At 35.5% G+C, this 230,686-nt stretch carries 213 protein-coding genes, 4 tRNA genes and 3 rRNA genes (2 of these 220 running past the window's edge); 65 read left to right on the top strand and 155 right to left on the bottom strand.

Annotated elements, in window-relative coordinates; translation table 11 throughout:
* The 9 genes from ACO05K_RS20590 to ACO05K_RS20550 all read right to left on the bottom strand — a co-directional run.
* A protein-coding gene (locus ACO05K_RS20590; protein ID WP_421946249.1) for a RagB/SusD family nutrient uptake outer membrane protein crosses the window boundary here: on the bottom strand, positions 1-1,444 show its 5' portion. Its footprint begins 314 nt before the window's first position; only the first 1,444 of its 1,758 coding nucleotides appear in the window; its start codon is at positions 1,442-1,444; the stop codon falls past the left edge of the window.
* A gap of 16 nt (positions 1,445-1,460) precedes the next feature.
* Positions 1,461-4,487 carry a SusC/RagA family TonB-linked outer membrane protein gene (locus ACO05K_RS20585; RefSeq protein WP_421946248.1) on the bottom strand — a complete coding sequence of 1,009 codons (3,027 nt, stop codon included), beginning with the start codon at positions 4,485-4,487 and terminating at the stop codon, positions 1,461-1,463.
* Positions 4,488-4,704: 217 nt separating this feature from the next.
* Positions 4,705-5,784 (bottom strand): phosphotransferase enzyme family protein, encoded by a 1,080-nt coding sequence (locus ACO05K_RS20580; protein WP_421946247.1) that lies wholly within the window; start codon positions 5,782-5,784, stop codon positions 4,705-4,707.
* Positions 5,785-5,910: 126 nt separating this feature from the next.
* Entirely contained in the window at positions 5,911-7,263 is a 1,353-nt protein-coding gene (locus tag ACO05K_RS20575) for a Gfo/Idh/MocA family protein (protein ID WP_421946246.1), read from the bottom strand.
* A gap of 26 nt (positions 7,264-7,289) precedes the next feature.
* On the bottom strand, positions 7,290-7,838 hold the full coding sequence (locus tag ACO05K_RS20570) for a discoidin domain-containing protein (RefSeq protein ID WP_421946245.1): 549 nt from the start codon (positions 7,836-7,838) through the stop codon (positions 7,290-7,292).
* Positions 7,839-7,845: 7 nt separating this feature from the next.
* Positions 7,846-9,162: a DUF3472 domain-containing protein gene (locus ACO05K_RS20565; protein ID WP_421946244.1), complete on the bottom strand. Its 1,317-nt coding sequence runs from the start codon at positions 9,160-9,162 to the stop codon at positions 7,846-7,848.
* 10 nt (positions 9,163-9,172) lie between these two features.
* Positions 9,173-10,663, bottom strand: coding sequence for a RagB/SusD family nutrient uptake outer membrane protein (locus ACO05K_RS20560; RefSeq protein WP_421946243.1), 1,491 nt, complete (start codon positions 10,661-10,663; stop codon positions 9,173-9,175).
* A gap of 19 nt (positions 10,664-10,682) precedes the next feature.
* A complete protein-coding gene (locus tag ACO05K_RS20555) occupies positions 10,683-11,501 on the bottom strand; it encodes a hypothetical protein (protein ID WP_421946242.1) in 819 nt (272 codons plus the stop codon).
* Positions 11,502-11,579: 78 nt separating this feature from the next.
* Positions 11,580-12,467 carry a TonB-dependent receptor plug domain-containing protein gene (locus ACO05K_RS20550; protein WP_421946241.1) on the bottom strand — a complete coding sequence of 296 codons (888 nt, stop codon included), beginning with the start codon at positions 12,465-12,467 and terminating at the stop codon, positions 11,580-11,582.
* 897 nt (positions 12,468-13,364) lie between these two features.
* Between ACO05K_RS20550 and ACO05K_RS20545 the strand changes: the two genes are divergently transcribed.
* Complete coding sequence (locus ACO05K_RS20545) at positions 13,365-13,685, top strand: hypothetical protein (RefSeq protein ID WP_421946240.1); 321 nt, start codon at positions 13,365-13,367, stop codon at positions 13,683-13,685.
* A 31-nt stretch (positions 13,686-13,716) separates the two neighbouring features.
* On the top strand, positions 13,717-15,237 hold the full coding sequence (locus ACO05K_RS20540; protein ID WP_421946239.1) for a DUF4394 domain-containing protein: 1,521 nt from the start codon (positions 13,717-13,719) through the stop codon (positions 15,235-15,237).
* Between the two features lie 63 nt (positions 15,238-15,300).
* Here the strand turns inward: ACO05K_RS20540 and ACO05K_RS20535 are convergent, their stop codons facing one another.
* Positions 15,301-15,657 (bottom strand): response regulator, encoded by a 357-nt coding sequence (locus ACO05K_RS20535; protein WP_421946238.1) that lies wholly within the window; start codon positions 15,655-15,657, stop codon positions 15,301-15,303.
* A gap of 78 nt (positions 15,658-15,735) precedes the next feature.
* Complete coding sequence (locus ACO05K_RS20530) at positions 15,736-16,854, bottom strand: glycosyltransferase family 87 protein (RefSeq protein WP_421946237.1); 1,119 nt, start codon at positions 16,852-16,854, stop codon at positions 15,736-15,738.
* 352 nt (positions 16,855-17,206) lie between these two features.
* Here ACO05K_RS20530 and ACO05K_RS20525 point away from each other — a divergent pair, with 352 nt between their 5' ends.
* The 3 genes from ACO05K_RS20525 to ACO05K_RS20515 are packed head-to-tail and all read left to right on the top strand — an operon-like array spanning position 17,207 to position 20,051.
* Positions 17,207-18,343, top strand: a complete 1,137-nt coding sequence (locus tag ACO05K_RS20525; RefSeq protein ID WP_421946236.1) for a glycosyltransferase family 87 protein — start codon at positions 17,207-17,209, stop codon at positions 18,341-18,343.
* Complete coding sequence (locus ACO05K_RS20520; protein WP_421946235.1) at positions 18,340-19,272, top strand: glycosyltransferase family 2 protein; 933 nt, start codon at positions 18,340-18,342, stop codon at positions 19,270-19,272. The genes ACO05K_RS20525 and ACO05K_RS20520 overlap by 4 nt, the downstream gene beginning before the upstream one ends.
* Positions 19,272-20,051, top strand: a complete 780-nt coding sequence (locus ACO05K_RS20515) for a polysaccharide deacetylase family protein (protein WP_421946234.1) — start codon at positions 19,272-19,274, stop codon at positions 20,049-20,051. The genes ACO05K_RS20520 and ACO05K_RS20515 overlap by 1 nt, the downstream gene beginning before the upstream one ends.
* A gap of 3 nt (positions 20,052-20,054) precedes the next feature.
* Here the strand turns inward: ACO05K_RS20515 and ACO05K_RS20510 are convergent, their stop codons facing one another.
* The 3 genes from ACO05K_RS20510 to ACO05K_RS20500 all read right to left on the bottom strand — a co-directional run bounded on the left by ACO05K_RS20510 (position 20,055) and on the right by ACO05K_RS20500 (position 26,535).
* Entirely contained in the window at positions 20,055-21,815 is a 1,761-nt protein-coding gene (locus ACO05K_RS20510) for a S8 family peptidase (protein ID WP_421946233.1), read from the bottom strand.
* 157 nt (positions 21,816-21,972) lie between these two features.
* Positions 21,973-23,409, bottom strand: coding sequence for a RagB/SusD family nutrient uptake outer membrane protein (locus tag ACO05K_RS20505; protein ID WP_421946232.1), 1,437 nt, complete (start codon positions 23,407-23,409; stop codon positions 21,973-21,975).
* A gap of 18 nt (positions 23,410-23,427) precedes the next feature.
* On the bottom strand, positions 23,428-26,535 hold the full coding sequence (locus ACO05K_RS20500) for a SusC/RagA family TonB-linked outer membrane protein (RefSeq protein ID WP_421946231.1): 3,108 nt from the start codon (positions 26,533-26,535) through the stop codon (positions 23,428-23,430).
* A 495-nt stretch (positions 26,536-27,030) separates the two neighbouring features.
* On the opposite strand from ACO05K_RS20500, the gene ACO05K_RS20495 reads away from it, so the two are divergent.
* Positions 27,031-27,216: a thermonuclease family protein gene (locus tag ACO05K_RS20495; RefSeq protein WP_421946230.1), complete on the top strand. Its 186-nt coding sequence runs from the start codon at positions 27,031-27,033 to the stop codon at positions 27,214-27,216.
* A gap of 568 nt (positions 27,217-27,784) precedes the next feature.
* Here the strand turns inward: ACO05K_RS20495 and rrf are convergent.
* The 9 genes from rrf to ACO05K_RS20450 all read right to left on the bottom strand — a co-directional run bounded on the left by rrf (position 27,785) and on the right by ACO05K_RS20450 (position 38,117).
* Positions 27,785-27,896 (bottom strand): 5S ribosomal RNA (rrf, locus tag ACO05K_RS20490).
* Positions 27,897-28,041: 145 nt separating this feature from the next.
* A 23S ribosomal RNA gene (locus ACO05K_RS20485) occupies positions 28,042-30,918 on the bottom strand.
* A 383-nt stretch (positions 30,919-31,301) separates the two neighbouring features.
* Positions 31,302-31,378 (bottom strand) — tRNA-Ala (locus tag ACO05K_RS20480).
* Positions 31,379-31,395: 17 nt separating this feature from the next.
* A tRNA-Ile gene (locus ACO05K_RS20475) sits at positions 31,396-31,470 on the bottom strand.
* A 282-nt stretch (positions 31,471-31,752) separates the two neighbouring features.
* Positions 31,753-33,274: ribosomal RNA gene (locus ACO05K_RS20470) — 16S ribosomal RNA — on the bottom strand.
* Together the 16S, 23S and 5S rRNA genes with 2 tRNA genes alongside form the textbook arrangement of a ribosomal RNA operon.
* A gap of 1,242 nt (positions 33,275-34,516) precedes the next feature.
* Complete coding sequence (locus tag ACO05K_RS20465) at positions 34,517-34,876, bottom strand: CoA-binding protein (RefSeq protein ID WP_421946229.1); 360 nt, start codon at positions 34,874-34,876, stop codon at positions 34,517-34,519.
* Between the two features lie 6 nt (positions 34,877-34,882).
* The gene (locus ACO05K_RS20460; protein ID WP_421946228.1) at positions 34,883-35,350 is read right to left on the bottom strand and encodes a DinB family protein; all 468 of its coding nucleotides are present in this window, start codon (positions 35,348-35,350) and stop codon (positions 34,883-34,885) included.
* A gap of 33 nt (positions 35,351-35,383) precedes the next feature.
* A complete protein-coding gene (locus ACO05K_RS20455) occupies positions 35,384-36,925 on the bottom strand; it encodes an NAD(P)/FAD-dependent oxidoreductase (protein WP_421946227.1) in 1,542 nt (513 codons plus the stop codon).
* Positions 36,926-36,983: 58 nt separating this feature from the next.
* Positions 36,984-38,117, bottom strand: a complete 1,134-nt coding sequence (locus tag ACO05K_RS20450) for a WG repeat-containing protein (protein ID WP_421946226.1) — start codon at positions 38,115-38,117, stop codon at positions 36,984-36,986.
* A gap of 342 nt (positions 38,118-38,459) precedes the next feature.
* On the opposite strand from ACO05K_RS20450, the gene ACO05K_RS20445 reads away from it, so the two are divergent.
* From ACO05K_RS20445 to ACO05K_RS20425, 5 genes are all read left to right on the top strand, one after another.
* Entirely contained in the window at positions 38,460-39,041 is a 582-nt protein-coding gene (locus tag ACO05K_RS20445; protein WP_316762513.1) for a LemA family protein, read from the top strand.
* A gap of 86 nt (positions 39,042-39,127) precedes the next feature.
* Entirely contained in the window at positions 39,128-39,571 is a 444-nt protein-coding gene (locus tag ACO05K_RS20440) for a TPM domain-containing protein (protein WP_421946225.1), read from the top strand.
* Positions 39,572-39,574: 3 nt separating this feature from the next.
* Positions 39,575-40,345 carry a TPM domain-containing protein gene (locus ACO05K_RS20435; protein WP_421946224.1) on the top strand — a complete coding sequence of 257 codons (771 nt, stop codon included), beginning with the start codon at positions 39,575-39,577 and terminating at the stop codon, positions 40,343-40,345.
* A 74-nt stretch (positions 40,346-40,419) separates the two neighbouring features.
* A complete protein-coding gene (locus tag ACO05K_RS20430; protein ID WP_421946223.1) occupies positions 40,420-40,809 on the top strand; it encodes a hypothetical protein in 390 nt (129 codons plus the stop codon).
* A gap of 39 nt (positions 40,810-40,848) precedes the next feature.
* Entirely contained in the window at positions 40,849-41,397 is a 549-nt protein-coding gene (locus ACO05K_RS20425; protein ID WP_421946222.1) for an NUDIX hydrolase, read from the top strand.
* Between the two features lie 176 nt (positions 41,398-41,573).
* Here the strand turns inward: ACO05K_RS20425 and dnaA are convergent, their stop codons facing one another.
* The 3 genes from dnaA to ACO05K_RS20410 form a co-directional block, all read right to left on the bottom strand.
* Entirely contained in the window at positions 41,574-43,004 is a 1,431-nt protein-coding gene (gene dnaA, locus ACO05K_RS20420) for a chromosomal replication initiator protein DnaA (RefSeq protein WP_056088409.1), read from the bottom strand.
* A gap of 469 nt (positions 43,005-43,473) precedes the next feature.
* Positions 43,474-45,021 carry an acyl-CoA mutase large subunit family protein gene (locus ACO05K_RS20415; RefSeq protein ID WP_421946221.1) on the bottom strand — a complete coding sequence of 516 codons (1,548 nt, stop codon included), beginning with the start codon at positions 45,019-45,021 and terminating at the stop codon, positions 43,474-43,476.
* A 127-nt stretch (positions 45,022-45,148) separates the two neighbouring features.
* Positions 45,149-45,679, bottom strand: coding sequence for a hypothetical protein (locus ACO05K_RS20410; RefSeq protein WP_421946220.1), 531 nt, complete (start codon positions 45,677-45,679; stop codon positions 45,149-45,151).
* Positions 45,680-45,771: 92 nt separating this feature from the next.
* Here ACO05K_RS20410 and ACO05K_RS20405 point away from each other — a divergent pair, with 92 nt between their 5' ends.
* Positions 45,772-46,125 carry a HesB/IscA family protein gene (locus ACO05K_RS20405; RefSeq protein ID WP_421946219.1) on the top strand — a complete coding sequence of 118 codons (354 nt, stop codon included), beginning with the start codon at positions 45,772-45,774 and terminating at the stop codon, positions 46,123-46,125.
* A 111-nt stretch (positions 46,126-46,236) separates the two neighbouring features.
* Positions 46,237-47,469, top strand: a complete 1,233-nt coding sequence (locus ACO05K_RS20400; RefSeq protein WP_421946218.1) for an ABC transporter permease — start codon at positions 46,237-46,239, stop codon at positions 47,467-47,469.
* 11 nt (positions 47,470-47,480) lie between these two features.
* Here ACO05K_RS20400 and ACO05K_RS20395 read toward each other — a convergent pair whose 3' ends face one another.
* From ACO05K_RS20395 to ACO05K_RS20375, 5 genes are read right to left on the bottom strand one after another with little or no spacing between them, the layout of a single operon-like run.
* Entirely contained in the window at positions 47,481-48,218 is a 738-nt protein-coding gene (locus tag ACO05K_RS20395; RefSeq protein ID WP_421946217.1) for a tyrosine-protein phosphatase, read from the bottom strand.
* 18 nt (positions 48,219-48,236) lie between these two features.
* Entirely contained in the window at positions 48,237-48,791 is a 555-nt protein-coding gene (locus ACO05K_RS20390) for a hypothetical protein (RefSeq protein WP_421946216.1), read from the bottom strand.
* Complete coding sequence (gene galE / locus ACO05K_RS20385) at positions 48,791-49,810, bottom strand: UDP-glucose 4-epimerase GalE (RefSeq protein WP_421946215.1); 1,020 nt, start codon at positions 49,808-49,810, stop codon at positions 48,791-48,793. The genes ACO05K_RS20390 and galE overlap by 1 nt, the downstream gene beginning before the upstream one ends.
* Positions 49,811-49,812: 2 nt before the next feature.
* Positions 49,813-50,802, bottom strand: coding sequence for a UDP-glucuronic acid decarboxylase family protein (locus ACO05K_RS20380; protein WP_290241538.1), 990 nt, complete (start codon positions 50,800-50,802; stop codon positions 49,813-49,815).
* A gap of 1 nt (position 50,803) precedes the next feature.
* Positions 50,804-52,114: a UDP-glucose dehydrogenase family protein gene (locus ACO05K_RS20375; RefSeq protein WP_421946214.1), complete on the bottom strand. Its 1,311-nt coding sequence runs from the start codon at positions 52,112-52,114 to the stop codon at positions 50,804-50,806.
* 67 nt (positions 52,115-52,181) lie between these two features.
* On the opposite strand from ACO05K_RS20375, the gene ACO05K_RS20370 reads away from it, so the two are divergent.
* Positions 52,182-53,390 carry a 3-deoxy-D-manno-octulosonic acid transferase gene (locus ACO05K_RS20370; RefSeq protein ID WP_421946213.1) on the top strand — a complete coding sequence of 403 codons (1,209 nt, stop codon included), beginning with the start codon at positions 52,182-52,184 and terminating at the stop codon, positions 53,388-53,390.
* A 2-nt stretch (positions 53,391-53,392) separates the two neighbouring features.
* On the opposite strand, the gene hemH is transcribed toward ACO05K_RS20370, so the two are convergent.
* From hemH to ACO05K_RS20335, 7 genes are all read right to left on the bottom strand, one after another.
* Complete coding sequence (gene hemH / locus ACO05K_RS20365; RefSeq protein ID WP_421946212.1) at positions 53,393-54,403, bottom strand: ferrochelatase; 1,011 nt, start codon at positions 54,401-54,403, stop codon at positions 53,393-53,395.
* 123 nt (positions 54,404-54,526) lie between these two features.
* Positions 54,527-55,201, bottom strand: a complete 675-nt coding sequence (locus tag ACO05K_RS20360; RefSeq protein ID WP_421946211.1) for a fatty acid desaturase — start codon at positions 55,199-55,201, stop codon at positions 54,527-54,529.
* A gap of 63 nt (positions 55,202-55,264) precedes the next feature.
* Positions 55,265-56,113 (bottom strand): 4-hydroxy-3-methylbut-2-enyl diphosphate reductase, encoded by an 849-nt coding sequence (locus ACO05K_RS20355; protein WP_421946210.1) that lies wholly within the window; start codon positions 56,111-56,113, stop codon positions 55,265-55,267.
* A 30-nt stretch (positions 56,114-56,143) separates the two neighbouring features.
* The gene (locus ACO05K_RS20350; RefSeq protein ID WP_421946209.1) at positions 56,144-56,800 is read right to left on the bottom strand and encodes a carotenoid biosynthesis protein; all 657 of its coding nucleotides are present in this window, start codon (positions 56,798-56,800) and stop codon (positions 56,144-56,146) included.
* Positions 56,770-57,867, bottom strand: a complete 1,098-nt coding sequence (locus tag ACO05K_RS20345; RefSeq protein WP_421946208.1) for a glycosyltransferase — start codon at positions 57,865-57,867, stop codon at positions 56,770-56,772. Before ACO05K_RS20345 ends, ACO05K_RS20350 begins: the two co-directional genes overlap by 31 nt.
* Positions 57,864-58,487, bottom strand: coding sequence for a 1-acyl-sn-glycerol-3-phosphate acyltransferase (locus tag ACO05K_RS20340; protein WP_421946207.1), 624 nt, complete (start codon positions 58,485-58,487; stop codon positions 57,864-57,866). The genes ACO05K_RS20345 and ACO05K_RS20340 overlap by 4 nt, the downstream gene beginning before the upstream one ends.
* Before the next feature lie 68 nt (positions 58,488-58,555).
* Positions 58,556-59,065 carry a phosphoribosyltransferase family protein gene (locus ACO05K_RS20335; RefSeq protein WP_421946206.1) on the bottom strand — a complete coding sequence of 170 codons (510 nt, stop codon included), beginning with the start codon at positions 59,063-59,065 and terminating at the stop codon, positions 58,556-58,558.
* 166 nt (positions 59,066-59,231) lie between these two features.
* Between ACO05K_RS20335 and ACO05K_RS20330 the strand changes: the two genes are divergently transcribed.
* On the top strand, positions 59,232-59,939 hold the full coding sequence (locus ACO05K_RS20330) for a head GIN domain-containing protein (protein ID WP_421946205.1): 708 nt from the start codon (positions 59,232-59,234) through the stop codon (positions 59,937-59,939).
* 62 nt (positions 59,940-60,001) lie between these two features.
* On the opposite strand, the gene ACO05K_RS20325 is transcribed toward ACO05K_RS20330, so the two are convergent.
* From ACO05K_RS20325 to ACO05K_RS20315, 3 genes are all read right to left on the bottom strand, one after another.
* Entirely contained in the window at positions 60,002-60,400 is a 399-nt protein-coding gene (locus tag ACO05K_RS20325; RefSeq protein ID WP_421946204.1) for a hypothetical protein, read from the bottom strand.
* A 100-nt stretch (positions 60,401-60,500) separates the two neighbouring features.
* Positions 60,501-61,922, bottom strand: coding sequence for a 23S rRNA (uracil(1939)-C(5))-methyltransferase RlmD (gene rlmD, locus ACO05K_RS20320; RefSeq protein ID WP_421946203.1), 1,422 nt, complete (start codon positions 61,920-61,922; stop codon positions 60,501-60,503).
* Between the two features lie 144 nt (positions 61,923-62,066).
* Positions 62,067-62,177 (bottom strand): phenylalanyl-tRNA synthetase subunit alpha, encoded by a 111-nt coding sequence (locus ACO05K_RS20315; RefSeq protein WP_421946202.1) that lies wholly within the window; start codon positions 62,175-62,177, stop codon positions 62,067-62,069.
* Between the two features lie 182 nt (positions 62,178-62,359).
* Here ACO05K_RS20315 and ACO05K_RS20310 point away from each other — a divergent pair, with 182 nt between their 5' ends.
* The gene (locus ACO05K_RS20310) at positions 62,360-62,818 is read left to right on the top strand and encodes a DoxX family protein (RefSeq protein WP_421946201.1); all 459 of its coding nucleotides are present in this window, start codon (positions 62,360-62,362) and stop codon (positions 62,816-62,818) included.
* Positions 62,819-62,824: 6 nt separating this feature from the next.
* On the opposite strand, the gene ACO05K_RS20305 is transcribed toward ACO05K_RS20310, so the two are convergent.
* Complete coding sequence (locus tag ACO05K_RS20305) at positions 62,825-64,012, bottom strand: class I SAM-dependent methyltransferase (protein WP_421946200.1); 1,188 nt, start codon at positions 64,010-64,012, stop codon at positions 62,825-62,827.
* 258 nt (positions 64,013-64,270) lie between these two features.
* Between ACO05K_RS20305 and ACO05K_RS20300 the strand changes: the two genes are divergently transcribed.
* Both ACO05K_RS20300 and ACO05K_RS20295 read left to right on the top strand, forming a co-directional pair.
* The gene (locus tag ACO05K_RS20300) at positions 64,271-66,007 is read left to right on the top strand and encodes a GMC family oxidoreductase (RefSeq protein ID WP_421946199.1); all 1,737 of its coding nucleotides are present in this window, start codon (positions 64,271-64,273) and stop codon (positions 66,005-66,007) included.
* Between the two features lie 10 nt (positions 66,008-66,017).
* Positions 66,018-66,653 carry a gluconate 2-dehydrogenase subunit 3 family protein gene (locus ACO05K_RS20295; protein ID WP_421946198.1) on the top strand — a complete coding sequence of 212 codons (636 nt, stop codon included), beginning with the start codon at positions 66,018-66,020 and terminating at the stop codon, positions 66,651-66,653.
* A 39-nt stretch (positions 66,654-66,692) separates the two neighbouring features.
* Here the strand turns inward: ACO05K_RS20295 and ACO05K_RS20290 are convergent, their stop codons facing one another.
* From ACO05K_RS20290 to ACO05K_RS20130, 33 genes are all read right to left on the bottom strand, one after another.
* Positions 66,693-67,505, bottom strand: coding sequence for a glycoside hydrolase domain-containing protein (locus ACO05K_RS20290; protein WP_421946197.1), 813 nt, complete (start codon positions 67,503-67,505; stop codon positions 66,693-66,695).
* A gap of 101 nt (positions 67,506-67,606) precedes the next feature.
* Positions 67,607-68,137, bottom strand: coding sequence for a 50S ribosomal protein L17 (rplQ, locus tag ACO05K_RS20285; protein ID WP_421946196.1), 531 nt, complete (start codon positions 68,135-68,137; stop codon positions 67,607-67,609).
* Between the two features lie 117 nt (positions 68,138-68,254).
* Positions 68,255-69,247 carry a DNA-directed RNA polymerase subunit alpha gene (locus tag ACO05K_RS20280; RefSeq protein WP_290241581.1) on the bottom strand — a complete coding sequence of 331 codons (993 nt, stop codon included), beginning with the start codon at positions 69,245-69,247 and terminating at the stop codon, positions 68,255-68,257.
* Positions 69,248-69,332: 85 nt separating this feature from the next.
* On the bottom strand, positions 69,333-69,941 hold the full coding sequence (gene rpsD / locus ACO05K_RS20275) for a 30S ribosomal protein S4 (protein WP_421946195.1): 609 nt from the start codon (positions 69,939-69,941) through the stop codon (positions 69,333-69,335).
* A gap of 62 nt (positions 69,942-70,003) precedes the next feature.
* Positions 70,004-70,393 carry a 30S ribosomal protein S11 gene (gene rpsK / locus ACO05K_RS20270; protein ID WP_010599885.1) on the bottom strand — a complete coding sequence of 130 codons (390 nt, stop codon included), beginning with the start codon at positions 70,391-70,393 and terminating at the stop codon, positions 70,004-70,006.
* Between the two features lie 152 nt (positions 70,394-70,545).
* A complete protein-coding gene (gene rpsM, locus ACO05K_RS20265; protein WP_010599886.1) occupies positions 70,546-70,923 on the bottom strand; it encodes a 30S ribosomal protein S13 in 378 nt (125 codons plus the stop codon).
* Positions 70,924-70,993: 70 nt separating this feature from the next.
* Positions 70,994-71,110 carry a 50S ribosomal protein L36 gene (gene rpmJ, locus ACO05K_RS20260; RefSeq protein WP_010599887.1) on the bottom strand — a complete coding sequence of 39 codons (117 nt, stop codon included), beginning with the start codon at positions 71,108-71,110 and terminating at the stop codon, positions 70,994-70,996.
* Between the two features lies 1 nt (position 71,111).
* Complete coding sequence (gene infA, locus ACO05K_RS20255) at positions 71,112-71,330, bottom strand: translation initiation factor IF-1 (protein ID WP_010599888.1); 219 nt, start codon at positions 71,328-71,330, stop codon at positions 71,112-71,114.
* Positions 71,331-71,401: 71 nt separating this feature from the next.
* The gene (gene map / locus ACO05K_RS20250; protein ID WP_421946194.1) at positions 71,402-72,187 is read right to left on the bottom strand and encodes a type I methionyl aminopeptidase; all 786 of its coding nucleotides are present in this window, start codon (positions 72,185-72,187) and stop codon (positions 71,402-71,404) included.
* A 90-nt stretch (positions 72,188-72,277) separates the two neighbouring features.
* Entirely contained in the window at positions 72,278-73,624 is a 1,347-nt protein-coding gene (secY, locus tag ACO05K_RS20245; RefSeq protein ID WP_421946193.1) for a preprotein translocase subunit SecY, read from the bottom strand.
* A gap of 7 nt (positions 73,625-73,631) precedes the next feature.
* The gene (rplO, locus tag ACO05K_RS20240; protein WP_421946192.1) at positions 73,632-74,078 is read right to left on the bottom strand and encodes a 50S ribosomal protein L15; all 447 of its coding nucleotides are present in this window, start codon (positions 74,076-74,078) and stop codon (positions 73,632-73,634) included.
* Between the two features lie 100 nt (positions 74,079-74,178).
* Positions 74,179-74,358, bottom strand: coding sequence for a 50S ribosomal protein L30 (gene rpmD / locus ACO05K_RS20235; RefSeq protein WP_421946191.1), 180 nt, complete (start codon positions 74,356-74,358; stop codon positions 74,179-74,181).
* A gap of 4 nt (positions 74,359-74,362) precedes the next feature.
* Complete coding sequence (gene rpsE / locus ACO05K_RS20230) at positions 74,363-74,881, bottom strand: 30S ribosomal protein S5 (protein WP_255713364.1); 519 nt, start codon at positions 74,879-74,881, stop codon at positions 74,363-74,365.
* A 17-nt stretch (positions 74,882-74,898) separates the two neighbouring features.
* The gene (gene rplR / locus ACO05K_RS20225; protein ID WP_421946314.1) at positions 74,899-75,261 is read right to left on the bottom strand and encodes a 50S ribosomal protein L18; all 363 of its coding nucleotides are present in this window, start codon (positions 75,259-75,261) and stop codon (positions 74,899-74,901) included.
* Positions 75,258-75,815, bottom strand: coding sequence for a 50S ribosomal protein L6 (gene rplF / locus ACO05K_RS20220; protein WP_290241642.1), 558 nt, complete (start codon positions 75,813-75,815; stop codon positions 75,258-75,260). The genes rplR and rplF overlap by 4 nt, the downstream gene beginning before the upstream one ends.
* A gap of 19 nt (positions 75,816-75,834) precedes the next feature.
* Positions 75,835-76,233: a 30S ribosomal protein S8 gene (gene rpsH, locus ACO05K_RS20215; protein ID WP_010599896.1), complete on the bottom strand. Its 399-nt coding sequence runs from the start codon at positions 76,231-76,233 to the stop codon at positions 75,835-75,837.
* Between the two features lie 151 nt (positions 76,234-76,384).
* The gene (gene rpsN / locus ACO05K_RS20210) at positions 76,385-76,654 is read right to left on the bottom strand and encodes a 30S ribosomal protein S14 (protein WP_231459173.1); all 270 of its coding nucleotides are present in this window, start codon (positions 76,652-76,654) and stop codon (positions 76,385-76,387) included.
* Complete coding sequence (gene rplE, locus ACO05K_RS20205; RefSeq protein ID WP_086547740.1) at positions 76,654-77,220, bottom strand: 50S ribosomal protein L5; 567 nt, start codon at positions 77,218-77,220, stop codon at positions 76,654-76,656. The genes rpsN and rplE overlap by 1 nt, the downstream gene beginning before the upstream one ends.
* On the bottom strand, positions 77,217-77,558 hold the full coding sequence (gene rplX / locus ACO05K_RS20200; RefSeq protein ID WP_231459168.1) for a 50S ribosomal protein L24: 342 nt from the start codon (positions 77,556-77,558) through the stop codon (positions 77,217-77,219). The genes rplE and rplX overlap by 4 nt, the downstream gene beginning before the upstream one ends.
* 1 nt (position 77,559) lies before the next feature.
* Complete coding sequence (gene rplN, locus ACO05K_RS20195) at positions 77,560-77,928, bottom strand: 50S ribosomal protein L14 (protein WP_010599900.1); 369 nt, start codon at positions 77,926-77,928, stop codon at positions 77,560-77,562.
* Position 77,929: 1 nt separating this feature from the next.
* Positions 77,930-78,184, bottom strand: coding sequence for a 30S ribosomal protein S17 (rpsQ, locus tag ACO05K_RS20190; protein WP_010599901.1), 255 nt, complete (start codon positions 78,182-78,184; stop codon positions 77,930-77,932).
* 13 nt (positions 78,185-78,197) lie between these two features.
* On the bottom strand, positions 78,198-78,410 hold the full coding sequence (gene rpmC / locus ACO05K_RS20185) for a 50S ribosomal protein L29 (protein WP_421946190.1): 213 nt from the start codon (positions 78,408-78,410) through the stop codon (positions 78,198-78,200).
* A 74-nt stretch (positions 78,411-78,484) separates the two neighbouring features.
* Entirely contained in the window at positions 78,485-78,907 is a 423-nt protein-coding gene (rplP, locus tag ACO05K_RS20180; protein WP_010599903.1) for a 50S ribosomal protein L16, read from the bottom strand.
* 40 nt (positions 78,908-78,947) lie between these two features.
* Entirely contained in the window at positions 78,948-79,793 is an 846-nt protein-coding gene (rpsC, locus tag ACO05K_RS20175; protein WP_421946189.1) for a 30S ribosomal protein S3, read from the bottom strand.
* 10 nt (positions 79,794-79,803) lie between these two features.
* Positions 79,804-80,163, bottom strand: a complete 360-nt coding sequence (rplV, locus tag ACO05K_RS20170; protein WP_231459164.1) for a 50S ribosomal protein L22 — start codon at positions 80,161-80,163, stop codon at positions 79,804-79,806.
* 7 nt (positions 80,164-80,170) lie between these two features.
* Positions 80,171-80,437 (bottom strand): 30S ribosomal protein S19, encoded by a 267-nt coding sequence (gene rpsS, locus ACO05K_RS20165; protein ID WP_010599906.1) that lies wholly within the window; start codon positions 80,435-80,437, stop codon positions 80,171-80,173.
* Positions 80,437-81,261 (bottom strand): 50S ribosomal protein L2, encoded by an 825-nt coding sequence (gene rplB, locus ACO05K_RS20160; RefSeq protein WP_316764578.1) that lies wholly within the window; start codon positions 81,259-81,261, stop codon positions 80,437-80,439. Before rplB ends, rpsS begins: the two co-directional genes overlap by 1 nt.
* Before the next feature lie 20 nt (positions 81,262-81,281).
* Complete coding sequence (gene rplW / locus ACO05K_RS20155) at positions 81,282-81,572, bottom strand: 50S ribosomal protein L23 (protein ID WP_231459159.1); 291 nt, start codon at positions 81,570-81,572, stop codon at positions 81,282-81,284.
* A gap of 1 nt (position 81,573) precedes the next feature.
* The gene (rplD, locus tag ACO05K_RS20150; protein ID WP_316739669.1) at positions 81,574-82,203 is read right to left on the bottom strand and encodes a 50S ribosomal protein L4; all 630 of its coding nucleotides are present in this window, start codon (positions 82,201-82,203) and stop codon (positions 81,574-81,576) included.
* A 4-nt stretch (positions 82,204-82,207) separates the two neighbouring features.
* Positions 82,208-82,825, bottom strand: coding sequence for a 50S ribosomal protein L3 (gene rplC, locus ACO05K_RS20145; RefSeq protein WP_231459155.1), 618 nt, complete (start codon positions 82,823-82,825; stop codon positions 82,208-82,210).
* Positions 82,826-82,995: 170 nt separating this feature from the next.
* Positions 82,996-83,376, bottom strand: a complete 381-nt coding sequence (locus tag ACO05K_RS20140; RefSeq protein ID WP_421946188.1) for a DUF1634 domain-containing protein — start codon at positions 83,374-83,376, stop codon at positions 82,996-82,998.
* Positions 83,376-84,212 carry a sulfite exporter TauE/SafE family protein gene (locus tag ACO05K_RS20135; protein WP_421946187.1) on the bottom strand — a complete coding sequence of 279 codons (837 nt, stop codon included), beginning with the start codon at positions 84,210-84,212 and terminating at the stop codon, positions 83,376-83,378. Before ACO05K_RS20135 ends, ACO05K_RS20140 begins: the two co-directional genes overlap by 1 nt.
* Positions 84,213-84,539: 327 nt before the next feature.
* Entirely contained in the window at positions 84,540-85,796 is a 1,257-nt protein-coding gene (locus ACO05K_RS20130; protein ID WP_421946186.1) for an NAD(P)-binding domain-containing protein, read from the bottom strand.
* Between the two features lie 84 nt (positions 85,797-85,880).
* Between ACO05K_RS20130 and ACO05K_RS20125 the strand changes: the two genes are divergently transcribed.
* The gene (locus tag ACO05K_RS20125; protein ID WP_421946185.1) at positions 85,881-86,492 is read left to right on the top strand and encodes a hypothetical protein; all 612 of its coding nucleotides are present in this window, start codon (positions 85,881-85,883) and stop codon (positions 86,490-86,492) included.
* A gap of 48 nt (positions 86,493-86,540) precedes the next feature.
* On the opposite strand, the gene ACO05K_RS20120 is transcribed toward ACO05K_RS20125, so the two are convergent.
* The 4 genes from ACO05K_RS20120 to ACO05K_RS20105 form a co-directional block, all read right to left on the bottom strand.
* The gene (locus ACO05K_RS20120; RefSeq protein WP_421946184.1) at positions 86,541-87,437 is read right to left on the bottom strand and encodes a PorP/SprF family type IX secretion system membrane protein; all 897 of its coding nucleotides are present in this window, start codon (positions 87,435-87,437) and stop codon (positions 86,541-86,543) included.
* A 5-nt stretch (positions 87,438-87,442) separates the two neighbouring features.
* Positions 87,443-87,961: a gliding motility-associated C-terminal domain-containing protein gene (locus ACO05K_RS20115; RefSeq protein WP_421946183.1), complete on the bottom strand. Its 519-nt coding sequence runs from the start codon at positions 87,959-87,961 to the stop codon at positions 87,443-87,445.
* 5 nt (positions 87,962-87,966) lie between these two features.
* Positions 87,967-90,267 carry a hypothetical protein gene (locus ACO05K_RS20110; RefSeq protein ID WP_421946182.1) on the bottom strand — a complete coding sequence of 767 codons (2,301 nt, stop codon included), beginning with the start codon at positions 90,265-90,267 and terminating at the stop codon, positions 87,967-87,969.
* 241 nt (positions 90,268-90,508) lie between these two features.
* The gene (locus tag ACO05K_RS20105) at positions 90,509-91,852 is read right to left on the bottom strand and encodes a deoxyguanosinetriphosphate triphosphohydrolase (protein WP_421946181.1); all 1,344 of its coding nucleotides are present in this window, start codon (positions 91,850-91,852) and stop codon (positions 90,509-90,511) included.
* Positions 91,853-92,004: 152 nt separating this feature from the next.
* Between ACO05K_RS20105 and ACO05K_RS20100 the strand changes: the two genes are divergently transcribed.
* Entirely contained in the window at positions 92,005-92,394 is a 390-nt protein-coding gene (locus ACO05K_RS20100; protein WP_421946180.1) for a hypothetical protein, read from the top strand.
* A gap of 10 nt (positions 92,395-92,404) precedes the next feature.
* Positions 92,405-92,599: a YtxH domain-containing protein gene (locus ACO05K_RS20095; RefSeq protein WP_421946179.1), complete on the top strand. Its 195-nt coding sequence runs from the start codon at positions 92,405-92,407 to the stop codon at positions 92,597-92,599.
* A 68-nt stretch (positions 92,600-92,667) separates the two neighbouring features.
* On the opposite strand, the gene ACO05K_RS20090 is transcribed toward ACO05K_RS20095, so the two are convergent.
* On the bottom strand, positions 92,668-92,937 hold the full coding sequence (locus ACO05K_RS20090) for a hypothetical protein (protein WP_421946178.1): 270 nt from the start codon (positions 92,935-92,937) through the stop codon (positions 92,668-92,670).
* Between the two features lie 250 nt (positions 92,938-93,187).
* Here ACO05K_RS20090 and ACO05K_RS20085 point away from each other — a divergent pair, with 250 nt between their 5' ends.
* On the top strand, positions 93,188-93,841 hold the full coding sequence (locus ACO05K_RS20085; protein ID WP_421946177.1) for a response regulator: 654 nt from the start codon (positions 93,188-93,190) through the stop codon (positions 93,839-93,841).
* Positions 93,842-93,848: 7 nt separating this feature from the next.
* On the opposite strand, the gene ACO05K_RS20080 is transcribed toward ACO05K_RS20085, so the two are convergent.
* The 14 genes from ACO05K_RS20080 to ACO05K_RS20015 form a co-directional block, all read right to left on the bottom strand.
* The gene (locus tag ACO05K_RS20080; RefSeq protein WP_421946176.1) at positions 93,849-94,133 is read right to left on the bottom strand and encodes a hypothetical protein; all 285 of its coding nucleotides are present in this window, start codon (positions 94,131-94,133) and stop codon (positions 93,849-93,851) included.
* Between the two features lie 63 nt (positions 94,134-94,196).
* Positions 94,197-94,502 carry a 30S ribosomal protein S10 gene (gene rpsJ / locus ACO05K_RS20075; protein ID WP_008244591.1) on the bottom strand — a complete coding sequence of 102 codons (306 nt, stop codon included), beginning with the start codon at positions 94,500-94,502 and terminating at the stop codon, positions 94,197-94,199.
* A 150-nt stretch (positions 94,503-94,652) separates the two neighbouring features.
* Positions 94,653-96,767, bottom strand: coding sequence for an elongation factor G (fusA, locus tag ACO05K_RS20070; protein ID WP_421946175.1), 2,115 nt, complete (start codon positions 96,765-96,767; stop codon positions 94,653-94,655).
* A gap of 135 nt (positions 96,768-96,902) precedes the next feature.
* Positions 96,903-97,370: a 30S ribosomal protein S7 gene (gene rpsG / locus ACO05K_RS20065; RefSeq protein WP_029278632.1), complete on the bottom strand. Its 468-nt coding sequence runs from the start codon at positions 97,368-97,370 to the stop codon at positions 96,903-96,905.
* Positions 97,371-97,387: 17 nt separating this feature from the next.
* The gene (rpsL, locus tag ACO05K_RS20060; RefSeq protein WP_010599925.1) at positions 97,388-97,801 is read right to left on the bottom strand and encodes a 30S ribosomal protein S12; all 414 of its coding nucleotides are present in this window, start codon (positions 97,799-97,801) and stop codon (positions 97,388-97,390) included.
* 496 nt (positions 97,802-98,297) lie between these two features.
* Entirely contained in the window at positions 98,298-98,756 is a 459-nt protein-coding gene (locus tag ACO05K_RS20055) for a hypothetical protein (protein ID WP_421946174.1), read from the bottom strand.
* A gap of 92 nt (positions 98,757-98,848) precedes the next feature.
* Positions 98,849-101,662 carry a TonB-dependent receptor gene (locus ACO05K_RS20050; RefSeq protein ID WP_421946173.1) on the bottom strand — a complete coding sequence of 938 codons (2,814 nt, stop codon included), beginning with the start codon at positions 101,660-101,662 and terminating at the stop codon, positions 98,849-98,851.
* 160 nt (positions 101,663-101,822) lie between these two features.
* Positions 101,823-101,996: a hypothetical protein gene (locus ACO05K_RS20045; RefSeq protein ID WP_421946172.1), complete on the bottom strand. Its 174-nt coding sequence runs from the start codon at positions 101,994-101,996 to the stop codon at positions 101,823-101,825.
* 86 nt (positions 101,997-102,082) lie between these two features.
* A complete protein-coding gene (locus ACO05K_RS20040; protein WP_421946171.1) occupies positions 102,083-102,301 on the bottom strand; it encodes a VF530 family DNA-binding protein in 219 nt (72 codons plus the stop codon).
* 26 nt (positions 102,302-102,327) lie between these two features.
* Entirely contained in the window at positions 102,328-102,936 is a 609-nt protein-coding gene (locus ACO05K_RS20035; RefSeq protein ID WP_421946170.1) for a class I SAM-dependent methyltransferase, read from the bottom strand.
* A 12-nt stretch (positions 102,937-102,948) separates the two neighbouring features.
* A complete protein-coding gene (locus ACO05K_RS20030; RefSeq protein ID WP_421946169.1) occupies positions 102,949-103,359 on the bottom strand; it encodes a RidA family protein in 411 nt (136 codons plus the stop codon).
* Positions 103,360-103,476: 117 nt separating this feature from the next.
* Complete coding sequence (locus ACO05K_RS20025; protein WP_421946168.1) at positions 103,477-105,465, bottom strand: M1 family metallopeptidase; 1,989 nt, start codon at positions 105,463-105,465, stop codon at positions 103,477-103,479.
* A 95-nt stretch (positions 105,466-105,560) separates the two neighbouring features.
* A complete protein-coding gene (locus ACO05K_RS20020) occupies positions 105,561-106,310 on the bottom strand; it encodes a hypothetical protein (RefSeq protein ID WP_421946167.1) in 750 nt (249 codons plus the stop codon).
* Between the two features lie 68 nt (positions 106,311-106,378).
* Positions 106,379-106,747 (bottom strand): Spx/MgsR family RNA polymerase-binding regulatory protein, encoded by a 369-nt coding sequence (locus ACO05K_RS20015; RefSeq protein WP_421946166.1) that lies wholly within the window; start codon positions 106,745-106,747, stop codon positions 106,379-106,381.
* Between the two features lie 136 nt (positions 106,748-106,883).
* Between ACO05K_RS20015 and ACO05K_RS20010 the strand changes: the two genes are divergently transcribed.
* The 5 genes from ACO05K_RS20010 to ytxJ all read left to right on the top strand — a co-directional run bounded on the left by ACO05K_RS20010 (position 106,884) and on the right by ytxJ (position 110,769).
* Positions 106,884-108,389 carry a sensor histidine kinase gene (locus ACO05K_RS20010; protein WP_421946165.1) on the top strand — a complete coding sequence of 502 codons (1,506 nt, stop codon included), beginning with the start codon at positions 106,884-106,886 and terminating at the stop codon, positions 108,387-108,389.
* Between the two features lie 566 nt (positions 108,390-108,955).
* Positions 108,956-109,630: a LytR/AlgR family response regulator transcription factor gene (locus tag ACO05K_RS20005; RefSeq protein ID WP_421946164.1), complete on the top strand. Its 675-nt coding sequence runs from the start codon at positions 108,956-108,958 to the stop codon at positions 109,628-109,630.
* A 65-nt stretch (positions 109,631-109,695) separates the two neighbouring features.
* On the top strand, positions 109,696-110,187 hold the full coding sequence (ribH, locus tag ACO05K_RS20000; protein WP_421946163.1) for a 6,7-dimethyl-8-ribityllumazine synthase: 492 nt from the start codon (positions 109,696-109,698) through the stop codon (positions 110,185-110,187).
* Positions 110,188-110,229: 42 nt separating this feature from the next.
* On the top strand, positions 110,230-110,352 hold the full coding sequence (locus ACO05K_RS19995; protein WP_255713363.1) for a hypothetical protein: 123 nt from the start codon (positions 110,230-110,232) through the stop codon (positions 110,350-110,352).
* A gap of 84 nt (positions 110,353-110,436) precedes the next feature.
* Positions 110,437-110,769, top strand: coding sequence for a bacillithiol system redox-active protein YtxJ (gene ytxJ, locus ACO05K_RS19990; RefSeq protein ID WP_421946162.1), 333 nt, complete (start codon positions 110,437-110,439; stop codon positions 110,767-110,769).
* Between the two features lie 67 nt (positions 110,770-110,836).
* Here the strand turns inward: ytxJ and ACO05K_RS19985 are convergent, their stop codons facing one another.
* A complete protein-coding gene (locus ACO05K_RS19985; RefSeq protein WP_421946161.1) occupies positions 110,837-112,339 on the bottom strand; it encodes a malate:quinone oxidoreductase in 1,503 nt (500 codons plus the stop codon).
* A 378-nt stretch (positions 112,340-112,717) separates the two neighbouring features.
* On the opposite strand from ACO05K_RS19985, the gene ACO05K_RS19980 reads away from it, so the two are divergent.
* The 4 genes from ACO05K_RS19980 (at position 112,718) to ACO05K_RS19965 (ending at position 116,559) form a co-directional block, all read left to right on the top strand.
* On the top strand, positions 112,718-114,016 hold the full coding sequence (locus tag ACO05K_RS19980; RefSeq protein ID WP_421946160.1) for a hypothetical protein: 1,299 nt from the start codon (positions 112,718-112,720) through the stop codon (positions 114,014-114,016).
* A 121-nt stretch (positions 114,017-114,137) separates the two neighbouring features.
* Positions 114,138-115,031, top strand: a complete 894-nt coding sequence (lipA, locus tag ACO05K_RS19975; protein WP_421946159.1) for a lipoyl synthase — start codon at positions 114,138-114,140, stop codon at positions 115,029-115,031.
* A 116-nt stretch (positions 115,032-115,147) separates the two neighbouring features.
* Positions 115,148-115,699 (top strand): RNA polymerase sigma factor, encoded by a 552-nt coding sequence (locus ACO05K_RS19970; protein ID WP_290241388.1) that lies wholly within the window; start codon positions 115,148-115,150, stop codon positions 115,697-115,699.
* Positions 115,700-115,701: 2 nt separating this feature from the next.
* Positions 115,702-116,559, top strand: a complete 858-nt coding sequence (locus tag ACO05K_RS19965; RefSeq protein WP_421946158.1) for an anti-sigma factor — start codon at positions 115,702-115,704, stop codon at positions 116,557-116,559.
* 68 nt (positions 116,560-116,627) lie between these two features.
* On the opposite strand, the gene ACO05K_RS19960 is transcribed toward ACO05K_RS19965, so the two are convergent.
* The 6 genes from ACO05K_RS19960 to tilS all read right to left on the bottom strand — a co-directional run bounded on the left by ACO05K_RS19960 (position 116,628) and on the right by tilS (position 121,923).
* Positions 116,628-117,332: an AIM24 family protein gene (locus ACO05K_RS19960; RefSeq protein ID WP_421946157.1), complete on the bottom strand. Its 705-nt coding sequence runs from the start codon at positions 117,330-117,332 to the stop codon at positions 116,628-116,630.
* Positions 117,333-117,377: 45 nt separating this feature from the next.
* The gene (locus tag ACO05K_RS19955) at positions 117,378-118,877 is read right to left on the bottom strand and encodes an NAD(P)H-hydrate dehydratase (RefSeq protein WP_421946156.1); all 1,500 of its coding nucleotides are present in this window, start codon (positions 118,875-118,877) and stop codon (positions 117,378-117,380) included.
* A gap of 188 nt (positions 118,878-119,065) precedes the next feature.
* Entirely contained in the window at positions 119,066-119,416 is a 351-nt protein-coding gene (locus ACO05K_RS19950; protein ID WP_421946313.1) for a GxxExxY protein, read from the bottom strand.
* A gap of 82 nt (positions 119,417-119,498) precedes the next feature.
* Positions 119,499-119,963, bottom strand: coding sequence for a hypothetical protein (locus ACO05K_RS19945; protein ID WP_421946155.1), 465 nt, complete (start codon positions 119,961-119,963; stop codon positions 119,499-119,501).
* A 138-nt stretch (positions 119,964-120,101) separates the two neighbouring features.
* Entirely contained in the window at positions 120,102-120,590 is a 489-nt protein-coding gene (locus ACO05K_RS19940; RefSeq protein ID WP_421946154.1) for a hypothetical protein, read from the bottom strand.
* A gap of 1 nt (position 120,591) precedes the next feature.
* A complete protein-coding gene (tilS, locus tag ACO05K_RS19935) occupies positions 120,592-121,923 on the bottom strand; it encodes a tRNA lysidine(34) synthetase TilS (RefSeq protein ID WP_421946153.1) in 1,332 nt (443 codons plus the stop codon).
* Between the two features lie 64 nt (positions 121,924-121,987).
* Between tilS and ACO05K_RS19930 the strand changes: the two genes are divergently transcribed.
* A complete protein-coding gene (locus tag ACO05K_RS19930; protein WP_421946152.1) occupies positions 121,988-124,243 on the top strand; it encodes an OstA-like protein in 2,256 nt (751 codons plus the stop codon).
* On the opposite strand, the gene ACO05K_RS19925 is transcribed toward ACO05K_RS19930, so the two are convergent.
* Both ACO05K_RS19925 and ACO05K_RS19920 read right to left on the bottom strand, forming a co-directional pair.
* A complete protein-coding gene (locus ACO05K_RS19925; RefSeq protein WP_421946151.1) occupies positions 124,244-124,816 on the bottom strand; it encodes a non-canonical purine NTP diphosphatase in 573 nt (190 codons plus the stop codon).
* A gap of 16 nt (positions 124,817-124,832) precedes the next feature.
* On the bottom strand, positions 124,833-125,486 hold the full coding sequence (locus tag ACO05K_RS19920; RefSeq protein ID WP_421946150.1) for a hypothetical protein: 654 nt from the start codon (positions 125,484-125,486) through the stop codon (positions 124,833-124,835).
* Positions 125,487-125,590: 104 nt separating this feature from the next.
* On the opposite strand from ACO05K_RS19920, the gene ACO05K_RS19915 reads away from it, so the two are divergent.
* From ACO05K_RS19915 to ACO05K_RS19900, 4 genes are all read left to right on the top strand, one after another.
* The gene (locus ACO05K_RS19915; protein ID WP_421946149.1) at positions 125,591-126,178 is read left to right on the top strand and encodes a hypothetical protein; all 588 of its coding nucleotides are present in this window, start codon (positions 125,591-125,593) and stop codon (positions 126,176-126,178) included.
* Positions 126,179-126,239: 61 nt separating this feature from the next.
* Positions 126,240-127,601: a foldase protein PrsA gene (locus ACO05K_RS19910; protein WP_421946148.1), complete on the top strand. Its 1,362-nt coding sequence runs from the start codon at positions 126,240-126,242 to the stop codon at positions 127,599-127,601.
* A 5-nt stretch (positions 127,602-127,606) separates the two neighbouring features.
* Positions 127,607-128,569 (top strand): AAA family ATPase, encoded by a 963-nt coding sequence (locus tag ACO05K_RS19905; RefSeq protein WP_421946147.1) that lies wholly within the window; start codon positions 127,607-127,609, stop codon positions 128,567-128,569.
* Between the two features lie 194 nt (positions 128,570-128,763).
* Positions 128,764-128,961 carry a hypothetical protein gene (locus ACO05K_RS19900; RefSeq protein WP_421946146.1) on the top strand — a complete coding sequence of 66 codons (198 nt, stop codon included), beginning with the start codon at positions 128,764-128,766 and terminating at the stop codon, positions 128,959-128,961.
* An 80-nt stretch (positions 128,962-129,041) separates the two neighbouring features.
* On the opposite strand, the gene ACO05K_RS19895 is transcribed toward ACO05K_RS19900, so the two are convergent.
* The 5 genes from ACO05K_RS19895 to msrA all read right to left on the bottom strand — a co-directional run bounded on the left by ACO05K_RS19895 (position 129,042) and on the right by msrA (position 134,402).
* Positions 129,042-129,926: a glycerophosphodiester phosphodiesterase family protein gene (locus ACO05K_RS19895; protein WP_421946145.1), complete on the bottom strand. Its 885-nt coding sequence runs from the start codon at positions 129,924-129,926 to the stop codon at positions 129,042-129,044.
* 97 nt (positions 129,927-130,023) lie between these two features.
* The gene (locus ACO05K_RS19890) at positions 130,024-130,884 is read right to left on the bottom strand and encodes a nuclear transport factor 2 family protein (RefSeq protein WP_421946144.1); all 861 of its coding nucleotides are present in this window, start codon (positions 130,882-130,884) and stop codon (positions 130,024-130,026) included.
* A gap of 80 nt (positions 130,885-130,964) precedes the next feature.
* On the bottom strand, positions 130,965-131,948 hold the full coding sequence (locus ACO05K_RS19885) for a M28 family peptidase (RefSeq protein WP_421946143.1): 984 nt from the start codon (positions 131,946-131,948) through the stop codon (positions 130,965-130,967).
* A 50-nt stretch (positions 131,949-131,998) separates the two neighbouring features.
* Positions 131,999-133,459 carry a cysteine--tRNA ligase gene (gene cysS, locus ACO05K_RS19880; protein WP_421946142.1) on the bottom strand — a complete coding sequence of 487 codons (1,461 nt, stop codon included), beginning with the start codon at positions 133,457-133,459 and terminating at the stop codon, positions 131,999-132,001.
* Positions 133,460-133,802: 343 nt separating this feature from the next.
* Entirely contained in the window at positions 133,803-134,402 is a 600-nt protein-coding gene (gene msrA / locus ACO05K_RS19875) for a peptide-methionine (S)-S-oxide reductase MsrA (RefSeq protein WP_421946141.1), read from the bottom strand.
* A 248-nt stretch (positions 134,403-134,650) separates the two neighbouring features.
* Between msrA and ACO05K_RS19870 the strand changes: the two genes are divergently transcribed.
* From ACO05K_RS19870 to ACO05K_RS19860, 3 genes are all read left to right on the top strand, one after another.
* Complete coding sequence (locus ACO05K_RS19870) at positions 134,651-135,613, top strand: isopenicillin N synthase family dioxygenase (protein WP_421946140.1); 963 nt, start codon at positions 134,651-134,653, stop codon at positions 135,611-135,613.
* A 144-nt stretch (positions 135,614-135,757) separates the two neighbouring features.
* Positions 135,758-136,411, top strand: a complete 654-nt coding sequence (locus tag ACO05K_RS19865; protein WP_421946139.1) for a hypothetical protein — start codon at positions 135,758-135,760, stop codon at positions 136,409-136,411.
* A gap of 86 nt (positions 136,412-136,497) precedes the next feature.
* A complete protein-coding gene (locus ACO05K_RS19860) occupies positions 136,498-137,100 on the top strand; it encodes a hypothetical protein (protein ID WP_421946138.1) in 603 nt (200 codons plus the stop codon).
* 368 nt (positions 137,101-137,468) lie between these two features.
* On the opposite strand, the gene ACO05K_RS19855 is transcribed toward ACO05K_RS19860, so the two are convergent.
* Positions 137,469-139,286, bottom strand: a complete 1,818-nt coding sequence (locus ACO05K_RS19855) for a serine hydrolase domain-containing protein (RefSeq protein ID WP_421946137.1) — start codon at positions 139,284-139,286, stop codon at positions 137,469-137,471.
* Positions 139,273-140,907, bottom strand: a complete 1,635-nt coding sequence (locus tag ACO05K_RS19850) for an amidohydrolase (RefSeq protein ID WP_421946136.1) — start codon at positions 140,905-140,907, stop codon at positions 139,273-139,275. Before ACO05K_RS19850 ends, ACO05K_RS19855 begins: the two co-directional genes overlap by 14 nt.
* Positions 140,908-141,327: 420 nt before the next feature.
* Between ACO05K_RS19850 and mutL the strand changes: the two genes are divergently transcribed.
* The 6 genes from mutL (at position 141,328) to ACO05K_RS19820 (ending at position 149,551) form a co-directional block, all read left to right on the top strand.
* Positions 141,328-143,163, top strand: coding sequence for a DNA mismatch repair endonuclease MutL (gene mutL / locus ACO05K_RS19845; RefSeq protein ID WP_421946135.1), 1,836 nt, complete (start codon positions 141,328-141,330; stop codon positions 143,161-143,163).
* Positions 143,164-143,250: 87 nt separating this feature from the next.
* Positions 143,251-143,952, top strand: coding sequence for a rhomboid family intramembrane serine protease (locus ACO05K_RS19840; protein WP_421946134.1), 702 nt, complete (start codon positions 143,251-143,253; stop codon positions 143,950-143,952).
* Positions 143,945-144,799: a rhomboid family intramembrane serine protease gene (locus ACO05K_RS19835; RefSeq protein ID WP_421946133.1), complete on the top strand. Its 855-nt coding sequence runs from the start codon at positions 143,945-143,947 to the stop codon at positions 144,797-144,799. The genes ACO05K_RS19840 and ACO05K_RS19835 overlap by 8 nt, the downstream gene beginning before the upstream one ends.
* Positions 144,800-145,924, top strand: coding sequence for an endonuclease/exonuclease/phosphatase family protein (locus tag ACO05K_RS19830; RefSeq protein ID WP_421946132.1), 1,125 nt, complete (start codon positions 144,800-144,802; stop codon positions 145,922-145,924).
* Positions 145,925-146,048: 124 nt separating this feature from the next.
* On the top strand, positions 146,049-146,681 hold the full coding sequence (locus ACO05K_RS19825; RefSeq protein ID WP_421946131.1) for a nitroreductase family protein: 633 nt from the start codon (positions 146,049-146,051) through the stop codon (positions 146,679-146,681).
* A gap of 140 nt (positions 146,682-146,821) precedes the next feature.
* Positions 146,822-149,551 (top strand): carboxypeptidase regulatory-like domain-containing protein, encoded by a 2,730-nt coding sequence (locus ACO05K_RS19820; RefSeq protein WP_421946130.1) that lies wholly within the window; start codon positions 146,822-146,824, stop codon positions 149,549-149,551.
* Positions 149,552-149,659: 108 nt separating this feature from the next.
* Here ACO05K_RS19820 and ACO05K_RS19815 read toward each other — a convergent pair whose 3' ends face one another.
* The 14 genes from ACO05K_RS19815 to ACO05K_RS19750 form a co-directional block, all read right to left on the bottom strand.
* A complete protein-coding gene (locus tag ACO05K_RS19815) occupies positions 149,660-150,619 on the bottom strand; it encodes a 2-hydroxyacid dehydrogenase (protein ID WP_421946129.1) in 960 nt (319 codons plus the stop codon).
* A gap of 42 nt (positions 150,620-150,661) precedes the next feature.
* The gene (locus tag ACO05K_RS19810; protein ID WP_421946128.1) at positions 150,662-151,453 is read right to left on the bottom strand and encodes a DUF4249 domain-containing protein; all 792 of its coding nucleotides are present in this window, start codon (positions 151,451-151,453) and stop codon (positions 150,662-150,664) included.
* A gap of 4 nt (positions 151,454-151,457) precedes the next feature.
* On the bottom strand, positions 151,458-153,785 hold the full coding sequence (locus tag ACO05K_RS19805; RefSeq protein ID WP_421946127.1) for a TonB-dependent receptor: 2,328 nt from the start codon (positions 153,783-153,785) through the stop codon (positions 151,458-151,460).
* A 100-nt stretch (positions 153,786-153,885) separates the two neighbouring features.
* Positions 153,886-155,079, bottom strand: coding sequence for a multiheme c-type cytochrome (locus ACO05K_RS19800; protein WP_421946126.1), 1,194 nt, complete (start codon positions 155,077-155,079; stop codon positions 153,886-153,888).
* A 21-nt stretch (positions 155,080-155,100) separates the two neighbouring features.
* The gene (locus tag ACO05K_RS19795; protein WP_421946125.1) at positions 155,101-156,894 is read right to left on the bottom strand and encodes a cellulase family glycosylhydrolase; all 1,794 of its coding nucleotides are present in this window, start codon (positions 156,892-156,894) and stop codon (positions 155,101-155,103) included.
* A 43-nt stretch (positions 156,895-156,937) separates the two neighbouring features.
* Entirely contained in the window at positions 156,938-158,341 is a 1,404-nt protein-coding gene (locus ACO05K_RS19790; RefSeq protein ID WP_421946124.1) for a glycoside hydrolase family 30 protein, read from the bottom strand.
* 90 nt (positions 158,342-158,431) lie between these two features.
* Complete coding sequence (locus ACO05K_RS19785) at positions 158,432-159,958, bottom strand: RagB/SusD family nutrient uptake outer membrane protein (RefSeq protein ID WP_421946123.1); 1,527 nt, start codon at positions 159,956-159,958, stop codon at positions 158,432-158,434.
* A 12-nt stretch (positions 159,959-159,970) separates the two neighbouring features.
* Entirely contained in the window at positions 159,971-163,096 is a 3,126-nt protein-coding gene (locus tag ACO05K_RS19780; RefSeq protein WP_421946122.1) for a SusC/RagA family TonB-linked outer membrane protein, read from the bottom strand.
* Between the two features lie 247 nt (positions 163,097-163,343).
* Positions 163,344-166,271: a ligand-binding sensor domain-containing protein gene (locus ACO05K_RS19775; protein WP_421946121.1), complete on the bottom strand. Its 2,928-nt coding sequence runs from the start codon at positions 166,269-166,271 to the stop codon at positions 163,344-163,346.
* A 75-nt stretch (positions 166,272-166,346) separates the two neighbouring features.
* Positions 166,347-167,003, bottom strand: a complete 657-nt coding sequence (locus ACO05K_RS19770) for a GDSL-type esterase/lipase family protein (protein WP_421946120.1) — start codon at positions 167,001-167,003, stop codon at positions 166,347-166,349.
* A gap of 199 nt (positions 167,004-167,202) precedes the next feature.
* On the bottom strand, positions 167,203-167,529 hold the full coding sequence (locus ACO05K_RS19765) for a hypothetical protein (protein ID WP_421946119.1): 327 nt from the start codon (positions 167,527-167,529) through the stop codon (positions 167,203-167,205).
* Between the two features lie 62 nt (positions 167,530-167,591).
* Positions 167,592-170,042, bottom strand: coding sequence for a TonB-dependent receptor domain-containing protein (locus tag ACO05K_RS19760; protein ID WP_421946118.1), 2,451 nt, complete (start codon positions 170,040-170,042; stop codon positions 167,592-167,594).
* 77 nt (positions 170,043-170,119) lie between these two features.
* Entirely contained in the window at positions 170,120-171,871 is a 1,752-nt protein-coding gene (locus tag ACO05K_RS19755) for a PspC domain-containing protein (RefSeq protein WP_421946117.1), read from the bottom strand.
* A gap of 20 nt (positions 171,872-171,891) precedes the next feature.
* A complete protein-coding gene (locus tag ACO05K_RS19750; RefSeq protein ID WP_421946116.1) occupies positions 171,892-172,227 on the bottom strand; it encodes a PadR family transcriptional regulator in 336 nt (111 codons plus the stop codon).
* A 449-nt stretch (positions 172,228-172,676) separates the two neighbouring features.
* Here ACO05K_RS19750 and ACO05K_RS19745 point away from each other — a divergent pair, with 449 nt between their 5' ends.
* Together ACO05K_RS19745 and ACO05K_RS19740 are read left to right on the top strand one after the other, a co-directional pair.
* Positions 172,677-174,119 carry an amino acid permease gene (locus ACO05K_RS19745; protein WP_421946115.1) on the top strand — a complete coding sequence of 481 codons (1,443 nt, stop codon included), beginning with the start codon at positions 172,677-172,679 and terminating at the stop codon, positions 174,117-174,119.
* Positions 174,120-174,323: 204 nt separating this feature from the next.
* On the top strand, positions 174,324-174,488 hold the full coding sequence (locus ACO05K_RS19740; RefSeq protein WP_421946114.1) for a hypothetical protein: 165 nt from the start codon (positions 174,324-174,326) through the stop codon (positions 174,486-174,488).
* Between the two features lie 7 nt (positions 174,489-174,495).
* On the opposite strand, the gene ACO05K_RS19735 is transcribed toward ACO05K_RS19740, so the two are convergent.
* The 6 genes from ACO05K_RS19735 to recO form a co-directional block, all read right to left on the bottom strand.
* Positions 174,496-175,392: an NAD(P)/FAD-dependent oxidoreductase gene (locus ACO05K_RS19735; protein WP_421946113.1), complete on the bottom strand. Its 897-nt coding sequence runs from the start codon at positions 175,390-175,392 to the stop codon at positions 174,496-174,498.
* 67 nt (positions 175,393-175,459) lie between these two features.
* Positions 175,460-176,092, bottom strand: coding sequence for a class I SAM-dependent methyltransferase (locus tag ACO05K_RS19730; protein WP_421946112.1), 633 nt, complete (start codon positions 176,090-176,092; stop codon positions 175,460-175,462).
* A gap of 27 nt (positions 176,093-176,119) precedes the next feature.
* Complete coding sequence (locus tag ACO05K_RS19725) at positions 176,120-177,031, bottom strand: hypothetical protein (protein ID WP_421946111.1); 912 nt, start codon at positions 177,029-177,031, stop codon at positions 176,120-176,122.
* A gap of 110 nt (positions 177,032-177,141) precedes the next feature.
* Positions 177,142-177,216 (bottom strand) — tRNA-Val (locus ACO05K_RS19720).
* Positions 177,217-177,274: 58 nt separating this feature from the next.
* Positions 177,275-177,349, bottom strand: a tRNA-Val gene (locus tag ACO05K_RS19715).
* A 63-nt stretch (positions 177,350-177,412) separates the two neighbouring features.
* Positions 177,413-178,138, bottom strand: a complete 726-nt coding sequence (recO, locus tag ACO05K_RS19710; RefSeq protein ID WP_421946110.1) for a DNA repair protein RecO — start codon at positions 178,136-178,138, stop codon at positions 177,413-177,415.
* 123 nt (positions 178,139-178,261) lie between these two features.
* Between recO and ACO05K_RS19705 the strand changes: the two genes are divergently transcribed.
* Positions 178,262-180,613, top strand: coding sequence for an efflux RND transporter permease subunit (locus tag ACO05K_RS19705; RefSeq protein WP_421946109.1), 2,352 nt, complete (start codon positions 178,262-178,264; stop codon positions 180,611-180,613).
* Positions 180,614-180,888: 275 nt separating this feature from the next.
* Here the strand turns inward: ACO05K_RS19705 and ACO05K_RS19700 are convergent, their stop codons facing one another.
* Positions 180,889-181,161, bottom strand: coding sequence for an isoleucyl-tRNA synthetase (locus tag ACO05K_RS19700; protein ID WP_421946108.1), 273 nt, complete (start codon positions 181,159-181,161; stop codon positions 180,889-180,891).
* 268 nt (positions 181,162-181,429) lie between these two features.
* On the opposite strand from ACO05K_RS19700, the gene ileS reads away from it, so the two are divergent.
* The 4 genes from ileS (at position 181,430) to ACO05K_RS19680 (ending at position 186,846) form a co-directional block, all read left to right on the top strand.
* Positions 181,430-184,840: an isoleucine--tRNA ligase gene (gene ileS / locus ACO05K_RS19695; RefSeq protein ID WP_421946107.1), complete on the top strand. Its 3,411-nt coding sequence runs from the start codon at positions 181,430-181,432 to the stop codon at positions 184,838-184,840.
* A 30-nt stretch (positions 184,841-184,870) separates the two neighbouring features.
* Complete coding sequence (locus ACO05K_RS19690) at positions 184,871-185,254, top strand: TraR/DksA family transcriptional regulator (protein ID WP_421946106.1); 384 nt, start codon at positions 184,871-184,873, stop codon at positions 185,252-185,254.
* Positions 185,254-185,856 (top strand): lipoprotein signal peptidase, encoded by a 603-nt coding sequence (locus tag ACO05K_RS19685; RefSeq protein WP_421946105.1) that lies wholly within the window; start codon positions 185,254-185,256, stop codon positions 185,854-185,856. Before ACO05K_RS19690 ends, ACO05K_RS19685 begins: the two co-directional genes overlap by 1 nt.
* Positions 185,857-186,261: 405 nt before the next feature.
* A complete protein-coding gene (locus ACO05K_RS19680) occupies positions 186,262-186,846 on the top strand; it encodes a DUF4269 domain-containing protein (RefSeq protein WP_421946104.1) in 585 nt (194 codons plus the stop codon).
* 184 nt (positions 186,847-187,030) lie between these two features.
* On the opposite strand, the gene ACO05K_RS19675 is transcribed toward ACO05K_RS19680, so the two are convergent.
* The 4 genes from ACO05K_RS19675 to ACO05K_RS19660 form a co-directional block, all read right to left on the bottom strand.
* Positions 187,031-187,390 (bottom strand): DUF2809 domain-containing protein, encoded by a 360-nt coding sequence (locus ACO05K_RS19675; protein WP_421946103.1) that lies wholly within the window; start codon positions 187,388-187,390, stop codon positions 187,031-187,033.
* Between the two features lie 207 nt (positions 187,391-187,597).
* Complete coding sequence (odhB, locus tag ACO05K_RS19670; RefSeq protein ID WP_421946102.1) at positions 187,598-188,824, bottom strand: 2-oxoglutarate dehydrogenase complex dihydrolipoyllysine-residue succinyltransferase; 1,227 nt, start codon at positions 188,822-188,824, stop codon at positions 187,598-187,600.
* Positions 188,825-188,946: 122 nt separating this feature from the next.
* Positions 188,947-191,745, bottom strand: coding sequence for a 2-oxoglutarate dehydrogenase E1 component (locus ACO05K_RS19665; RefSeq protein WP_421946101.1), 2,799 nt, complete (start codon positions 191,743-191,745; stop codon positions 188,947-188,949).
* Positions 191,746-191,944: 199 nt separating this feature from the next.
* Positions 191,945-193,219, bottom strand: coding sequence for a DASH family cryptochrome (locus tag ACO05K_RS19660; protein WP_421946100.1), 1,275 nt, complete (start codon positions 193,217-193,219; stop codon positions 191,945-191,947).
* A 171-nt stretch (positions 193,220-193,390) separates the two neighbouring features.
* Between ACO05K_RS19660 and ACO05K_RS19655 the strand changes: the two genes are divergently transcribed.
* The 3 genes from ACO05K_RS19655 to ACO05K_RS19645 all read left to right on the top strand — a co-directional run bounded on the left by ACO05K_RS19655 (position 193,391) and on the right by ACO05K_RS19645 (position 197,342).
* Positions 193,391-195,001 (top strand): DUF4139 domain-containing protein, encoded by a 1,611-nt coding sequence (locus ACO05K_RS19655; RefSeq protein WP_421946099.1) that lies wholly within the window; start codon positions 193,391-193,393, stop codon positions 194,999-195,001.
* Between the two features lie 105 nt (positions 195,002-195,106).
* A complete protein-coding gene (locus ACO05K_RS19650) occupies positions 195,107-196,012 on the top strand; it encodes a TIGR01777 family oxidoreductase (protein ID WP_421946098.1) in 906 nt (301 codons plus the stop codon).
* 28 nt (positions 196,013-196,040) lie between these two features.
* Positions 196,041-197,342 carry a cryptochrome/photolyase family protein gene (locus ACO05K_RS19645; RefSeq protein ID WP_421946097.1) on the top strand — a complete coding sequence of 434 codons (1,302 nt, stop codon included), beginning with the start codon at positions 196,041-196,043 and terminating at the stop codon, positions 197,340-197,342.
* Here the strand turns inward: ACO05K_RS19645 and ACO05K_RS19640 are convergent.
* From ACO05K_RS19640 to ACO05K_RS19605, 8 genes are all read right to left on the bottom strand, one after another.
* Positions 197,332-198,228, bottom strand: coding sequence for an FKBP-type peptidyl-prolyl cis-trans isomerase (locus ACO05K_RS19640; RefSeq protein ID WP_421946096.1), 897 nt, complete (start codon positions 198,226-198,228; stop codon positions 197,332-197,334). The two genes, ACO05K_RS19645 and ACO05K_RS19640, sit on opposite strands and share 11 nt — an antisense overlap.
* A 3-nt stretch (positions 198,229-198,231) precedes the next feature.
* Complete coding sequence (locus ACO05K_RS19635) at positions 198,232-198,687, bottom strand: FKBP-type peptidyl-prolyl cis-trans isomerase (protein ID WP_421946095.1); 456 nt, start codon at positions 198,685-198,687, stop codon at positions 198,232-198,234.
* On the bottom strand, positions 198,688-199,188 hold the full coding sequence (locus ACO05K_RS19630) for an FKBP-type peptidyl-prolyl cis-trans isomerase (protein ID WP_421946094.1): 501 nt from the start codon (positions 199,186-199,188) through the stop codon (positions 198,688-198,690). It abuts the gene before it with no gap.
* 192 nt (positions 199,189-199,380) lie between these two features.
* A complete protein-coding gene (locus tag ACO05K_RS19625; RefSeq protein ID WP_421946093.1) occupies positions 199,381-201,174 on the bottom strand; it encodes an acyl-CoA dehydrogenase family protein in 1,794 nt (597 codons plus the stop codon).
* Between the two features lie 77 nt (positions 201,175-201,251).
* Complete coding sequence (locus tag ACO05K_RS19620; RefSeq protein WP_421946092.1) at positions 201,252-201,605, bottom strand: four helix bundle protein; 354 nt, start codon at positions 201,603-201,605, stop codon at positions 201,252-201,254.
* Positions 201,606-201,715: 110 nt separating this feature from the next.
* Complete coding sequence (locus tag ACO05K_RS19615) at positions 201,716-202,891, bottom strand: acetyl-CoA C-acyltransferase (RefSeq protein ID WP_421946091.1); 1,176 nt, start codon at positions 202,889-202,891, stop codon at positions 201,716-201,718.
* A gap of 474 nt (positions 202,892-203,365) precedes the next feature.
* A complete protein-coding gene (locus ACO05K_RS19610; RefSeq protein WP_421946090.1) occupies positions 203,366-205,771 on the bottom strand; it encodes a 3-hydroxyacyl-CoA dehydrogenase NAD-binding domain-containing protein in 2,406 nt (801 codons plus the stop codon).
* Between the two features lies 1 nt (position 205,772).
* Positions 205,773-206,207 (bottom strand): MarR family winged helix-turn-helix transcriptional regulator, encoded by a 435-nt coding sequence (locus ACO05K_RS19605; RefSeq protein WP_421946089.1) that lies wholly within the window; start codon positions 206,205-206,207, stop codon positions 205,773-205,775.
* A gap of 167 nt (positions 206,208-206,374) precedes the next feature.
* Here ACO05K_RS19605 and ACO05K_RS19600 point away from each other — a divergent pair, with 167 nt between their 5' ends.
* On the top strand, positions 206,375-207,304 hold the full coding sequence (locus ACO05K_RS19600; protein ID WP_421946088.1) for a hypothetical protein: 930 nt from the start codon (positions 206,375-206,377) through the stop codon (positions 207,302-207,304).
* Between the two features lie 217 nt (positions 207,305-207,521).
* Here the strand turns inward: ACO05K_RS19600 and ACO05K_RS19595 are convergent, their stop codons facing one another.
* The 4 genes from ACO05K_RS19595 to ACO05K_RS19580 form a co-directional block, all read right to left on the bottom strand.
* Positions 207,522-208,973, bottom strand: a complete 1,452-nt coding sequence (locus ACO05K_RS19595) for an IS1182 family transposase (RefSeq protein ID WP_421946087.1) — start codon at positions 208,971-208,973, stop codon at positions 207,522-207,524.
* A gap of 144 nt (positions 208,974-209,117) precedes the next feature.
* Positions 209,118-210,443: a DUF6089 family protein gene (locus ACO05K_RS19590; protein WP_421946086.1), complete on the bottom strand. Its 1,326-nt coding sequence runs from the start codon at positions 210,441-210,443 to the stop codon at positions 209,118-209,120.
* A 98-nt stretch (positions 210,444-210,541) separates the two neighbouring features.
* On the bottom strand, positions 210,542-212,260 hold the full coding sequence (gene ggt, locus ACO05K_RS19585; protein ID WP_421946085.1) for a gamma-glutamyltransferase: 1,719 nt from the start codon (positions 212,258-212,260) through the stop codon (positions 210,542-210,544).
* The gene (locus ACO05K_RS19580; RefSeq protein ID WP_421946084.1) at positions 212,232-214,007 is read right to left on the bottom strand and encodes an AMP-dependent synthetase/ligase; all 1,776 of its coding nucleotides are present in this window, start codon (positions 214,005-214,007) and stop codon (positions 212,232-212,234) included. Before ACO05K_RS19580 ends, ggt begins: the two co-directional genes overlap by 29 nt.
* Positions 214,008-214,261: 254 nt before the next feature.
* On the opposite strand from ACO05K_RS19580, the gene ACO05K_RS19575 reads away from it, so the two are divergent.
* Positions 214,262-214,729 carry a hypothetical protein gene (locus ACO05K_RS19575; RefSeq protein WP_421946083.1) on the top strand — a complete coding sequence of 156 codons (468 nt, stop codon included), beginning with the start codon at positions 214,262-214,264 and terminating at the stop codon, positions 214,727-214,729.
* A 399-nt stretch (positions 214,730-215,128) separates the two neighbouring features.
* On the opposite strand, the gene ACO05K_RS19570 is transcribed toward ACO05K_RS19575, so the two are convergent.
* Positions 215,129-216,958, bottom strand: coding sequence for a M61 family metallopeptidase (locus ACO05K_RS19570; RefSeq protein ID WP_421946082.1), 1,830 nt, complete (start codon positions 216,956-216,958; stop codon positions 215,129-215,131).
* Positions 216,959-217,325: 367 nt separating this feature from the next.
* Between ACO05K_RS19570 and ACO05K_RS19565 the strand changes: the two genes are divergently transcribed.
* The 6 genes from ACO05K_RS19565 to htpG all read left to right on the top strand — a co-directional run bounded on the left by ACO05K_RS19565 (position 217,326) and on the right by htpG (position 226,562).
* Positions 217,326-218,417, top strand: coding sequence for an efflux RND transporter periplasmic adaptor subunit (locus tag ACO05K_RS19565; protein ID WP_421946081.1), 1,092 nt, complete (start codon positions 217,326-217,328; stop codon positions 218,415-218,417).
* A gap of 2 nt (positions 218,418-218,419) precedes the next feature.
* A complete protein-coding gene (locus tag ACO05K_RS19560; RefSeq protein WP_421946080.1) occupies positions 218,420-221,533 on the top strand; it encodes an efflux RND transporter permease subunit in 3,114 nt (1,037 codons plus the stop codon).
* Between the two features lie 5 nt (positions 221,534-221,538).
* Positions 221,539-222,849: a TolC family protein gene (locus ACO05K_RS19555; protein ID WP_421946079.1), complete on the top strand. Its 1,311-nt coding sequence runs from the start codon at positions 221,539-221,541 to the stop codon at positions 222,847-222,849.
* A 17-nt stretch (positions 222,850-222,866) separates the two neighbouring features.
* The gene (locus ACO05K_RS19550; protein ID WP_421946078.1) at positions 222,867-223,730 is read left to right on the top strand and encodes an N-acetylglucosamine kinase; all 864 of its coding nucleotides are present in this window, start codon (positions 222,867-222,869) and stop codon (positions 223,728-223,730) included.
* Between the two features lie 92 nt (positions 223,731-223,822).
* Positions 223,823-224,212, top strand: a complete 390-nt coding sequence (locus ACO05K_RS19545) for a response regulator (protein ID WP_421946077.1) — start codon at positions 223,823-223,825, stop codon at positions 224,210-224,212.
* 463 nt (positions 224,213-224,675) lie between these two features.
* A complete protein-coding gene (gene htpG, locus ACO05K_RS19540) occupies positions 224,676-226,562 on the top strand; it encodes a molecular chaperone HtpG (protein WP_421946076.1) in 1,887 nt (628 codons plus the stop codon).
* A 77-nt stretch (positions 226,563-226,639) separates the two neighbouring features.
* Here htpG and ACO05K_RS19535 read toward each other — a convergent pair whose 3' ends face one another.
* Positions 226,640-227,137: a type I restriction endonuclease gene (locus ACO05K_RS19535; RefSeq protein ID WP_421946075.1), complete on the bottom strand. Its 498-nt coding sequence runs from the start codon at positions 227,135-227,137 to the stop codon at positions 226,640-226,642.
* A gap of 357 nt (positions 227,138-227,494) precedes the next feature.
* On the opposite strand from ACO05K_RS19535, the gene ACO05K_RS19530 reads away from it, so the two are divergent.
* Positions 227,495-228,235: a LytR/AlgR family response regulator transcription factor gene (locus tag ACO05K_RS19530; RefSeq protein WP_231464519.1), complete on the top strand. Its 741-nt coding sequence runs from the start codon at positions 227,495-227,497 to the stop codon at positions 228,233-228,235.
* Positions 228,236-228,432: 197 nt separating this feature from the next.
* Here ACO05K_RS19530 and ACO05K_RS19525 read toward each other — a convergent pair whose 3' ends face one another.
* The 5 genes from ACO05K_RS19525 to ACO05K_RS19505 are packed head-to-tail and all read right to left on the bottom strand — an operon-like array spanning position 228,433 to position 229,171.
* Positions 228,433-228,576 carry a hypothetical protein gene (locus ACO05K_RS19525; protein ID WP_290237484.1) on the bottom strand — a complete coding sequence of 48 codons (144 nt, stop codon included), beginning with the start codon at positions 228,574-228,576 and terminating at the stop codon, positions 228,433-228,435.
* Positions 228,577-228,580: 4 nt separating this feature from the next.
* Positions 228,581-228,724, bottom strand: a complete 144-nt coding sequence (locus ACO05K_RS19520) for a hypothetical protein (RefSeq protein ID WP_290237484.1) — start codon at positions 228,722-228,724, stop codon at positions 228,581-228,583.
* A gap of 4 nt (positions 228,725-228,728) precedes the next feature.
* Positions 228,729-228,872: a hypothetical protein gene (locus ACO05K_RS19515; RefSeq protein ID WP_290237484.1), complete on the bottom strand. Its 144-nt coding sequence runs from the start codon at positions 228,870-228,872 to the stop codon at positions 228,729-228,731.
* A 4-nt stretch (positions 228,873-228,876) separates the two neighbouring features.
* Positions 228,877-229,020, bottom strand: coding sequence for a hypothetical protein (locus tag ACO05K_RS19510; RefSeq protein WP_290237484.1), 144 nt, complete (start codon positions 229,018-229,020; stop codon positions 228,877-228,879).
* A gap of 4 nt (positions 229,021-229,024) precedes the next feature.
* Positions 229,025-229,171, bottom strand: coding sequence for a hypothetical protein (locus tag ACO05K_RS19505; protein ID WP_290237480.1), 147 nt, complete (start codon positions 229,169-229,171; stop codon positions 229,025-229,027).
* 154 nt (positions 229,172-229,325) lie between these two features.
* On the opposite strand from ACO05K_RS19505, the gene ACO05K_RS19500 reads away from it, so the two are divergent.
* Positions 229,326-230,453, top strand: coding sequence for a sensor histidine kinase (locus ACO05K_RS19500; protein ID WP_421946074.1), 1,128 nt, complete (start codon positions 229,326-229,328; stop codon positions 230,451-230,453).
* A 2-nt stretch (positions 230,454-230,455) separates the two neighbouring features.
* Here the strand turns inward: ACO05K_RS19500 and ACO05K_RS19495 are convergent, their stop codons facing one another.
* A protein-coding gene (locus tag ACO05K_RS19495; RefSeq protein ID WP_421946073.1) for a thiopeptide-type bacteriocin biosynthesis protein crosses the window boundary here: on the bottom strand, positions 230,456-230,686 show its 3' portion. It continues 2,568 nt past the right edge of the window; 231 of the gene's 2,799 nt are visible here — the last part of the coding sequence; the start codon falls outside the window, past its right edge; its stop codon occupies positions 230,456-230,458.

Below are 230,686 nucleotides of genomic sequence, written 5' to 3'. Positions count from 1 at the left end.
CATTAAGTTGTGTAGCTGCTGCACCATAATTTCCAAGTTGAAATTCTGCTTCAGCAGAGATTAAATACATTTCTGCCAAACGCATAACAATTACATCATTAAAGCCAGGTTGAGAGTTAGGAACTGTGCGGTTATTATCTAAAAACTTCTTTAATGCAACAAAATCTGTTAGCGATTTTATAGTACCATTTGCGTTGTATAAATCATCTCTATCTACAACCACATAAGGTTTAGTGGCTTTATCAGCCACAACATTTTTAGTAATCTGTAAAGAAAGTCCGGTTCCACTTACAACTGTTGCACCAACAACACTTGCTGCCTTGCTGTAAGTAGCGGCTTGCGCAGCCGTCCAAGTAAATGCTGTTGAACCATTTGTTGTAGAATTTGCCAACCAGTTTTCTTGAAAACTTGCAGCGTAACGGCCATCTATTTGTTCGTTAAAAAGATCTAAAAGAAACCGTGTTGGCTGCAAACGGCGTTGACCGTCAAATCCGTATGGGATACTTTGAACCAAACCCGGTTTATTGCTGTACTGTGTTAAATACCATGCATGTAACCTATTTGCGTTACCATCATAATCAATCGCCGTATTTGTAGAATTACTGATAATGTATAATCCTTCTTTGTTATTTTTATTATTTGCCGGGTTCCAAAGCTCGGCAGGACTTGCCCATAAATCTGTTCCGATTTCAGCCTTGCGTGTAATTACCTCGTTTGCTGTGTTTCGTGCAAGTGTAAAATATTCTGTGCGCTCCGCTCCGGTTGCATAATATGCTCTGGATAAATAGGCTCTTGCTAAAAAGCCAAGGGCAGCCTTTTTCGATGCACGACTGTATTCTGCTCCCCAGAAAGAAGAAACAGGTAAGTTATCTGCAGCAAATTTTAAATCGCTGATTATTAAATCGTAAAAAGCACTTACAGGACTACGCTGAGCAGTTAGTTCTACCGTTGTAGTTTCTTGGGTGCGTAAATTAATACCACCCCATTGCTCTACAATATGCCAGTAATAAAACCCACGAAGAAACCTTAATTCTCCCAAACTTCGGTTCTTTTCTGCGGCATCAGTAAAGCCCGCATTTTCTATGCGGTTTATCCCTGCATTACAAAGATTAACAGCTCTGTAAAATAACCTGAAAACAGCTAACGAAGAACTTGGCGTTGCGCCTGATAAACCTTCGTATCGAGTAAGCTGATTTGCATAGTTGGCTTTATTAGCATTAAACCATAAATCAGTTCCACTTTCTGAAACCAATAAACCATCTTCTTTGCCATACCAGGCACGTTGTTCTTGGTACGCACCATTAACCGCCGTAACAAATCCTTGTGGCGTTGTCCAGGTTGCATCAGCAGTTGCGCCCCCCGGGTTAACTTCATCTAAACGTTTTTCGCAAGAAACTAAAGAAGCTGATAAAAGCGCTGCGAACAAAAATATATTCCTTTTCATGATAATTTCTTAAATGTTATAAATCTAAATTGAAACCAAATACAAACTGGCGGCTCAATGGTGATGATTCAGCACCGCCACGCTCTGGATCGTAATCTCTCAATAATTTATTTTTTGAATAAGTGAATATGTTAGACCCCGTTGCATAAGCCCTTAACGAACCTATTTTTAATTTATCGGTAATGCTCTTTGGCAATGTATAACCTAACTGGATGTTTTTAATTTTGAAAAACGAACCATCTATGTATAATAAGGATTGGTACTGATTTGGATAGATACTCGATAATCCGTTACCTTGGCGAGGACGAGGAAAATCGTTAGAAGGATTATTAATGGTCCAGTAATCAAAATTATCTGGTCCGTTAGCAACACCACCCGGATTGTATCTTCCAACGAATTCTGCTTTAACGGTTTGTCCGTATCTTGCAATTAAGAAAATGCTTAAATCAAGGTTTTTGTATCTGAAATTATTTTGCAAACCACCAAACCATTTTGGCTGAATACCACCAATAATTTGTCTATCATTAGCAGGGTCGATGATGCCATCGCCATTTACATCTTGCAATTTAATATCGCCAAACCTAAAAGCTTGCCCTGCTAAACTCAATGCACCTGGATTTTCATCTAATTGCCAAATTCCAAGCTTTTTGTAAGTGTAAAATACCTTTACCTGCGAGCCAATAAAAAGAGAGTTTTCTTCGGGATTGTTCGAAGCTACAATGTTTCTTCCATCAATTAAATCTGTAATTCTTTCCTTGTTACGAGAAAATGTTGCTGTTGTACTCCAGGTAAAATCTTTAGTCTGGAAATTAACCGTAGTTAAACTTGCATTAATACCGCTGTTAAGTGTTGCACCAATATTTTGTGTAATTGTACTTTGTCCGCTGGTTAATGGAAGCCCTCTGCTTAAGATAATATCGGTTGTTTTAGTACGATACAATTCAAGTGAGCCGGAAATTCTGTTGTTAAACAAGCCGATATCTAGACCTGTATTCAACGTTGCCGAACGTTCCCAACCTAAATCGGGGTTAGCTACCGAACCACTAAAACCAAATGCCGGAACAGGTACCTCACCAAAACCCATAGGCACAGTGGTAATTAAACTTTGAGAGCCGTAAGGAGAAACACTACCTGAGTTACCCGCTGATCCATAACTTGCTCTTAATTTTAAATTGCTAATCTGCTTCAGGTTTTTCATAAAAGCCTCGCTGCTGATTACCCAACCCACAGAAGCTGATGCGAAATCATCCCATTTTCTGCCAGGAGCAAGAACCGAAGCACCATCCCAACGCTGAGTTGCCTGAAACAGGTATTTACCATCGTAACTGTAATTTAATCGCCCTGCGAAAGCTAACAAATCGAATCTAGTAAAGCCAGAAGTGGTTACACGACTTGATGCTTCAGTACCGAAAAGATTGTTGAAACCCTGAGAAGGTAATACTTGTCTAATCCCTGTTGCAGAATTTACGTCAGCATCGCTATGGATATAACTTGATAATGCAGTTACAGTAAAGTTGTGTTTATTGATGGCTTTATTATAAGTGATAACATTATCCCAATTGTAATATCTGCCATTATTATTTGTAAGCGAAGCGGATGCATACCTTACTGTATTTTGAGCATTCGAAAACTGATCGTTAAAAATGCCTCTTCTACTGTTGCTTAGCACCGTACCGAAATTCATTCTGTAGGTAAGTCCTTTTATAGGTGTTAGTTCTGCAAAACCGGTTGCATTTACTTCAGTTCCTAAATTTTCATCAATCGCCGCACCTGCTCTTTCGTCAGTAAGCGGACTTAAAGCTGTATTGCCTGTTGCAAAACCACCCATAGGAAATATGTTGATACTTCCATCTGCGTTGTAAGGTGTACCAAATGGTAAAGCTGTTAGCGCCGCAGATAATGGGTCTCGGCGGGCATTGGTTTTACTGTAAGCTAACTGACCAGTAATACCGGCTTTAAACCAGTTATTCACTTTGTGTTCTATGTTATACCTAAAATTATAGCGGTTATAATCGTTATTTCTAAGCGCACCTTCTTCGTTAAAATAACCCAAAGAGAATAATGCTTTTGTTGCTTCAGAACCACCTCTTATCGAAACCGTATGGCTTTGTTGTCTACCGTTTTGGATAGCTAAATCCATCCAATTCACAAATGCCCCTGCCTGAATTGCGGCTAATTCGCCCGCACCATTAAATATTTGCGCATCGGTTTGAGTGATTACACCCGCATCATTTCTAAAAGATTCTCTTCTAAGCGTTAAATAATCTTCACCTTGGCGTGGTGTTGGAAATGCAGTTTCGCCATTAATACCATAATAGCCATTGTAAGAAATTCTCGGTTTTCCTGATGTTCCCTTTTTTGTAGTGATGATTACAACACCGTTTGCACCTTGCGAACCGTAGATTGCCGTTGAAGAAGCATCCTGCAATACATCAATGGTTTCAATATCGTTCGGGTTGATGTTATTTATACTTCCACCGTTCTGAACTCCATCTATAACATATAAAGGTGATGGATTATTAGAAATTGAACGTGTACCTCTTATCTGAATGTTTACACCTGCACCTGCGCTACCACTGCTACGTGTAATATCAACACCCGCAGCTCTACCTTGTATCGCTTCGATAGCATTGTGTGTAGGCGCTTTAACAATATCAGCTGCTTTTACAGATGCAACAGCTCCGGTTAAATCTCTTCGTTTAATGGTTCCGAAACCAACCACAACAACTTCGTCTAAATCATTAGCCTGCGAAGTCATGTTGACTTTGATGCTTTGATCGGTAGGTTGAATAACAATAGACTGATCTGTATAACCTACATATCTAATTACTAAAGTATAGGCCTTATCAGTAGCAATATCGATTGTAAATTTACCATTAACATCACTAATTGCTTTTGCAGCTGTACCAGCTACAGAAATATTTGCGCCGGGAATTGTAGTTGTAGTACCCGATTCAAAAACTGTTCCGCTGAGTTTTCGGGTTTGTGCCTGTACAGTAAAAACTGCAAGCAATAGAATGCAAGCGAGGTAAAGTCTGTTCATATTTATATTTGGTTTTTAGGTTGAACCTTTAATAAACAGTATAACCGTCAATTAAACGCTTATCAAATATAAATACATTATTTATTAGTGCACAACATAATTTATTCCATTTAAGAGTAAATCCTGTAAAATTCAATGGTAATTATTACTTAAAACAACAAAAGCCACGTTTCCGTGGCTCTTTAACTATTAACTTTGGGTATGTATTCTTAGGTAACTATTTTGATATTAATTCTAAATCTTTAATCCTGTTTGCAATAATATCATTAAAAACAGGTTCGCTTTCTACGTACTTATTTAGTAAAAAGATTTGATTTTCTGCTCGGTTTAAGTTATGCCTCGTACTCGTGATTTTATAGTAAACATCGCCAGACAAAAAATCGGTTAAGAAACGTATGGCCTGCATAAAAATCATAAACTTACCGCTGTAAATAAAAAGCTGCTTTTCTGATGCATTTAAGATTTTATCCATTTCTTCCATGTAACCTTTATAAATAGCGGCAAACATTTCTGGTCTGATTTGTATGTTATCGAAATCTGTTTCTTCCTCATTAGATAGCGAAAGGTAAGTCCGCATCATATCGCCCACATCACTGATGAAAAACCCCGGCATAACCGTATCTAAATCTATAACACAAATGCCGCTTCCGTTATCTTTATTTAAAAGTACGTTGCTAATTTTTGTATCGTGGTGGATTACCCTCACCGTTAACTCTTTGTTTTCAGTAACCTGATTAAAGGTTTTTACAATATCGAAATGTCTGTCTATTTCCTTTATTGCCCATTCGGCAGCGTTCAATCTTTGTTTGCTTGCTATGGATAAAGCATGTTGATATTGTGTTACCCTGAAGGGTAAGTTGTGAAAATCCTGAATAGAAATTTTTAGTTTTCCAGGATTAAAAGCTTCAAGCATACGGGTAAACTTACCAAACTGCTTTGCAGCATGATAAGCCTGTTCGGCATGTTCTACCTCATCAATAGTAATAGAATTGGCTACATAAGGAAAAAGTCTGTACGCTTGTCCATCAAACTCTAAAACCGAATCGCCATTTTTAGCTTGAACAGGACCGACAAAAAAATACTTTGGAGCTACCCTATCCAGGTATTGCTTAATCATCAGAATATTATCTGATATATCTTTTGGTGTAGAAAACACATGGGTATTTATCTTTTGAAGAATATAATCTCCTTCAGGAGATGAAATTTTCCATGTATTATTAATCAATCCGCTCCCGAAAGGTTTATAACTGGCTTTGGTTTTATCCAATCCAAACCTTTCCAATACTTCTTCAATCATATGATTTGCTAAATTCTATTCGTTAATTTAATCTGGTGGTTATGAGTTTAGCCTTTTCGTTATGAACTGAAAGTTTCAAGCCCATAACGAAAATAAAATGCTAAAACTGATTACACAACTTTTTTACTAAAAGCCACTATCGTCTAAGGCGAATGTGTTTTTTCTTTCTTTCCATTTACCTTTTGTAAAATCAGGAAACTTTTGAGGCATATTTCCTTCTTTTAAAGATTTGGTGGAAAGCGGAACAATTACACTCATGGTAACTGAATCATAAACATCAATCGGGGTTTGTTTTTTCTGTTTTACAGCCTGGATAAAGCCATTAAACACAAACCAATCCATACCACCATGACCTGCACCAACGGCTTCCTTTTCGTATTTTTTCCAAAGTGGATGATCATACTTTTCGAACCATTCTTTAACTGGCTCCCATCTGTCATTCCCTTTAGAATTTTTTTCAATGTAGATAGATTTATTAACATCCATCCAAATTCCATCGGTACCCTGCACCCTGAATCCGATAGAATATGGGCGAGGTAAATGTGTATCATGACTCAATAAAACGGTTTCGCCATTTGCGCAATTTAATAGCGTTGTGGTAACATCACCATTCTTATAATTTATTTTTGCATTTGGATGACCAGGCGACATATCTTCTACATAAGCTGCCAAACCTCTCGCTTTTGAACTAAATGAAACCAGGTTAGTGAAACGGTTACCACGGTTAATATCTGCATACTGCATAATTGGACCAACACCATGAGTTGGGTATAAATCACCATCCTGATCAATATTAAATTGAGTTCTCCATTGTGCTTCGCTCAAAGCTTTCGGACCATATTCAACACCATTTCCGTAGTATGATTTTCCATCATTAAAAAGTACATTTCTTAAATTATGCTGATAACCACCTTCTAAATGAACCAATTCACCGAAAACGCCTTGTCTAACCATGTTTAAAGCCGCCATTACATCTCTGCGATAGCAAACATTTTCCAATGTCATGTAAGGCATTCCGGTTTTTTCAGACGTATTTACAATATCCCAATGATCTTGAACAGTTAAGCCTGCAATAACCTCGCAACCTACATATTTGCCAGCTTTCATTGCATCAACCGCTTGGTCTCTATGAAATTGCCAAGGTGTTGCAATAATTACCGCATCAATGTCCTTTCTTTCTAAAAGTTTCTTGTAGGCATCAACACCGCCTGTATATTCTGTTGCTGCTGGTCTACCCTTTTTAGCAATAAAAGCACGGCAAATTTTAAGCGAACTTTCCTGTGTATCGCAAATGGCTACAATTTCCACATCATCTCTTAAAGTACCTTCAGAAATATGACTCATTCCTCTTGCGCCTACTCCAATGTAACCAAGTCTAACTTTAGCACTATCAGATTTTGCAAAAAGTGTTCCGCCAGGTAAAATTGTAATTCCTGCTGCAGTAATTGTACTGTTTTTAATAAACGCTCTACGTTCCATTATTCTATTATTTTTATAGGTGATTATTATTTTACTGTAAATACATCGATTTCAGCTAAAAAAGTATGTTTAGTTGTTCCTGTCTGACTTTCAGTAGCGGTTAATTTAATATATCGGTAAGCATTAGCCGAAGAAACCGGGAAAGTTTGCGGATCGTTAGTGATTGCAAAATTGAATGTACCAAGACTGGTAAACGTAGTTCCGTTGGTACTGCCTTCTAAATTAAATTTTTTCATTCCCGATCTGTTTGGCGTTGCTGCTTGTCTGTTGGTTACTACTACAGCAACTAATTTACTTTCTTTTTTCATATCTATTAGCACCCAATGCGGATAATCGGGATTAGTAACAGTATAATCTGTATGCCAATAGGTTGCAATGTTATTATCAAGTACAGCTGATGCTTTTCCGGTATTTTCGGCACCATCAGGTGTTTCGCTATCTGCTGTAGCAGTCCATGTAGTTTTATCAGCTTTTATCGCTGTAGATTTATCTTCAAATAAAATACTTTCTGCCTTATCGCATGATGCAGTTAGCAAAGCGATGCCCGTTAAAAGGCTTAATACAATCTTTTTCATATTGATATTATTTTTTAGGAAGGTTATTAAAATTAATTTCTGGTTTAACACCAGTTGTTGTTCTGGTAAATGCTTGGTTAACGGAAATGTATTGGTCAAAGAAACCGCCGTTTTTTAAGTAAAACGAACCATTATCAAGGCCGCCCGCATAATCCATTCTTTGTTTATTCGTAACTGTGGCATCTCCGGTTAAACGGGCAGCTTTAAGTTCAATCCAAACGCCATCACTGGTACAAATCCATTGATTATTGGTGAGCATTTTTCTACCCATGTATCCGTTGTAATCGTAAAAGTTTTCGAGGAAAGAATGTAAACCTGTTAAATAAGTGTTTGTTAATGGTCTTTTCCAGGTACACATAAAACGCCAAACATTTGCTTCGGGCTCGAAAAACCAAGCTGAGTAAAGCGTATTGCCCGCACCATCGGGTTTTGCCTGCGTTAAAAACTTGTAGGTTACACCAGCTTTCCAGTTGTACACAATGTAGCTTTGACCTCCAGTACCTTCGCCACCAAATCTCTGTACGGTAACGCCTTCGCCTTTTGATGTTGCTTCTGTTATTCCGGTAGATGGGTCCCAAACCGAGAATAATATCCATCTATCATTAGCTCTGCTCTGAATACCAAAATAACCCTGACCAAAACCATTTGCCATAAAATAAGAACCGGGGTTATCTTCACCAACGGGAACAGTTAATTCGTTATAAAACCATTCGGCATTAGTTGATGCCGGTAAAGTATAACCCAAATGTACCGAAGGACCTCTACGCGACCAGTAAAAATTTTCAGGGTCGTTGGCGAAAATTAAATTAGCAGCAGTTGTGCCACCAACAACCAAATCAGAAATCTCCGCAAAACTGTTTCCGGTTTTTGATATACCCTGAATTTCCACTTTTACATAACCTTCTTTGGCTACATTAATTTTGCCTACGTAAACATTCTTAACCTCGCTATTTGATGCCGTTACTTTATTAGTTACACCGTTTGCGGTTACATTAAATTGACTTGTACCACTTGCGACCTTAAGTTTCAGACCTAATTTTAATTCTCCGGCTTGCTGTGCTCTAAAATAAACCACGCAGATGGTTTTATCACTTGTCCATGCTGTTAACCCGGTTTTTTCAATGGTTTCTGCTGCGGCTTTAGTTTGAATAAATGCATTTCCACCAAATGGAACCAAAATACCATCAATAGTTTCTTGAACGGCTTCCGTTTTTGGATTTTCAATAACATCTTTTTTCTTACAGGCCAATACAATTATTGTGCATAATAGTAACATCAGCGCACCGTAAACCCTCATCGATTTATTAAAATTTAACTTTTTCATAAAAAAGATTTTAAGGATTTTGAGTAAGTGCAGGGTTTTTATTTATCTCTGTTAATGGAATAAATGATACTACACGATTGTCAAAAGCGGTAACCGTTTGGTTTACATTTCCACTTACTGCGTGTGTACCCGGATAATTTCTAACCATCGAACGTCCGTTTCTGAATAAATCGTAAGCACGCTGACCTTCGAAAGCATGTTCCAACCATCGCTCTTCCAAAACTACATCAAGAATACTTTTGGCCGAAGCAGCAACTGAAGCAATTGTGTGTACAGGAATACCTGCTCTGGTACGGATAATATTTACATCATCAAGCGCAAGTTGCGCATTACCCAATTTAGCATTTGCTTCAGCACGGTTCAAGTACATTTCTGCTAACCTTAAATATACTGGCGAGCTTAGGTTTACAATACCTTCCTGCAAATTGTATTTATTAATATAATGCATGGGCGTATTCGGCGTAACTTTAGTATTGTTTTGTACAACACCATTTACTCTGTAGCTCGAAATAAAACTTAATCTTCTATCTGCTGGGTTCAGCGATAAGAAATCGTAATACTTTCTGGAAGCATAAATTTCCCCCCAACCGCTAAAAGCCTGGTTTTGTGCCACCCCATTTGCATCGCCACTGTAATACATCGAACCAATTGCAGAGTAACCTCTATCTTCTGTTTTAATGTGTCGGGTACAAAAAATTGTTTCTTTATTGCCTTCTGGTGCTGCTCTAAAATAAGTTTGATATTCTGAACCTTGCAATAGCGAATAGCGACCTGAGTTAATTACCAGATTTGCATAATCAATCGATTTTTGGTTGTTCTCTTGATAAAGATAAACTCTGGATAATAACGCATAAGCTACCTCTTTTGAGGCGAAAGGATTTGTTTTATTAACCGTCATTAAACTTGCAGCCTTCAATAAATCGGCAATAACAAATTCGTAAACAGCAGATACTTTACTACGAGGAAGCGTAAGTTTTTGTTCTTCTGATAATCCTTCCTTCAAAATTGGAATTCCGGCATTATCACCTGCATTCTGACTAAAAGGTCGGCCGAAAACTCTTACTAAATTAAAGTGCATCATAGCCCTTATGTAAAGATTTTCACCTTTTAACTGTCTTAAGTCTGCAGTGGCATTATCGTCTATTTTTTCGATAATTTTATTTGCAGCGCCTGCAGCTTTGTAAGATTGACTCCAGAATAACGAAGCATGAGAAGAATTAATTAGATGTGTGTATTTATATAAGTTGGAAAGATCATCCGATGAATTTTGTCCTTGCGCAATTTCATCAGAAGGATATTCAGTTAAGAAATGTCCGCTTCTAACATAATTTAAATCTTTAAATAATGCATAAGTACCAATGGTTGCGGTTTCTATATCTCCTGCATTAGTTAAAGCGGAGTTTTCGTCGATTTGTGTAGATGGAAAATATTCTTTTCTGCAAGATGAAGTGCCTAAAACCGTAGTTAAAATGGCAGCGAAAATTATAGTATTCTTTTTCATGATTTTAACGATTAAAGAATTAGAATGAAACATTGCTTATCGGTTTCACATTCTCCATAAATTTTTCGTTAGAAATTATCCATGAAGCACCTAACTGGTAAAATGTAGCATCAGGATTATTGCTTCCAAAACGTGATGAATATTCATTAACTACTGATGCAACTGCAAAATATTTATCTGCAAGGCTATAATCTACCTGACCTAAATATTTTATAAATTGGTAATTATCATATCCTCCTGTTGGATTACTGATAATATCTGTTGCAGTACTAAAAGCATCCCTTCCAGCCGGAAGCCCTTTGGCATTTGCGCTGTTTGAATCTGAATAACCTTTTTCTATCTCGCCAACAGCCAACGCACTAATGTTATGTTTTCCTAAGCTTACGTTATATTTTATTCTGTTTGATGATAAAAGTGTTGAAGAAAATGAATTGCCTACATAAGCACTTCCATTATTAACAGCGCCATCTTTTGTTCGTTTATCATAATACGAATTGCTGCGAAGATTAAAGATATTGGCTCGGTTATAAGTGGAGATTGTCAAATTATCCAATAAAGTATAATCCAGATTTAAATCGGCCGTAGTTCTGTAACTTCTTGCTTTTGAATAATTGTATTGCAAAGAATGCAAGAAGTTAGATCTATCTCTACCATACCATGTTCCGTATCTTGCATCAAAAGGGGTTCCGTCTGCATTGTAAGCTGGGTCGTATGGTAAATTCAAATAAGATTGATAAACAGAACCTGCCGAATTGTAGTTATCATTTATGTATAATCCGTTTAAAAGTGCAGTAAGTTTCAGGCGTTTCGTTAACTGCGAAATAATATTAGCCCTCAAACTATATTGTGTTTTATCATTATAAATTTGAGTTCCTTCTTCTTTGTAATAATTGCCCGATAAGTAAAACTGAGTTTTTTATGAACCGCCACTTGCTGTTAATGTGTGATTGTTAATCATTCCTGTTCTGAAACCTAAATCCCACCAATCGGTATCGTTATTTAGAACACCAGCTGCCGGAGTAAAAAAGGTACTTTGATAATTAAAAAGTTCCTGAGCATTCATCAGACTGAAATTACCCATAGTTGGGTTGGCAAAACCAATAACAGAACTTAGATTAAATTTTGTTTCGCCATTTTTACCTTTTTTTGTGGTTACAATGATTACACCATTTGCAGCTCTGGAGCCATATAAACCAGTTGCAGCTGCGTCACGTAAAACTGTAATTGTTTCAACATCGGCTGGGTTATAAGAACCTCCGATATTACCATCAACTACGTATAGCGGACCAGTACTGGCATTTATAGTTCCCGCACCTCTAATTACAATACTGGCTCCTGATGTTGGATCGCCAGAAGCCGTTGATGCCACAACTCCAGGAACCTTACCCTGAATCAGAGTAGCTAAGTTTACTGAGGTTACATCATTTAGTTTTTCTCCTGAAACCACAGATACAGCACTGCTGAGTTCTGATTTTTTCTTTGCAGAATAACCAACAACGGTTACTGCGTCTAAATCTGTAGTGCTTTCAACAAGAGAAACATTAATGGTGTTGGAAGTAACTTTAATGTTTTGTGTGGTATAGCCTATACCTCTGAAAACTAAAGTCGAATTTCTCGATGCGGTGATTTTATAATTTCCATCACCATTGGTTTGTACATTAAGGTTTTTACCTGATTCATTAACATTAATGTTAGGAATCGGATCGCCCTTTGAATCTTTAACTGTGCCGGTAATTGTTAATTCCTGGGCGCAGACAATGAGCACTGAGCTTAGTAGTGCAAAAAGTAGAAGTAGTTTTTTCATTTTTTTAAGCTTGGTTAGTTAGTTTTTTACATCAACTTGGTATTTGATGCTTGGTAATTTTTGAGGAATTGCATTTTAAATTTCACTCCCTTAACGGATAAAATTTATTCATCATAGATTTTTGTTTTTGGTGGTTAGCTTTAACTGTTTTGACCAAGGTAGGAGGAAGAAAGTAATGTTGAATATGAAAACTGAACGCAAACGTTTGATAAGATTATTGTTCACTCAAGCCCTAAAAAGCAGATATTCAGTCAATTTGAATTGTCTTCTTATTGTAAAAAGCCAATAAACTGTGTATTATCTTAGTATTATCCAAAAGTTATCCGGAATTGCATTAGAATTAATATCCACTAGAAAGTATAGATAAATTAATGCTGCGCAAACGTTTGAGAAAGTTTACGTAAGAGTGAAAATATTAAAGGAAGTTTGCTTAAAAGCGCCTTATACGATATTAAAATACACTTAGTTTTAACAAAATTGCATGTGTTAATAGCTAAGGAAGAAATTATCCCAAAAAGAGATAGGACTTAAATGGAAGAAAGAATTTTAGCTGAGCTTTATTATTCTTCAGTGTCATGTTCAAGATTCTCTAACAAAAATCGCAGAAATAATTCACGGTTACGTTGTGTTTCTAATGAGTTATCAGATATAACGACAGAGTCTAAGCCTTGATTCTTTATTGAATGATTCTCTGAATTTGAGTTTTGTAAAGTAGCCATAGTTTTGCGAGTTTTTCTAATACTTTAACTTATCTAACCTATAAATGTTTAAGATTATTTTATTTTCTTGGTAACAATCCTGTAGGAACGATTATAATTTTTTTTGATTTAATAAAAAACCAAATAGTTGTAGAGTTCGTAAGTAAGCTTAAGAAACATGTTTCAGGCAAAGCTTACAATGAAAAAAATTTACCTCTTATTTTTTTTATCATTTTTTACCTTACTTTCAGTAAGCGCTAAAGTTGTTGCGCCAGTTATTTGCAATGCAGTAAAATCTTCAACCAAAGAAGATTTTGAAAAAGAGAAGATTGAAACATCTGATGAGGAAAATAAAGAAACCGGAAGTTTAAAAACAACTGAATTTATATTAAATCAGTTTAGCTGTATTATTTTCCTCCAAAGAATAAAAATTTCCTTTTCTAATCACGATACCTTTCTTCCTATAATTTATTCTATAGTACCAAAGCAGCCTCCAAAAACAGTTTATTTTTCCGAATAATTAAACAATTCCTTAAATAAACTTAAATACAATGCTTAAAATTAAACAAACACTTTTAGCGGTACTATGTGTAGTATCACTATCTCTAATATTATCATCTTGCAAAAAAGACAGAAACTTTAACGACCCGTTAACTCCAGGGCCAGATGTAAATTTTTATGCTTTAACAGCAGATAGTAAACTTTTGCTTATCAATGCAAAAACGCCTTCGGCAGTAACCTCACAAGTAACCATTTCTGGACTACAAACCGGAGAAACTATACTTGGAATCGATTTCAGACCGGCTACTGGTCAGTTATATGGAATTGGAAGTACAAGCAGACTTTACGTAATCGACCAAAAAACAGGCATAGCAAGGTCAATTTCTGCCGCTCCTTTTACACCAGCTTTAAGCGGAAATTCAGTTGCTTTTGATTTTAACCCTACAGTTGATAGAATAAGATTAGTAACCTCTAGCGGACAAAACCTACGTTTAAATCCGGAAACAGGAACTGTAGCTGCAACCGACGGTGTAATAAACGGCGTAACTAACGCAAGAGTTACTGCAGCCGCCTACACACAAAACAAAGCAGGTGCTACAACAACCGTACTTTTTGATATTGATGTTGCTAATGATAAACTACACAAACAAGATCCACCGAACGATGGTAAACTTGTAGAAGTTGGTAGCTTAGGTTATGATGTTGAAGATGCAAGCGGTTTTGATATAAATCCAGATGGTACATCTGCATTAGCTGCAATGTCAGTTGGCGGAACATCATCATTATTTATCATTGATATTAATTCTGGAAAAGCCTCGAAAGTTGGCAATTTTAGTCAACAAATTACTGGTTTAGCTATTCCAACTGAAGCAGTAGCTTATGCAGTTTCTGCCACTAATGAATTGTTGATATTCAATCATCTTGCCACTACACCTACAATTATTGCAAAACCGATTACCGGAATTCAGGTTGGTGAAACAATTTTAGGTATTGATATGCGTCCAATTAACGGACAGATATTTGCGCTAGGTAGCACAAGCAGAATTTATACAATTAATGCTTCATCGGGAGTTGCGGCTGCGGTAAATGCAAATCCATTAACTACGCTTTTGGTCGGCACTCAATTTGGTTTCGATTTTAATCCTTCGGTTGATAGAATTAGAATTGTAAGCAACACCGGACAGAATTTACGTTTTAATCCAGCGGATGGAACTGTGATTGTTGATGGAAGTATTTCACTTTCTACGGCGGCAGTTACAGGTTCTGCTTATACTAATAATGTTGCTAATGCTGCTTCAACAGTATTATTTAATATCGATTCTACTGGTGATAGATTATACAAACAAGATCCACCAAATGCAGGTACATTAGTTGATGTCGGTGCACTTGGAATTAATGTGGAAGCCGCAAATGGTTTTGATATTGGTTCAACTTCGGGTATTGCCTATGGCTTATTTACAGTTGGTACCACACAAAGAATTTATACAGTTAACCTAACTACTGGAGCAACCACCCCACTTGGAACAGTTTCTACTGCGGCAAGAGCATTTACAGTTGGTTTAGGGTTTTAAATATCATCCCCTCTAAATATAAATATGAAAGCCCTGAAATTAATTTTTCAAGGCTTTCTTTTTTTACATCATTAATTCGTCCATAACTTCTAACAGGTATTCTATTTCGAAAGGTTTTTGCACAATTGCATCTGGCCGGCAGTGTGCATCATCAATATCAATTAATACTGCAGAAATTAAAACAATCGGAATATTGGCAGTTTCCTCATGGCTCTTTAAATAGTTACAGACTATTCTTCCATCTATGTCGCCAATCCATATATCAAGTAAAATTAAATCGGGTTTGAATTCCTTTATTACAGATTCTACATCAGTAATATTTAAAACACTTTTTACTTCAAAATCTCTATATTGAAACAACAAAGGAAATACGGATTGTAATTCACTATCGTCATCAATAATTAATATCTTTTTATTCATATCAAATATTCATTTAACCATAACGAAAAGAATCAATTATGGTTTCAGAAATCTATAAAAAACTGAAACTATAATATTTTATGAGATATTGAGATTTGAAACTTCTAAAGAATGTTCTTCTTCTACTTCAAATTGATATGCCCAAGCCAGATAAATTATCCGCAACCAAACAATAAAAAATGGAAGACTAAGTATTGCTAATGATAATGGGTGTTTGTGTGCCCAAACCGGGAAAAATAACAGAGGAAAATTGCAACACAAAACCAACAATGTTGGTAATAAAACTTTTCTTATCTGATTATCCCTTTCATGAACAAACCATAAGCCAACGCCTACAATTGAAATTATATAGGTACAATCTTCTGAACTTGTGCTAAACAGTACTGGAAAAAGTAATGCCGATGAAAGGATTAACAATCCAAATGTTTTCCCTTTAAAAGATGACCATTTAACAAAAGGGATTAGAAAAATAAATGCTCCAGGCATTAGAAACGCCAGATTAGGAATATCATAATCATAAATAAGCGAGCGGAAGAAACCAATAATAGATATAGGAACTGAGCCTTGAGTTGTATTGGTTAGATTTTTCTCGGCTAATGTGATAAACCACTCTTGATAAGATTCGAAAATTGTTAGTGGCGAAGAGAAAAACATTGGTAGAATAAAAAACACCACCGACCATAAAATTGAGTATAAAATGAAACGAGGTTTATTTTTCACAAAAAAGAAAAATGCTAAACCCATTACACCATAAAGCTTGACAAAAGTGCCTAAAACAATCAGCATAGATGACCATAAACCTTTGCTACTATTCAATCTGGTAAAACTTAGAATAATAAAAGCTGCGGCTGCTGCATTAAATTGCTGGTTTAACATAGATTCGATAAGGCAAGGAATTGCTATATAGCCGTTAATTACTCTTTTATCTGATTTTATGGGCAGTGTCTGCAAAGCATAGAATAGAATCACACAATTAAATACATTCCATAATATTAAACCCAACCAATTTGGCAACATCGCAAAAGGTGCAATAAATAAAGAAAACATCGGACCATAATGGTTTACATCATCATGAAATTGAGGATACTGAGCATAAAAAGATTGTTCAGTAATTAAATTTCTAAAAACATTCTCGAATATTAAATAGTTGTTAAATCGATGTGTTATTAAAGAATTTATTGCGAAAAAATAGCGCAATTGCAAGCCATATAAAAAATACAATACCTTGCTTAGAAGTAGAAAAAGTTTTCACCTTTCTAAGTAATTCAGGAAAGTTAATCATTAGTTAATCTCGTAATAAGGATGTTACACAATAATAATTATAACATTTATCATCTCCAAATAATTGGCCACAAAAAAAACAATAAGTATCAGTAATCATACATATTTACTCTAATTTCGAATATAAATTTATCCCTTATTCTTAATCAGAGTATTAACATCATATCCACCATAATATTTATGGAAAAATTTAATTCCTTATATTAGCGCTCCTAATCATAGTATGAATCTGAGTTTAACAGTCCCTAATAAGCTGAAATCTATTTTGATGAATAAACGATTTATTATAATTGTTTATTTACTTCTTGCAATAATTTCTGGAGTTAAGCAATACAATCATAATACATACAACAATTATCAGATTTATAAATATGTATATATTCATACTGCTGAAAACAAAAATCTATTTTTAGAGTATCCAGAATATTTAGATAGTAACCATTATGGTCCGGTCTTTTCGATGTTCGTAGCACCATTCGCATTGGTGCCTGATGCTATTGGAACTATCTTATGGAATATTGCCAATATAAGCCTCTTACTTTGGGGCATTTTCAGTTTACCAATAGCTATAAATAAACGAAAAGTAATTGCCTGGATTTGTGCACATGAAACACTAACAGCACTCTTTAGCTTTCAATTTAACATTGCCCTCACCGGATTAATTCTACTAAGCTTTTCTTATACCGTAAAGCGGAAAGAAATACAATCTGCATTTTTTATTGCACTCGGAACTTTAATTAAACTCTACGGAATTGTTGGTTTGGCATTTTTCTTTTTTAGTAAGAATAAAATAAAATTTATTGTAGCAGGTTTAGCCTCATTGGCAATTTTGTTTGTGTTGCCCATGGCGATTTCATCTCCCGATTTTATTTTGCAAAGCTACTCTGATTGGTACAACTCATTAGTACATAAAAACGATATTAATGCATCATTAACCTCTTTTCAAGACATTTCTGTTATGGGTATGGCTCGCAGAATTTCGGGTAATGTAAAGTTAGAAAATGCTCCATTTTTATTAGCGGGAGTTTTCCTTTTTGCACTTCCTTACATCAGAATAAAACAATACAAATTTTTGCCATTTCAACTTTTACTTCTAGCTTCTACCTTAATTTTCACGGTTATCTTTAGTAGCGGTTCAGAATCACCAACATATATTATTGCATTTGCAGGTGTTGCGGTTTGGTTTGTTACACAACAAAAGCCACAAAAAAAATGGGTAATTGCACTATTTATTTTTGCTTTTATACTAACCAGTTTATCTCCTACAGATATTTTCCCTCATTCAGTTAAAGAATTCATTCGCCTATATTCACTTAAAGCTTTACCTTGCGTTATCATTTGGTTAGCCATAATTTATCAAATGATGGTGGAAGATTTTGACGCTTATCCCATTGCCCGTAAATGAACAAATTAGTTTCTATAGTAATTCCTGCTTACAACGAAGCCGACAATATTTTCGTAATTGCCGAAAGTATTAAGCAGGTTTTTGCATCAATTAATTATAATTACGAAATTATTTTAGTTGATGATGGCAGTGCTGATAATACAATCGATAATATTAAAGAATATGCATCACAGCATAACAATATCTTTTTCCTTGAGTTTTCTAAAAACTTCGGACATCAACTTGCAGTAAAAGCCGGAATGGATCATGCTTATGGCGACTGTGTAATTTCTATGGATTGCGATATGCAACATCCACCAGAACTTATCCCCGAAATGCTTAAAAAATGGGAAGAAGGTTTTGAAGTTGTTTACACCATTCGCGAAGAAGATAAAACACTTTCAAAAGGAAAACGAAGTTCATCCAGCTTGTTTTATAAAACGCTAAACTGGCTATCAGATATCGAATTAGAATCTGGAGCAGCCGATTTTCGTTTACTCGACCAGAAAGTTGTTAATGTTTTCAGGAACTTCCATGAGAACGAACCTTTTTTAAGAGGCCTGGTAAAATGGTTGGGCTTTAAACAATTTGCCATAAAATATAATCCTGCTGCACGCTTTTCTGGGCAAAGCAAATATACCTTGAAGAAGATGTTAAGGTTAGCGCTACATGGTGTAACTTCTTTTAGCATCAAACCACTGTATTCTGCAGTTTATTTAGGTTTCACATTATCATTTGCTTCAGTTTTATACATACCATACATCATCTATGCTTTTGTTAATGATGTTGAAGTTTCTGGTTGGGCTTCAGTAATTATGACAATTGTATTTTTTGGTGGCTTACAACTGATTATATTAGGTATCATCGGAATTTACGTAGGTAAAATGTTTATGCAGAGCAAAAACCGTCCAAATTATATTATCCGTTCAACAAATATTCCCGTAAAATAATGGTGCTTTTAAGTTTTGATATTGAAGAGTTTGATATGCCCTATGAATATAACAGGGAAATTTCATTCGCTGACCAAATTGCAATTTCAAAAGCAGGAACCATTAAGATTTTAGATATTTTAGACAAGTATGATGTAAAAGCTACCTTCTTTTGTACAGTAACTTTTGCTGAAAACATCCCCGATGTAATTAAAAGAATTACCGAAAGCGGGCATGAATTAGCATCGCATGGCTACTATCATTCAGATTTTAAACCTGAGCATTTATTACAATCTAAACTTAAGTTAGAGGAACTTTCTGGAAAAGAAATAACAGGTTATAGAATGGCTAGAATGATGCCTGTAGATGAAAAAGAAATTGAAAAAGCAGGTTATACTTATAATACATCAATAAATCCAACTTATTTACCGGGTAGATACAATAACTTTAACATTTCCCGCACATTTTTCACAAAAGAAAATGTATTACAAATTCCTGCATCCGTTAGTCCGTTAATTAGATTTCCGTTATTTTGGTTATCCTTTCATAACCTTCCGCTATCTTTTTACAAATTTTTAGCCAGCTGGACTTATAAAAAAGATAACTACCTGAACATCTATTTTCACCCTTGGGAATTTACAGATTTAGATGATTTTGAAAGGTTTGGATTTCCAGGCTACGTAGTAAAAAATACAGGTGATAAAATGGTAAGCAGAATGGGAAACTTAATCAGCTGGATGAAAATCAAAAAGTACCCGTTCGGTACTTTTCAGGATTTCATCAAGACTATAAAAAATTAAAAGCTATTTATAAGTTTCGGCTAATTTTAATGCATTGTACGCATTAACAATACCACCGCTAACACAAATAGCGCTAAACGGAACTCTTACATTTTCACCCTTAGCATTTTTATATTTCACTTTTCGGGTAACCTTAGTTACCGATTTCATAATAATTTCCCTTACCTGTGATGGTGTTAAGTCGGGGTAATAACTCAAGATTAATGCCGCCAATCCCGAAACTACAGGAGATGCCATACTTGTACCATCCAGTTCCTCATACTTTCCATCTGGGACAGTAGAATTAATCAAGAAACCTGGTGCGAATACATCAACATTGTATTTACCATAATTAGAGAAATCTGCTTTCAGATTATCATCATCCTTGTAGGCACTTGCTCCAACCTCTATCCAGTTTGTAGCATGTGGAAGTTTAAATTTCGCCGAATCCAACGGTACTGGTTTACTAAACGCACTGTTTGCAATTGGTGGCCTCATACCCATTCCATTGCTTTGCATGTTGGGTTTTGGAGGTGTGAAATCTGCTAGCGATGGCTTCTTATGTTGCTCTTTATATTCCGCTGCTTCTTTACTTTCGAAATATTTATTAGGATAATTTTCCTCAATATCGTTGTTCTGGTTATCATTTCCGGCAGCGTGTACAAGAAGTACGCCCTTAGTTTCTGCATATTTTACGGCTTCATCTACAGCCTTCTTATCCCAGCTATAGCTTTTACCAAAACTCATATTAATTACCTTTGCACCATTATCAACGGCATATCTAATACCGTTTGCAACGTCCTTATCCCGTTCATCGCCAGTTGGAACAACTCTAATTGCCATAATACTTACATGATTTGCAACCCCCATAATCCCGAGCTCATTTAAGCGATTTGCGCCTATAATTCCTGCAACATGAGAACCGTGTTGTGCATCAGGACCTTTAACATCCTTATTACCGTAATCCTTCTGTTTTGAGTTTGAATAATCATCACCAACCAATGTTGCCCTCATATCATATTTAGGATTAAGGTTATATTTCAACATTGCATCATATTGCTTATATCCATCCTTAATACTCTTGTAGAATTTCTCAAAACTACCATCCTCTTTAGTACCTTTTCTGATAATCGTTTTAACCTGTTCTTCTATTTCATCATCGGCTTTATACTTATCAATATCATCTAGAGAAGGAATTTGTTTGCCATTTATTTTAGCAGCAGAATCAAGTACTTTATTTATTGCAATAAGCACAGAAAATGTATTGCTGGCGTCTTCATATTTCTTACCGAAATCGCCAACCATTTTTTTATACAGTCTAAATTCCTTTTTTTGAGTACTATCTAATGGCGTTAAATTAGTAGTAGACTGATATTTTGGAGTATAAATTCTTAACAGCCTAACCAATTCCAGATTATCATATTCTAGATTACCGTTTTTTGAGCCAATGAAATTCCATCCATGTACATCATCTATATAACCATTTCCATCGTCATCAATACCATTGCCAGGAATTTCTTTAGGGTTAATCCAAAGGATATCTTTTAAATCTTCGTGATTAGTGTCTATACCACCATCAATTACGGCAACGATAATTTTTTGCTTAGGCTTTTTGTCTCTCAGAATCTCACGATAGGCCTTTTCAGTACTAATACCAAAATAACCGTTTTCCAATAAATCTAAATTGAACCAATTTTTAGGTAACTGAACATTTTTATTTTGTGCAGAAACAACAAAATTAATAATCAATAATGTTAAAAGAATCCCTAACCTTTTCAATTTCATGTTCATCAAAATTATACTTACGCAATATTACAATAATACGGTTTTATTGCATTGAGGTTAAAAAATTTAGCATCTTTTAACAGATGAAATTGGGCATAAAACAAAAGAGGGTTATCTTCAATTGAAGATAACCCTCTTTATTATTAAAATAATTAAATTAGTTGCTATAACCTGGATTTTGTTGTCCTTTCAAAACAGGGTTTGCATTTAGCTCACTTTGAGGAAGTGGCAAAGCCAATTTATTATCACCAGGCTGGAAATTAACAAGTGCCCAGTGGCCGTTTCCTGCAGTTCTAACAATTGGAGTTTTTGTTCTTAATAAATCAAGGAATTTAAAACCTTCACCATACAACTCTTTACCACGCTCAGTCATAATTTCATTAATTAATGCTTGACCAGTATTTGCTGACACTGCAGTTGCAACACCTGCTCTTTGCTGTATAGCTAATAATGCAGTTTTTGCCGCTGCCTCATTTGCAACACCTTGTCTTGCCTCAGCTTCTGCTTCAATCAAATACATTTCAGAAGATCTGATAATCACTTGATTTTGAGCTGGAGTAGTGTTGAAGTCAAATTTATTAATTAAAAATCCTTCTTGACCTCTTCTAGCTCCAATTACACCATTAACCTTAAATTGTTGCAAACGTATATCATTAGCAGCAAATGAGTTAAAGAAATTATCTGCCGCTCTAAAACTAGAGTAACCAATATCAAATGGATCGTAAAAAGAGTTTACTGTGATAAATCCGGCATTGTCATCTGTTCTTGAGTTCAATGCGTAAATCCATTCTGATGAAGGATTGATAAAACCAGATAGTAAAGTCGAACCAGCAGCTAAAGGTTTCCCTACTCTGGCAAGCTTAGCATATTTACTTGCATTAGGATAATCACCCATCGTTAAGTAAACTCTTGCAAGAAATCCTTGTATAGCACCTTTAGTCATTCTGTATACACTGGTTTTGCTAGCAGGAATATTTGCTTCAGCATATAAAAAATCAGATAGAATTTGTGCATAAACCTCTTTCACTTTAGCTCTGCCAGTCAATGCATCGTTAGGACCTAATGGAGCCAAAACTAGAGGAACGCCTAACGCTTCAGGATCTAATGTGTATGGCTTAGCATACCATTGAACTAGCCAGAAATAAGCTTCAGCACGTAAGGCTCTGGTTTCTGCTAAATAAGCACTTTTCTGTGCATCTGCTAAAGATGATGTAGGTATGTTTAATTCAAATTGGTTTGCATTTGCAATTATTCTATAACCAATTGTCCAATAATCCGACGGCTCAACAGAACTTGGATTCTCAATAAATTGATAACCATTGATAAACCTGTTATAGTTTCCTGCACCGCTAACAACCAGAACATCACCGCCTTTAACATCACTATTTAAAATCATGTTGTATTTATATGACCCATTTGTTGAAAGGTCATAAACTCCGGTTAGAGCTGCGGCAATTTTTTCAGGAGAAGAAAATGCTTCAGCAGAATTTATTGCAGTTGTTGGTGTTACTTCTAAAAAATCTTTTTTACATGCACTAAAACTTGTAGCAAGAATTAGTGCGCTATAGATTCCTATTTTATTTATCTTTTTCATAATAATATTCTTATATAATTAAAAACCAGCGCTTAAACCAATTGAAAACGTCTTGATATTTGGAATATCATTATCGCTTGTACCGGCGATTGATGCTTCTGGATCAAATCCTTTATGTTTAGCCCATGTAAATGGATTTTCAGCCATCAAAAATAAGCGGGCAGTTGATAATTTAACTTTACTAGCCCATTCTTTTTTCAAAGTATAACCAAGAGAAATATTTTTTACCCTCATGTACGAACCATCAAATAAAAATCTGCTTGATGCACTGTTAGACAAATCTGTGTTTCCTGTAGGTAAAAATCTTGGGATTGTTGAAGTTGTATTAGTTGCAGACCATGCGTTTAGTACATCTCTTGACATTTGCTGACCAGGAGTAATACCATTATGCATTAATGCCTGATACAATGCATCATAAACTTTTCCGCCTAATGAGAAGTACGTAAATACACTTAAATCAAATTCTTTATAGTTTAAAGTATTATTAAAACCACCATAGTATTTTGGCAATGCAGAACCTAAACCAGAGTATTGTTTTGCTTCTGCGTATACTTTAGTGGTAACTTTATTTCCGTTAGCATCATCTCTATACCACATTGCTCTACCATCAGCCTGATCGATACCTGCATACTCACGTAAATACCACTGATAACGATCTTCACCAACCTTAATTAATTTTGTACCATCAACAACTTCATCTTGTGTAGAGGCAACAATTTTGTTTTTAATCCTTGTAATGTTGAATGCAATATTCCAGTTAAAATCTGTACTTCTGATAGGGCTTGCGTTAATAGCCAATTCGATACCAGCATTATTCATTAATGCCAAATTGGTTGTTATTGAAGAAAAACCAGTTGTTCTTGATAATGGTTTTGCAAATAATAAATCATCAGTTCTTTTCTTAAAATAAGAGACTTCACCACTAATTCTACGATTTAAAACAGAGAATTCTAAACCAAATTCAGCTGTTTTACTACGCTCCCATGCTAAATCTTGATTTGCAAGCTGACTATAAGTCATCCCAGAAAGTCCTTCATAAGCATTAGCTAAAGAGTATAATCCTTGAGCTGCATACCTGCCAATATCATTATTACCAGTTACACCGTAACTAGCACGTAATTTTAAATCGTCTAAAAAGCTAACATCTTTTAAGAAATTCTCTTGTTTAAGTCTCCATGCACCACCAACTGACCAGAAATTACCAAATTTACTATCCGGACCAAATGCTGAAAAACCATCTCTTCTGAAACTACCTGATAGAAAATATTTACCATCATAGTCATAATTTGCTCTTGAGAAATAAGATTCGAACCTTGCTTCTGTAAATGATGATGTAGCAGTTGCTGGAGTAGATGCAGAAACTAATTCTGTTTGACCAGCAAATCCATATCCAGTTGCAGTAGTAGAAAATTGATCAAATTTATTACGATACGCTTCCTGACCAATTAATATATCTACATTATGTTTACCAAAACTTTTGTTGTAATTTAAAGTATTAATGTATGTTGTTGTGATATCTTCTTTAGAATATCTATAACCTCTACCTCTTACTCCAACACCATTTCCATGCAATAAGTTATAAAATTGATTTTCTCTAACTGCAGAATAATCTAAACCTACAGTTGATTTAGCTGTAAAACCGTTAAGGAATTTAACTTGTGCATATGGAGTAGTAGTAATACGTGTAATCTTAGTAAGATAGGTATCCAAATCATTCAAACCTACTGGATTAAAATCTGGAGAAACCGGGTTTACATAACTGTATGAAGGATTACCATTTGAATCTAAAATAGGATTACCACTTGCGTCTCTAACGTATAAGGTATAGATATTAGAAACAATATCACCAAACCTCACCGGGTTTGCACCACCTCCCGCACCTGCAGGAGTATTTTGTGTTGAACTGGCTAATGTATTATTAATACCAAATGAGAAAAATTTATTCACGTCATTTGACAAATTGAATTTACCTGAATATCTTTTAAAATCAGATCCAATAACAATACCTTTTTGATCGAAGTAACCGCCAGACACATAGTATCTAAGCTTTTCGCTACCACCGCTTGCAGATACATTCACATCTTTACTCTGACCTCTTCTTAATACTTCATCTCTCCAATTTGTATCATAAAGCAAAGTAGCTCCAGGAGCTAATGCCCCGCCAGCAACAAATGGATTAGCAGTATTGAACGGATTAACAGTTAATCTATTTCGAGTTAACGTATTTGCAGCCGTAGCTGCTGCATCTGGCGCTAAACCAGCTGCTATTCTTTGAGCGTAGTAAGCATCGAAATATGTTTTATAATATTCCTGAGCATTTAAAACTTCATGTTTTTTTACCGCTTGATAAGAATATCCTCCGGTTACACTTGCGTTAAATTTAGTTGCACCTGCTTTACCCTGTTTTGTAGTTACTAATACAACACCATTTGCAGCTCTTGAACCATAAATTGCAGAAGCAGACGCATCCTTTAAAATAGTTACGGATTCGATGTCATTAGGATTTAATGAAGATAATACATCAGCAGTCTGTGCTACAGAAGTTAAATCAAGTCCTGAAGATGTTACCGCAACTCCATCAATAACATAAAGTGGACTCGAGCCAGCCGAAATAGAACCTACACCACGAACCCTCACAGTAGTAGCAGCTCCTGGTTGTCCTGATACACTAGTTACCTGAACACCGGCTGCAGCACCTTGTAAAGATTTTTGGAATGATGTATTTGGTCTATCAGCAATATTTTTTGCGCCAACAACTGATGCCGCCCCTGTAAAACTTTCCTTTTTCACAGTTCCATATGCTACAACTAATACCTCATCTAAGTCTTTGCTATCAACCGATAGAGAAACATTATAACTTGATGACCCAGTTAAATTTTGTTTTTGTGCTATATACCCTAAAGCAGAAAATTCGATTGCTGTTGCACCAGAGGCAACATTAATTGTGAAATTACCAGCGGCATCGGTAACTGCTCCACCTTTTTGCCCAGTTAATTTTACACTTACACCCGGAATAGGTAACCCGTCTTCCTTTGATGTAACTTTACCCGTTACTGTTCGATTTTGAGCTACTGCAGAAACTGCAATAAAAATCAACAGAAACAAACTTTGTAGAAGTTTTTTCATGAAAATTTAAATTAGTTTGATTGTTTTAGTTAATTAATAATGCAATTTAAATTATATTATTATGTAAAGCAAATTTTACATAAATAAAAATTTTTGCATTTATTAAAATTAACTCAAAAATTCGAATGATAATTAATAATTCCAACTAATACCATATCAAATTAGCGGTTAAAAATATAAAATTTCAACGCAAAAAATGTTAATTACACAATTGTAATCAACAATATTAATAAACGTTAAATAAAATCAAACAAAGATTCATAAAATCTATGAATTATAAAGACAAATAATCAAATAACACACTAAAACCTTTCTTTTAATCCCTCAAAAAAAATAACACAGATTTATTATAGAGATAATTAGATTAAAATTCAACATAAACTTATTTACTTAAAAAAAGTATCAATTAAATATATCAGCAACGAGCTGATAGAATATAAACTGAGAGCAATAACAAAAATATCAGTAGATTATTTGAAATAATATAAATACAAAATGATAAATAAACAAAATGTCAATCAGGAAATGGTGAAACTTGGCATGGCCTGGCATTTCAAAAAATATTCTTCCGATGTTACTTATGCGGCATTAGAAAATAATGCCAGAAGAAACAGGATAGGTTTATGGAAAGAGCCAAACCCTATTGCTCCATGGGAGTGGAGAAAGCCAAAAGCGAAATAGCCATTTAATCTTATTAATTGTAATCTCAAACCATTAGCAAACGAAGGCCATCCTTTCATCGGTTCTTAAGCCCTGCTGTGTGTTGCAATCTTTTCGGTGATTGGATTAGAAGTTATAGAAATCCTGTGAACCCAAAAAGGATTTCCACTTCTATCAGGTTTAGCTGGCAGTGTTTGGCGCTCCGATTAACAACCTGAAACCTCAAACCAGATTAACCGATTCTTCTGCACCAACGCTTAGCTGCTCTTAGATATCTTAGGTGGTAAATAATCTGCAACTTATTTACAGAATTCCCTTTAATCTGCGTTTTTTATCTGTGCCAATCTGCGGGAAATAAATAGTCAGTATTGCATTACGAAATATTTAGATGTACCTGGGGCATTGTCTACCAGTGGAAGGTTTTATTGTCGATAGTCAGGTATATTAGCATTTTCTGCTTTCAGCTTTAGCCTTTGTACTTTCTGCTTTAGTCTTTCCACTTTCAGCTCCAAGCTCTCTGCTCTCTGCCAAAAAAGGGTTATAAACAAAGAAAGCCTTGCAACAATTGTTACAAGGCTCTTCTTTTAAGATTTGGCACCGACCTACTCTCCCACGTGTTACCGCAGTACCATCGGCTCTGGTGGGCTTAACTTCTCTGTTCGGAATGGGAAGAGGTGGACACCACCGATATAGGCACCTAAATGTTTTTAATTGTAGTTGGTTAGTTGGTTGGTTGTTTTATTGTTTAGAATCCAAACAACTAAAAAACGATAAACCAAATACCCAAAACAAATGACATATTATTGAAAGAAGTTAAGTTTTGAAGAACAAACAACAGTCTGTTTGCTTTGAAAGCTTCGGATGATTAGTATTACTCGACTATGCTGTCACCAGCTTTACATCTATAACCTATCAACGTAGTCATCTTCTACGGTCCTATATGGAATTCTCATCTCGTGGCTAGTTTCGCACTTAGATGCTTTCAGCGCTTATCTATTCCCAGCGTAGCTACTCTGCAATGCCCCTGGCGGAACAACAGATTCACTAGAGGCTAGTCCAACCCGGTCCTCTCGTACTAAGGTCAGCCCCACTCAAAATTCCTACGCCCACAACAGATAGGGACCGAACTGTCTCGCGACGTTCTGAACCCAGCTCGCGTGCCACTTTAATCGGCGAACAGCCGAACCCTTGGGACCTTCTCCAGCCCCAGGATGTGACGAGCCGACATCGAGGTGCCAAACCTCCCCGTCGATATGAGCTCTTGGGGGAGATCAGCCTGTTATCCCCAGCGTACCTTTTATCCTTTGAGCGATGGCCCTTCCATGCAGAACCACCGGATCACTATATCCGTCTTTCGACCCTGATCGACTTGTAGGTCTCACAGTCAAGCAAGCTTATGCTATTGCACTCCTCATACGGTTACCAAGCGTATTGAGCTTACCTTTGAAAGCCTCCGTTACCTTTTTGGAGGCGACCACCCCAGTCAAACTACCCATCAAACAATGTCCTCCACTTAGTGGAGTTAGACACCGAATACAGAAAGGGTGGTATTTCAACGTTGACTCCACGACGCCTGGCGACGCCGCTTCATAGTCTCCCACCTATCCTACACATCCTGTACCCAATGTCAATGTTAAATTGTAGTGAAGGTGCATGGGGTCTTTCCGTCCCGTTGCGGGTACCCGGCGTCTTCACCGGGACCACAATTTCACCGAGCTCATGGCTGAGACAGCGCCCAGATCGTTACACCATTCGTGCAGGTCGGAACTTACCCGACAAGGAATTTCGCTACCTTAGGACCGTTATAGTTACGGCCGCCGTTTACTGGGGCTTCGATTCAATGCTTCTCCTTGCGGATGACATCCCCTCTTAACCTTCCAGCACCGGGCAGGTGTCAGGCCTTATACTTCATCTTTCGATTTTGCAAAGCCATGTGTTTTTGTTAAACAGTCGCCTGGGCCTTTTCACTGCGGCTGACATTACTGCCAGCGCCCCTTCTCCCGAAGTTACAGGGCCATTTTGCCGAGTTCCTTAGCCATGATTCACTCGAGCACCTTAGAATCCTCTTCCCGGATACCTGTGTCGGTTTGCGGTACGGGTTTTTATAACCTGAAGCTTAGCGGTTTTTCTTGGAAGTCTGTTTACCTGCTCTATCCACTCATCCGAAGACTCGCGGTACTATTAGTTTTCAGCTAGGTCGGCGGATTTGCCTACCGTCCTAATACCTACAACCTTTAACGAACTATTCCGTCAGTTCGCGGCAGTGTCACTACTCCGTCCCCACATCGCAGTTATAAAAAGTACTGGAATATTAACCAGTTGTCCATCGAATATCCCCTTCGGGTTCTCCTTAGGTCCCGACTAACCCTGATCCGATTAGCGTTGATCAGGAAACCTTATCCTTTCGGTGGGCAGGTTTCTCGCCTGCCTTATCGTTACTTATGCCTACATTTGCTTTTCTATACACTCCAGCACCCATTACCAGATACCTTCACTGTATATAGAATGCTCCCCTACCGATATATTTCAATCCCATAGCTTCGGTGATACACTTAATGCCCGTTTATTATCCATGCCCGATCGCTCGACTAGTGAGCTGTTACGCACTCTTTAAATGAATGGCTGCTTCCAAGCCAACATCCTAGCTGTCTGTGCAATCGGACCTCGTTAGTTCAACTTAGCGTACACTTGGGGACCTTAGCTGATGGTCTGGGTTCTTTCCCTCTCGGCGCGTGACCTTAGCACCCCGCGCCTCACTGCAGATCATATTTCATAGCATTCGGAGTTTGTCTGGATTTGGTAGGATTTGACTCCCCCGCACCCAATCAGTAGCTCTACCTCTATGAAACTTAATATCCACGCTGTTCCTAAAAACATTTCGGGGAGTACGAGCTATTTCCCAGTTTGATTAGCCTTTCACCCCTACCCACAGATCATCCGGAAACTTTTCAACGTTTATCGGTTCGGTCCTCCAGTACGTGTTACCGCACCTTCAACCTGTCCATGGGTAGATCACAAGGTTTCGCGTCTACCTCCTCTGACTATACGCCCTATTCAGACTCGCTTTCGCTTCGGATCCGTGTCTTAAACACTTAACCTTGCCAGAGAAGAGTAACTCGTAGGCTCATTATGCAAAAGGCACGCCGTCACGCAACTTGTACGCTCCGACCGCTTGTAAGTACACGGTTTCAGGTTCTATTTCACTCCCCTGTTCGGGGTTCTTTTCACCTTTCCCTCACGGTACTGGTTCACTATCGGTCTCTCAGGAGTATTTAGCCTTACCGGATGGTGCCGGCAGATTCCCACAAGGCGTCTCCGACCTCGCGGTACTCAGGATACTACTAGGCTAACATTCTATACGTGTACTGGGCTATCACCATGTATCGCCGGGCTTCCCATCCCGTTCCACTTCTGTTTGTTAATACCACATCGTAGTCCTACAACCCCCACTTTGCCGTAACAAAGTAGGTTTGGGCTCTTTCCCTTTCGCTCGCCACTACTCAGGAAATCATTATTATTTTCTCTTCCTCTGCTTACTTAGATGTTTCAGTTCGGCAGGTTTGCTCATTATATGTGACTGGTCTTCAACCAGCCGGGTTGCCCCATTCGGAAATCTTCGGATTAATTCCTATTTGCAAATACCCGAAGCTTATCGCAGCTTATCACGTCCTTCATCGCCTCTGAGAGCCAAGGCATCCCCCGTGTACTCTTTCTTACTTTCTTCTACTTATACGCCTTTTGCGCCGTATAGTATGCTTTTTTTGCTCTTGTTATGATGTCTCATACCATTCATCTGATTGCTCATTTGAGTGGTGAACACAAACACAACAGTCGCCTATTGTTGTTTGCTCTTCTTTTTTAACTTCTTCCAATATGTCAAAGAACTTTTCAATCCCCGCTTAAAGTATTAATACCTTTAGCTATTTGCGCAAACCTTTTGTACCAGGTTCGGGTGATGAGTAAAAAACTGCGGGCTCGAACCGTTTCTTGTGCCCCTATGGCGTTTCCTATTTTCTTCAGTTATGTCAATGTAGTTTACCTATCCCGGTAATCGTATTATGTTTTTTAAAAGCTTTCTGCTTTTATCTTTAAGCTTTACAGCTTAATGGTGGAGAATAACGGAGTCGAACCGTTGACCTCCTGCGTGCAAGGCAGGCGCTCTAGCCAGCTGAGCTAATCCCCCAAAGGATTTGATTATTGTAGTCCCGTCCAGATTTGAACTGGAGACCCCTACATTATCAGTGTAGTGCTCTAACCAGGCTGAGCTACGGGACTATTTGATTTTAGATTTATTGATTGACGATTTTAGATTTGTATATCGCTACAGCATTCGTAAATCGTAAATCAAAATTCGTAATTCAATTTAATCTCGCCTCTCAAAGATTCGTTAGTGCAACTAAGTGCTTCAATCTTTTGGGTGTTTCTTCTTTTAGTGTCTTAGTTATTTCGTTGGTTTGTTATTTAGTCTTACGTTTTATCAACGTATAACTTATAACTCATCAACCTATAACTTATTAGAGTATCATGTTGCGCAGCGAGTAGTCAACTCTGCTCCAGAAAGGAGGTATTCCAGCCGCACCTTCCGGTACGGCTACCTTGTTACGACTTAGCCCCAGTTATCGGTTTTACCCTAGGACGCTCCTTACGGTTACATACTTTAGGTACCCCCAACTTCCATGGCTTGACGGGCGGTGTGTACAAGGCCCGGGAACGTATTCACCGCGTCATTGCTGATACGCGATTACTAGCGAATCCAACTTCATGGGGTCGAGTTGCAGACCCCAATCCGAACTGTGAATGGCTTTGTGAGATTCGCATACTATTGCTAGCTAGCTGCCCTCTGTACCATCCATTGTAGCACGTGTGTAGCCCCGGACGTAAGGGCCATGATGACTTGACGTCGTCCCCTCCTTCCTCTCTGTTTGCACAGGCAGTCTGTTTAGAGTCCCCATCATTACATGCTGGCAACTAAACATAGGGGTTGCGCTCGTTGCGGGACTTAACCCAACACCTCACGGCACGAGCTGACGACAGCCATGCAGCACCTAGTTTCGTGTGATTGCTCACTTATTCATCTCTGAATAATTCACTAACTTTCAAGCCCGGGTAAGGTTCCTCGCGTATCATCGAATTAAACCACATGCTCCTCCGCTTGTGCGGGCCCCCGTCAATTCCTTTGAGTTTCACTCTTGCGAGCGTACTCCCCAGGTGGAATACTTAACGCTTTCGCTTAGCCGCTAACTGTATATCGCTAACAGCGAGTATTCATCGTTTAGGGCGTGGACTACCAGGGTATCTAATCCTGTTTGATCCCCACGCTTTCGTGCCTCAGCGTCAATAAAACCATAGTAAGCTGCCTTCGCAATCGGTGTTCTGAGACATATCTATGCATTTCACCGCTACTTGTCTCATTCCGCCTACCTCTAGTTTATTCAAGCCCATCAGTATCAAAGGCACTGCGATAGTTGAGCTACCGTCTTTCACCTCTGACTTAACAGGCCGCCTACGCACCCTTTAAACCCAATAAATCCGGATAACGCTTGGATCCTCCGTATTACCGCGGCTGCTGGCACGGAGTTAGCCGATCCTTATTCTTCTGGTACATTCAGCTCTCTACACGTAGAAAGGTTTATTCCCAGATAAAAGCAGTTTACAACCCATAGGGCAGTCTTCCTGCACGCGGCATGGCTGGTTCAGAGTTGCCTCCATTGACCAATATTCCTTACTGCTGCCTCCCGTAGGAGTCTGGTCCGTGTCTCAGTACCAGTGTGGGGGGTCATCCTCTCAGATCCCCTAGTCATCGTCGCCTTGGTGGGCCGTTACCCCGCCAACTAGCTAATGACACGCATGCCCATCTTAATCCTATAAATATTTGAACATTGAGTAATGCTACTCTGTGTTTTTATGCGGTGTTAATCCGAATTTCTTCGGGCTATCCCCCTGATTAAGGTAGGTTGCATACGCGTTACGCACCCGTGCGCCACTTTCGATAAAAGCAAGCTCTTATCTATCGTTCGACTTGCATGTATTAGGCCTGCCGCTAGCGTTCATCCTGAGCCAGGATCAAACTCTCCATTGTAAAATGTGTTGTAAGATTCTGACCAGTTTTAACTATCGTTAAAAATAGTCTTCTTTTTTTTAATTATGTCTGTCAGACATTGACTTTAAAATCAAGCTTCGGTACTCTGTACTTGAATCCGTACTTCATTACCCCGCTTGCGCTACATTGACATCTCTTTTAAGAACTTATTCGGCTCGGTACCTCGCGGCGGCCTTTTATATATCTTCGGGTTTCAGTTTCAGATGGTCTTATTCGTCCTTCTTCAGTTTCTTCCGTTTCAATCTTGTTTTTATCTTCTTCCCGACATCCGCCGTTCTGATTTTTTTTACCCTTCCTTTCGGTTGGGAGTGCAAAGGTAAGAATCTTTTTTTAACTTCCAAATAAAATAAATTTTATTTTTTCGCCGCCTTTTTCTTCTTAATCCCTCTCTTCAATATTTGTCCTTTTCAGGACGCCTGCTTCCTTCCGAAGCGGGTTGCAAAAGTAGAAAACTTTTATCAATCACCAAATTTTATTTGAAAATAATTTCTAGTGATTTCAGTCTCTCATTCTCAACCCCTCTTCCTCCGAAGCGGGTTGCAAAAGTAGAAAAATTATTGGTTTGTGAAAAGCCTGCACCGCTTTTATTTCATAGATTGCACATAAGTACATGGATTTCAGCGAGAAAAAATCATGCCCCTGTAAAACTTTTTAACCATAAAGTTTGTTTCGACGGGTTTTCTTCTTTTGAAAAAGATGTTTTTGTATTACGCTTAAAGGCTTTCCCACTGATTTACGCAGATAAATATCGCAGATTGAAAAGGATTTTGTTGCTTCGGAAACAAGTTTTTACCATCTAAGACATCTTAGAACAGCTAAGTATAGCGATTGTATACTGGATGCGGCTTAGTTTTTTAACCATATAAGACATATAAGGACATATAGATTGGGTGCAATTTAGTTATTAAAAAATTTCATGCAGGTAAATAAGGGAGGTTTAAAGGGATTTTAGTTTGATGGCAATTTTTTTCATCTAGATACGTCAGGACATCTAAATGTGGTAATTTGGTTTGCTAATTACAGGCTTAACATTCAAACAATAGAACAATCCGGCAATTGGCTGGTGTTTGTAACCTGCAACCGTAAATTGGAACACCAAAAGAAGTAAAATAAACCCGACCGCAATGGAAAACCCGCAAGGAGAGCGCAGCGAACCTAGGATTTGGAATAAAGGGCGGGACGAACGGTAATTGGAAAACCGGAACCTGATTTACTAATTATTTAATATTGACCTGTACTTAAAAGAACTAGTGTACAAGCCCGCATTGGTTCGATGTTATGTTGATCTAATAGTTTTTCGAGTTCAAAATTCTCAGTACCTGGGTTAAAAATAACACGTTTTGGCTTTGTATCTAAAATATAATCGTAATACTGAGGTTGCAATGCGGGGCCGATATATAAGGTTATAGTATCAATATCTGAATGTACATCGCCTTGGTTTTCGATCTCGACACCAGCAACTTCACCGCGCTTAATACCAACATTAACAATTTCGTGGTTGAACCTGGTTAACATATGTGCCGCTTTGTACGCATAACGTGAAGAATCTGGAGAGGCACCTATAATTAATGTTTTTTTCATTTTATGTTAAAATTTAGAAAGTAGCGCAATTTGACCTGAATGGTAAGCATGATGCTGAATGAGTCCGTTTAATAGCTCAACATTTGTAATCTTATTGGCAATTGTAGGATTTAAGGATTCTTCAATTTCATCGTTCCATTGCGCTTCTTTAATTATTTCGCAAAATCGAATTAATTCTTCATTTGCGATTTTAAAGTTGAAGATAATTTTTTCCCATGCTTGTGCAGAGGTTTCTGTAGGAACAGGCCAATCACCCATTTGAGGTTCTGCCGCAGCGTTTCCCATTAGTCTGGAAGTAACCTCTTCTGTCCACGCTGTTAAATGCAAAGCGATTTCTGCTATTGAATGTGCATTTGGAATGAAATGTTTAAATGCGTTTTCTGGCAATACATTATTAAGTGTTTGCATTACATGATTGCCATGCCATGCATCTCCATTAAAAGATTTTTTTATTTCGCCAGTGATATTAAACATGTGTATAGAACAACTCAGCCTATACAATGTTTGTTATTTTGCATTTAGGATTGCATTTGCGCAGTTAATTCCATCAATTGCTGCAGAAACAATTCCGCCTGCGTAACCTGCACCTTCTGCACAAGGGTATAAACCTTTAATTTGCGGATGCTGATAGGTTTCTTTATCGCGGGGAATGCGAACCGGAGATGAAGTTCTGCTTTCTACGCCAACTAAAATTGCTTCATTGGTATAATAACCTCTTATTTTCTTGCCAAAAAGCGGAAGTGCTGATTTTAAACTATCTGAAACAAATGAAGGTAAAATATTATCGAGCATTACACTTTTGGTTCCAGGTAAGTAAGAATTTTTAGGTAAATCGATAGAAAGCTTGTTGTTTACAAAATCTACCATACGTTGTGCAGGTGCAACTAAATTTCCGCCACCAGCTTCGAATGCTAGTTTTTCTATTTCGGATTGAAAATTCAGCATTCTTAATGGCTCATAACCTAGAACATCATTTAAGGTTACTTGAACTACGGTACCAGAATTTGCATAAGGATTATTCCTCTTAGAAGGAGACCAACCATTGACCACGATTTCATTTTCGCCTGTGGCGCAAGGTGCGATAATTCCACCAGGACACATACAAAAAGAAAATACACCACGAGCGCCAACTTGTTCTACTAAACTATAATATGCAGGTGGTAAAAATTCTGAACGTGTGTCGCAATGATATTGAGCAGAATCGATTATTTGCTGAGGATGCTCTATACGAACGCCCAAAGCAAATGGTTTTGCTTCGATTAAAATGTTTTTACTGTTTAGTAACTCGTACACATCTCTCGCAGAATGACCTGTTGCAAGGATTACATTGTCTCCATAGAGTTTATCTTCAAAATTTATTTCGATGCCTTTAATCTTACCAAATTCGATTATAATATCCGTCATCTGGCTATCGAATATCACTTCGCCACCGGCATTTAATATGGTTCCTTTTATAGAGGTAATGATATGAGGTAATTTGTTGGTTCCGATATGTGGACGGGCATCGATAATAATATCCTTTTCGGCACCATGATCTACAAAAACCTGTAATACTTTATTTATATCGCCACGCTTATTTGAGCGTGTGTATAATTTCCCATCAGAGTAAGTTCCTGCTCCACCTTCCCCATAGCAATAATTTGATTCAGTATTTACAACTCCATGCTTGTTGATGGCAGCTAAATCTCTTCTTCGTTGCTTAACATCTTTACCTCGTTCTATTATTATTGGTTTTAATCCATTTTCTATACACTGCAATGCAGCGAATAAGCCGGCCGGACCAGCGCCAATAATTAATACAGGTTTTGCATTACTAACATTTTGATAGTTTACTGTATTAATTTCTACCTCAGGATTTTCATCAATATAAACTTTTATCTGAAGGCGGTAAATTACTTTTCTAGAACGGGCGTCGATAGATCTTTTTAAAACCTCAAAGCCCTTTATACGATTTTGAGGTACTTTTAATGCTTCTTCTAACTTTTGGTTTATCACCTCAGTTTGCTCTACCTGATGCGGGAGCAGCGTAATTTCTATATCTTTTTGCATACAACTTGTCAGGTTTTTATCCTGATAATTTTCAAAAATACAAAATTATGAATTGAAATTAATTTCCCATTAATTGCACAGGTTGTTCATCATGTTTTAATTCGGCAACAATTTCCTCTTTCATATTAATTAGATAGCTTTTCCCTCCCTTTTCAACCGCCAAAAATCCTTTGTAAGGTATACCAACAGAGTAATATTTATTTGAAATGACTATCGTTCCAGTTTTATCTATAATCCCCCACAAATCAGTTGTGTAATGTGCGCCCGATGAATAATCACGTTTTCCGAAAGCGGCATAACCATCTTTAAATCCCATCATTACACCAATAAAGTTTCCTTTTATTTTAGTTTCACCAGTTTTATCAATAAAACTCCAAAAACCTCCTTTTAGCACGGGAGCAAGTCCTTCAGAAAAATTTCCTGCTTCATCGTAAATTAATGGGATAACCAACTCTCCACTTGCGTTGGCAAAACCACATTTTTTATTTTCCGTTACTTTTATTAATCCATCTTGCATTTGCTCAATGTCATTATATTCAACAGGAAGCAAAATTTTACCATTTTTATCGGCTAAGCCTTTTAATTTATTGTTAGTTAAGTAAACTAATCCGTCTTTGTGTGCAAATACGAAGTCGTTTATTGGCTCAATTAATACTTGCTCTTTCGCAGTAATTAACCCCATCTTTTTATCGTCAAAAGAAAATCCGGCAGAAAACCCGTTGTAAAAATCGTTTAAGTAATGGTATTTTGGTTTGATAAGCAGTGTACCTTTTCTATCTATCAAACCGTATTTTCCATTATTTTTAATAACAGCCAAATTGGCGTAGTATGGAAGAATAGATTCATATGGAAGAGAAAATAGTTGCTTACCATTTTTATCAATTACATATTTCCTACCATTCTTAGTAGCAATAATAGTTCTATCTTCAATGATAATGATATTATTATATTCTACAGGAAACACTAATTTTCCAGTTTTGTTAATTAGCCCATACTTATCGCCACGGCTTACGACAGCAAAATTTCCTTTAAACTCATCAGCGTATTCGAAAGTAGGTTTAATTACCATCTTTCCAAGTGCATTAAGGTATCCATACTTTCCGTTAATTTTTGCAGGCATTAACCCTTCACTAAATTCGCCAAAGTAATCGTAAAGATTTGGAGCTAAAATATTGCCGCTATAATTTAACAAACCAATTTTGCCATTTTGGCTGGTTTGATAAAAACGTTGAGCATTTTGCTATATTATAACATAAAAATAGAGAGAAAATAATTGCGATTTGTTTCATTAAAAATGTATAAATTAATACTTTATTAAAATAATTTGCTTTTGTACAGCAAAAAACATGAAACCCTAGGGAGTATGATGGATGCTAATTGATGCTTCAAAGTTCTGAATAAAAAAGAAATTTATATAGATTAATGAAAATAATTTTAGACTAATTTTAAGCTATTGTAACAAAGGCATGCAATTTGATATCAAACATGTAAATTGAATAAAATTCGATTGAATCAAAAAACAAAAACCATAAAAATGAAAAGATTAGTATTTGGAATTTTAGCTGCTGTTATTGCAGTAAGCACTTTAAGTTCATGCGGATATAACAGCATGGTTAAGCTTGATGAAAATGTAAAATCTAAATGGGGAACTGTTCAAACCCAATATCAAAGAAGAGCGGATTTAATTCCGAATTTAGTAAGTACTGTTAAAGGTGCAGCAAAATTTGAACAAGGAACATTAACTGCAGTAGTAGAAGCCAGAGCAAAAGCTACACAAATGACAGTTAAGGCTGATGATTTAACACCTGAAAACATTCAAAAATATCAGGCAGCTCAAGGTCAGTTAAGCCAGGCTTTAGGTAAATTATTATCGATTACTGAAGCTTATCCGGAATTAAGAGCCACGCAACAATTCAGCGATTTATCTGCACAATTAGAAAGTACTGAGAATAGAATTACAGTAGCCCGCAAAGATTTTAATGATGCTGTGCAGGAATACAACGGTAAAATCAGATCTTTTCCAAATAATTTAACCGCAGGTATGTTTGGCTTTAAGGCTAAAGGTTATTTTGAAGCTGATGCGACAGCGAAAGACGCACCTAAAGTAGAATTTTAAAATTCTGGTAAATAACATTTCAGGGTAATAGGTGTTTATTCAATTAAATATCTATTGCCCTTTTTAATTAAATCTAAAATATAATCATGTCATTATTTTCTGATATTGAACAAGATAAAATTGCGCATGCAATAGCTGAGGCTGAAAAGGCTACATCAGGAGAAATTAGAATTGCCATAGATAAGCATTGCGAAAGCGATGCCTACCAGACAGCTACGGAATATTTTGCTAAGTTAGATATGGATAAAACGGCTCAACGAAATGGAGTTTTAATTTATCTGGCCCATGCCGACCATAAATTTGCCATAATTGGCGATAGCGGTATAAACCGACTTGTGCCTGATAATTTTTGGGAAACTACTAAAATTGCAATGAGTGCTCATTTTGCAAAAGGAAACCTTGCAGATGGAATTGTTGCCGGCGTTGCCTTGGCTGGCGAAAAATTGGCGCTCTTTTTCCCGTACCAAACCGGAGATATAAATGAGTTGCCAAATGATATTGTATACATGGATAAACACGAAACCAAATAAGTAATGAAAAAAATATTCCTATTATCAATTTTCTGCTTATTATTTTCATTTGCCTTTGCTCAAGATTTTCCTGCAAAACCAAATACACTTGTTAACGATTATTCTGGTGTTTTATCAGCAGAACAAAAAGATAATTTAGAACGTAAACTGGTTGCTTTTGATGATTCTTCATCAACACAAATCGCAATTGCTATCTTAAAATCGGTAGGCGACTATGATATAAATGAGTACGCTGTAGAATTGGGTAGAAAGTGGGGTGTGGGGCAAAGTGGCAAAAACAACGGAATAATGATTGTTGTTGCCGTTGGCGATAGAAAGATTTCTATTCAAACAGGTTATGGTGTTGAAGGCGCCTTACCTGACATTTACGCAAAGCGGATTATTGAAAACGATATTAAACCCAATTTTAGGTCTGGTGATTATTATGCCGGACTTGATGAAGCAACAACCTCAATTATAAAATACACTAAAGGAGAATATAAAAATGATAAACCTAAAGCTTCGAAAGGCGGAGGAACGGGCAGCATCGCAGTCATAATCATTATCGTAATTGTAATTATCATTATTATGCGAAAAGGTGGCGGAGGTAATGGTGGCGAAATCATTGGAAGTCGTGGTGCATCAAATGCACTATTTTGGGCTATGCTTTTTGGCGGAAGTGGCCGTGGCGGAGGCGGAAGTAGCTGGGGCGGTGGAGGCTCATCTGGCGGTGGTGGATTTGGCGGTTTCGGTGGCGGAAGCTTCGGAGGAGGTGGATCTAGCGGAAGCTGGTAGTTTAGTTGTTTAGTTGTTTAGTTGTTTAGTGAGAACTACTTAACTAAAGTTTAGTTTAAATCAACTTTGTTAAAGTGTATAGAAAAGATTTAATTACGGCAGAAATACAGAAACTAGCTGAAGTTTTAGCAAAAATAATGGGACTCAAATTGGAAGGTAAATTTGTTGAGGCTCAAGATATTTTTGATGAGACAATTGCCAATGCTTTCAATCTACCGAAAGATATTTTGGAAAATGAGGATTTAACTGCTTTTAACAATTGGTTAGAGGGCAGTGAATTATCAGCAGAGAAATTAGATTCACTTAGTGAGTTTCTGTATTACGAACTTGGACTAAGTGAGGAAAGAAATAAAATCATCGCAGCAAAGCTTAATCTTATTTATAAATTACTTTCAGATAAGCACAAAATTGTACATCTTGTTAATTTCCATCGTCAGAATAACATTCAACAATATTTAGTTTAAAACTGTAAACGCAGTATCCAAAGGTTTAATTTACATTATATGATTATAGAGAAGTGGCGTAAAATTGCCTCGAAATATTTAGTTCGAGAGAAATGGGCAACATTAAGGGTTGATACCTGTGAACTGCAGACCGGAGTTGTTAAAGATGATTATTATGTTTTAGAGTATCCAAATTGGGTTAATGCAATTGCACTAACCGAGGATGGCAAGGTTATTATGGTTCGTCAGTATCGCCACGCGGCAGATATAATTTCACTAGAAATTCCAGGTGGCGTTATTGATGGCGATGAAACACCTGAAACTGCGATAAAAAGAGAGTTGCTTGAAGAAACTGGATACAGTTTTAAAACCTGTAAATATATTGTTGAACTTTACCCTAATCCTGCAACTTCTACCAATAAAACGTTTACTTATTTTTTAACTGGCGGTGTTAAAACTCACGACCAACATTTAGATGAACATGAAATTTTAAATGTTGAAGAATATACTGTTGAAGAATTAAAGGATCTATTAAAGGAGAACAAAATTGCACAAGCACTTCATGTCGCTGCCTTGCATTATGGTTTGGCAGAGATTGAGAAAGGCTAAACTTGGAGTAAATATTTTACCACCTAAGAAACCTTAGGACATCTAAGTCATTCAAGAATTTCACTGTAACAAAAAAGACCTGATTTTAGCAAATCAGGTCTTTTTTGTTACAGTGAATTTGAATTAAGCACTTTGGTTTTTACCTTAAACCCTCAACCTGCTACCCTAAACCTTAACTAGCTCATTTTTAATTTTTTCTGAATATCGTGTACGTAAGCCTTAAACTTTTTATCTGTATCGATTAAATCTTCTACAGTTTGGCAAGCATAAATTACCGTACTGTGGTCACGGCCGCCGAAGAAAGCACCAATAGTTTTTAATGATGATTTTGTATGGCTTTTTGATAAATACATTGAAATTTGGCGAGCCTGAACAATTTCGCGTTTACGTGTTTGCGATTTAACCATATCAACCGGTACTTCGAAATATTCGCAAACTAACTTTTGAATGTATTCCATCGAAATCTCTTTTGAAGTATTCTTGATGAAGTTCTTCAGCATTTGCTTCGCAAGATTTAAATCGATTTCCTTTTTGTTTAAAGTAGCCTGAGCTAACAATGAAACCATTGCACCTTCCAGTTCACGTACATTGTTATCTATATTGTGTGCAACATATTCAACAACTTCGCCTGGTAACTCGATACCATCAGCATACATTTTCTTTCTTAAAATTGCGATACGCGTTTCTAAATCCGGAATCTGTAAATCGGCAGATAAGCCCCATTTAAAACGGCTCAACAAACGCTCTTCTAAACCAGCTAAATCTTTTGGTGCTTTATCTGATGTTAAAATAACCTGTTTACCAGATTGGTGTAGGTGATTAAAGATATGGAAGAAAATATCCTGTGTTTTTTCTTTGCCTGCAAAGTTGTGTACATCATCCATAATGATAACATCCATTGCCTGGTAGAAATTAACGAAATCATTAATTGTATTGTTCTTTAATGAATCTACAAACTGTTGGCAAAATTTCTCACAACTCACATAGATAACAAGCTTATCTGGCATGCTGCGTTTAATCTCATTACCGATGGCTTGAGCCAAGTGGGTTTTACCTAAACCTACGCCACCATAAATCATTAATGGATTAAATGATGTGCCGCCTGGTTTAGCTGCTACTGCATAACCTGCAGAACGGGCTAAGCGATTACAATCTCCCTCAATATAATTTTCAAATGTATAGTTAGAGTTTAATTGTGGGTCGACGTTTAATTTTTTTAATCCGGGAATAATAAACGGATTTTTAATGTCTTTATTTATTGATACAGGGATTGGCATCGACTGTACCTTTGCTTCTGCCCCATTCCCGTTTGAAGGCATATTTGTTGTGTAAGGACTACCGCTGTTAGATGATTTATCTACAACGATATTATATTCTAACCTACCATCTTCGCCTAACTGTTTCTTTACAGTTTTGCGTAGTAAGCCTACGTAGTGTTCTTCAAGCCATTCGTAAAAGAACAAACTTGGCACTTGTATGGTTAAAACCTTACCTTCCAATTTAAGGGCTGTTATAGGCTCGAACCAAGTTTTGAAACTTTGATTCGGGATATTATCCTTAATAATTTGAAGACAGTTCTTCCACACTTCTGTACAAGTTTTTTCCATTGCGATTTCTATAATTTATTGGTTTACAGTGCCGATTCGAATTTACGGGGTGGTCCGTTTCGGGACTACGAATATTGAGAAAATTATCAACATTTGAAACAAAAATTTCAATTATTTTGTAACCTATTCATAAGCAGGTAGCTAACCTACTTAACCTAAATTTTTAATGTGGATAACTATTTATTAACATAGGTTTTCCACATCAAAAATCGATTTACAGGCTATTTCACCCAATTATTCAAATCAACATCGGAAAAGCAAATTCTAAGCCATGATTTGATAATTTAACAAATCTTTAATCCACAATAGCATAAATTAACTGATTATCAAAGGTGTAATTTCAAATAAGTAAAATTACCCAGTACAAACCAGGAAACACTACCTCAAAATTGTGGTAATTTTTACCCTTTTGGGGAAATTTCAAACTGAAATATTTGATATGCACTGCTGATTTTCATTGAGCAGGAGTTTAATATTCTCCAAAGGTTTTTCTAAATACATCGGCAATTTCACCCAGTGTAGCATAATGTTCTACGGCATCTATTATAAATGGCATAAGGTTAGCATTACCTTGTGCTGCATCATCTAGATTATTTAACGACCTTTCTACTGCTTTGTTATCTCTTTTAGCTTTCAATTTGGTTAACTTTTCAGTTTGTAATTTTCTTATTGAATCATCAATATTAAAAACATCTGTTAAGCCCTCTTCTTCTTGAACAAATTTATTTACCCCAACCGAAACACGTTCTCCTGTTTCTATCTCCTTCTGGTATTGATAAGAAGCTCCCGCAATTTCATTCTGCATATAGTCGTTTTCTATTGCATTTACAGAACCGCCCATCGCATCAATTTTATCGATATATTTACAGGCAGCTGCTTCTATTTCATCCGTTAGGTTCTCTATAAAAAATGAACCTGCCAAAGGGTCAACCGTATCGGTTACGCCACTTTCAAAACCTATAATTTGTTGGGTACGCAAAGCGATTTTTGCCGCCGCCTCCGTTGGCAATGAAAGGGCTTCATCATAACCATTTGTGTGTAAGGATTGCGTACCGCCTAAAACCGCAGCCATTGCCTGGTTTGTAACTCTTATTACATTATTAAGGGGCTGTTGCGCCGTTAATGTTGAACCACCTGTCTGGGTATGAAAGCGTAACATCTGAGCCTTTTCTTCAGTTGCACCAAGTTCTTTTGTAATTTTTGCCCACATCCTTCTAGCAGCTCTAAACTTTGCAATCTCTTCAAAAAAGTTATTATGGCAGTTAAAGAAGAAAGACAATCTTTTGGCAAAAACATTAATATCTAGGCCTTTATCTATTGCAGCTTTAAGATAGGTTTTACCATTAGCCAAAGTAAATGCAAGTTCCTGCACAGCAGATGACCCCGCCTCGCGAATGTGATAACCAGAAATTGAAATGGTGTTCCACTTTGGAACACTACTGCTGCAAAACTCAAAAATATCGGTAATTAAGCGCATTGAAGGCTTTGGCGGATATATATAAGTTCCTCTTGCGGCATACTCCTTTAGTATATCGTTTTGTATAGTACCCGAAATCTGCTTCAAATCTGCACCTTGTTTTTTGGCTAAAGCTATATACATTGCCAATAAAATTGATGCAGTAGCATTAATGGTCATTGAAGTTGTAATTTCTTTCAATTCGATACCATCAAACAAAATTTCGATATCCTTTAATGAATCTATTGCTACGCCAACTTTACCAACTTCACCATCAGCCATTTCATGGTCAGAATCGTAACCTATTTGTGTTGGTAAATCAAAAGCTACAGATAAACCTGTTGTACCTTGATTTAGTAGATAATGATAACGTTTGTTAGATTCTTCTGCAGTTGAAAATCCGGCATATTGCCTCATGGTCCATAATCTGCCGCGATACATATCTTTTTGAATACCGCGTGTAAAAGGAAATTCACCTGGTTTTTCTTCAACAGGATTAGCAGAAGTATAAAGTTCCTTAATTTCGATTCCTGATGTTGTAGTATGTTTTTTATCGCTCATATTTGTTTATGTAAATGGTTAACCGTTAAACTGTTTTAATTGGTTAATTGTCCGAATGGTTCCTCAAATTGATTCGGCTTATAGATTCGATTAACGGTTTAAACAATTATCCAATTAACCCAATAAATTAAAACATCTTCTGTATATCCTTTTTAATCAACTCGATAGTTAAATCATATGGATTTTCATCTATTGTAGCCATATGTTGTAAAATTGCTTTACTCAATTCAATTCCATTTGCACCTGCAGGCAAACCTTGAACCGCATTATTAATCATGCCGATTGTATCATCCTTTAATTTGCGTACTACATTCCAGGTTACACTATCAATATATAGCTGTTGTGTTATGTTATGCTGATACTCTGAACGTACTTCGTTTAAAACGCCTGCTTGTAGTGTAGAAATATCAATACCTTGTTGATGTAAACGAACAAGTAGATTTGCCGGATTAATTCTATCGATAAAAATAATTAAGCGTTCGTGAGCCTGAAGCCTTAAAGGTAAAAGCTGCGCTCTGTTTTCTTTATTTAGCTCAATAGTTTTCAGGTTAAAAAACCGATGAATATCAGCTTTAACCAAATAATAAATTGCTAACAAGGCTAAAGTAATGCCCACAAATAATGTTAAAACATCTATAACGATCTGTTGTATAATCATATGTATTGTTTAATTACGGTAATATTAACATCCCGTTAAAAGCAAAAATGTACATTATTATTTATATTTGTAAAAGATAAAATTTAAATAACATGAGTACTACAGTAGATACAGCATTTGCCCCGGTTTCTTTTTCAGAAGGCGCAACTAAAGAGTTATTAAAATTAAAAGATCAGCAGGAAATTAATGAAGATTACGGTCTACGCGTAGGTGTAGAAGGTGGTGGTTGTGCCGGCATGAACTACATTTTAGGTTTCGACCAGAAAAAAGATGGCGATCAGGAATTTTTCATAGATGGCATTAAAGTATTTATGAATAAAGCGCATCAAATGTATTTAATGGGAATGATGATTGATTGGCAAGATGGTTTAAACTCTCGCGGTTTTACATTTGTTAACCCAAATGCTACCAGTACATGTGGTTGCGGAACAAGTTTTTCGGCATAAAGAAAATTATATTGTAACATATTGCACAGTCCCTTTGTCTAAACATCGGGACTTTTTTATTTTTATAGAAATTTGTCGCTACAAACAATTGCCACTACTCCAATAAACTAAATGAATTACAGGGAAAATATCAGGCTTGCACTGCAATCAATCAAAAGCAATAGGTTACGTACTATGCTCACAGCATTAATTATTGCTATTGGCTTAAGTGCTTTAGTTGGTATTTTAACAACTTTAGATGCTGTAAAAGCAAGTATGACAAGTGCTTTCAGTAGCATGGGCGCTAACTCTTTTACCATTCGAAACAGAGGTACAGGAATTAGAATTGGTGGACAAGGAAAAAGGCCTAAACCTTTCAAAGCAATTCGTTATGAAGATGCTGTTAGATTTAAAGATAGTTTAAACACACCTGCTACAGTTGCGGTAAGTGTATTTGCAAGTGGCGGTTCTACAGTAAAAAGCGGAAGCTTAAAGACCAATCCAAACATTAATGTTCAGGGTATTGATGAAAATGGTTTGAACTCTCAAGGCTTGAGCCTTTCTGACGGGCGTAACTTTAGCAAATCTGAAGTACAGATGGGTAGTAACGTATGTATTGTTGGAAGTGAGGTTGTAGATAAACTATTTAAGGATACCGAAGCGATTGATAAAATGGTTAATGTTGGCAATAATCGCTTCAAAATAGTTGGAATTTTAGCAGCCAAAGGTTCAAGTATGGGTTTTAGTGGCGATAGAGCAGTGTATGTTCCGCTATTAAAGGCCAAACAAATTAATTCAAATGCCAATCCATCTTACACCATCACGGTAATGGTTCCAACCAATGAGATGCAGGAGGCTGTTATAGGAGAATCGACCTCGTTATTTAGAAATATCCGTAAGGTTAAAGTAAATGATCCTAATAACTTTGAAATTACTAAAAGTGATGCTATCGCTCAAACCTTATTCGAAAATTTAGCTTTTGTTGCAATTGGAGGCGTTGCAATTGGAATTATAACACTTATCGGTGCTTCAATTGGACTGATGAATATTATGCTTGTGTCTGTAACAGAAAGAACAAGAGAAATTGGAATACGCAAAGCTATAGGTGCGAACCCAAAAGTAATTAGACGCCAGTTTTTAATCGAAGCAGTTGTGATTTGCTTAATGGGTGGAACTTTCGGAATATTTTTAGGTATTGTTATTGGAAACCTGATTTCTCTGGCAATGGGCGGTTCATTTATAATTCCTTGGGCATTTATTATTGGTGGCTTTGGTATATGTGTTGGCGTTGGAATTTTATCAGGATACTACCCTGCTAAAAAGGCTTCGAGATTAGACCCAGTTGAGGCACTGAGATACGAATAACCGAGATTAGTTTAGAGTTTTTTATTAAGAAGTTGGTGTTGAGTTAGCAAAGTACTCATCCCACTGGTTAATAATGAATTTTCTAATGCTGCTGCGTGTTTTAAATGATGCATATCGCTTCCAATAAAATCAACTAAATGATGTTCGACCATTTCATCAGCAACTTTTTTTGCTCCTGAGCCATAGTACCCTGTTAATGCAATAGAGTTTAACTGGAGTAAACATCCTGATTCTTTTATTTTATGAAGATTTTCTATTGAAGAATAGTAATAAGGATATCTTTCAGGGTGCGCTAAAACAGGAGTATATCCAGTATCCATTATCAATTTAATAATCTCGAATAGGTTCTGCGGTTCGTTTATGTAAGATAATTCAAATAGTATGTATTGTGCCCCGAAGGTTAAAACCTGTTTTTGTTTAACTTTTTTTTCCAGCGTTTCATCTAAGTAATACTCAGCAGCGGCTTCTACCTTTAAATCAATTTTTGCTTCTTCTAATCCTTTTTGTAACACTTCTAAACCACGATTTATGGTATCTGGAGTATTACGAAAATAATCTGCCATTACGTGTGGCGTAGCAATCAGCTTATTAAATCCTAGTGATTTAAATTGCTCAGCAAGAAGTAATGAATCCTTCAGACTTTGCGCCCCATCATCAATACTTGGAATAATATGCGAGTGCATATCCGTTCCTATTGTAGAAAAGTTAAAATCAGGAATTACTTTTTTCTTCTTGAATAATCCAAACATTGTAAGGGACTTGGGTATTTAAATTTCATTCGGCAAATCCGAAGATTCTGCAACTGCGGCTAATTTAGAAGAATATATTTTATTTAGCAGTTGATTTAAATTTTCTGTTAAATCAAACTGTAAATCTTCATGAAGTTTTTTGAATTTGTTTATAGTAACCTGGGTGGTTTTAATATAAAAACTTGCAAAAAGGAAACCAAAATCGCGATATCCTAAAAACGATTTTTTATATTCTAAGGGAATAACATTTAGCACAAATATTTTTAACTCAACCTCGCCGATAGAATCTTTTGTAACCTTATAGAAATGATTTACTTGCGTAATCATCTTCCTAACTTTGGCCAGAGCATCTTTTGCATTTAACTTTTTAAGTTCTGGGAGTTGGATTTCTATATCATTTTTGATATTTTCTTTGCGATATTCTAAATCGCTTTCATCTTCCAGCAGTTTAAAATGAAGATGTTCTGTAAGCACTTTATCTTTAGCAATTAACCGCAATAACAATTTATCCTTTTCTTTTACAGGTAAATCAGTTATTGCGGTTTTTAAGTTTTTGTGCTCAGCAAGCTTCATTAAAAAGGATTTGCCTTAATATATTTTTCCCATTCCCATGCAGAACGCATCATTTCATTTATATCAAGCTCGGTTTGCCATTTCAGCACCTCTTTCGATTTTGTAACATCGCCAAAAATTTGTTCGATATCACCTCCACGTCTTGGTCCGATTTGGTAATTCAGTTTTTCTCCGGTAGAACTTTCAAAAGCTGTAATAATTTCTAAAACAGAAGAGCCTTTTCCGGTACCAATGTTAAATACCTCGTAATTACCATCTGCTTCTTCAGATTCTAATCGTTTAATCGCGGCAACATGCGCCTTCGCTAAATCAACCACATGGATATAATCGCGAATTGCACTGCCATCAGGTGTACTGTAATCGTTACCATGAACGGTAATTGGACCACGTTTACCAATTGCTGATTGCGTAATAAAAGGAACTAAATTTGCCGGAACACCATTTGGTAATTCGCCTATTAGAGCGGTTTTGTGTGCACCAACCGGGTTAAAATATCGCAAAGCGATAACATTCAAATCTGGAGTTACCGCAGCTGTTTCAACTAAAATTTCTTCTGCAATCTGTTTAGTGTTGCCGTATGGCGATTCTGCTTTCTTAACAGCTGCCGATTCTGTTACCGGCAAACTATCTGGCTGACCATAAACGGTGCAAGATGAAGAGAAAACAAAATTTGTTTTGTTGAAAGAATTTAAAAGGTTAATCAAGCTAAAAAAATTGTTCCGGTAGTACTTCAATGGATTTTGAACAGATTCGCCAACTGCTTTTGAAGCCGCAAAGTGAATTATACCTGAAATATCTGAATGCTCGTCCGAAAAAGTTTTAACTTTCGCTTCATCACATAAATCAAACTGATAAAACTCAGGTTTCATACCAATAATCTTTTCAATCTGATCTAAAATCTTAATATCAGAATTTGAAAGATCATCTACAATTACAACTTCATAGCCTGCATTATGCAACTCAACAACAGTGTGAGAACCTATGTAACCTGTACCGCCGGTAACTAAAATTTTAGACATTGTTATCGATTATATTTTTGGAAATCTTTATGCTCAATTTTCGCCAAAGCCTCTTCTGGCAATGATTTAAAATATTCGTAAGTAATTTTCAATCCTTCAGCACGGCCAACTTTTGGTTCCCAGCCAAGCAAAGCTTTTGCTTTTGTAATATCTGGTCTGCGTTGTTTCGGATCATCTTGTGGAAGTTCTTTGTAAACTATCTTCTGTGATGTTCCGGTTAGTTTAATAATTTCTTCGCAGAATTGTTTAATCGTGATTTCATCCGGGTTACCAATATTTACTGGTTGAGCGTAATCACTCATCAATAAACGATAAATACCTTCAATCAAATCATCAACATAACAGAAAGAACGCGTTTGGCTACCATCACCAAAAACGGTTAAATCCTCTCCTCTTAAAGCCTGACCAATGAAAGCTGGTAATACACGTCCGTCATTCAGTCGCATTCTTGGTCCGTAAGTATTAAAGATTCGTATAATTCTGGTTTCTACGCCATGAAATGTATGGTAAGCCATCGTTATGGCTTCCTGGAAACGTTTAGCTTCATCATAAACACCTCTCGGTCCTACCGGATTTACATTACCCCAATATTCTTCTGGTTGGGGATTAACACTTGGATCACCATAAACTTCAGAAGTTGATGCAATTAGCATTCTTGCGCCTTTTGCTCTGGCTAAACCTAAAAGATTATGCGTACCCAAAGAGCCAACTTTTAAAGTTTGGATTGGAATTTTTAAATAATCGATTGGACTTGCTGGTGATGCAAAGTGAAGTATGTAATCTAAAGTGCCCGGAATATGAACAAATTTTGAAACATCGTGATTATAGAACTCGAAATTCTCTAAGTGAAAAAGATGTTCAATGTTGGATAAATCGCCAGTAATTAAGTTATCCATGCCGATAACATGGTAACCTTCTTTAATAAAACGATCGCAAAGGTGCGAGCCTAAAAAGCCGGCTGCTCCAGTAATTAATATTCTTTTAGTGCTCATCTTAATCTACTAATTTACGGCCAATACTATTATAATAGTAACCCAGGTCGATCATTTTTTCTAAATCGTAAAGGTTACGTCCATCAAAAATTACTTTATTTTTTAAAGTAGTTTCAATTTTTTCGAAATCCGGATTTCTAAATACCGACCATTCTGTTGCAATTAAAAGTGCATCAGCATTTTCAAGTGCATCATATTGATTTGTAGCATAGTTTACTTTGTCGCCAATCAGGTTTCTAACATTTTCAATTCCTTCCGGATCGAAAACCGTAACTGTTGCTCCATTTTTAACCAAAGCATCAATAATATACAAAGCCGGAGCTTCGCGGATATCATCAGTTTCTGGTTTGAAGGCTAAACCCCAAAGTGCAAAATGTTTACCCTGGATATCGTTTTTGTAATATTTTAAAAGTTTATCAACTAGGATTGTTTTTTGGCGTTCATTAACTTCCATTACCGATTTAAGGATTTGGAAGTCATATGTATTCTCATCTGCAGCCATTACCAATGCCTGTACATCTTTCGGGAAGCAAGAGCCACCATAACCAATACCTGGAAACAAGAAGCGTTTACCAATTCTATCGTCAGAACCAATTCCTCTTCTTACAGCATCAACATCTGCACCAACTAATTCGCAAAGGTTAGCGATTTCGTTCATGAATGTGATTTTTGTTGCTAAGAATGAGTTGGCAGCATATTTAGTTAGTTCAGATGAACGCTCATCCATAAACAAAATTGGATTTCCTTGGCGAACATATGGACCATAAAGTTCGGTCATTAGTTTTTTAGCACGTTCGCTTTTTGTACCTAAAACTACACGGTCAGGCTTCATGAAATCTTCAACGGCAACACCTTCGCGTAAAAACTCGGGGTTAGAAACGACATCTACTTCAATGTTTGTGTTTTCTGTAAATACGGTTCTAACTTTATCTGCTGTTCCTACGGGTACGGTAGATTTGTTAACGATAATTTTATAATCCTTTATCAGCTTAGAAATATCTTTTGCTGCTCCCAAAATATATGAAAGATCTGCGGCTCCATCGCCACCTGGAGGCGTTGGTAAAGCCATGAAGATAATTTGAGCTTCTTCAATTGCTTCAGCAAGATTAGTTGTAAAATGCAATCTTCCCTGCTCTATATTTCTATGGAAAAGAAGATCTAGTCCTGGTTCATAAATCGGAACCTGACCATCCTGCATTTTTTTTACTTTTGCTTCATTTATATCCACGCAGATAACATTATTTCCTGTTTCTGCTAAACATGTCCCGGTAACCAGACCTACATATCCTGTACCAACTACAGCTATTTTCATATTCTATTTATAGGGGATTTTAAGTAATTTCGTTTTATCTTGCCACGAAGATAATAAAATCCAACAAATGCTTTTACTTTATATATTAGGAATTAAAATTTATAGCTTATTAATTTGGATTTTTTCGTTTTTTAATCAAAAAGCAGCATTATTTATCGCGGGTAGAAAGCAGATTTTCAGAAACATAGCCGCAAAAGTAAATCCGATTGACCAGAACATCTGGTTTCATTTTGCATCCTTGGGCGAATTTGAACAAGGGAGACCAGTTCTTGAGAAAATAAAGGCATTAAAGCCAGAAAAAAAAATAATTATCACTTTTTTTTCACCATCTGGATATGAGATTAGAAAAAACTATGCACTGGCTGATGCCATTTTCTATCTACCTATAGATTCAAGAAGAAATGCTCAAAAATTTATTGATTTAATAAAGCCAGAAATGGCAATTTTTACCAAATACGAATTTTGGTATTTTTACTTTGCAGAACTTAAGAAAAACAATATTCCGCTATATTTAATCTCTGGAATTTTCAGACCAAATCAAGTTTTTTTTAAAAGCTATGGTAAATTTTATTGTAATATCCTAAAATCAGTTACACACTTTTTTGTTCAAAATAAGGAAAGTGAAAATTTATTAAACTCAATTGGCATAACTGCTACAACACTTAGCGGAGATACAAGATTTGACAGGGTTTATGAAAACGCACAGCAACCTAAACAACTTCCAATTATTGAAGATTTTTGTGGAGATACAAAAACTATAATTTGTGGTAGTACCTGGCCGGAAGACGAGAAACTAATAGCTGAATTAGCTCTTCAACATAAAGATTGGAAATTTATTATTGCTCCACACGAAGTGGATGAAAATCATATTCAAAATATCGAGAAGCTGTTTACAGGTTCTGTTAGGTTTTCAAAATTGAAAACTGGTAAGATACAAGAATCCAATATTTTAATTATTGATAATATCGGAATGCTTTCTTCTCTGTACCAATATGGCAAACTTGCCTACATTGGCGGAGGATTTGGCGCAGGAATACATAATACACTTGAAGCCGCAGCATTTGGACTACCTGTAATTTTTGGACCGAAGTATGATAAATTTCAAGAGGCGAAAGATTTGATTAAAATTGATGCTGCAAAAAGCATTTCCAATCAAAACGAACTGATAGTTGCATTTGAATATCTTGCCACTAGCGAAAAATCATCGGCAGCTGCCAAAAATTATGTTTTAGAGAACAAAGGTGCTACAGAAATTATTTTAGATGAGATTTTTTAATCTTAATTTATCATTCCGGCTAATGCTTCGATAAATTTTGGATTATCGTTCAAGCTCTCTACCAATTGAACATGCTCGCCACCAAGCTCTTTAAATTCTTCGTGGTACTCAACCGTAATTTCGTATAACGTTTCCAAACAATCTGCAACAAAAGCTGGACTAAAAACTAATAACCTTTTCTTGCCTTCGGCAGCTAATTTTTTAAGCACATCAGTGGTGTAAGGCTGTACCCAAGGTTCCTTACCTAATCTTGATTGAAAGCAAACCGTGTAATTCTCTTTTGATATTCCAAGTTCTTTGGCGATTAATCTTGCTGTATCATGCCCTTGAGCCGAATAGCAAAATTTGTTTGTATCATTCAAAGTTTGACAGCAATCAGCATTTTTTAAACAATAGCTTCCTGTATGGTCGCATTTCAAAAGTTGTCTTTCTGGCAAACCGTGAAAACTAAACAAAATATGATCGAAAGTTTCAGGCTGATGTTTTCTTGCATTTTCTGCAAAAACTTCAATCATTAATTGATTATCATGAAAAGAATTTACAAATGAAATTGGCGGTACAGTTGGCCATTTACTAACTAATTCCATTACCAATTGCATTACGGAGCCACTGCTTGCCGAAGCGTATTGAGGAAATAATGGAATAACCTGAATGCTTTCAACCAAACCAGCTTTTAAATTTGCCAAAGCAGATTCGATTGATGGACTTTGATAACGCATCGCTAACTCAACGTGATAACCATCACCTAATCGTTCTTGAAGCATCTTGGCCTGCAATTTACTATAGTGCAGAAGTGGCGAACCCTTTTCATTCCATATTTCTTTATATAATTTTGAAGTTTTAGGACTTCTAAAAGGCACAATAATACCTTTAACCAATAAAATTCTGTTTAATTTAGGGATATCAATCACACGTTCATCCATTAAAAACTGATCTAAATATTTTCTTACATCAGCCGTTTCCGGACTATCAGGTGTACCTAAATTAACTAGTAGAATTCCTTTCTTGCTCATTACAACGAATATGTTTTGTGGCGCAAATATCGCCTTTTTATTATTTTTTACCTACCAGAAAAAGTGACTAAAAGCATTTTTTAGTCAATAAAAAGTAGTAATTATTTATTTAAACGGATTGTTCTAATTTTTGGCTTTGTATAATTGCCACCATGGTGTACCAGGTTTTTCGTGATGTTCTAAGTGGTAACCAAAGAAATAGCAGGTTATAAATGCTGCAAAATGATTTTTTTTTAATGTTGAGGAATGATATTGATTTTCATGTTCTCCCTTGTGTGGCAAATAAGTTCCGAAATAAAATAATTGAAATGTACTTAGTAATGACGGAAGCACCCAAAACAATAACAAGTTTTTTTCATCAACCCAAATTTTTAACACATTATAAGCAATAGCCATTATTACCAATTGAATTATAGTCACATAATTAATCATAAACTGATAGTACCATTTCCAAAATCCGTGTGGCGCATAATCTGGATCTTCTTCCGTATGTACGTGATTATGATGCTTGTGGTGTTTTGCATAAAGTTTATTGTAGAAAAAACCTGCATACAGGAACACCGAAATGTAGCCTATCAAATTATTTAGGTTTTTATTTAACGAAATCGTTCCATGCATTGCATCGTGCGCCGTAATAAATAAGCCAGTATATAAATGCATTTGAACCAAAATCATCAGATATACCAAAGGATTATTCCAAGAGAAATTCCAGTTTAAAAGAAAATACAGACATGCGAACCAGCAAGAAATTACGGCAATGGCTACTAAAATCCCGATGTGTTTACTAACTGTTTTCAACAATAATTTGATTGATTAGTTAATTAAACAATTTAGTACAAAAAATGATTTTAGAAAAATAGATTAATATTGCTCCAACTCGGCTTTAACATTTTCCATAAGCCACATAGGTGTTGATGTTGCACCGCAAATTCCAACTTTATCATGCTCAGAAAACCAGTCTTTATCTAATTCTGCTATATTAGAAATGAAGTAAGAATTATCATTAAACTTTTTGCATACATCGTACAAAACCTTTCCGTTCGACGATTTTTTACCTGACACAAAAACTATTTTATCGTAATGACTAACGAATTTCTCTAATTCTTCGTAACGGTTAGATACTTGTCTGCAAATTGTATCGTTTGCTTTAACTTCGTAACCTCTACCAAGCAATTCATCTTTAATGCTGTAAAATTTATCTACACTTTTTGTAGTTTGGCTGTAAAGCGTAAATTTTGATGGCAGTTCTACATTATCTAATTCTGCCAAATCCTGAAAAACGATTGCTTTTCCATCAGTTTGTCCTTGTAAGCCGATAACTTCAGCATGACCATGTTTGCCAAAAATTAGAATTTGTTCATCGTCATCATGCGAGTTTTTAATTCTATTTTGGAGTTTTAAAACAACAGGACAAGAAGCATCAATTAGCGTTAAATTGTTATCAAGTGCAAGTTGGTAAGTTGATGGAGCTTCACCATGTGCCCGGATAAGCACCTTTTCGTTTTGAAGGGTCTTCAAAATTTCGTGATCGATAATTTTTAAACCCATGTTGGTTAAACGTTCAACCTCTTCATCATTATGTACAATATCACCAAGGCAGTATAAACGGCCTTCGTTTTCTAAAATATCTTCTGCCATTTCAATCGCGTAAACTACGCCAAAGCAAAAGCCCGAAGCTTTATCAATAGTGACTTGTAAATTATAACTCATTGCTTTGCAAAATTAAGCAAAAATATCCTATCATCTTGTCATGTATAAAACAACAAAAAATATTAACTGCGAAACGTACATTGTTGTACCAATATATTTTTGTTGTTTTAGGCCCAAAGCATAGTAAAACTTTAATAAAATTACCGAAACGATAAACCAGGCAACATAATTTTGGACTGGAATAACGTGCCAATCCCAATGCCAATAGTCGAATTTCATTGCAGTAGGTTCAAGAAAAAAATCGAAAAGTATTAAGCAAAGTCCACCTAAAAGCGAAGCCATAATCCCATTTCTGATTTTAAAACTTTTAATCATCTGTCCGGTACTGAAGATTAAAATCACCCAGTTAACACCCATTAATAAAGGCACAGTAGCAACTTTAAAACCTAGTGTTGTTCCATAGTAATAGCTCCCAAAAATTTTACCCGTTTTAACACCTAAAACTTCTACTAAAAACCCACAAAGAAATACACCACAAACAAATAGCAACAGGCGCTTAATATCTGCATTGTAAGAAAATATGATAACGGCAAACATCAACAATAAATGAAATGGCACCAATTTCATAAAATATGGCTGTGCAAATGGAATTAAAAACCCAATTAAACCAACCAAATGAAAAATGATAATAATAGCAACAACTACCTTTTTTACTTTTAAATCTGCCTGATCAATCTGCCCTTCCATGTTCCGTTTTTAAATAAATGCTTTTTTATTGATATTAATGAAATTAGCAAAAAGAATAACATCTGTAAAGGATGTAAAACTAAGTTTAGTAAAACATTCTGTCCGGATAAAAATGATATCATCAATCTACTTAATATTACTAATGTTAATGGTAGTGCAAGGAGCGATAAATCGAAATTCAGAATTAAGATTACAGGCCAGGCAATTACCAAAAGCTGGTAAATTAGTAATATTATAATGTTACTACCAAAACCTGCAAGTATATTTTTACTAAAGCCGTTTATACTTTCGCCAAGGCTTTTATACATCCTACAGTAAATTAAATCGTTAGCTAAAAGTGCTTCTGTTTTAAAACCTTGTTGTTTTACAAGTTTCATAATCTCTACATCTTCAACAACCTTATTTTTTACCTTTTGATGCCATTGAAAATCATGGTAATTGGAAGCTTTAAAAAACATACATTGACCACTTGCAGCAGAAAATGCAGGATTATTTGAAACCCGAACCAATCGCAAGGGCAATAAGTTCAATAAAATAAAGTGCATTAACGGAACGGTTAGTTTCTCGCCAATACTTTGCATTACCTGATTGGTAAAAATACTAAGCAAACTCAATCCACCGTTTTCAGTCCTAAAAATTAAGCTATTTATAAAACCCCTTTTTATTTCTTCATCAGCATCTAGAAACAAAAGATAATTTCCGGTTGCAAGTTTGGAAAGTTGGTGACAAGCAAAGTTTTTACCCAACCATCCCTTTGGTAATTCTTTACCTTTTACTATTTTGAATTTTGGATGCTGTTTTGAGAATTTTTCTACCAGCTCGAAAGTATCATCAGAACTATTGTCATCTAACACAACAACTTCATAATTCAGATAATCTTGTTCTTTAATTGATTGTAATAAACCAAGAATATTTTCAGCTTCATCTCGTGCCGGAATCAATATAGAAACCTTATAATCATAATGTTTAACGCTTCGCGGAAGCTTTGGGTTTGAAAGAAAATTGAATACAGTAACCGAAAACCTGATAACCAGAAAAATTAATGCTGCGTAGATAAAAACCGTCATTCGTTAATTTGTATCTGTTTAACAAGCGAAGCATTGTAATGTTTATTATAGGCACTTTTTAAAAGCTGCAAACTCGTGTATTCTTCAATTTCCCAATTTTGGAGATATGTGTATGCAGAAGGCTTTCTTTTAGAGAAATAATCGATAAAAGTGGCAGCAAAAATTATGTTAGTGTTTTTTGTGCTTGCATTTATGATTTGCATTACGCCTTTTTCAAAGCTGATATCCTGAAGATGATTTGAGTGTAGTTTACCTTGCGGAAATACGAGCACTAAATTATTAGGATTGTTCAAAAGCTCGCCTGCGTAACTTAGAGTATCTAGGATATCTTTACCACTCTTTGCTGCAGCAAAAGCACCGAGATATTTCAAAAAGCTAACTTTAGCATAATTATCAGCATTTACCAATACATGAAATTCCTTTTTGAAGATTTTTTTATTGAGGTAGAAAATCAAGAAACCATCCCACCAGCTAAAGTGATTTGCTAAAACTAAAACCGAGGATTCTTTTTTAAGTGTTACAGATTCATAATTAAATGCCGCAAAATCTTTCTTGATGATAAAACTTATGTACCAGGCAAAAAACCTGTAAATGATAGTATTTTTTTTGGGAAGGTACATTCAGGGAAATTGCAAAAAATTGGGCTCAATTGCAAGTAAAGCTTTTAAAACAAAGATTATTTGAATATCTAACTTAAATAAACCCTATCCTCTTCACCTTCAACATCCATTACAACATCAACATGTTCTTTTAAAATGGTTGCAAGTTCTAAGCCAACAAAATCTGTCGCAATCGGGAAAATTTTATGACTTCTATCTACCAGAACAACCGTACGGATTTTTTTATGTGGTGTATTCAAGAAAACGCCTAAACCATAAGCCAACGTTTTACCGCTGTTTAAAACATCATCAACCAGAATTATAACTTTATTTTTCCAATGGCTTTCGTTTAAATCTGTTTTAGCAACAAGCTTACTGCTTTCCTTTTCTAAATCGATTCTCAACAAAACAATTTTAAGGCTCGAGATTTTTTTTAAAACCTTTTCAAGTCGTAAAGCAAGTTTATATCCCCTATCCCAAATTCCGGCAAGTACAATCTCTTTTTCATTCAAGTTATCTTCCAAAATTTGATATGCAATTCTGTCTATTTTCTGCTGAATTTGTTTCTTATTAAGAATGAGTACCTGAGATGTTGCCATTTGTAGTAAAAGGTTTGATTACAAAAAGAACGATTTTAAGGATGAAATTCAAACTATTTGAAAAATAATTTCGGTTGCTTGCAACGTTTACCATAACCAAACGTCTAATCAATAACCTAAAACATCAAAATTATCATCAAACATTTCAACCAATTAATAACATATTATGAACAATCTATTTAAAACTTCAGCATTGCTTGCACTATTTTTAGTTAGTGCTTATAACGCAAATGCACAAGAAAGCAAAAACGTATCGATTAAAAATGTGAGTAGCGTTACTGTGAGCAGCGGTATTGATTTATATTTAACACAAGGAAATTCTGAAAGTCTTGATATAAAATCATCAGAAGATTTACTTAAAAATGTTGTTGTAGAACAGAACGGTGGCAACGTAACCATCAAAGTTAAAGATGGTTTAAATTGGGGCAACATGTTTAGAAACCAAAGCATAAAAGCTTATTTAAATTTTAAAACTTTAACTGCTTTAACCGCATCTGGCGGAAGTGATGTTTACAGCCAAAATCAAATTAAAGCAGATAAATTTTCAATTCGCTCATCTGGAGGAAGTGATGTAAAACTTAATCTTGTTTGTACAGATATACAAATTCAAAGCAGCGGTGGTAGCGATGTCAAATTAACCGGAAAAGCAGAAAACATGGTACTTCAAACCAGTGGTGGTAGCGATGTTAACGCTTATGAGTTTCCAGTTGCTTATGCTAAAGTTTCTGCTTCTGGCGGTTCTGATGCAAATGTTAATGTAACTAAAGGATTAGAAGCTGGTGCTAGCGGTGGCAGCGATGTACATTATAAAGGCAATGCATCTTTAAAGAAAACATCATCATCCAAAAGCGGTGATGTAACCAAAGTAAATTAGTTAGTTTTAGGTTTAACTTTATTTACGAGTGCTGTCTTGCGGATGCAAAACAGCACTTTTTTTTATTTGTATGGGAAATAAACAAAGTTTGCGCCTTCAGGAACAATTACAAAAACGCACATAAAATTTTCGGGTTTTTTATACGCTTTTAAAAACGGCTCTTTTCTCTCTTTGTTAATGATGCCCTTTTCCACAAATTCTTCTAGTGTAGAAGCCTGAATGGTCCAATCGGTATTTAATTCTTCTTTGTTAAGAATAAGTTCGCCAATGCTAACTTCGTGTTGGTGTGCAATAAATATCGGATGAGCAGAAATGCCTTCAACCATAATCTCTACTGAAACTTCCTTAATCGCATCAGAATAAAATTCTAAATCTTTTTCTAAGCTAACTAACGGACTTTCGTTCTTCTTCGGTGCTCCGCTATCTTCTGGTGTTGCACCTAATAATTCTTCTCTATTCATAATAATTTTGAATGAGTGATGGATTGAATGAGTGAATGTTGTTTGTACAAATGATTAAATTTCATTCAATAATGCCCTCATTCATTAATTCAGTCATTCTCTAATTCACTAATTCCTTTAATTTCAATAAAACTACATTTTCAACATGCTGTGTATGCGGAAACATATCAACAGGCTTTATTCTGGCTACTTCGTATTTATCCTTTAATAATTCCAAATCTCTGGCTTGCGTTGCAGCGTTACAGCTTACATAAACAATCTTTTCAGCTTCCATCTCTAGCAAGCGTTGCACAACATCAGTATGCATTCCTGCTCTTGGCGGATCGGTAATTACTACATCAGGTTTTCCATGCGCTAAAATAAATTCAGAAGTTAAAATATCCTTCATATCACCTGCGTAAAAAATTGTATTATCAATTCCGTTAAACTGAGAATTAAACTTAGCATCTTCTATTGCAGTTGGAACATATTCTACACCAACAACCTGTTTTACATCTTTGGCAATAAAATTTGCAATGGTTCCTGCTCCGGTATATAAATCGTAAACCAGCTCATCACCTTTAAAACCTGCAAATTCACGGGTAATTTTGTAAAGCTCAAAAGCCTGCTCTGAATTGGTTTGATAAAATGATTTTACACCAATTTTAAATTTGATGCCATCCATTTCTTCAAAAATATGATCGCGACCAGCAAAAACATTAACATCTTGGTCAAAAATAGTGTCGTTCTTCTTTTGGTTAACGATATACAATAACGATGTTATCTGAGTAAATTCTGCCTTTAAGAAATTCATCAAACCGTTTATCTGTTCTTCCTCGGGATAAGCAAAAACAACAGCCACCATAATTTCTCCTGTTGTAGAAGTACGAATAATCAGATTACGTAAAACGCCTTCATGGTTTCTTAAATCGTAAAACGATAAATCATTATCCTGGGCGAATTGTCTAACTGCATTTCTAATTTGGTTCGAAGGCTCGTCTTGTAAATAGCAGTGCTGAATATCTAATATCTTATCAAAACGCAATGGAACGTGAAATCCAAGGGCATTCATATCAAAATCTTCGGCGCTATCTATATCAGTTTTTTCTAACCAACGTTTGTTAGAAAATGTAAACTCCAATTTATTGCGGTAATATTTATTTTTAGCTGAACCCAAAATCGGTTCAGTAGAAGATGTATCTATTTTGCCAAGGCGTTGCAATGCAGCTTCAACGTTTTTTTGTTTAAATTTTAACTGAGAATCGTAACCCATGTGCTGCCATTTACAGCCACCACATGTTCCGAAATGAGCACAAAATGGTTCGGTACGCAAGTCAGATTTCTGGTGTAATTGTTCAATTACTGCCTCAGCAAAGTTTTTCTTCTTTTTGGTTAAACGAACGTCAACCACATCACCAGGAACGGCTTTATCAACAAAAATCACCAATTCATCGGCTTTGCCAACACCCTTACCTTCTTCTGCAATATCAATTATTTGTACGTTTGGAATTATTGTTACCGTACCAGGTTTTCTTCTACTCATTATGCCGCAAATATAAGGCTAAAAGCTGAAACACTAAAGTTGAAACAGCAGGACAGAATGATTACAAATAATTGGAATTTTATGGCAATAGAAATCACATCAGACTTTTAAGTCTGGCCGTTGTTTTTGATTTAGGAATGAAAATTATGCTCCAATAAATTTAAATGCTTTAGCCCAAAAGCCATCCATCCAATTAAATTTCAAATCAAATTTTTCATCTATTGATACAGAGATTTCTAAAATTTCTTTACTCATGATAAAAAGCTATTTAATTAATGCAATAATAGATAATTTATACCAAAAACCAAAACGGTATAAGTTAATTTATAGTTAAAGTTATGTAATAATTGCAAAGAATAACATGTAGTTTCCTCTTGTTTTAAACCGTATAATTTCGTAACTTAATATATAAATTCACCAAAAAAAGGAGGTTCATCATGAACGTAATCCGCAAAATTGAACATTGGGGCGATGTTCATCAAACAAAATGGCTTGATTTTTTAAGGATAATTTTAGGCCTAATTATTTTTGGAAAAGGTATCTCCTTTATCAGCGATACCAACACCCTTCAAAATCTTATCACACAAAACAATGTTTTCGGCTTCTCTGGAGTACTTATTAGTGTTGCCATACACATTGTTGCTTTTGCTCACTTAGTTGGCGGCATACTCATCACTTTAGGATTAGTCACCCGTTTTGCTGCAGTAATTCAGATACCAATTTTACTTTGCGCCGTATTCTTTGTGAATATTACACAAGGATTTTCTATGTTAAATTCTGAACTGTGGCTTTCTGTAATTGTATTATTCATGCTTATCTTATTTTGGGTAATTGGCTCAGGACCTATTTCCGTAGATGAAAGTTTGAAACATACAAAAGGTAAGCGATACCAATAGTTAAGTTTATAATTCTAACAATCTTTCTAAATGATGGTATTGAATGCCGAAGTATGCCTTGCTGGCTTTAATTTTTTGAAGAATCTCCTCTTTATTCTTTGCTCCTTGTTCCTTATTCCTGATACCGACAACTAAAACATTCTTTGGAGTATGCGCATCAGAGATAAATTCAAAAACTTTAGTCTTGTAGCCGAAATATTCCAAAATTAACGCTCTTATACCATCAGTAACCATTTCAGCCTGACGTTCGAGAAAAATTCCATATTTAGTTAAAAATGAAACATCGTTTTTAACCTTATTTTTTTCAATCTCTTTACGAATTTGTTTATGGCAACAAGGTGCAACAACAATTAGTTCGGCATTTGCTTTTATTCCTTTAAAAATTGCATCGTCAGTAGCCGTATCACAAGCATGTAGGGCAATTAATAAATTAACATCTTTAGCATTAAAATCTTCTATAGTTCCTTGAACAAAATTTAATTTATCAAATGATGATTTATTGGCAACACTGTTACATAAATCAACCATATCACTGCGATATTCAACACCAATTACTTCAGTATCCAATTTTAAAACGGAATGCAAATAATCGTATAAAGCAAAGGTTAAATATCCCTTTCCTGAGCCCATATCTGCAACTTTCTTAATTGTTCCTTCAGGCAGTTCCTTTATTAAAGAGCTTAAAATTTCTATGTAATGGTTTATTTGCCTGAACTTATCCTGGGCATTTTTAAAAACTTTGCCCTCATTGTCCGTAATTTTTAACGCTGTTAAATAAGGTTTTGAATCCGGCTTAATTAAGCGCTCTTTTATTTTATCATTACTTAGTGTAGGTAATGTTTTTGTAGATGCAGCTACTTCCCGTAAAACGATTTTTTTATTATTAAGTTCCTCAAAAATAAAATCACCCTGTGTAGTAAACAATGTTGCAATTTTAAATCCATTGACCAGATAATCAGAAATCATTTGAATTCCGTCCTCGAATGAAAAATTTTTAACAATATCACGTGTTTTGTACCGAAAGGTAAAAGCCAGTTTATCTTCTCGCTTTATTAACACTTTCCTAACTAAAACTTGCTTTAAGGCCTCTTCGCTGCCTCGATAATTTCCTAACGAAATCTTAACAAATGTTTCCGCTATAACGCTTTCGTTAATTTTGATCTTAAATTGTGCTATCTGCTCAGAAATTTCCATTTACCATTTACAAAACACAAAGATAAACAAGTTTATAGCGCAAAAGCCATTAGATAAATTTTGTAACAATCAGGAGACTTTTTAAATGTAGTTTTACCTCGAAATATTATTAAATGCATTGGAACTAATACGATTTAGCGATTATTCAAACGCAGATTATCTATAATCATTCCAAAGAAGCTATTTTCCCTTCAATCTCTTTTATTTAAAAAAATTAAAAGTTAGATTAGAATTTCATTTAAATCTATTTTCCTATTCATGAGTGACTTTCAAATTAAAAAATCGCCCACTGTTTATGATGCCATAGTTGTTGGTTCTGGTGCTGGTGGTGGAATGGCTGCATACGTTTTAGCAAATGCCGGACAAAAAGTTTTAATGCTTGAGGCTGGTCAGTATTTTGATCCAAGAATGGATTCTCACCAGCTAAAATGGCCTTGGGAATCTCCACGCCGCGGTGCAGGAACCGTACGCCCATTTGGCGATTTCGATGCCTCATATGGTGGTTGGGAGTTAGAAGGTGAGCCATATACTCAAAAAAATAAAACCGAGTTTGAATGGTTTCGCTCAAGAATGCTGGGGGGTAGAACAAATCACTGGGGAAGAATATCACTCAGAATGGGTCCGATAGATTTTAAACCAACTGATGGTTTAACAGATGCATGGCCGATAACCTATGATGATGTAAAACCATTTTACGATAAAGTTGACCGTATGATTGGTATTTACGGAACAGCTGAAGGTATCGAAAATGAACCTGATGGAATATTTATGAAACCGCCAAAACCTCGATTAAATGAGTTATTCATTAAAAAAGGTGCAGAAAAAGCTGGTGTAAAAGTAATAACCGGTCGAGGCGCTGTAATGACCGAAGCCATAAAAGGCAATAACGACCGTGCACCTTGCTTTTATTGTGGCCAATGTGGTAGGAGTTGCAAAGTTTATGGCGATTTCTCTGCTTCATCATGTTTGGTTATACCAGCTGTAAAAACCGGAAATTTAACAGTAATTACCGATGCGATGGTTAGAGAAGTAATTACCGATAAAGATGGAACTGCAAAAGGCGTATCGTATGTTAATAGAAAAAATTTGCAAGAATATCAGGTTACAGGTAAACTCGTAATTTTAGGTGCAAGCGCTTGCGAATCTGCACGTATTTTACTCAATTCAAAATCATCTGCACATCCAGGCGGATTAGCTAATAGCAGCGGTGTAGTTGGTAAATATTTACATGATTCTACTGGAGCAGGTGTTTATGGTTTCTTACCGCAATTAATGGATAGAAAACGCTATAACGAAGATGGTTTGGGTAGTGTACACATCTACTCTCCTTGGTGGCTCGATAATAAAAAATTGAATTTTCCTCGTGGATATCACATTGAGTATGGTGGCGGTTTAGGCATGCCTTCATACGGATTTGGAAGTGGTGTTGCAAAAATGAATGGCATGTTGCCAGATAGAAATGGCAACAAAAAAGAAGCCGGAGGTTATGGTAAATCTCTTAAAGATGATTACCGCCGTTTTTATGGAACCAGTGTTGGCATGGCCGGAAGAGGAACAGCAATAGCAAGAGAAGATAACTACTGCGAGATAGATCCAGATATGGTGGATAAATATGGCATACCGGTATTAAGATTTAATTACAAATGGGCTAAGGAAGAAATTTTGCAGGCTAAACACATGCAAGAAACATTTTTATCAATTATGAAAGAAATGGGTGCTGTGGTAACTTCTGAAATTCATGGTGCAGATACCAATTATGGTTTGTTAAATCCTGGAAAAATCATCCATGAGGTTGGAACCATTAGAATGGGTGATGATCCTAAAAAATCAGCATTGAATAAATATTGTCAGGCTCACGATTGTAAAAATCTATTCGTTGTTGATGCCGGTCCGTTTGTACAACAAGGTGATAAAAATGCAACCTGGACTATTTTAGCATTGGCAATGAGAACTGCAGAATACATATTGGCTCAAAAGAAAAAACAAAATATTTAAGAATTACATTATGAACAGACGTGATTCACTAAAAGCACTCGGACTAACAGCAATTAGCACAAGTGTAATAATCGAGGCTTGCAAGCAACCAGAAACTAAAACAGAAGCTGCAGCTGCTCCAACAGAAGAAACAAAAGAAACTGGCCGAGAGCAATGGGAATTGGATAGAGATAAAAAGTTAAAAGCCGAAACCTTTTTCACTAAGCATGAAATGGCAACGATAACTATTCTTGCAGATATTATTATCCCAAAAGATGATGTCTCTGGGAGTGCCTCTGATGCTAAAGTTCCGGAGTTTATAGAATTTATCGTAAAAGATATTCCTGAACATAAAGTGCCAATGCGTGGTGGTTTAAAATGGTTAGATATTTATTGCTTTAATAAATTTCAAAAATCCTTTGCCGATGCTTCTGAAAAAGAAAGAATATCAGTAGTAGATGAGATTGCTTATCCAAAAAAAGCAAGACCAGAAATGTTGCCAGGTGTTAAGTTTTTTAACCGAATGAGAGATTTAACGGCTTCAGGTTTTTACACAACTGAAATGGGCGTAAAAGACATTGGTTACGTTGGCAATAGTCCTAACCAATGGGCAGGCGTTCCGGATGATGTATTGAAACAATACGGCATGCAAAACGTAAAAATATAAATAGTTTAATCCCAAGGTTGTAAAACACTTTGGGATTATTTATTTTTTAGAAATGTTTTTATCCAATCTCTCGTACAACTTAAACTGTCGTCCAAAGTTCAATTGGTTCTTTTCGGAAGGTTGCGGTGTTAAAATTAAATTGAAATCAAAGTTCAATTCGTCAGCTTCGTTTAAAGTTATTTTGGATGCATAAATATCCGTTAGCATTGAACTGCCCTTAATGTTAATTTGCATGGCTCCATTGTAATTTTTCAGCCAATTAGAGCTTTCTTTAATCCGAAAATATAGGCCTAGACTTTGATCGCCTATCCAAAAAGCTGGTTTGATCTTCTTCCAGTCGCTCTGTGCCCATTTTACAGTATCCGGTCTTTCATAAGTCTTTTGGGCCAATCCTGCTAAATACTTTGAACCTGATTTTTCAAAAGGAATATGAAAGTTAATTGCCGACAATGCAATGCTTTTAAGTGCCGCCATTTTAACCCTATATTCAACTAAACCATTTGAAAACACTTTTCCTTTAACTGTTAATTTTAAGTTAGCAGAAGCACTCGTTGCAATCCAAACAATCGAATCTACAGTTTCAGTTAGAACTTTAAACTCATTAGAAATAAACTTCTCTTGCGATTTTGGTAAGCTGTAAAAATGGAAATGCATAGGTTCATAAAGAAGATGCTGCGATAAATCCTCATTATAAATTTGCTTTGGAAAACCATCAGCATTTATCTCAAACTTTTTATCACCTGTAGAAATAATTTTATCTTGAAGCTTTAAGACCTTATTGCTCGTTTTGGTTTGAGCCGAAGAGACAATACTAAACAATGACAAGGCTACAGCCAAGATTAGTCTATTCATTTCATTTTAAATATATATTGTAAGCAAATTACGGATGAATATAAACAAAAAAAGTCCTGTTCGTTAGAACAAGACTTTTTAAGATTTTAAGGTGAATTAAATTATTCTCCTTTTGGTTCTTCAGTAGCAGGAGCTTCTTCAGTAGTAGCTTCTGGTGCAACCTCTTCTGCAGTTTCAGCTTTCGCCTCTTTTGCTTTTGGAGCAGCAGCTTTGCTTCTACCACGACGAGTTGTTTTCTTCTCTTCTTTAGCTTCTACATCTTTACCGTAAACTTCGTTGAAATCAACTAATTCGATTAAAGCCATCTCAGCGTTATCACCTAAACGATTGTTTAATTTGATAATACGAGTATAACCACCTGGACGGTTTGCAACTTTCTCAGCAACTTCACGGAATAAGATAGTTACAACTTCTTTATCTTGAAGATAAGCGAATACTGTACGACGAGAGTGAGTTGTATCATTTTTTGATTTAGTGATAATTGGCTCAACATAAGTACGTAAAGATTTAGCCTTAGCTAAAGTTGTAGTTATTCTTTTGTGCTTAATAAGTGAAGTAGCCATGTTAGCTAACATCGCTTTTCTGTGGCTGTCGGTTCTGCCTAAGTGATTAACTTTTTTACCGTGTCTCATTGTTCTTTAATTAAGTGTATACCGTCTCTTCTCAGAGGGAATTATACACTGTGAAAAATTATTTATTTTAAAAGTAATAAGTTCTAAGTTTTACTTAATACGTATAACCTTAGCTTCTTACTCTTCGTCTAATTTAAATTTAGACAGATTCATACCAAATGATAAACCTTTTGATTTTACTAATTCTTGAATCTCAGTTAAAGATTTTTTACCAAAGTTTCTGAATTTTAACATATCAGCAACATCGTAAGAAACTAAATCAGCTAAAGTACGGATATCAGCAGCTTTTAAGCAGTTTAATGCTCTAACAGATAAATCCATATCTACTAATTCAGTTTTAAGGATTTTACGCATATGTAAAATTTCCTCATCAACTTCTTTAGTTTCTTCTTTAGCTTGAGATTCTAATACTAAATTCTCATCAGAGAATAACATAAAGTGTTGGATAAGAATCTTAGCCGCTTCTTTTAATGCTTCTTCAGGATGAATTGAACCGTCAGTAGAAATATCTAATACTAATTTCTCATAATCCGTTTTTTGCTCAACACGAAAGTTTTCAATCGTGTATTTTACATTTTTCATCGGAGTATAAATCGAATCGATTGCGATAACACCTACAACAGCATCAGCAACTTTATTTTCTTCAGCAGGTACATAACCACGTCCTTTATTGATGGTTAATTCCACTTCCAAAGTAACAGATTTATCCATGTTGCAAATAACATGCTCAGGGTTTAAAACTGTAAAGTTGTTAGAGAATTTAGTGATATCACCAGCTTGAAACTGATCTTGACCATTAACGATGATGAAAACTTTCTCAGAATCTCCAGAATCACCAGTCTTTTTAAAACGAACTTGTTTTAAATTTAAGATGATATCAGTTAAATCTTCTACAACACCTTTCATGGTAGAAAACTCGTGAGATACGCCTGAAAAACGAATAGTAGTAATAGCATAACCTTCTAAAGAAGAAAGTAATATTCTTCTTAAGGCATTACCAATTGTTACACCGAAACCGGGCTCTAAAGGACGAAATTCAAATGTGCCATCGAAATCAGTAGATTTCTGCATGATCACTTTGTCAGGTTTCTGAAATGCTAAAATTGCCATTTATATTTTTTTAAATTCGTTATTGAATATATAGTAACACTAAAAAAGTTAATTACCCTTTCGAGGTAATTAACTATTCTATTTATTACTTTGAGTATAACTCGATGATTAAGTTTTCCTTAATGTTTTCTGGAATCTCATCGCGTTGAGGATAAGTTAAGAACTTACCTGTTAAATCGCTTGCATTCCATTCTAACCAGGCAAATTTATTAATTGTTCTACCTGCAACAGAGTTACTAATTGATTCTAATGATTTAGATTTTTCACGAACCGCAACTACATCACCAGCTTTTAACTGATATGAAGGGATATTTACAACTTCACCATTCACGGTTACGTGTTTATGGCTAACTAACTGGCGTGCACCAGAACGGGTTGTTGCAATACCTAAACGGTAAACTGTGTTATCTAAACGTGCTTCTAATAATTGAAGTAAGTTATCACCTGTGATACCTGCACGTGAAGATGCTTTTTTAAATAAGTTACTGAACTGCTTTTCTAATACACCATAAGTATATTTTACTTTTTGTTTCTCCATTAACTGGATAGCATACTCAGATTGTTTTCCTCTTCTTTTTGAAACGCCATGTTGGCCAGGAGGATAATTTTTTCTGTCTAACACCTTATCAGGACCGAAGATTGGTTCTCTGAATTTACGGGCGATTTTTGATTTTGGGCCTGTATATCTTGCCATTTTTTTTCTGTTTTTAAAGTATCATTCAGTCTATAACTGAAGATTCTTAGCTTTAAAATTAATTAAACTCTTCTCTTTTTAGGAGGACGACATCCGTTGTGAGGAAGTGGAGTAATATCTTTAATAGATGTTACTTCAATACCTGCTACTTGTAAAGTTCTGATTGCAGATTCACGACCTGAACCTGGACCTTTTACAAACACTTCAACTTTACGTAAACCTAAATCAAACGCAACTTTACCGCAATCTGAAGCTGCTTGACCAGCTGCATACGGAGTGTTCTTTTTAGAACCTTTAAAGCCCATTTTACCAGCAGAAGACCAAGAAATAGTCTGTCCGTTGTTGTTTGTTAAGGTAACGATGATGTTGTTGAAGGTAGCATTGATATGTGCCTGACCAACAGGCTCAATTACAACGATACGTTTTTTTGTTACTTTTTTACTCTTAGCCATTTTATCTTTTAGATTTTAGATATGAGACTTGAGATATGAGACTTTCTCTACCTCGATACTCAGTATCCTACTTTTTCTCTTTTATTCCAGATTTGAGCAGATTATAAAGACATGGTTTGCACGTCTAAAATCTCACATCTCATATCTATCTATTACTTAGTAGCTTTTTTCTTGTTAGCAACTGTTTTTCTCTTACCCTTACGAGTACGTGAGTTGTTTTTAGTACGCTGACCACGAGAAGGTAAACCTTTTCTGTGACGTAAACCACGGTAACAACCAATATCCATTAAACGTTTAATGTTTAACTGAACCTCTGAGCGTAAAGCACCTTCTACTTTAATCTCATCGTTAATCATTGTACGAATTGCTGATAACTCATCATCAGACCAATCTTGTACTTTTTTGTTTAAGTCGATACCTGCAGTAGTTAAAATACGTTGTGCAGTTGTTCTACCTATTCCGTAGATATAGGTTAACCCTATCTCTCCTCTTTTGTTTCTTGGTAAATCAATACCTGAAATCCTTGCCATATTTATTTATGTTTTGAAGTAATTCCGAACGGCGGGCCACCGTTGTGCGGTACATTACAATATTTTCTAATTACCCTTGACGTTGCTTGTATTTCGGATTTTTCTTGTTGATAACGTAAAGTTTACCTTTACGGCGAATAATCTTACAATCAGCGCTACGTTTTTTAATTGATGATCTAACTTTCATTTTATTTGTATCTATAAGTGATGCGGCCTTTTGTTAAATCATATGGCGACATCTCTAGTTTTACTTTATCACCAGGAAGAATTTTGATGTAGTGCATCCTCATCTTACCTGAAATGTGCGCAATTATCTCATGCCCGTTCTCGAGTTCTACTCTGAACATTGCATTTGATAATGCTTCTCTTATTACTCCGTCTTGTTCAATTGAGGCTTGTTTAGCCATATTTTATTGATTGTTACTTAATTAGCTGCTTACAAACAGGGTTGCAAAATTAAATAAAATATTTTAATTATTTATTTTTTTTGTTCTAAAACTTCTTCTATTATAGAAAAGGTTGATAAAACCTCTGCAATCCCCTTTTTTATTGCTACTGTGTGTTCAAAATGAGCTGAAGGTTTACTGTCTTTACTTGTTATTGTCCAACCGTCGCTATGGAATTTGACCCCCGCAACGCCTGCGTTAATCATTGGCTCAATAGCAATTACAATTCCTTCTTCAAGTTTTGGTCCACTACCGCGTTTTCCGTAATTAGGAACATCTGGCTTTTCGTGAAGCTTTACACCTACACCATGACCAACTAATTCTCTAACAACACTGAATCCGTTTGCTTCTGCATGTTGTTGAACAGCAAAGCTAATGTCTCCTACACGCATACCAACAACTGCTTTTTCAATTCCAAGTACTAAACATTGTTTAGTAACCTCAACCAGTTTCTGTTTTTCCTCATCAACCTCTCCTATCGAAAAAGTATATGCAGAATCACCGAAATAGTTATTCTTGATTACACCACAGTCTACTGAAATTAAATCACCTTCCTTAATTACATAGTCGCTTGGAAAACCATGAACAACTTGTTCATTTGGTGAGATACATAACGAGTTTGGGAAACCATTATAATTTAAAAATGCAGGTATCGCTCCGTTATCTTTAATAAACTCGTATGCTAACTTATCTAATTGATTTGTTGTAATACCAGGTGCGATAATTTTAGCAACTTCTGCTAAAGTTTTCGAAACCAGCATCGAACTCTCTCTTATTAACGCTATCTCTTCCAGAGATTTGTAATAGATTTTAGACATTACTTTCAGCTTTGAATAACTGAACTAAAAATGAGTGAATGACCATAATGGTATCCACTCATCTTATTATTCAAAATTCAATAATTTATATTACAATGCGGCGTTGCTACTAGCTGCAGGAACTCCTGTTCTGCCAGTAACTCTACCTGTTTTCATTAAACCATCGTAATGACGCATCAATAGGTAACTTTCAATTTGTTGTAAAGTATCTAAAACAACACCTACTAAAATCAATAGTGATGTACCACCAAAGAAATGAGCAAACTCTTGTTTAATACCAAACTTTACAGCTACTGAAGGTAATACAGCAATTATTGCTAAAAATACTGCACCAGGGAAAGTGATTTTAGAAATTACATCATCAATAAAAGTTGACGTTGCAAAACCAGGTTTAACACCAGGAATAAAACCACCATTTTTCTTCATATCATCACTCATCTGAGTTGGATTAACCGTAATGGCTGTGTAGAAAAATGTGAATGCAATAATTAAAAATGCAAATGTTAAGCTATATGCTAAAGATGTTGTGTTGCTAAATTGAATTAACCATGAACCTTGTAATGAAGGAACAAATTGAATTAACGCACCAGGAATAAACATTAAAGCCTGAGCAAAAATGATTGGCATTACACCAGCAGCATTTACCTTTAACGGAATGTATTGACGAACACCACCAAACTGACGGTTTCCTACAATTTTCTTCGCGTATTGTACCGGCACTTTACGTACACCTTGTACAATTAAAATGGTAAACATTACAATAGCAAATAAGGCAACAACCTCTAATACTAATGCAACCGGACCACCGCCTGTACTTGCCGCTCCTACCTTATCAGAAAACTCCTGACTAATAGCTTGCGGTAAGCGAGCAATGATACCCACCATAATAATTAAAGATGTACCATTACCAATACCTTTATCAGTAATCTTTTCACCTAACCACATTACAAATAAAGTACCTGCTGTTAATACAAACGTAGATACGATATAAAACATAGTTGAACTCATTACAGGCAATATTGCCTCTGGAGGTACTTGAGTTTTAACATAACCAACCGATTGAACAATCGTAATGGCTACGGTTAAATAACGTGTAATCTGGTTTAATTTTTTTCTACCACTTTCGCCTTCTTTCTGCATTTTTTGGAAAGTAGGAACAGCAATACCCAATAGTTGCACCACAATCGATGCAGAGATATAAGGCATTACCCCTAACGCTAAAATAGAAACACGAGAGAAAGAACCTCCGGCAAACATATCCAGTAAGCCTAAAATGCCCGATTTTTCGTTTTCGCCTAAAGCGGTTGGATCTACACCTGGTAAAACCACGTGAGATACGAAACGGTATACCAAAAGAATCATAACCGTAAATAAAATACGATCTTTTAATTCTTGAATTTTCCAGATATTACTTAAAGTAGTAAATAGCTTCTTCATTTAATAATTACAATTTTACAATTGAACCACCTGCTGCTTCAATAGCTTTTTGTGCGGTTGCAGAAAACGCATGTGCTGTAACTTCGATTTTTGCTTTTACTTCACCACGACCTAAAATTTTAACTAAGTCGTTTTTAGAAGCTAAACCATGTTGTTGTAAAGCTGCGAAATCGATAGTTGTTAAATTGAATTTTTCAGCTAAGCCTTGTAAAACATCTAAGTTTACACCAACATATTCAGTACGGTTAATTGGTTTGAAACCAACTTTAGGCACACGACGTTGTAAAGGCATTTGACCACCTTCGAAACCGATTTTAGTTGAGTGACCAGAACGTGAACCAGCACCTTTGTGACCACGAGTTGAAGTACCACCACGGCCTGAACCTGTACCACGACCAATTCTTTTTCTGTTTTTTGTAGAACCTTCTGCAGGTTTTAAATTACTTAAATTCATTTTTTTGAATTTGTGTTGCCCTTCGCTTTCACTAAACAGGTACAACGATTAATAATATAAAAGATGTATCCATTTATTAACGGATACATCTTTAAAAAAATTATATGCTTTCGATAGCGATTAAATGATTCACTTTGCGAATCATACCGATAATCTGAGGTGTAGCTTCTACCTCAACACTTTGGTTCATTTTAGATAAACCTAAAGCCTGAACGGTTCTTTTTTGGCGCTCACTTCTATCGATAACGCTTTTTACTTGTGTTATTTTGATCTTAGCCATGATATTATCCGTTAAAAACTTTGTTTAAATCGATACCACGAGTTTGAGCTACTGTATAAGCATCACGCATTTTAGTTAATGCATCAACAGTTGCTTTTACCACGTTGTGAGGATTTGATGAACCTTTAGATTTTGCTAATACGTTATGCACGCCAGCACTTTCTAATACTGCACGCATTGCACCACCAGCAATTACACCTGTACCTACTGCAGCTGGTTTGATTAAAACGAAACCACCTGAGAATTTACCGATTTGCTCGTGAGGAACAGTACCGTTTAAAATTGGAACTTTTACTAAGTTCTTTTTAGCATCATCCACACCTTTTGCAATTGCTTCAGTTACTTCTTTCGCTTTACCTAAACCATAACCTACAACACCGTTTTCATCTCCAACAACAACAATTGCTGAGAAGCTGAAAGTACGACCACCTTTGGTTACTTTGGCAACACGTTGTATACTAACCAAACGATCCTTTAATTCGATATCGGTGGTTTTAACTCTTTTTATATTGATAGTTGACATCTTACTTTTTCTTCAGATTAAAATACTAGACCAGCCTCGCGAGCACCTTCTGCTAACGATTTTACACGACCATGGTATAAATAGCCATTTCTATCGAAAACAACTTGTTTAACACCTGCTGCAATTGCTTTTTCGGCAACTAATTTACCTACTGCAACTGATTGGTCTGATTTATTTCCAGTACCAGCAAAATCTTTCGATAATGATGATGCCGAAGCGATTGTTGTACCGGTTATATCGTTAATTACCTGAGCATAAATACCTTTATTGCTTCTATATACAGATAACCTTGGACGCTCTTCCGAACCGGTAAGTCTTTTTCTGATCCCTTTTTTAATACGATCTCTTCTTGATAATTTTTTACCTGCCATGATTACTATTTTTTAGATGCTGATTTACCTGCTTTTCTTCTTAACACTTCACCTACAAACTTGATACCTTTACCTTTATATGGCTCTGGTGCACGTAACGAACGGATTTTCGCTGCTACTTGTCCAATCAATTGTTTGTCAATACTTTCTAAAATGATTTTAGGCGTTTGACCTTTTTCTGATGTCGTAGTTACTTTAATTTCTTGTGGCAACTGGAAAACATAGTGGTGAGAATAACCTAAAACTAAATCTAAAGTATTACCTTGATTTGTTGCACGGTAACCAACACCTACTAATTCTTGCTCTAATTTATAACCATCTGTTACACCAACAACCATGTTGTTAATTAACGAACGGTATAAACCATGTAAAGCTTTGTGTTTCTTTTGCTCTGACGGACGGTTAACTGTTAAAGTACCTTCCTCTTGACTTACAGTGATATCTGAATCTACTGCTTGTGTTAGTTCTCCTTTAGGGCCTTTTACAGTTACAACGTTATCTTTTGATACGGTAACAGTAACACCTGCTGGGATTGTAATTGGGGCTTTTCCTATTCTTGACATTGTGTTGTTCTCCTAAATATTAATAAACGTGACACAATACCTCACCACCAATGTTTAATTTGGCTGCTTCTTTATCAGTCATTACACCTTTAGAAGTAGATAAGATTGCGATACCTAAACCGTTTAATACTCTTGGCATATTTTCTACACCAGCATAGTTTCTCAAACCTGGTTTACTTACTCGCACTAATGTACGAATAGCAGGAACTTTAGTAATTGGATTGTATTTCAAAGCAATTTTAATTGTGCCTTGAACTGTAGTATCTTCAAACTTATAGTTCGCGATGTAACCTTTGTCGAAAAGAACTTTAGTAATTTCTTTTTTAAGGTTTGATGCAGGAATTTCTACAACACGGTGGTTGGCCTTAATGGCATTCCTTACTCTTGTTAAATAATCTGCTATTGGATCTGTATTCATTTTTATTGTTTTTGATAGTGGTTTCCTTCTGCTACCCAGCTGTGGGACCTGCTATCGGTTAAAATTCTAATTTTTTGCAAAAATACAAAAGCACAAAGACTAAAGCGAATAAAATCGCTTTAGACTTTGAAACATTTTGTTTTAAGCTATATTACCAAGATGCTTTTTTAACACCTGGTATTTTACCGTCTAGTGCCATTTGGCGGAACGTTACCCTTGAAATACCAAAGGTACGCATGTAACCACGTGGACGACCAGTTAATTTACAACGGTTGTGTAAACGTACTGGAGATGAGTTTTTAGGTAATTTATCTAAACCCTCTAAATCTCCTGCAGCTTTTAAAGCTGCACGTTTCTCAGCGTATCTAGCTACCAATTTTTGGCGCTTTACTTCGCGTGCTTTTACACCTTCTTTTGCCATTATTCTGCTGTTTTTTGATTTTTAAATGGTAAACCGAATTGTTTCAATAACTCTAAGGCTTCTACGTCAGATTTTGCCGAAGTTACGAAAGTTATATCCATACCTAAAATTTTATTGATTTTATCGATATTAATCTCAGGGAAAATGATTTGCTCAGTAACACCTAATGTATAGTTACCTTTTCCATCAAATCCTTTATCATTGATACCTTTGAAATCACGAATACGTGGCAAAGCTACAGAAATTAAACGATCTAAGAACTCGTACATGTTGTTATCACGTAATGTTACGCGTACACCAACCGGCATACCTTTACGCAATTTAAAGTTCGAGATATCTTTCTTAGAATTAGCCGGAACCGCTTGCTGACCAGTAATAGTAGTCAATTCAACGATTGTGGTATCCATAATCTTTTTATCTGTAACCGAGAAACGACCAACACCCTGGTTGATACAGATTTTTTCCAATTTAGGAACCTGCATCACAGTTTTGTACTGGAATTTTTCTTTTAATGCATTTACAACTTCTTCTTTGTATTTGCTTTTTAATCTAGGTGTAGCCATTATTTAATCTCCTCTCCTGAAATTTTAGCAACTCTAACCAATTTACCTTCTGCATTAGCTTTACGGCCAACACGGGTAGCTTTACCTGATTTAGGATCAACTAACATCAAGTTAGAAATGTGAAGAGCGGCTTCTTTTTTAATAATACCACCGTTAGGATTTGCAGCATTTGGTTTAGTATGTTTAGATACTAAGTTAATGCCTTCTACAATGGCTCTGTTTTTATCTATTTGTACTGAAAGTACTTTTCCTTGTTGACCTTTTGAATCGCCAGCAATTACTTTAACTAAATCTCCTGTGCGGATTTTAAGTTTTGATGGTGTATTTACTTTGTTTCCCATTTTATAATACCTCCGGTGCTAATGATACAATTTTCATGAATTGTTTTTCACGTAGTTCTCTCGCAACCGGGCCAAAGATACGTGTACCTCTTGGCTCATCCTGTGCGTTCAATAATACAGCTGCATTATCGTCAAAACGAATATAAGAACCATCTTTACGACGGATTTCTTTTTTAGTTCTTACAACAACTGCTTTAGAAACTGTACCTTTTTTAATATTACCTGACGGTAAAGCGCTTTTTACAGTAACAACCACTTTATCACCAATTGAAGCATAACGTTTGCCGGTTCCACCTAACACACGAATTACTAATACTTCTTTAGCGCCGCTGTTATCAGCAACGTTTAATCTCGATTCCTGTTGTACCATCTTATTTAGCTCTTTCTAAAATTTGTACCAATCTCCAGTTCTTGTTTTTACTCAATGGACGAGTTTCCATGATTAATACTGTATCACCGATACCGCATTCATTTTTCTCATCATGAGCCATAAATTTGGTAGTTTTCTTTACGAACTTACCATAAATCGGGTGTTTTACTTTACGTTCCACGCTCACTACAACAGATTTATCCATCTTGTTGCTTACCACTAACCCGGTTCTTGTTTTTCTTAATTGTCTTTCCATTTCGACTCTCAAATTAATTAGTTTCAGTAGCTGACTCAGCGTTTTTTACTCTAGTCAGTTCAGTGTTTAAACGGGCTATGTCTTTTCTTACTTTAGCAATACGAGAAGGATTCTCGATAGCCGAAATAGTATGAGCGAACTTTAATTTTGACAAGTTCTCTTTTTCTTCCGCAATCTTAGCTACTAATTCTTCTTTTGAAAGCCCTGTGATTTCTGAATTTTTCATTTTTATTTTTCTTTACGGTTGAGTGTAGCGGTTATAATAAACAAGTATTTACAACATTCATCTCAACAACTTTACTATGCTTCTACGTAATCTCTACGTACTACAAATTTTGTTTGGATTGGTAATTTCTGAGCTGCTAAACGCAATGCTTCTTTAGCTACTTCTAAAGGCACACCTTCAGCTTCGAAAATTACACGTCCTGGTCTTACTACTGCTACCCAGTATTCAGGAGCACCCTTACCTTTACCCATACGTACTTCGGCAGGTTTTTTAGTTACCGGTTTGTCCGGGAAAATCCTGATCCATACTTGGCCTTCACGTTTCATGAAACGAGTTACGGCGATACGGGCAGCCTCTATCTGGCGACTTGTAATCCAAGTTGCTTCTAAAGATTTGATACCGAAAGATCCGAATGCTAATTCAGCTCCACGAGAAGCTAAACCTTTCATTCTGCCTTTTTGCATCTTCCTGAACTTCGTTCTTTTTGGCTGTAACATTTTATTTTGTTCTAATCGTTAAACGATGTTAATAAATCAATTATTTACGAGGACCTCTGTTAGCGCCTGCGCCACCACCTCTATTTGCACCACCTTGGCCTGGACCACGACCGCCACCTTGGTTTCCACCACGTCTGTCGTTACCACCGCCACGGTTATCTCTTCCACCACCTCTGTTATCTCTTCCACCGAATGCTGGTTTTTCTGATTGGCCTTTTGGACCGTTGTTTGTTGCACCAATGTTTGGAGACAAATCACGTTTTCCATAAACCTCACCTTTACAGATCCATACTTTAACTCCGATTTTACCATAAGTGGTTAAAGCTTCAGCTAAAGCATAGTCAATATCAGCACGGAATGTATGCAAAGGCACTCTTCCTTCTTTGTACTGCTCAGTACGTGCCATCTCAGCACCACCTAAGCGACCAGAAGTCATGATTTTAATACCTTCAGCACCCATACGCATTGTTGATGCGATAGAAGATTTCATTGCTCTACGGAATGAGATCCTTGCTTCTAATTGTTTTGCAACACCTTCTGCAACTAATTGTGCATCAAGTTCTGGGCGTTTAATTTCGAAGATGTTAATTTGAATTTCCTTTTTAGTTAATTGCTTTAACTCTTCTTTAATTTTATCAACCTCAGCACCTGCTTTACCGATTACGATACCTGGGCGAGCTGTGTGGATAGTTACAGTGATACGTTTTAACGTACGCTCAATAACTACTTTTGCAACACCACCTTTAGCAATACGAGCAGAAAGGTATTTTCTTATTTTCTCATCTTCAACTAATTTATCGGAGTAGTTGTTGCCACCGAACCAGTTAGAATCCCATCCTTTGATGATACCTAATCTGGCACCTATTGGATTTGCTTTTTGTCCCATTTCCTATAAATTAGTTTTGAGTTGTTTCTGTATTTTTACTATCTACAATCAGAGTAATGTGATTAGAACGCTTGCGAATTCTATATCCACGACCTTGAGGTGCCGGACGTAAACGTTTAAGTTGACGACCACCATCTACCATAATTGTTTTAACAAATAACTCGCTTCCATCAGAAGTTTTGCCATTTTTAGCTTCCCAGTTGTTAATTGCAGATAATAATAATTTCTCAACTCTTATTGCTGCTTCTTTGTTGGTAAACTTTAAAACACTTAATGCTTTCTCTACACGTTCACCTCTGATAAGATCTACAACCAAACGCATCTTACGTGGTGAGGTTGGACAATTGTTTAATTTTGCTATTGCTTCCATTGTCTAATTATTTTTTCTTTTCAGCGTGTCCTCTGAATGTTCTGGTTGGAGCAAATTCTCCCAATTTGTGACCAACCATGTTTTCTGTTACGTACACAGGAATAAATTTATTACCGTTGTGTACTGCAAATGTATGATTAACGAAATCTGGTGAAATCATTGATCTACGAGACCAAGTTTTGATTACAGACTTTTTGCCTGAATCATTCATAGAGTTTACTTTTTTCTCTACGTTATGGTCAATATAAGGTCCTTTTTTTATCGAACGAGCCATTATTTCTTCCTTCTCTCTATGATGTAACGATTAGAATATTTTTTAAGTTCTCTGGTTTTGTAGCCTTTAGCTAAAACGCCATTTCTTGAACGAGGGTGACCACCTGATGATCTACCTTCACCACCACCCATTGGGTGATCGACTGGGTTCATCGCTACCGGTCTTGTTCTCGGACGACGACCTAACCAACGTTTACGACCAGCTTTACCTAAAACTTCGTTTGCGTGATCTGAATTAGATACAGCACCGATAGTAGCAAGACAAGTAGTCAAGATTAAACGGGTTTCGCCAGAAGGCATTTTTAAAGTAGCATATTTACCATCGCGGGCAGCTAATTGTGCGTAAGCACCTGCACTACGAGCTAATTGTGCTCCTTTTCCAGGATGGATTTCTACGTTGTGAACGATAGAACCTAATGGAATGTTCGATAATTTTAAAGTGTTACCTACTTCTGGTGCTGCAGTATCGCCCGATAATAATACCGAACCAACTTGCAATCCTTCAGGAGCAATGATGTAACGCTTCTCGCCATCTGCATAGTTTAATAATGCGATGCGGGCAGTACGGTTTGGATCGTATTCAACAGTAGCTACTGTTGCAGGAATATCGAATTTATCGCGTTTGAAGTCGATTAAACGATATGATTTTTTATGACCACCACCCATGTAGCGCATAGTCATTTTACCTGTGTTGTTACGTCCACCAGACTTTTTTGATGATACAACCAATGATTTTTCGGGCTTGGTTGCTGTAATCTCCGTAAAGCTGGCCCCAACTCTAAAGCGGGTACCCGGAGTAACTGGTTTAAATTTTCTTAAGCCCATAGTTATAATTAATAATTAAATTAAAGATTTGCGTAATAATCTATTGTTTCACCGTCTTTCAACGTTACAATTGCTTTTTTGTATTTCGGGCTACGGCCAGAAACAAAACCTGCTTTAGTGTAACGAGATTTAGCTTTACCATCTACAACCATAGTGTTGATTGCTACGATAGTTACACCATAAAGTTTTTCGATTGCAGATTTAATCTGTAATTTATTTGCTTTATGATTAACGCTAAACGTGAAAACGTTTAATTTTTCAGTTAAACCTGAAGCCTTTTCGGTTAATATTGGTTTTTTTAAAATTTCCATATTATTTGGCAAATGCCTCCTCCAAAGATTTAACAGAATCTGCAGTTAAAACAAGTACGCCAGCGTTTAATACATCATAAGTATTTAAATCTGCTGCAGTAATTACTTTAGTTTTTTCTACGTTTCTGCTTGATAAATAGATATTATTATTTTGTGAAGGTAAAACCAACAAAGTTTTTTGAGTACCTACGTTTAACGCAGCTAATAAACTTGTATAGTTTTTAGTTTTAATTGTATCGAAGTTGAAATCTTCTAAAACTACCACGTTGTTATCTTTTGCTTTATAAGCTAAAGCAGATTTACGTGCTAATGATTTTAATTTCTTGTTCAATTTAAAACTATAATCACGTGGTTGAGGACCGAAAACACGACCACCACCGTTGAATAACGGAGATTTAATGCTACCTGCTCTTGCGCCACCTGTACCTTTTTGTTTGTATAGTTTACGAGTAGAACCAGCAATCTCATTACGTTGTTTAGATTTGTGAGTACCTTGACGTTGGTTAGCCAAATACTGTTTAACATCTAAATAAATCGCGTGGTCGTTAGGCTCGATACCGAATACCGATTCAGGAAGTTGCACCTTGGCACCTGTTTCTTTACCTGAAATGTTTAATACTTTAACTTCCATCTGATTACTTGTCTAAGATTACGTAAGAACCTTTAGCTCCTGGAATGGAACCACTAACTACTAATAAGTTTTGCTCAGCATAAACTTTCAAAACTTGTAAGTTTTGAACTTTTACTCTGTCTCCACCTGTTCTTCCAGCCATGCGCATTCCTTTGAATACACGTGAAGGGAATGATGATGCTCCCAATGAACCTGGGGCACGTAAACGGTTATGCTGACCGTGAGTCTGCATACCAACACCGGCAAATCCGTGGCGTTTTACAACACCTTGAAAACCTTTACCTTTTGAGGTACCTACAACATCAACAAAATCGCCTTCTGCGAAAGAATCAACAGTTACTACATCACCTAAATTAAGTGAAGTTGTAAATGAATCAAATTCTACCAGCTTGCGTTTCGGAGTTGTGTTTGCTTTCGCGAAATGGCCTTTTAACGGTTGAGTTGTGTTTTTCTCTTTTTTCTCATCGTATCCTAACTGAATAGATGAATACCCGTCTTTTTCTTCGGTCTTCACTTGTGTAACTACACAAGGCCCAGCCTCGATTACAGTACATGGAATGTTTTTTCCATCTGCATCGAAGATACTGGTCATTCCTACTTTTTTTCCAATAATTCCTGACATTTTATCTTTTAATTTAACACCCATCGAAGCAGTAGGGCTTCGTTCAAGGTGGTTGTGCATCCCCCGAAAGGGACGGCAAAGATAGGTAAGAATTATTAATTTTCAAATAGTTAGCTAAATATTTTTTCAAATAATTTGCTGATAGATGGGTAGTTAGCTAAAAAGTATTACTAATGTGCTATACCACCACTTAAACTAATGGCTATTATAGCCAAAATAATGAAACCTATTAATACGTAGAGATAATCTTTTTCGAGTGAAAAGCTAAATATGGCAAATATGATACGGGCAATAGGTGTAAATATTAACATAAGCACTCCAAATTGTACAATTGCATCGCCCTGCATCGTTAATAAACCTGCAAAAATTTCGGTTATTGATGAGAATTTGGATAGCTCGGGTGTAAAAACTTTGTAGTCGGTAATGGCTCCGTTATTATGAATTAAGAAAATAACACCACCAACTAATACAATACTCATTGATATGATTACGCCAGCACGCAAGAGTGTACCTAGTAAAACCTGAATATCTTTTTCTTTTATATCTTTCATTACATCACCCCTGTTATGCCTTTATAAATCATCTGTAGTGCTAAAAAAGTAACTACAACAGCGAATACAATTTTTAATTTACCAGTATTGGTTCTTAATAGAATTTTAGAACCTATTGTAGCTCCAGCCAATACTCCAATACAAACCGGCATGGCAATTCCAGGGTCTATTTGTCCACGATGTAAATAAACAATTGCACTTGCAGCAGCCGTAACACCCATCATAAAATTACTGGTTGTAGTAGAAACTTTAAAAGGCAACCGCATAATGTTATCCATTGCAATAACCTTTAATGCGCCACTTCCAATACCTAATAAACCAGAAAGTGTTCCGGCAAAAAGCATCATAAAGAAACCGCCAGGAACATTTTTTACAGCATAGTTTTGCTCTACACCCTTATCAGGATAACTACCATTAAGCTTAAAGAATTTTGCCCATTTATTTGAATAATCCATGGTAGTATGATCTACCTTTTTCTTCAAAGTCATGATGGCTGAGAAAATTAAAATACAACCAAAAATGATGGCGATGTAGTTTGCATTAAGATATACAGCAATTACAGCTCCACAGATTGCTCCAACTGTGGTTGCGATTTCCAGAAACATACCTATTCTGATATTCGTAATGCCTTCTTTTACATAAGCTGCTGCCGAACCTGAAGATGTAGCAATTACTGAAACAATTGAAGCACCGATTGCGTAATGAATATCAACGCCTAAAGCCAACGTTAACAATGGTATAATAATTACACCTCCGCCTAAACCTGTTAACGAACCCAATAAGCCCGCTAAAAAAGCACCCAGCAATACAATAATCGTAAATAACAATACCGACATGCGGGCAAATATAAGCGACTTGTTTTAGGGAAACGAAGGATTTAAGCAATAAAATAAAGTCTATATGGTATATGGAATATGTAAAATGGGAGATGTATTATGGAAGATGGATAATGTTAAATAGGCTTGAGCATAAAGTACAGTTACAAATTTTAAGAAATTGAATATGCTAAACCAAATAATTTGACACAAAAATTGGTTGATGAACGGTCAACCGACGGCATAACGACGGTATACCGACGGTAAAACACAAGTATTTAAACGACAAATGCGTCATTAAGCGACAAATACGACATATTCAAATTCAATCACTCAGTCAATCTATAATTATTTGCCCAGTCTCTTAATCATTTCAGCACTTAAATCTCTTCCATCGTTCAATCGGTTAGCAAAGAAAGATTTTGCGGCTTCGAAGTGTTCTTTATAACCTTTCAAATCTCCGTAACCAATTATAGATGCCCACTCGTGTACTGCCGTATGAAACTCTAAATCATCTCCACGGATTGATTTATCGTATAAAGCGGTTTGAATAGATTCTTCTAACATTGCTTCGTTTTTGAAAAGATATTCGGCTATGCCTAAACGAAGTTTAAATGGTGGAGTTTGGCAAATTAAATTATCGTACGGATTTACGCCCATTTTATACCAGGCATAAACCATACTCAATAAACTTAAATGCGAATTTGGTTTTTGTTTATGGTTGGCATCAGATAGGCTAAATTCTTTCATGATGTTATCATCAAGCAATAACAGCTTACGACTTTCGTGAAATACAAAATCGCGGGCAGCATAAATTTTCGCTCTGAACTCAGTTTCGTTCTCGCAAATCATCAGTTTATACAATTCTGATTCTGCCTGAGCATAATACTTTACTTGTTTTTGAGCATAAGGATTTAAAATTGCCAAACCAGCATAAATGTGTGATTTGTAACTAAAAATACGGAGTGTGGTTAAAATTTTAACATTATCTATTCCTCCAGAGTAAGAAGGATTATCCCATGGGAAGAAACCTGCATTTTTCCATGCAGAACCCATGCTTTCGAAACCCATGTGTGTTACCGCCTGCGTATCGGCTACAATGCGATCGTGTTCATGAAAATCATCCATTTCGATAATGTTTGATTTTAATGATTTATAAATTTCAAGAGCCTTTGCATACACTTCATCTGTTGCACGATGACGAACAACAACTAAAGTTTGCCCTTCAGGACTAAAAGCAGGTCCGTGTAAAGAATGACAGGTTACAATCTGAGTTTCTTTAGGAAGGTGTTTCTCAAAAGCAGCAATTTCTGGATGCTTTACCGAAGTTTGGCCTGCAACAATAGCCCCGTACTTAGTAGATAGTGCAAAAGCAGCGACAACCTCATCGATTTTTTCAGCCTCAACACAGTAAATTATAAAATCAGATTTTCTTGATACTTCATGTCCATCATTTAAAACTTCGATGCCTTTTGGTTCAAGCTCTTGTTTTAAATCGTTGTAGCGCAAGGGCATATCTGCTCCACATACTTTATAACCAGCCTTTACAAACGAATGGGCATACAATTTCCCCATATCGCCTAACCCAATAATTCCTATTTGCATGAAACAAATGTAATCTATCAGAAATTAATTTATAATAAATTATATAAAAATGTAGTTTTACATTTTAACATTTACATTTAAACTATGCAAAAAATTAAACACATCCTTTATTGTTTAGGAGCGCTACTATTTTTAAACGTTGCATTTGCACATGCACAGCAAGACACTTCAAAAAACACTGATCCATCTTTAAACGGACAGTATCAGTTTATGTTAAAAAAATCTAAAACCTTGTATGGAGCAAAATTGATTAATCCGGCAAGGTTAACCTCATTATGGAAAAGCGTAAATGATACGTTACGTAAAGAGCGCAAACAATTAGCCGAATCTAAACAGCAAATCAAAAGTCAGGCGGAGAATATTTCGGGTCTAAAAGGAGAAGTTTCTGGAAAAGAGAGTTCTTTAGCGAGTGCAACAGCTTCAGTAAATGAGATTAACTTCTTAGGAATTTCTTTTAACAAAGGCACATATAATACCATAGTTTGGGCAATAATTATTGTTTTAGCAGCAGGCTTGGCGATTGTTATATTGCAAACTGGAAAATATAGGAAAGAGGCAACTTATCGTACACAACTTTATCAAGAGGTTGCAGATGAGTTCCAGGCACATAAAGTTAAGGCTAAGGATAAAGAAATGAAACTTGCCCGAGAGTTACAAGACGAAAGAAACAAGTGGGATGATATGGGAAGAAGATAAAATAAAAAAGGTCAGTTGAAGAACTGACCTTTTTTATTTTAAAGAATATTAAAACTTCCGAAAACTGTACCGTAATCCAATTTCAAACTCGCCATTGCTATAATTTTGCAAAGCTGATGTATTTGTAGTGTATTGAAGCAAAAGCTGAAGCTTACGTTGATAATTAAGACCAGCCCCAAGCGTGACACTATTGGTACTGTGATAAATTCCGCTTACAGCAAATTTTTCCTGTAAAAAACTAAAGTTTGCACCAACATCTAAAATACCTTTATAATTCTCAATTCCTCTAAATACAACTTTTGGTTCGATTACATTAAGGGTTTGACTTTTCGTTTTGATTTTATATCCGGCTGCAACAAAATAAATGGATCTGTCTACAACATTTCTGATTTGATCTCGCTTAAAAAATCTTTTCAAATTTGGCAATGAGCCTTGAATCGTAAGTTTTTCATTCCTGTAAGCTAAACCAAAATCGCCATCAAGGTATAATTGTCTATTTCTGAAATTGGCCAGAACATCATCATTTACATCGCCTATGGCTTTACCCAAATCTAACCACTCGTTCATTACCCCTGCAGATAATCCGAAATCGATATAACTGGAATCTCTGTTGAGTTTTAAGTGATAAGCATAGCTAAATGTTGCTCGGGTTCTATTTATTAATCCGGCGCTCTCGTTATAAATTAATATCCCTAAACCTACCTTTTTGCTTTTTAACTGTAAGTCTCCTGTTAGGTATTGAATTCTGGGAGAACCTTTAATACCTGTCCACTGCGCTTTAAAAGCTCCATTAATGTTTATCATTGTATCAATACCAGCAAGTGCAGGATTTGCTAAATATTGATTTTGGTAGTAAATACTACCCATTGGATTAAGCTGACTATATGCCGGTTGTAATGCAAAAATTAATAACAGCCCTATGATGTATATTTTAATATTTTTCAAAGCCGTTATTTTTTATAAATGATAGAGATAAAACCTTTTGCAGTGCCTGCATTTTCCAAATCGATGATGTAGTAATAAGTATCTTCGGCAAGTGGCTTTCCGTTAAAATAGCCATCCCAATCATTTTGATAATTTGAAGCGCTGTAGATAACACGTCCTGCCCTATCTACAATTTTAATTTTGTTATTTAGATATTTTTCTAAGCCTTTAACCACAAATAAATCATTCTTTCCATCTCCATTTGGAGTAAGAAAATTATTGACAATGATTAAATCGGTTGCATTTTGAGATATTATTATGGGCTGTAAAAATCCCTGTGTTAAACTAATGCTGTTCGCTTGAAAAGTTTCAACCAAAACCATTTCTCCTATTGAAAAATCGAAATATAAATTATTGATTTTTCCATAGCTACTGGCGGAGTTTATAACCTGCGGAAGATTGACCGGAATATTTGTTTGTGCCTGACCTGAAAGCCCAATCGCTATCAGGAAAACACAACAAACGAATGAGTATATTTTTTTCATAGCGATTACTGTGAAATTTTTACCCAATCTGTTCCGTCACTTTGAATTGTAATAACTTGATTAATCGCCGGCGCTGCAATCGCAGTTCCATCAGGATTTACCACAGCAGTTACAAAACTTAAAGCAGCAGCAGAACCATTTATAATTCTATAAACTCTGCCTTTAGCATCAGCAGCAGCGGGTAACGTAATCGATGTAGCCAATGCCCCAAGAATTCTAACCGAATGATGACTCTCATTTAAGGTTAAACTTCCTCCTGTTGTATATCTTAAAATACCAGTTGCAAATGAGCCATTGATATTTAACGTACTTGTTGTTGATGGAGCTGAAGTTGCAACACCCAAGCCATTATTTAAAGTTAGTGTACCACCATTGGTTGCAAACTGTCCGGAAACTAATGGTAATGCAGTATTGGTGTTTGCAATAACTAAAGTATTACTAGTAGTTGTAAGTGCGCTACCTGCATTACTGCCGATTAAAATATTCCCGCTTCCGGTGGTTATTGCCGCACCTGCCGAGTGACCGACTGCTGTATTGTTATTTCCAGTATTGAATGTTAATGTAGTACTACCAATACCTGTGTTACCTGTTCCACTAACATTTCTGATTAACGAATTTGTACCAATTGCAGTATTATCAGAACCTGATGTATTTATCAATAATGCCTGCGAACCAAATGCAGAATTATTAAAGCCACTCATGTTCCTTTGCATTGCCAAATAACCAAAAGAACTATTTTCATAACCAGAGTTATTTAAGGAAAGAGATTCTTTACCAAAAGCACTGTTGTAATATCCGGTAATATTATTTGTTATGGTTCTGTAACCGTATGAAACATTTAAATCTAATGAATTACCTATTCTACCAGATTTCTGCCCATTTATTGTAAAGTTAATGGCAACATCATCTGTATTTCCTAATAGGTTAGTTACATTATCTTGATTACCTGTATTTCCTCTTAATGCCCAACCTGATGAATTAACAAAAGTAGTTCTACTAATTAATTCTGGCACACCAGTAGTTGTATTGGTGATGTAAACCTTATTGGCATCTGTTACGCCTGCAGTAGTTAACTTAGCTACAGATACAGAAGCATTTGCAAGTTGAAGCGTACCAACAGCTGAATCATCAATATTTACAGTTTTAATTTCTTTATTGCCAATTTTTATAGAGGTAACAGCTGCATCAGCAAGTTTCGGTGTAGTTACAGCTCCATCCGCCAATTTTATCGTAGTAACTGCTCCGCTATTAATATTTACAACAACATCTTTAAGCAAAGCTGATGCTCCGTTTGCATCAATACTCAAATCGGTTGAACTTAAAGCTTTTCCTCCAGTAATATTATTTACGTCTAACGTTACAGGTTTCCAGGTGGTACCATCGAACATTAAAACCTGATTATTTATTGGATTCGGTGCAGTTAAAGTTTTTCCTTGAAGATTAGCTATTGTTGGATTTGGATAGTTACCCGTTAAATCGCCTCCCGCAACACCAGTAGACGGGCCAACTGGTCCTTGTATACCATCGTCTCCTTTATCACCTTTGTCTCCCTTAACTCCAGCAACACCTGCTGTTCCCTGAGCGCCAGTAGCTCCAGTTAAACCAATCGGTCCTTGCACACCAGTAGCGCCTGTAGCACCTTGTACACCCGTTGATCCGGTTGCACCAGTTGGTCCGGCAGGGCCTGTTAAACCGATAGGGCCTTGTGCGCCAACTGCTCCAGCACTACCTGTTGCTCCAGTTGGTCCCGCAGGACCTGTTAAACCTATACTACCTTGTGGACCCGTAGCTCCTATATCACCTTTTATACCTTGGCTTCCTTGCGGTCCAGCCGGGCCTGTAGCCCCTTGTGGACCGATAGCTCCCGTTGCACCTGTATCGCCTTTGGCACCAGTTGGTCCATTTGCAGAATACAATGCATAAGGAACGCTGAGAAGCTGAGCCGTTCCGGCCAAAACAAAATTATTGCCATTATCAGGATCAATCTCAACCTTAATAAATTTTAAGCCGGTTCCCCAAGTTACGGCGGCTATTGTTCCTGTGGTAGATGTAGCACCAGTACTGCCAATAATTACACTATACAAACCAAAGGCATTGGTTACAACATTTCTTACTTCGGTATATTGTGGAGTGCCAGTTGCTGATGCATCAAGTATACTAATTCTTAATGCTATGTTTTTATTTGCTAATGGTGTACCATTTGTATTTCTGGCAGCACCTTGGTAGTTGAATTGCTGAGGTGTTTGTGCCTTAACAGAAAATGCCATGCCAATTAATAGCAAAGCGATTAGTAAATTTCTTTTCATTTAACGGGAATGTGATCTTTATAGAAAACCATGCGGATGATGGCACAGCTTAACTCTCAAATCTAACAATTAGTATAACCTGCATAGAGATGTTTACACAAAACCAGAAATTTTTACCAAAAAAGCCGTTAAAAACTAAAAAAACAGAGGTGATAAAATTATTTTTTTACACAAACGTGCATTTTGAATTAAAATTTGATTAGAAATAATTACCTAAACATTCCCCAAAGGAATAAAAACGTTATGTCTCTGATGGGAAAGATATTCCTTTAATATTTCGGTACAAATCCACTGCGTATAAATCTGTCATTCCTGAAACGAAATCAAGAACACTTTGAGTTCTGGAATAAATATCTATCTTATCTGTATGGTATTGCTTAGGAATCAACTTCACCAATTTTTGATAGTAATGCGTATTGTTATGAATTAAAGCCGGAACAAACTCTTCCAACAAACCAGCCATTATTTTATAGCCTGCAACCTCTTTCTGAATAACCGAAGAGAAATTATAAATTCTTTCTATCGATATTTTTTCTACTGCCTTCCATGCGGTAATATATGGCTCAGGCAATAAATCGGTTAAACTTTTATTTAAAGTTCCATTTAAAAGATTTTCCTGCTCAGCGTAAAATATGCCAGCACAAGTTGTTGTTAAAGTATTAATTGCTTTTGCCCTCAATAACCCAATTTTCGCATCATCATCTTCATAATCATTTTTAAGCCTATCTTCTATCGTTTTCGAATTTGCAAATGGCATTAAAAAATTCTTTACTTCTTCGTATGATAAAATTTTTAACCTATGCGCATCTTCTAAATCGATAATGCTATAGCAAATATCATCTGCCGCTTCTACCAAATAAACCAACGGATGGCGCTTATAAATTAAAAATTCACTTTTCTCTTTTTCCATTCCTAATTCTGAAGCAATTTTTATAAAGCTATCTTCTTCAGATTGAAAAAATCCATACTTTTTTCTATGCAATAGGCCCTTTTGTTTTCCTGCAATTGATGCACAAGGATATTTTGCGATGGAAGCTAAAGTTGAATAAGTTAAAGCATAAGCATCGTTTCCTTTTCCTTTTAATGGATGAGTTAAAATTCTAATTGCATTTGCATTACCTTCAAAATTAATTAAGTCGTGCCATTGCGATTCATTCATATCCTTTTGATATGCTTTGCCATCACCATCGGTGAAATATCTTGAAATTGCAGCTTCTCCTGAATGTCCAAAAGCTGGATTACCCAAATCGTGGGCTAAAGATGCTGCTGCAACAATATTTCCAACCTCGTTAATAAGTGGAACATTTTTAATTAACTCAGGGTTCTTATCTTCTAAAGTACTTAGAAAAAGATTAGCCATAGAACGGGCAACGCTTGCTACTTCTAAACTATGCGTTAAACGGTTATGAACAAATACACTTCCGGGCAAAGGGAAAACCTGTGTTTTGTTTTGCAACCTTCTAAAAGGTGAGGAAAAAATTAACCTATCGTAATCACGTTGAAAATCAGACCGAGCCCTATCTGTGCTAGCACCATACTGTTCCTGACCAAAACGTTTATTCGAAAGTAACTTACTCCACTCCATGAATTAAAATTTATTTGAGCGCCAAGTTAAGCAAAACTGAAAAATGATAACGAAGATTTTAAATGGATTAACGTATTTACCTATGTATGAAAGCAAATAAAACAAAAACCATTTGAGTTTTTACCTGTTCTTTAAACTTAGAGTATCGCGTTATGAAAACTAGCATATATAATAAAGAAGAACATCTAGAAGGTTTTGTTGGAAATACTGACGAAACTAAAAACAAATCTGATGTTCAAAAAGCTTATGAAAAAGGAAATGAAGGCAACGAGGTAACCTCATTTGGTAAAGAACCTATATCGGAAATTGCTGCCAGAAAAATGGCAAACGGAGATAAAATTACAGCAAAAGATGGTTTAGACAATACCGGAACTCAAGGGGCAGATTCGTTAAGCGATGACGCTTACAATAGCAAGGATAAAAACCCAACCATAAAAAGCGCCGAAAGTGGAACGGGTAGTTCATCTGAAGATTTTGATACAACGAACAAAAACAACTTAAAGCAACGTGATGAAGATGACGTTTTAAATACTGGAATTTAATATAAAAAAAATGAGCTTACTAAAATATGTAATACTTGGAGCAGCAGCTGTTTACGGGTATAATTACGCAACTAAAAAAAGAGTTGTGGATGGAAAATCAATAATTGATGATTTGAAAGAACAGGCACCTGACTACATTGAAAAAGCAAAGAAATTTGGAGAGAAGGTTAAACAAGACTTGAACCAAACAAATGGTTTGTATTAAGCTATAAGGTTTTTCAATATTCGCATAATCGATTTACAATAATTATACAAGGGAAATACCCTGTATAATTATTGTTCCTTACCCTTCAATCCCTTCTCTTCAGACTTGTTTCTTGTAGACAAATCATCATTTTCTATAATATTTTCATCTTTTAATTTGCTAGAAGCATCTACATTTTCCTCTATAGTATGTTCTGGTGCATTTTTCTTTTTAAATGCATCTGGGTCTGAACTATGACCATATGTATCATTATCTAAATCTCCAGATAATCCCGACTTATTATCAGTATTACCGGGCTCATTTTTGTTTATATCTTGGTCTTCTTGATTAGTATTCATTTTATTTCTTTTTTGATAGGTAAGCTATCATTATAACAATCAAAATTTTAAAAGGTTTATAATCTTTTATCGTTGAAAATGATTAAAAAGAGCAAAATCAAGGTTAAACAAAATGATGATTTTTATGTTTAGTTAGATAAACGATTATTAATACGTATTAATACAATAATTTGAAGTACAAACACGGACTTTTACGTTTTAAAATATTTCGATATTTGAAATTGAACTAACTAGTTTTTGCAAACCGAAATTGAAAAATCATATTAAAGTATTACTTGCTGAGGATCATACCATTGTTAGAAATGGAATTGTTGCTCTCTTAGAAAAAGAAGAAGACATAAAGATTATAGCCGAAGCAAAAAATGGAGAAGAAGTTTTAAGCCTGTTAGAATCAGGAGTTGCGCCAGATGTTATACTAACAGACATTAATATGCCCGATATGAATGGTATCGAGCTTATTTCAACATTAAAAACCAACTATCCGCAAATTAAAACTTTGGTATTAACAATGCTTGATGATGAGAACCATGTAAATCAAGCTTTAAACGCTGGCGCTCACGGTTATTTACTTAAGAATGTTAATATTGATGAAATTATTTTTGCAATAAAGCAAATTACTAAAGAATATAAATACATATGCACAGGTATTTCTCTTAACCTATTAGCACTAGCAAGTAGTAATCCATATTCACAAAAAATAAAGTTAGATGTAGATATTTCAAAGAGAGAGATTGAAATACTTAATCTTATTGCTCAAGGATTTACAAATAGTGAAATTGCCGATAAATTATTTACTAGTAAAAGAACTATTGAAGGCAACAGACAAAATTTACTCGACAAAACCGGAACTAAAAATACCGCAGCTTTAATAAATTTTGTTGTACGCAATAAAATTATTGATTAATACATTATTACGAAACGCCCTTTTCCTGGTCAACATTTCCTGATAAATCATCTACATCGTCTTTATCCGATCCGTTAGTATCTCTTTTTTTAGGAGGATTTTCCATCCTGCTTTCTTCTAAATCCGAGAAATCGCCATCTTTTTGATTTGCTACTTCTCCGTGTGATGAAGGTTTCTCTTTTAGCTCATCCTTCGGCTCAGCGAAGTCTTGTCCTTCAACAGGTAAATTTTCGTGCTTCTTTTCTTGCTTACTCATATAAGCTAAACCTAAACTAATTGGCTTTTGTTTCAAAAAATCGAAGCATAAAAAAAGCCCTCGATTTACATCGAAGGCTTTTAGTTCTTTTAAAATCAATTAAACTTTGATTTCAACTTCAACACCGCTAGGTAATTCAAGTTTCATTAAAGCATCAACTGTTTTAGAGTTAGAGCTATAAATATCTAATAAGCGTTTGTAAGCACATAATTGAAATTGCTCTCTCGCTTTTTTGTTTACGTGTGGAGAACGTAAAACAGTAAAGATTTTTTTCTCTGTAGGAAGTGGAATTGGACCACTTACAACTGCACCCGTAGGCTTAACAGTTTTTACGATTTTCTCAGCAGATTTATCTACTAAGTTGTAATCGTAAGATTTTAATTTAATTCTGATTCTTTGGCTCATCTTGTTTTTAATTATGATTTCCTGTTAGAGCTATTAACAACAGAAATCGGATTTATCTTCTTGATTAAGGATGAAAGAACAAGGATTAAAGGATTATAATGCCTAAACATTACGTCTTTTATCCTTGCTCCTTATTTCTTTATCTTAATACTAATCTTCAGATTTAATTCTGCCTTTTGATTTAGCAATTACTTCATCCTGTACGTTTTTAGGAGCAGCTTCGTAGTGGTCAAATTCCATTGTAGAAGTTGCACGACCTGAAGTGATAGTACGTAACTGAGTTACATAACCAAACATTTCAGAAAGAGGCACAGTTGCTTTAATTACTTGAGATCCGTTACGTGTATCCATACCTAATAACTGACCACGACGACGGTTCATATCACCGATAACATCACCCATGTTTTCTTCAGGAGTTAAGATTTCGATTTTCATGATTGGCTCCATCAAAGTTGGCTTACATTTAGGTAATGCCTCACGATATGCCATACGAGCAGCAAGCTCGAATGATAAAGCATCTGAATCGACTGCGTGGAATGAACCATCAATCAAACGTACTTTCATATCAGGAAGTGGATAACCTGCTAACACACCATTCGTCATTGCAGATGCAAAACCTTTTTCTACAGAAGGAATAAATTCACGTGGAATTGAACCACCTGTAATTTCGTTTACAAACTGTAAACCACCTTTTTCGAAATCAGCATCGATTGGAGAAATAATAACCTGGATATCGGCAAATTTACCACGACCACCAGATTGTTTTTTATAAGTTTCGCGGTGTTGAGTTGTACCGAAAATAGCTTCTTTATAAGCTACTTGTGGTGCACCTTGGTTAACCTCTACTTTAAACTCACGTTTTAAACGGTCAATTAAGATATCTAAGTGAAGCTCACCCATACCAGAAATTACAGTTTGACCAGTTTCTTGGTCTGTTTGTACTCTGAATGTTGGATCTTCTTCAGCTAATTTAGCTAAGCCCATACCTAATTTATCAACGTCAGCTTGAGTTTTAGGCTCAATAGCTAAACCGATAACCGGCTCAGGGAAGTTCATAGATTCTAAAATGATTGGGTTTTTCTCATCACATAGTGTATCACCAGTTTTGATATCTTTAAATCCAACAACCGCAGCAATATCACCAGCAGCTACATTAGGAACTGGGTTCTGCTTGTTAGCGTGCATTTGGAAGATACGAGAAATACGTTCTTTACTTTCTGAACGAGTATTGTAAACGTAAGAACCAGCATCTAAGTTACCCGAGTAAACACGGATGAAACATAAACGACCTACGAATGGGTCAGTTGCAATTTTAAATGCTAAAGCTGCAAATGGCTCGTTAATGCTTGGTTTTAATAAAACTTCAGCACCAGTATCTGGGTTAGTACCTGTAACACCTTCAGAATCTAAAGGAGAAGGCAATAATTCCATTACGTAATCCAACATGGTTTGAACACCTTTGTTTTTGAAAGATGAACCACAAACCATAGGAACGATTTTAGCGTCTAAAACAGCAGCACGTAAAGCATCTAAAACTTCACGTTCAGTAATAGTTTCAGGTGCATCGAAGAATTTCTCCATTAGAGACTCATCATAATCAGCAACTGATTCTAATAATTTTTCTCTCCACTCAGCAACCTCGTCAATCATATCATCTGGGATAGGCACTTCAGTAAAGGTCATACCTTTATCATGCTCATTCCAAACAATACCACGGTTGTTAATTAAATCAACCACACCTTTAAATTGATCTTCAGAACCGATAGGTAATTGCAAAGGAACTGCATTACTACCTAACATATCTTTAACTTGTTTAACAACTTTTAAGAAGTCAGCTCCAGAACGGTCCATTTTGTTAACGAAACCAATACGAGCAACATTATAGTTGTTAGCTAAACGCCAGTTAGTTTCTGATTGAGGCTCAACACCATCAACTGCAGAAAACAAGAACACTAAACCATCTAATACACGTAACGAACGGTTTACCTCAACGGTAAAATCCACGTGTCCTGGTGTATCGATAATGTTCATATGGTAAGCTTGGTTTCTGTATTTCCACTCAACAGTTGTTGCAGCAGAAGTAATTGTGATACCACGCTCTTGCTCTTGTGCCATCCAGTCCATTGTTGCAGCACCTTCGTGCACCTCACCAATTTTATGACTTACACCAGCATAATAAAGAATACGCTCAGTTGTTGTAGTTTTACCTGCATCAATGTGAGCCGCGATTCCGATATTTCTTGTAAATTTTAAATCTCTTGCCATTATATTTTTTTGTTGATTTATCTGATTTTAAATGATTACACCGATTATGTTAAAGCAACAAATCGGTGTAATTTATCTAATCAGTATAATCTTCTAATTAAATCTGTGTAATCTTACTAATTTGTAAATAAACTACTAGAAACGGAAGTGAGAGAACGCTTTGTTAGCCTCAGCCATTTTATGCGTATCTTCTTTCTTCTTAACAGCAGCACCTTCACCTTTAGCAGCAGCAACGATTTCGCCAGCTAATTTCTCTTTCATGGTTTTTTCACCACGTTTACGAGCGTATAAAATTAACCATTTCATACCTAGAGCTGTTTTACGTTCTGGTCTAACTTCAGTTGGAACCTGGAAGTTAGCACCACCAACACGACGAGATTTAACCTCTACAGCTGGCATAATGTTAGTTAAAGCACGTTTGAATATCTCTAAACCGTTTTCACCTGCTTTTTTCTCAGCAATTTCAACAGCATCGTAAAAAATAGAATAAGCGATAGATTTTTTTCCATCGTACATCATGTTATTTACAAAACGAGTTACTTGAACATCGTTAAATTTTGGATCAGGAAGAATAATTCTCTTCTTTGGTTTTGACTTTCTCATTTCTTATTTCCTCCCGATTATTTTTTCTTTCCTTTTGCAGGTGCAGCAGCTGCTTGACCTGGTTTAGGACGTTTAGTACCATATTTCGAACGACGTTGGTTACGACCAGCAACACCTGATGTATCTAATGCACCACGGATGATGTGATAACGTACACCCGGTAAATCTTTAACACGACCACCACGAATCAATACGATTGAGTGCTCTTGTAAGTTGTGACCTTCTCCAGGAATGTATGCATTAACCTCTTTACCGTTCGTTAAACGAACACGGGCTACTTTACGCATTGCTGAGTTTGGTTTTTTAGGGGTAGTGGTGTACACACGTGTACATACACCTCTTCGCTGTGGACAGCTGTCCAACGCTGGAGACTTACTCTTGAACTCCAGTGCTACTCTACCTTTTCTAACTAATTGTTGAATGGTTGGCATTGTGCTTTTTTAATTTTTTATTTAATTATTTACCGCTCCCCCGGCATCCTTACAGATAGCCCATAAAACGGACTGCAAAAGTAGAACAATTCTTTTTATAAATCAAGGGGTTAGGAGAAAAAGTTTTACGTAGTAAGTAATAAGTTTTAAGTTGAAGGTTAAGGAGTTTTGTTTTTAAAGTAGTAGTCTCGTCTTGCCGGATTTATTTCAGCATCTAATCGATAAGCTATTTTAGCATCTGGTTGTTGAGACACCAACCGGTAAGGAAATCTAATAGAATCGTCATGCTGAATTTATTTCAGCATCTTAATCGGTCTAATATTTTATTTTGAAAAGCAATCGCAGTAATTCTTTTATAGGGTTCGGCCCCGCTAATGCTTCAAGCGCCGAAGAAAAATCGGCGGCTTTACGCGTATATCGGGTTTAGGTGGCAAATACCTTCAACAATTGAAGCTAGCCACATCAAGTTGGCAAATAAAATAACTCTAAGTTCACATCAATTACAATCTTTAAAACCATCTTTAAGAACTTTCAATTTTGCAACCGCAGCTTCTAATTCTTTAGGCGGTTTACCAAAATCGTAAGTAATCTTATACTTTTTACCATTAACCGTTACCGAAACCCATTCTGCTCCGCCATCAGCACAATCCGGGCAGCCAATAACTTCTGGTAAATTGGAAATTTGGTTGGTGTTCAATAAATCCTTAATTGAATTTACTTCGGCTTCAGAAATGCTTTTCGAACAAGTTTTAGTATCTGGTACTGCACCATTTTTGCTTTTCGAAAAACTAAGTTTAGAATCGCTAATTAAAATACTTTGCGAACAATAGCCTCCGCACATTCCAAAAGATGTACCATAACTAATGTTATTCAAATCATCGTTTTTACTCTTTTTACAGTTCGAAAAAAGTAATGCACCAAAAACCGTTAAGATTAATAGTATATTTTTTTTCATAGGTTGGTTAGATATTCCTCAAATATAAAGTTTATCTATAAATAAAAATCTGCAAAACCTTAATAGTCTTGCAGATTAAAACTTAATTAATTTTAGTTAACCGTATTTCTCGGGTTACTTCTCTCGCTTTTAGAACCAACTTTAGTTATTTTGTAATTTAACGATACGTAAAAATATCTCGTAATGCTATTAAAGCGAATATCCTCTATCCTACTTCCGTTTACCGTTCTATCTATGTTTGTATTTTGATTAAGAATATCGAATCCTTTTAAAGCTAACGTAATTCTGCGTTGCATAAAATATTGCTCCAAACCTGCATTTAAAAGAAATACATTATTATTAAAGCCATCGGCTCTACCAGCTGCACCATTATGGTTTAACTCTGCATTAAGTCGAGTGTTTTTAATAAACTCATAGCTCAAACTCGCACTATTAAAAAAGTTGAAAAATTTATTATCAAGTGCGCTAGGCTGCGAATTATTTACTCTGCTGTATTGAACGCCCAGATAAAGCCCGGCATTAAGTTTATCGGCCAAATCGTAGCTAAAGTTCGCATTCGGACCAAAATTATATCTATCCGTTATATTCTTTTCGCTATTAATAAATGATGAATTATGAGAAAGCGACAGATTTAATCCATATCCCATTCTTAACCCTTTAATTTTAGTGGGCTGCCCCATAAATGTACCAGCATTAATATAATAGTTGCCATCAACATTTACCGGCTGAACATATTGAACTCCGTTAACGTAATTAATATCATTGCCAATATCATCCAAAGCATAATTAACCAGAAAATATCCGTTCCAGTATTTATTGTTATCGGCACTGAAAGTGTTAAAATTTACCGACATACGATGACTTTTACGAGCCTCCAAATTAGGATTTCCAACACGTTGGTACAGTGGATTACTGTTATTTTGAACAGGCTGCAAATCATTTACCGATGGCAGGTTCACATTTGCATTGTAATTTAACTGCAGTGTATGTTTATTTTTATTTCTAAAACTTACATTTAATCGAGGCAGAATATTGTAATATTTCTTGTCGATATTATTTGTATTTAAACCTGCACTACTAAAGGTTGTTGCATCTAAACCCGTTTCCTGAAAACCCAATCCGAAATTATAAGTCCATTCTGTACGGTTATAGATTAAACCCAATCTTGCGGTTTGGCTCCATGTTTTGTTTTCCAGTGTATTAGAAAAATCTGGCACAACAGTATCGTAAGTATTATTTAAAGGATTATAACTTAAGGTTAGTTGTTGGGCATCTACCCTGCCTTCATTGCGAATATATGCAATATTGCTATTCAGTTTTTTATCAATAATTGGCCTGATGTAATTAATGGCAACACTATAATTTTTCGATTTATTTTCTTGCTCCGCCTGTTGATTTAAGTCGGTTACATCTACAATACCGGCGTTGTAGTTATTTATTAGTGATTTATTTAACCAATTTGAGTTAAAAGTATTTTGCGTGCCATTTAAACCAATAATTAACGAACCCTTTTTTAAACGACGAGTTGCAGAAAGCTCACCAAAAAAGGCCGGAGTAGAATTTCGTTGATTCAAATACTGATTACCATCATTTACTTTTCCGGTTAAATCAAAATCTGAATTAAAATTGCGACTGTTAATGTTATCGGTATAATTTAAGATAGCGTTTGAGCGAACGGTTATATCGGTCAGCGAATCAGGATGATATTCTACCTTAAAGTTAAAGCGGTGCGCCTGGTTATCAGAATTTCGGTTTGATATTTCGTTTGTTCTTAACACATCATCCTGATTAATATCTTGAACGTTAGAAAAACGATTCCCCAAACCCTTACTAAAATAAGTAAAATAGCTACTGCTTAGTGTTAGTTTGTCTTTTTTGCCCCAGCTGTTGCTAAAATTTAAACCGCCGCTATGAGTGGTTACTTCTCCGATAGCGTTATTATCAAAAACACCAGAACCACCAATAGTTGTACGCCCATTATTTACATTGATAGAAAAACCGCCGCCGCCAGGAGGTGCAAAGATATTCCCGATATTTCCACTAGTAAAACTATTTAAATCTTCGTATTGAAAACTTGCATTGCTAATGTTGTTGCTCATCCCCAATAATGCGAATTGCATCTTTTTGGTAAAATGATTTGCACTCAAATAACTGCTATACCTATCAGTTGTACCGCCCGATAGATTTGCATTACCAAACCAACCATTCTTTTTATCTTCCTTAATAGTTAAGTTTAAAACTTTCTCTCGCTGTCCATCATCAATTCCTGTTGCCTTTGCCTCGAGTGTTTTACTATCTATTAACTGTACTTTAGCAATAACATCTGCAGGCAAGTTTTTGGTTGCAGTTTTCGGGTCGGTGCCAAAGAAATCTTTTCCATCAACAGTTAACCTGGTAACTTTTTGCCCCTGAACTAAAATACTTCCATCCTTATCAATAGTAACACCTGGCAATTTTTTCAGCAAATCTTCAACCGCAGCATTTGGTTGTGTTTTGTAAGCATCGGCATTAAATTCTACAGTATCCTTTTTTACTGTTGCAGTTGCAATTCTTCCATTTACAGAAACATCTTTTAGCAGAATTGCATCTTCTTTCATTTTGAAATTACCAAGGCTTAAATTTTTACCAGTTACTGTTATATTTTTCTCGATAGGATTAAAACCAATTACCGAAATTCTATAACTGTATTCTCCGTTTGCTACATCTTTAAAAACAAATTCCCCGAGTGCATTCGAAACTACTCCGACCTTTTTTGTAGAATCTTTTTTACTGGTCAGGATTACTCCAGCGTATTCTAAAGGTTGAGTTGTTTTTTCGTCGATAATTTTACCCGTAATGTTACCCGTTTGCTGTGCGAAGACCTTCGTAGATAACAAGCATAGTATAAGGAATAAATAAGTTTTCATAGATGTTTTTAAATTTTTGTTTGGTTTGATGATGAATTTCTAATCCATTAACAACCACAAGACACCAAAAATTTAAAAACGTGACACATTTTATAAATTATTTTAAAAAAGAAAAACCTCGGCACTTGTCGAGGTTTTTCTTTTTAACAAAACACATAACTTACATTTTAGGCGCTGCTACTTTTGATTTTTGTTTATGGTGATGTTTTTTATGTGATTTTTTTACCTGAGCTTTTTCAGTTTTAGCTTTTGCAGGCACATTAGTTTGTGCACTTACAGTATTAACAGTAAAAGCTGCTATTAGGGCGATCATTAAAATTTTAATTGCTTTCATTTTCTTTTTATTAGTGATTAATAAACCTTGTTAATTGTTTAATAAATCTCCGTTAAGAATATGAAGAAATGATGAACTTGCAACCTTTATTTGTGAAAAGTATCCAAATATAAATCTTCTACCTTCTTGCGAGCCCAAGGCATTCGTCGCAGAAATTTTAAACTTGATTTTATAGATGGATTGCTGTTAAAACAATCTATTTTTATAATTGAACCTAATCGCTCCCATCCATAATGCATTTGTAAATCCGTTACAATTTTTTCTAAAGTTAAACCATGTAAAGGATTGTTTTTCTGCTCTGTCATGGCACAAAGTTAATTCAATTATTAAATTATTGAGGATTATATTGTGCCATCCAAACTGTAGCACCGCCACAATCTAAATCATTAATGGTATGGTTAATTACTCCAAAGCCATGTTGTAATAAAAGCGATTTGTAAGTTGCTGTATCCAGCGAAGCATGAAACATATTTTCGCCGCCGTTTTCTCCCCATGCTTCTCCGCTTTCTGTTCCAGAGGTAAATATTAAAATGCCGCCAGCAACCAGGTGCGAAGCAAAAATCCTGAACATATCAGGCTGATCACTTTGTGGCAAATGAAAAAAGCTATGCCATGCAATAATTGCATCAAACTTTTTATTTAAAGATAGTTTGCGCATATCTTCCCGAATAAAATTGCCAGAAGGAAAATTATCTTTGGCGATTTTAAGCATTTCCAAACTAGCATCAACTCCTGTAACATTAAAACCTTTTTCCTGTAGGTACCCAAAAATTGGTTTACCGTTTCCACAACCAACATCTAAAATTTCGGCATTGGCTTTAATGTTAGAAATCATTGCATCAAGATGCCTTTTCTCAATCACATCTGTTCGGTTGTTTTCGGCAAACCAGCTAGCTATCTTATCATAAACTTTGTAAACATCTTTTTGCTCCTTTTCCATAGCTAATTAATATTAAAAACTTATCGCTGTTGCATCAATTTCAATCAGCATTCCATCTAAAGCTAATCTATTTACAGGTATTAATGTATTAACGGGGAATTTCAAATCTGGCCAAATTTTAGTTGATTCCTCAATTAAAATATGATGCTTCACTTCATCATAATCAACAACCAAAGTAGTTAGCTTGGCTATATTTTGCATTTTCAAACCCTTACTAGCTAAAGCTATTGCTAAGTTTTCAAATACAATTTGGACTTGCGTTCTAAAATCACTACTTAAAACTCCATCGGTTCTACTTCCACCTTGACCAGCTACAAAAACCAATAAATCTTTTGCAGAAACAGCTGCAATATGAGAATAGCCATGCGCTCTTGGATCGTATATACCTTCAGGATTGGTAATTTCTAGTGGATTATCTTTCATTTATCTAAAATTTTACGCCACTAAACTATAAATTATCAACAAAGAATCTGTTTCGGTTTTGCAATAAAAAAGCCCTTAAACTTTCGAATAAGGGCTTTGATATTATTATTAATGAAATTAATTTGCGTTCCAGCTATTGTTTTCTGCATTAGAATCTGGCAGAACCTTGTTCGGATCTAATAAAACCGAAACAACCTCTTCGCTTGTAGGATAACGAACCAACCAGGTTGTATTTTTCATCCATACATCAACAGGAACTTTTACAATATCTGTTTTACCGCTTTTGGTTTTTATTTGAAGAATGATAGGCATCGGCATTTTTTCAAGGTTATCAACTTTAATAGTGTAACCTGTAATTTTACCATCCGTTTTTACTGCCTGAACATCGCTTATTGCCTGATCCATTTTCCAGTTATTTAAGAACCAACCTCTCCAGAACCAAGCCAAGTCTTCGCCTGCTCCATTTTCCATCGAACGGAAGAAATCAAAAGGAGTTGGGTGTTTAAACGCCCAGTTTTTAATGTACTGACGGAAAGCGTAATCGAAGCGATCTTCGCCCAAAATCTGGTCTCTTAGAATATTTAAGCCCCAACCTGGTTTGCTGTAAAGGTTTATACCGATATTACGTTCTGCCATTCCATCGGGCATTAACATTATATTTTCCATAACCGGATTACCGATAGCACGTTTACCAATAGAATTCATATCGGCTGTACGTTGCTTATACTCACCGTTATTAAAGTTTTGTGATGAAATTCCGTTGATAAAAGTATTAAAACCTTCATCCATCCAACCAAATTTACGTTCATTAGAACCAACAATCATCGGGAACCAGCTGTGGCCAAACTCATGATCAATAACGCCCCAAGCTGAACCATTTTTAGCTTTCCATCCGCAGAAAACAATACCCGGATATTCCATACCACCAATATTGGTTGCAACATTAACAGCCATTGGATATGGATATTCGAACCATTTTATAGAATAATGCTCAATGCTCGATTTTACATATTCAACACCTCTACCATAACCATCTGCTCCATTACTTTCTACAGGTTGTGCAGAAACTGCTAATCCTTTTCTTCCGCTTGGGAAATTAATTCTAGCGGCATCAAGTACAAATGCTTTTGATGAAGCCCATGCTGCATCTCTGGCATTTAAAATTTTAAACTTCCAGGTTAATTTATCTTTTGCAGGGCGAGATTTTGGATCGGTTACTTCTTCAGCAGAACGAATATGAACTGTTTTATCGCTTAGTTTCGCAGCATTCCATCTTTTTAATTGTTCTGCAGTAAAAACTTCCTGTGGATTTAAAAGCTCACCTGAACCCATTACTATATGGCTCGCAGGTGCAGTTATTGCAAAAGTGATATCACCATACTCACAATAAAACTCGCCACCCCCCCAGTAAGGTAAGGTGTTCCAACCAATTACATCATCATAAACACACATTCTAGGGAACCATTGAGCAATTGCGAATATTTCACCGTTTTGAGTAGTCAAATGTCCGGTTCTATCCGAGCCTTCTTTTGGTACAACGTAGGAATAATCCATTTTAACGATTACAACATCGCCATTTGCAGCCATGGGTTGCTCTAAACGAATCTGCATACGCGTATCTTCAACCAAAGAGGTGAATTTTACCGCAGCAGCTTTTTGCGAAACGCTAATGTTGTTGATTTTATAACCGCCATCAAATTTTTCACTTTGTGCACCATAACGACTTTTTGCAGGCGTTACTGCATAACCACGAGAAGTTTCTTTAAAAGTATTTTGATCTAACTGCAACCATAAATAAGGTAATTTATCGGGGCTATTGTTTTTATAGGTAATTGTAATGCTTCCAGTTACAGTGCTGGTTGCTTCATCAAGATTTGCGCTGATGTTATAATCAACCCTGTTTTGCCAGTATTTTGCACCAGGTGCGCCTATTGCCGAACGAAATTCGTTACCATTTTGTGTGTAAAAAAGTGGGCCAAATGCTTCCGAAGGGCTATAATTTGTTGCTGGAGCAGTGGTTTTTGGAGTTTGCTGAGCAAATGCAGAAAAAGCGAATGCACAACATGATAAGCTTAATGTTATAAGTTTATTTATTTTTTTAGTCATGTTGAAATTTTTATAGGCGGCAAATATAAACAATCAGCTTTATTATGCTTTTTTGTGCCTATAATGTTACTTTACAACAGATTATAAAAATAGAATTACATTTGATTATCGCCCTTTTTCAAGCTGGGTAAATCTTGCAGTTTTCTTTCTCTTGGCGAAAGTTTCAACCAGGCCTGATAAGCCTGCCCGATGTAATATGAATATCTAAATGGTCTTTCTTCTTGAATCTTTAAAACTGATGGGCGATAAATTATCATAAAGTTTTTTAAATCTTCACCATCTAATTTCGTAAGCTCTTTTACATTTTTTTCACTAAAATTCTGATCAATTTCTGCCATATAGGCGTCTCGCTGTTCTAGCTCGGCTTCTTTCCTTTGCTGGCGTTTATATTTACCATGCCCCAGATTCAGGCTTAAACCACCAACCTTATCTGTCATTCTTTTTCTGTTCAAATTACCACCTGTTCCCATTAAGGTATATTTTTCGGCTAAAGGGTCTTTTGCCAAAACTTCTTTATTAATTTTTACACCATTAATATTTACATCATTCAAATTATTTGAACGGACAACCATATAAATAGTTTTTGGAAGCAAATTAGTAAGGTAAAGCGTATCTGTTGTGTAACCAACGAAAGAAAACTCAAGCAAATCGCCAACTTTTGCAGCCACTGTATACTTTCCGGCAGCATTAGCACTAACCACTTTTTTTGTACTTAAATTTCTTACAGTAACACCCGGAATGGTTGATGATTTTTGGGAATAATCGTAAATGGTTCCGGTTGTAACGGTTTGGCTTATTGCGGCAAACGGAAGGGCAAGAAAGAATAAAATGATCAGCTTATACATATCCAAAAATATATTAGTTTTAAATGTTAAAATCCTATTTAACAAACTTTAACATTAAAACAATCAATTTAACTAAGTGTTTCGGCGTATCGGTTTTCATCAAATGAAATTAGAATGGCTTTGCCATCTTTTTCTATTATTGGGCGTTTAATAGCACTCGTGTTTTCAACCAAATAATCTATAGATTTAGCTTGATTATCAATAGCTTGCTGCTCTTCTTTTGATAGTTTTTTCCAGGTTAAGCCTTTTCTGTTTAAAACTGTTTCCCACCCAAAAATGTTACACCACGAATTTAGCTTCTCTTTCGAAATGCCCTTCTTCTTGAAATCATGAAATTCGTAATCTATTTTATTTGCCTTTAACCAATCTAAAGATTTCTTAACTGTATTGCAATTAGGTATGCCGTAAACTATCATTTTGAGTTTTAAATTTTCCATTCAAATATAATAATTGAATGGGAAATCCTTAGCTCTTGGAAATCGTGCTAATTCATCACATTTTTTCACCAATTCATCACATTTTAAAAATACATTGCCTGCGCCTTAGTAAAATTGCAGCATCAAAATAAACAAGATGGATTTTAAAGATTTACGCAAAGTTGAGTTCTGGGTTTCTACAGCATTATATGTTTTAACTGTTATTCTCCTAATTTCTGGCGCAGATGCCAGAATAAGAAACGAAAATTACTATTACTTTAAAAGCGAAAACATAACCTACTCGTACTTCTCAAATTATTTAGTTCCAGAACTTTTTCGATTCTCAATTCTTTATTTGAGTTTTTTGGCAATCAATTTTTGCATTATGCCTGCATTTATTAAAAGGCAAAACGTAGTATCCAACAGTTTTTTGCTTGCTGGTTTATTTCTTATCGGTGGGTTAATATTTAGTATATGCAAAACCTATTCAGAAGCTTATACTTTATTTGATTACGAAGATTTGCAACATGCTTATAATCGTGTTTTCTTCAAAGGTTACGTTTACAGCATGTGGTCTATTGTCATTATGGTTGCCTATTCGTTAATTAAAGCATTTTTAGGCTACTTATCAGAAACTAAGGATAAACATGCCGATGAAACCGTTCAAATGAAAGTTGATATCGGTTTCGGTTTAGCATTCTGGTTTGTAGGTTTGTTATTATGGATTTCGAGCAGTTCGGCGATAGAAATAAGTGTATGCTGGACATTGGTAATCTTCTCTGCAATTGGCATAGTAATTTATTCGGTTTATACACTTCTGCCTCAAAACATTGCTAATGGAAAACCTTTTAAAGTTTACTTCTGGCAAGTGTTCTTCATCTCAATTTTGTTAACTGTACCATTAGGTTTAATTTCTACTTTGTTTATTTGGAGGTTAGAAATGTTTTTCATCGTATTTGCATTTCACCTGCCAACTCAACTAATTATCAGCGCACCATTATCCTGGTTTATTTATAAAAAGAGGTTGGCCAATAAAACTGAAATCAGAACTTTAAAAACTGAATTGGGTAAATCTGATGCATCTTTAAGCTTTCTGCAATCGCAAATTAACCCACACTTTTTGTTTAATGCTTTAAACACTTTATTCGGAACGGCTTTGCAAGAAAACGCAGAAAGAACTGGTGAAGGCATTCAAAAACTTGGCGACATGATGCGGTTTATGCTACATGAAAATATGCAGGATAAGATTTCGTTAACCCGGGAAGTAGAATACCTTAACAACTACATCGATTTGCAAAAACTTCGTACATCTCGCTCTGCTGATATTAGAATTGAAACCCAAATCGATGAGCAGTTGAACAATCTGCAGATTACACCGATGCTTTTGATTCCCTTTATAGAGAACGCCTTTAAACATGGTATAAGTTTGCAGCAACCGTCGCACATTAAAATTACACTTCAAACCAAAGAGAAAACGCTTTATTTCGATGTGCACAATAGCATCCATTTAAAAGCAGATAACGACCCTGAGAAACTAAAAAGCGGCATTGGGTTGGAGAATGTTAAACAAAGATTATCACTGCTGTATTATGGCAAGCACGAGTTAATTATACGCGAAAGCGCAAAAGAGTTCTTTGTGCATTTGACCTTGCAATTGGATTAAGATTATTCCATTTTTTTGAAAATGAAAGTAAATGCTGGTGGCGGACGAAAGCCCCGCCATTCGCTTTACTTCGTTACACTCGTGCTCGCTGCTGTCGGGTTTAATTTATGCAGGCTGGTAAAACTATTAATGGTTGCTTGGCCTAAAGGTCAAAAGATTTAGCTTCGCTGAGCACTTCGTGGTTCTCCACTATGTTCGAAATGACGGAAGCCCAAAATCGAAATAGCGGAAGTTTAAAGTTGAAACGCCGTTGTCAGTCTGAGCTTGTCGAAGACTCTTTTTTTGTCGAAAAGATTAAAAGCACAGATTAATAAACCAAGCCGGGTGCTGCAATAACCAAAGCACTAATAACTTTGTTAAATAGCCCCGACATAAACGGAAATACTTTTGGCTTACCAAACTTAAGAAGTCAGTTACGGTGCTTCAAGCAAAAACTTTGTAAGCTTTGCCAAAAGATTGCAGTATTGGCGGGACTGAGCTAGCCAACAATTACAAACTTACCGCTACCTAAAATAATTTAGCAGGTAGAAAATTTTTAAAATTTAAATCTAATAGTATCTTTAAAAATGATTGCCATTGCAATAGATGATGAACCGATAGCGCTTGAGATAATTAGATCTCATGCATCGAAAGTGCCGTTTATTGAGCTTAGCGCAACATTCACAAACGCTTTTGAAGCAATTACTTACTTGCAAAACAACAAGGTAGATTTAATATTTCTGGATATTAAAATGCCTGATATTAGTGGAATTGATTTTTTGAAAAGTTTGAGTAACCCGCCGATGGTTATCTTTACAACCGCTTATACAGAACATGCCGTACAGAGTTTTGAACTTGATGCAGTAGATTATTTGTTAAAGCCTTTCTCACTTTCAAGATTTTTAAAAGCCTGCAACAAAAGCCACGAACTATATAACCTACGCAACAATAAGGTTGAAGCAAAATCTGATTACATTTTTGTTAAAGATGGTTATGAGCAGGTTAAAGTAGATTTAAGCGATATTCTTTACGTAGAAGCTTCGGGGAATTACACGCAAATTCAGTTGAAGGATAAACTCATCAGCTCGAGAATTACCATTAACGATTTGGCAGATTTATTACCGAAAAACAACTTTATCCGCTGCCATCGGGCTTTTATTATTTCAAAAGATAAAGTTTCGAAATTCGATAGAAACCAAATTTGGATTGATGATAAAATAATTCCGATTGGTGCAACTTATGGTAATATTCAGTTGGTGTAAATAAACTTACAACATTTAAACATTCAGCACTTTCAACATTCCAAGCTTAGCAGTATCTTTGCAGCATGTCAAGTCAATTAAAAAATCTTTCAGATTTTTCTCATACAACAGTTCCAAGTGGAGCAAACTATAAATTCGGCATTGTTGTAGCCGAATGGAATGCAGAAATTACGGGCGCTTTATACAATGGTGCTTTAAAAACACTTTTAGAAAATGGTGTTAAGGAAGAAAATATTGTTTCTTTACCTGTTCCCGGAAGTTTTGAATTAACCGGAGCTGCAGAAATTTTATTGAGCAAAAGAGCTGATTTAGATGCGGTAATTTGCTTAGGTTGTGTAATTCAAGGCGACACTAAACATTTCGATTTTATTTGCGATGCAGTTGCTCATGGCATAACCAACGTCGGCATTAAATATAGCAAACCAGTTATTTTTGGCGTACTAACAACCAACGATTTACAACAAGCTCAAGACCGTGCCGGTGGCAAGCATGGCAATAAAGGCGATGAGGCAGCAATAACAGCAATTAAAATGGCTGATTTTTCTGCCAACATTTAATAAATATATGTAACTTAGATATTTAAAGCTTAATAATTAGAAATGAAAAAAATTGCCATCCTTTTATTGGCGGTGTTTTGCACCATTACCATCTTAGAGTCTTGTTCATCAAAACTTTGTCCGGCATATAGCTCTTATCCTGAAGGCAAACGTAGAAGAAATTAATAAGAACTTATACTGATTTCATTTTTGGATCATTTGCAGAACATTAGTGTTCCGCGAATGTTATCTATATTAAATACAATAATTATGGCTTGGGTTAATTTAACATCAATAGAACAACTTGATGAGATTAAAAGTGCAGAAGGTTTTAGTCTTATATTTAAACATAGTACACGTTGCTCTATCAGTATGATGGCAAAAAAGAATTTCGAATTTGATTGGGATGTTATTCCTGCTGATACGAAATTGTACTTTTTAGACTTAATTGCTTACAGAGAAATTTCGAATAAAATTGCTGAGGTCTTTCAGGTAGCACATCAATCTCCACAAATTTTATTAATCAAAAATGGCGATTGCGTTTTAGAAGCTTCACATAGTGATATTTCTGCCGATGAAGTAGCAGAAGTTATTGCAGCTTAAAAATATTTAAAGCCACAGATTTACAGATTCTTTTCAATACTAATCTGTAAATCTGTGGCTTCTTCTATTAATCTATTTTCAATATTTTAGATGTTCTGGTTCTTGTTTCTTTACAAAGCTCAGCATCATCGGCTAATGATTTTCCGTAAGTAGGAATAATTTCTTTAATCTTTGCTTGCCATTCTGGTGTTTGTAAATCATCTTTAAAGCAACGCCCTAACAAATCGAACATAATTGATACAGCTGTTGAAGCACCAGGAGATGCACCAAGCAATGCGGCTATAGAGCCATCTGCAGCACTCACTACCTCAGTTCCAAATTCTAACACGCCTCCTTTTTTCTCGTCCTTTTTAATTACCTGAACTCGCTGACCAGCGTATTCCAATTCCCAATCTTTCAATTCGGCATTTGGTAAATATTCTTTCAAGGCGTTTAATCTATCTTCTGGCGATTGTCTTACTTGCTCAATCAAATATTTAGTCAAATCAAGATTATGCAAACCTGCCGAAATCATCGGGCGGATATTGTTAAACTTTATTGATTTTGGTAAATCAAGAAAAGAACCGTTCTTTAAAAACTTGGTAGAAAAACCAGCGTATGGTCCAAACAATAATGCTTGCTTACCATTTATCATTCTGGTATCTAAATGTGGTACAGACATAGGTGGCGCACCAACCGAAGCTTTACCATAAACCTTTGCATGGTGTTTAGCAATAATTTCTTCATTAGTACATTTCAGCCATTGCCCGCTAACCGGGAAACCACCAAATCCTTTTCCTTCAGGAATATCAGATTTTTCTAGCAAAGGAAGTGAACCACCACCAGCACCAATAAATACAAACTTGGCAACACGTTTGCGTTTATCTCCGGTTTCTAAATCTTTAACTTTTATAATCCAGTTGCCGTCTTTATTTTTCTTCAAATCACGAATTTCATGATTGAAGTTTAGACTTACATTGCTTTGATTTTTAAGATATGAAAACATATCACGGGTTAAAGAGCCAAAATTAACATCGGTTCCTAAATCCATTTTTGTTGCAGCAACCTTATCTCCTTTTTTACGTCCATCAATAACTAATGGTGCCCAGGTTTTAATTTGCTCAGCATCTTCGGTGTATTGCATTTCGCTAAACAAGTTGTATTTAGTTAATGCATCGAAGCGTTTCTTTAAATATTCAGAATTCTTTTTACCCCAAACAAAACTAATGTGAGGGATTTTCTTAATAAAGTTTTCTGGATTTGATATCAGACCTTTTTCAATTAAATAAGCCCAAAACTGCTTTGAAACTTCGAAATGCTCAGCAATTTGAACAGCTTTTTTTGTTTCTACAGTTCCATCTTTTTTTTCTGGAGTGTAATTTAATTCACAAAAAGCAGAGTGTCCAGTACCTGCATTATTCCAGGCGTCAGAACTTTCTGCTGCAGCAATGTCAAGGCGTTCGTAAATTTCTATACTTAGGTTTGGTTCTAATTCTTTTAATAAAACTCCTAATGTTGCGCTCATTATTCCTGCGCCAATTAGAATTACATCTGCGTCAGTTTTACCAACTGTCTTTTTCTTTTTTGTCATCTTATATCAAAGGAGTTACAAATTTAAAATCATTTTAAACATGAAACGAATTTTCGCATATGAAAACTGAAAAATTGCTAAAAAATGTGTCTTTATTTGATTCGAGTAAAATTAATTAGCAAAATTCAATCAAAAGCGTCAAATTTCGTCGTTAAATTATCAAATCTTCATTAAGATTTTATTAGAAATGCTCCATTTAACAAGAAAATATAAGTTTTGATAATTCAATAAATCAACAACCACTTAACGAAACGAATAATAAATACATTTCAACAAAATTTTAAATATTACATACGAATAATCATCTTTTAAAATCAAACTGTTTAAAAAGTATATTTTTAATAATTGAAGTACAGGCTTCATTAAATTCTATTTAAAATGAAAAACTTGATTTTATTGATTTGTATTGTTTTTCTTGCTGGCTGTTCAAAAGAGAAAACAGATGAAGCTTTGCTTGAACTAGACAAACAAAAACTCGAAGAAAATATTAATTATGATAAAATTGTTTTCTACAAGTTTGCTAAAATCGCAATTCGTTCTAGTGCTGTAAAAGACACAAACGCAATTGAATATAAACGCTTTTCGAAACAAGCCAACAGCATTCTAAATACATTACATAAGTTAGATACCAACAGTAAAACGCCAATTTCTGTTGTTGATGCACTTAAACTTTATAAGGATTATCGGGCTGTTAAAGATTTCGTAAAAACCACCGATGAAGATATTTTCCCAACTTTAGTAGATGGCTTTAATACGATTTACGGCGATGGAAAATCGGTTCAAAATTATGTAAGTGCTGCTGATAAGGTTTACTATCAAAACATTGAACATGCAATTTTGAGTATGCTTGTTTTAGCAACAAGAGATTTAGGCCAACCATTCGCACTGTACGAATGTTCTAAAACAAAACCCGAGCTCTTGGAGGATTCTGAGGTAAAAACACTATTACAATTTGTTCGTGGTTTTTTATTTTTTGGAAATAACTTATTCTATCTATCAGAAAATGAATTATCTAATAACATAAAATGGTTAGATAATAATAAAACCATACCTCTACCCTACACAAAAGCATTTTTTGGCTGGCGCAATTTAAGCGATGAACAAACTCACACTGCATTTCATAGCTTAAATTATCTTTTTAGAGGACTTGACAGAATGCGCATGGAGCGAAAAATTGACGAAGAAAGGTCGCTAGAGGATTTTGATCTGTTTCTAAAAGACATGAATAAGCTCGGCCTTGAGAATGAATTGGTTTGGACAATTGATGCTTATTTGAATTTAAAAAGAGAGAACCCAGAAAAAGCAATAATTGCTTTAGAAAAACTAAAAAACAGTCCATTATTCGCTGATGATGAAAGAAAAGCAATTGAAAAAACGATTGGCTATTTAAAGGAAAGGGATTCAAAAGCGGCACTAAATGGAATATATGATAAAGCATTTATGGCAAAAGTAATATCGAAATATATGATTTCTACCCTATCAAAAATTGATTGGGAGCGTGTACTAAAAGAAAATAATGTTCCACACACAAAAGAAATATTCGATTCTGTGAATAAATTTAAAGCAATGTCTAACGCAGTAAATCAATATACACAGCCATCTACAATAGAAAACGGCAAAAAGGAAATCACTAAAAAAGGAAGTGAATTATTAGATAAAGCAAAAGGCCTATGGTAAAGTACTTTGGTTAATAATTTCTGTTCGCAATATCCGCTTCGATTATTAATCACACCAAACATTACAACATTACAACATTTCAGTATTGCCACATTTCAATCCTAATCCTTAACTTTGCCTTATGATTGATTTACCGGTAGTACCTGCTGTAACTGAAGTTAAACGCAAACCAGATTGGTTACGTGTTAAATTACCTGTTGGTAAGGAGTATGCTCAAGTACGTAGCTTAGTTGATACACATAAACTTCACACCATCTGCGAAAGCGGAAACTGCCCAAACATGGGCGAGTGTTGGGGTGCAGGTACGGCAACTTTCATGATTTTAGGTAATATCTGTACCCGTAGTTGCTCATTTTGTGCGGTTGCAACGGGCAGACCATTAGCAGTTGATGTTGATGAGCCAAATCGCATTGCCGATTCGGTAAGATTAATGGGCGTTAAACACTGCGTTATTACTTCTGTAGATCGCGATGATTTGAAAGATGGCGGCTCTATTATCTGGGCAGAAACTTTACAAGCCATTCGCAGAGAAAGCCCGATTACAACTTTAGAAACATTAATTCCAGATTTTAAAGGTCAGTGGGATAATTTATATCGGGTTTTAGAAGAGCGTCCGGAAGTTGTTTCTCATAATATGGAAACGGTCAAACGCTTAACCAGACAAGTACGTATTCAAGCTAAATATGATAGAAGTTTAGAGGCACTTAAAAGAATATCTGAATTTGGTTTACGTACAAAAACTGGTATTATGCTCGGTCTTGGAGAAACTGAAGAAGATGTTTTTGAAGCAATGGACGATTTAGTTGCTAATGGCGTACACATTTTAACATTAGGTCAGTATTTACAACCTACACGCAATCACCACCCTGTGGTTGATTGGATTCATCCCGATACTTTTGCAATGTACAAAGAAGCTGGCTTATCAAAAGGTTTAAAGTATGTAGAAAGTGGGCCGCTTGTTCGTTCATCTTATCATGCTGAAAAACACCTATTTCCAATTGAGGGAATCGCTTAAATTTTATAAAATAGATTAGGTTTTAGTTTTTTTAATAAATCGCACTCCGATAAGGAATCAACTTCCAAAACATTTCTTTGGATTTGGTGTTATGAGTTGTATATTCGTAACCATAAGTGAGTGCATTAAAGAAAATTACCCTAACCGAGCCTGAATTAGTTTTGGCATTGCAATCGAAAGATCCAGCAGTGTTAAAAACAATATACAGCATGTATTCATCTGCTCTATATGGCGTAATTTCACGCATTATTACACACACAGAGCTGGCTGAAGATGTTTTGCAAGAAACTTTTGTAAAAATTTGGCAATCTGCATCACACTACGACAATACAAAAGGCCGTTTATTTACCTGGATGATGAACATCGCTAGAAACCTTTCTATCGATAAACTTCGTTCTAAAGATTTTAAAAATTCTCAAAAAAACCAAGATATAGAAAATAACGTAAGTTTCGTTGATGAACAAAACAAGGTAACTTTTAACCCAGATGTACTTGGTGTTAAACAACTTGTAGACAATTTAAAACCAGACTTACAGGTTGTTCTTAATTTAGTTTATTACAAGGGTTTCACACATGTGGAGGCCGCAGAAAAGTTAGATTTGCCATTAGGGACTGTTAAGACCAGAATCCGTTTGGCTATTATAGAATTGAGAAGGAGTTTTAATTGAGCGTGGAAAATTTAAAAGCATATATAGAATCTGGAGTACTTGAACTGTACGTTTTAGGGGATTTATCGCCTGAGGAAATGTTGCAGGTCGAAGAAATGGCATCCCAACATAAAGAAGTAAGGGATGAGATAGCTTCTATAGAAGAGGCTATGGAGCAATATGCTATAAGTAATGCTATTGAACCTCCTAAAGATATAGAGCAAAAACTATTTGATAAACTTGGACTAAATCTTTTAGATGAAGAAGAAGTTATTGTTAATCAAGAGGAGTATGTTAGTGATCCCAAAATTATCCAGTTAGATGGAAGCGACGGTAAAGTTAGAACATTGCGTTATGCTTTAGTTGCTTGTGTCGCTTTACTAGTATTAAGTGTTGGTGCGCTTTTTATAACATACAATAAACTAAACGATGCTCACAATCAAATTGCCAGCTTAAATTTAGATAAGCAAAAATTTGCGGGCGTTGTAAGCCAGTTAGAATACGATAATAAAGGTCTAAACAATATCGCCGAAATGGCTGAAAGTAAAGAATGGGCAACCATCAGGATGCAAGGACAGGCAATTAGTCCTAAATCTAAGATGAATGTTTATTGGAATAAAAAAGATAAAAGTGTACTGATTAATTATTTAGCAATGGATTTACCAAAGGCCGATGCAGAACACGAATATCAGCTTTGGGCATTAGTAAATGGCAAACCTGTAAGTTTAGGTTTATTTGGTAAATCAGATTCTACCTCGAACGAGGCTATTATCAAAATGCAAACGATACAAGAAGCTCAGGCATTTGCGGTAACGTTAGAACCAATGGGTGGTAGTGTAAATCCAACAATGGAGAAACTAACGGTAATGGGTGGTGTTTAAAATAGTTTCAAATAATATTAAAACGGCTTAGCATTTTGTAATGCTAAGCCGTTTTTGCTTAAGATGAGTTAAGATTTCTGTGCGTATTTAACTTCTTCATAAGGCTGAATCAAAACCCAACCTTCTCCAAAAAATTCTAATTGAAAAGATTCGCCGCTTCCCCTTCCAATAAAAGAGCCAAAAGTTAGATTGGTTTTTATATTTGGCGATAAATTTTCTGACCAAGCCACAGTAGCATTTGGGTCAGTATAAACAGGTTGATTGGCACTTACTCTCAATAAAATTGGTTCACCATGTGTAGTTATGGCAATATATCCACTCCCTGATAGCTTAACCTGAAATAACCCACCACTCATCATACCGGCGATGCTTTTTAGCATTTTAATTTCGTTCTTTATATTTTCTTCTAAAGCCAAAACATCATTCCCATTTACAAATACTGATTCGTTTTGAAGCTTTATAATTTTAACCTTTTTCCCCTCATCAGCTAAATACAATTTACCTGTTCCTGCTGCATGCATTAAAGAAGTTCCTTCTCCAGATATTGCCTTTTTTAATAAGCCACCCAAACCTTTACTTAATAAGCCTTCACGCTTAAAATCAATATTACCAACATAACCAACCATTGAGCCAGCCTTAGCTAAAATTTTCTGATTCTTCAAGTTTACTTCAAGCATTGCTGGCTTTTCTAATTCAAAAAAATCATTTTCATTTGGGTTCTCTGCCGATTCTTGAATTAGCTCGGTTAATGTGTACTCTTTCTTTGTTTCCATAATTTAGATGTAGTAATATTATATTTCTTAGTTATAAGAAGCACTTTAATCAATTAAACTTGCAGTTTTTAATTCGATTGATATTCTATTTGCTACTTGTGATGCAGTTACAACCGCCCTTTCTTCTGACAGAATATCTCCAGCCTTGCCATGCAAGTAGCAAGAGAGAATTGCTGAATCAATAGGAGAATATTTTTGAGCAACAAAAGCTGAAATAATCCCTGTTAAAACATCACCCATGCCGCCTTGAGCCATGGCAGGATTACCTGTTGGATTAATATAAACTTTACCATTAGGGGCGCAAATAAATGTAAATTGATTTTTCAGAACTATAACGACTTTTAATTTTTGCGCCTGTGCTTTTGCTGTTTCAACTCTATCCCACCAACTTTCATGTTTTCCAAAAATCCTGTCAAATTCTTTTATATGTGGCGTTAAAATAGAATCTGCAGGAATCTTTGACAGCAAATCTTTTCTTTTAGCAAGAATGTTTAACGCATCAGCATCAACAATAAGCGCTTTATTAAGTGAAATCAGCTTTTCTAATAATCCTTCATTTTCATCAGAAATGCCTAAACCCGGGCCAATTGCGATTGCATTATAACTTGAAATACTCTCAGCTGAGGTAACCTCATCACGCTCTAAAGCCATAACTTCTGGCAATGCAGTATTCAACGCTATTAAGCCTGAATTCGGAATACAAGCAGTTGTTAGTCCTGCGCCACCATGTAAGCAAGCCTTACTCGCCAATAATGCTGCACCCATTGTATTGTTGTTTCCTGCAATAATTAATGCATGGCCGTAGGTTCCTTTATGGCTAAAAAGCTGGCGGGGTTTGATTATCTTTTGAATATCTTCAAACTCAACTAAATAAAAGTCAGAATCTTGTTTTTGGATGTACTCCTGATCCAAACCAATCTTTACAACCTCATATTTTTCGGTCGCAAAGATACTTTCAGGGAAAAAGAAATTAATTTTTGGCCGTTCAAAGCAAATGGTTTTATAAGCTTTAATACCATTGTAAGTATTTGGAAGTTTTCCTTCAGAAAAAAAACCTGTTGGGGTATCTACAGCATAAATTTTTTTATTTAAAGAATTTATTTTAGAAACCAGCTCAAGGTGATTTCCAGATAACTGTCTGTTTAAACCAGAACCTAATATTGCATCGATAACGATATCTGATGATATGTTTTTTAAATCGGAAGGTTTATTTAGAATAATCTTTTTGCATTTTGATTCTTCAAAACGCTGTAGGTTTATTGAAAAATCTGTGCTTTCATTTTCACTGAAATTAACGATATAAACCTTTATGTTCTCGTAGCCATTTAGTAGCAGAACATGAGCAATTGCTAATCCGTCTCCACCATTGTTACCCTTTCCACAAAAAATAGCTATATTTTTATGAATGTCGAACTCTTCTTTTAAGAAACAATGTGTAAATGCTCTCGCTGCATTTTCCATTAAATCTATAGATGCAATTGGAGCGTTGACAATTGTAAATTTATCAACATCATGCATTTGTGAAGCGGTAAGCAATGTTTGCATAAAACGAATATATGGTTTTAGCAATAATAAAATTTATTAAGATTTGTTTGATATTATTTCAAACAGAAATTCAGTTGTTGAATTTTAAGGTTTAAATGCAGAAACCCATATTAAAAATTTATAGAATACTTAGAAAAGTGATATTATTAATCTTTCAAAAAGCTACTAACAATAAAGCTATAATAGATTTAATCGTTAATTATAATCTTCTTAAACTGAAGTAAATCTTCATAGAAGTTAATTATTAAAACTGTTTTTGGTTTTGGTGTTACCAATTTCTGATATACGCTGGTTTCGATTGCATCTAAGGTTTGTCTACTTGATTTAACAATAACCAATACATCGTCCTCGACCAAAAAATCTACGTGAAACTTATAATTAAGGATAACACCATTATAATTTACATCATATTGTTTGTTTGCTACAAAACTTATGGCCTTATCAGATAATTCTGCTTCAAAAGCATGTTTATATAACCCTGCATTTAAGTTTTTGCCTAGATGCCTATGAATTTTCATTTCAATATTGATTAGTACCATAAATTTGCTGTGTGAATGGGTTACTACTAAAGCACTATTATGTATCATATCTGTATTGGTAGGCTGTTTCTCGAGTGCTAGATTATTCATAACTGAAGACGATTGTAGGCTTTCTATAGCCTAATTTTCTTTCTTCAGTTTTTATCTGTGAGCGGACATCCTCTACTCTGGCAACCTGTTTATTAAACCGTTCAAGTGCCTTTCGGGCTTCAATAGCATCACCTTTCACTTTCTTCGACATTTTATCCATCGATTTCATATCAATCGTTGAACCACTAACCGTTTTATTTGAATAAGTATTCGATTCTTCTGCTGATGCTTTTGCTTTTCCGTTGGCATCCAAAAGCTTTAAACGCAATTTTTCAACAGCTTCTTCTTCTTCAGATTCCTTGACTTTCAGTTCTAAGATTTTTATATTTATTTTCAGCAGTTCGATTCTGGTATTAAGTATTTTAACCGAATCTTGGGATACATTGGCTTTATAGGTTTGAGCCATTGTGACTTTACTAGTTATTACAAGAAGTAAAATAAATAGGAATTTCTTCATTACAATCTGTTTGGATGCAAATCAATATCCAAGAAGTATGCCGCACGATAAAACGCTCCATTTAGGAGTTTTCTAAAATTTAGTGTGGAAAAACGAGAAAATTATAGTAATAGCGAGGATTTTTTTCTACAACAAGAACTAGCTTAAATTCTTCATCTCCTCTTTGATAACTAAGAATAGTTCGTTAGGTCGCTGAGTACCAATGAAATACTCCAAACCATCACGATCAGTTAAAACCACAGCATCTTTACCCGATGAATAAAAACGAATAGTTCCTTTAGTATGCAGGTTATATACAGGATTATTAAAGAAATAACGACTATAAGTTGCTTTTCTTACATCCACAATGCTATTTAAATCGATTTTTACACGTTTGGTAGTCCAAAGGCCGTCTAAAATCATACTACCATTATCTACAATAATTTTATATTGTATCAGGAAAAGTAAAAGCATAGAAACACCAATAATTCCAAAACCTACCACAAGAAACAAATCCTGTGTATTATCCCGATCGCGTTCGTAAACGTATGCTGCAAAACAAAATGCAGCCATAATTAACCTAATGAAAATGCGAACATAATCACGGCCAATGTATTGTTTTTCGATATACGCGTATTTGCTTTCCAACTTATTTAATTTTGACTTCGAATATAGCAACTTTTTTTGTTGCCTTAGTTAATTTATAGCGGTTATCCTGCCTTAAGCCAGCAATCCAAATTACATCACCATTTCCATTAATCAAAATTGGAATATCACTTTTTAAATGAACAGGTATTTTCTCATCAATAAAAAAATCGCTTAACTTTTTAAAGCTACGCATACCTAGTGGCATAAATTTGTCTCCATTTTGCCAATTTCTAATTACCAATGGAAAAACTAATTTATCTGCATCAACATATAACTTGTCTTTATCTACAGTATAGCCAACATCATTTGTATAATTCAAGCCAAAATGATGTGTATCAAAATAAAAATCGACTTCATTGCCATGAATCATTTTATATTGATTTACATTCTCAATTAATTGCGAAATAATTACGTAATCCCTATCAATTATTGCCTGATGTGTTGTACTTAAAAATCTTAAACCACTTTGTTTATGAAGATTATTTATCAACTCTGAGATAACAGTTTCATTAAAACCATATGGTTTTAGTATTTCAAATAATAAAAGATTTATCGGCTTAAGTTTTTCAATATCACTTATGGCGATATATAGGCCGTTTTTTCTCTGCTGAACAATCTCTTTAGTAAGCTGTAAGACATGTAAATTTAGAACCTCCTCCAGCTGACTAAATCGGTTTATATTTTGCGCAAAAGTATGCTCCAAATTTGGATTAATCTGTTGAAGATGCGGAATCACATCCAATCTAATTTTATTTCTTGTATAATTTGTACTTAAGTTGGAGCTATCCTCAACAAAGTTTAAATCATTATCATCAACAATTGTTTCAATTTCAACTTTGCTCAAAAATAAAATCGGACGAATTAATTTATCCCGCTTAGGTAAAATACCATGCAAACCACTAATTCCAGTTCCTCTAACTAAATTAATTAATATGGTTTCTACAGCATCGTTTTGATGTTGAGCAAGGGCAATGTAATCATATCCATTTTGCGCTCTAATTTCTTCAAACCATTGGTAACGGAGTTCTCTCGCTGCCATTTGAGTAGAAATTTTATTTTCACCCGCATATTTTTTTGTATCGAAATGCGTTAAATGGAAAGTAAGATTTAGCGATGCAGATAACATTTTAACAAAATGCTCGTCGCGGGTTGCTTCATCTGCCCGTAAATTAAAATTACAATGCGCTACACCAACATTAACGCCTAAAGCTTTGAATAAATGAAGCATTAATACCGAATCTTTGCCTCCACTTACGGCAAGCAAAATTTTGTTACCATTTGTAAACAGCTGGTGCTGTTCAATAAAATCCTGAAATTGTTTTAAAGGTAACATTCATCAAAAATATTTAATTTTAATCGGTTTCTGAACGTTCGAAACAAAAAACTAACTTTGTAGGGTGCAAAAAATATTTGTCTTTCTATTCTTTTTAATAAGTCCGGCGCTGCTATTTGGGCAAAAAAAAGGCTCCATTATAAAAATTATTAACTCAACCCGAGTTACCGGCGATACTAAAAAGAAAGCGCTATATCTTATTAATCCTGTTTTTCAGCAAGATAATGCAACGCTTACGTGTGATAGCGCTGTGTTTTATACAGAAAGAAACTATTTCGAAGCGTACAAGAATGTTCACATTCAACAACTTACTACCGATATTTATTCTGACGAATTGCAGTATGATGGTAATAAAAAACATGCGCATTTAACCGGAAATGTTAAAATGGTCGACCCAAAATCGACACTAACTACTAACATTCTGGATTATGATATGGTTGCGAAAATTGGCACATATACCAGTGGCGGCAAAATTGAAACACAAGATGTAACCTTAACCAGCAAAAATGGCTATTACTTTAATAATAGTAGCGATGCATATTTCAGGTATAATGTTTTGGTTGTAACACCACAAAGTACCATAAAATCGGATACGATGCGGTATAATGTAGATACCAAATGGACTTACTTTTACGGGCCTACAAACATTAGAGGCAAAGATGATAATCTGTACACAGAAAATGGTGCATATAATACTTTAACTGAAGATGCTTATTTTGGTAAAAAGAACTTATACACGCAAGACACAAAATCTTTAAAGGGCGATAGTTTATATTATTACGGAAAAGCCGGTTATGGAAAAGCTGTAAAAAACATTGTTTTTACTGATAAAAAGGATGGAACTAAAATGTTTGGCGATTTAGGTTATTACTATAAAATTGACCAACGAACATTGGTAACTAAAAATGCTTATGTTGATATTATTTCTGGTGATTCAGTAACTGTAAAAGATAAAAAGCGACCTGATACATTGCGCTTAGGCGCTGATACGCTGGAAACACAAATGGTTCTGCAGAAAACGCTAAAACTTATTCCGAAGATTTCGGTAAAAGCAAATAACGAGGTTGGCGAAGATGATGAAGATAGTGACTCGTCTGAAAAACCTGAAAATGAAAGTAAAATTCCTCAAACAACAAAAGTTGCAGCTAAACCGGAAGCTAAAAACGATAAAACTTCAAAAAATAAACGTAGTGATAAGAATGTACAAGCAAAGCCAGACTTGTTAAAACAAGTCACTTTAGATAGTACGAAATTAAATATAGATTCTCTTGGCAGCAAATTGGTTAAGACAGATAGTTTGAAAAATGCTGTTGAAAAACTGAAACCCGACTCTACCTTAAAAAAACCTTTAATAAAATCGAAAGATAGCTTGCAAGTAAAAAAAGCATTAACAAATGCCGCTTTAAGTAAGGCTGTTAAAACAACTACCGATAGTTTAGCGAGTAAAAATGTAATGGTAAAAAACCTAAAAAATGTAGCTAACAAAGTTTTAAAACCAGATTCTGTCATAAATCCAGCAGATACTGTTCAAACCAGAACGATTAAAGCTTATCACAATGTAAGGATTTATAAAAGCAACATTCAGGCGAAAACTGATAGTTTGTTTTACACCAGTGCCGATTCTACTTTACGCTGTTTTGTAAACCCAATTATATGGTCGGAAGGTTCGCAAATGGTTGGTGATACAATTTATGTTCAATTCAAAAACAGTAAACTAAACAACTTACAGGCTTTTAGAAATTCATTTTTGGTAAATACTCCTGTCGATTCTTTGCGCTTTAACCAAATTAAAGGCAGATATATGACTGGTTTTTTCTCTGAAGGAAAACTAAAAACTCTTTACGTTGATGGTAACGCCGAAAGTATTTACTACACCCAGGATGATAGCACGAAGGTTTACAAAGAAATGAACCAAACTTTAAGCAGTAGAATAAAGTTTACTTTTAAAGGTAACGACATTGATGACATTACTTACATCCGTAGTATTGAAGGGGCACTGAATCCTGAGAACAAAGTACCAAAAGACAATGTTTTAAAGGGATTTTCTTGGAAACCAAAAGAAAGACCACGTTCTAAAAAAGAGGCAATTGGTTCATCGGGGAAACCCAAACCAAAGGCTAAAGCTGCTGTTGCAAAACCGCTGGCAACGAAAAAACTTGCTATACCTAAAGCAACAATAATATCGAATGACAAAAATGTTCCAAAAGTTGTAGCACCAAAAACCACTGCAAAAACGGATTCTTTATTAAATGAGATTAAACCAATTTTACCCAAAAAGGATTCAATTTTAAATAAGCTTAAAGTTGTGCCTAAACAGTAATTAAGATTTTAGGAAGGTTAACATTTTTTGAAGTGCTATTGCACGATGGCTGATTTTATTTTTTTCGGATAAATCCATTTCAGCAAAGGTTATATTATAGCCATCTGGCTGAAAAATTGGGTCGTAACCAAAACCATTTGTACCTGATAATTCTGTTCTTATTGTGCCACTTATTATACCTTCAAACAAATGGTTTGTGCCATTTTGCATTAAAGATATAACAGTTTTAAACCTTGCCTTTCGGTTTTCTAAACCCTCCATTTTAGCTAACACCAATTGAATATTTTCCAAGTTGTCTCTGCTTCCAGAATATCTTGCAGAATAAACACCAGGCTCATTATTTAAGACTTCAATTTCTAATCCGCTATCATCAGCAAAGCAATCGATGTTATAATGTTCAACAACGTAAGTGCTTTTTAAAGTTGCATTTCCATCAAATGTATCTGCCGTTTCAGGAATATCAGTATCGCAACCAATATCTTGTAGGTTTAAAACTTCATATTGACCCATTAAAGCCGCACGAATTTCTTCTGTTTTGTGTTGGTTGTTTGTTGCGAAAACTATTTTTTTCATCGGTAGAAAAAGGAATCTATTTTATAATTTGAAGATTTGCCCAAAGCTTTTTCTTGGCAGTTAAATCCGCGTCTAAATCATGAAGATTAGGCGCAAAAATCATCGTTGTGCTTTCGTGAACAATAATTTCATTTTGCCAAATTAAATTCAGATTTAAATGATTTGTTTCTACACCAAAAGCCAGCATTAACTGGGGTTTAAAAAAGTTGTTGAGTTCAGCAAAATCAACATCCAGATAAGATGCATAATTTAAAAGGGCAAAATCAGGTGTGCTTAAATCAATTGCTTTTACAATTTTCCTCAACAATTCCCTCCCTTGCTCTGTACTTACATCGTTAATGTTATCGTTTACAAGAATTAATACAGATTTTTTATTTCCACCTAAAAATTTAAAGTTTTTCGGTTGTATTGGCTCTTCAAGAATGATTGGATTTACGACGTTTTCAGCATAATTTTTAGAAGGAGTAGATTGAATAACTTCATTAGAAACGCTGCCTTCAGCTATATTAGATTCTGTTTTAACCTCTACAACTAAGTCTTCATTAGGAGCTAAAACCTGCTTTAAAGCACCATCAGCCTGCATTGTAACAGAATTATCTTCCACCAGAAAAACATCATCCGTAAAAAATAATCGTAAAGCGTTGGCATTGTTGGTAAGCTGGTTTTCCATTCGTATTTTTGCACTATAATAATATCTGTTAAAATTAGTTAAATATCTTATAATAGCTCCGCTAATTGTTACTTTTATCCATTAAAATTTATAGAATCCTCTGTGTGAGAAAAGCTTATTGCTTATTTGTTTTTAGTTTTTTTACCGGCTCTACATTTGCCCAAAATGTTGCTACAATTAACAATAAACCATTAAGCAGCAAGGAATTTATGTGGGCTTATAAAAAAAGTCACAATGGGAATGCCTCGACAGATTACAACAATCTTGCTAATTATTTAAACTTGTACATAAATTTTAAGCTTAAAGTGCTTGATGCAAGAGAAATGGGTTTTGATAAAAGTGATAATTATCAGGAGGAAGTTAAAACCTACGAAAACGCTTTAGCTGAACATAAAAAAGTAAGTAACAAAGGCAAAGAGCATGATTTTTTGATAAACGAATATCGCGAAGGCGTGCTTATGTTTAACGTTTCTGAGCAGAAAATTTGGAGCAAAGCGCAGGATGATGAACAGGCGATTAACGATTATTATCAAAAACACAAACAAAATTACAATAAACCATTAAGCGAAGTAAGAGGTGAAGTTGTTGCCGATTATCAGCAAAAACTAGAAGAAAACTGGCTAAATAACCTTAAACAAAAATATCAGGTTAAAATTAATGAGAACGAACTGCGAAAATTAGCAAAACTATAAATCGCCGTAGGTTTAATTAATAAAGCCATTAATATTAAATTTGCAAAATACAATAAATAGAATGAAGAAAGTTTTTTTAGTAGTAACTGCGTTATTGGGCTTGTTTTTAAACACATACGCTCAAAAAAACAATATAGATAAAGTTGCTGCTGTTGTAGGAAATAATATTATTCTCCTATCGGATATTAACCAACAATATACTCAAGTTTTGTACCAGGGACAGGCGGCTGATCCGAACATTAAATGCAAAATTTTAGAGAACACTTTAATACAGAAATTGCTTAAACAGCAAGCTGAAATTGATTCGATTATGGTTGATGACAGTCAGGTTGATGACGAGGTAAACAGACGTATGCGTTATAGTATCAATCGTGCAGGCGGACAAGAGCGTTTAGAGCAATTTTTAAACAAATCTGTTTTGCAGTATAAAGATGAAATCAGACCATCTATCAAAGATGAATTGATTGCGCAGAAAATGCAATCTAAAATTACCGAAAACATTAATGTTACGCCATTAGAGGTAGAAAAATATTATAAATCTTTAGGCGATACACTTCCTGAATTTAACACCGAAGTTGAAGTTGGAGAGGTAATTTTGAATCCTCAATTAACTAAAGTTGAGAAAGAAAGATTTCATGATAAAATCGAAGCCTTACGTTTAAGAATTAAAGGTGGCGAAGATTTTGGTGCTTTGGCAAAAGCTTACTCAGAAGATCCGGGTTCAGTTGGTGATGGTGGAGATTTAGGTTTCTTTGATAGAAGCCAAATGGCAAAAGAATTTACTTCTTGGGCATTTAAACTTAAAGCCGGAGAAATGTCGCCAGTATTTGAAACCGAGTTTGGATTTCACATTTTGCAGGTTATAGAGCGAAGAGGTGAGCAAGTTCATGCCCGTCACATTTTAATTATGCCGAAAAGCACACAAGCAAGTATCGACCGTACAAAACTTCATGCAGATAGTATTTATAACAACATCATGGCAAAGAAATTAAGTTTTGCTGCCGCGGCAAACTTATATTCTGATAATAAAGAAACAAAATATAATGGCGGTATGATGCTTAATGCTGAAAATGTACAAAGCAGAACTACTTTTATTCCAATTGATAAATTAGACCCAGCGGTATTCCTGGTAATTGATACTATGAAGGTTGGAGGTATTTCTAAACCAGAATTATTTACTGCTGCTGATGGAAAACAAGGTTACAGAATTTTATATCTGAAATCTAAAATACCACCTCACAAAGCTAATCTGGTTCAGGATTTTCCAAAAATTAAAGCTGCTGCGCAGGATGATAAAACCAACCGTACTTTGAGCGAGTGGTTTGAAAAACGCAGAGAAAGCACATATATTAAAATTGACCCGGAATTCCAAACTTGTGATGGTTTAAAAATCTGGACTAAAACAAAAACTGAAAGCAAGTAATGCATATGCAGTACAAAAATGAAGTAGAAGCAGTAGATGCACTTCATCAATCCTTCAATACCATTAAAACTGAAATAAGTAAGGTTGTTGTTGGACAGGATGACATCATAAAATCCGTTTTAATCGCCATTTTCAGTAACGGACATTGTTTACTGGTTGGTGTACCCGGATTAGCCAAAACTTTACTTGTACAAACTGTAGCATCGGTTTTAGATTTAGATTTTAACCGTATTCAGTTTACACCCGATTTAATGCCAAGTGATATTATCGGTGCTGAAATATTAGGAGAAGACAGACATTTTAAATTTATTAAAGGGCCTGTTTTCTCAAATATTATTCTTGCTGATGAAATTAACAGAACGCCACCGAAAACTCAGGCGGCTTTGTTAGAGGCCATGCAAGAGAAATCGGTTACAGCGGCGGGACAAACCCATACTTTACCTAAACCGTTTTTCGTTTTAGCTACGCAAAATCCTATTGAGCAAGAAGGTACTTACCCGCTACCCGAAGCGCAGCTAGACCGTTTCATGTTTAACATTCAGCTAAATTATCCTACTTTTGCAGACGAGCTAAACATTGTTAGAAACACAACAAGCAATAAAACTAATCAGCTACAAAAAATTATTAATGCTGATGACATTCAATATTTCCAGAAATTAATCAGGGATATTCCGGTTACGGATAATGTTTTGGAATATGCCGTTAAACTGGCCGCTAAAACTCGTCCGAATACAGAGTTTGCTACAGAAGCCATTAACAAGTATGTAAGTTGGGGAGCTGGACCGAGAGCATCTCAATTTCTAGTTCTAGGCGCAAAGTGCCATGCTGCAATAAGTGGTAAATATGCTCCAGATATCGAAGATGTTCAGGCGATTGCCGAACCTATTCTGCGCCATCGCATTGTTAGAAATTACCGTGCAGAAGCTGAAGGTTTATCTATTGAGAAAATAATTAAAGATTTGCTTTAAGAACTTTTCCGTCATGCTGAATTTATTTCAGCATCTTATTGACATTTAGAACCTACTGTCATAGTTCTGCTTAGGTAAAATTCGAAGATTAATTAAAACACTAAACATTAAGCCTTAAAATTTATTTTTTTGAACATTGTTGTTATCTTTACAACTCATAACAAAGCATAAATTATAAATCAAAAATATTAGATATGTCAGCTCACGACTCACACGCACCGGTTCAGCAAACAAAAGGGATTTGGGCATTACCATTAACCGCATGGATTATTGTTTTAATTCTTTGCGTTGTATTTACCAGACCAATATTCCGCCACGCTGAAGAAGGTAGTTCATCTGAACACGGAAAAACAGAAGCTACACATACTGAAGAAGCTAAACCTCATCACTAAGATTTCCTTAACGGATAAATAAAAAAAGACCTGATAATTAATTTATCAGGTCTTTTTTTTATTCTTAGTTAATCTTAAGTTTATTTAAGCTGGTTCATTAAATTAGGGAAATCGGTAATCACACCATCAACACCCAGGCTCATAAAGTATTTTATATCTTTTGTAGTATTAACTGTCCATGGAATTATTTTAACACCCATTGCATGGCATCTATCTACTAATCCTTTACCAACTAAAACCGAATATGGACTGTAGATAGTTGGTTTAAACCCAAGTTTTTCAATATAATCTTCGAATGATTCCTTTTCATCAATTAATAATGATGTTTGAATTTTAGGATATTTTTCGTGTAAATACTGAAGTGTTCGCATGTCAAAAGACTGAATGATAACTCTTTTTGAAAGTTTCTTTTCGTTAATTACAGCCATAATTAATTCAACAAATTCTGCCGGCTCAGGATGAAACTCATTATCGCCATTTTTTATGGTTTTAGTTTCGATGCTATACATGGGCTTCGCCAATCTGTTTTGCTTTACATAAGCTTCCACTGCATCAATCGTTTCATTTAGCGAAGGCTTGTAAGCTTTAAATTTCATTTGCCCTGGAAAACGGCTATGAATCTTGCTACCAACATCAAATTTCTTAATCTCTTCATAATTCATTTTATAAATATTGAAGTTTTTTTGCTCCTTAAAACTGATGGCTTTTCCGTTAGGTTGCAAAGAAATTTCAGTATTAAAATATGGTTCCTGAGATAATATAACCTGTTTATCTTTAGATATTACTGCATCCATTTCGAGAGTGGTAACACCTAAATCTAAAGCTTTGAGCATTCCCTGAATGGTATTTTCTGGCATTATACCTCTCGCTCCGGCTTTACCCTGAACATCAAACTTTTGTTTTTGAGCAAAAGTATTTAAGCAAAAAAGGATTAAGAATTGAAATATTAGTAGTTTTTTAAACATGAATTTTGTTTTAGGAATAAACGTAAAATTAAAGATTTACTTATAAAAAAAGGGCTTTCTTTTTACGGAGAGCCCTTTCTTAAGTTCACATTATAATTTATCTTTCTGCCGGAACAAACGCCTGAACAATTAAGTTCCAGCTTGCATCTGCTGCTTTTTCGTATATAAAAACGTAGTTAAAACTTTCGCGTAAATCGGCTTTATAGTCGATAGTTGCAACACCATAGGTATATGCAAAATCGCTACCAGCAGCTTTATCTACAGCGGTAGTTTTTAAATTTATTTTACTAACCATCCCATTTAAAAACGAAAGTACTTTTCCTTTGCCTTCAATAGCTTCATTACCTGGAAAAAGTAAACGTGCATCGTTAGTTAAAAAGCCACCGAAAGCGCCTATACCATGTGTTTTAAGAAAAGTATTAAGTGTTTTTTCGGTAGTAAGAATTACATCCTTACCAGCTTTTATTTCTTTCTCGTTTATGAAAGTTTTAGGTGCTACATGTTCTTTTGGTTCTACAAACTTATCTGCAATTTTATTTAAAGGTTTGTTGCTTTCTGTACCTAAATCTATTGCCAACTTCCATTTTCCGCCTTCTGCCTTCCAAATAGATAAGTATTGACCATATTTTTTATCGGCTGTGCCAACCTGATAATTACCGGTTGTAAATCCCCAATCGCCACTTTTAGAAACCTTGGCTAAATTAGGTTCCCAGCTTACCTCATTTAAACCTTTTGATTGACTAGCATAAAAAGTTTTTGCATTTACAGGATTCGGTCGGAAAACTAATGCATTTGCAGATGAATATTCGATATATGATTCTTTGTCGCCACTTTTTCCTATCGATTTAGCGAATTCTTTTTCTGCATTTACTAAAGATTTGGTTGTTCCATCACTTTTTTGGGCAAAAGCGCCAAATGCTAAAAGCGAAGCTAATGCGGTAGAGAAGATTTGTTTCATTTGTATTTTTAATTATGGTACGGCGAATATAAAATTTTCTTTTGGGTGAGTTTTTAAAAGTAATTAACAATTAAACATTATTATTTTTCGCGATAAATGGTTTCCAGAACGGTTTGTCCGGTAGCCTTTAGCGTATTTTTATCGATGTTGGCTAAGTTATCCAATTGCGTATGCCAATTGATGTAAAACCCACTATTATCGTTATAATGAATAATATCTATACATGGGATTCCGGCTTTATTAACCCAGAAATGATCATCTACCAGTCTTCCACTCGGAATACTAACAAAGTAAGACGAATAGCCAATTTCGCTTCCAATGTTCCAAACCTTATTCACAACTTCTGGTGCAGATTGACGAGATATTTCATCTTGTGTAAATTGAGCATTACCACCGCCTACCATATCTAAATTGATACCGTACATCGCTTTGTAGCCATTTCTAGCAACGTTTTTCGCCCAGTATTGAGAGCCTAAACACCAGGTGGTTTCATCTGGTGTTTCATCATTGGCCTTGCCATAATCTTCCAAATCCCACAATACAAAATCTACTCCAACATTAGGTTGTTTTTGTTGAATCTGACGAGCCATTTCAAGGATTACAGCAACACCGCTACCTCCGTCATTCGCAGCATCAAAAGCTTTGTTATGATTTGCAGGATCTGTATCCTGATCAGAAAATGGCCTTGCATCCCAATGGGCAGTAACTAAAACCCTGTTTTTATTTTCAGGGTTAAAACTTGCATGTATGTTTTTAAGCTGGAAAGTTTTCCCATCGTAAGTTTTTGTAGGTTCACCTTTAATACTCACCAGAGCACCGAAAGATTTTAGTTTGGCAACCAAATAATCTGCACATTTTTGGTGGGCAGCAGTTCCTGGAATACGCGGACCAAAATCTACTTGTGTTTTAGTATACGCAAAGGCACTATCAGCATTAAAATCAGGAGAAACAAGTTTAATTTCTTGCTGTACTGTTTCAGTTTCTTCTGTTGATTTTTTATCGTTTCTACAGGCTTCAAAAGCAATTAAAGCTATTAAAGGCAGTATTAAAAGTTTTTTATTCATTGTTATAAGTTAAAAGCTGAAAGGGAAAAGATTAAAGCTTAAATGAAAAGTTAAACCTTACTCCAGGTTGTTCCTTCCTTCCCATCCTTAAGCTGAATGCCCAAATCTTGCAGGCCAATTCTTATCTTATCCGATGTTGCATAATCTTTATTTTCTTTCGCTTCTTTACGCAGTTGAATAACCATATCCAGTACACTATTTAATTCCAGATTATCAGATTCTTCATCCTTCAAACCTAAAATTTCAAACACGAAATCGTTTATCAGCTGTTTCAGCTTATCCAATTCTGATGATGAAATTTTGCCTTTACCATCATAAACCGTATTAATAATTCTAACGGCTTCAAACAATTCGGCAATTAAAACCGGACTATTAAAATCATCATTCATTGCATTAACGCAGTTCTCTTTAATTGCATCAATATCAAATTCATTTTGTTCAGAAACTGATAATTTATCCAATAAATTAACCGTAGCAATTAACCTACGGAATCCTTTTTCAGATGCATCAAGCGCATCGTTAGAGAAATCTAAAGTACTGCGGTAATGTGCCTGAAGCATAAAAAACTTAACCGTCATCGGACTATAGCCTTTTCTAAGCAAAGGATGGTCGCCAGTAAATAATTGCAATGGCAAGAAACCATTTCCGGCAGATTTCGACATACGCGTACCGTTAACCGTAAGCATATTGGTATGCATCCAAAAACGAGCAGGCTGATGGTGACTGCAAGCTTCAGATTGTGCAATTTCGTTAGTATGGTGCGTAGCCGCTAAATCCATACCACCGCCATGAATATCAAACTCGGCACCTAGATATTTGGCACTCATTGCCGAACATTCTATATGCCAACCCGGAAAACCCATGCCCCATGGCGATTGCCATTGCATTAATGTTTCAGGCTTTGCCTTAATCCATAAAGCAAAATCTAACCTACCTCTCTTCTCATCCTGTCCACCCAATTCACGGGTGTTATTCAGCATATCTTCCAGGTTGCGATTGGTTAAAATAGTGTAATTATATTCTTTGCTGTATTTTTCTACATCGAAATAAACATTACCACCAATTTCATAAGCATAACCATTCTCGATGATAATTTTAATCATCTCAATTTGCTCAATAATATGTCCGGTTGCGGTTGGCTCAATACTTGGCGGCAGCGTATTAAACATGCGCATCACATCATGGAAACCAAGCGTATATTTCTGTACAATTTCCATCGGCTCAAGCTGCTCTAACTTTGCTCTTTTTGCAAATTTATCATCGCCTTCATCCCTATCGCCTTCTAAATGGCCTGCATCGGTAATATTACGAACATAGCGAACCTTATAACCGGCGTATTTTAGGTATCTAAAAATTAAATCGAAAGACATAAAAGTACGACAGTTGCCCAAGTGCACATCACTGTAAACCGTCGGACCGCAAACATACATCCCAACATTGGGTGCATTTAAAGGTGTAAATAGTTCTTTTTTACGAGAAAGCGTATTGTAAAGCTGTAAGCCAGTATTCATATTGCAAATGTAATATTTACCATCGAAATGTTTGGAATTGTTTAATTGCCAAATCGCTTAATGACAATGTATAAATCAAATATTAGAAGAGCAAAGCCTGTTGTTCCAATAATGTTCGTCCTGCTTTACATTACAAGTCCTCTCCCGATATAAAATCGGGATGCGGGCTTTTCATTTCAATCAGGTCTAGATTACCTCTGCAGCTTCTGCTATGAAGGGTTGCAAATCGCAGATAGCACTAGCAAAACGGGCTGTTCAAACATTTCTCCAACATCAAAAAAGCTCAAACAAGTAATCCTATTTGGATAATCTCATTTGAGCTTTTTTAAGAAACAAAATTAAACTAGTTTTTCAATTTTGATTTAAAAACCTTCTCTAGTTTTTCCAGCTTAGGCAAAATAACCAGTCTGCAATAAGCCTGGTCGCCGTTATTTTTATAATAATTCTGATGATAACTTTCTGCCACATAAAATGGTTTAGCTGGCTCAATTACGGTTACAACCTTTTTTCCAAAAGCATTTGTTTTGTTTAACTCATCTTTATACTTATCAGCTAATGCCTTTTGCTCTGCATTATGGTAAAAAATAACCGAACGATATTGCGTTCCGCTATCAGCACCCTGACGATTTAAAGTGGTTGGATCATGACTTTTCCAGAAAATCTCCAATAATTCAGTGTAGCTAATTTGCATTGGATTGTAAGTAATCTGCAAAACTTCAGCATGCCCGGTTAAACCCGTACAAACTTCTTCGTAAGTTGGGTTTGCAACTTTGCCACCTTCGTATCCAGATTTTACAGAAGTAACGCCTTTTATCTTTTGAAATATAGCTTCTGTACACCAGAAACAACCCATACCAAAAGTTGCCTGCTCGCTTTTTTTACCCTGTGCATTTGCTCCGGTAATAGAAAGTGCAGTTAATAAAATTAAGATTATCTTTTTCATTGTTTTGTGTGTTTATCAGCAATCAATATTTCCATTAATTGCTTAACTATATTACGAAATAAAAACATTTAAAGTTTCTGTTGTTTTAATAATGGATTTTGCATGACAAACCTAAATTTTGTGGAATGAAACATCAATGTTAATAAATTAAAACACTAAAAATCAACAATTTGAAATAGTTAATTTTCACCAAAACACACTTATTAACAATTCTTTTTAAATTCGTATAACAATTAAAACATAAAATTATGTCTACACCTTATATTCCATGTTTAGATTTAGGCTCGTACATTAACGGTACTGAAGAAGAACGCAAAAAGTTTTCTGATGAGCTTGGGAGAGCTTTTAACGATTCTGGTTTTGTAACCATAACCAATCATGGTTTAAGTCAGGAATTGATAGATAAGCTTTACGAAAATATTAAGGCTGCTTTTTCATTACCTGTTGATACAAAACGCAAATACGAAAAACCCGAATTAGCTGGTCAACGCGGTTATACAAGCGCTGGTAAAGAAACAGCAAAAGGTGCAAAAACGCCTGATTTGAAAGAATTTTGGCAAATCGGCCAAGAAGTTACCGATGGCGACCCAGTTAAAAATGAATATCCTGACAATGAAGTTTTAGAAGAATTACCTGATTTCAATAACGTTACAGGCTCGATTTATAAAAAACTTGAAGAAAACGGAACGCACTTACTTCGTGCCATTGCCACTTATTTAGAGTTACCGATTAATTATTTCGACAAACATGTTCATAACGGAAATTCGATTTTAAGAGGAATACATTACTTCCCTATCGAAAATCCTGAAACAATTCCTGATGATGCAGTACGTGCAGGAGCGCATGAGGATATTAATTTAATTACTTTATTAATTGGCGCAAGTGCCGATGGCTTAGAAGTTTTAACCCGCAGCAACGAGTGGTTGCCGATAAAAGCACATCATACTGATATCGTTGTAAATGTTGGCGATATGCTGCAACGTTTAACAAACAACAAATTAAAATCTACAACGCACAGAGTGGTAAATCCTCCTCGCGAGTTAATGAAAACATCACGCTTTTCTGTGCCATTTTTCTTGCATCCGCGTAGCGACATGGATTTAACAAGTTTACCATCAACTATCGATGCAGAACATCCTAAAGCATACAGCGACATGACTGCCGGAGAATATCTTGATGAAAGATTAAGAGAAATTGGATTGAAGAAATAAGAGAGTCGGGACTCCGAGGTCCGAAGTTGAAAGTAAAAAGTTTAAAGTTTAAAGCATCAGCGAAAGTTGATGCTTTTTTTGTTTAAGTTTTTTAAAAGTCTACAACAGCTTTATCTATATTTGATCTATAACAACAAGCCATATATGAAAGACTTATGCCTCATTATTTTAATTATTCTGTCCTCCAAAATGGTGGTCGCACAGAATGATGATAGAAATTTTAGTCAAATTTCGCAAACGTATTATTTAAATAAAGACACGAATATTATTAATAAGGCGATTGAATTTATTAATAAAACGCCTGTTGATAATAATAAATTGACTCCGGTTATTACTGGTTTTTTTGGTGCCGCATTTTTAAATGACTCAAAATTAAAAAAGGATTTTATTTCAAGTATTGATAGAGTTGAGAAGCCTGAAATTAAAAAGCTTTTAGTTTATCTTTTTTCTGCAAATATTGATTCTATATATTTATCCGCTAAGCCATCTCCTTCTCTTAATGGTATGAATTGGGCTTCATTTTTCGCAACAGGCAAAGTAAAATACCTTGATAATATTATAGCACAAATACCTAATTTCGATAATCGGGTTGATGTAAATGTGTTTCTAGCTGGTGCTACAGCAAAATGGTCTTTATGCGGCAATTCTAGAAAACATGAAGCTGTGAATAAAAGATTAACTTTATTAAAAGATAAAAATCAAGCAATTAAAGAAGTCTTAGAAAAAGATCCTCAATTTTATAATAATGAAATAATTGGTATTATAAAACAGCAAAGAGAAAAAGGGCTTTGGAACTAGAAATATTTTTATCAGATTTAGTTTCACTTAGAAATCTACCACACTATTAATTCCTATATTTTTTACTCAGCCGTTAATTCTATCCTATGAAAAAAACCTATCTATTGTGCTTTCTGCTATTTATCTGCGTAAGTTCTACATTCGCTCAAAGTAAAAACATTGCTGATTTATATGAAGATTATACAACAATCAGAATGACGCCGGATGAAAAACCAAAAGCCATAGCTATTGGCTTAAGTTTATTAAATCGAAAATCAGAATTAAAACCTAAGCAAATTGCAAACGTAACGTATCATATGGGCAGACTTTTAGAAGAAAGCAATATGATGAGTAAAGCTATTCCATATTACGAAGAAAGCATTAAGTTAACACCGGGTTACTATGTACCATACCTGGCTTTGGGAAATGAACATTTTAAAACTTGTAAAGAACTGGTTGCTAAAATGAATCAGGCTGCTGATGCAAATGATACAGCATTACATGGAAAACTATCTGCTGAATACAAACCTCTTGCCAATAAAACAGTTGCTTATCTGGAAAAATCTTATGCTTGTGACCCAGATGACATTACAAAAGGCATGATTACTTACCTGTATCAGACTTTAAAAAATACAGAAGCGATAAAAACTTTCGACACCAGAATTAAGCAGCTCGAACAAGGATGTATAACCTTGCTTGATGATGAGTAGATGCACAATTCGTCATTGCGAGGTACGAAGCAATCTGTTAAGTTTAGAGATTGCTTAGTGCCTCGCAATGACGGAAGTTCTATACCATTTCTCTGAAAGATTCTTAATATCCATTTTCTATTGCACAGAAAACGCTCATATAGTTTAGCGCTTAAGGGGCCTTCAAGCATGTAAGTCCATGTTAAGTCCATGTTTTACCGCAAAACATGGACTTACTTCAGATTGAATTATGTTATAATACGGCGATGGTATGAGGGAGATAGCAATAAGTCATGATTATGCATACCTTGAACAAGTTTAAGCGCTTAACAAAAAAGAAAAACCTAGCTAAACTATGAATAATCTGCGACCAGACATTCCATATCATTCTATTTCTTAGACTCATCAATAGCCTTATTAATTACATCCTGGATTCTACCTCTGATTTTCAGGTTACCAAGCTTTTCCGAAACTGTTGGATTTACTCTGTTTGAAAGGAAAACATAAACCAATCCGCGAGATGGATCTACCCAAACGCAAGTTCCGGTATAGCCCGTATGTCCGTAAGTTTGTGCGGAAGCTAAATCAGATGGATAGTGTTTTGTTGTATCTGGGTCCCAGCGATCGAAACCTAAACCACGGCGACTTACCGGCGATTGCTTCGAAGTAAACATATCTACTGTTGATGGCTTAAAATATTCTTCGCCACCATAAGTTCCTTTATTTAGAAGCATCTGGTAAATTATAGCCAAATCATTTGCGCTTGAAAATAAGCCAGCATGACCAGAAATTCCGCCCGCTAAAGCTGCACCCTGATCATGAACATAACCCACTAACAAGGTTTTTCTGAAATATTTATCATCTTCTGTTGGAATAATCTGATCAGCATTAAAGCGATTTCTTGGCAAAAAGCCGGCAGTTTGCATCCCCAAAGGTTTATAAAAATTTTCGTAAGCGTATTTATTTAAAGGTTCTTCGCTGATATGCTCTACAATATCCTTCATCACATACATACTGATATCGCTGTAAACATATTGACCACGGGTTTTTATTGGCGAGTTTAACATTTTCGGCCACATAAAATCTTTAAAGAAACCTTTTTTGATGTAATAATTATCTGCAACCTTTGTTGGGTATGCAGCTGAAGAATCTCTACTGTAATCTCCTTCCTTAACAAAATTGTGGAAAGGTATATAAGGAATAAAGCCCGCCTGATGAAGCATTACCTCACGAATTTTAATATTGTTCATCGGTGTAGTTCTCGCTTTTGGAATGTACGCACCAATGTTTGTATCGAGCTTTAATTTATTTTCTTCGAATAATCGCATTACTGATGGTGTAGTGGCGGTAACTTTTGTAACTGACGCTAAATCGAAAATATCTGTAACCTTATCCGGCAGGCTAGAATCATAGGTATGTGTTCCGTAAGCTTTATTGAAAATTACCTTCCCATCTTTTGCAACTAAAACTACCATACCAGGAGCCGCTTTCTGACTAATTGCTTCTGCTGCTATTGCATCAATTTCTTTTAAATTATTTGAGTTTACACCAGCATCCTCCGGAACAGTATATTTTAAACGGGTTGCCGATGTACTAAAACCAGAGCCAATGGTATACTTAGCAGAAAACGCTGAAGTAAGTTTATTTGAAGCTGCGATACCACCGAAAATATACTGAGGTACAATTGCCGCTGCATCTGTAGAATTTTGTGCCGTCCAAATAATTGGTGTATTTAATGCGTCAAAAGATTTTAACCCTGTTCCATTACCAAAAAGGGAAATAATTACCGATTTACTTTTGCTAATGCTATTTATAAAATTGATGTATTTTGCATTAGCAACGTTTTTATCATCGATGGAAACCAGAACTGTATTGAAGTATTTCAGTTCATCTTCCAAATCATTAAGATTAACGCTATCCTTATAAGCATCGGCAGAGAAGGAAGTTATTTTATCATATTTATTTGCCAAACTATCGAAAACACTGCTGTAATTAAAACTTAAACTTACTGATGCAATATTTTTTTTATCCAGTTCTTTAAGCGGAATAAGGTTATTTTGATTATTTAGCAGAACTGTTGTTTTATTGATTGTATTAGCTACAGATAGTTTTCTTTCATTTTGAGCATGTTCTTGTGCACAGGCTGCTAAACATAAAACATTAAATGCTGTTGCTGCCGCAAGGACAAATAATTTACTTCGCTTCATATACTTTTTCTCCGTTGAGGTAGGTTTTTAATACTTTGGTTTTTAAAATATTTTCTGGTGATGATTTTAAAATATCGTTATCTAAAATTACGAAATCGGCAAACTTTCCTTTTTCAATACTTCCTTTTTCATGTTCTTCAAAATTTGCTTTGGCTGCCCAAATGGTCATTCCGCGTAAAGCTTCTTCTGGTGTTAATGCGTTTTCAAATTGAAAACCACCTTTCGGATAACCTTTGGCATCTTCTCTAACCGTTGCTGCATAAAACGTTAATAATGGATTAATGTTTTCAACCGGAAAATCAGTCCCTAATGGGATCCAGCCATTTTGTTTGAGCAGTTGTTTGTAAGCATAAGCACCTTTCAATCGCTCATTACCCAATCTTTGTCTGGCCCAATACATATCTGATGTGGCATGAGTTGGCTGTACAGAAGGCACAATGCTAGCACAACCAAACAAGTCAAAATCTTTGGCATTAACCACTTGCGCATGTTCAATACGCCAGCGTTTATCGTTTTTACCTTTTAAAATATTATTGTAAATTTTAAGTATTACACGGTTTGCAGAATCGCCAATGGCGTGCGTACACATTTGAAAGTTATGCGATGCAATTTTTTCAGCCACTTCTTCAAAATGTTTTTGGTCGCTCAATAAAAAACCCGATTTATTTGGCATATCGGTATAAGGCTTCAATAAGCTTGCACCACGAGAACCCAAAGCGCCATCGGCATAAACTTTAAAAGAGCGAACATTTAACCTGTCTGTTTTTATTGCACCTCGTTTAAAAAGATAATCGTAATTCTTTTGTGCATCAGATAACATTACGTACAAACGCATTTTTAGTTTCTTATCCTTTTGCAGTTTTTCGATAAAATCTACCGCTTCAAAAGGCAATCCGCAATCATCAATTGTGGTTAAGCCAGCGGCAAAACAATTGGTCTGTGCATCAGTTAAAATCTTTTCAGCAAGTTTTGCATCTGGAGATGGAATTTTGCTTTCTACCAAACCAACGGCATTATCAATTAAAACACCGGTAAGCTTACCGTTTTCTGTAAGCATATCGCCACCAACTAATTTTTGTTCACTTTTTATTCCGGCATCATCAAAGGCTTTTTGATTTACAATTGCGGCATGACCATCAATTCGGTTTAAAATAACCGGGCGATTTGGAAAAAGCTTTGTTAATTGTTCGTTTGTAGGGAAAGCTTTATCTGCCCAATCATTCTGATCCCAGCCGTTACCGATTAACCAGCCATCGGGATGTGTTTTTGCAAAATCTGTCAATCGTTGAATTACTTCTTCCCAAGATTTAGTTTCACGTAAATCAGCAGTTTGAAGGCTTTGTCCGTAGCCAAAAAAGTGGGCGTGCGCATCAATAAAACCCGGATAAACTGTTTTGCCTAAAGCATCGATACTTTCATCTGCCTCAAATTGCCTTCTTATCTCATCGCTTTTACCAACAGCAAGTATTTTGCCATCCATTATTGCAAAAGCCTGAGCTGTATCAAAATTGGCGTTTACGGTGTAAACTTTCGCATTGTAAACAATTATATCGGCTTGCTCTTTTTTTCCGCAGGAAGATAAAATAGCTACAGAAATTAATGCGTAGATAAATGATTTCATGAAGATAAAGATAGAAAAAATGTGAGCAGAAGTGTTTGTAAATTAAATGTTAGCTCACTCCTAAATCTTTTAATCATTTGTCTTAGCCAGACAGGCCTCTTTCTTTTGACACCAAAAGAAACAAAAGTGCCGGCTTAAAATTTTTGTATTTAAGTTTGTTCTTTGGCTTTGATAGTGCATCCCCAAAAATTTGTTATGCCGGAATAAAGCGAAACGAAGAAACAGCACTTTGGTTTGACTTAAATAATAAGCAACCGTAATTACTTTTCTTTCAATTTCCTGTACGACATGTTTACGTCATTGCTAAGCCATCACTGTTTTTTAGTTTTTATTTACCGTCATTTAGCTGTTGAGTTTTGAACAAAATACATTCCTTAAGCTTATTTTGCATAATTTAGCAGATTCACATTGCCTTATCACATGACTGATATTATTCACCTATTACCTGATGCTGTTGCCAATCAAATTGCTGCCGGAGAAGTTGTTCAAAGACCTGCTTCTGCAGTAAAAGAGTTGTTAGAAAATTCTATTGATGCCGGAGCAGACAAAATTCAATTGGTGATAAAAGATGCGGGCAAAGCATTAATTCAGATTGTTGATAATGGCTCTGGCATGAGCGTTACTGATGCCAGAATGTGTTTTGAACGCCACGCAACATCTAAAGTAAAAAAAGCCGAAGATTTGTTTGCCATCCGTACAATGGGTTTTCGTGGCGAAGCTATGGCATCTATTGCGGCAATTGCTCAGGTAGAAATGAAAACCCGCAGGCATGATGATGAAATTGGAACTTGCATTAGTATCGAAGGTGCGCAGGTGACCAGCCAGGAGCCTGTAGCGACGCCGCCCGGAACACAAATCTCTATTAAAAACTTATTTTTTAATACACCTGCCCGAAGAAATTTTCTTAAAAGTAATCCGGTAGAAATGCGCCATATTATTGATGAATTTCAAAGAGTGGCATTGGCACATCCAGGTATATTTTTCAGTTTACACCACGATGGAACAGAAATTTTTAACTTACCAAAAGGCAATTTAAAACAGCGCATAATACACTTATTTGGAAATAATTACAACGAAAGACTGGTTCCTGTTGAGGAAGATACAACAATTATTAACCTAAAAGGATTTATAGGCAAACCTGCATTTGCTAAGAAAACCCGTGGCGAGCAATTCTTCTTTGTAAACAACCGTTTTATAAAAGATCCTTATCTAAATCATGCGGTAAGCTCAGCTTTTGAAGATTTGCTGCCTGATGATAGTTATCCGCTTTACGTTTTATTTATTGATATAGACCCATCAAAAATTGATGTAAATGTTCATCCAACAAAAACAGAAATTAAGTATTTGGATGAAAAATCTATATATGCAATTTTAAAATCGGCAGTTAAGCGTTCTATCGGGAGGTATAACATCTCCCCTACATTAGATTTCGATCAGGAAACAGGTTTTAGCAACATGATTTCACCAAAGGCTGTTGAAGATATTGTACCGCCAAGTATTAGCTTCAATCCCGATTTTAATCCATTTGCTAGTGATAACACATCTGTTTCTGGTTATTCATCATCACCAAGAAATTACGAAGCAAAACCTAGCGCAAAAAACTGGGGTTCGCTTTATGAAATTACAGAACAACCTGTAGTTGAACAGGCATCATTTTATACAGAAGATACCAGTTTCGAAACACAAAAAAAACAATATATGCAGTTGCACAACCGTTATATTGTTTCGCAGATAAAGTCGGGTTTAATGGTTATCGACCAACAAATGGCACACGAACGCATCCTTTACGAACGTTTTCTCGTACATCTTGATGATAGAAAAGGTGCATCGCAACAAAGTTTATTTCCACAAACCATTACGTTAAATGCTAACGATTTTGAGCTTGCGAAAAGCTTGCTTGATGACATTAAAAGTTTAGGTTTTGATGTTCGTGAATTTGGGAAAAACACTTTGGTTGTAGAAGGTATTCCTATTGATTTAGGTAGTTCAAACATTAACGAAACTCAGTTGTTTGAACAGCTGATTGAAGGATTTAAAAACTCGCAACAAGATTTAAAATTAAACAAACGCGATAGTTTAGCTAGAAGTTTAGCTAAAAATAGTGCAATTAAAGCAGGAACCGCTTTAAGTCAGGAAGAAATGAATACGCTTATTGATGAACTTTTTGCCTGCAAAACCCCTAACTTTAGCATAAGTGGAAAACCAGTAATTCAAACCATTACTTTAGCAGAGCTGGATAAAAAGTTTGAGAAGTGATTAGAGTAGCAAGTATTTAGTAGCAAGTATCAAGACTATAGTAGAAAGCTAAAAACGAAAAACGCTTAACGTACAAAAGAATAATTAATGAATAACATATATATACCACCGGTTGTAAAGAACCTGCTCATCATAAATATTTTACTTTTCGTAGCAACATATCTTTTGCCTAATCTAAACTTAGGCAATTTGCTTGCTGTATATTATTTCGATTCTCCGAATTTTAGATTTTGGCAACCCATTACATACATGTTTATGCATGGTGGAATTGGGCATATCTTTTTTAACATGTTTGCGCTATATTCTTTTGGCAGTTTATTAGAATCGAGATGGGGTGCTAAGAAATTTTTAACTTTTTATTTTATTACAGGATTAGGTGCTTTGGCATTACAAATGGCTGTTCAGGCTTACGAAGTTCATTCGGTTTTAGGGCAGGTGACAATGTTTGAAGGTTGGCAAAAGCAAATTAGTAGTGAAGAAGCCCTTGGAACATTGCAAGGCGTGTATGGCAGCCAAATGGTTGGTGCATCGGGAGCAATATTTGGTTTATTAGTCGCATTTGGTATGCTTTATCCAAATGCAGAGCTATTAATTTTATTTATACCAGTTCCTGTAAAAGCAAAGTATATTATTCCTGTTTATATTTTAATAGAGCTTTCTTTAGGCATTGCACAAATACAAGGTGACTCTATTGCGCACTACGCACATTTGGGTGGAGCGCTCATTGGTTTTATTTTGGTGAAAATATGGAAAGATAAAAACACAAATTTTTATACCTATTATGAATAATAATGTTCTTAAAGATTTAAGCTCAAAAGTTTTCCGTTCAGGAAATCCAGTTTCTTTATATATTGGTATTAACGTCATTATATTTATTGCAACAGCTCTAATTGCTCTAGTATCATTCTTTAGCGGCAATAAAATAAATATTTACGAGATGGTAAGAACCTATCTTGCCCTACCTGCTGCATTTTCTAGCTTTCCAGATAGGTTTTATACGGTTGTAACCTATATGTTTTTCCACGCAGATTTCTTTCATATTTTATTTAATATGATAGCCTTGTTCTGGTTTGGACAAATCTTTATGAATTTCTTAAAAACGCGTCAGTTTCATTTTATTTTTTGGGCAGGTGGCTTAGCAGGTGCTTTAGTATATTTGCTTGGCTTAAATTTAATTCCTGTTTTTAAAGATAGCTTGGCAAGTGCTTCTGTTATTGGTTCGTCGGCTGCTGTAATGGCAATTATTGCTGCAACAGCAACGTTAGTTCCTAATTATGGAATTTTCTTAATGTTTTTAGGTGAGGTAAAAATTAAATATCTTGCAATTGCATATTTCATTTTAGATATTTTAAGCTTAGGCTCCGCAAATGCTGGTGGAAGTTTTGCTCATATTGGTGGTGCTATTTTGGGTTTTGTTTTTATCAAGAGCTTACAAAACGGCAACGATTGGAGTAAGATTTTCGAAAAAAAGCCTAAACTAAGGGTTGTAAAGAATGAGCAGCCTGTAAAAAAGCCTGAGTTTAAAGGTGTTTCGCAAAAAGAAGTTGATGAGATACTTGATAAAATATCAAAATCAGGGTACGATAAGTTAACCGCAACCGAAAAGGAAAAATTATTTAAAGCCAGTAAAGATTAAATGCCTACATCGAAATCGAAATACAACTTTTTAGATAAAATATTTTTGCCAATAACTATTGTAATGGCAATTTCGCTGATACTTGGAACAGTTGCCGGAAATATAGATCCACGTACAAACTTTCTTTTCGCCTATTTCGCGTTAGCATATCCATATTCCTTATTTGTTTGTATCCTGTTTTTTATTTGGTGGATAATCAGAAAGAAGTGGCTTTTTGCTTTTGTTGTTTTGGCTATAATCCTTTCAGGTTACAACACCCTTCATACTACTTTTGGTTTTGGAGGTGATGAAGGTCAGCTTGAAAAGGAAACCGGCTCTGTAAGAGTTATGACTTACAATGTTCATAGTTTTAAATTTTATGGAGAAGATAATACTATCCCGGCAAAAGAGAAAATGCTGCAAGTTGTTAAAGATCAAAATCCTGATGTGGTTTGTTTTCAGGAGTTTTATACAAGAAAAGCCGGGAAATTTAACACAATTGACAGTTTGAAACGGATGCTAAACACCAAATATTATTACTTTCAGCCTGCATCTGACAATGATTATGAAGCTTTCGGTTTGGCAATATTTTCCAAGTACCCTATCAAACATCAAGATAGTATTCTTTTTCAAGGATATGGTGATAACATGAGCATTTATACAGATTTAGATGTTAATGGTAAAACAATAAGAATATATAATGTTCACTTTCAGTCGATAAGTTTTCAGCCTCAAGATTATCAGTTTCTTGATGAATTAACAAAAAAGACCAGAGGCAAACTTTATGCATCTAAAAGGATTTTGAGGATGTTAAAACGTGCTTTCGTAAAAAGAAGCGAACAAGTTGATATTATGAAAGCAGAAATGGCTAAATGTAAAACACCTTATTTAATTGCTGGTGATTTTAATGATACCCCCGCATCTTACGCCGTAAAAAAAATCACTAAAGACCTAAAAAATTCATTTGAAGAAAAAGGCTCCGGATTTGGAAAAACCTATAATGGCAAATTTCCAAATTTCCAGATTGATTATATTGCAACCTCTAAAGATTTGGATGTGCTTAATTACAAAATCGAAAAAGCCAAACTATCCGACCATTTCCCCGTTAGGATTGATTTAAAATTTTCTGAAAATAAATCAGAGTAAAGTTTTAATTCAAACTACTTTCCTTTAAGAAACTACGCCTGTTTATTACCATAGATCAACAAAACTATGGGTACACATTTGTGATATTTGTTGTAAGAAATTTAGAATCAAAAAAATTTAGAATATGAGTTTATTAGAAGCTTTAAACTGGCGTTATGCTGTTAAGAAAATGAATGGCCAACCAGTTGAACAAGAAAAAGTAGATAAAATTATTGCAGCTGCACACCTTGCTCCAACCTCATCAGGCTTACAACCCTTTAAAGTTATTGTGATAACTAACCAAGAGTTGAAAGAAAAAATTGCTCCAATTGCATTTAATCAGTCACAGGTTATCGATTCATCACATCTTTTAGTTTTTGCAGCATTCGAAAACTATACTGAAGAAGGAATTGATAAAACATTTTCTCGTATGAACGCAGAGCGAGGATTGCCTGAAGAAGCAACTGACGCTTACAAAACACAATTAAAAGGTATGATTTTACCAAGAACTGCAGAAGAAAATTTTAGTCATGCAGCTCGCCAGGCTTATATTGGTTTCGGAATCGCAATTGCAGAAGCGGCTTTATTAAAAGTTGATGCAACACCAATGGAAGGTTTTAACGGACCAGCTTTAGATGAACTTTTAGGTTTAGAAAAACAAGGTTTACGCAGTGTAACTTTATTACCATTAGGATATAGAGACGAAGCTGGTGATTGGCTAGTTAACCTAAAAAAGGTACGTACTCCATTAAACGAATTTGTAATTGAGTTTAAATAACAATATCAAATTAAATATAGCCGGCTTTGCAATAGTAAAGCTGGCTTTTTTATTGTAAAAAAATGTTAAAGATAAATGCAAGTTATGTGCTCTATTTTTAATTGGATATATTTACATCCTTAGTAAAATAAATCCTGTTCATGAAGATTTTTAGAATTCTAGTTGTATTACTTTCTTTTTTAAGCGTGCTTAACCTTTCTTCTTTTGCACAAACTGATACGGTTAGCATAAATACCATAATATCAAAAACCAATAAAGTTTTAAATGATTTCCCTACAGAAAAGATTTATTTACACTTCGACAAGCCTTATTATGCAGTTGCCGACACAGTTTGGTTTAAAGCTTACGTAACCGAGAATCAAAACTTTCTTTCTGGAATTAGTAAAATCGTTTATGTTGACGTAATTAACCAGAAAGACTCCCTAATACAAACCATTAAACTTCCTTTAGTTGGTGGTGTTGCAGCTGGTAATTTCCCTTTATCAATGGAGAATTACAAACAAGGAAATTATCACGTTAGGGCTTACACTTTATGGATGTTAAACTCAACTGACCCTGCATATTTTAATAAAACATTTTATGTAGGCGAAGCAATTGATAAAGAAGTTAAAACGCATATTTCTTACAAAAATCTATCTACAGATAAACAAGAAAAGATTGATGCCAGAGTTCAATTTAAAGACTTGAACAATAAACCGTATGCTAATAAAAATGTTAACTGGCAAGTTGTAACTAGCTATACAACTATTGCAAGAGGTAGAGGAACAACTGATGCCAATGGATTTTTAACGATTAGCATGACGGCTGCGCAAAAAGCAGAATATCAATTACAAAAAGGCGAATTAATTACAACTTTAAACACAACTGAAAAAGATGTAGTTACAAATAGCTTTCAATTAAAGAATGCAGCTGTAAATAAAGATATACAGTTTTTTGCCGAAGGCGGAAACCTGATTTCGGGGATTGAAAATAAGGTTGCATTTAAAGCTATTAAAAGTGATGGCTTAGGCATAAATGCTAAAGGAACAATTACTGATGCTGATGGTAAACAAGTTGCAACTTTCACAGCCCAACATCTGGGCATGGGTAGTTTTACATTTACCCCCGAAAATGGAAAATCTTATAAGGCTGCTGTAGCGTATGCCGATGGTACCAACCAAAATGTTAATTTACCTGCAGTTTCTGGCAGTGGAATTACCATTAAGGCGAGCAATGCAGATGCCGATAATATTTCAATCAAAATAGCATCAAATGATGCATTTTTTCAAGCTAATCAAGGAAAATTATTTTATGTAATTGCACAAAGTAAAGGTGTGGTTTGTTATGGCGCACAAACGGCATTAGCTAATAAAGAATATACTACAACTATTCCTAAAAATAAATTCCCGATGGGAATTGCACAGTTTACACTTTTTGCAGAGAATGGTAAACCATTAAGCGAGCGCCTTATTTTCGTGCAAAATAAAAATACCTTGTCGTTAGCAGTAACAAGCCCACTTGCCACCTATGGACCGAAAAAGAAAGTTAAGATTAATGTTAGCACTAAAAAAGATGGTGCTCCTGTCGAAGGAAATTTATCAGTATCTGTGGTTGATGAAACTAAAGTTCCTTTAAATGAAGATGGCGCTACAACAATATTAACATCACTTTTATTAAACAGCGATTTAAAAGGATACGTTGAAAAGCCTAATTATTATTTCAACGATACAGATGCTAAAAAAGTAGGCGATTTAGATTTACTCCTACTTACACAAGGCTACAGAAGTTATTCATATACCGATATAATTGCAAACAGAATACCAAAAATAACCATTTTGCCAGAGCAGGGAATTGAAATTTCGGGTATTTTAAGAATGAGCAATGGTATTCCTGTCAGGAAAGGTCAATTACTTTTAACAATTCCTGATAAACGCTTTAACCTGGAAGGTGTAACTGATCCGGTAGGAAACTTTAAATTCAACAACCTTGTTTTTAACGATTCATCAAAAGTAACCATTACTGCAAAATATAATGTGAATTATAAAAGCATGGCAATTTCTTTAAATGGCACACCTGCACCTAGCGTAAGCAGAAATTTTAATGCACCAGATGAAGTTTTGAATATAGACAGCACTTTAACCAGCTATTTAGATAATAGTAAAAAGCAGTATTCGTATTTGCACACCTTAAAAGATGTTACCATTAAAGGTACTGCAGTTCCTAAAGTTAGCCATAAAGATTACCCAGCTCTTTCTGGATTGGGACAACTGGCAGATCACGAAATTTCTGGAGAAAGATTAACTGGCTGTAATTTATTAATAAACTGTTTACAAACCATGGCTACAGGTGTTACCTATGTAGATAATCAGTTTTTTGTAACGAGAGATTATAATCAAGGCAAGAAAATACCAATGGGCGTTTTTATTAATGGTATGATGGTAGATGTTAACCAAATAAACACTATTGAGGCTGCAAATGTAGAATCAATTGAAATATTTTTGCGTGATGAACTTGGTTTGGTGAATAGAAATAATAACATTAATGGTGTTTTGGTTATTAATCAGAAAAAGGCACCTAAAGGAACAAAGATTTCTAAAAGCCAGTTGTTAGATATGCTACCGAAAAATTATGAGGTTAGCTTCTCACCACAAGGATACGATAAAGAAAGACAATTTTACATGCCAAAATATGATGTTCCGGCAAATTTAAACCGCAACGATTTACGCACAACAATTTATTGGAATCCGAAGGTAATAACTGATAAAGCAACCGGAACATCATCATTTGATTTCTACAATGCTGATGGAAAAGGGCAATACAAAGTAATTGTTGAAGGTATAGATGAAAATGGAAATATTGGAAGATCCATTTTCAGATACACTGTTAAATAAGCAAATACAGGATAATAGTCCGAATTTGTCAATCTGAGCTTGTCGAAGATTAGATAATTTTATCTAATCTTCGACAAGCTCAACGTGGCAAGGTTAATGAACTACAGATTATTTAACCTGATTAGGTAATTGCAATCCATTTAAACCGGCAATAATATTTTCAGCTACAAGATTAGCCATTGCACTTCTTGTTTCTTCGGTAGCAGAACCAATATGAGGCAATACCGCAACGCTTTCCATATTTAATAATGGATTATCTTTTTGCATCGGTTCAGGGTTGGTAACATCTAAACCAGCTCCCCAGATTATTTTTTCTTCTAAAGCCTTAATTAAATCCTCTTCGTTGTGGATTCCACCTCGTGCGGTATTAATAAAAATAGAACCTGGTTTCATTTTCTTAAAAACTTCCAGATTAAATTTACCCTTTGTTTCATCTGTTAAAGCAGTGTGCACAGAAATTACATCACTTCTTTCAAGCAATTCTTCAAAAGAAACATATTCTGCATTAACTTCTGCTTCGGCATCTGGTTTAGGGCTTCTGTTGTGGTAAATAACTTTCATTTGGTATGCACCAACGCATTTCTTCGCCATTTCCAAACCAATTTTACCCATGCCAAAAACACCCAGGGTTTTGCCATTTAGTTCAATACCTAATTCCGGAGTGGGCTCATAGTTTTCCCATTGCCCTTTAATAATTTTTTTATGGAGATAAAATGCCTTACGAGATACAACTAACATTAAAATGAAAGCAGTATCAGCAGTTGCGCCACTTAAAACGCCCGGTGTATTTCCTATCGGGATGCTATGTGCCTTTGCCGCTTCAACATCGACATTATCAAAACCTACTGAATGCAAAGCAACCACCTTTAAATGTTTTGAGGCACTTAAAAATTCTTTGTTTATTTTATTAGGGCCAACACTCACTAAAGCATCAACATCCTTACAATTAGCAATTAATTCTTCAGCGGTTATTTGCCTGTCTTTTTCCCATTTAGTAATGGTAATGCCTTGGTTTTTTAATAATTTAATTCCGCTTTCGGCAATATTGCCACTTATAAAAACTTTCATTTTATGTAAACAGGTAAAATTAAAGGATGTTTTGTTTTTACGTTAAGGCACTGTAATGTTTAACCTTTGATAAGTGTGTGCACTAAAATAGCCTAAAGCACCATTAGAGATATTTGATGTTGGATTGGCGGGTGTTGTACCCTGGTTTGGTCCTCGCCCACTTTGCTGACTTAAAGCATACCAGTAATTAAAAATATTAGCATCGATACATTCCATATCAACGGCAACCTTATCGCCCTTTTTTAAATCTTCATCATTTGCACCTTCATAATACAGTTGCAAACGAAGCTTATTACCATTCGTTAATCTATCATTATTCACATAAATTCTATCAGATAAATTATCATTTACGTAAAGATTAAAGCGATAAAAATTCTCGGTATCTACCGGGTCACTAACAAATGCTGCAATGTTCAAATTTTCATTACCAAAAAAAGTATTTCTAACTACACCAATAGAATCCATTGGTACGTAAGCTGGCATTTTTGAAACAGCTGTATAGGTTTTTCCTTCAGCCACAACCTGCATAGTATAAGTAACACCCGAAACACCACGCATACCAAAAACATATAGGCCTGGCTGACTTTCGGTAAAGTTATAGGTATTTCCTCGGCTATCAGTTACAACGACCCTTGCGCCACTTACTCCAGGAAAATTACTTAACTCATCATAACCAACCGATTTAGAGATTTTGATTTGCTGTGCAACAAAGCGATTGGAAATATTCCCTTCAATTACAATTTGAGGCTCCGCATTATTGGTATTAACATCAATAATTTTTCTGCAAGAAGTAAAAACTAAACAGAGAAAAATATATAAAATAAATTTTTTCATACGCTTAAAATTTAAAATTCCAGGTTACAGATGGTATCAAACCAAATAATGAGGTTTGCTCGGCAACAGTTTTACCTGGGTCGTTCGGGTCGTTAATAAATTCGATTGAATAAGGATTTTTACGAGCCAGTAAATTATAGATTCCAAAATTCCAACTGGATTGGAAACGGCCTGTATTTTTACCTTCTAAAGTTGCGCTAACATCTAAACGCATGTTATAAGGCATTCTGCCTGCATTTCTCTCGGTGTAATAATAAACTGTTTGGCTATTAACTCTATATTTTCCTGCCGGAAATGTAACTGCATTACCTGTGCTATAGATAAAACTCGAAGAGAATGTCCATCGTTTATTCAGGTTATAAATTCCAACAACTGATACATCATGCGTTCTATCTTGCCTCGCTGGAAAATAGTTGCCATTGTTTAATTCGGCAAACATTCTTTCTGTTCTGGATAATGTATAACCTACCCATCCATTAAGCTTTCCGAATTTTTTCTTGAAAAACAATTCCAAACCATAAGCTCTTCCGGTTCCATATAATAATTCTGATTCTACATTTGAATTTGCAAGAAGTTGAGCCGCATTTTTATAATCTATCTGGTTTTGAAGCCACTTATAATAAACCTCTCCAGAGAATTCATAAGCGTTATCATCAATATTTTTAAAATAACCCATCGAAACCTGGTCGGCAATTTCGGGTTTTATGTTATTGCTGCTTAAAACATATTGGTCTGTAGGCGAACTTGATGTAGCATTGGTTAGAATGTGAATGTTTTGCGTATTTCTGTTATAAGATGCCTTGATTGAGTTCTCCTCATTAAAAAGATAACTCATTGATAGTCGAGGTTCTAGATTCAAATAATTTTTATAAAACTTTCCGCTTGCTACATTTTCGGTGTTCAGAATATTTCCACTTGCATCGTAATTACTAAAATTCCCCGGACCTAAAAGAGAAAAAGCAGCAAGGCGAACGCCATAAAGCAAATTCAATTTTTCGGTTACTGCCCATTCATCAGATACATAAACTGCACTTTCTAAACCATAACGTTTCTCTTGAGTTAAAGAATTTACCTGAGATTGCGGTGTGGTGCTTTCGATATCAATTGGAGAAATACGATGATGCGTTGCATTTAAGCCAAACCTAACGATGTGTTTATTGCTGAAATACTGAAAATCTTGCTTGAAATTAAAATCCCGAACTAAAGACGTCGCTTTAAAATTTGTAACATCGTTAAGTAAACGAACAGTATAATTGTAGTTGTTGTAGATTAGCGATGTATTGGAAAATAATCTATCGCTAAAAATATGGTTCAATCTTAAAGTAGTGGTTACGTTGCCCCAATTGTTCTCGAATAAATCTTTAACGCCGATGTTATCCTTCCCAAAATATCCCGATAGGTAAATTGTATTTTTATCATCAATTTTATAGTTGGCCTTTGCGTTTATATCGTAAAAGTTTAACGTACTGCCATTTATTGCCGAATCTGGCGAAGCCCGAAGAAATAAATCGATATAAGTTCTGCGGAAACTAACCATAAACGAACCTTTATCCTTAACAATTGGTCCTTCGGCTTTTAATCTCGATGCAATTAAACCAATCCCGCCCTGAAACTTGAACTCTTTATTGTTACCATCATCCATTTTTACATCCAATACGGATGACAAACGACCACCATATTGAGCTGGCATTCCGCCTTTGTACAAACTTACATCTTTAATTGCATCAGCATTAAAAGTAGAGAAGAAACCCAGCAAATGTGATGAATTGTACACAACGGCCTCATCTAATATTATCAGATTTTGATCTGCTGCGCCGCCACGCACATAAAAACCGGTATTACCTTCGCCTCCAGATTTTACACCAGGCAAAAGTTGAATGGTTTTTAAAACATCTTTTTCGCCCAATAAAACCGGAATAGAATTTAGTGATTTCATATCGACTCTTTCGAGTCCCATTTGTGCACTTTTTACATTTTCATTTTTACGGTTGTTTGCACTTACGGTTACCTCAGCCAAATCATTTGCTGATTTTAGCTCCTCATTAAGCTTGATGTCCTTATTCAGGTTAATTATTTTTGAGACAGATTGATATCCAGCATAGCTGATAATTACTGTATAATCACCTTCAGGCTGCGTTAAAGCAAAATAACCATAATCATTTGTTAAGGTCCCGGTAGAAGTTTTGCCACTTAATTTTACAGTTGCTCCAATTAGTGTTTCGCCACTTGCAGCATCGCGGATGGTTCCACTAAGGTTAAATTTCTTTTGTGCAAATGCGAATTGATTGATTAAAACGAATAGAGAAAACAGCAAATAAAATTTTATACGCATACAGGATAATCGATTGAACAAAGAAACCAAATGTACGAATTACCAACACGTTTACGCCACTTATTTTTTTATTTAACAGGATTAATACTTTGCTAAAGTTCTATTTTTGAACCGGATAAATACCAATATGATGCGAACGTAGTAAATATGGATTTACATTTTTATTGCCCGCAGTTTGAAATGAAATTAATTTTGAAGCTTGCATTGGCATATGGCAATCGATACAATTTGCCTTTAAAATACCTTTTGCAAGTGTTTCTTTAGTATGTTTTTGAGTTTGATGGCAACTTATACAACGTTGCGAATAAACGTTTAGCTTACCTTTGATGCTTTCGTGCGTATTGTGGCAAGATTGGCAAGTCATTTCACTTTTACGGTAGCACATGCTCCCTTCAAGCATGGCCGATTGATTTCCATGCACATCGGGATTTGCACCGCCAAATGAAACAAAATCCTGGGCATAAAAATTATCAAGATTATCTCCGGGTTGAAAGTTGAAAACGCTTTGAATGGTTGTTAACGTATTTCCGGAATGGCAAACGGCGCAAGCATCCATCTTTTGCTTACGGCTTAGTGTTTTATAACTCGTAATAAATTTTGGGGCTTTCTCTTTTGGATTCTCCAGATGAAAAACAGCGTGTTGTTTCGCCGGACCATGGCATCGCTCGCAATCAATTCCGTAAATTAACGAGCCTTTTTCCATTTCCTCATCAATTTGCAAAGCCGATACTTGCTTAGTTTGTGTTTTCACAAACGAGCTGTGGCATTCCAGGCAACGACTTGTGATTACTCTATCGAAATACATGGTGTTTACAGGAAAACCCGGACTGTTAGCCCAGGTTTTAATTTCTGAAAAATGAGATAATGGTAATTGGAATAGTTTTTTATCCTTCCAGTAAGCATAAGTAAAAGCCTTTTCGCCAGAACCAAAAGCAATATCAAATCTTTGAACTCTGACTTGCTTTCCGTTAAAGTAACCAACCTGATAAATTCCACTGTCGCGTTGCTCTACCACAACTTTCATCTCATTGTTAAAAACAAAAGTGTTTGAATCGGTAGTTAAAAATTTATTCAGATTCTGTGCTGACACTGCGGACGAACTATTTCCATGTGCATTATGCGCAAATGACTTAGAAATATCTGCATGGCATTTTACACAAGTTTTAGCACCCGCATAGTTTTCACCCCTAACATCGTCAGGAATTTTATCCGCAGCATTCATACACCTTGATAGGATTACAACTACTGCAACCAAAAAGGTGAGGATAAATAAAATGCGTTTATAGCGCTTCAACACAAGAGAAGATTTGTTAGTTTATTTTACAAATTGAATATAGCTAAAATTATATCCACCTGTGTTTGATAATATTCTTATGACTTGCTTACCTGCATTAAGGCTTACATTTTTCACATCAACGATTGCAAATTTTTTCAGGTTTCCTGTATTCGGAATTTTCACATTTCCATTTACTGTTTTTCCATTAACTAGGATGCTCAGATTTGCCCCCTCTTTATCGGTAGCAGTATTAAGTTTTAAGGTATAAATTCCCTTTTGCCCTACCTGAATAGTGTACTGCAACCATTCGCCTTGTTCAATACTCGAAACATAATACTTTTCGTATTGAGTAGAATCTCTTGAAATATCCACGCCATCGTTTCTGTACATCCATCCTTTATTACCTGTTGTTCTTTTATTGGTTGCAGTGTGATAATCTGCTGTATCCAAATCGAAGTAGGCATAACCATTTCGGCCTAAATCAAAATCGACTGCATTAATTATACTTCCATTCTTAATTGAATGAAGTTTAAATGGTTTGGTTTCTGTAGTATGCGGTTGGCGAATCATGGCATCAATCACATCTTTATGGATGATGGTATTTTCTAATTTCGTGTGAATGGCAAGCTCCATTACCCCGCTGTAAACATTACTTTCTTTTGGTTTATCGCCACCTTTATTCATATAGTTAACAACACTATCGTAGTTTGGATTCGATTTTATCTCCATTGGATTATTTGCGCCAATCTTTTTTAGTGGCCACCACGCCCAGCCAATGTTGTTTCTTTCTAGAAGACTTATAGCATCGGTAAACCATGTATTTGAATTTTCGCCAGTTTCGCCTAACCAAATTGGAGCATTTTGCTCGTCGCGGGCTTTAATCATGTGCGTTATTGAAGCCTGATCGTTATAATTCCAATATTTATGAAAACTAATAGCCATATTTTTATCCCACAGGGGAAAAACACCATTGTAATTATTTCCCCACCCATTACCCTCTATGATGATGAGGTGTTTTTGATCAACATCACGAATGGCTTTTGTAATATCAACCATTAATTTTTTTAGCGGTGCATTTAACTTTTCCTGTGTTCCGTTTTTATCTTGTTCTGGATTAGAAAAACCATAATTAGGCTCGTTGATGATATCATAAGCGCCAATCCATTCTTCATTTTTATATCGCTCAGCAAGCTTAGTCCACAAAGCAATTGTTTTCTGAAGATTGGCTTCACTTTCCCAAAGCATTGGTTTTGAAGCATCACGATCTGAGATATTGGCATCATTTCCTTGTCCGCCCGGTGCAGCATGTAAATCCAAAATCAAGTACATATTATTTGCCTTGCACCAAGCCAGTAAACTATCAGTTAATGCAAAACCTTTTTCCAGCCAGGTATTTTTGCCTTTAACAGGCTCTCTTTCTACCGGAAGTGTATATAAGTTATAATGCATTGGCAAACGAACAGAGTTGAAACCCCATGCTTTCAAAGAATCGATATCAATTTTACGGGTATGGTTGTTTAACCATGCAGTGTAAAACTCTTCGGTTTGCTTCTCGCCCATTAAATCAACCAAACGTTCGCGTATTTTATGTTGTTGCCCATCTTTATTAATTTTAAGCATATAACCTTCTTGCAACATCCATCCGCCTAAACCAAAACCACGAAGTAGCACATTTTCTCCCTTTCCGTTGATGATACGCTTTCCATCAGCCTTTAAAAAACCTTGAGAAAAGCTGTTATATGCAAATAACGTAAAACAGAAAATTAATACAATGTATTTTCGGGCAGTGACGATTTTAAGGTTTAGGTGCTTGTTAAATATTTGATTAGACATATAATTCGTTTTTCAGTTTAAGATTTGATTTAGATGTAGGGTGCTACCAAGTATAAGTTGCAACATCGCCTTTACCAAGCGTTGCAGAAACCAGTTTTCTGTTGAAATTGATGTTGAAATTTTGCGTTTCCTTTGCAGTATTTGCTACGATTAAAACTTTTAATCCTGTAGGAGTTTTAAATGCTACATTCGGTAAATTGGCTGTCTCGTTTGAAGCAATCCGAACAGAACCCGGGCGCACAAATTTTGATGCATGGGCGACTGAATAATAAGCAATATTTCTGCTTACGTTGTCTTTATCAATGGTTACTGCGCCTTGACAAGATGGGCAACCGCCTCTATCGGTAAAAGGTTTATTTTCAGAATCCGCAGCTAAATTCCATTCTAAAACATTTCTTGCCCAATTGCGTGTTGCACCAATAATTAATCGGCTTACTGGGTTAATGATGTTTATGTTTGATGAACCCGGTCTTTCGACCACCATTTGCTCGGTGAAGTAAATATTCTTATCAGGATGTGCATTGTGAACATCTGTTAATGCTTCAATTTTACCACCATAAAGGTGAAAAGCAGAGCCATCGATGTATTTTCTGGCTTCCTTATCATCAAGAATTGTAATTGGATAATCAGGACGATCGGCATTATGATCGTAAATTATAAGCTTGGTGTTTAAACCCGCTTTTTTAAAAGCGGGACCCAAACTCTGTTTTACAAAAATAGCCTGATCTGGCGCAACCATTAACAAGCTTGGATTATTACCCGGATGCAGTGGCTCATTTTGAACAGTAATTGCATCGATAATGATTCCTTGCTTTTTCATTTCCTGAACGTACTTTACCAGATATTTGGCATAAGCATCGTAAAACTCAGGCTTAAGCATTCCGCCTCTTGCATCGTAAGTGGTTTTCATCCACAATGGTGGAGACCATGGTGAACCTAAAATTTTAATTTTTGGGTTAATGGCAAGAATTTCCTTCATTACGGGGATTACATCTGCCTTATCCAATCCTAAATCAAATTTTTCTTGTTGTAGGTCTGTCTCACCTTCAGGTAAATCATTATATGAAAATACTTTTTCGTTTAAATCAGAAGCGCCAATACTCAAACGGATATAGCTTACTCCAATGTTATTCCCATCAGTAGCAAATAATTCTTTCAATAAAGCAGCTCTTGCAGGCGCAGACATATTAATGATGTGTTGTGCACTGCCGCCTGTAAGCGAATAGCCAAATCCATCAATTGGTTGGTAAGTCTGTTTGTCGTTTACAGTGATGGTAGGATTATTATTTTGAGTAACTGAAAACGTTAAAACTTGATTTTGCTTTGTAAACAATACTGAACGGTCGGCCTTTGTAAGCCATGTAATTACATTATTTTGTGCAGTTGTTTTCAAGGCCGAAGCACCTAAAATTAATACAAAGCAATAGCTTATCGCCTTTAATTTCATAATGGCAAGAGATTTATACGGTAGAAGATTAGAATTATTTTTTTGATGCAATAAAAAGGGGCAGATGAAAATCCACCCCTTTAATTTCGGTTATTTAGTGCCGCCCCACTCTTTACTTTGAAGAATTTTTGAATTTGCCAATTCTCTTTCAGGAATTGGTAAGGTTTCATTTTTATTAGCAACAAAACCTTTGAAGGCTAATTTTGATGGCGCTAATCCCCAACGAACCAAATCAAACCAACGTTGTCCTTCAGCAACAAGTTCAAGGCGTCTCTCTTTCATAATATTGTCCATCGTAACAGCAACTGGATTTAAGTTGATACGAGCTCTTACTGCATTAAACATGATATAAGCTCTAGAACCTGCACCAACCGCAGCACCGCTTTTTAACAATGCTTCTGCTTCCATCAGGTATGTATCAGCCAAACGAATTTCATACATATTTTGTCCGAAGTTTAACTCCAATTGCCCTGAAGCTGCTTTGGTAGAAACTCTACCTGCATATTTCTCAACAAAATAACCAGTATTTGCATTAGCATGTTTGTAAGTAACAATGCCTGCTTTTTCCAAACTATCTAAGTTTGCAACTGTTGGCTTGTTACGTGGATCATAGTGAATTAAATCAAATAATTCTTGTGTAATTGGCATAACACTCCAACCTGAAACATAATCTGGCGCCTGAGCAGCAATTTTAGGAACATAATTACGAGGACCAACTAAGATGCCCATAACATTACCTTCTCCACTACCAACGTTACCCCATCCCATATTCGAAGTTGTATTGTAAGCAAGTTCTATTATTGATTCGGAATTGAATTTATTTTTCACATTCCATAAATCAGCAAAATTGGGAAGTAATTTATAGCCATAAGTGCTTGAACCAGGAGCGGTTCCATTTACTAAGGCAAACTCAGCAGCAGCCGGAGCCCATTTCTCTTGCCACAAATATACTTTACCTAAAACAGCATGAACTGCGCCTTGACCCAAGCGACCATTTTCTGCAGCTGGAATAGTTGTTGGCAGAGCTGTAAGAGATGAAGTTAAATCGGCCTCTATTTGCTTATAAATATCAGCAGCAGGTACCTGAACAACATCAAACATTTGTGCTGGCTCAATTGGCTTCAATATCAATGGGATATTTTTGAAGATACGAACCAAATCGAAATAAAAGATAGCTCTCAAAGCCTTTGCCTCAGCAATATATCTGGCTTTAGTTGTAGCATCCATCTGGATGTTTTCAATTTTATCTAATAGAACATTTGCTCTGTAAACTCCGGTAAAACCTTTACCCCATAAATAACTTGGCGCTCCGGCAAGAGAGGTTACGGTGTAATTATTCATTGCTTGTAAATCACCTAAATCTGAAGGTGAATCTCCACCAGCATAGTGATCATCTGAGCCTGAAGCAAAAATATTAAGCTTGGTAATGTAGCCTGAACCCTGGTTACCCAATTGATCGTAAACTGCTACTAAACCATTAAATGCTTGTTGTGGTGTTGTGTAATAGCTTGATTCCAAAATACGTTCTCTTGGATTTACATCCAATTGTTTTTGACAAGAAACTATTAGTTGTGAAGCAGCTACTAAAGCTGCAAAACATAAAATATTCTTTTTCATTTTTAAATAATTTTAAAATCCAACTTGTAAACCAACCATAAACGAACGAGCTTGAGGATACACACCTCTATCAACACCAAGTACAGTTCCGCCAATTTCCGGATCGTAACCAGTGTAGTTAGTAATTGTCCAAAGATTTTCACTCATCACATATACGCGAACTTTTTGTGCGCCGATTTTCTGAGTTAAATTTGATGGTAAAGCATATCCAAGCTGAAGTGTTTTCAATCTGAAATAATCACCCGCTTCTAAATATTTTTTCGAGAATTTAGTATTGTTTCCATTAGGGTCAGACTGTACTACTCTAGGCTGAGTTGCAGAAGGATTGCTTGGAGTCCAACGATCTAAAATTGAGGTTTGCCAGTTTGCAAATGTTACATCTAGCCTACGTAAACCCTGGAAAATCATATTTCCACCTGCACCATTACCAAAAGCTACTAAGTCGAAGTTTTTGTAAGCTAAATTCAGAGTTACACCGTATGTGAATTTTGGAAGTGGACTACCTAAATAGGTACGATCTGCAGCTGTTATAGATTCGTTACCATCAAGATTGGCATATTTAATATCACCAGGTTTTGCATTAGGTTGTAAAATCGTTCCTCCTGGGCCTCTGTAAGCATCAACCTCTGCTTGAGTTTGGAAAATACCAATGCTTTCGTAACCATAAAATTCGTTAAAAGCACGACCTAAACCTGTACGAGTGAAGTTACCCATTGTCTGGAAGCTTTGTGCGTTATCTTCAATAAACGTTTTGCCAGGTAATAGTTTTGTAACCTTATTTTTCAAGGTTGAGATGTTCGCATTTACACCAATGTTAAATTCACCGATTTTTTTACGATAACCTAATTCAAACTCTAGACCTGTATTTTGCATATCTCCAACATTTTGTGCCGCACCACCTGCTGCACCTACGTATAGAGGAATATCAGGTGTTTGCAAAACGCCAACAGTTTTTTTCTTGTACCAAGAGAAGCCTAAATTGAAGTCTGTTAAGAAAGTCATGTCAAAACCAATATCCGTTTGACGGGTTTCTTCCCATTTCAAATCAGGGTTTGATAAAGCAGCCGGACTCCAACCAATTGTACTTACATCTGTTGTGCCGAATGTATAGTTACGTCCGCTACCTACTAAAGAAACAAAACGGAAATCACCTATTGCATCGTTACCCGTAACACCATAACTACCACGTAATTTTAAAGTGTTAATAATTTTGTTTTCTGGCCAGAAATCTTCTTTTGTTGGTACCCAACCCACAGATGCTGATGGGAAATAACCGAATCTGTTATTGCTACCAAAACGAGAAGAACCATCACGACGAATAACACCTGAAAATAAATACTTCTCATCATAATCATAGGTTACTCTGGTAAATAATGAGTTTACAACGTGTAAAGTATTATCGTAGCCACCTGCAAGAATATCAGCAGTAACAGGTTTGTATTGCATATTTGCCGAATAAAAATCGGTTGCAATTACATTCTGGAAATTTACGTTGATACCTCTTTGATTGTTATCCATGTAATAACCTTGACCTAAAACGGCAAAAGCGTGGTGCTTACCAAAAGATTTTTGATAGCTCACTGTATTTTCCCAGTTGTAATTCAAAATTGTATTCATCTCTCTGTTAAAAGATGCCTTACTATTTTGGCTCGATGAGTTTAAATAGAATAATGGTGTAAACGATTCAGCACCATAAAAAGCCAGTTTAGTAGCCAGTTGGGTTCTGAATTTTAAATTCTGGATAGGTTCAACCTCCACGAAAGCATTACCAACTATATTATGATCCCAGCTATAATTACCTAATCTTGTTTGGATGTAAGCCAAAGGATTAGACATTTCCTGTCCAACTACCGGAGAAATGCCATAAGGAAAACCAGTTACAGGGTCTCTCTTTACATTTGCAATTGTATATGGAGACGCAGCTGCAGCTGCAACATTTGTTTCAATTACTGGTGTAATTGGGTCTAAGTTAATTGCAGAACTCAACGGACCTCCAAATTCGCTATTTGTATTTCCTAAACTTTGATTAACTGCATGGCTGTATCCTAAGTTTTCACCAATTGTTATCCATTTTGCTGGCTTAAACGTAGAGTTAATACGAATGTTAGCTCTGTTAAAATTAGAAATTGGACTTGCTACAATACCGTTTAAATCTAAATACCCGAAAGATGTATAGAACGTTGCTTTTTCACTTCCTCCAGATATACTGAATTCGTGTGTTTGTCTGCGTGCATCGTTATTAAAAATTACTGATTGCCAGTCAGTTCCTTCACCAAATGCTGCCGGATTTGCATATGGAGCAGCTAGACCAGAATTAACTGCAGATTCGTTTCTTATTGTTGCATACTGCGTAGCATTTAACAAGTTTAGCTTTTTAGCAGGTGCCATTGTACCATAAAAACCATTGTAATTTATAGATAAACCACCTGCTCTACCTTTTTTAGTTGAAATTATGATTACACCATTTGCAGCTCTGGCACCGTAAATGGCTTGAGATGCTGCATCTTTTAAAACCTCAATCGATTCAATATCGTTTTGATTTAAGTAACCAATACCACCATTATCAACAATAGCACCATCAACTACCCATAAAGGATCGTTATTTCCAGATGAAGCAAAAGATGTAAAACCCCTAACTCTTACTGTAGATGCTGTACCAGGCTGACCATTATTGGCAGCAATAGTTAAACCCGAAGTTCTACCTTGCAATGCCTGTTCAACACGGTTAATTGGCATGGCTTCTAAATCCTTCGCTTTAACACTAGATATTGCACCGGTTACTACGCTTTTCTTTTGCGAACCATAACCAACAACAACAACATCAGTTAAGTCTTTACTATCAGTTGCCAATGCAACATTAATTCTGCCTCCTGTTGGTACGGTTACGGTTTGTGTAACCATTCCTAATAAACTTACTGTTAATCTTGCTCCAACCGGAGCCTGAATTGAAAATACACCTGATGCATCAGTAGATGCAGCTCGGGATGTGCCTTCAACTTTAACTGTAACACCTGACATGGGAGTTCCATCTTTCTGGTCTGTTACCTTTCCTGTAATGGCAATGTCTTGAGCAAATAATGCCAGGGGAATTGCCATGATACAGTAAATGAAGAATACGAATGTAAATCTTCCTCTCATAGAAATAAATTTTAAGTTAATATTTGGTTAGTTTGATACGGTTTGGTGCCGTATTCATAAATCAAATCTATACACGAGTTTCGCAATTGTGTAATTTTCTTGTGCTACACAAACCCTACAAAGTTTGTTTTAGGCAGACAAAGCACTACTTTAGGCACTACATAAGCACTACTACAAAAACCTAAAATATTGATTATAAGATTGTTAAAATTTACAGACTTTAATGTTTAAAAAAGAGAATTACACATCAATTTACTGCCTTTTTAGACCTCGAAATCTCTATAAGAAACTCATAAAGATTAATATCTGGCTTTAATTGTAGCTTTTTTCTTAAGCGATATCGACCAACTTCTACTGCTTTTATGGTAACATTCATCAGTTGCGCCATTTCTTTTGATGATAAATTCATGCACAAGTAAGCGCAGAACTTCAGATCGTTTTGACTAAGATCAGGATATTGATCTTTTAGCTTGTTAAAAAACTCTGTATTAACATTATTAAAGTGTACACTTAAATGATCAAGCTCCTGATCTTTCTTTTCAACATCTTTTATCAAACGAATTAAATGCCTAAAACTGGGAGAATTTTCAGTAATAACATCATCCTGATTTTTGATAACACTTGAGATTACCTCTTTAATTTTAGCCAAAACCTTGCCTCTTTGCACCAAATGCATAGTCATTGTAGATAGCTCCTTGTTCTTATAGGTAACATCAGCTTCAAGTTTTTCATTTTGAAGACGTACGATTTCCTTTTCTGTTCTATCCAATTCAAGCTGGTGCATATAACTCATGCGCTCCTGCTCCTTATTATGTTTTTTCTTTTGCCACCTAATTAACAACCTTAACAGCAATGCGAATATTATGAAATAGGCAATTTTCATCCATATTGTGCTATACCATGCAGGCAACACCACAAAACTATAGCTTGCAACTTCAGATTGATTACCTGCATCTGTTCGGGCTTTTACATTAAATATATACTTACCTGCCGGAAGATTAGTATAATCCTTTTCGCTTTTAATATTCCAGGCAGACCATTCATCATCAAAACCAACCAGCTGATAGCTAAATTTGGTATTTTTCTCGTGTTCGAACAAAGTTGATGAAAATTCAAAATGGATGGAGTTTAGCTCATTACTATATTCAGGAAGCATTGATACATCCTGTTTTGAAATCAATGAGCCATTTTTTATAAAATAACCACCAAAAACCAGACTATCCTTTTTACCCAGCAATTTTGCCAAGCCAATTAAAACCGATGGTTTGGTTATATTTTCTACATATTTATCATAATTAACATGATATGCTCCTTTGTTTGCCCCAATGAAAACATTTTCATTATCCAAAGGATAAATAGACTCAAAACCACCAACAACTTTACCATCCAGCTCTGGCAGATAAAAAATACTAAAAGCATTTGCTCCTGATGGTTTGTGAAAATCAATAATCCCAACTTTTTTGTTGCTTACAAACCATACGTTACCTTCATTATCTTCCTTTAAATACTGAATTGGAACACTATTCAGAGCATTGCCAAACATATTAAACCTTATGAAACGCTTTTGTTTCTGATCATATTCATAAATACCATCAGTTGTGGCGATGACAACGCGATTTTTTATGCGAAACACATAGTTATAAAGTTTAAATGGCAATCCGCTATTCTGACCAAAAAGTGTATTTTTTACTACTCTTTTTTTATCTGGAGAGAGTTCGAATTTATACACGCCATGATACGGATGCGATGCCCAGATGTTATCCTCATTATCAACCACAATAAACCTTAGCGTTTCAGAAATGCCATCAATTTTACCACCATTAGTGAAGTTGCCATTAACGTAGTTAATCTTTTGTAATCCCAAATAAGTTCCGGCTAAAACATCCTTGGCAGGAAAAACATTTTCTAAAGGTTGAAACATCCATGTTCCTGGCAAAGCATAAACTTGCGATGCTATGTTGCCATTAATAACAGAAACGCCATCTTCATGCGCCATCAATAGTTGATTATTAATTTCATTTAATCCCCATACCTGGCCTTTTGTATTTTTTACTTCTTCAAAATTCGCTGCAGATAAACTTAGATCTTGTGCATTCTGATTAATTTTAGAAGTGTAAAGTCCGTTTGATGTTCCGATGTAAATGTTCTGGTTAACTTTTCGAAAGGCATAACTAGTAACCTGTTTGTTTCTATCGGGTGAGATGCTTTTAACGGCGCTATTAATTGCAACGTAAGCAATACCATCATCCAGGGCCAACCACATATTCTTGTTTTTATCAAGCAAAATCCCTCTTACGTTGTTGTTTTGCAAGCCTTCTTTGTAATTGTATTTCTGTAATGCCTCACCATTTTTATTCATTAAATAAACACCGCCTGATGTTGTACCTACAGCATACAAATTTTTGTTTATTTGAGAAGCGAAGAAAATTCTATCGTTAAAAAACACATTATCCAACTTTGTTTTCATTGGAATAAGCTGGTTATTATAAATCAGAAAAAAGCCCTTTTTTAACGTAGAAACGATTAAAGTATCGCCATTGTAAGAAGAAATTGAGCTGATTGAAATTTGTTTTAGCACTTCATCTGTACAAAAAGGCTTCCAAATTTCTTTATCATACACCAATAAACCTTCGTACCTCGATTGAGCAAAGATTTTATTATTGGCCTTACCTAAAAAAGACCATGATTCGTTGGGTTTGTAGGCTTTAATAACATCGTCTTTATAATGTAAAACAATGTTAACTGAGCGAAAGAATACTTCATCGTTAATGATTGAAATATCCCATATATCTGCAATTTTGCGCAGCTTTTCCGGAACGAGATGAACTAATGAAGTATATTTTAAAATTCCCTGCCCATCGGGGAAGAAATAACCAAATTCGTCTTGTGCACCAACGTAAATTCTATTCTTTGAATCGATGCCTAAAGAACGAACTGAAGTAAAATTTGGCAGGCGATAGATATTCCAATACCGCCCGTTAAAGGTTAATAATCCCTCATTGTTACCAAAATATAAAATGCCGTTTTTATCTTGCTGAACGTCCCAATTTTGAACGCCGCCGTTGTATTGTTCGTTATTGTAGTTTACTATTTGCGGAATGCCAAGTAAATCTTGAGCATAAGCAATTTTAAAAATTAGAAAAAAAGAGATGACGAGAAGGAATAATTTCTTCATGGTTAGGGAGGAAGGATCTTATACAATATTAAATATATAAAATTTAATTCGCTAACCTTGATTTCTACTAACCTACTATTTAATCAGATAAGGTTTTACTGCCTTTTTCCAAATTGCATAACCAGCAGCGTTCATGTGGAGCATATCACCTACATAAAGTTCTGTTCTACCTTTTCCATCTTTTAGCATTGAAGGAAAAATATCGATATATGCTGTATTTTTTTCTCCCGATAAGAAATTTCTAATTAATGCATTTGCACCGATAGCTTTATCTCGAAATTTATCTCTGCTGGGGCTTGGCTTTATAGAAATGTAAGCAATTGGCACGTTTGGTAATTTAGCTCTGATAGATTTATATAAATTTATGGTCCTGTTTAAAACCGTATCGGCAGTAACGTTATCGTTCACAATATCGTTTTCGCCAACGTAAATAATAATCTGACGAGGGTTATATGGAAAAACGATATCGTTTAAATATCGTGTAATATCGTTAACCACTGCACCACCAATACCTCTGTTTAGTGCATTGTATTTTGCAAAAACCTGCGTTAAATCATCCCATTTTCTTATTGAAGAACTACCAACAAACAACACCGGATTTACTGGTGGCTTAAACATTTGGTCGTACTTTTTTATAGTTTGAACATCATCCCAAAAAGGAGGTTTATTTTGAGCAAAAGATGTTAAAATAAAAAACTGAGCAATAAATATTAGGATAATGTATTTCTTCATGTTAGCAGGACTTAAAATTGAATATGCAAGTTTCAAATTACAATTGTATTTAACAAGTTTTGTGTTGTAATTTAAACGTTGCTCAAAATTCCAATTTAATCCATTATTGCGAGGCAAGAAGCAATCTCATTAATATTATTTTGTAAAAGCTATAGCATTAAGATTGCTTCATACCTCGCAATGATAACCAGGATAATTGCTAATCCCTCAATATTTTACTAATTCCCTCCGTTAGCTTCTTAACTTTCATATAACCTTCTACATCGCTATTAACTTTGTTATATTTTATCTTCAAGTTACCTTCGGTAGCTTTTAAATGAAACTTCTCTCCGGAAGCTAAACTTACAGTCGCATCTACAAATTGGTCTAAAGGCAACTCATTATTAATTTCTTTCTGAAAATACGTTTCAAGCTTATCAGTTTTACTTACTGGATAAGTTGCTTCAAAAGCAAAAGTTGTTTTTGTATCACTTGTTTTTAAACTTAAGTGTGAGTTGTTATTTGTACAGCCAAAAGTTAATACCATAACAAGTAAACTAAGGCAAAAGGTTATATTTTTCATCATCATATGTATTTATTTTCAAATCATTAATTACCTCCGGCTCTGCCTTTCATATCATCAGTTGCGGTATTTCTTGTTCTGGCCGATTTTACATTTTGATTGCCAAAAGCGTAGCTAACACTAAAGTTCGCCCTTCTGCTGGTATATCTATTCGAAACATTCAGATTAACATTTTGATATTCCAATTTCCCTTCCCAACGGTTCGTTAGAAAAATATCATCCATATTTAATCTTAATTTCAGTTTCTTATTTAACATGCTTTTTTGAATACCTGCATTTAATGCATATTGAGAAATTGTGGTTTGTTCAACACCCGAAATTTTTGGTGATGAGTACCAAAAACTAATTTCGGCACTAAAATTATTTGCTAGGGTAAATTGCTGGGTTGAATTAAAATTGTATGCAACTTTAGATGAAAGGAAAGGTGCACCTTCTAAATTTCCATCCGCAAATTTGTTGTAATAAACACTGGCGTTGTTTTGCATATTCCACCATTTAACAACTTTTAAAGGGAAATAAACACCCGCAGAATAGTTTTGAGCACGCCCAAGATTCTGACGGATAACATTTACTATTCTGGTTACTTCATCTTGTTGACTAATCTGCGTTATCATATCTCTGGTATCAGAGTAATTCAAAGAAAATGATAATTGTTTATAGCTGTAACTAACTTCGAAATTATCAGTAAATTGAGGTTTTAAATAGGGATTTCCCTGGTCAACAGCATATGGATCCATGTAAAACGCAAATGGATTAAGCTGTTGGTAATTTGGTCTATCAACACGGCGGCTGTATGAATAACGAATATTATTGTTTTCAGTAACTTTCTGGTTTACAAAAACAGTTGGAAACAGCGATAAATAATTTCTATCAACCTCTTTATTACTGGTTACCGAATTTCCGTTTGAGTGCGTATGTTCTGCTCTTAAACCAAGTTGAATTTGCCAAACCTTCCATTCCTTAGCGAAATTTACATAAGCCGCGTTAATGTTTTCTTTGTAGATAAAATTATTCGATTTGCCCAAATCGTTTTGCCAGTTGCCTGATAAAAACTGTTCTGATAAAAAATCGTTATTGGTTACAACATAACTACTTTTTAAACCCGTTTCAACTTTCATTGTTTTATTAATCGGAAGGGTTAAATCTGTTCTCGCAGCGAAAATATCAATGTTGGCATCGGTATTATTTCTTAGCAAAGTAGCATTCGTTTGTTGTCCAGTTTGGTTTAAATAACGGGCATCAAATTGTTCATCTCTTTTGTTATTAAAATTAGAATAATCAGCATCGAAAGTGATGTTTTTACCGGTTTTATTAAAATCGTGTTTAATGTTGAAATTGGCTGTAAAATTATTTGCCGGAGATTTTGAATAAGCATTTTGCAATACAGAATTTGTACTTGTTATGTTAGATTGAACTTCTCTAATAAAAGTATTACTAAAATTATCAAGCTTGGTATTTACCGTATTTGCATCAACCATTACACCAAAAACAGTTTTTTCTGAAGCATAATAATCTGCTCCAAGTTTTCCCTGAAAACCAACACCTTTATTTTTTCTGTCGAAATCTTGTGTAAAAGCACTAGCTAAACCATTAGCAAAAGTAGTTCGGGTTAAAAATGTATTGTTAAAGTTAGATTTTCTCGCTACTGCACCATTCCCAAAAATATTCCATTTACCCTCACGGTGATTTAAGTTTAAGTTAACACCTGCACGCACTAAATCTGTCGGAGAATCGGGCATTATACCTTGTCCGCCATTAACCGAAACAGTACCATTTGTACCATAAGCCTTATTTCTTTTCAATTTGATGTTTATGATTCCGGCATTTCCAGATGCATCATATTTAGAAGATGGATTGGTGATGAGTTCGATTGTTGCAATCTGGTCGCTGCTCATATTGCTTAATAATGTTGTAACATCGGCACCTGATAAAAAATTTGTTTTTCCATCAATCATAATTGTAACGCCTGTTTTATTATTCAGCTTTATTTGCTCATTTTGCCTGTCGACCTGCACACCTGGTGCTTTTTCCAAAACTTCCAAAGCGGTACTTCCAGATGAGACAATGCTACCTTCAACATTCAAAACCGTTTTATCAATCTGATGTTCAACAAATTGTTTTTTCGCGATAATGCTTACCTCTTTTAATTGCTTAACAGTGCTTTCAACGGTGATTGTATGTAGTTTCAAATCGTTAAGTAATGCAAAACTTGCTGTTTTTGTAGGTTTATAACCAACCATCGAAACAGATAAAACGTAATTGCCAGATTTTAATCCTTCGATTAAAAATTCTCCATCAACATTGGTAGAACCGCTCTTAACTATCGTTGTATCAGGAGAATTTAAAACTCTTACGGCAGCAAAAGGCAAAGCCTGACCTTTTTCATCAATCACTTTCCCAGAAAGTTTATTGATTTTTTGGGCAAAGGAAGCCCCACATGCTAAAAAGCATGCAATTAGCGTAAATAATATTTTCATGTTTTCTAAAGCTAAGGCAGATTTACGAAGCCTTGCCAATTCGCTAATGACTTCGTAAACCTTTAGATGTTTTTTATTTAATTGCCAGTGTTTTCTTCTGTAGCTATACCTAGCTCACCTTTCACTTCCCTAATTCTATTTGAAACGGAATCCTGATAAATCGTATCTGTAGTTTTGCTTTTTTGCAGTAATTCTAAATCAGTCAATTCCTCTTTAAGCTTTTGCTTCTTTACGGCTTCTTCCTTTAACTGTGCAACACACCTTAAACCATCTTCAGTCATTACCCAGGTACTATAATCATTATTGTCTTTTTCCGTGTCCTCACATTCCCAAGCACCATAATTATTAATGTAACGGTAAGCATCTTGCTTAAGAATAATTTTAGTGCCTACAGGAATTCTCAGTTTTACCCATACCTCTTGATTTCTCCAGGTTGTGCCTTTATTTAATTGAAATCGAGGGTTGAAAATTAACCTCTCATCACGTTGCTGAAAGTTGTAATTAATGCTTTGTGCATTTTGCAAAGCAAGTTGAAAGGTTTTTCCCTGCGATTCGTAAGTTTGACTTAAGCTGGCTGCACCTTCACTTTTTTCTATTGTAATCCTAACAAAATTTGGTGTTCTAAAAGGATGGTCTTCAAAATCATCAACAACAATTCTGTTTTTATCATTCCCATCAATGTGATAGGTTGCACTATCTTCTTTGCTAAAAAACTTACTTTTATCAATATCTATAACATAAGTATCAAAGCTTTTTAAATCTAACGACTGTGTTAATTCAGCATGTTCTTTAAATTCTGAAGATATTTTAGCAACATAATAACCTGTTCCGGCAACACCTGCAAGCCAGATAATCAGCAATGCAAAAGATAAAGTTTTGTTAATCGCTTGTCTATTAAATGCAACACGGATAGAAAACAGAACCAAAGCTAAAACTGGCACGAACAAAGTAATAAATGCCCAGAAAAGTATCACACCACGGTAACTCTCACTCACAATAGAAAACGGGAATAAATCATAAACACTCGAATCTAAAAAGCCCATAAAAGCTGCAGTAGATACAATTAATGCCAATAATAAACCAGCTCCAAATACAATGATGAAACCTGCAATAACCTTAAAAATTACCTTTCCAGTTCCTGAGATAAATCTACCTAACCATTCAAAAAATTCGCCAACAAACATTCCGAATCTTGTAAATAAAGGCTGTGCATGTTTATTTGCTTCAGCCAAGCGTTCTCTAACAGATTGCAATTCTTCATCAAGATTTCTTTGAAAACCCTGAAGATTTGCAGGTTCGCCTTTCATCTCCATTTTTTCAATTCTCGATTTCGCTTTTGGCATTATTAACCATAAAATAACATAAACCAAAATTCCAGAACCACCCAAAAAGGCAAGTAAAAAGGTTGCAATTCTAATCCATCTTGCATCAAAATTTAAGTAATGCGCTATACCTGCACAAACACCTGCAATTACGCGGTCGTCCATATCGCGGTATAATTTTTTATCTGCCGATTGCGGTTGGAAACTTGTATTAATTACAGGCTCTTCTTCACCTTCTTCTACAGCATCAAAATCCTGTACTCTACCCATTTGGCTAATTACAAAATCTACATTTGCAGCATCTACAACTTGTTTTTTTTGCTCTTCCATTTGCTCGGTAAGCAATTCTGCAATTCTATTTTCTATATCAGTTACAATTTCCAAATCATCAGCATGATTAGAAAAATGTTGTTTCACTTCGTTTAAATAAGCCTTTAAAAGCTCGTAGGCGCTCTCCTCAATATGGATGATGGTGTTGCCTATATTTATGATGATGGTCTTTTCCATTTCTTTGCGGTTTTAATTTTTTACGAATTGGCTCCTTTTTGCGAAACCCCTACTGCGTAGGCTAATTCCTGCCAGGTTTGGTCGAGTTGAGATAAAATCGACCTGCCATCTTCTGTTAAAGTGTAATATTTACGGGGTGGGCCTGAGGTAGATTCTACCCAGTTGTAGCTTAATAAACCGTTGTTTTTAAGCCTGGTTAATAATGGATATAGTGTGCCCTCAACCACCAAAAGTTTTGCCGACCTTAATTCAGCAATTATATCTGAGGCGTAAATTTCTCCTCTGGCGATGATTGATAAAACACAGTATTCCAGAATTCCCTTCCGCATTTGTGTTTGCGTATTTTCTGCTATCATAATACAAAGATATATGTTTTAAATTGTACTATGCAATACATAGTACTAAAATAAATTAAAATTAATTCACAAAATGCTGTTAATCAGTTAAATAATTTTAATTTCTAAAATTGTAAATTTTTATTTTTCGATAAAAGAGATGTTTTTCCTAGTTTTTTGAAAAGCAAATTCAGTAATTCTTAGGTTAAATCAGTCCCGCTTTCGCCTATAGTCCCGATGAAAACTGTGCTAAATTAAAGCACCAATAAGAAACATTATTCAGATGTAAAAATCGGGAGCTATCTGGCTCAATCTGGTTTAGATAACGAAGGCTTTTGCAAATATTCAGCAAATCAGCAAGTGCCTAAAATCGTACTTCTACTTAAAGATTTGCAGATTCAAAAACAAATCACTACAAACAAGGTAGATTTAATATATTTTGATAATTTTGCAGTTCGTTAATTATTTTCATGAAAAAATCTATAGCCAGCATAGTTGCTGAAGCGAACCAACAAGGCGAAGGTTCATTAAAAAGAACATTAGGCCCTATCAATTTAATTTTAATTGGTGTTGGTTTAACCCTCGGTGCCGGATTATTTTCCATTACAGGTTTGGCAGCGGCAAATCACTCAGGTCCGGCTGTTACTTTATCTTTTGTTATTGCCGCATTAGGTTGTGGTTTTGCAGCACTTTGCTATGCAGAATTCGCCTCAATGATTCCCGTAGCCGGAAGTGCGTATACTTATTCTTACGCTACAATGGGCGAACTTTTTGCCTGGATAATTGGCTGGGATTTGGTATTAGAATATTCTGTAGGTTGTGCTACAGTTGCCATCAGCTGGTCGCAATATTTAACCCGGTTTTTAGCCAGTTTAAATATTTATCTTCCTCCGCAGCTTACACTATCCCCTTTCGAAACCGCAAAACTTGCTGACGGAACAACTGTAAACGGCATTCTTAATATTCCTGCTGCATTAGTCGTTGTATTAATGACCTCAATTTTAATTAGAGGCACTAAAGGTTCTGCAATTGTAAACGCAATTATTGTGTTTTTGAAAGTTGGTGTAGTGTTGGTTTTCATAGCACTTGGCTGGCAATATATCGACCCGGCAAATTATCATCCTTACATTCCTGAAAACACAGGTACTTTTGGCCAGTTTGGTTGGAGTGGTGTTTTACGTGGTGCCGGATTAGTATTTTTTGTATTTATTGGTTTTGATGCTGTTGCTGCTTCTGCACAGGAAACTAAAAATCCTGCAAGAGATTTACCAATCGGAATTATAGGTTCTTTGGTAGTTTGTACCGTATTGTTTGGCTTGTTTGGTCATGTTATGACAGGTTTAGCAAACTATAAAGACTTTGCGAACAGTGGCGCACCAGTTGCAATTGCAATTGAAAAAACTCCCTATGGCTGGTTAAGTCAGGCGATAATTTTAGCCATTTTAATTGGTTACACCTCTGTAATTCTAATTGATTTAATGGCTCAATCAAGAATGTTTTATTCTATCAGCAAAGATGGATTATTACCTAAAATTTTCTCAGAAGTTCATCCTAAATTTCAAACTCCATGGAAATCGAACATCATGCTTTGTATTTTCATTGGTTTATTCGCTGCATTTGTACCCATTAATGTTGTAGGCGAAATGACAAGCATTGGTACTTTACTGGCGTTCTTGATGGTTTGTGTAGGAATATTAATTCTTCGAAAAACAGATCCTGATGCAAAACGACCATTCAAAGTTCCATTGGTTCCGTTAATTCCAATACTAGGTATATTAACTTGCGTTGCAATGATGGTTTTCCTTCCGTGGGAAACTTGGTTAAGGCTTGCCGTTTGGTTAATAATTGGTTTGGCTATATACTTTTGGTATGGCAAAAAACATAGTAAACTTAAAAACTCTGAAGAAGCTTAAACAACTAGTTTACAGTTAATTAAAAATTATTCCTGTTGTAAATTAAAGACATTAATTTCATAAAAACAAAACGTATTTTTTGCTACATAATCACATAAATATCAATTATTTAACAAAAAATAAGTTTTATCCACATTTCAACATTTCAGTGTCTTTTTGGCTTAAGATTTGTTTTATAAAAAATAACCTATAAAAACATTTCCTATGATTATTAAATTAGACACATCTGTTTTCAGATTAGCAAGACAAAAAGCTGAAGTTGAAAAAAAAGTTTCTGCACCATTAACAAAAGACCAATGGGTTAATGCCGATAGAATAGTTATGGCAGTTATGTTTATTGCAACGGTAACTGGAGCAATTTTATTTTAAGTTTAACTTAAAAGTCTTCCCAAACTAAATCCTTATTAATCATTGCTCCGGCCATTGAGCCAGCAGCTGTTGCGGCAGATAAGCTTCTGAACATTGTTGTACAATCTCCTGCAGCATAAACTCCATTATTTGTTGTTTTCTGAAAGGAATCTACAACCAAAAGCCCGTTTTCATTTATTTCACAATTTAAGTCAGTGTATAGATTTGAATGCTGCACCATTTTTGGTTTAGCATAAATGGCCTTTAATTTCAACTGTTCTCCATCTTTAAAGACAACATTATTTAAATACCCTTCATTGTGCTCAAAAGCAGAAAGTTCTTTTTCGATAATACTTATCGATTTAGATTGAAGCTGATTTGTTTGCTCTGCAGATAACGTTGAAGCACCATTTGTTAACAGAACAACTTCCTTATTCCAATGGCTTATCATTTTCACCATGTCAAAAGCCATATCACCATTCATTAATAACCCTACTTTTTCATCTTTAACTTCGTAGCCATGGCAATATGGACAATGGATTACAGATATTCCCCAACACTCTCTAAAACCAACAATTTCTGGCAGAATATCTTTTAAACCACTAGCCAGCAAGATTTTTCTGGAATCAAATGTATTTCCATTAGCCAATTCCACCTCAAAGCCTTTATCAATGGAAGATGCAGAAATTGCCTTACCTTCTATAAACTTTACAGTAGGATATTTTAGAACTTCAGCTTTTGCTTTAGCCGAAATTTCAGCGGGCTTATCTCCATCGTGAGTTAAAAAGTTGTGAGCATGAGGCGTTTGCTTATTGCAAGGTTTATTCGAATCGACAATCAAAACATTTCTCTTTGCTCTCCCCAATGCCAAAGCAGAGGATAAACCAGCATAGCTGCCACCAACAATTATTACATCAAATTCCATAGTCTCTAATTTTAATCAAAAATACAGAATTCAATATTAAAAGCAATATAGTTGCATTTAAAATTTGTCATTTTTGTTTTAGGTAAACAGTAGCTTCAATAAAGTTTTTGAAGTAAAATCTTTCTTCTAGAATTATATAGTCTTGTTTTAAGAAATAAGGTTTCATCTCAACTAATTTAGAAACGCTGACCATTTTAAAAAATCTAAAGAATAAATACATTGATTTTAATAGAAGTGATTTCCACCATTTCCCCACTCCGTGTTGAAGTGTAAAATCGACTAAGAACCATTTTCCATTATTTTTCAACAAGAGATTTAATTTATGAAAAACCAGTTCTGCTTGCTCCTGATTAAAATTATCAAATAAAAAAGGTGTTAAAATAAAATCAAATTCAATAGCTGATTCAAAGTTTTCAATAGCCTGATTTTCAAATTTTACGTCGTTCTCCTTAAAATCTCTGTTCTTTGATAAAGCAATCATTTTAGCTGAAATCTCAACATAAACTATCTTTAATCCGGAAGGATAAATTTTGGCAATTTCTTCTAAAATCCACCCAGTGCCACCACCAACAATTAATATACAAGCGTTGGGTGTAAGGTATTTGAGTTGATTTTTTTGAGCATTAACCTGAGCTTTAGAAAACACAATTCGGCTTAACCAATCATAATGCTTTGCTATTTTATCATAATTATTTGCCAAAATTTTAAAAGTTGAGTGATTTTCAGTCTATCTTACAAATTGCATTCCGATTATTCCGCAAATGGCTTTGAAGAGAATTAAACCATCAATAACAATTAAGTAGAATAAAATATTTTTTCTTTTATGCATGGCATAAGCTACATAAAGCGTTAAAATAAAGGGTAACACGTTGCATAAAACCTGAGGTAAATCAAAACCTTTGTAATTCGCAAATACGGCTAAAGACAATAAGCCTACCAGTAACAAGGGAATAAGGATATTGAAGATTGTTTTTCTTAATCCATAACGTACTACGAAAGTTCGCAAGTGCTTATTTGCATCTGTAGGATAATCTTTAATATCAAAGATGATGGCATTTACGGTGCAAAACATCCAATTTTTGATGAAAAGCCATGTCCACAAAACTGAGTCGTGGTAACCTATGCCAGTTTCAATCTTCAGCATAATTAATGGCAAAACGTTGGCACAGCAAGCCCAAACAAAACCAATTACAAAAGCTTTTAACCAGCCTGTATTTCGTAAATTAAAGTTTAAGAAAGATTTAGGAAGCAAACCATAATATAAAGCGCCAGCAACTATTATGATGATAATTGCTACCCAATAAACGACCGGAAGATTTAATATATTTTGAAAATTTTCATACAATAAATTTACCGTAAGGGATAAACATAGAGTAAACAATACCGCCTGACTCCAATTAATAAACTTTTTATGCTTAAAATACCATTGATTTCGAGGGTTTGTTGTTGAAGAATTTGTAGAAGCTTTGCTGTAAGCGTAGGTGTAATAAATTGTTGGCGCAAGAAAAAGTAAGAGATAATAATTTAAAGAATTGAAAGGCAAGCGTAGCTGAAAGGTTGCCTCCAAGGTTAAGGCTACGGCAAGAATACCAACAAAGTAATTTCCAAAGAAGATGAACCGAATAATTTTGTTTAGCATTTAGGAATCATTCTAGCCGCCAATTTCGGATATTATATTAAGAAATTTATTAAAAAGCGATAGATTTTATTGCATAAAAAAAGCCTCTCAGTTTCCTGAAAGGCTTAGTGTGGGAAATGAGGGGTTCGAACCCCCGACCCCCTCGGTGTAAACGAGGTGCTCTGAACCAGCTGAGCTAATTTCCCTTATTTAAAGGATTGCATTTTCATTAAAAAACCTTTCAACTCCTTGAAAGGCTTAGTGTGGGAAATGAGGGGTTCGAACCCCCGACCCCCTCGGTGTAAACGAGGTGCTCTGAACCAGCTGAGCTAATTTCCCTTTCCTTTTGGGAATGCAAATATAGCGCTATAATCTTGTTTCGCAAATCTTTTTTATTTTTTTTCAGCTAAGTAATGTTTCTAAAATTTTATGAGATTGAACTTCACCAAACGAAGCGGTATGTAAGGTATAGAAAACCAATATCTTATCTAACAGAAACCTTCTTTGTACATTACTCATCTTTATTTCAGAAATTTTCTCCAGTGGTGTATTAAACAAGGATATAAAACCTAAAGCATCATCCAACTGAAGATAATTTGAGTGAATTGGCATTCTCGAAAGAAATTCGCCCTCTTGCAAATCAAAATAAACCTGGTCTGTTCTTCTTTTCTCATTAGGAGAGAAACCTAAAAAACGGGTTAGTTTCAGTAAAAAAGATAAATGAAAATTTGGATTAAGTTCTTCGTTTTCATCAAACCAGGCAATTGAATTAAAAATATAGTCGAACAAACTCTCATCAGCAGATTGCTGACGAATACTTTTATAAAGCACCTCGTTTAAAAAAATTACAATGCTAGTTTTTACAATATCATAAGGAATGCTTTTAAATACCGGCACTTGCCTTACTTCAGAAACCCGTTGAATACTTGTATTTGCCTTATGATAAACGACCATATCAAGCAAATGTAGAGACTGCAACATATTCATCTTAATCTTAGCCTTTGGCTTTTTAACCCCGTTAATCAGATAAGATTGCATCCCGAATTTATCGGTAAGCACCTGAACAATTATGCTGCTTTCGCTATAATTCGTCGTTTTTAAAACAATGCCTCTAACCTTGTGCAACATACCACTCAAACAATTTTCTCAAAAGTATGTTATTTGTGCAAATTTAATTGCGCAAAAAGTCATTCTGATTTATAAATAAGATTAGTTTTGCCGTTATCATTATAATTTAAAACTAGACTACACATGTGGGTTAAGCTATCAAGGTTTATTCTTCAGAACCGCATTGCAATTATTCTGTTCTTTGTATTGGGTACTGTTTTTATGGCTTATCAAGCCAAGAATGTTAAACTTTATTACACCGGAAGCAAAATTTTGCCTGTTACCGACAGTGCATTTGTAAAATACAACAATTTCAAAAAAACCTTTGGCGAAGATGGCAGTGTAATGGTAGTTGGTATTCAATCGCCTGATATTTTCAAAAAAGAAACTTACAATAAATGGGTTCAGCTTTCTAACGATATCCAAAAGTTAAAAGGCATAAAGGCAGTTTTATCTTCTGGTCGGATTTTTCAACTGGATAAAGATACTGTTGGGCAAAAATTTGTTTTAAAGGCAATTCCGAATGGATTAGTGAAAACTGATGCCGAAATGGACTCAATAAAAAGTGCCTTATATAATACGCCATTTTTTGAGGGATTGGTTTACAATAAGCAAGATGCCACATTGATGGCTATTACTTTTGATACGAAAATCTTAAACACCGCTGAACGTAACCCAATTTTAAAAGAGATAGAAGCTAAGGCAAAAGCATTTCAAGAAGAAACTAAAATACAAGTTCACATTTCGGGCTTGCCTTATATCCGCACTGCAGTAAGCAAATTGGTTAGTAATGAATTCGTATTATTTTTAGGCTTATCGATTTTAGTTTCTGCATTAATTCTGCTGATTTTCTTTAGAAAATTTTATGCTGTATTCTTCCCGATTTTAGTCGTAATAATGGGTGTAATCTGGAGCATCGGAACTTTAGTTTTATTTGGCTTTGAATTAACCATTTTAACGGGACTAATTCCTCCGCTTATTGTAATTATCGGAATTCCGAATAGTATTTTATTGTTGAATAAATACCAAAACGAACTCAGAAAAGGAAGTTCGAAAGAACATGCACTTAGTATAACAATTGAACGAATTGCCGTTACAACATTAATTGCAAACATTACAGCTGCGATTGGTTTTGGCGTTTTATACTTTACAGGAAGCGAATTGTTAATGCAATTTGGTAGCGTAGCATCAATAAATGTGATGATTACCTGGTTAATGTGCTTGTGCCTGATTCCAATTATTTTCAGTTATCTCCCTGCACCTAAACTTAAAGCACAAACACATGTTGAAGAGGGATTTTTGCACAAAATTTTGGTAAAAACTGATGTTTTGGTTCAGCAGAAAAGTAGCTTAATATATATCGCAACGATAATAATTTCCATAATCGCTTTTATAGGTGTGATGAAAATTAATGTGAACGGTTATGTAGTTGATGACTTACCTAAAAGCTCGACCATTTTAGCTGATTTGAAATTCTTTGAGAAAAATTTTGAAGGCATTTTACCGCTGGAAGTTAGCGTTGATACCAAGAAAAAGAACGGTGTTTTCAACCTAACAAACTTGAAGAGAATGGAAAAACTGGAAAAGATGATTTCTGCATATCCTGAATTTTCACGTTCGATTTCGGTAAACATGGGATTGAAATATGCCACACAAGCCTTTTATAATAACGATTCTACATTTTTCCGCCTACCGGATAATATGGAGAAAAACTTTATTCTGGCTTACATTGCAAGTGGTGGAAAAGGCAACGCAAGTTTGTTAACTAATTTTGTAAGCAAAGACAATCAAAGTACAAGGATTAGTTTTCAAATGGCTGATGTCGGCTCCAAACGTTTGGATGCGATTATCGCAGAATTGAAACCACGCATAGACAGTATTTTACCTCCAGAAAAATTTAATGTTGAATTAACAGGTTCTAGCGTAATCTTCTCGAAAGGAACAGATTATATGTTAAAGCACTTATTTGAAAGCATTGGTTTAGCAATTGTATTGATTTCGCTTTTACGTTTAGCGCAGTTTAAGAGCTTGGGAATTATGTTTATTTCCTTGTTACCTAACATTGTTCCGTTAATTATTACGGCGGGAATTATGGGATACTTTGGAATTTCCTTAAAACCGTCTACGATTTTAATTTTCACAATTGCTTTTGGTTTGGCATCAGACCAAACGATATATTTCTTAACCCGTTACCAGCAAGAGCTTAATTTAACGAATTTCTCTGTTCCTAAAGTGATTACGGATACCATTACTGAAACCGGTGTGAGCATGACGCACATTGCTTTAATTTTATTTTTCGGCTTCGGGATTTTCACAGCTTCAACCTTTGGTGGAACTGTGGTTTTAGGCTTACTCCTTTCGATAACGTTATTTGTCGCATTGATTTTCAACCTAACTTTATTACCAGCTTTAGTTTTATGGTTGGATAAAAAGAAAGTTAGAAAAGTAGTTTCTGATGAAGAATCGGCTAGAAATGCTGGAGAGTTTGACCATTAAGCCCACGATTTAAATCGTGGGATATGTTGTAAGTAAGTAAGCAATTCGCTCGACAAACTCAGTTTCTTAATCTACCTGAAATTATTTAAACCTGATGGCAGCGAGCACGAGCGAAATTTTTTATGGAGCGAGTAAAGCGAACAGCAGGGCGGACATTAAAATGAAAGACAGGTTTTGCTTTTCAAAATAAAAAGCATGCTATAAATTACCTCAATAGAGATGCTGAAATAAATTCAGCATAAGGACGGTTCTAAAAAACAATTACCTATTTAATATTACTCCGTCGCAGGTTTTTCTTCTTCCTCATCAACTGGAGTTTCAACCGTTGGGTCGGTAATAATTTCGGCCTTACCATCACCATCATCTTTGGCGAAAAGAATAGGATATAACATCCATAGCGCACCAACCATTACCAATACACCCGCAAGTATTTGCATGTATCGAGCCCAACTCACTTCATAGGCAGATAAAATTCGGTAAGCGATAAATGAAAGCACGCCAAGTATAAGCACCAAAACGGCCTTTTGCAATTTGAGAAGCTTTATCATGCGGAGTTTCTTTTGAGTTTGATTATATGAACTAAAACAAAGATGAGTCCAATTAGTTCTAATGCACCACAGAAATAAAATGCATACAGTACAAAATCGCGATTGGCTGGGTTAATAACGGCTACAATTGGCAATGCAACTACAGCAATAATCATTAACAAAAGGCCGATATTAAATAATTTCACATTAAAAGTATTTACATCAAAACTACCAAATTTGAGCGAAAAACTTTAACTTTGCAACCTTAATTTTTTGAGGTACCTGATTGATGTATAGCGAATTTAAACAACTAGACCTTGCCAAAATAGGGCAGGAAATACTGGATTTTTGGAAAGAGGAAAATATCTTTGAAAAGAGCATTTCTTCTCGTTCTAAATCCAACCCGTTTACTTTTTACGAAGGACCACCGTCTGCCAATGGTATGCCGGGGATTCACCATGTAATGGCTCGTGCTATTAAAGATATTTTTTGCCGCTACAAAACAATTAAAGGCTTTCAGGTTAAACGTAAAGCGGGATGGGATACTCATGGCCTGCCTGTAGAACTTGGTACTGAAAAAGAATTAGGTATTACTAAAGAAGACATCGGTAGAACCATTTCTATTGAGGATTATAACGAAGCCTGCAAAAAAACAGTAATGCGTTACACTGATGTTTGGAACGATTTAACTGAAAAAATGGGCTATTGGGTAGATATGGACGACCCATATATTACCTACAAATCGAAATACATGGAATCGGTTTGGTGGCTTTTGAAACAGATTTACGATAAAGGATTAATCTACAAAGGTTACACCATTCAACCTTATTCGCCAAAAGCAGGAACAGGTTTAAGTTCTCACGAAGTGAACCAGCCAGGTGCTTATCGCGATGTTACCGATACCACAATTGTTGCACAGTTTAAAGCTTTAGCAGATACTTTACCTGCATTTTTACAGGGCTATGGCGATATTTATTTGATGGCCTGGACGACAACTCCATGGACTTTACCATCGAATACAGCTTTAACTGTTGGGCCAAAAATCGACTATGTTTTAGTTAAAACTTTTAACCAGTATACGTTTTTGCCAACGAATGTAATTCTAGCTAAAAATCTAGTTGGAAAACAGTTCAGCAAAACTTTCTTTGAAAGCAACGAAGCTGATGATTTTACTAACTTTAAAGCTGGCGATAAGAAAATTCCTTACCAAATTCTTGCTGAATGCAAAGGAACTGACTTGGTTGGCATTAGATATGAACAACTTTTAACTTATGCTTTGCCATACAACAATCCAGAAAACGCTTTCCGCGTAATTTCTGGAGACTTTGTAACTACAGAAGATGGTACTGGTATTGTGCACACCGCCCCTACTTTTGGTGCAGATGATGCGAAGGTTGCAAAAGAAGCTACGCCTGAAGTACCACCAATGTTGGTATTGGATGATAATGATATTCTTGTTCCGCTGGTTGATTTGCAGGGGAAATTCACTAAACATGTTGGTCCTTTTGCAGGCAAATATGTAAAGAACGAATATTATGATGCCGGCACCGCACCTGAAAAATCGGTCGATGTTGAAATCGCGATTTTATTAAAAGAAGAAAACAAAGCTTTTAAAGTTGAGAAATACGTTCACAGTTATCCACACAGTTGGAGAACTGATGAACCGCTTTTATATTATCCTTTAGATTCTTGGTTCATTAAGGTTACTGATGTTAAAGACAGAATGTTCGACCTGAATGAAACCATTAACTGGAAACCAAAATCTACGGGCGAAGGTCGTTTTGGCAACTGGTTAAAGAATGCTAATGATTGGAATTTATCGCGTTCAAGATATTGGGGCATTCCTTTGCCAATCTGGAGAACGGAAGATAAAAAAGAGGAAGTATTAATCGGTTCTATTGAAGAACTTTATAACGCTATAGAAAAAGCTATCGCCGCTGGTTTCCAAAAAGAAAACCCTTTTAAAGGATTCGAAATCGGCAACATGTCTGAAGAGAATTACGATTTAATCGATTTGCATAAAAATGTAGTTGACGAGATTGTGTTAGTTTCTCCATCAGGCAAACCAATGACTCGTGAGACCGATTTGATTGATGTTTGGTTTGATTCTGGCGCCATGCCTTATGCGCAATGGCATTACCCTTTCGAAAACAAAGAAAGCATTGATGGAAATGAAGATTTCCCGGCAGATTTTATTGCTGAAGGTGTAGACCAAACCCGTGGATGGTTTTATACTTTGCATGCCATCTCTACCTTAGTTTTTGATAAGGTAGCTTACAAAAACGTGGTATCAAACGGATTGGTGCTAGATAAAAACGGGCAGAAAATGTCTAAACGTTTAGGCAATGCTGCAGACCCATTCCAAACCATTAACGAGTATGGTGCCGATGCCACGCGTTGGTACATGATTTCGAATGCAAATCCTTGGGATAACTTAAAGTTTGATATTGAGGGAATTGCAGAAGTTCGTCGTAAGTTTTTCGGAACACTTTATAACACCTATTCGTTCTTCGCCTTGTACGCCAACATCGATAAGTTCGAAATCGACAAAAACAATTTAAGCAAGGTTGAAGATAGAACTGAGCTAGATCGTTGGATTTTATCTTTACTCCAAAACTTAATCAATGAAGTTGATGAGGCTTACAACGCTTACGAGCCAACTAAAGCTACAAGAGCAATTCAGGCATTTGTTGATGAGCATTTAAGCAACTGGTACATCAGGTTAAGTCGCCGCCGTTTTTGGAAAGGCGAAATGACTGATGATAAACGTGCCGCTTACGAAACGCTTTACACTTGTTTAGAAACTTTAGCACAGCTAATGAGTCCTGTTGCGCCTTTCTTTGCCGATTGGTTATACAAAAACTTAACCGTTACCGATAAAAAAGCGGAGCAATCTATTCATTTAACTTTATGGAACGAAGCTGATGAAAGTTTAATTGACAATGATTTGAACGAACGTATGGTTTACGCTCAGGATATTTCATCAATGGTTTTATCGCTGCGTAAAAAATCGAGCATCAACGTTCGTCAGCCTTTACAGAAAATCTTAATTCCATCTTTAAGCAGCGATTTCGAGCAAAAAATCTCAAAAATTGCCGATTATATCCTTTCAGAAACGAATGTTAAAAACATCGAGTTTATTACCGATACTCATGGCATCGTTAAGAAAAAGGTGAAACCGAACTTTAAGGTTTTAGGTGCTAAAGTTGGCAAAAGTATGAAAGCCGTTGCTGATGCGATTAATAATTTCAGTCAGGAAAACATCTTCACCCTTGAAAAAGATGGGCAGATAGAAATCGTAACCGATCCAAATCTTGGCGAGAGCATTACATACGCTGTTCAACTATCGGATGTGGAAATTATTGCGGAAGATATCCCGGGATGGCAGGTAACCAATTTAGGTAGCTTAACAGTTGCTTTGGATATTACCATTACCGAAGAATTGAAACAAGAAGGAATTTCTCGCGAATTGGTAAACAGAATCCAGAATTTGCGTAAAGAACTAAATTTTGAAGTAACCGATAGAATTAAAGTTTCTTTACAAAATGATAATCTTGTAACCGATGCAGTTGCTAAAAACAAGGCATACATTTGCGCAGAAATTTTAGCCGATGAACTAGAATTAACAGATACTGTAACTAATGCAAACAAAATCATTATAGATGATGTTGAGTTAAGCATTTCAGTAACTAAAATATAAATCCATATATTAGAAAACTAAATTAAAAGCATGGAAAATAGTAACAAAACACGCTACTCAGACAGTGAACTTCAGGAATTTAAAGAATTAATTCAAGATAAATTGCGCACTGCGAAAGAAGAACTTAATGCCTTAACCTCATCATTAAGTAATCCAAACGCTAACGGTACAGAAGACACATCTGGAGCTTACAAAACATTAGAAGATGGTTCTGCAACCATGGAGAAAGAGCAAATCAATCAACTAGCTGCTCGCCAGAAAAAATTTATCGATAACCTAGAGAATGCTTTGGTTCGTATCGAAAACAAAACTTATGGTATTTGCCGCGAAACTGGTAAACTAATCCAAAAAGAGCGTTTACGTGCAGTACCTCACGCTACTTTAAGCATGGAAGCTAAATTAAAGCAGAATTAATGAAAGGCTATACAAAACCTTTAATTGTTATCTTTTTAGTTTTACTTGCCGACCAGGTTTTAAAAACGTGGATTAAAACCCATATGTATCTTGGCCAGGAGTTTAACATTATAGGTAAATGGTTTATTATCCATTTTACCGAGAATAACGGTATGGCTTTCGGGATGGAGTTTGGTGGTGAATTTGGAAAACTGGCTTTATCATTATTTCGCATTGCTGCAGTTGGCGGTATTGGTTATGGTTTGCACTATTTAATTAAGCACAAATACCATCGCGGTTTAATTATAAATGTTGCCCTTATTTTTGCAGGTGCATTAGGAAACATCATCGATTCAGTATTTTATGGCAAAATTTATGGCTACGAAAGTTGGTTTCACGGTCGCGTTGTAGATATGCTTTATTTCCCAATTGCTCAAGGGCATTTCCCAAGTTGGATTCCAATTTGGGGTGGAGATGAATTCGTATTCTTCAGACCGGTTTTTAACCTTGCGGATGCCGCCATTTCAGTTGGTGTTATACTTATCCTCATCTTCCAGAAAAATTACTTTAAAGAAGATGTTAAAGACGAAGTAAGCATTAATAGTGAAATTGTAGAAGATTAGTACCTGTCATTCTGAGCTTGTCGAAGAACAACAATTTATATAAATCCCATTTCTTAGTTGAAATGGGATTTTTTATTTTAACCTCTCCCTGTTAACACTTCTGGTTAAACATAGGTTAATGCTTTCCCTCTCCTGAAAGAGAGGGATTAAAGGAGCGCTGCATATTGACCAAATCAAAGGAATATAAATTAGAGTTTGGTTCGGTTTAACGTACAAACACTGTTTCCCTCTCTTCAAGGAGAGGGATTTGCTAAAAAGAAGAAATAACACTTCCTCTAACTGGGAGAGGTTTTTTGAAAAGCAAATCCCTACCAAAATCAAAGCTTCTTCCCGCTATCCTTACTGCCAATGAAACCTGTAGTTTAACCTTCTATCTGCTAAAAACTACGAAAGAATTAAAACGCATTGGCATTTATACTATCGGGTTTATTAACTTTGGATACTGCAAGAAACAAAAATTGTATGGCGCCAAATCTAAACTTTCTCGATATATCGTATTTAAAAACAGGGAACGAAAGGCAGAAGGAAGCTTATCAAATTTTGACTGCGAATCTCATTTTAGAAAAACTTAATCGCTTCGCTCCCATTTTGGTTGGCACTATTCCCATCAATATAGATATCAAAAACAGTGATTTGGATATCATATGTTACATTGAAAACAAAGAAGAATTCCTAAACACTTTACAAATCCACTTTCAAAATGAAAAAGGTTTTGTTATTGCTAAAAGCGAAAGGTTTAATTCTATTAAAGCAAATTTCTTCATTCAGGATTTCGAAATCGAAATATTCGGACAAGACATTCCGACACAACAACAAAATGCTTACCGTCACATGCTTATCGAACACAAATTACTAATGGAAAAGGGAGAAGATTTTAGACTGCAGGTTATTGAACTTAAAAAACAGGGTTTAAAAACCGAACCAGCTTTTGCAAAGTTGCTGGGCTTGCAGGGAGAAGCGTACGAAGAACTTTTGATGTTGGAACTCTAAAGGTGTCCGTCATTGCGGAGAATAATAAAGAAGTAATACTGTAAATCAATTTGAAAGATATTTTGAGGCGGTCGTCATTGCGAAGCACGAAGCAATCCTAATGCGAACGCTGGTCAAACAATAATTTTAAGATTGCTTCGTGCCTCGCAATGACGTAGTGGTCAAAGCAGAATCCCTACATTGTTCAATCCTTAAACAACAAACAAATCAAATAGCCAACAAAATAAGCCAGCAAATCGTAAACAGAAAAATAAGTACCTAAAACAATTGTCCAAAATTTGCTGTCTTGCAAACCTAACCAATTTACATAATGTGTTGCTTGCAAAAACTCAATAACAAAAGAAAAAATCAAGACACCTAGCGCAAGCTTTTTATTATTTGTTTCAAGGAAAATCCTAAAGAAAGCATACATCAAAACCACTACCAAAACGTCCCCTCCAAACGGGCGTATAAACGCGTCGTTCAAGTACTTTGCAATTAAAATTTCTACAATAAAAATCGTTAGAAAAATGAAGAAGAATTTTAGATTGAACGTTAATTTCATCTTTAAATATAAAATAGATTTTTCATCATTTCGACCTAAAATGAAGAGAAATATTAGTCGTTCATCGTTGCGAGGCACGAAGCATCTTACAAATATAGGTTAGACTAGCGCTTTAAGATTGCTTCGTGCCTCGCAATGACGATAGTTGAAAACAAAAAAAGCCTCAACCAGTAGGTCGAGGCTTCATATTTTTGAGATTATAGTAGACTAAACGCCTAATAATAATCTAGCTGGGTCTTCTAACAATTGTTTAACACGAACCAAGAAACCAACTGACTCACGTCCGTCGATAATTCTGTGGTCGTAAGATAAGGCAACATACATCATCGGACGAATTACCACCTCACCTTTTTCAGCAACCGGACGCTCAACAATGTTGTGCATACCTAAAATAGCCGATTGTGGTGCATTAATAATCGGAGTTGACATCATCGAACCAAAAACACCACCGTTAGTGATAGTGAAAGTTCCACCAGTCATTTCTTCAATCGTTAATTTACCATCACGAGCTTTTAAAGCCACAGCCAAAACAGCTTTTTCAATTTCTGCTAAACTCATGCTTTCAGCATTACGAATAACAGGAACTACTAAACCTTTTGGAGCTGAAACCGCGATAGAAACATCAGCAAAGTTATTATAAACTATTTCTTCACCATCGATACGAGCATTAACCGCAGGGAAATCTTTTAAAGCTTCTGTTACTGCTTTAGTAAAGAAACTCATAAAACCTAAACCAACACCATGTTTCTCTTTGAAAGAATCTTTGTATTTACCACGTAAATCCATGATTGGCTTCATATTAACCTCATTGAAAGTGGTTAACATCGCTGTCTCATTTTTCACAGTAACCAAACGTTTAGCAACTGTTTTACGTAATGGAGACATTTTCTCACGACGCTCAGAACGTGCACCAGCCGGAGCAGCAACCGTAGGAGCCGCAGCCTTAGGGCTTTCAGCTTTCGCCTTCCCAGCTTCAGCTTTTACAGCGTCGTCTTTAGTAATGCGACCATCAACGCCTGTACCTTTTACAGCACCGGCATCAATACCTTTTTCAGCAAGAATTTTGCCTGCTGCAGGAGATGGAGTTCCGGTAGCGTAGCTTTCGCCAGATTTTTCTGCAACAGGAGCCGAAGTTTTATCTTCAGCAACAACTGCTTTTTCTTCTGCTTTAGGAGCATCAGCCTTTGCAGGTGCTGTGCCACCATCTTCAATTTTACAAACTACTGCGCCAATCGCTAAAGTATCGCCTTCAGCAGCTATGGTTCTTAAAGTTCCAGCCTGCTCTGCAGTTAATTCGAAAGTAGCCTTGTCTGATTCTAACTCAGCAATAACTTCATCCATTTCAACAACATCGCCATCGTTTTTTAACCATTGCGATAAAACAACTTCGGTTATCGACTCACCAACTGGTGGAACTTTTATCTCTAAACTCATAATGTTTAATATGTCTTTATTAGCTTCTAATTTTTATATAATTACCAATGTCGAATAATCAATTATCAAATCTATCGCACATTTATGTTTGAAAATTGAAATTTGATTATTGTATATTCATCTTAATCGGCTTCCGCCATTTTTTTGCTTGCCTTTTTAGTTGCTTCTTTTACTTCTTCTTTTTTAACAGGAAGTTCTAAAGCTTTAGCTAAAATATAAGCTTGTTGATTAGCATGTTGTTTTGCAAAACCAGTTGCTGTACTGCTGCTTTCTTTTCTCGAAATCACATCAATACCTTTTAAACCGGTTTTATACAACTTGCGGAATAAATATGGCCATGCGCCCATGTTTTCTGGTTCTTCTTGTACCCAGAAAATCTCATCAGCATTTTTATATTTTGTTTTAATCGCTTCCATTTGGTCAACAGGAGTTGGATATAATTGCTCAACACGTACAATTGCAACGTGTTTAACTTTATCAGCCTGTTGTTTTTCCAGCAATTCATAGTAAATTTTACCGCTACAGAACACAACACGCGTTACATCTGAAACTTTAACATTTACATCATCAATTACCTCTTTGAAACCGCCTTCTGTAAATTCATCTAATTTAGAAACACAAGATGGATGACGTAATAAACTCTTTGGAGAAAATACAACTAATGGCTTACGGAAATCGCGTTTAAACTGGCGGCGTAAAACGTGGAAGAAGTTTGCAGGTGTAGTACAATTTACAACTTGCATGTTGTAATCTGCGCAAAGCTCCATAAAACGTTCAATACGTGCCGATGAATGCTCTGGTCCTTGGCCTTCGTAACCGTGTGGCAATAACATTACCAAACCATTTTCGCGTTGCCATTTAGTTTCGGCACTTGCAACATACTGGTCAATTACAATTTGCGCTCCGTTAAAGAAATCGCCAAATTGAGCTTCCCAGATGGTTAAAGCGTTTGGATTAGCCATCGCATATCCGTATTCGAAACCTAAAACACCATATTCTGATAAATGCGAATTGTAAATATCGAATGGTGCCTGTTGGTCTGATATATTTGCTAAAGGAACATATTCTTCCTCGCTATCTTCTAAAGTTAATACCGCATGGCGATGAGAAAAAGTACCACGTTCTACATCCTGGCCACTTAAACGAACACGTTTGCCTTCTGATAACAAAGTACCATAAGCCAATTGCTCGCCCATTGCCCAATCGAAAACGTTTGTTTCGTTAACCATTTTGGTGCGTTCAGCAAATAATTTTTCAATTTTTTTGAAGAACTTTTTATTAGATGGTAATGTTGTAATGCGTTTACCGATTTCTAATAATGTAGCTTTTTTTACTGCCGTAACCGGAGATTTTTCAAAATCTTTCGGCGTAGCCATACGTAAATCTGCCCATGCACCACCAAATTTTACTTCAGTATCTCCGGCAACAAACTCTTTAGCTTCGTTTAAGCGCTCTTGTAAAATTCCACGGAAATCTTTTTCCATTTCTTTTGCCAAGCCCGCCTCTAACTTACCTTCTTTAGTTAATTGCTCTATATAAATCTCTCTTGGATTTGGGTGTTTCTCAATTGTTTTATACAATAACGGCTGCGTGAATTTAGGTTCATCAGACTCATTGTGACCAAAACGACGGTAACACAAAATATCAATGAAAACATCGTTTTTATATTTCTGACGATATTCCATTGCTAAATTAATCGCATAAACCAAAGCTTCAGGATCATCACCATTTACATGGAATACCGGAGATAAAGTTACTTTAGCGATATCTGTACAATATGTACTTGTACGGGCATCTTTATAATTAGTAGTAAAACCGATTTGGTTGTTAATTACCAAGTGAATAGTTCCACCGGTTTTGTAACCATCTAAACCAGCCATTTGTATTACTTCGTAGACGATACCCTGACCAGCAACTGAAGCATCGCCATGAATTAAAATTGGTGCTAAACGACTGTTATCGCCACCATATTTAAAATCAATTTTCGAACGGCTCATGCCTTCTACCACACCATCAACAGTTTCTAAGTGAGATGGATTTGGACATAAACTTAAGTGAACGCTTTTGCCCGCAACAGTAGTTACATCGGTTGAATAACCTAAGTGATACTTCACATCGCCACCAAATGGTGTTTCCGGGTTGTAGCTTTTGCCTTCAAACTCTGTAAAAATATCTTTGTAAGTTTTTTGCATGATATTAGCCAACACGTTCAAACGACCGCGGTGTGCCATACCAATTACAAATTCCTCAATCCCTAAATCTGCACCTTTTTCAATAACAGAGTCTAATGCCGGAATTAAAGCCTCAGCGCCTTCTAAAGAGAAACGTTTTTGGCCTAAGAATTTTGTTCCTAAGAAATTTTCGAAACTTACTGCTTCATTCAATTTTCTAAGAATGCGTTTTTTCTCTTCGATGGAAAAATTTGGAGTGTTACGAGCACTTTCCATTTTGCCTTGAATCCAGTTCAAAACTTCTGGTGTACGTAAAAATTTAAACTCAGCTCCGATAGAGCTTGCGTAGGTTTGCTTTAAGAAAGCAACAATATCTTTTAATTTTGCAGCACCGATACCAATCTCAACTCCAGAGTTAAAAACGGTTTCTAAATCTGCGTCAGATAAACCAAAGTTTGATAAATCTAAAGAAGGTAAATGCTTGCGTCTTTCGCGTACCGGATTTGTGTGCGTAAATAAGTGACCGCGGCTTCTGTAACCATCAATCAAATTCAAAACACTAACCTCTTTTAAAAATTGTTCTGGAGTTTCTGCGGTTACTGCTCCAGCTTCAGATCCTCTTCCAAAATCGAAACCTTCAAAAAACTTTTGCCAACCAAATTCAACTGATTCAGGATCTTGCTGATACGACTGATATAAAGAATCTATATATTCGGCGTTTGCGCCATTAAGATAAGATAAACTACCCATTATTTACTGTTTACTATAAGCATTACAAAATTAGAATTTTACCTTATATAATTGGTAAAAAAGTCGATTAAAATAAGATTTATTAGAGAATAGAATCATTATTGATAAATGAAGGAATTTTGAAGTTAAGAATTAGTGAATGAGAGAATTAGTGATTATGCAAATTCAATCATTCAAAACTCAATTATTTTACAATTAACTATGATGCCCAGGTTAAGGCGTAATTTCCTTTAGGATCTAGATTTTTTAGGTTCTTATCGAAATCGAAAATACTCTTAGATTTTTGGTCGTTGCCTACACCAGCCATATTTGCCCAGTTACCCCAATTACTTGCCGGATTATAGTCAATCAGCTTTTCTTCAAAATATGCCGCACCTAAAACCCAACTCACTTCTAAATTGTTTATTAAATATAGTGCTGCAGTTTGCCGAGCAATGTTTGATATGTAACCAGTTTGATTTAGCTCGTTCATTACCGCATCAACAATTGCAAAACCAGTTTGTCCGTTTTTCCAATTATTAAGATTTTCTGCAGCATTTGCTTCATCAACAATCCCCCGGCTTCCAAATCCGTTAGGTTTAAAGAAATTGTTGCCGTACTTTTTGAACATAAAGCGGAAGTAATCCCGCCAAAGCAAGCCCAATAAAACATGGTTAAACATTGCCTTTGTATTTGGCATACTTTCCATTTTCTTAATTTCCCAATAAACTTTTCTTGGCGATAGGCAACCCATTGCCAACCAAGCAGAAAGCTTTGAAGCCAAAATTAAATTTTTGGTTGTTGCAGCTTGTTGCATGGCAACTGTAACCTTTTGCAAATTGGCTAAACCTTCGGCTTCACCACCAACATATTCAAAATCCGAACGATTATCTTTCTCGTGAATATTTAAACCTAAATCAGTTAAGGATGGGATATTGCCCCAATCAATAACTTCAGCAACATTTACTCTATCGGGTGCTGCAAAACAAGGTTTAATAATCGCATCTCTTTCAATTTTCTTTTTAAATTGATTAAATGCATCAGGAATATCTTTTATTGGGAAAGGTAAATCTTCTTTGTTGTAAAGTGTATGGCCAATAAAATGCTTTAAATTAATACGTAATTTCCAAAGGCCGTTTTCTAGCAAGCCGGAAATTTGTGTTTCTTCTTCAGCTACTTCACGATGATGATAAACTTCATTTATTTCGTACTCTTGCACCAACTCAGGAAGAATATCTTCAGGATTTCCTTCGGCAACAAGTAAGTTCCCTCCAATTTTTTTCAGAGAATTTCTTAAAGCAGCAACACTTTCCAGGATAAACTGCGCCCTGATGCTTCCGGTTTTAAGTGTACCGTATTTTGTTTCACCAAATGAACGAGAATCGAAAATATAAACGGGTAAAATTGAATCTGATTTAGCGATTGCCTCAACCAACATCTCGTTATCGTGAAGTCGAAGATCATTTCTAAACCAGACTAAAATTTTTTTAGACATCCTTATTGTAGAAATTGTGTTAAGAGCGTAATTACAAATTTATTGTATTTTTCTTCGGCATCAAAAACATGTCGAATTCTTTACAAATCCACAACAAAATACATTTTTCTTATGGAATATTATTATTCGGTGCATCATCCATCAAATTTTAAATAAATACACATAAAAAAAATGAAACGAATTTTAATTACGCTATTATTCCCTATAAGTGTTTTTGCCCAACAACAAATAAAAAGCAAGGCATCGCTAGAAAGTGTAACGGTTTACAACAATGGTGCGCAACTTACTCACAATGGAAAAATTAATGTTCCGGCAGGGTCATCAGAAGTAGTTATTAATAATATTTCGGGCCGGGTTAACGAAAGTTCAATTCAAGTTGGGGTTTCTGCTGGTGTAACCATTTTAGCTGTTCAGTTTAATCGAGATTTTTTAAATACCGAAGACTCAAATCCTCAGATAAAAATTTTAAACGATAGCATTAAAATGGTTAATACGGCGCTCGAAAAAACAAGAAACACCAAAACCGTTGAAGAACAAACTTTAGCTTTATTAGATGAAAACAGAAAGTCTGGAGGTGTTAACACAGGTACTAATGTTGCCGAATTAATAAAACTTGCGGAATATTATAGAGCAAAAAGCACCGAAGTGCGTAATGCTATAATGGCAATTAGTGTTATAGAAGATAAACAAGCCAAAAAATTAATTGCTTTACAACAACAACTGGCAGAATTACAAAACAATCCTAATCAGCAACTCGGGCAACTGGTTTTACAACTTATGGCCAAGGAAAACGTGAATGCCAATTATAATATTACATATGTAACTCCAAACGCTAATTGGTTAGCAAGCTACGACATTAAAGCAGTAAATACTTCGAGCCCCTTAAATATTGTTTATAAGGGAGCAATTACACAAAACACAGGCCTGGACTGGAAAAAGGTTAAGCTTTCGTTATCTACAGGAAATCCTAATTATAATATTACCGCACCAACTTTAAACCCTTGGTTTGTTTCAACCACTCAACCACAAATCAGACTAAGAGGAATGGAATCGCCAGTAGCAGTAGACGCAGCATTTAACGAAATTGTTGCTGTGGGTTACGGCAATGCAAAAAGACAAAACTTATCGGCAGCAGTTTCAACAATAAATAATTATACCACAGTAAATGAAACTAAGCTTGGCGTAACCTTCGATATAGATATTCCGTATGATATAAATAGCGATAATAAACCACACACTGTATCATTTAAAGAATACCAGATTCCTGCAAAATATAAATACTACGCTGCTCCGAGATTAAGTAACGATGCTTATCTATTGGCTGATGTTTTAGATTGGGAAAAACTAAATCTGCAAGCAGGAAATGCTAATATTATTTTCGAGGGAACATATACAGGCAAGTCTTTTATAAACCCTGCCAACATTTTAGATACCTTGAGTTTGAGTATGGGCAAAGACAAGAAAATTATAATTACTAAGGAAAAACAGGAAGATTTTAGCACTAAAAAATTTATTGGAAACACTAAAAAACAAACATTCACATACTTATTAAAAATCAGAAATACTAAAAAAGAAGCGATCGAATTATCTTTAAAAGACCAATATCCACTATCTACACAAAGTGATATTGAGATAGAATTATTAGAAAGCAAAGGGGCAGAAATTAACAAAGAAACTGGTATGTTAACCTGGAACTTAAAACTTGCACCAAGCGAAACCAAAACGATTAAGCTAAGTTATTCAGTTAAATCTCCAAAAAACATAATAATTGCGGGGCTGTAATGGTTCATTTGTAATTTGTTTATTAAGTCGGTTGCTCAGTGGTTATTGAATATTGATACTTGTCTATTCTAAAAAACCCTTTCGTATCTTTAGTGTTGTTTAACTATGGCAAAGAAGATTTTGATAACCGGAGCAACGGGCTTAGTAGGTTCTGCACTTAAGAAATTACTTTTAAGCAAAAACTATGAAGTAAATACGTTATCTCGAAAACCTGAAAACGAGGCTAATGCTTACAAATGGGATGTTTACAAAGAAGAAATTGACACCCGTTGCCTGGATGGTGTCGATGCTATAGTTCATTTGGCTGGCGAGGGCGTTGTAGATAAAAAATGGACAGAAGAAAGGAAGCAGCAAATTATCGACAGCCGGGTAAAATCCACAGAATTACTTTATAAAACAATATCGGCTAATAAGAATCATCAGGTTAAATCCTTTATTTCTTCATCGGCAGTTGGCTACTATGGCGATTGCGGCGATGAAATTTTAACAGAGGAAAGTCCGAATGGCTTTGGTTTTTTGGCAAAGTGCTGTTATTTGTGGGAAAAATCGGTTGATGAAGGTAAAAAACATAGTTTAAGAGTTGTAAAAGTAAGAACCGGAATTGTTTTAAGTAAAAATGGTGGCGCACTCCCACAGCTTGATTTACCTGTAAAACTATTTGCAGGCTCGGCAATTGGAACAGGAAAACAATGGGTACCTTGGCTGCATATTGATGATATGGTTGCAATTTATCTGGAAACTTTGGAAAACACCAAAATGGAAGGAAGCTATAATGCCTGTGCTCCTTTCCCCGTTACAAACAAAGGCTTTACCCAAACAATTGCAAAAGAACTCCACAGACCATTTTGGCCAATTAAAGTACCCAAAAAAGCTTTAGAAATATTAATGGGTGAAAGAACTGAAGCAATTTTAATGAGCAACAATACATCTGCCCAGAAACTTTTGGATGCAGGTTATATTTTTAAGTACACACAACTTAAAGATGCCTTAAAAAACATTTACAAAGGCTAAATTTACCCTCGTTAAAAAACAGTTAGAAATGAAGAAAACCATAAATATTTGCTGGTTACGCCGTGATTTAAGATTAGATGATAATGCCGCATTATATCATGCGCTAAAAAGTAAAAATCCGGTTCTTATTCTTTTCATTTTTGATAAAAATATTTTAGCTGATTTACCTAAAAACGACGCAAGAGTTACCTTCATTTTTGAAAAATTAACCCAGCTCAAAAGCAAACTCCAATCAAAACATTCTGATATTTTAATTGAATACGGCACGCCTGAAAAAATCTGGCCAAAGATTTTGAAAGATTACGATCTTAAGGAAGTTTACACTAACCACGATTATGAGCCTTATGCTAAAGATCGGGATGATGCAGTTGCTGAATTTTTAACAAGCGAGCAAATACCTTTTAAAACTTACAAAGATCAGGTAATTTTTGAAAGAGGTGAGATTTTAAAAGCTGATGGAACGCCATACACAGTTTTTACCCCTTATTATAAACAATGGCAAGCAAAGCTTGAAGAATTTTATTACAAGGCTTACCCCACAAAAAAGTATTTTAAAAATCTTTTTCAAACTACACGCTTATCAATGCCTACCTTAAAAGATATGGGTTTTGAAAAAAGCGAGCTCGAATTTCCCAAATTAAGTTACGAAAACAAATTAGACGATTACGGCAAACAAAGAGATTTTCCGGCAGTGGATGGAACTACACATATAGGCTTGCATTTACGTTTCGGTACATTGAGCATACGCAAAGCTGTTGCGGACGCGACTGAAGTAAAATCAAATGTATGGCTTTCTGAATTGGCCTGGAGAGAATTTTACATGATGATTTTATGGCACTTTCCCTACGCAGGCTTCGATTCATTTAAAAAACAGTATGATAAAATAAAGTGGCGAAATGATGAGCAGGAATTCAAGGCTTGGCGTGAAGGCAAAACCGGATATCCATTAGTTGATGCAGGTATGCGACAGTTAAATGAGACTGGTTGGATGCATAACCGGGTTAGAATGGTTGTTGCAAGTTTCCTTTCGAAACATTTATTAATAGACTGGCGATGGGGCGAAGCTTATTTTGCAGAAAAATTGCTCGATTATGAAATGGCCAGTAATGTTGGTGGCTGGCAATGGGCAGCAGGCTCGGGAAATGATGCTGCACCGTATTTTAGGGTTTTCAATCCCGAATTACAAGCAAAAAGATTTGACCCAAAATTTGAGTATGTAAAGAAATGGGTGCCAGAATTTGGAACAAAAAAATATGCTCAACCAATAGTTGAGCATACATTTGCACGAGAAAGAGTGCTTAAAGTTTTTAAAGAAGCGCTTAATTCGTAACGCTTACAATTTCGATATTGAAATCTAAACAAGCATTTCCAGGAATAGCTCCAGTACCGCTTCCAGATACACCATAACCTAAATCTGAAGGAATAAATATTCTAACTTTTGTTCCTGCTTTAAAGTTTTTCAAAATGCCCCAACCTTTTATGGTATCTATTAAAGTAAAAGTTGTTGGTGTACCATCAGTAGTATCGAAAACAGTTCCAGTTAAAAGTCGACCAGTATAGTTAACAGATAAAGAACTCGATGAAAGTACGGGTTCAGTTCCGGCGCCCTGTTGTGTAACAATATATCTTACTCTAGATGGATCTTTAATTGCAGTTAGAGAATTTGCAGCTAGAAAATTATCAATTTGCAATTCATCAATTTCATGTCTTTTTGATTGTGTATATATTCCCAGCTCTACCAATATATTTTCATTCGATTCTATATCTAAAGCAGGTATTCCATTTCTTCCAAAAGCTAAATTTGAAGGAATGATAACAGTTGCCTTACCGCCTCTTTTTAATTTAGAAAGCACCTCACGAACCGGAGTTAATGTGTAAGCCGAACTATTAATTACAAATCCATCAGTATAACCTAAAAATGTACCTGGGATAGAAATGTTACTTGTCTGATTTAATACTCTTCCAGATAATGTTTTGAAGGTGTAAGAATAAAATACCGAATCAGAATTTTTTAATTCGCTACCCGTTCCAAGAGTAATAATGTTATAATAGTAACCAGTAACATCTTTGGTCATGGTTAAATTATTCTGCTTAATGTAAGTTTGAATAGTAGCATCATCAACAACCTGAATAGAATCATATTGTTTCTCGCAAGCCGAGAATAACACAACTGCCAATAAAACAAGCACCAGGCTGATTTTTGTAAAGTTTTTCATTAATTATTGTACGTTTATTAATTGTATCGTAAAATCTAAAACAGAGTTTGCTGGTACAGGTCCGGTTGCCTGGCTTCCATAAGCAAGTTCTGATGGAATTATCAGCCGAATTTCTCCACCCTTTTGAATCAGAGGAATACCTATTCTCCAGCCTTCTATTAGTTGTGCAAGCACAAAAGTATTTTCAATTTTTCCACCATCATCTATTACCGTTCCATCAAGTAATTTTCCCACGTATTTTATGGTGATTTTAGTTCCCGATGGATAGGTTGACGAACCAGTACCCGGTTTTACGATTTGGTAATATAACCCTGAAGAATGTTTAGTTGCCTGTATATTGTTTTTCTCAATAAATTCAGTGATTTGCTTCTCAGCATCTTCATCCTTTTTACAAGCTGTAAATAAAACCGAAACGATTAAAAAACTGAATGCAGCGAATTTTAAAAAATTATTCTTCATTTAGTTGTTAACATCATTTAAGGTGATTGTAAAATCAAGTACAGAATTTGCTGGAATAACAGATTCTGGTGCAGTTCTGGCAACTTCACCATAACCATAATACGAAGGGATGAAAAGTCTGATTTTACCACCTTTTTGAATATAAGGCACGCCAATTTGCCATCCTGGAATTAAATTTCCTAGCACAAACGACTTTGTAACTCCTTTAGAAGAATCAAATATTCCGCCATTCATTACTCTGCCTTCATAATCTACAGAGATAGCCGTTGTAGTTTTATATTCAATACTTCCAGAACCTGGTGCAATAATTTGATAGAAAACTCCATACTGTTCATTTTTTAAAACAGCAATATTATTGGCCTTAACATAGGCTCTGATTGCAGTTGTATCCGCTTTAAATTGTGGAATTGGATCATAGGGCGCACCAACGTCCATTTTTTTACAGGCAGCAAAGCATCCTGCGATGCAAACCATTAACAAAAAATGTTTTATCTTAAGCATAGTTCGCAAAAATAAGCTTTTAATATGGTTGCAACAATTTTTAACCAAATTTAACAAATAGAGGTAAGCAAAAAGACCAAAGCTGAAAGACTAAATAACCATTATTGATACTAATTAGGCTTTCATACCTCATCAGTTCTTTCGGTTTTTCTCTTTTAGCTTTGGTCTTTAACCATTCAGCTTTTTACAGCCTTAAAAAATATATTTATTCGCTTCAATTAGTTGTTGCGCAACTCGTTGACGGGCATCTTTTACATTAAATGGTTCAACCTTAGTAAAGCGACGTAAACCAACCAACATCATGCGTTGCTCATCGCCCTCAGCAAAAGCCCAAAGTGCTTCTTTACCTGCTTTAGCGACACCATCAACCGCCTCAACCATATAAATCCTTAACAAATCTAACTGACCAGCTGAAGCTTCTTCCCCACGTAATGAAACCAATTTTTCTGTTCTTAGCAATGCTGATTCCAGTACATAAACATAACCGGCCATATCTGCAATGTTCATTAAAATTTCCTGTTCTTTACTCAAAGTCATCATTAGTTTTTGAACCGCGGCACCCGCAACCATTAAAGTTGCTTTCTTTAAATTGGCAAGGACTTTTTTCTCCGCAGCAAATAATATAGTATCTTCTTCACCAAAATCAGGAATGCTCATTAATTCAGCAGCAACCGCTGTAGCTGGCCCCATTAAATCCAATTCGCCTTTCATGGCACGTTTCAACATCATATCTACGGTTAGCAAACGGTTAATCTCATTCGTTCCCTCGAAAATTCTGTTAATACGAGCATCGCGGTATGCTCTATCCATTGGTGCATCGGCACTGAAACCCATTCCACCATAAATTTGAACCCCTTCATCAACAGTATAATCCAGCGCTTCAGAACCCCAAACCTTTAAAATGGCACATTCAACAGCAAATTGCTCCACAGATTTTAATCTGGCTTTGCCCGATTCCATTCCACCAGCGACCAATTGGTCGTAAGTATCATCTATGTTTTGTCCGGCACGGTAGTTTGCTGCATCAACTGCGTATAATTTCGAAGCCATTTCAGCAATTTTGAAACGAATGGCGCCGTATTTAGAAATCGAACGTCCAAACTGACTACGTTCATTTGAATAATTAATTGCTGTACTTAATGTTGCTTTTGATGCACCAATTGCCGCAGCAGATAATTTTATACGTCCAATATTTAAAATGTTAACCGCGATTTTGAAACCATTTTCTCTGTCGCTCAACATATTCTCAACAGGAACTTCGCAGTCGTTAAAGAAAACCTGACGGGTTGATGAACCTTTGATACCCATCTTATGTTCTTCAGGATTCATGGTAATGCCACCAAAATCTTTCTCCACAATAAAAGCAGTTAAGTTTTTATCATCATCAATTTTGGCAAAAACGATAAAAATATCTGCAAAACCACCGTTGGTAATCCACATTTTTTGTCCGTTGATGATATAATGTTTACCGTCAGCACTTAAAACGGCTTTGGTTTTACCCGAATTTGCATCCGAACCTGAATTTGGTTCTGTTAAACAATAAGCCGCTTTCCATTCACCCGAACCCAATTTTGGAATGTATTTGGCTTTTTGTTCTTCGTTACCGTAATAAAGGATGGGTAAAGTTCCAATTCCTGTATGTGCAGAAAGTGCCACTGCAAAAGAGTGACCAGCGCCAACCACATCGGCAACCAACATAGAAGTATTGAAGTTTTTGCCGAAACCTCCATATTCTTCTGGAACAGAAACACCCAAAATACCCAATTCACCGGCTTTGGTTAAAAGCGTTGGCATCAATTCAGGGTCTTCCTGCTTATCAATTTTATCTAAGTTTGGATAAACTTCAGCCTCCAAAAAATCGCGACAAGTTTGCGCAATCATTTGTTGCTCTTCATCAAATTCTTCAGGAATAAATACATCCTGGTAAGCAGTTTCTTTAATTAAGAATTCGCCGCCTTTAATTGTTTTTTTTTCAGTTGTTTCCATTTTAATAGTATCTAGTAGCGAGTATCAAGTATCAAGACTGGGCTCGAAAACCCGGTATCTCTAAGTTTAATATTTAGCTAGGTGTTAATGCTCTTACCTAAAGCGTAAACCATTTTTTGAATCTCAATAGTTTTTTCTATCAGATTGTCTGCAAGGCTGTCATCCAAAAGTTCAAGCTTATTTGAAATAATCAATTGTGTTTCTAACTCAAAAGCCGAACCTTGGCTAATTGTGAGAAAGTGTTTAAATTGAGGATTACTTCCTCTGCCTGACCCCTCTGCAATATTCGAGGAAATTGAAACTGAACATCTTTTCATTTGCGAAATCAGACCATATTTTTCATCATTTGGTAAAAGTGAAGCTGCCTTATAAACTTCAACTGCCAGTTCAATTGATTTTTGCCAGACCTTTAAATCTTTAAAATTGTGCATATTAGATAGTGTTAAGATTTGAATAAAATATTTGGGATGATTTTTTTAAGGATGACGTTTTTCCCCTTGCTATTCATCTTGATACTTGATACTCATATCTTGATACTATCCTAAAACAGCTCAAAAATCCCTGCTGCACCTTGCCCGGTACCCACGCACATGGTTACCATTCCATATTGTTTATTCTGTCTTTTTAGTTCGTTAAGCATTTGAACCGACAATTTCGCTCCGGTACAACCCAGCGGATGCCCCAATGCAATTGCTCCACCATTTACATTAATGATGTCTGGATTTAAATCCAAAGTCCTGATAATCGCTAAAGATTGTGAAGCAAAAGCTTCGTTCAGTTCGATTAAATCAATATCATCTTGTTTCAAACCTGCTTGTTTCAATGCTTTCGGAATCGCCTCAATCGGACCAATACCCATAATTCTTGGCGGAACACCAGCCACACCATAACTTACTAATCTGGCTATTGGCTCAGCATTTAACTCTTTCATTTTCTTTTCAGAAACCACTAAAACAAATGCTGCACCATCAGATGTTTGCGATGAATTACCAGCGGTAACACTTCCAACCGCATCAAAAACTGGTTTCAATTTTGCCAATTTATCTAAAGTCGTATCAGCACGCGGTCCCTCATCTATATCAACCACATAAGAACGCGTTTTCTTTTTCAGGTTCTCATCCAGGTAATTTTCATTAACCGTAATTGGCAAAACGCCATCTTTCAAATGACCATTTTTAATCGCATGAATCGCTTTCTCATGAGATTTCAAAGAAAATGCGTCCTGGTCTTCGCGACTCACATTGTATTCTTTGGCAACCGCCTCAGCAGTTAAACCCATTCCCCAATACCAATCTGGATTGTTCTTGGCAACCTCCGCATTCGGCACCAATTTCCAGCCACCGAAAGGCATTCCACTCATCACTTCTACGCCGCCTGCGATGATACAATCGGCCATTCCAGCTTTAATTTTTGCAACTGCAGTCGCAATCGTATCCAAGCCCGATGCGCAATAACGGTTCACCGTAACCCCTGGAACCTTGTCCGTATCCAAGCCCATCAGCGAAATCATACGGGCAATATTTAAGCCCTGTTCTGCCTCTGGCGTAGCATTACCCACAATTACATCGTCAATTTGTTCTTTATCTAAATTCGGAACCGAGGCCACCAAAGCCCTAATCACTTCCGCAGCCAAATCATCAGCTCTTGTAAAACGGAATACGCCACGGGGCGCCTTGCCCACTGCTGTACGATATCCGGCTATAATGTATGCTTCCATTGTTTTAGTATTTAGTAGCGAGTATCAAGTATCAAGACAGGGCTCAAATTTGAAATCGCCAATATTTTATTTTTATTTATAATTAGAAAAGCAAAACCTGCATTTCATCGGTTCGGGTAGTCCCGCTATTCGTTTCAATCTTTTTAAACTTCTGTCATTCCTCTCATGTCCGTCATTACGAGGAGGAACGACGTGGCAATCTTTCTTGTCAGAACCACCAAAAAGTATTTCCACTTCTATCAGGTTTAGAGAGGTTGAGACTGTTTTTCAAATTCAATTAACACCCAGCCTTGCAGGCACCCCTCTGGAAGAGGGGAATTTCCCCTTAGAGTTTTATAACCCTTCTACAAAACCCACCGCTTTAAGATTGCTTCGTGCCTCGCAATGACGAGATGGCTAAACAAACTCCAATCTTGATACTTGATACTCATATCTTGATACCTATATCGCAATACTCATATCTCGATACTCCGTCTAATTCCTCAACGGTTTCCCCTTCGTTATTATTGATTGAATCCGCTCTAAACTTTTCCTTTCTCCGGCAAGTGATAAAAACGCTTCTCTTTCCAAATCCAACAAATATTGTTCACTTACTTCTGTTGGAGACGATAAATCGCCACCGCACATTACGTAACCTAATTTTTCAGAGATTTTTTTATCGTGCTCGGAAATGAAATGACCAGCATACATGCTATTCGCACCTGCATAAACAATTCCCAAACCTTGTTTACCCAATACTTTAATATCTGTACGTTGAACAGGCTTGGTATAACCTGCATCAGCCAATTCTATCGCTTTTGCTTTTGCATCGGCCAGTAAACGGTTGCGGTTCATCGAAATTGAGAATTTGTCTTTTTGCAGGTAACCCAATTCATAAGCCTCATAACCCGAAGTGGAAACTTTGGCCATACCAATGGTTAAGAAACGCTCTTTTAAAGCATTTTGAACAATCTGGTCGTCTTTATATTCATCAGAAGCACGCAAAGCAAACTCTTTGGTACCACCACCACCTGGAATAACACCAACACCAAACTCCACTAAACCCATATAAGTTTCTGCCGATAACTGAACGTGGTCGGCGTGTAAGCTAAACTCGCAACCACCACCTAAAGTTAAATTATGTGGCGCCACTACAACCGGAATCGATGAGTAACGAATGCGCATCGAAGTATTCTGGAACATGCGAATCGCCATATTCAATTCATCCCACTCCTGCTCTACCGCCATCATAAAAATCATCCCAACGTTTGCACCAGCAGAGAAGTTTGCACCATCATTACCGATAACTAAACCACGATAATCTTTCTCCGCCATATCAATGGCTTTGTTAATGCCCGAAATCACATCACCGCCAATGGTATTCATTTTGGTGTGAAATTCTACATTCAGAATACCATCGCCTAAATCTATAATCGAAACACCAGAGTTTTTCCAAAGGGTTTTATTTTCACGAACGTTATCTAAAATGATAAAATCATCGGTTCCAGGTAAAGCTTTGTAAGATTTAGATGGAATATCATAGTACTTTTTAACGCCGCCTTCAACTTTATAAAATGAAGTGTTTCCAGCATCAAGCATTTCATGAACCCAGGCCGCAGCTTTGTTTCCATATTGCTCCATTCCTTCAATCGCTTCTTTCACGCCAACGGCATCCCAAAGCTCAAAAGGTCCAAGTTCCCAACCGAAACCCGCACGCATGGCATCATCAATGCGGTACAATTCATCAGAAATCTCTGGAATTCTATCTGATACATATTCAAATAACCCAAAAGAAGAATGGCGGAATAATTCACCTGCCTTATCTTTTCCTTTCGCAAAAATCTTCATGCGTTCGCGAAGATTTTCAACAGGCTTGGTCATTTCTAAAGTAGCCGATTTTACTTTTTGCTGAGGTTTATATTCAAGCGTTTTTAAATCAAGCGCAAGAATTTCAGTTTTGCCTTCAGCTGTTTTAGTCTTCTTATAGAAACCCTGTTTGGTTTTATCGCCCAACCATTTATTCTCTTCCATTTTTTTAACATACTCAGGAAGCTTAAATAAATCGTGTGCTTTATCCTCAGGACAATTATCATAAAGTCCTTTGGCAACCTTAATCATGGTATCTAAGCCCACTACATCCGAAGTACGGAACGTAGCCGATTTTGGTCTGCCCAAAGCAGGACCTGTGAATTTATCAACTTCCTCAACTGTTAAATCAAGTTTTTCAACCAAATGAAGCAAAGCCATAATGGAATAAACGCCAATGCGGTTAGCGATAAATGCAGGTGTATCCTTACATAAAACCGTGGTTTTACCTAAAAATTTATCACCATAATGCATTAAGAAATCTACAATTTCCGGTTTGGTATGCGGCGTTGGAATAACTTCCAATAATTTTAAATAACGAGGAGGATTAAAAAAGTGTGTGCCGCAGAAGTTCGCTTTAAAATCTTCACTTCTACCTTCAGCCATTAAATGGATTGGAATACCAGAAGTGTTTGAAGTAATTAAAGTACCAGGTTTGCGAAACTGCTCTACCTGCTCGAAAACTTTTTTCTTAATGTCAAGATTTTCTACAACCACTTCAATCACCCAATCAAAACCTGCAATTTTCGACATATCATCATCGAAGTTTCCGGTTTTAATTTTGTTCAATACTTTTTTGGAATATACCGGTGACGGATTGGTTTTAACAGCCGTTTGCAAAGCTGTATTTACAATCCGGTTTTTAACCACAGGTTTATCCAACGTTAGTCCTTTAGCCTGCTCTTCTGACGTCAGTTCTTTTGGTGCGATATCTAAAAGCAACACCTCTACACCAATATTGGCGAAATGGCATGCAATACGCGAACCCATAATCCCTGAACCCAGAACAGCAACTTTATTAATGCTTCGTTTCATATTAATCAACAGTATATGCTACAGTTATATCATTTAGTTTTATTAATAAATTAATGAATGTCTCCTTTTCCTTTTTAGAGAAATGCTCGTCGAGATACTCATTAAATTTTCGAACAACGCCCTTGGCCAATTGTTTCTTTTCTTTTCCAAAATCGGTAAGAAAAACCTTTACCGAACGCTTATCACCTGCCGATGTTTCGCGATAAATCAGATTGGCATCTTCCATGTTATTTAACATTCGAGAAAGACTGGTAGCCTTTACACCAAGCAAGCCAGCTAAATTCGAAACAGCAGTACCTTCATCATCATTTATGTTAATCAGCATGTAACCTATGGCTTGGGTAATCCCAAAACTAGATGCCATTTGATTATACTTATTAAACATGTTTTGCCATGCAAACTTCACATGGTAATCAATAGTTTGCTGTTGTTTCATTTACGTAATTTATTATGCTTGCATAACAAAGCTAATGAATGTATTTTGTTAATGCAATAGGAAAATTCAAAATATTTGTCAAAAGATTCTTATAATTGATTCAACACAAATGAAAATGCCCTATGTTAGTTTTTAGAAAAATATTTAGTCTCTCATTGTTTATTTTAATGGGATTGAATTGCTGCGCTCAAGTATCTTATTTTGCTAAAGAATCTATATCTGATGATAAATTAGAGCTATTCAAGAAGACTACAACTCTTTTTACATTGCAGTATAAAGATTACGCAGAACTAGAAAAATTTGATGAAGCAATAAAAAAAAGCTGGACAATCACGCCATATAAAATCATAAAGCCACAAGAATTGGCATCATACAATACGCTTGAGAATTATTCCTTTTTCTACTTTGATGCCTATAGCGAAAAGATTGATGAAACTAGTAAAGCGAACATAGTATACGTTTTAAAACTTGCCACACCATCGAAAAAACCGAAAGAAAAGGAAGAATTTGCACTAGCAACTGTTACACTATTTGCAGATATGTACACAAACATGCAAGTAAACACAATGGATGAACAATCTGGTTCTAAAAAAGCTAAAAAATCAAGGCTATTGAATGATTTATTTAACGCTTCAATTTTCCATAACTGGTCGCCAGGATTTTTAGCGGGTTACCTTAAGCAAATAAATGATGGTTTAACATCAGAAAAAAACAGGTCGTTAGAATTTGAGTTTTATAACAAAGTAAGATTACCACAGTTATCAACACAAACATTATATGTACCAGAATACATAAAAAACTCTTTTAACACAATTAGAGGAGAAGGTGCGGTAAGTAATTACGATGCAACTACAATACAAGAACCATATACATATAAACTAAAGTTTTCAAACTATGATGAATTGGATAGTTTAATTCTTGATAAAAGCACGCCCATTAAATACGTAATATATACACAACGTGGCAGCGATAAAATAATTAGTATTTATGATAGTCGTGATAATCAAATCATCTATCAAAAGTTTTCTCCGAATACGTTAAATTTTGAGATGAATGATTTAAGTAGTATTCAGAAACTGATAAAAACGATTAAATAAAAAATGCCCCTTAATTTTCATCGAGGGCACTGAAAAAGTAGACTTAAAAATGGTCTATAAAAAGATTAGCGGATGGGTAGGTTATAAGATCTCCATCCGCTTTTTGTTTTTTGAGTATTTTTATATTTTTACGGGGCCCAATCTATTGAGATTTCTCGCCGAATTCTGGTATTTTATGGTTGTTTTTAGGATATTTTGTGGCAATGATGATCCCGCTTTAGAATATGAGGATTCTTTTAAGATTAACTACGAATATCGCAAGTGCACCTTGCATTTTCATGCTTTCCAGGCCATAAGAGTTCGCTCTGTCATATCCATGAATATTTTTCAATTCACTATTTTTCGCCTCAATTTTATATCTATGTTTTGATTTCTCCCTAAAGTACTCGCTTTGTTGGAATATTTCCTGTTCTTTATGCTCATCTGGTTTTATGGCGACCGAGTAAGTCCTGCTTTTGGCTTCCGATTTATAGCAGCCATCTCTTAGCGGGCATACTTTGCATTTTTCGATATCGAAATAATAGGTCATCATCTGGTTTTTCCTGTCTACCTTTTTGCCCTGCACCCGTTTATACATAGCCAGGTGCCCTGCGGGGCATACGAACATATCTGCATCTTTATTGTAATCAAACTTTTCTTCCTCTTTTCTGGTACCATGAGTAATAGCAGGGTTCATCCTGGCAACTATCTTAACCTTATTTCCGTTCAAACCCTTAAGCTTAAGGTTGTTCTTGCCAGCATAGGCTGCATCACCTATAATAGTATCCACCTCCATTCCGTTTGACTGTGTCTGACCCAATAATTTTGGTAGCTCAGGACCATCTCCTTTCTCTCCGGAGGTAACAACAGCTGCTGTTATGATACGCTCCTCTGTCATTGCCAAATGAGTTTTGTAACCAAAAAAGCTACTATCAGCGGTTTTGTGTCCGACTCTGGCATCCATATCTTTGGATAAGGTGTAGTTATCCTGGGTATCTTCTACTGTTTCTTTTAAGAGGTTTAGCTTCTCTTTCACTGCAGGAATTTCACTTAATGCTTCATCAGACTCGATAACTTTTTGTAATTCCTTGCAGTATTCTATTTCTTTAAGAATATCATTTGAATCATTTTTCTCAGGCATCTGACCCTTGAAGTCATCATCCATTAGGTACACTGCTTTTCGAAGCAGTTTTGAGCGTTGCCTGAGTACTTCAATAGGTGAATATGGATTGGATCTGGAAAGTGAATGTGTCGCATCGACAATGATGGACCTGGATTTAATAATGCCTTTTTCCAATGCAAGGGAAACAGTTTTACCAATTAGAAGGTTTAAAAGATCCATGTCCTTGAGGCGGAGCTTTCGGAACTTGGTCAATGAGCTTGAATTGATCACATCCTCCTCCGGGGACATCTCCAGGAAATATTTGAAGGACATATCATAGCGGGAACGTTCTACCACATCAACATCTGAAACCGTATAAATTGTTTTCAGCAATAAGTATTTAAACATGCGTACCGGACTCTCAGCATTACGCCCGTTGTCCGGGCAGTATTTATCCAGAAGCTCATCATATATAAAACCAAAATCTATAAGCTCATTAATCTTGCGCAGTAAGTTCTCTTTGGGAACAATCAGGTCATAAAGCCTGGAAAACTCGCTAAACTGGATTTTTTGTTGTTGAAGAAGCATCTTAAAAGCAGTAATAATATACCTTTAAAATACAAAAAAAGGAGCAGAAAAACTAGTTTTCTACTCCTTTTGTCCTTTTCAATTAGGGGACTTTTTCAGTGCCCTCATTTTCATCAAGGGGCATTTTTTATAATTTATTAATTCCTAATATAAAGTAAACTCTACACGACGGTTTTTCTGACGACCAGCTGCAGTTTTGTTAGTTGCAATTGGTTGACCCATTCCGTAACCTGTAGCTTCGATACGAGATGCGTTAGCACCTTGAGAAACTAAGTAAGCTTTTACAGATTCTGCTCTAGCTTTAGATAAACGTAAGTTTAATTCTTTAGAACCAGTATTATCAGTGTGACCAGCTAATTTTAAGCTGAAGTTTTTCTGAACTAATAAAGCAGCAACTCTATTTAATGATGCAAAAGATTTAGAACGAATAGTCGCTTTGTTTAAGTCGAATTCTAAGTTTTTAATTGCTTCATTAACAACTTTACGATCTTCTTCTGTAACTACAACTTTCTCAACAACTTTTTCTGGAGTTTTTAAAGGACAACCAGAACCATCTACTACAGTACCAGAAGGTGTTCCAGGGCATTTATCTAATTTATCAGCAACACCATCACCATCAGTATCTTTTAATAAATCAGCCATTTCTGAACGTAATTTGGCATTTTCAGCTTTTTGAGCATCTAAATCACCTTTTAACGCGTTAGCAGTATTTTTTGCAGCAAGCGCTTCATCATAGGTAGCTGCTACCGGATTGTGGAAAGCTAATTGTTTTCCTTTACCTAAAGCAAACTCTAAACCTGCGTAAGCGTAGTTGTATTTATCATTATTTCCGTTTCTGTATAAACCATCTAAGTTATCGCCATCAACATAGTTGATAGTCCAACCTAAATCGATGTTTACACCATCAGAAACTTTGAATTTAGCACCAACACCTACCGGAATAATTAATTCGTTGATAGTTTTACCACCTGCATATGCGGTAGCGCCACCTGCAGTAGTAATAGTTGGTTTGTAACCAGCTAAACCAGCACCTGCTGATGCATAAAGTTGAACAGCGTTTTCTTTTCTGAACATATCAATATTAAACATATTGATAACAGCGTTTAAACTTGCTGAATAATTTAATTTAGTATCAAAAGCTGAAACTGTGCTCGTGTTAGTAAAACCACTATCATAAGCTTCAGTATTATCGCCTTTTAACTTACCCATTACTCCGTCTAAACGTAATGAGAAATAGTTAGTTAATTGTTTTTTAACGTATAATCCGTATCCAAAACTTGTTTTATTATTGCTAAAATCATTTCTTCCACCCAATGGAGATAATGGAGTTAAACCTCCGGCGTTAACGCCAATAGACCAAGTTCTGAAAGGAGTTGTTGTTGTTGCTGCAGGCTCCTGAGCCACTGCTGCTGATCCAACTAATAATCCGGCTATTACTACCGGTAGGGATTTAAATAAATTTGATTTCATGTCGTTTTTTAGTTTAACGTTAGTAAGCGTCGCCCACATATTACAATCGTCATACCAAAATGTTTAAGATTGATAAATATTTTTCAACTTTTTGAAAATTAGTATCCTATAGCTTTATCATCTCCACGCGGATCTGCTCCGCCTTGATAGTTACCCCATTTAGTTTTAAGTATGGCATCAACACGCCCTATTGCACCGCGAGATGATATTTTGTAACCTTTTGCCTTTAATTTTTCAGTCGTTAAACTATCCAATGCGTCCTTTTCCACAAACACTTCATCAGGTAACCACTGGTGATGAAATTTTTTCGCCGCAACTGCCGATTGCATAGGCATTTCAAAATCAATAACGTTTATAATTGTCTGGAAAACTGACGTAATTATGGTAGAGCCTCCAGGAGTACCTACAACCATAAACAACTTTCCGTCTTTTTCTACAATGCTTGGTGTCATCGAACTTAACATCCTTTTATTTGGTGCAATGGCATTAGCTTCACCGCCTACCAAACCATACATATTTGGTGAGCCAGGTTTTACCGAAAAATCGTCCATTTCGTTATTAAAGAGAAAACCAGCACCCTTAACTACAACCAGAGAGCCATAAGAACCGTTTAATGTGGTTGTAATAGATACTGCATTTCCTTCTTTATCTACAATAGAAAAATGGGTAGTTTCTTCGTGTTCTTTAGCATTAGCTTCACCAGCTTTTACTTCACTGCTTGGGGTAGCTCTAGACCAATTAAAATTTGCCATCCTGTTTTTATTGTACGGAATGCTTGTTAATTGGTTTTTAGGAACATTGTAAAAATCAGGATCGCCTAAATGTGTTGCCCTATCTGCATATACTCTCCTTTCGGCCTCTACAATTAATTGAACTGTAGAATCTGAATTATGACCCCACTTTTTTAGTGGATAAGGTTCTACAGATTGCAACAACTGTATAAGTGCAATGCCACCGCTTGATGTTGGCGGCATAGTGATAATTTTATACCCTCTGTAATTTCCTGTTAAAGGTTTACGCCAGGCGGAATGATAATTTTTTAAATCTTCTTTTGTGATTAATCCTTTTCCTTTTTGCATTTCTGCAACAACAAAACCAGCTACATCACCCTCGTAAAATCCGGCTCTACCTTTGTCTCTTATCAATTTTAAGGTATTTGCTAGTTCATTCTGAATTAACAAATCATTTTCCTTCCAGGTACCATCCAGGTTAACTAAAGCTGTTCCATCAGGATTAAACTTCATGAAATTTCTGTGTAGTCCATTTAGTTCACTAGCCTGGCTTTTAGTAATTTGAAAGCCTTTTTCAGCTAAATCAATTGAAGGTTTTACAACTTCTGCCCATGTTAACTTTCCATATTTTTTATGAGCTTCTACCATACCATCTACAGAGCCGGGTACACCAACCGCCAAATGCCCATATAAACTTTTACCAAGTATTGGATTGCCAGCAGAATCTAAATACATATCTCTACTTGCAGCAGCAGGTCCTTTTTCCCTAAAATCTAGTGTATTTATTTCTCCCTTTGATGAACGATAAACCATAAAGCCACCGCCACCAAGGTTACCAGCATTTGGGTAAACTACTGCTAAAGCAAATTGAACAGCAACCGCAGCATCTACTGCGTTCCCACCCTTTTTTAAAATTTCGACACCAACTTTTGATGCTTCAGGATGCGCAGAAACGACCATCCCATTCTTATATTCATCACTATTTTTTTTACCGAGTTGCCCGCTAACACAACCAGAAAGCACTGTAACTATTAAAATATATCCCGATAGGATACTGCTAAGTTGAAGCTTTATAATCTTCTGCATCTTTATAAATTTTTTCAATTATAGCAATATTTTTTTCAGTTATAACCTTTCTTTTTAAGCTTAATTTCGGGGTAAGTTCTCCTCCGTCAATACTCCATTCTTTTGGAAGTAGTGCAATGCGTTTAATTTGCTCCCATTTACCAAAACCAACATTAGCCGCTTCTATTACCTCATTGTATTTTGCTAAAACCTGATCATTTTTAATAATATCGTCATTACTGGTAAAAGTTATACCCTTACGACCAGCCCATGTTTTTAAAGTTTCGAAATTTGGTACCACTAACGCTGAAGGAAATTTTCGGTTTTCGCCTAAAACCATTATTTGTTCGATGAAAATAGACTCTTTGAACTTATTCTCTAACATTTGCGGAGCAACATACTTTCCTCCCGCAGTTTTAAACATTTCTTTTTTCCTATCGGTAATTCTTAAGAAACGACCATCAACCAATTCTCCAATATCTCCTGTGTGGAACCAACCATCTTTATCAATTGCTTCTTCCGTTAAATCAGGGCGATTATAATAACCTTTCATCACTTGGTGGCCTCTTGTTAAAACCTCGCCATCTTGCGCAATTTTAACTTCTACTCCATCAATTACTTCTCCAACCGAACCAAACATTGTTCCACCGAAATGATTAACAGTTATAACTGGTGAAGTTTCTGTTAAACCATAACCTTCGAAAACAGGCATTCCTGCAGCCCAAAAAATTCTGGCTAATCGAGGATTTAATGCAGCTCCACCAGAAACAACTACAACGATTTCGCCACCAAGCGCTTCTTGCCATTTTTTAAATACCAGTTTACGAGCGATGGAAAGTTTAAAATTGTACCATGAGCCCGCATCAATTTTATACTTTTCTGCAAGGGCAACCGACCAAAAGAAAATTCCTTTTTTAATTCCCGTTAACGATTTTCCTTTCTCCATAATTTTATCGTAAACCTTTTCAAGTAAACGTGGAACTGTTGAGAAAGCATTTGGTTTTACGTGTTGAATATCGGCAACAATTGTTTCCATACTCTCAGCATAATAAACATCAGTACGATTGTACAGATATAAATATATTATCATCCGTTCGAAAATATGAGAAAGTGGTAAAAAGCTTAATCCTTTATTTACACCTTCGGGCATAACAACAGCAGAATGCACAAAATTACACACCAAATTGCTGTGCGTTAACATAACACCTTTCGGCGTTCCGGTTGTTCCGGAAGTATAAATTAAAGTAAGTATATCTTCGGGTGTAATCTTTTCCCGATATTCATCAAGGTTAATTTCAGGGCTATTTTTTCCTTCTTCAGTTAACTTCGTCCAGTTTTCGGATCCGCTAACTTCGTTAAAAGTATATATTTTTATCTCGGGATTTACAATCTCTACATTAGGCTTAACCTTTTTATATAAATCTTCATCAGCAACAAAAATTGTCGAAATTTCTGCGTCTTTTAGAATGAATTGAATATCATGATCGGCTAAAGTTGGATACAATGGGATTTGGTAAGCACCAATTTGGTTTGCAGCAAAATCAGCAATATTCCACTCTGGCCTGTTATGAGACATTACAGCCACTCTGCCGCCCTTTTTTATGCCATTTTTAATTAAACCACGACTTAAATTATCAACCGTTGTACAAAATTCTTCTGTACTATAATTTATCCACTTGCCATTTACTTTACCATTAATAAATTCTGGCTTCGGCTTTTCCAGACTAAATTTCAGTAGATCGAATACACGTTTAATTTCTGCAGCCATATGATTTTTATTATTTGGTTAAGTTAAGAATTTCACCTCAAAAAGGTTATGCATTTCAAGCCATTAGACCTGTAAATGTGCTCCTTTATAAAAGAAACGAATTTGAGGCACAAATTGTTGGAATAAACTTAGCAATAACATTATTACTATGCAAGCATTGTTTTTATCTATTAAAATTTTTACCTAAAAAACATAAACGGCATTAAAGTTGTTAGGCTGATGTTACTTTAAAAAAACATTATAATTCTCTTATTATGAAAAAATTATTCTTTACTTTATTAGGATGCGCTGCACTCTTTGCTTTCACTTCAACTGATGTAAAAGCTCAAAATTACAAAACTGGTGTAGGTTTAGGTATCGATTTCGGTGATGGCGCAACATTGGTTGGTCCTTCGTTAAGACACCATTTTAGCAGAAGTGCTGCACTACAGGGCGAAGTTTTATTTGGTGGAAACTCAACATTCATTCAAGCTTTTCTTCAATACAATACGCCAATTAAAGGCGCTAGTGGACTTGATTTCTATGCAGGTGGTGGTCCATCAATTCAACTATATGATGGAGGTTCTAGTTTCTACTTGGTACCTCAAGCTGGTCTTGATTATAAAATTAACGGAGCACCTTTAGCAATCGCTTTAGATTGGAGACCTAGACTTTATTTAGGTGATGGTGGAAGTGATTTTAGTGCAGGCAGATTTGGCTTAGGCTTTAGATACACTTTTTAAGGTAGAAAGATTAACCTTTAAAAAATCCTGTTAGGAAATTCCTATCAGGATTTTTTTTTGCCAGATTAGAGAAATGAGATAGTATATGAATTGATTTACACGCTTAGGCTTCGGCAGTTGTTCGGGAACTCTTCGGGAAAGCATCGGGTTTCCTTCGAGAAGTGTTCGGGAAGCCTTCGGGAAAGAGTTTGGAAAGCATCGCTAAATTTTCAGAATTTTCCAGAAGCAAAACAAACTAAAAAACAAATCTTTTATAATCCATTCTTTATGTTATTCAGTTTCATTTAAGAATAGATATAAAGCAAATAAAAAAAATATATACTAAAAAGGCATCAATACATTTAGTACCGATGCCTTTTTCATAACTATTTAGATTAACGAAACCTAAATTCTATATTTTTATATGCCCATCCATTTTTTAAGCACTACTTTCTGAGCCGCCGTTGCATGCTCATCAATAGTTGCTTTTAAGCGTACGCTTGGATTAGCTTTCAACGTTAGAGAAATCTCTTTCTCAATTCCATCACGCTTAACTTTAAGTTTTAAAACATCGCCAATATTCTTTTTAGAAACAATTGGAAGAGATTCTAAAGAAACAGCCGGTGTACGTAATTTAATATTCGACAAGGCATCACTAACCGTAACGTCATCCAGCGAGATAATTACATCATTTACATTTAATCCCGATTCCCATGCCGCTGAACCTCTTACAGTACTTGTAATTGCTAAGCCATCATTAGTTAATTGTGCTGCAGCGCCTGTAACAGGTTTATCAGGGGTAGCATTTTCAGTAGAAACATTTACTCCGGCGTAGCCGAAATATTTTACATATTCGGCATCTATAACACCATTAACATATTTCTCCCAAAAATTAGTAAAACTGATGCCAGAGATTTTCTCAACCATGGCTTTAAATTCAGCATCAGTATAACCTCTTTTTAAAGTTTTGCACTGTAGGTACATCGCTTTCATTACATCATCTAAACTTTTAGCCCCTTTTGTAGCATTGATAATTTCCAAATCCATTAAAATTCCAATTACCTCTCCTTTGCTGTAATAAGAAATTGAATTGTTTTTTGAATTTTCATTCGGGCGATAGCCGATAATCCATGCATCGTAACTTGATGAAGCTGCAGATTGAACTTTTGCACCTGGTGTATTTAAAACTGTAGCCGTTGCAGCAGCCAAACCATTTACAAATCCGTTTGCATCATCAAAACCTGCTCTCAAAATGTATTTATTTTCGTAATACGAAGTAAAACCTTCTGCAACCCAAAGGTTAGTAGTATAGTTTTCATTATCATAATCAAACGGACCTAAAGCTACCGGACGCAAGCGTTTAACATTCCATAAATGGTGATACTCATGCGCAACCAAGCTTAAAAAGCCTTTATAACCAGCTGCTGTATTATATGCATTTCTTGTTGCACCTAAAGTTGTAGAATTTAGATGCTCTAAACCACCGCCACCACGGTTAAAATTATGAACAATAAACAAATAGTATTTATTAGGATTTTCGCCATAGACTGCAGTAGCTTGCTCTACAATTTTAGCCATATCAACTTTCAGTTTCTCTTTATCATAGTTACCACCACCATACATCGCAACCTCGTGACGAACTCCAGATGCCATAAATTCGAATGTATCTTGGTTACCAACTTCGATAGGGCTATCATACAACCAATCGAAATCTGGTGCCAAATAAGTAAATTGTTGACCAGCAACAGGCGTTAAACCGGTAGAAACTTTACTCCAGGCATTAAAAGGAATAATTCTTACTGTACTTGGCGATTTAATCATCCCCTCTGGATGCATAAAAATTCCCGTTGGAGATAAGAATGCATGAGATTCATCAATAAAAGGTGTACGAACGGAAATTTCAAAAGCATAAACACGATAGTTTATTTTGATGTTATTTGCTTTAGCAGAATAAACCCTCCAGATATTTTTTCTAACCTTTTGAACTTTTAAGGTTTTACCAGAAGCTGATGCTGTAAATCCTTCTACACTTTTTTCAAATTCGCGAACCAAATAAGAGCCTGGAGTCCACACCGGCATTTTAACATCAACGTAATCTTTTGCTAAACCCGAAATATTCATTTGAACTTCAGCATAATGTGCTTGTGGTTCTTTAAAGGAAACCTCAAAACCTATTTTTACCTGCGCCTTCGCCCCCATAACAGCTGTTAGTATTAAAACTAAATTTAAAATTGACTTTTTAATAAACATATTGATTTGTTTTGTCGCAAATTTATATTTTATGCGCATGGATTAAAATTAAATTATAAATACTGGAGTAAAATAATTGTTGTTTAGTTTAAAACTACTGATGTAAAAAAGCTGTGATCGTTTAAACCTAAAAGACAAACTGCTGTCGGTTATTAAATAGAAATGGCTAAAACGATAGAAATCTTTCCGATTATTAAAACAATAAAACTAACCAAGATAATATTTAGATGATTTATACATTGATACAATGCTGCTGTAACATCCTTAATACAACATTTTTACCAAGAACTAATTAGATATTTTTACGCTCTGCTTTCTGAATTACCATAACTTAACTACAATATCAGAAAGCACAACACAAACGAACATGAAGAAAAGGTATATTTTTTACGCCATTTTAGCACTAGGTTTAGCTTACCTGGTTTATTATCGAATTAATGCTAACAAAAAATTAGAAGGAAAAGGCGGAGCTACATCTGCTCCAGGTAAAGGCGGCAAGGATGGTAATTCTGCACCACCAATGGCTGTAGAAGGTATTATTGTTAAACCTTCAAAGTTTGACAGTGATTTAGAAGTTACCGGAGCAATTGAAGCAAATGAATCAGTAGTATTAAAAAGTGAGGTTTCTGGCTTAGTTACAGGAATATATTTTAATGAAGGTGCAAATGTTTCAAAAGGAAGTGTTTTAGTAAAAATAAACGACAGAGACATTCAGGCGCAATTGCAAGAAGCTTTAACCAAGCAAAAACTATCAGCCACTAACGAAAATAGAGCCAAACAACTGTTGGAAAAAGGAGCAATCAGTCAGGAAGAATATGATACTTCTTTGGCAGATCTAAAATCTTTACAAGCGCAATCGCAATTAATTCGTGCACAACTGGCTAAAACAACAATTAGAGCTCCATTTAGCGGAAGAGTTGGTTTAAGAAGTATTTCATCGGGCACTTATTTAACACCAGCAACTGTAATTGCAAATCTAGTAAGTACAAATCCGGTTAAGGTTACTTTCTCAGTACCGGAAAAATATGCAAGTCAGATAAAAATGGGTGGCGAAATTTTATTTACTACTGATGGTTCATCAAAATTAAATATTGGAAAAATTTACGCGGTTGAGCCCGGCATCAATGCAGCAACGAGAACTTTACAAATCAGAGCTTTAGCGCAAAACAACGAAAACAAACTACTTCCGGGTGCTTTTGCAAAAATAAAATTGGCTTTAAGTACCTTACAAGATGCTATCCTTGTACCCAATGAAGCAATAATTCCAGTTTTAAAAGGCAAAATTGTTTATGTACAAAAAAATGGTAAAGCTGAAGAAGTTAGTGTAGAAGCCGGAACAAGAACAGATGAAAACATTGTAATTACTTCGGGATTAAAAGCCGGAGATACCGTTTTAACAACTGGTTCTATGTCTTTAAAGAAAGGTTCACCGGTTAAAGTTCATCTGACTAAAGAATAAGTATGAGCATTTCGACCACGAGTATAAAAAGGCCAGTTCTGGCGATAGTAATGAACCTGTTGATTGTCCTTTTTGGGGTAATTGGCTACAACTTTTTGGGTGTTAGAGAATATCCTTCTATCGATCCAACTGTAGTTTCGGTTAGAACTTCATATCCTGGAGCTAACTCTGATATTATTGAATCGCAAATTACCGAGCCATTAGAGAAATCGATAAACTCGATTGATGGTATCCGTAATATTTCATCTTCAAGTAATCAGGGAACGAGTAACATTACTGTTGAGTTTAACCTCGATAAAAATATTGAAGAGGCTACAAATGATGTTCGTGATAAAGTTTCTCAGGCGGCGAGAAATTTACCAAGAGATATTGATGGATTGCCTATAGTGAGTAAGGCTGATGCCAACTCCGATCCGATTTTATCAATGACCATCCAAAGTGATAAGAGAAATACTTTAGAACTGAGTGACTTTGCAGAAAACGTTATTGCAGATAGGATCCAAACCATCCCAGGTGTAAGTAGTGTGCAAATACAAGGGCAAAGAAAATATGCAATGCGTATTTGGATGGACCCAAACAAGCTTAGCGCTTATGGTTTAACCTCGCAAGATATTGTTACTGCATTAGATAACGAAAACGTAGAATTACCATCAGGAAAAATTACAGGTGCAACTACAGAATTAACAGTTAAAACCTTAGGAAAACTCGTTAACGAAGATCAGTTTAACAATCTAATCTTAAAATCAGATAGCAATCAGGTTGTAAAACTTAAAGATGTTGGATACGCAGTTTTAGGTCCGGAAAATGAAGAAACCATTCTTCGCGAATCTGGTAAACCAATGGTGGCCGTGGCAATTATTCCTCAACCAGGAGCAAATTATTTAGATATTAGTAAAGAATTTTACAAACGCTTTGATAAACTAAAAGCAGATATTCCGCAAGATATTAAACTTAAAGTTGCACTTGATACAACGCTTTTTATTAAACGTTCGGTAACAGAAGTAGCAGAAACCATTGGTTTATCGTTAGTACTCGTAATATTAATTATTTACTTGTTCTTTAGGGATTGGGGCATAGCATTCAGACCATTAATTGATATTCCGGTTTCCTTAATTTTTACTTTTTTTATCATGTACGCTTTCGGATTTTCGATAAACGTACTGAGTTTACTTGCAATTGTTTTAGCAACAGGTTTGGTGGTTGATGATGGTATTGTAGTTACAGAGAATATTTTTAAGAAAGTTGAAGAAGGCATGTCGCCTTTTGAAGCTGCAATTAAAGGTTCAAACGAAATTTTCTTTGCCGTAATTTCCATCTCTATCACACTTGCAGCGGTATTCCTTCCGGTAATTTTCTTACAAGGATTTGTTGGAAGGCTATTTCGAGAGTTTGGTGTTGTAATTGGAGCAGCAGTTTTAGTTTCTGCATTTGTATCGCTAACCTTAACTCCGATGCTTAATGCTTACCTTATGAAAAAAGGTGGGCATAAACCATCTAAATTTTACAATTGGACCGAACCATACTTTGTAAAACTGAATGATTCTTATGAATCGAACCTGAATAAATTTCTTGATAAAAGGTGGCTTGCCATTCCAATTATTTTGGTTTGTATGGGAATGATTTTCCTATTCTGGAAAGTTTTACCGAAAGAAACTGCACCCTATGATGATAGAAGCGCCATAAATATAAACGTAACTACGCCTGAAGGTTCATCTTTTACTTACACTGATAAATTCATTATGAAGATTAATCAGATGGTAATTGATTCTGTCCCGGAGAAAAACGTAAACATTACCATTACTTCCCCTGGTTTCGGTGGTGCAGGTTCTACAAACTCGGGGTTTGTTAGAATGGGTTTAGTAGATCCGGGTGATAGAGCCAAAACGCAGAAGGAAATTGCGGATATGCTTACTAAAATCACTAAAAAATATAGTGAAGGTAAAACGATTGTAAATCAACAACCAACAATTTCGGTTGGCAGACGTGGAGGTTTACCGGTAAGCTACATCATCCAGGCACAAAACTTTGAAAAACTTCGTGAAAAAGTGCCATTGTTTATGGATGAGGTGGCTAAAAATCCAACTTTTACAGTATCAGATGTAAACTTAAAATTCAATAAACCCGAAATTAATTTAACAATTGATAGAGATAAAGCCAAAAACCTTGGTGTTTCCATTTCTGCCATTGCGCAAACTTTAAATCTTGGCTTAAGCGGACAACGTTTTTCATACTTTTTTATGAATGGAAAGCAATATCAGGTTATTGGTCAGTTTGATAGAGCCGATAGAAAAGACCCGTTAGATTTAAGTTCGGTTTACGTTAGAAACGATAAAGGTGAACTTATACAACTAGATAATTTGGTAACTGCAAAAGAAGAAAGCAGTCCGCCGCAATTGTATAGAAATAATCGTTTCATTTCGGCAACCGTTTCTGCTGGTTTAGCTCCTGGAAAAAGTATTGGAGAAGGTATCGATGCTATGGATGAAATCGCTGCAAAAGTATTGGATGAAACATTTTCTACCGATTTAAGTGGTGAATCTCGTGATTTTAAAGAAAGTTCATCAAATACGTTTTTTGCATTTGGTTTGGCATTACTACTAGTTTATTTAATTCTTTCTGCTCAGTTTGAGAGCTTTAAAGACCCTGTAATCATAATCCTAACAGTTCCTATGGCTGTTGCAGGCGCATTTTTATCCCTTTGGTTGTGCGGACAAAGCTGGAATATTTTCAGCCAGATTGGAACCATTATGCTAATCGGACTTGTAACCAAGAACGGTATTTTAATTGTTGAATTTGCCAATCAATTAAAAGAAAGAGGCATTCCGATTCCGGAAGCTATTCGTGAAGCATCCGTTTCTCGTTTACGTCCCATTTTAATGACGAGTTTGGCCATCGCCATAGGCGCATTACCAATTGCAATGGCATTGGGTGCAGCTGCGAAAAGTAGAATGAGTATGGGTACTGTAATTGTGGGTGGAACGATGTTCTCATTGGTTTTAACCTTGTTCGTTATCCCGGCGATATATTCTTACTGGGCGAAACCTTACAAACCTAACAAAGATTTAAAAGAAGCAGAACGTTTTGAACATGAAGCTTTGGAGGCAGCATCAAAATAAATAAGATGATTAAAAAGATAAATCTATTTGTGTTGTTATTAAGCATTTTCTCTTTCGCTAATGCGCAAGAAAGGCTCACTTTGCAAGATGCAATTACCATTGCGATGCAAAATAATTACGATATTAAAATTAGTAAGAACAATATAAATATTGCAAAAAACAATGCCAATATTGGCAATGCAGGTATGTTACCCAACGTAACAGCAACTTATGCTAATGGCGGAAGTATCCAAAATACCCGTCAAACGCCTGCAACCGGACCAGACAGAGTAATTACAGGAGCCAGAAGTACAAACAATGATTTGGGGGCTGATTTAAACTGGACCGTATTTGATGGTTTTACAATGTTTGCCAACTACGACAGACTAAAAGAGCTTCAAAAACAAGGCGAATTGAATGCCCGGTTAACAATACTAACAACAATTGCTGATGTTATAACGGCGTATTATGACGTTGTGAGACAGCAAAAGCTTGTAATTGCTGCAGATAGCGCAATTGATGTATCGGTATTTCGTGAGCAGATTGCTAAAACAAAACTTCAGCTAGGAAGAGGTTCTAAATTGGATGTACTTACCGCACAGGTTGATTACAATGCAGATACTTCTAATTATTTACAGCAGCTAAATGCTTTGCAGGTGGCAAAAGTTAGGCTAAACCAAATTATGGTTAGAAATGTAAATTTAACCTTTACAGCAGATAATGATGTAAACGTTGACCAAAGTTTGGTGTATAGTAAATTAGCAGAACTTGCTGAAAAGCAAAATCCAAATGTTCAGAATGCATTTATTAACCAAAGAGTTGCATCGTTGAATTTAAAATCAATTAAAGGTGCAAGATATCCGATGGTGAGTTTAAATTCGGGATATAGCCGAACAAATAGTACCAGCCCGACCGGATTTAACCAGAAGTTTGCAGCCAATGGTTTTACGTATGGAGTAACGGCTAGTTTAAATGTTTTCAACGGTTTCTTACAACGTCAGCAAGAAAGGAATGCTAAGATTGAAATAGAAAACTCTACACTTAATTTAAGCAAAACCAAACTTGATGTTAGTTCTCAATTACTAACTGCTTACCAGAATTACACAACATATTTGGATTTGGTTAAGCTGGAGCAGAAAAATGTTGACATTGCTAAAGAAAATCTTGAAATTACATTAGCGAAATACAAGCTTGGCAGCATTCCACCACTCGAATTAAGAGAAGCCCAGAGAAATTCAATTGATGCACAAAATCGATTCATTGAGATGGAATATCAGGCAAAAATTGCCGAAACCATTTTAAAAGAGATAACCGGGAATATAGATTTAACTAATTAATTTTTATATTTATTGCCATGATACTTGTTGCAGACAGCGGCTCATCAAAAACAGATTGGATGGGTTATTCTAATGGTGAGATTATTAAATTTAATACTCAAGGCATTAATCCATATTTTTTGAATGAGCAGGAAATAACAACCATCATTTCAAAAAATGAGGTGATTGCACCATTAGTTGATAGTGTAAGCGAAATTTATTTCTTTGGTGCAGGTTGTTCTTCACCAGATAAACATGAAGTTGTTTCAAATGGCTTGTCAGCAATCTTTAAAAATGCTTTTATTTCTGTAGAACACGATTTATTAGGTTCTGTATATGCAACCTGTGGCGATACGGAAGGTTTAAATTGCATTTTAGGAACAGGTTCTAACATTTGTTATTTCGATGGCAAAAAAATCCACGATGGGCATCATGGTTTAGGTTATGTTTTAGGTGATGAAGGCTCGGGCACTTTCTTTGGTAAAAAGGTATTATTAAGCTATCTGTACAAAAAAATGCCTTCTGATTTACAAGCTGAGTTTGAAAAAGCTTTTCCGGTGGAGAAAGAACAAATAATAACTAATATTTATCAAAAACCATTTGCTAATATTTATTTAGCAGGCTTTAGCAGATTCATGGCCGATAATCAGGAACATCCTTTTATTCAGGAGATTTTGAGAAAAGGTTTTCAGGAATTTGTTGATACAAACGTAAAAGATTATCCCAACTATAAATCTCTCCCATGCCACTTCGTAGGTTCAATTGCCTATTATTATCAAAACACATTAAAAAGTGTGCTTGCTGAAAACGGAATTGAAACAGGCAAAATTTTACAAAAACCAATTGAAGACCTTTTTAATTATATTTTGAATAAAGAAGGAATAATTAAAGAGGTAAATTAACTGTTTTTGGATATTAACTAAATCTTAAAAGATTGTAAACATAACAACCAACATTTTGTTATAATTACAAAAGCATCTAATGCAAGAATAACATGAAGAGAATACTAGTAGTTGACGATGACGTTGAGGTTTTAGAAACCATACAATTAATATTAGAAATAGGTGGATTCAAGGTTTCGGCACTACTTGATGGTGAAGAAGTTTTTAACAGAATTGAAAGTTTTAAACCCGATTTAATATTATTGGATATTTCACTCGGCCACATTGATGGACGTGTGTTGTGCGAACAATTAAAATCAATTGATAGCACTTCGAAAATTCCAATTCTTCTTATTTCGGGATTATATGACCCGAAAGATTTTACAACCTTGAATTACGGACAAGACGATTTCTTATCGAAACCTTTTCAAATGGATGTGCTATTAAAGAAAATAAGTAAAATTCTATCTTTAGAACAGGATGAAACTTATTTGATGAATTAAAATAACCCAAAAATAAGTGATGCCGGATTTATGCCGGCTTTTTTTTGCTTTTGATTTTTTGAAATTTGCAATAAATCCCCCATTTAAACCCGATTGAAGTGGAAATACTTTTTGTTAGAACAACTACAAAACCGAGGCAAAAGTAGGCTTAGTTTGAAGCCTCAAACTTTAAAACCACAACAATTAGTAACAGCAGACACAACTCCACTCCTAATTTAGGAGGGGCAAGAGGTGGTTATGTTCCCACTAAGAATTTCTGAAGAAGTTATTAAACCCGATTGAAACGGCAGCCCTCGATTTTCCCGGGGCTATAGTGTAAAGCGGGACTAACATTAATTGAAAAGCAGGTATTGCTTTCCAAAAATTAAAATTTCTCATTCTTATCTCTCTGTCAATTTGGCAAATAAACTGATTTGGAACAAGCCTTGATAGGTTCGGGATAGATTAAACAATTTATTTACATATGAGCATTCAAGAAAAAGGAAATATCTCGATACATACCGAAAATATTTTCCCAATAATTAAGAAGTTTTTATACTCAGATAACGAAATTTTTCTTCGTGAGTTGGTTTCTAACGCAGTTGATGCCGTTCAGAAGATTAAAAGACTAGGTTCATTAGGCCAGTTTAATGGCGAAGTTGGCCAGCCTTTGGTACAAGTTGCCGTTGATAAAGAGGCAAAAACCATTACCATTAGCGATAATGGTTTGGGTATGACTGCCGAAGAAATTAAAAAATACATTAACCAGGTTGCATTTTCTGGCGCCAGTGAGTTTGTAGAAAAGTTTAAGGATGCAAAAGATGCAAACGAAATTATCGGTAAATTCGGTTTAGGTTTTTACTCAGCATTTATGGTTGCTGATTTAGTAGAAATTCAAACTTTATCGTATCAGGATGGTGCAGAACCTGCCCGTTGGGTTTGCGATGGTAGTACTGAATTCGAAATTACTGAAGGTACAAAAACTACTCGTGGTACTGATATTATTCTTCATGTTAATAAAGATTCTGAAGAATTTTTAGAAGAATCGAAGCTTCAGGAAATTTTAGATAAATACGCTAAATTCTTACCAGTTCCAATTAAGTTTGGTACCAAAACAGAATCTGTTGAGGATGGCGTTGACGAAGAAGGTAAAGCAAAATACAACGATGTAGAGGTTGATAACATCATCAACACAACTAATCCGATTTGGACGAAAGCTCCTGCAGATTTGTCAGATGAGGATTATTTAAACTTCTACCGTGAATTATATCCATTTAGCGAAGAACCATTATTTTGGATTCATTTAAATGTTGATTATCCATTTAATTTAACAGGTGTATTGTATTTCCCTAAGTTGAAAAACGACTTCGAAATGCAACGCAATAAAATCAAGTTGTATTCTCGTCAGGTTTTTATTACCGATGAGGTGAAAGACATTGTTCCAGAATTTTTAATGTTGTTACATGGTGTAATCGATTCGCCGGATATTCCGTTAAACGTATCTCGTAGTTTCTTGCAAGCTGATAGTAACGTTAAGAAAATCAACAATTACATCACTAAAAAAGTTGCTGATAAATTAGCTGAACTTTTTGCTAAAGACCGTAAATCTTTCGAAGATAAATGGAAAGACATTGGTCTTTTTGTTAAATATGGTATGATTAGCGAAGAAAAGTTTTACGATAAAGCGAAAGATTTTGCTCTAGTTGGTAATACTAAAAATGAGCTTTTTACTTTAACCGAATACAAGGATAAAGTTGCGCCATTACAGACAGATAAAAATGGAACGGTAGTTTATTTGTACTCTAACGATGCTTCGAAACAAGATGCTTTTATACATTCTGCAAATAAAAAAGATTACGATGTATTGGTTTTAGATTCTCCGATTGACAATCATTTCATTCAACAATTAGAGCAAAAATTAGAAAAAACATCTATAAAACGTGTTGATTCTAGCGTAGCTGATAAGTTAATTGAAAAAGATGAGGTTAATGAGCATGTTTTAAGCGAAGACCAGGTTAAAGAAGTTACAACAATTTTCGAAAAAGCAATTACAAAAGCTGGTATGCAGGTTGAAGTTGTAGCTTTAAATCCTGATGAATTGCCTGTAACCATTACGATGGATGAGTTTATGCGCAGAATGAAAGATATGGCTGCAATGGGTGGCGGAATGGGCTTTTATGGCCAAATGCCAGACAGCTACAAAGTTGCTATTAACGGAAACCATAAATTGGTAAGCAAAATTTTAAAAGCTGAAGGCGAAGAGCAGAGCAACTTAGCTAAACAAGCAGTAGATTTGGCTTTATTAGCGCAAGGGATGTTAACCGGTGCAGAATTAACTGCATTTGTTAGCAGAAGTGTAGAATTAATTTAACATAAAAAAGGAGAAACGTTAACCGTTTCTCCTTTTATTATAATACGAAAAGCCCTGAAAAATTCAGGGCTTTTTTGCTATACAGCAATATTTTCTTTGTTTACGTTGAAGTAATCTTTATGCTCTTCCAACAGTTTCGCAATTGTTGCAGCTTTCATGTCTTTGATGTTAAATTCGAACAAAGGCTCATGATTTTTTTTGCTTTTTACCATTTTTTCGGTGTAAAAACGATAATCTAAACCATTTGTAAGTAAGCCATATTTAGCTTTTGTTTTACGGAAATATTTAGATAGACGAGAATCGTTGATATCCAAATTATCAGCATGGTGTTTGCACTCAACCAAAATAGTTGGTTCACCATCTTTCATTATCGTATAATCAACCTTTTTACTTTTCTTCACTCCAAAATCAGCAACCGCTTCAGATTGAACCTCTGAGGGATTAAAAACATCATAACCCAAAATTTGAATAAATGGCATAACCAATGCATTTCTAGTCAAATCTTCAGTTTGAACTTGAGGAAGCATTTTCTTGATTCTTACAGCAAATTCACCAATTTCGTCTTTAAGTTCCATGATAAAATTTTTTTTAGATTCTATGTATTTCTTCTTTCTTTGCATTAATTCCCCAAGTTTGTATGGCCTTAAAAACTAAAATTTCTACAGGCTATACAGAACAAGGGATAGGTAAATGTTGTTAATTAAAAGAGAATGAGTTCTCTAACAATTATTCGTTTTTGGCAAACAGTATTAAAGATTAAAAAAACATAGGATAACCGATTATTTTTTTACATGAACTACCCAGAATTTTACATCAACCCAAAAATTGACTATCCAAAAGCTCAAAAAAGATTTTCAAATGAGCTATATGAGGAAATTTTTTTTTTAGTTAACTTGCGATCAAATCATTCCAAACACACTTTGTAAAACATCATGAATTTAAAATGCGTTGTTATTGACGATGAGCAGCATGCAATTGAGGTTTTAACTGACCACATTGCAGAAATGCCTGGCCTAACTGTCTTCAAAACTTTTACTAGCCCGGTGCAGGCTTTAACAGAAATTAGTGTGGGTGATGAGATTGACCTCTTATTTATGGATATTGATATGCCTGGAATTAATGGGCTAGAGCTTGCAAAAAATATCCGTGAGAAGGCCAAATATTTAATTTTTACTACGGCGCATCCAGATTACGCACTGCAAGCATTTGACGTTCAATCAGATCAGTATCTGTTGAAACCTATTTCGTTTGCTAAATTTGCATTAGGGATAGATAGAATTTTAAAGAAAGAAGCTAATAATGCTAAAAATGCAGCTAAAGAAACCGAACAGGTTGCTGCGCTTTACATTAAGGGAGATCATAAATATGCTTTCTCTAATATTTTGATTGATGATATTTTGTATATCAGGGCATTGCAAAATTATATTCAAATAATTACAAAAACCGAAACAAACACCACATACCTAACTTTAAAAGAAATAGAAAAGGCTTTGGAAAATCACGCGTTTATACGTGTAAACAAGTCGAATATTGTTGCTAAAGCGGCCATAAAAAAAGTTGACGGCAACATTATAAGATTAGTAAATAATGAGATGATTCAAATTGGGGAAGGCTATAAAGAAGCTTTTTTCGCCTATATACAAAGTAGTTTATTAAAATCTGGGAGAAGTTAAAACTATCTGTTAAAGATATTGGATAACGATGACTGAGTCATTAAAATTGTATTCGCAGTTGGATCCGTACTAAAGTTATTCTGACTTTTTACATTTTTGTAAACAAATGCAATGTTTTTTCTCAGTTTACCAATATTATTAACTTTCATACTGCTATTTATTACTTTTTTTTGACATTTCAAATAATTCTGAAAAAATTATTTATTAAAAATATTTGATAGAGAAGACTGGGTCATTAAGATTGTATTTGCAGTTGGGTCAGTGCTGAAGTTGTTTTGAGCTTTAACGTTTTTATAAACAAATGCAGTGTTCTTTTTTAATTTGATATTTTGAGTTTTCATTGTATTACTTGTTGAAGATGTTAGATAGAGAAGACTGAGTCATTAAGATTGTATTTGCAGTTGGGTCAGTGCTGAAGTTGTTTTGAGCTTTAACGTTTTTATAAACAAATGCAGTGTTCTTTTTTAATTTGATATTTTGAGTTTTCATTGTATTACTTGTTGAAGATGTTAGATAGAGAAGACTGAGTCATTAAGATTGTATTTGCAGTTGGGTCAGTGCTGAAGTTGTTTTGAGCCTTAACGTTTTTATAAACAAATGCGGTGTTCTTTTTTAATTTGATATTTTGAGTTTTCATTGTATTACTTGTTGAAGATGTTAGATAAAGATGATTGAGTCATTAAGATTGTATTTGCAGTTGGGTCAGTGCTGAAGTTGTTTTGAGCCTTAACGTTTTTATAAACAAATGCAGTGTTCTTTTTTAATTTGATATTTTGAGTTTTCATTGTATTACTTGTTGAAGATGTTAGATAAAGATGATTGAGTCATTAAGATTGTATTTGCAGTTGGGTCAGTGCTGAAGTTGTTTTGAGCCTTAACATTTTTATAAACAAATGCAGTATTTTTTTTCAATTTTGTAGTGTGTTGCGCTTTCATATTATGTATATATTTATTGCTGTTAAATTAATTTGTTGTTGTTTCGATTAACTGATGTAAAGGTGCGGCGAAATCGAAGGCACTCCGAAATTTTTACACAAACACGTTGTTTTAGGAGATAAACCTCCCATTTTAGTAGATAAAACCCATTTAAATGAACTTTCAAAAAATAAAATCCTGGTATAATCAGAATATAATTCACCTTCAGGCTTGGGCATTTTTTATGCTTTACGAGATATTTATAACTGGAATTGTTACAGGTAGATGGGGAAATCTAGGTGTCTATATTTTTCATTATACACTCAATATTGTTTTATTTTATTTCCATGCATATGGAACAAAAAAAATAATGGAAACTCAGGTTAGATTCAAAAATTGGTTGTTTATTCCATTTTTGATATTTGAACTATCTTTATACATAGGTATTTCCTTCCCTGTAGATTACATAATGTCAACATATATATATTATGATCCAAAGGCAAACTTAGAATCATTTGATCAAGTCTACATATTGCGAAGTCTGTGGAGAGCTTTGTATTTTATTGGTTTCAGTACTGGATATGTATTCTTATTAAATTCATTAAGAGAGAGAAAACGAGTTCAACAGCTTGAAAAACAAAACTTAGTGAATACTATTGAGAAACAAGCTTTAGAAAATGATTTGGTTCAATCTCAAAACAACTTTTTACGTAGCCAGATTAACCCACATTTCTTGTTTAATACACTAAATTTCATTTATAATGATGCAAGGAAAAAGGCGCCTTTAGCTGCAGATGCAATTATGAACTTATCAGAGATGATGAGATATGCGTTAAAACGTCCTGAAGCTTCTGAATTAGTGCCTTTAAGTGAAGAGGTAGAACAAATAGAGCATTTAATAAATCTACACAAGCTACGTACAGCAAATACGATTAATTTTAATCTCGAAGTAAATGATGATTTATTTGGCTTGAGATTCCCTCCATTAATATTGCTAACGCTTGTAGAGAATATGTTTAAGCATGGTAACATTGCTCATTCTTCTCAACCATGTGTTGTTCAGATTAACTATGACAGAAAAAACCTTGTTGTATCTACAATTAATATGATAAATGATGTGAAAAAACGAGAAGTTGAGAGTCATCATGTTGGTATGGAAAACATTGACAAACGTTTAAATAACTTCTATAAAGACAGGTATTCTTTTAAATTTTATAAAGATGATACCAACAGATACATCACAGAAATACGGGTTGATGTCGAAAATCCGATGGCAGGATTGAATCAACTGGCAAATAATTAAAGCTATTTGCTCATTGCTTTTCTGCGTTGAACATCTTTTAATAAGAAGTAATACATAATCATTTCGTGTGTTCGCTGCTCTTTATTGAATAAGCGGTTTACATGCATGTGCAATAAATCGCTAAACAACTGACTTCTTCTTGATAAGTCAACACTATTCAAAATTTCTACGAATGATTCTGCAAAAGCATTAAATGATGCTAATTGCTCATCTGTTAATGATTGGAAATCCGT

Origin of the sequence: Pedobacter sp. (assembly GCF_965227205.1) — a bacterium.
GTDB lineage: Bacteria > Bacteroidota > Bacteroidia > Sphingobacteriales > Sphingobacteriaceae > Pedobacter.
Note: the sequence above shows the minus strand (reverse complement) of the source record. Positions and strands in the feature narration are given on the sequence as shown.

What these genes read in the sequence shown, in the direction of transcription:
- ACO05K_RS19705 (WP_421946109.1), top strand. Translation starts at nt 178,262, where the DNA reads ATGTGGGTTAAGCTATCAAGGTTTATTCTTCAGAACCGCATTGCAATT.
- ACO05K_RS19520 (WP_290237484.1), bottom strand. Translation starts at nt 228,724, where the DNA reads ATGAAAACTCAAAATATCAAATTAAAAAAGAACACTGCATTTGTTTAT.
- ACO05K_RS19510 (WP_290237484.1), bottom strand. Translation starts at nt 229,020, where the DNA reads ATGAAAACTCAAAATATCAAATTAAAAAAGAACACTGCATTTGTTTAT.
- ACO05K_RS20090 (WP_421946178.1), bottom strand. Translation starts at nt 92,937, where the DNA reads ATGAATACTAATCAAGAAGACCAAGATATAAACAAAAATGAGCCCGGT.
- ACO05K_RS20455 (WP_421946227.1), bottom strand. Translation starts at nt 36,925, where the DNA reads ATGCAAAAAGATATAGAAATTACGCTGCTCCCGCATCAGGTAGAGCAA.
- odhB (WP_421946102.1), bottom strand. Translation starts at nt 188,824, where the DNA reads ATGAGTTTAGAGATAAAAGTTCCACCAGTTGGTGAGTCGATAACCGAA.
- tilS (WP_421946153.1), bottom strand. Translation starts at nt 121,923, where the DNA reads ATGTTACCTTTAAAACAATTTCAGGATTTTATTGAACAGCACCAGCTG.
- ACO05K_RS19535 (WP_421946075.1), bottom strand. Translation starts at nt 227,137, where the DNA reads ATGGAACTTAAAGACGAAATTGGTGAATTTGCTGTAAGAATCAAGAAA.
- ACO05K_RS20545 (WP_421946240.1), top strand. Translation starts at nt 13,365, where the DNA reads ATGAAAAAAATTTACCTCTTATTTTTTTTATCATTTTTTACCTTACTT.
- ACO05K_RS19855 (WP_421946137.1), bottom strand. Translation starts at nt 139,286, where the DNA reads ATGAAGCGAAGTAAATTATTTGTCCTTGCGGCAGCAACAGCATTTAAT.
- ACO05K_RS20315 (WP_421946202.1), bottom strand. Translation starts at nt 62,177, where the DNA reads ATGAGTAAAGAAATTTTAGAAATCTCTGTATCAATAGATGAAAAATTT.
- ACO05K_RS20520 (WP_421946235.1), top strand. Translation starts at nt 18,340, where the DNA reads ATGAACAAATTAGTTTCTATAGTAATTCCTGCTTACAACGAAGCCGAC.
- ACO05K_RS19760 (WP_421946118.1), bottom strand. Translation starts at nt 170,042, where the DNA reads ATGAAAATATTATTTACGCTAATTGCATGCTTTTTAGCATGTGGGGCT.
- ACO05K_RS19515 (WP_290237484.1), bottom strand. Translation starts at nt 228,872, where the DNA reads ATGAAAACTCAAAATATCAAATTAAAAAAGAACACCGCATTTGTTTAT.
- rplN (WP_010599900.1), bottom strand. Translation starts at nt 77,928, where the DNA reads ATGGTACAACAGGAATCGAGATTAAACGTTGCTGATAACAGCGGCGCT.
- ACO05K_RS19840 (WP_421946134.1), top strand. Translation starts at nt 143,251, where the DNA reads ATGAATAACATATATATACCACCGGTTGTAAAGAACCTGCTCATCATA.
- ACO05K_RS19690 (WP_421946106.1), top strand. Translation starts at nt 184,871, where the DNA reads ATGGAAAATAGTAACAAAACACGCTACTCAGACAGTGAACTTCAGGAA.
- ACO05K_RS20105 (WP_421946181.1), bottom strand. Translation starts at nt 91,852, where the DNA reads ATGGAGTGGAGTAAGTTACTTTCGAATAAACGTTTTGGTCAGGAACAG.
- ACO05K_RS20395 (WP_421946217.1), bottom strand. Translation starts at nt 48,218, where the DNA reads ATGTTTGGATTATTCAAGAAGAAAAAAGTAATTCCTGATTTTAACTTT.
- ribH (WP_421946163.1), top strand. Translation starts at nt 109,696, where the DNA reads ATGTCAAGTCAATTAAAAAATCTTTCAGATTTTTCTCATACAACAGTT.
- ACO05K_RS20505 (WP_421946232.1), bottom strand. Translation starts at nt 23,409, where the DNA reads ATGAAAAAGATAAATAAAATAGGAATCTATAGCGCACTAATTCTTGCT.
- ACO05K_RS19870 (WP_421946140.1), top strand. Translation starts at nt 134,651, where the DNA reads ATGTCTACACCTTATATTCCATGTTTAGATTTAGGCTCGTACATTAAC.
- ACO05K_RS19985 (WP_421946161.1), bottom strand. Translation starts at nt 112,339, where the DNA reads ATGACAAAAAAGAAAAAGACAGTTGGTAAAACTGACGCAGATGTAATT.
- ACO05K_RS19675 (WP_421946103.1), bottom strand. Translation starts at nt 187,390, where the DNA reads ATGAAATTAACGTTCAATCTAAAATTCTTCTTCATTTTTCTAACGATT.
- rpsM (WP_010599886.1), bottom strand. Translation starts at nt 70,923, where the DNA reads ATGGCAAGGATTTCAGGTATTGATTTACCAAGAAACAAAAGAGGAGAG.
- ACO05K_RS19505 (WP_290237480.1), bottom strand. Translation starts at nt 229,171, where the DNA reads ATGAAAGCGCAACACACTACAAAATTGAAAAAAAATACTGCATTTGTT.
- rpsQ (WP_010599901.1), bottom strand. Translation starts at nt 78,184, where the DNA reads ATGGAAAGACAATTAAGAAAAACAAGAACCGGGTTAGTGGTAAGCAAC.
- ACO05K_RS19775 (WP_421946121.1), bottom strand. Translation starts at nt 166,271, where the DNA reads ATGAAGAAATTATTCCTTCTCGTCATCTCTTTTTTTCTAATTTTTAAA.
- ACO05K_RS19830 (WP_421946132.1), top strand. Translation starts at nt 144,800, where the DNA reads ATGCCTACATCGAAATCGAAATACAACTTTTTAGATAAAATATTTTTG.
- rpsE (WP_255713364.1), bottom strand. Translation starts at nt 74,881, where the DNA reads ATGTCAACTATCAATATAAAAAGAGTTAAAACCACCGATATCGAATTA.
- ACO05K_RS20100 (WP_421946180.1), top strand. Translation starts at nt 92,005, where the DNA reads ATGAAAACTAGCATATATAATAAAGAAGAACATCTAGAAGGTTTTGTT.
- hemH (WP_421946212.1), bottom strand. Translation starts at nt 54,403, where the DNA reads ATGAGCAAGAAAGGAATTCTACTAGTTAATTTAGGTACACCTGATAGT.
- ACO05K_RS19995 (WP_255713363.1), top strand. Translation starts at nt 110,230, where the DNA reads ATGAAAAAAATTGCCATCCTTTTATTGGCGGTGTTTTGCACCATTACC.
- ACO05K_RS20340 (WP_421946207.1), bottom strand. Translation starts at nt 58,487, where the DNA reads ATGTACCTTCCCAAAAAAAATACTATCATTTACAGGTTTTTTGCCTGG.
- ACO05K_RS19755 (WP_421946117.1), bottom strand. Translation starts at nt 171,871, where the DNA reads ATGGAAAAGACCATCATCATAAATATAGGCAACACCATCATCCATATT.
- ACO05K_RS19600 (WP_421946088.1), top strand. Translation starts at nt 206,375, where the DNA reads ATGGGATTGAATTGCTGCGCTCAAGTATCTTATTTTGCTAAAGAATCT.
- ACO05K_RS20020 (WP_421946167.1), bottom strand. Translation starts at nt 106,310, where the DNA reads ATGTATAAGCTGATCATTTTATTCTTTCTTGCCCTTCCGTTTGCCGCA.
- ACO05K_RS20040 (WP_421946171.1), bottom strand. Translation starts at nt 102,301, where the DNA reads ATGACAGAGCAGAAAAACAATCCTTTACATGGTTTAACTTTAGAAAAA.
- ACO05K_RS20405 (WP_421946219.1), top strand. Translation starts at nt 45,772, where the DNA reads ATGAGTACTACAGTAGATACAGCATTTGCCCCGGTTTCTTTTTCAGAA.
- ACO05K_RS20130 (WP_421946186.1), bottom strand. Translation starts at nt 85,796, where the DNA reads ATGCAAATAGGAATTATTGGGTTAGGCGATATGGGGAAATTGTATGCC.
- ACO05K_RS19660 (WP_421946100.1), bottom strand. Translation starts at nt 193,219, where the DNA reads ATGTCTAAAAAAATTTTAGTCTGGTTTAGAAATGATCTTCGACTTCAC.
- rpsS (WP_010599906.1), bottom strand. Translation starts at nt 80,437, where the DNA reads ATGGCTCGTTCGATAAAAAAAGGACCTTATATTGACCATAACGTAGAG.
- msrA (WP_421946141.1), bottom strand. Translation starts at nt 134,402, where the DNA reads ATGAAAAAGATAATCTTAATTTTATTAACTGCACTTTCTATTACCGGA.
- ACO05K_RS19725 (WP_421946111.1), bottom strand. Translation starts at nt 177,031, where the DNA reads ATGCTAAACAAAATTATTCGGTTCATCTTCTTTGGAAATTACTTTGTT.
- ACO05K_RS19805 (WP_421946127.1), bottom strand. Translation starts at nt 153,785, where the DNA reads ATGCGTATAAAATTTTATTTGCTGTTTTCTCTATTCGTTTTAATCAAT.
- ACO05K_RS20460 (WP_421946228.1), bottom strand. Translation starts at nt 35,350, where the DNA reads ATGTTTAATATCACTGGCGAAATAAAAAAATCTTTTAATGGAGATGCA.
- rpsH (WP_010599896.1), bottom strand. Translation starts at nt 76,233, where the DNA reads ATGAATACAGATCCAATAGCAGATTATTTAACAAGAGTAAGGAATGCC.
- ACO05K_RS19625 (WP_421946093.1), bottom strand. Translation starts at nt 201,174, where the DNA reads ATGGAAACAACTGAAAAAAAAACAATTAAAGGCGGCGAATTCTTAATT.
- ACO05K_RS19685 (WP_421946105.1), top strand. Translation starts at nt 185,254, where the DNA reads ATGAAAGGCTATACAAAACCTTTAATTGTTATCTTTTTAGTTTTACTT.
- ytxJ (WP_421946162.1), top strand. Translation starts at nt 110,437, where the DNA reads ATGGCTTGGGTTAATTTAACATCAATAGAACAACTTGATGAGATTAAA.
- ACO05K_RS19825 (WP_421946131.1), top strand. Translation starts at nt 146,049, where the DNA reads ATGAGTTTATTAGAAGCTTTAAACTGGCGTTATGCTGTTAAGAAAATG.
- mutL (WP_421946135.1), top strand. Translation starts at nt 141,328, where the DNA reads ATGACTGATATTATTCACCTATTACCTGATGCTGTTGCCAATCAAATT.
- dnaA (WP_056088409.1), bottom strand. Translation starts at nt 43,004, where the DNA reads ATGGAAAAAACTTGTACAGAAGTGTGGAAGAACTGTCTTCAAATTATT.
- ACO05K_RS19895 (WP_421946145.1), bottom strand. Translation starts at nt 129,926, where the DNA reads ATGTTTAAAAAACTACTAATATTTCAATTCTTAATCCTTTTTTGCTTA.
- ACO05K_RS20325 (WP_421946204.1), bottom strand. Translation starts at nt 60,400, where the DNA reads ATGAATAGAGAAGAATTATTAGGTGCAACACCAGAAGATAGCGGAGCA.
- ACO05K_RS19770 (WP_421946120.1), bottom strand. Translation starts at nt 167,003, where the DNA reads ATGAAGAAATACATTATCCTAATATTTATTGCTCAGTTTTTTATTTTA.
- ACO05K_RS19530 (WP_231464519.1), top strand. Translation starts at nt 227,495, where the DNA reads ATGAATTTAAAATGCGTTGTTATTGACGATGAGCAGCATGCAATTGAG.
- ACO05K_RS20025 (WP_421946168.1), bottom strand. Translation starts at nt 105,465, where the DNA reads ATGACTAAAAAAATAAATAAACTTATAACATTAAGCTTATCATGTTGT.
- lipA (WP_421946159.1), top strand. Translation starts at nt 114,138, where the DNA reads ATGATTGATTTACCGGTAGTACCTGCTGTAACTGAAGTTAAACGCAAA.
- ACO05K_RS19630 (WP_421946094.1), bottom strand. Translation starts at nt 199,188, where the DNA reads ATGCTTAAGATAAAACATTTTTTGTTAATGGTTTGCATCGCAGGATGC.
- ACO05K_RS20300 (WP_421946199.1), top strand. Translation starts at nt 64,271, where the DNA reads ATGAGTGACTTTCAAATTAAAAAATCGCCCACTGTTTATGATGCCATA.
- ACO05K_RS20535 (WP_421946238.1), bottom strand. Translation starts at nt 15,657, where the DNA reads ATGAATAAAAAGATATTAATTATTGATGACGATAGTGAATTACAATCC.
- ACO05K_RS19605 (WP_421946089.1), bottom strand. Translation starts at nt 206,207, where the DNA reads ATGAAACAACAGCAAACTATTGATTACCATGTGAAGTTTGCATGGCAA.
- secY (WP_421946193.1), bottom strand. Translation starts at nt 73,624, where the DNA reads ATGAAGAAGCTATTTACTACTTTAAGTAATATCTGGAAAATTCAAGAA.
- ACO05K_RS20015 (WP_421946166.1), bottom strand. Translation starts at nt 106,747, where the DNA reads ATGGAAAATTTAAAACTCAAAATGATAGTTTACGGCATACCTAATTGC.
- map (WP_421946194.1), bottom strand. Translation starts at nt 72,187, where the DNA reads ATGTCTAAAATCTATTACAAATCTCTGGAAGAGATAGCGTTAATAAGA.
- ggt (WP_421946085.1), bottom strand. Translation starts at nt 212,260, where the DNA reads ATGCAGAAGATTATAAAGCTTCAACTTAGCAGTATCCTATCGGGATAT.
- rlmD (WP_421946203.1), bottom strand. Translation starts at nt 61,922, where the DNA reads ATGAGTAGAAGAAAACCTGGTACGGTAACAATAATTCCAAACGTACAA.
- ACO05K_RS19850 (WP_421946136.1), bottom strand. Translation starts at nt 140,907, where the DNA reads ATGAAATCATTTATCTACGCATTAATTTCTGTAGCTATTTTATCTTCC.
- rpmD (WP_421946191.1), bottom strand. Translation starts at nt 74,358, where the DNA reads ATGGCTAAGATCAAAATAACACAAGTAAAAAGCGTTATCGATAGAAGT.
- ACO05K_RS19790 (WP_421946124.1), bottom strand. Translation starts at nt 158,341, where the DNA reads ATGAAATTAAAGGCGATAAGCTATTGCTTTGTATTAATTTTAGGTGCT.
- ACO05K_RS20125 (WP_421946185.1), top strand. Translation starts at nt 85,881, where the DNA reads ATGCAAAAAATTAAACACATCCTTTATTGTTTAGGAGCGCTACTATTT.
- ACO05K_RS20055 (WP_421946174.1), bottom strand. Translation starts at nt 98,756, where the DNA reads ATGAAAAAAAATATACTATTAATCTTAACGGTTTTTGGTGCATTACTT.
- infA (WP_010599888.1), bottom strand. Translation starts at nt 71,330, where the DNA reads ATGGCTAAACAAGCCTCAATTGAACAAGACGGAGTAATAAGAGAAGCA.
- cysS (WP_421946142.1), bottom strand. Translation starts at nt 133,459, where the DNA reads ATGAATACTGGCTTACAGCTTTACAATACGCTTTCTCGTAAAAAAGAA.
- ACO05K_RS19795 (WP_421946125.1), bottom strand. Translation starts at nt 156,894, where the DNA reads ATGTCTAATCAAATATTTAACAAGCACCTAAACCTTAAAATCGTCACT.
- ACO05K_RS19570 (WP_421946082.1), bottom strand. Translation starts at nt 216,958, where the DNA reads ATGTTTATTAAAAAGTCAATTTTAAATTTAGTTTTAATACTAACAGCT.
- recO (WP_421946110.1), bottom strand. Translation starts at nt 178,138, where the DNA reads ATGTTGCACAAGGTTAGAGGCATTGTTTTAAAAACGACGAATTATAGC.
- ACO05K_RS20335 (WP_421946206.1), bottom strand. Translation starts at nt 59,065, where the DNA reads ATGGCAACATCTCAGGTACTCATTCTTAATAAGAAACAAATTCAGCAG.
- ACO05K_RS20410 (WP_421946220.1), bottom strand. Translation starts at nt 45,679, where the DNA reads ATGATTATACAACAGATCGTTATAGATGTTTTAACATTATTTGTGGGC.
- ACO05K_RS20500 (WP_421946231.1), bottom strand. Translation starts at nt 26,535, where the DNA reads ATGAAAAAACTTCTACAAAGTTTGTTTCTGTTGATTTTTATTGCAGTT.
- ACO05K_RS19655 (WP_421946099.1), top strand. Translation starts at nt 193,391, where the DNA reads ATGAAACGAATTTTAATTACGCTATTATTCCCTATAAGTGTTTTTGCC.
- rplD (WP_316739669.1), bottom strand. Translation starts at nt 82,203, where the DNA reads ATGGAAGTTAAAGTATTAAACATTTCAGGTAAAGAAACAGGTGCCAAG.
- ACO05K_RS20295 (WP_421946198.1), top strand. Translation starts at nt 66,018, where the DNA reads ATGAACAGACGTGATTCACTAAAAGCACTCGGACTAACAGCAATTAGC.
- rpmC (WP_421946190.1), bottom strand. Translation starts at nt 78,410, where the DNA reads ATGAAAAATTCAGAAATCACAGGGCTTTCAAAAGAAGAATTAGTAGCT.
- ACO05K_RS19955 (WP_421946156.1), bottom strand. Translation starts at nt 118,877, where the DNA reads ATGCAAACATTGCTTACCGCTTCACAAATGCATGATGTTGATAAATTT.
- ACO05K_RS20550 (WP_421946241.1), bottom strand. Translation starts at nt 12,467, where the DNA reads ATGAAAAAACTACTTCTACTTTTTGCACTACTAAGCTCAGTGCTCATT.
- ACO05K_RS20575 (WP_421946246.1), bottom strand. Translation starts at nt 7,263, where the DNA reads ATGGAACGTAGAGCGTTTATTAAAAACAGTACAATTACTGCAGCAGGA.
- ACO05K_RS19700 (WP_421946108.1), bottom strand. Translation starts at nt 181,161, where the DNA reads ATGATAAAGCTTCTCAAATTGCAAAAGGCCGTTTTGGTGCTTATACTT.
- rpmJ (WP_010599887.1), bottom strand. Translation starts at nt 71,110, where the DNA reads ATGAAAGTTAGATCATCAATTAAAAAACGTAGCGCTGATTGTAAGATT.
- rplB (WP_316764578.1), bottom strand. Translation starts at nt 81,261, where the DNA reads ATGGGCTTAAGAAAATTTAAACCAGTTACTCCGGGTACCCGCTTTAGA.
- ACO05K_RS20330 (WP_421946205.1), top strand. Translation starts at nt 59,232, where the DNA reads ATGAACAATCTATTTAAAACTTCAGCATTGCTTGCACTATTTTTAGTT.
- ACO05K_RS20375 (WP_421946214.1), bottom strand. Translation starts at nt 52,114, where the DNA reads ATGAAAATAGCTGTAGTTGGTACAGGATATGTAGGTCTGGTTACCGGG.
- ACO05K_RS19885 (WP_421946143.1), bottom strand. Translation starts at nt 131,948, where the DNA reads ATGAATAAAAAACTTTTAATACTGCCTTTAATAGCTTTAATTGCTTTT.
- rpsJ (WP_008244591.1), bottom strand. Translation starts at nt 94,502, where the DNA reads ATGAGCCAAAGAATCAGAATTAAATTAAAATCTTACGATTACAACTTA.
- ACO05K_RS20415 (WP_421946221.1), bottom strand. Translation starts at nt 45,021, where the DNA reads ATGAGCGATAAAAAACATACTACAACATCAGGAATCGAAATTAAGGAA.
- ACO05K_RS20030 (WP_421946169.1), bottom strand. Translation starts at nt 103,359, where the DNA reads ATGAAAGATAATCCACTAGAAATTACCAATCCTGAAGGTATATACGAT.
- ACO05K_RS20580 (WP_421946247.1), bottom strand. Translation starts at nt 5,784, where the DNA reads ATGATTGAAGAAGTATTGGAAAGGTTTGGATTGGATAAAACCAAAGCC.
- ileS (WP_421946107.1), top strand. Translation starts at nt 181,430, where the DNA reads ATGTATAGCGAATTTAAACAACTAGACCTTGCCAAAATAGGGCAGGAA.
- ACO05K_RS20565 (WP_421946244.1), bottom strand. Translation starts at nt 9,162, where the DNA reads ATGAAAAAGTTAAATTTTAATAAATCGATGAGGGTTTACGGTGCGCTG.
- rpsN (WP_231459173.1), bottom strand. Translation starts at nt 76,654, where the DNA reads ATGGCAAAAGAAGGTGTAAAAGCACGCGAAGTAAAGCGCCAAAAATTG.
- rplO (WP_421946192.1), bottom strand. Translation starts at nt 74,078, where the DNA reads ATGAATTTAAGTAATTTAAAACCTGCAGAAGGTTCTACAAAAAACAGA.
- rplF (WP_290241642.1), bottom strand. Translation starts at nt 75,815, where the DNA reads ATGTCAAGAATAGGAAAAGCCCCAATTACAATCCCAGCAGGTGTTACT.
- ACO05K_RS19640 (WP_421946096.1), bottom strand. Translation starts at nt 198,228, where the DNA reads ATGAAAAACTTTACAAAAATCAGCCTGGTGCTTGTTTTATTGGCAGTT.
- rplP (WP_010599903.1), bottom strand. Translation starts at nt 78,907, where the DNA reads ATGTTACAGCCAAAAAGAACGAAGTTCAGGAAGATGCAAAAAGGCAGA.
- ACO05K_RS19525 (WP_290237484.1), bottom strand. Translation starts at nt 228,576, where the DNA reads ATGAAAACTCAAAATATCAAATTAAAAAAGAACACTGCATTTGTTTAT.
- ACO05K_RS19905 (WP_421946147.1), top strand. Translation starts at nt 127,607, where the DNA reads ATGCAGTACAAAAATGAAGTAGAAGCAGTAGATGCACTTCATCAATCC.
- ACO05K_RS20380 (WP_290241538.1), bottom strand. Translation starts at nt 50,802, where the DNA reads ATGAGCACTAAAAGAATATTAATTACTGGAGCAGCCGGCTTTTTAGGC.
- htpG (WP_421946076.1), top strand. Translation starts at nt 224,676, where the DNA reads ATGAGCATTCAAGAAAAAGGAAATATCTCGATACATACCGAAAATATT.
- ACO05K_RS19820 (WP_421946130.1), top strand. Translation starts at nt 146,822, where the DNA reads ATGAAGATTTTTAGAATTCTAGTTGTATTACTTTCTTTTTTAAGCGTG.
- ACO05K_RS20350 (WP_421946209.1), bottom strand. Translation starts at nt 56,800, where the DNA reads ATGGAAGGGCAGATTGATCAGGCAGATTTAAAAGTAAAAAAGGTAGTT.
- ACO05K_RS20560 (WP_421946243.1), bottom strand. Translation starts at nt 10,663, where the DNA reads ATGAAAAAGAATACTATAATTTTCGCTGCCATTTTAACTACGGTTTTA.
- ACO05K_RS20290 (WP_421946197.1), bottom strand. Translation starts at nt 67,505, where the DNA reads ATGAATAGACTAATCTTGGCTGTAGCCTTGTCATTGTTTAGTATTGTC.
- ACO05K_RS19925 (WP_421946151.1), bottom strand. Translation starts at nt 124,816, where the DNA reads ATGAAAAAAATAGTTTTCGCAACAAACAACCAACACAAAACAGAAGAA.
- ACO05K_RS20035 (WP_421946170.1), bottom strand. Translation starts at nt 102,936, where the DNA reads ATGGAAAAGGAGCAAAAAGATGTTTACAAAGTTTATGATAAGATAGCT.
- rplQ (WP_421946196.1), bottom strand. Translation starts at nt 68,137, where the DNA reads ATGAGACACGGTAAAAAAGTTAATCACTTAGGCAGAACCGACAGCCAC.
- ACO05K_RS19580 (WP_421946084.1), bottom strand. Translation starts at nt 214,007, where the DNA reads ATGGCTGCAGAAATTAAACGTGTATTCGATCTACTGAAATTTAGTCTG.
- ACO05K_RS20465 (WP_421946229.1), bottom strand. Translation starts at nt 34,876, where the DNA reads ATGAAAAAAACATTAATTATAGGTGCCTCTCCAGATTCTTCACGTTAT.
- ACO05K_RS19595 (WP_421946087.1), bottom strand. Translation starts at nt 208,973, where the DNA reads ATGCTTCTTCAACAACAAAAAATCCAGTTTAGCGAGTTTTCCAGGCTT.
- ACO05K_RS20005 (WP_421946164.1), top strand. Translation starts at nt 108,956, where the DNA reads ATGATTGCCATTGCAATAGATGATGAACCGATAGCGCTTGAGATAATT.
- rplV (WP_231459164.1), bottom strand. Translation starts at nt 80,163, where the DNA reads ATGGAAGCAATAGCAAAATTAAACAATTGTCCAACCTCACCACGTAAG.
- ACO05K_RS19890 (WP_421946144.1), bottom strand. Translation starts at nt 130,884, where the DNA reads ATGAAACAAATCTTCTCTACCGCATTAGCTTCGCTTTTAGCATTTGGC.
- ACO05K_RS20525 (WP_421946236.1), top strand. Translation starts at nt 17,207, where the DNA reads ATGAATAAACGATTTATTATAATTGTTTATTTACTTCTTGCAATAATT.
- ACO05K_RS20305 (WP_421946200.1), bottom strand. Translation starts at nt 64,012, where the DNA reads ATGGAAATTTCTGAGCAGATAGCACAATTTAAGATCAAAATTAACGAA.
- galE (WP_421946215.1), bottom strand. Translation starts at nt 49,810, where the DNA reads ATGTCTAAAATTTTAGTTACCGGCGGTACAGGTTACATAGGTTCTCAC.
- ACO05K_RS20310 (WP_421946201.1), top strand. Translation starts at nt 62,360, where the DNA reads ATGAACGTAATCCGCAAAATTGAACATTGGGGCGATGTTCATCAAACA.
- ACO05K_RS19780 (WP_421946122.1), bottom strand. Translation starts at nt 163,096, where the DNA reads ATGAGAGGAAGATTTACATTCGTATTCTTCATTTACTGTATCATGGCA.
- ACO05K_RS19765 (WP_421946119.1), bottom strand. Translation starts at nt 167,529, where the DNA reads ATGGTATTAACTTTTGGCTGTACAAATAACAACTCACACTTAAGTTTA.
- ACO05K_RS19610 (WP_421946090.1), bottom strand. Translation starts at nt 205,771, where the DNA reads ATGAAACGAAGCATTAATAAAGTTGCTGTTCTGGGTTCAGGGATTATG.
- ACO05K_RS20570 (WP_421946245.1), bottom strand. Translation starts at nt 7,838, where the DNA reads ATGAAAAAGATTGTATTAAGCCTTTTAACGGGCATCGCTTTGCTAACT.
- ACO05K_RS19560 (WP_421946080.1), top strand. Translation starts at nt 218,420, where the DNA reads ATGAGCATTTCGACCACGAGTATAAAAAGGCCAGTTCTGGCGATAGTA.
- ACO05K_RS20440 (WP_421946225.1), top strand. Translation starts at nt 39,128, where the DNA reads ATGTCATTATTTTCTGATATTGAACAAGATAAAATTGCGCATGCAATA.
- ACO05K_RS19920 (WP_421946150.1), bottom strand. Translation starts at nt 125,486, where the DNA reads ATGGAAAACCAGCTTACCAACAATGCCAACGCTTTACGATTATTTTTT.
- rplW (WP_231459159.1), bottom strand. Translation starts at nt 81,572, where the DNA reads ATGGAAATTTTAAAAAAACCAATATTAACCGAAAAGGCTTCAGGTTTA.
- ACO05K_RS19835 (WP_421946133.1), top strand. Translation starts at nt 143,945, where the DNA reads ATGAATAATAATGTTCTTAAAGATTTAAGCTCAAAAGTTTTCCGTTCA.
- ACO05K_RS20010 (WP_421946165.1), top strand. Translation starts at nt 106,884, where the DNA reads ATGGATTTTAAAGATTTACGCAAAGTTGAGTTCTGGGTTTCTACAGCA.
- ACO05K_RS19575 (WP_421946083.1), top strand. Translation starts at nt 214,262, where the DNA reads ATGAAAAAATTATTCTTTACTTTATTAGGATGCGCTGCACTCTTTGCT.
- ACO05K_RS19565 (WP_421946081.1), top strand. Translation starts at nt 217,326, where the DNA reads ATGAAGAAAAGGTATATTTTTTACGCCATTTTAGCACTAGGTTTAGCT.
- rpsD (WP_421946195.1), bottom strand. Translation starts at nt 69,941, where the DNA reads ATGGCAAGATATACAGGCCCAAAATCAAAAATCGCCCGTAAATTCAGA.
- ACO05K_RS20050 (WP_421946173.1), bottom strand. Translation starts at nt 101,662, where the DNA reads ATGAAAACTTATTTATTCCTTATACTATGCTTGTTATCTACGAAGGTC.
- ACO05K_RS19650 (WP_421946098.1), top strand. Translation starts at nt 195,107, where the DNA reads ATGGCAAAGAAGATTTTGATAACCGGAGCAACGGGCTTAGTAGGTTCT.
- ACO05K_RS19740 (WP_421946114.1), top strand. Translation starts at nt 174,324, where the DNA reads ATGATTATTAAATTAGACACATCTGTTTTCAGATTAGCAAGACAAAAA.
- ACO05K_RS19620 (WP_421946092.1), bottom strand. Translation starts at nt 201,605, where the DNA reads ATGCACAATTTTAAAGATTTAAAGGTCTGGCAAAAATCAATTGAACTG.
- ACO05K_RS20115 (WP_421946183.1), bottom strand. Translation starts at nt 87,961, where the DNA reads ATGAAAAAAATATACTCATTCGTTTGTTGTGTTTTCCTGATAGCGATT.
- ACO05K_RS19945 (WP_421946155.1), bottom strand. Translation starts at nt 119,963, where the DNA reads ATGAAGAAATTCCTATTTATTTTACTTCTTGTAATAACTAGTAAAGTC.
- ACO05K_RS19550 (WP_421946078.1), top strand. Translation starts at nt 222,867, where the DNA reads ATGATACTTGTTGCAGACAGCGGCTCATCAAAAACAGATTGGATGGGT.
- ACO05K_RS20045 (WP_421946172.1), bottom strand. Translation starts at nt 101,996, where the DNA reads ATGAAAGCAATTAAAATTTTAATGATCGCCCTAATAGCAGCTTTTACT.
- ACO05K_RS19815 (WP_421946129.1), bottom strand. Translation starts at nt 150,619, where the DNA reads ATGAAAGTTTTTATAAGTGGCAATATTGCCGAAAGCGGAATTAAATTA.
- fusA (WP_421946175.1), bottom strand. Translation starts at nt 96,767, where the DNA reads ATGGCAAGAGATTTAAAATTTACAAGAAATATCGGAATCGCGGCTCAC.
- ACO05K_RS20345 (WP_421946208.1), bottom strand. Translation starts at nt 57,867, where the DNA reads ATGACGGTTTTTATCTACGCAGCATTAATTTTTCTGGTTATCAGGTTT.
- ACO05K_RS19950 (WP_421946313.1), bottom strand. Translation starts at nt 119,416, where the DNA reads ATGGTACTAATCAATATTGAAATGAAAATTCATAGGCATCTAGGCAAA.
- ACO05K_RS19500 (WP_421946074.1), top strand. Translation starts at nt 229,326, where the DNA reads ATGAACTTTCAAAAAATAAAATCCTGGTATAATCAGAATATAATTCAC.
- ACO05K_RS20135 (WP_421946187.1), bottom strand. Translation starts at nt 84,212, where the DNA reads ATGTCGGTATTGTTATTTACGATTATTGTATTGCTGGGTGCTTTTTTA.
- ACO05K_RS19860 (WP_421946138.1), top strand. Translation starts at nt 136,498, where the DNA reads ATGAAAAAAACCTATCTATTGTGCTTTCTGCTATTTATCTGCGTAAGT.
- rplX (WP_231459168.1), bottom strand. Translation starts at nt 77,558, where the DNA reads ATGGGAAACAAAGTAAATACACCATCAAAACTTAAAATCCGCACAGGA.
- ACO05K_RS20510 (WP_421946233.1), bottom strand. Translation starts at nt 21,815, where the DNA reads ATGAAATTGAAAAGGTTAGGGATTCTTTTAACATTATTGATTATTAAT.
- ACO05K_RS19745 (WP_421946115.1), top strand. Translation starts at nt 172,677, where the DNA reads ATGAAAAAATCTATAGCCAGCATAGTTGCTGAAGCGAACCAACAAGGC.
- ACO05K_RS20370 (WP_421946213.1), top strand. Translation starts at nt 52,182, where the DNA reads ATGCTTTTACTTTATATATTAGGAATTAAAATTTATAGCTTATTAATT.
- ACO05K_RS19900 (WP_421946146.1), top strand. Translation starts at nt 128,764, where the DNA reads ATGTCAGCTCACGACTCACACGCACCGGTTCAGCAAACAAAAGGGATT.
- ACO05K_RS20110 (WP_421946182.1), bottom strand. Translation starts at nt 90,267, where the DNA reads ATGAAAAGAAATTTACTAATCGCTTTGCTATTAATTGGCATGGCATTT.
- ACO05K_RS19615 (WP_421946091.1), bottom strand. Translation starts at nt 202,891, where the DNA reads ATGGAAGCATACATTATAGCCGGATATCGTACAGCAGTGGGCAAGGCG.
- ACO05K_RS20095 (WP_421946179.1), top strand. Translation starts at nt 92,405, where the DNA reads ATGAGCTTACTAAAATATGTAATACTTGGAGCAGCAGCTGTTTACGGG.
- ACO05K_RS20585 (WP_421946248.1), bottom strand. Translation starts at nt 4,487, where the DNA reads ATGAACAGACTTTACCTCGCTTGCATTCTATTGCTTGCAGTTTTTACT.
- rpsG (WP_029278632.1), bottom strand. Translation starts at nt 97,370, where the DNA reads ATGAGAAAGTCAAAACCAAAGAAGAGAATTATTCTTCCTGATCCAAAA.
- ACO05K_RS19635 (WP_421946095.1), bottom strand. Translation starts at nt 198,687, where the DNA reads ATGAAGAATAATTTTTTAAAATTCGCTGCATTCAGTTTTTTAATCGTT.
- rplC (WP_231459155.1), bottom strand. Translation starts at nt 82,825, where the DNA reads ATGTCAGGAATTATTGGAAAAAAAGTAGGAATGACCAGTATCTTCGAT.
- ACO05K_RS19665 (WP_421946101.1), bottom strand. Translation starts at nt 191,745, where the DNA reads ATGGGTAGTTTATCTTATCTTAATGGCGCAAACGCCGAATATATAGAT.
- ACO05K_RS20515 (WP_421946234.1), top strand. Translation starts at nt 19,272, where the DNA reads ATGGTGCTTTTAAGTTTTGATATTGAAGAGTTTGATATGCCCTATGAA.
- ACO05K_RS19910 (WP_421946148.1), top strand. Translation starts at nt 126,240, where the DNA reads ATGAAGAAAGTTTTTTTAGTAGTAACTGCGTTATTGGGCTTGTTTTTA.
- ACO05K_RS19980 (WP_421946160.1), top strand. Translation starts at nt 112,718, where the DNA reads ATGAAAAACTTGATTTTATTGATTTGTATTGTTTTTCTTGCTGGCTGT.
- ACO05K_RS20435 (WP_421946224.1), top strand. Translation starts at nt 39,575, where the DNA reads ATGAAAAAAATATTCCTATTATCAATTTTCTGCTTATTATTTTCATTT.
- ACO05K_RS19750 (WP_421946116.1), bottom strand. Translation starts at nt 172,227, where the DNA reads ATGATAGCAGAAAATACGCAAACACAAATGCGGAAGGGAATTCTGGAA.
- ACO05K_RS20445 (WP_316762513.1), top strand. Translation starts at nt 38,460, where the DNA reads ATGAAAAGATTAGTATTTGGAATTTTAGCTGCTGTTATTGCAGTAAGC.
- ACO05K_RS19865 (WP_421946139.1), top strand. Translation starts at nt 135,758, where the DNA reads ATGAAAGACTTATGCCTCATTATTTTAATTATTCTGTCCTCCAAAATG.
- rpsK (WP_010599885.1), bottom strand. Translation starts at nt 70,393, where the DNA reads ATGGCTAAGAGTAAAAAAGTAACAAAAAAACGTATCGTTGTAATTGAG.
- ACO05K_RS20495 (WP_421946230.1), top strand. Translation starts at nt 27,031, where the DNA reads ATGATAAATAAACAAAATGTCAATCAGGAAATGGTGAAACTTGGCATG.
- ACO05K_RS19785 (WP_421946123.1), bottom strand. Translation starts at nt 159,958, where the DNA reads ATGAAAAAGAATATTTTATGTTTTGCAGCTTTAGTAGCTGCTTCACAA.
- ACO05K_RS20355 (WP_421946210.1), bottom strand. Translation starts at nt 56,113, where the DNA reads ATGAGTTATAATTTACAAGTCACTATTGATAAAGCTTCGGGCTTTTGC.
- ACO05K_RS19960 (WP_421946157.1), bottom strand. Translation starts at nt 117,332, where the DNA reads ATGGAAACAAAGAAAGAGTACACATTAACCGAGCTAATTCAAGAATCG.
- ACO05K_RS20425 (WP_421946222.1), top strand. Translation starts at nt 40,849, where the DNA reads ATGATTATAGAGAAGTGGCGTAAAATTGCCTCGAAATATTTAGTTCGA.
- ACO05K_RS20400 (WP_421946218.1), top strand. Translation starts at nt 46,237, where the DNA reads ATGAATTACAGGGAAAATATCAGGCTTGCACTGCAATCAATCAAAAGC.
- rpsL (WP_010599925.1), bottom strand. Translation starts at nt 97,801, where the DNA reads ATGCCAACCATTCAACAATTAGTTAGAAAAGGTAGAGTAGCACTGGAG.
- rpsC (WP_421946189.1), bottom strand. Translation starts at nt 79,793, where the DNA reads ATGGGACAAAAAGCAAATCCAATAGGTGCCAGATTAGGTATCATCAAA.
- ACO05K_RS20280 (WP_290241581.1), bottom strand. Translation starts at nt 69,247, where the DNA reads ATGGCAATTTTAGCATTTCAGAAACCTGACAAAGTGATCATGCAGAAA.
- ACO05K_RS19590 (WP_421946086.1), bottom strand. Translation starts at nt 210,443, where the DNA reads ATGAAATCAAATTTATTTAAATCCCTACCGGTAGTAATAGCCGGATTA.
- ACO05K_RS20140 (WP_421946188.1), bottom strand. Translation starts at nt 83,376, where the DNA reads ATGAAAGATATAAAAGAAAAAGATATTCAGGTTTTACTAGGTACACTC.
- ACO05K_RS19545 (WP_421946077.1), top strand. Translation starts at nt 223,823, where the DNA reads ATGAAGAGAATACTAGTAGTTGACGATGACGTTGAGGTTTTAGAAACC.
- ACO05K_RS20390 (WP_421946216.1), bottom strand. Translation starts at nt 48,791, where the DNA reads ATGAAGCTTGCTGAGCACAAAAACTTAAAAACCGCAATAACTGATTTA.
- ACO05K_RS20540 (WP_421946239.1), top strand. Translation starts at nt 13,717, where the DNA reads ATGCTTAAAATTAAACAAACACTTTTAGCGGTACTATGTGTAGTATCA.
- ACO05K_RS19555 (WP_421946079.1), top strand. Translation starts at nt 221,539, where the DNA reads ATGATTAAAAAGATAAATCTATTTGTGTTGTTATTAAGCATTTTCTCT.
- ACO05K_RS19810 (WP_421946128.1), bottom strand. Translation starts at nt 151,453, where the DNA reads ATGAAAAAATTTATTTTATATATTTTTCTCTGTTTAGTTTTTACTTCT.
- ACO05K_RS19735 (WP_421946113.1), bottom strand. Translation starts at nt 175,392, where the DNA reads ATGGAATTTGATGTAATAATTGTTGGTGGCAGCTATGCTGGTTTATCC.
- ACO05K_RS19645 (WP_421946097.1), top strand. Translation starts at nt 196,041, where the DNA reads ATGAAGAAAACCATAAATATTTGCTGGTTACGCCGTGATTTAAGATTA.